Raw genomic sequence first — 230,686 nt, 5'->3', positions numbered from 1 at the left:
AAACTACCTTTGTAGCTACTAATTTATCGAAATAGTTCATTCTGAATGAAAAAAATACTCCTCCTATCTGATACACACAGCCATATAGACGATACAATCTTAAAATATGTTGCTCAAGCCGATGAAGTTTGGCATGCAGGAGATATTGGTGATTTGATGGTAACAGATACTTTAAAAAAACTCAAACCATTGCGAGCTGTTTACGGTAATATTGATGATGACAAAGCTCGTTTAGAATTTCAACTTCATAATCGTTTTATGTGTGAAGGAGTTGACGTGTGGATTACGCATATTGGTGGTTATCCAGGTAAATACAATCCCAATATTAAAGCGGAAATAGTAGCAAACCCTCCAAAATTATTTATTTGCGGGCATTCTCATATTTTAAAAGTAATCTTCGACAAGAAGAATAATCTTTTACATATGAATCCAGGAGCATGTGGAAAAAGCGGTTTTCATCAAGTGCGAACTATGCTGCGATTTGTAATTGATGGAGATAAAATAAAAGACTTAGAAATTATAGAAATAGAAAAAAGGGTGTAACTATACCTTGTAAGTAATAGGAACATTGATATAGATTGATGTTCCCGATTTTATTTTTGAATGGATTGTTACTTCTCCATCAATATTATTTACTCTAGCTTTAATTTGGTTAAGCCCAAACCCTTCAATTTCTTTATACTCACCAGCAGTGTTAAAACCTTTTCCATTATCTCTTACATGAATGAACAATGAATTATCTCTTTCATCAATGCTTACAAAAGCATTTTTAGCTTTACTATGTTTTATAATATTATTCAATAACTCCATAATTATAAAATACATTTTCATTTCAAAATCTCCATTGTAACGTGTTGTAGTCTCCATTGTACTAGCGTATTCAAAACTAATACTTGAATTTGAATTCTTTTCACATAAATCATTAAGTGCATAAAACAATCCAAAACGAGCCAATAAAGAGGGCAGCAGTTGATGCGAAAGGTCACGTACTTTATCATGAGCCTCATTCAATATTTTTTTTGTTTTAATAATTTCTTCCGACTCAATTTTATTTATGCTACTAAAAACACTCAAGTGTAATCCTGCTGAAGAAAGCAGGGCACTAATATTGTCATGTAAAAATGCAGCTATTTTTTTTCGCTCTATTTCTTGACCGCTAATGGAGGCATTGATAATGTTTTGCTGAATTTTACTTTGGATGTCTTTCAGCTTATTTTTTTCTTTTAATCTATTATTTTGGAAGAAAAAGTAAAAAAGAATAAGAATTAAAAGTAGTATTGAAATGATTATAATACTAATTCGTTTATTTTTAGATTGTTTCTCTAATAGGATTTGTTGCTTAGTCTTATATTTAGTTTCAATATTGTCAATTTCTCTTTTGTATTCATCTATTTGGAGATTTATTCCAGCTACATTTACTTTTTTTAACTTTTCTTGATTGTTGATTTCAACCGTAATTGTATTATAAAGATCTAAATTTTCATAAGCTTTTTTATAATCCCCATTTTTCAATAAAAACCTGGAATATTCTTGATAAGCGAAAGATAAATCTGATTTTTCATTTTCTAATGTTTCAAATTGGATTGCTTTTTTAAAAAAATAATCTGCTTTTTGAGGATCATTTATAGAATTGTAATACATACCATTAAGCATGTTTAGAACTCCTGATAAAGATTTATCACCATATTTAGGATGGTATTTATTAATGAAATTTAAATAGGGTAGGCCTTCGGAAAAATTCCCAATATCAAAATAAGCCCATGTTATGTTTAGTTTTGTAAAAACAATTTCAGCTGAATCTTTTATTCTGGTACTATACTCAAGAGATTTCTTATAATAAGAAATTCCTTTTTGATACTCTTTTTTATCAAAACAATAAATGTTACCAAGATTATTATTCAACCAATTCTTGAGCTGATTGTTATTGGTTCTATTAGCATATAAAATTCCTTTTTGATAATAAAAAAAGGCTTTTTCAAATTCAGCTAATTCATCAAAATTTGCTGCAATAGTATTGTAGCAAGTAGCAATTAGATTGTCATCTTTGATGGCAATTGCATATTTTAAAGCAATCCTTGATTTGATTAATGATTTTTCATATTTTTCATTTTTCATCAAAGAAGTTGCTTCTTTGGTCATTTTTGTAATTTCATTTTTGGAAGGAAATGTCTCTTGAGAAAATACAATTGTACTGAAAGAAGTTTGCAATAGTAAAAACAATAAAATAAATCTGTTTTGAAACATAAATAAGTTGTGTCGATTAATATAGCATAGTGTTTAAATAAAGATAGAGAAGCTGTTCTAATTAAATTTCACGATTTAATTAATTTGTTTTTAATGGCAAATTTAACTAGGCTAATGGTGTTTTTTGCTTTTAGTTTTTTCATGATATTTTTACGATGTGTTTCAACCGTATTTGAACTGATAAATAATTGTTCGCTTATCTCTTTTCCACTATATTCTAATGCAATTAAGGTTATAATTTCAATTTCTCTACCAGTTAATAGCAAGTCGATAGTAGGTTTGTATTTATTAAGTTTTGAGATATTTTTGGTAGCTGAATTGAATATTTTTTCTCTAACAGTAGTACAAAAATAATCCTCACCGTTTGAAACTGCCTGAATGGCTTCGACTATATTTTCGCCAGCACATTGCTTTGTTAGATACCCACTAACACCAAGCTTCATCACTTCTTGTATAATTTTTAAATCATCATAACTAGATAGAATAATTACTTTACAAGGAAACCCTTTTTCAGCAAATTCCTTGACAACCTCTATTCCGTCTTTTTTAGGCATACTGATGTCTAAGATTAGAATAGTTGTATTGTTGTTAGTGACGTCGTCATATAGTGTGCTTCCATCCAAAGAAAAACCTACAACCTCAAAATTTGAGATTGTATTTAATAAAGTTCTCATCCCATCAATGAGAACTTGATGGTCGTCAGCAAGGTGTATCCTTATTTTTTTTGTCATATTATAGTTAAACTGTATTCAAATTTAGGAAAAAAAAACTACTTATCATTTATAAGATTTTATTTATTAAATGCTTCTTTTTGAAGCACAAAAAAACCCGAACTGTTACATTCGGGTTTCCTTCGCACTAATAAACTAAGTTTATAGGTTTACCTCAATCTGTCCACAGATTTTACAAGATCTTCATCCTTTTTGATGGCCTTATTAGCCAAGACTAATAATACGATAGCAATAATAGGTAGAAACATCCCAATACCTTTCTCAGAAACAACAGCTGTTTCTCCAGATACATTTAATGAACGATATACAAATAATCCTAATAAAATTAAATTTAATATCATATTCAATCTGCCAACGACAAATTGATTCTGTCTTTTTTTATACGAAACAATACTTAATACAGTAAGTGTTGTACTTAATCCCAATAAAATTACATAAATCTGGTTTTGCATAAAGAAATATTCCTTTCCGTCATTCATTGTCCATAAAGGAAATAAAAAAGGTAAAATCCCAGTAACTACAAAAGCTAGAATTAAATAAATCGTCTGAATTCTCTGTATCATTGTTTCAATTTGTTTTACAAAAATATATTTTCTTTTTTTAAAATACTATTGTATCATTAAATTTTATTCGTATTATTGCATAACAATACCGTAAGCACTTCATACTGCGGTCAATTCAAAATAAAATATTTACTACCTATCTTTTATAGTATTACCAAATTAATTAAACTCATAGAACATTCATGTTTGATATTTCTGCATTAAAAGAAATGAAGCTTTCTGAGCTTCAAGAAATCGCTAAGTCAGCTAAAACCATAAAGTTTAATGGTGTTAAAAAAGAGACCTTGATTGGGTCGATTTTAGAACATCAAAACAATACTGTTGATTCAACATTAGATAAAAATTCGGATGCTCCAGTTGAGGATAATAAACCTAAAAGAGCCCGTATTCTGCCAGTTAAGAAGGTAGCTATTCAAAAAACTACAAATAAAACTATTTTTAAAGAAGTAGCTCCTGTTGAAGCTGATCTTCAGATTAAAGTAGAAATGCCTGCGGAGGTAATTGCACAAGTTGATGCAGTTAATTCGCAAACCGAAGATGAAAAAGATAATGTAATTCCAGAAAAGAAAGTAGGTAAGGTTATTAAGTTTAATAAATCAGCTTACGAAAAGAAAATAGCTTTAAAAAAGGATAAAGAAGAAACAAAAGAAGTAGTTGTTAAAGACGAAAATAAAGAAGTAGTTGAAGAAAATGTTTCAAAAACAGATGCTACTGAAGTTGCTCCTCCTGCTAAAAAAATAAATCCAAATCAATTAAATAAACAAAATCAAAACCCTAATTTTAAAAATAAAAAAAATAATTTTAGAGATTCAGATTTTGAATTTGACGGAATAATTGAAAGTGAGGGAGTATTAGAAATGATGCCTGATGGCTATGGTTTCTTACGTTCTTCCGATTATAATTACCTAGCTTCACCGGATGATATTTATTTATCAACTTCACAAATTAGATTGTTTGGTCTTAAAACTGGAGATACGGTTAAAGGGGTGGTACGTCCTCCAAAAGAAGGAGAAAAGTTTTTTCCTTTAGTTCGTGTGTTAAAAATTAATGGGCATGATCCACAAGTGGTTCGTGATCGAGTTTCATTCGAACATTTAACGCCTGTTTTTCCGTCAGAAAAATTCAATTTAGCCGAAAGACAAAGCACCATTTCTACTCGTATTATCGATTTATTTTCTCCTATAGGAAAAGGACAACGTGGTATGATTGTCGCACAGCCAAAAACGGGTAAAACCATGTTGTTGAAAGAAATTGCAAATGCAATTGCTGCCAATCATCCCGAAGTATATTTAATTGTTTTACTAATAGACGAACGTCCAGAAGAGGTTACGGATATGCAACGTAGTGTACGTGGTGAAGTAATTGCTTCTACATTTGATAGAGAGCCACAAGAACACGTTAAAATTGCTAATATTGTACTTGAAAAAGCAAAACGATTAGTAGAATGTGGACATGATGTCGTGATTCTATTAGATTCCATTACCCGTTTAGCAAGAGCATATAACACAGTACAACCTGCTTCAGGTAAAGTATTGAGTGGAGGAGTAGATGCTAATGCTTTACAGAAACCAAAACGTTTCTTTGGAGCCGCCCGTAATGTAGAAAATGGAGGTTCATTAAGTATCATTGCAACTGCTTTGACTGAAACTGGTTCAAAAATGGATGAAGTTATCTTCGAAGAATTTAAAGGTACTGGTAATATGGAATTGCAGTTGGATAGAAAAATTGCTAATAAACGTATCTTCCCAGCCATTGATTTAACTTCTTCAAGTACAAGACGTGATGATATGTTGTTAGATGAGAAAACGTTGCAAAGAATGTGGATCATGAGAAAATACCTTTCTGATATGAATCCTGTTGAAGCAATGAGTTTTATAAACGATCGTTTTAGACAAACGAAAAACAATGAAGAGTTTTTAATTTCGATGAATGATTAAATTCAGATTAAAGAGAATAGAATAAAAAAGATATAAAAAAAGTCCTCGAAATTTTCGAGGACTTTTTTGTTTTTGCTTCTTTTTACAATAAAAAATGCCTTCATTATGAAGGCATTTTTTGTTATTTAGAAGGAAATAATATTAGGCTTTTGCTTCTTTTGCTTCTTTTATTTCTTTTACTTTAACTTCTTTTGGTGTTACTTCTTCTTTTCTTTCTAAAAGTGCCATGTAAAAACCATCAAAACCAGATTCATGTGCTAGAATTTTTTGGTCTTTTATAAAGTTAAATTCTTTTCCTATATCCGTTGTTAAAAATTTAGCTACTTGCTCTTGATTTTCTGAGGGTAAAACAGAGCATGTTGCATATACCAGTTTTCCACCTGGTTTTACAATTTTAGAATAACTTTCTAAAACTTCTGCTTGTACCTTGCGGATATTGTCAATAAATTCAGGTTGTAATTTCCATTTCGCATCAGGATTTCTTTTAAGAACTCCTAATCCACTACAAGGGGCATCGATCAATACTCGATCTGCTCTTTGGTGTAATTTCTTGATCACTTTAGTAGTATCAATGATACGGTATTCAATATTGAAAGCACCATCGCGTTTTGCTCTAATTTTTAATTGCTTTAATTTACTTTCATATAAATCCATAGCAATCAATTGTCCTTTGTTTTCCATCAAAGCAGCAATATGCAATGTTTTTCCTCCTGCACCCGCACAAGTATCTACAACACGCATTCCTGGCTTAACATCAAGAAAAGCAGCAACAAGTTGTGAATTGGCATCTTGAACTTCAAAAAAGCCTTGTTTAAATGCATCAGTCATGAAAACATTAGCTCTTTCTTTTAATACTAAAGCATCTGGTTGGTCTTTAAGGACATCGGTATCAATGTCTAAATCCATTAAGATCGCTCTTAATTCTGTTTTAGTAGTTTTTAGAGTGTTTACTCTTAGAATAACTTTAGCAGGTTGATTTTGAGCTGTGATTTCTTTTGACCACACTTTTTCACCTAATTCTTTTACTCCCATTTCATCCATCCAGTCAGGAATAGATTCTTTAAGGGCTCTTACTTTTGATAATTCATCAAAACGACCTTTTATTTTTCTCTCAGGAGTTCCTTCCAGTTGACGCCAATCAGGAATTGGGTATCCTCTTAATACTGCCCATACTGAAAACATTCTCCAAATATTATCTCTGTCAAATGGCTCTTTTACTTCTGCAATTTCTGCATATAATCGTTTCCATCGAACTACTTCGTAGATCGTTTCAGCAACAAATTTTCTATCTGAGCTTCCCCAACGTTTGTCTTTTTTTAAGGCTCTGGCAACTACTTTATCCGCATATTCTCCTTCGTTAAATATTGCATTTAAGGAATCTATAGTAGTGTAAACTAAATTTCTGTGTAATCTCATTTTTATTAATTGAGGTGCAAAGGTAGTATTAATTGATCGAAAGTTAAATTTTAAATAATGAATGTTGATTTTATATTTTAAACAGCAAAAAAAACACTGTTTAAAGACAGTGTTTTTTAAAATTCAATATAAATTGATCTTATTTAACTCGAGTTAACCCGATGTTTTCTGGAGCATGAAGCACCATTGGGAATTTTTCTATTTTAACGGAGCTACTGTCTAGTCCAAAAGCACTTTCTTCAGATAGACTTAGTTTTTTGATTAAGAAATAAGAATTCATAATCAATTTTTCATGCCATAATAAATCACTGTCATTTGAAAGGAATTTTTCAGATAATACAAATTTGAAATCCCCGATAATGTTATTCTTATTTAAAGATTCATATCTACTAGTGATATCTACTTCTCCTTTTTTAACCATATCCTTAATTACTTCCTTGAACATAAGGCTGATTTTAGTAGGTTCTCTAAATCCTAAATTAAAATCTACACGGTATAAATCATCTTTAATAATTTCGCTTACTTTGTATTCTGTTTTATAAGGCTCTGTCAAGATGTTTACATGGACAAACCAATAGATATCAGCTCTTTTTGGTCTTTTTTGTAAAATAGAATACATCACTTTTTCTTCAATCTCATCCACACGATTAGCATTAGTCATATACACTAAGTGTGTTGCATATTTTGGAATGGATAAATCAGCGCTTAATTCCTTCAACACTTTTTTGTAATCATCTATTTTTACAATTTTAGTGTAGTTTTTATTAATTTTTTTAGCCAAGTACCAAATGGTCATAATTGAAATCAGTACCATAGCAATGATTAAAGTTACATAGCCACCTTCAGAAAACTTTGTTATGTTTGCTGCTAAAAAGCTTAATTCAATTAATAGATAGATGGTTATCAATGGTACTATAAAATATAATTTTACTCTTTTCATAATTAAATAGAAATTAAGTAAAATAGTAGTCATAATCATACATAAAATTATCGCTAATCCATAAGCATGCTCCATATTGCTGGACTCTTCAAAATGCAAAACTATTCCAACACAACCAAAAAACAACAACCAGTTTATAGAAGGGATATACAGTTGACCTTTTAATTCAGTAGGATACTTTATTTTTACTTTTGGCCAAAAATTCAATCTCATCGCTTCATTTATTAAAGTAAATGAACCGCTAATAAGGGCCTGAGAAGCAATAACAGCTGCTAATGTTGCAATTACAATTCCAATAGGTTGAAACCAATCGGCCATGATAAGATAAAATGGATTTCCATTAGATCCTCCTAGACTTTGTAATGTTTGTCCTTCATGGTGAATGAGATAAGCTGCTTGTCCAAAATAGTTAAGTACTAAAGTTGTTTTCACAAAAATCCAACTGATTCGGATATTTTTTCGTCCACAGTGGCCCATATCTGAATAAAGTGCTTCAGCTCCTGTGGTACATAGGAATACAAACCCCAAAACAAAAAATCCGTCTGGATGAATGGATAGTAAATGATATGCATAGTAGGGATTAAAAGCTTTGAATACTTCAGGGTGTTTCGTAATTTGGATTAATCCAAGAATTCCAAGCATGCTGAACCAAATAAGCATCATAGGGGCAAAAAACTTTCCTACTAATTTGGTACCGAATTGCTGAATAGTGAAAAGGACAAATAAAATTCCGATTACAATTGGTATGGTGTTTATTTCTGGATAGTACGTTCTAATACCTTCTACAGCAGAAGAAACAGAAATGGGCGGGGTAATTATTCCATCAGCCAGTAGTGCGCTTCCACCGATAATAGCGGGGACTATGAGCCATTGTATTTTGGTTTTTTTGACTAAAGCATATAAAGCAAAAATTCCTCCCTCACCATGATTGTCTGCGCTTAATGTAATAATTACATATTTTATCGTCGTTTGTAATGTCAGGGTCCAAAAAACACATGATATGCCTCCTAAAACTACATCTGCATTAATAATATGATCTCCAAGAATGGCTTTCATTACATATAACGGGGAGGTCCCAATATCGCCATATATAATACCTAATGTAATTAATAAACCTCCTAAAGTTAATTTTGAATGTAAATTTTTATGCGAAGTGCTCATGTATTATTTTTAAAAAACACGACAAATTTACTCTTTTTAAATAAATTAGGGCTTTTTTTTTCGAAAAAGACATAAAAAAACACGGTGTTAAAGCACCGTGTTTATAATTTTGAAGAAGTGTTCTTTTTAAGACCTTCTATTGTTTCCTCTCGAAGAATTGTCTCTTTGTGATTCTGTTCTTTGTGGAGCTGATTGTCTTGAAGAATTCCCTCTGTTTTGAGAAAAATCCCTTTGGGGTGTGGCTTCTCTTGAACTATTACCTCTCGAAGAATTGTCTCTTTGCGGTGCTGTTCTTTGCGGAGCAGATTCTCTTGAAGAATTGTCCCTTTGTGGCACTGTTCTTTGCGGAGCAGATTCTCTTGAAGAGTTGTCTCTTTGGGGTGCGGTTCTTTGTGGAGTTGCTTCACTAGAACTATTTCCTCTTGATGAATTATCTCTTTGTGGCGCTGTTCTTTGTGGAGTAGCTTCCCTTGAAGTGTTTCCTCTGTTTTGTGAATAATCTCTTTGTGGAGTAGTTTCTCTAGTGCTATTTCCTCTTGATGAATTATCTCTTTGAGTTTCTGTTCTTCTTTGTGGACTAGCATCTCTTGAAGTGTTTCCTCTGTTTTGAGAATAGTCTCTATCTGTATTTGTTCTTCTACCGGAGTTTTCTCTAGATGAAGTAGTACTATTTCTAGAACTGGTATTTCTAGTTCCTCTTCTTTGATCTAGTTCATAACGATTCGTCACATTTGAATTTCTTCTATTAAAAGCATAGTCAGGATGTTGTCTTTCATATCCGTTTGAACGTCTTGAGCTATATAATACAGCAGCTTGATTACTTCTTCTATAGTTTACGTAGTTATAGTTATTATTGAAGTTTAATGAAATTTGAATATTGTTTCTATATCTGTATACTGGATATGGATTCCATGCATAATAATATGAAGGATAAAAATTCCAATACCAATTTGACACATAAGGACGGTAGTTGTAGGACCAAAAAGAAGCATATATTGTTGGAGTGCTATAATATACTGGTTCGTAAATGTAATTTGGACCATACATGTATTCATTTCCTACAACTTGTAAATGCACATTGTTGTATCTGTCTTTTTCTACTTCAATTGTAGCTACATCTTGATAAACATCACGATCAAGTACTGATTGAATGATTACAACGTGAGTTCTACCTTCTACGGTTTCAATGACACGCAAGTAATCAACTTCGTTATCATTATTTAAATCTAAATTTGAAATTTGAAGCTCAGGATCATTTAACTGTCTCTCAAAATCTTGAAGATCTCTTGAGTCACCAAAAATATCGGCAACAGCTCTCAAATCTAAATTATCGCTAATTTCATTATTCATGGCATTAACTCGCGCTCTATTTTGAGCTTGCATTTGCATTGCAAATAGGGAAGTTAATAGGGTTACTATTAGTATTTTAGTTTTCATAACAAGTTTATTTAAGTATTATATTTTTTAATTATCCAATTACTGTGCCAATAAAATTTTAGAGCAATTGCTATTCCTATAATTAATTGTATTTTAGCTTTTATATAATTCGATTATAATGAGAAATGTGTTTTTTATTTTTACAATGTTTTTATTATTAAATTCTTGTAAAACAGTAGGTTATGATATAGAAAGTAAGGATAAGACTATTTATACTTCCATAAAGATTGATACTTTATTTCAAGACAATATCAGTATTCGATCCGTAATTATTGATGCAAATAAAATTTGGTATTCCGCTAATAATTCCAGATTTGGTTTCTATGATTTGAAGAAAAAAGCAAAGTTTGAAAAGAAGATTGCCAACGATTCTTTAATGTTAGAATTTAGGAGTGGAGCCCAAACTCAAAAAAACATATTTTTATTGACGGTTTCTAATCCCGCTTTGCTTTATAAAGTATCAAAAACGGAATTAAAAACAACATTAGTTTATCAGGAGAACCACAAAAAAGTATTTTACGATAGTATGCAGTTTTGGAATAACCAAGAAGGAATTGCTATAGGAGATCCTATTGATGACTGTCTTTCCATAATTATAACTAGAGATGGTGGTAATACTTGGATTAAGTTAAACTGTAATCAACTCCCTAATGTGGCGGAAGGAGAGGCTGCTTTTGCTGCTAGTAATACTAATATTGTTATTAAGGGAAATGCTACTTGGATAGTGACTGGTGGTAAAAAGGCAAGAGTTTTATTCTCTAATGAAAAAGGGTTAAGTTGGAAAATTTATGAAACACCTATTGTACAAGGGAAGGCAATGGCTGGAATTTTTACTGCAGATTTTTACGATAGTAAGAATGGTTTTATTTCAGGAGGGGATTATGAGTCTCTGAATCAAAATTATGGTAATAAAGCAAGAACTACCGATGGGGGGGAAACCTGGGATTTAATAGCAGAAAATCAAGGATTCGGATATGCTTCTTGCATTCAGTATGTACCAAATAGCAAAGGGAAATCACTGGTGAGTGTTGGTGCATCAGGAATTTATTACTCTTATGATAGTGGAAATTCTTGGAAACAACTAGCATCTGATCCATCGTTATTTACTATTCGATTTATCGATAGCCACACGGCAATTGCAGCAGGTAAAAATAAAATGATAAAAATAAAATTTATAAAAGAAAACCCTAAACAGTAATGTTTAGGGTTTTAAATAAAGTAGTAAATTATTAATTTCTATTACCTCTATCTCTATATTGGTGTAGTAGTTTTCTATTAAAATTCTCTTCTGATTTTCGAAGTTTTAGAATCTTAACAGCTGGAAGAATCTCTTTTAAATCTCTAACGAATTTTTTGCGTAATAGATATAGTTCTTCATCACTACTTTCCATTTTATTTAATAAATTTAAGGCTTCTTTTTCGCTGATCTTATCTAAAGCAACATCATTAATTTGATGCATATAGGATTTCATTTTTTGATGCCTCATTTCAAATTGGGCGTCATCATAGCTGTTGTAAACAGGCCAGAATTTTTGAGCTTCTTTGGTCGTTAAATCTAGTTCAGTAGTTAGAAAAGCTACTTTTAAGGCTTTTATTTGCTCTTTTTTTTCTTTCATATCTGCACTTTGAGCATAAAAGTGAAATGAAGTAAAGAGTAGGAGTATTGGGAGGATTTTTTTAAAGTTCATTTTTTTTTAATTTTATATTATAATTTGCATTTTATTGTAGTATTTCAAGCTACTCAATTATAAAATGTTCTAAGTTAGCATTATCAACAAGAATGTCTTCTATGGTTTTTTCTTCTAATGCGACTGGAGCATCTATTTTATCAATATCTTTTGCATCCAATATATTTATTAGATCATATTGATTAACATTTGTTTGGTAGCTTAAGTAATTTTCTAACGTTGTTTCATCTAGCTCTGTCATCGTATTTACTTGTGTTGTATTTAGTATCGGAATCATTAAAGCAATTACAAATAAAGCCGCAACCAACATAAAAATAGTATTTCGTCTTTTGAAAAAAGGAATTACTTTTGGTTCATTATGTGGTAATTTCAGTAATAATTCAGCTGAAAATTTTTCAAAGTAATGGTCTGGAGTTTTAAAACCCGTTTCAATCTTAGTACTATTTTCTAATTTAAATTCTTTCATGATATACGTTAGACTTAATTTAATTCAAAAGGTTTAATTGCTTTTTACAAAGGATTCAATTTTCTTAACTGCATGATGATATGATGCTTTTAATGCTCCCACTGAGGTGCCTATTATTTCTGATATTTCTTCGTATTTTAGTTCTTCAAAATATTTCATTTTAAATACTAATTGTTGCTTTTCGGGAAGGGTAGCTATCGCTTTTTGTAATTTTATCTGAATTTCATCGCCATCAAAATAGACATCTGCTTGTAAATTGTCAATGACTTTATTTTGTAACGCTTCGGATGTGATTCCGTTTTTTTTAGCCTTTTGATTTAGAAAAGTAAGAGCCTCATTAGTTGCAATTCGGTAGATCCATGAAAATAGTTTGCTATCTCCTTTAAAGTTTTTTAAATTTTTGAAAACTTTTATAAATGTATTTTGCAAAACATCATCCGTATCATCATGGTTTAAAACGATATTTCTGATATGGTTATAAAGTGGTTTTTGGTATGTTAACAAGAGTTTTTGAAATGCTTCATTTTGCATTTTTGGGTTTAATAACTGTTGTATAAATTCCTGTTCTTCGGGCAAAATAACTATTTATAGTATTAGAATAGAATTTAGCCAAAAGGTTTAATCCATTTCTTTAAAAAAATTAAAATTCAGATTTTTCTTCTTCTTTAGTTTTTAGAACAGGTACCTTTTTTGGTTCTGTATTTTTAACTGCAGGTTTATTGATTTTTACCGGTTCTACTGTATTATTAGATACAGCTGGTGTAGTTTCATCTGGAGTAGAATTTACTGGTGCTTGGTAATACGTTTTTTTAGGTTCTTCTTTAGGGATAAATGGAATGTAAATTTCTGTAATCCATTTTGAAGGATTTTTGATCTCCGTTTTATTGATAGTATAAATTTCGATATGCGAAATTGCTGGATTTGGGGTAAGTTGGTTTTTATTTAGAAATTCAACGGCTTTATCATATCCTTTTTTAACATGCGATATGTCACCAGTTAATGTCGTTTTTACTGCATCAAAAGGGTCCAGTTTTCCGGATACAATATCGCTTCCTTGACTTATAAATATTTCTTTTTTAATGGGAACACAAATCGATATTTTTGTTAACTGGCTTACTAAATCATAAGTATGGTAAATTATAAAAGGCTTGCCATTCACGGGGATATCATTTTGCTCGCAAAAAGCAATTATTTTAGGGATTACAATTTTAAAATTTTTATTCACTTTAGCGATTTCACTTGTGAAACTTTGACTCAAATAAAATAGTTCTGGTTTTTTTGTTAATCCATCGACTTTTATCGAAAAAGTATTTATTTCATAGTCAAGTGCTTTGTCTAAGTTTACTAGACTTTTTTCATACATGGTGCCTATAACTTTATCAATTCCTCCGTTTAAGGCGGTGTATATTTTGAAAAGGAAACTCATTTTTCCTTCACTTTTCCAAGTTACTTTAGTTCCACCTATAGTATCTTTAAAATTCCAATAAATAGAAGATTTGGTTCCGCTAAAGTCCATTTTTTGAGAAATACTGTCATTTTCTTTTGAATAAAGCGTTTGCATGGACCCATTTCCATCTTTTCCTTCCCATGTATACGAAGCACCATTACCAATTGTATTTTGAGGATACTGTAGTTTCATTTCTGGATCTTCGGCAATCCATGAACCAAAATCAGCCCAGTTTCTATAATCATTTACATAAGTAAACACAGCCGCTTTTGGAGCATTAATAATTTTACTCCTTTCAACAGAAAAATCACCTTTTTGGGTGGCAATAAAAATCGACAATGCTACAAAACTAAGTAATAGTAAAAGAAATATATATTTTAAAATCCTCATAATAAATTGATTGTTTTCTGATGTAAAGTTAGATATTTTATTAATATGCTATACTAATTATGAATATATTATACTATGTCCTATTTTATTTATTTAAATAGGAGGCAAAATTACGAATAATTGTAATTTGTTACTTAAATCTTACAAGTATTTATATTGCTATAAAAATACTTGGAAATTTTGCTTTCAATTTGAAAACAAAAAATGCCTGCAAATTAGCAAGCATTTTTTATATTTCTTAAAAAAGATATTATCGTTTGAAAAATACTTTTATAGCAAATAAAATTCCAATAAAAATTAGAAAACCAATTAAGATTTTATAATTTCCTTTGTAATATACTTTATGCAACTTTAAATCTTTTCTATAAGCATAGATCATTGCAATAACAAAAGCAACAAAAAATAGGCCTGCAAATACTAATTGTCCTTGACTAAACATAGTTTAAATTATTTTGGACAAAAATAGTTAATTGTTTAAGAATTGTTACTAATTTGCCTTTTCATTTGTAAAATAAAAATCATGCAGAAACAAATTGATTCAGTTAAGGAATTTCATACAGCATTTAAAATTGGACATAGTGAATTACCAATTGCCGATTTGGGTGAAGTGAAAAATACACTTCGCTATCATTTAATGAAAGAAGAGAATGAAGAATACTTAGAAGCAGTTCAAAATAATGATTTAGTAGAAATTGCTGATGCTTTGGGAGATATGATGTATATCCTTTGCGGAACTATTATTGAGCATGGATTACAACACAAGATTGAAGCCGTTTTTGATGAAATTCAACGTTCTAATATGAGTAAATTAGGAGAAGATGGAAACCCTATTTATCGTGAGGACGGAAAAGTGATGAAGGGACCAAATTATTTTAAACCAGATTTTTCAAAAATTCTGGGTAAGTAATAGTAAAGTTATTCCAGTTTAGAAGTTCAATTCTACTTATTAGAATTTAAAATAGAAAAAAAGCGCTTTTCAATTAATGAAAAGCGCTTTTTTAGTGCTATGGTTTTGGTTTTATACTTTAACGGTCCAACCAAATGTGTCTTCAGCTAATTTGTGCTGAATGTTAGTTAATTTATCCTTGAGTTGAGAAGCATATGAATTTTCTATTTTAGGCAATTCATAATATTCATCACGATATGAAAACCCGATGATTGGGTTTACAACTGCTGCAGTTCCAGCGCCAAATATTTCTTTTAAAGTACCATTTTTTGAAGCTTCAACAAGTTCCGAAACAAGAACAGGACGTACATCAACTGTAATACCTTCTTTTTGTGCTAAATCGATAAGACTTTTTCTAGTGATACCATCAAGAATTCTTTCACTTATAGGAGCAGTAAGTAAAGTGTCATTTATTCTAAAAAACACATTCATTGTTCCTGCTTCTTCCAGTTTAGTATGTGTTGCATCATCTGTCCAGATTACCTGTTGGAAACCCTCTTTATTAGCTAAACTTGTTGGGTAAAATTGGGCAGCATAATTACCAGCAGCTTTAGCAGCACCAATACCACCATTAGCAGCTCTACTGAAATGTTCAGCAATAAGCACTTTTACTTCTCCTGAATAATATGATTTAGCAGGAGATAAAATAATCATAAACTTATAATCATCAGATGGGTTTGCAATTACCCCTTCTCCTGTGGCAATCATAAATGGTCTGATGTATAATGTATTTCCTTTTCCGGATTTTATCCAAGCTTTATCTAATTTCAATAATTCGTTAAGACCATCCATGAAAACTTCTTCTGGAACTTCTGGCATTGCCATTCTTGAAGCAGAGTGATTGAAACGGTTGTAATTTTCATCAGGTCTAAAAAGCCAAATGGCATCATTATCATCTTTGTACGCTTTCATACCTTCAAAAATAGCCTGACCATAATGGAAGACTCTTGCAGAAGGATCTAGTAAAAAAGGAGCATAAGGCTTAATTACAGGTTTTTGCCATTCTCCATTTTTAAAATCACATTCTAGTAAATGATCCGTGAATACAGATCCAAAGCTTAAATTTTCAAAATCTACTTCGTTTATTTTTGAAGTTTGTGCTTTAATTATTTCAATTTTGTTAGTTTGAGTGGTACTCATAATTATGTTTTTATTTTATTATATTTTTGAATGCAAATTATTAATTGAGTTAAAAGAATCAATTAATCGTAGTTTCAACTTTATTTGATGCAAAATTAAATAAAAATCAATTAATTACTTGCTAAAATAACATTAATTGTCGCTTTTAATTGTGATTTATTTATTTATAAAAAAACCGAAATAAAAAGCTCCTATTTCTATTAATTATGTAACAAACAGTAGCGTTTATAAACTAACTTTCTTAGTTTTTGATTAATTTTGGCAAAAGTAAATCACATAAATTATTTAATAATATCAAAAACAATATTTTGAATAGAGAAATTATAAAAACTTTAGATGGTTCTACTACCATACACATAAAAGAATGGGATGAATGTTATCATTCAAAGCATGGAGCAATTCAAGAAGCGCAACATGTTTTTATAAAAAATGGTCTTTCGTTGTTTCAAAATAATAATGTATCAATTTTAGAAATTGGTTTTGGAACAGGTCTTAATGCTTTCATTACTTTTTTGGAAAGTAAAAAAATGAATCAAACAATTGACTATGTTGGAGTAGAAGGGTATCCAATATCTTCTGAGGAGTTACTTTCTATGAATTATGTAGAGGAGCTTAATGCCAGTTTAGATAAGTCTGTTTTTGAAAAAATGCATCAGAGTAAATGGGAAGAAAAAACGGTTTTAGATACCCATTTTTCGTTAGTTAAAAGGCAACAATTTTTTACGGATATAGAGGATCAAGACAAATATGATTTAATTTATTTTGATGCTTTTGGATATAGGGTGCAGCCCGAATTATGGAGTACAGCTGTTTTTAAAAAAATGTATGATGCTCTTAAAAATAATGGTGTTTTAGTTACTTATGCGGCTCGAGGAGTTGTAAAAAGGAGTATGATTGAAGTAGGTTTCACTGTTGAAAAACTGGAAGGACCCCCTGGAAAAAGAGAAATGTTTCGTGCTAGAAAGTCAGAATAAGAATATTTTAATAAATTAACATAAATTTTAAACATGAAATAATATTCAAAAATATACGTTAATATTAAAAGTTATATTTATAAAAAATGTACTTTTACAATAAGTTAAATAATAATCTAACCTAAAATTCTTAATTAATTATGTCGAAAATCATGTTTGATTACACAAAATCAATATTAGAAAGAGTAAGTTTTGATCCAATGCTTTTTTGCAAAGAATTAGAAAAAGCAATTAAAACATTGTTACCATACGAAATGGAGCAATTGCGAGAATGGTTATTTAATTTTATAATAGAAAAACCGGAACTAAAACAATGTTTACTAATCGTAAACCAATAAATAGTAAAAAGGAGCCTAATAGGCTCCTTTTTTTATGGTTTTAGTTTTTATTATTTTATTTAATTTGTTTGTTATTTTTTTCACATTGTAAGTTTTTTAATAAAAATAAATGACAATTATGTATTTAGACGATGTTTAATGTATTTTGTCGTTATTTTTGGTTTAATTCAATTTCGTATTCTTTATATTTACAGTATGTTTATTTGATAACTTTATAAATCTTATTTGTTATGTCTAGAATGATTTACGATTACACAAAAGAGGTACTTGAAAGAGTAAGTTTCAATACAGAGCTATTCATCAAAGAGCTTAAAAAAGCGGTTAGAAACTTATTGCCTTATGAAATAGAGCATTTAAAGAAATGGCTAGATTTTTTCACTTTTGAAAAACCAGAATTACAAAAATGTTTGTTTATAGTAAATGAATAAAAAAAAGGAATCCATTTTAATGGATTCCTTTTTTTAGTTTTTGAAATAAGTAAATGTTTTGAAGTAGCTATGATTTTATCCAAACATAGTGCACTTTGGCCTGTCTTTTGTATTAAAGGAAGTATAGATTTTTTTATCAAATGAAATCAGTCACTCTTTAAACAATTTACCATGTCTAGATTAATCTACTTTTATACTAAAGATTCTCTTGAAAAAGTCAGCCTAAACCCTGATTTGTTTACTAAAGAATTAAAAAAGGCGTTAAAAAATTTATTGCCTTATGAAATGGAACATTTAAGAAACTGGCTTAAGTTTTATACGAATATGAAGCCAGAATTGATAAAATGCGTTGCTATAGTTTGCGAATAAAAGGGGTTACTATTGTCTATTTCTTTTGAATTGGACTAATAATTTCAACATTTTGAAAAACAATTGCCCCTTTTATTACTCCTGCAATGGTGCTTCTTAATGCATCAATTATTTGAATTTTTAATTCGCTTTTTGGATATATTAAACTCACTTCGCGTGCCGGCTTTGGTTCTTTAAATTGGCGGAGTTTTATTTTATCTGAATCTTTTAGATCTAATGTATGCAAATAGGGAAGTAGTGTTGTTCCTAAACCTTCATCCGCTAATTTTATCAAGGTCTCAAAACTCCCACTTTCAATTTGGAAATGATTGAATTCATTTTTAGCGGTATGTTTACATAAATTTAATATTCCTTCTCTAAAACAATGCCCGTCTTGCAATAACAATATTTCGTCTAAATTTAAATCAGAAACTTCAATTTCTTCTTTTTGAAAATGGTGATGACTTTCAGGAATGTAAGCGACAAATGGTTCAAAGTATAAAACAATTTCTTTGATTTTTTCTTCCATTAATGGAGTCGCTGCAATAGCCGCATCTAGATGGCCATTATTTAGTTTGGTAATTATTTCCTCCGTATTAAGCTCTTCTATAATAAGTTTTACTTTTGGATATTTTTTTATAAAATTGTTTAAAAACATAGGTAGTAAAGTGGGCATTATCGTTGGGATGATTCCCAATCTAAATTCCCCACCAATGAACCCTTTTTGTTGTTCTACAATGTCCTGAATTCGATCGGCTTCATTAACTATGTTTTTAGCTTGATTGACAATTTTTTGTCCAATATCAGTAAGCTGAATCGGTTTTTTTGTTCTATCAAAGATCTGAATACTTAATTCTTCTTCTATTTTTTGGATTTGCATACTCAAAGTAGGTTGGGTAACAAAACATTTTTCAGCAGCCAAAGTAAAATTTTTATGTTCGGCTACTGCAAGGACGTATTTTAATTGTGTAATTGTCATCTATAGTATTTTATGATGCAAATATAAAAACAATCAATTTAAGTTATAGTATTTTTTTCTGTTTTATAAGGTAAATTTGGATAAAATTAAAAATTATGAAAATGAATATTTTAGGTTTACCCATTAAAGAGTCACAACTAATAGTAAAAGAATTAAATGTATTACTTTCTAATTTTCAAGTTTATTATCAAAATTTAAGAGGGATTCATTGGAACATTAAAGGAAAGCGTTTTTTTGATTTGCATATTAAATTTGAAGAATTGTATAATGACTCCCAATTAAAAATAGATATGATTGCAGAGCGTGTCCTTACACTAGGGGGAACACCTCTACATACATTTGAAGATTATATAAATAATAATCAACTTATTGTGGGGAAAAATATTTCCAATGATGAAAAAGCGATTCACTTAATAGTGGATTCTTTATCTCATTTACTAAAAATTGAAAGAGAAATTCTCAACAAAACGGGTGAAATTAATGATGAAGGAACGAATGCTATGATGAGTGATTTCATTTCTGAACAAGAAAAAACAATTTGGATGATGCAAGCTTGGCTAGAAGAATAGATTAGTATATATTGAATGATAAACGCCCAGTTTTAAACAAATTAATAACTGGGCGTTTTTTTATTATGTTAAAATTTTATAAATTTTTTTGCACATAGTTTTTATTTTATAAGTTATGCCTTATTTTTGCAACCATGAAGTTAATAGCTCGTTTATTATTATTCTTATTTATTGCTTTTCTATCCACTCCTACTATAGTTAGGATGATAGAGAAATCTTGTGATACCTCAGTAATTTTTAGTATGACCGAAGAGGAACATGCTAAAAAAGAATTTAAAGTGTTTGATTACTATAGTGAATTACAAGATGTATCTTTATTAAGTAATTATAATAAATCTAGTTTGATACTTTCTGAAAACTTGTCAAAGCATGATAAAATTAGTGCTAGTATCTTTTCCCCTCCGCCTGATTTGGCATAATATTTCCGATTAAATTTTAAAAAATTAACTGCTTTACATTTTACATGTATAGTCTGTTTATGTATCATTTATTGTACTATTATGACAAAAAAAATCAATCTTTTTGCTAACCTTAAATCAGATTTTGCTTCTGGTTTAGTGGTTTTTTTGGTGGCGCTTCCCTTGTGTTTAGGAATTGCAATGGCTTCAGGAGCCCCTTTATTTTCAGGAATTATTTCAGGTGTTATTGGCGGAATTGTAGTGGGGTATTTAAGTAAATCGCATTTAAGTGTATCTGGACCAGCAGCTGGTTTAACAGCTATTATATTAACAGCAATCACTGATTTTGGTGCTTTTGATATCTTTTTGACAGCAGTCTTGATTGCGGGATTTATTCAACTTGCTTTAGGCTTTATAAAAGCGGGTAGTATTTCAAATTATTTTCCAACTAACGTTATTGAAGGAATGCTTGCCGGTATTGGAATTATTATTATTCTAAAACAATTGCCACATGCCTTTGGATATGATGCCGATTTTGAAGGAGATCAATCGTTTGTACAAAGAAACGGAGACAACTCGTTCTCCTCCCTATTTGAAGTGTTTAATCACGTTCAATTAGGTGCAATTGTAATTACAGTTGTGTCATTAATTATCCTAATTTCTTGGGATAAAGTACCGTTCTTAAAGAAACTAAAATTAGTTCCGGGGGCCTTAATTGCAGTAGTTTCAGGAATTGTTTTAAATGAAATTTTTATAGCATCTGGAAGTTCATTAGCAATATCAAATCAGCATTTAGTTTCGTTACCCGTTCCTACTTCTTTTGAGGAGTTAAAAGGGATTATCGTTACCCCAAACTTTTCAGGTATTACAAATCCTAAAGTATGGGTAGTAGGTTTGACTATTGCTATAGTTGCTTCAATTGAGACATTGTTATGTATTGAAGCATCAGATAGAATGGACGAACAAAAAAGATATACAGATACTAATGTGGAGTTAAAAGCACAAGGTATTGGTAATATTGTAAGTGCATTACTTGGTGGTTTGCCTATGACTTCAGTTGTTGTGCGTACTTCAGCTAATAATGCAGCTGGTGCAAAATCTAAAATGTCAGCTATCATTCATGGTATTTTGCTATTAATTAGTGTATTGGTTATTCCTGTTATACTTAATAAAATTCCGTTAGCGACACTTGCTACTATATTAATTTTAGTGGGATATAAATTAGCTAAACCAGCAACATTCAAACACTTTTGGGAAAAAGGGAAGTACCAATTTATACCTTTTGTTGCCACCTTAGTTGCTGTGGTAACAACTGATTTACTTAAAGGAGTTGCTTTAGGAATTGTTATTAGTATCATTTTTATCTTAAAAGGAAATCTTAAAAGAGCCTATAGCTTTAAAAAAGAAGAGTATTTAGATGGTGATATTATTCACATTGATCTAGCACAAGAGGTTTCGTTTTTAAATAAAGCGGCAATAAAAAGCACTTTAAATGATATCCCTGAAAATTCTAAAGTAATTATAAATGCCAATGATACGGTGTATATTGCTCATGATATTTTAGATTTGATACGTGAATTTAAAAATACTCGTGCTATAGATGAAAATATAAAAGTGAAGTTAAAAGGGTTTAAAAAAGCGTATGATTTAGAAAATAGCCCTGATTTAGCCAATCATGTTACATTTGAACATTATTATGATGTTGCGAAAAGACAAATGGTAAAAAAAGAAGTAACCGAAGCGTCTTTTAAAAATTAACTACATAAAATAAATTATTTGTACTTTAACCGTGAATTTTGATGATTGGTTAATTTGGAATATTAAATATTAAAACTGAAAAAAATGAGTGATTTTTATAAAAAAATATTAGATAATAATAAGGAGTGGGTTGAAACAGCTTTAGCAAAAGACCCAAATTTTTTTGCTGATTTAGCCAAAGGACAAACGCCACCATTGTTATGGATTGGTTGTTCAGACAGTCGTGTTCCTGCGAACGAAATCATTGGTGCTAAACCAGGAGAAGTTTTTGTTCATAGAAATATCGCCAATATGGTGGTACATTCTGATATGAACATGTTAAGTGTGCTTGATTATGCAGTTAATGTATTAAAAGTTAAGCATGTAATCGTATGTGGTCACTATGGTTGTGGTGGTGTTAAAGCCGCAATGGGGAATCAGTCGATTGGAATTATTGACAACTGGATTCGTCATATTAAAGATGTATATCGTTTGCATAATACTTATTTAGATTCTATAGAAGACGAAACGGAACGTTTTAATGCTTTTGTTGAAATAAATATTAAAGAACAAGTTTTTGATTTATCTAAAACTTCTATCGTTCAAGCGGCTTGGAAAAACGGTCAAGATTTAAGTATTCACGGTTGGGTTTACGGATTAAATTCTGGTTTTGTAACCGACTTAAAAGTAAATATTAGTTCGAATAAAGATTTAGATGAAGTATTTCAACTTAAATTTTAATAAAAAAAAGTCGCTTTTTAAAGCGACTTTTTTTTTATTCTACATCTAAGTTTTCATTAAAAGCTGATGGTAGTAGCTTTGGGATAAACTTGATTAATATAGGTAACAATAAACTTCCTCCCGGCAATAAAAAAATAGTTAATGAAGGAACAGATTTACAGATATCCAACAACTGTTTTTTTACCTTTTTCTTTTCTTTTTCATCCAAATCTCTTCTTGTAGAAGTTGCTAATAGAATCATTAATTCTTTACTTTCAACAATTTCTTTAACCAGTCTGTTTTTATTTCGACTGATTAACGTGATAACACTTTGTGTCGTTTGATCATAAAAATGTTTAACGGGATTCGAATAATTAAAATAGGGGATGTCCTTTTTATTTTTGTTTATGAAGTCATCGGTACTTTTAATACTATCCGTAACAAAGGCATCGGGAACTTTTAATAACTCCCCCAATTTATGTAAAAAATAGACTTCTTCATTTTCAATTTGGCCATCACTCCACAACGCCATTCCGGCCATGTCAATCAAGTAATATTTTTCTAACTCACTGCTAAAGTAATCCAAATTCAATTCTTCTAGATTTTGGACATTTACTTTCGAGAATTTACTGTAACGTACAGATGCTTCAAAAAGTTTAATTAATAAATCATCATAATTAGATTTGTTTAACTTGGTTTTTAAAGCAAGTGAGACAAGGCTATTTATGGTTTCTTCAATTTTCTTTAAATACTTTTCGGGTATTTGTTCGTGAAGTAAATATTGGCGAAAAGCCAAAACATCTACAAATAATAATGCATTGGTCACAATATGAGAAAAGTTCTTATTGATAATGTCAATATTGGTTTGAACTCTTTCGTCTATTATTTTTTCTAAATTTAAAGAGGGACCACTGTTTGGTAACACTTTTTTAAATAAACTGAAACCTTTCGGGTTCATTTCATTATAAAAAGACAGCGCTTTAGTAATAAAATTTTCCGGATTGTTATCTTGGGTTGTTAACGAATAAATAGCATGTAAAGTGTTTAATAGAGCCACTTTTGGTACTTCGTTTTGTACCCATCCTTTAGTGTTAATTGGCACTGCAGTTTCAAAGGAGACAATGTGTCCGTATATAAAACCAGTTTTTCTGATTTTTTGATAGAATAAATCAGAACTCGTTGAAACGTTTTCTTCCTTGAGTTTTTGTTTACTAAAATATTTGTCTATCCAACCTGGAGCCGAAGGGTTAATCATGGTTTTATTTTAAAGCTGTAAAGCTAAAGTTTATTTATTAATTTATAAAAAAGCAATCTTCAATTAATAATTAAATTAGTATTAATTTCTAGATTTCATATTCTTCTCACAACAACTGATTATTTCGGTAATTCTGTTGTTTCTTGTTTCTTCCCGTTTTGCTTGATTGAGCCAATATAGGTAGCTTTTTCTATAGGAAGGACTAAAGTTGAGATAATTTTGATAGGCTTTACTATTTTTATTAAATGCGTTTTCTAAGTCAGTAGGCATTATCAAATCCTCCACTTTATCAAGACTAGTCCAAGATCCATTTTTTTTAGCAGTTTCAATTTTTGCCAAACCACTTTCGTGAATTAAATTAGCATGGAGCAATTTTTCAATATAGGATTTATTGAGTTTGCTCCATACACTTTTATCTTTTCTAGGGGAGAATGCTTGCCTTCTTCTTTCGGAATCTAATTTTTTGACAGTAGAATCAATCCATCCATAACAAATCGCAACTTGAACTGCTTCTTCCCACCGCATGCTTTCAACAGCACTGTCTACTTTATAAAAAATCAAATAAACACCATTGGAGTTGGTATGGTTTTCATGAAGCCAATTGCGCCATTCTACTGCATTCTTAAAATAATGATGTTCTTTTTCTTCCAAAATGGGGTATTTTCCTTAGCTGATTTATTTTATAATTGCTGAACAAGCGACTCTTGCACCTGCATTTCCTGAGGGCTGTGAGGTGAAATCATCAGTTCCTTGGTGTACAATTAAACCTTTACCTAGAATATCTTTTGTTTGATCTCCACATCCAATGCACCATTCGTCTGTAGTTAAAGTGATGGTTCCATTTCCATTTGCATCAGCTGTAAAGTTTCCAATATCCCCTTTGTGGTATTCTCCAACGCCCCATTTCCCATGTTTTTTAAATGTTGGATTCCAGTGTCCACCTGCTGAACTACCATCTGCTGCTGAGCAATCTGATTTTTCGTGGATATGGATGGCATGAACGCCAGGTTGTAAACCGGCTAACTTAGCTACAAAAGTTACTTTCCCGTTTTTTTCGGTAAAAGTGGCCGTACCTGAAACTTTGCTATTGCTTTTTGGTTCAAATGCAATGACTAATTTCTTAGCATCACTAGAACTACTGTTGGTTTTACATCCAATTATAACAGCAATAATAAGGGCAATTGATAATACTATTTTTTTCATTTTTTTAGATTTTAATTATTATATAAAGTTACTTAAATAAGTAGTATCTAAAATAAAAAAAAACCGCAATGTGTTTTTACTACAATTGCGGTTTTTTGACAAATAAATTCAACTAAAAACTATCTTCTTTGCTTAAAAGCAATATTCATTTTCTGCAACTAATTTGGTTGTAATTGTTTCTCTTAAACCTACAATATTTGGCATATTTGTATATTTAGTAAAACGTCTTAATCCCATAAGCATCATTCTTTGTTCGTCTCCTTCAACAAAAGAAATTACGCTTTCTTTTCCCTTTTGAGTAACTACATCTACTGCTTGGTACAAATATAATTTAGCCATGGCAATTTGCTCTTGTACTTTATCTTCTCCTTCTTTTTTGGCTAATTTTTCCGTTCTAAGAATCGTACTTTCCGCCATGTAGATTTCAATCAACATATCTGATGCTGCCATCAATAATTGTTGGTGTGCGTCTAAATCTGGACCAAATTTTTGAACGGCACTTCCAGCAACCATTAGGAATGCTTTTTTCAATTTAACGACCATTTCTTTTTCTTCTGCAAATAATTCAGAATAGTCAGGAGTTTCAAAAGAAGGAATACCAACTAATTCTTCCGCTACTTTCATAGCTGGTCCTAGTAAATCAACATGACCTTTCATTGCTTTTTTAATCAACATTCCTACTGATAGCATTCTGTTGATTTCATTCGTACCTTCATAGATACGAGCAATTCTAGCATCTCTCCAAGCACTTTCCATCGGAGTGTCTTCAGAGAATCCCATTCCACCAAAAATTTGAATTCCTTCATCAGCACAATTTTGAACGTCTTCAGAAACCGCCACTTTTAGAATCGAACACTCAATAGCATATTCTTCCACTCCTTTTAATTCGGCATCTTGATGCGTAGCACCTTCTGCTTCACGTGCAATAATTCTGTTTTCAATGTCTTTTGCTGCTCTGTATGAAGCACTTTCTCCTGCATAACAGCTTGTTGCCATTTCTGCTAATTTGGAACGAATAGCACCAAACTTCGAAATAGGAGTGTTGAACTGTATTCTTTCATTAGCATATTTTACGGAACCGGAGATTACTCTTCTTTGCGCGTCTAGACAAGCTGCTGCCAATTTGATACGCCCTACATTCAACGCATTCATGGCTATTTTAAAACCATTTCCTCTTTCCGAAAGCATGTTTTCTACGGGAACTTTAGTTTCACTAAAGAAAACTTGGCGAGTTGAAGAAGCACGAATTCCTAATTTATGTTCTTCTTCACCCATTGTGATTCCGTTGCTTGGATCATTTTCTACAATGAAACCAGTAATGTTTTTGTCATCTCCAATACGTGCAAAAACAATAAATAAACTACAGAAACCGGCATTAGAAATCCACATTTTTCCTCCAGTGATTTTATAATGTGTTCCGTCTTCAGATAAAACTGCTTTTGTTTTTCCTGAATTCGCATCTGATCCTGCGCCTGGCTCTGTCAAACAATACGCTCCAAACCACTCACCAGAAGCCAATTTAGGAACGTATTTTTGTTTTTGTTCCTCTGTTCCATAAAGTGTAATTGGCATCGTTCCAATTCCTGTATGTGCTCCAAAAGCTGTAGAGAAAGATCCCGTAGCTCCAGAGATGTAATCACAAACAAGCATTGTAGATACAAATCCCATTCCTAATCCGCCATACGCTTCTGGAACAGCAACACCTAGAAGCCCTAAGTCTCCCGCTTTTTTCATGCACTCTTGTGTATACGCGTAGTCTTTTTTCTCAAAGCGATCTTTGTGTGCCCATAATTCTTTGTCTACAAACTCTTTTACAGAGTCACGCATCATTAATTGCTCTTCCGAAAAATCTTCTGGGGTAAAGATATCTTCGCATTTTGTTTCTTTTACTAGGAATTGACCTCCTCTGGTTACGTCGCTCATGACTTTATTATTTTAAATTTTGAATTATAAATTTTTAAATTATTTTGTATTGTCTTCCTGAGAAGTTTTTATAATTTTTGTTATTATATTTATTATGTGTTCAATTTCAATTAAATAATTTTTCATTGAAATTGATGTAAGATTTGATTTGTCTAATAGGCGCAACCAATATTTGGTTTCTCTCGCTTCTTTTGAGGCGATAGCCATTTTATGAATAAAATCTTTTCTTGATTGGGCAGCTATTGCTTCTTCAACGTTTGCTCCAATACTAGTGGCGGATCTTAGAATTTGTTTTGAAATAATGAATTCATTTTCTTTTTTTAATTCGATAAAAAGTTGAACTATAGTTAATGCAAAATCAAAAGTTTTTGTAGCAATTATGTTCTCTTTCATCCCATTCAAAATTTAAAATTCATCATTTAAAATAAATTAAAGCAACTCATAAACCCCTGCAGTCCCTTGTCCAGTTCCCACACACATCGTTACGATTCCGTATTTGTCACCTCTGCGTTTCATTTCGTCAAATAATTGAACAGACAATTTTGCACCTGTACATCCTAGTGGGTGACCTAATGCAATTGCTCCTCCATTTACGTTTACGATATCTGGATTTAATCCTAATTCACGAATTACAGCGATCGACTGAGAAGCAAATGCTTCGTTTAATTCAATCAAACCGATATCATTCAATGATAATCCCGCTTGTTTCAATGCTTTTGGAATTGCTTTTACTGGTCCGATGCCCATTATTCTAGGTTCCACACCTGCGGAAGCAAAGTTTACTAATCTTGCGATAGGCTCTAAGTTCAATTCTTTTACCATTTCTTCGCTCATAACTAGTACAAAGGCAGCACCATCACTCATTTGTGAAGAGTTACCCGCTGTTACACTTCCACCAGCTTCAAAAACAGGTCTTAAACCCGCTAAAGCTTCCTTAGAAGTTCCTGCTCTAGGTCCTTCATCTTTATTTACAACGTATGACTTCGTTTCTTTTTTACCGTTTTCATTAAGGAACGTTTGTTCGATAGTGATAGGAACGATTTGTTTGTCAAATTTTCCTTCTGCTTGTGCTTTTAAGGCTTTCATATGAGAGTTGAATGCAAACTCATCTTGATCTTCTCTAGACACTTTAAACTGTTGTGCCACTGCTTCTGCAGTTAAACCCATTCCCCAGTAGTAGTCCTCGTTTCCTGCTTTTGCAACAGCATAATCCGGAGTAGGTTTGTATCCTCCCATCGGAATAAAACTCATGCTCTCTGCACCACCTGCAATAATACAGTGCGCCATTCCTGATTGGATTTTAGCAGTTGCCATTCCAATCGTTTCAATTCCAGAGGCACAGTAACGGTTTACAGTTACACCAGGAACATCCTCAATTTTTAATCCCATTAAGGAGATTAAACGAGCTACGTTTAGACCTTGTTCTGCTTCAGGCATGGCGTTTCCTACCATCACATCATCAATACGAGTTTTATCAAAATCAGGCAGTTCGTTCATCATAAATTCGATGGTTTCCGCGGCTAATTCATCAGGTCTTTTAAATCTAAAAACTCCTTTTGGTGCTTTACCAACTGCAGTTCTGTATGCTTTTACTATATAGGCTGTTTTCATTTTCTTTTTTTTAGAGATTTTTAGAAGAAAGAGACAAGAGAAAAGAACAAAAGATTAAAATCTTGCCTCTTTCATCTTGCTTCTATTTTCTTAATTACGTAGCGGTTTCCCTTTGGTTAGCATAAATTGAATTCTTTCTAGTGTTTTTCTTTCGGTACATAAGGACAAGAAAGCTTCACGTTCTAGATCTAATAAGTATTGTTCGCTTACCAATGTTGGTTCCGATAAATCACCACCAGCCATTACATATGCCAGTTTGTTTGCAATTTTCTTATCGTGTTCTGATATGTATTTCCCCGCTTCCATTTGGTCCGTTCCTACTAAGAACATTCCTAAAGCTTGTTTTCCTAATACTTTTACATCCGTTCTGCGTATTGGTTGCGTGTAACCAGCTTCAGCCATTAGTAAAGCATGTTTCTTCGCTTCAGCAATTTGACGGTCTTTGTTCACTACAATGATATCTTTACCCTGTTGTAAAAGTCCTGTGTCAAATGCTTCGTAACCAGAAGTAGATACTTTTGCCATCGCAATAGTCAAGAAATATTCTTGTAATACATTCAGCTCTACGTCATTTTTATGGAATAAATCAGATGCTCTTAAGGCTAGTTCTTTCGAACCTCCACCGCCAGGAATCACCCCAACACCAAATTCTACTAATCCCATATAGGTTTCTGCTGCGGCAACCACTTTATCCGCGTGTAAGCTCATTTCGCAACCCCCACCAAAAGTCATTCCGTGAGGTGCAACAACTACTGGAATTCCAGAGTAACGCACGCGCATCATCGTGTCTTGGAACATTTTGATCGCCATATTCAACTCATCATATTCTTGCTCCACGGCCATCATGAAAATCATACCAATGTTAGCTCCTACAGAGAAATTCGCTGCTTGATTCCCAATCACTAATCCTTGGTATTCTTTTTCTGATAAGTCGATTGCTTTATTGATGGCTTGTAAAACATCACCACCTATTGTATTCATTTTAGATTGGAACTCTAAGTTCAAGATTCCATCTCCTAAGTCTTGGATGATCGCACCGCTATTCGCCCATACTTTTTTGCTTTCGCGAATGTTGTTCAGAATGATAAACGCATCTTGTCCTGGAACTTTTACTTGCGCTTTTGTCGGGATATTGTAGAAAAACGTAGCCCCTTCTTTAATAGAGTAGAAGCTTTTGCTTCCTGAAGCTAGCATTTCATTAACCCAAGCAGCAGGTTCAAGACCTTCTGCTTTCATGATTTCGATTCCTTTTTCAACACCAATGGCATCCCAAATTTCGAATGGTCCATTTTCCCAGCCAAAACCGGCTTTCATGGCATCGTCAATTTTATATAATTCGTCTGAGATTTCAGGAATTCTGTTCGATACATAAGCAAACATACCTGCAAAACTCTTGCGGTAAAATTCACCTGCTTTGTCTTTTCCTTTTACTAGAACTTTAAAACGATTGATGGGTTTATCAATTGATTTAGTCAATTCTAAAGTAGCAAATGACGCTTTCTTAGCAGCGCGGTACTCCATTGTGTCCAAATCCAAAGTCAGAATGTCCTTTCCTTCTTTTTTATAGAAACCTTGTCCCGTTTTGCTACCTAGCCATTTGTTTTCCATCATTTTATTGACGAAATCCGGCAATTTAAACAACTCATGTTGTTCGTCAGTAGGGCAGTTGTCATAGATTCCGTTAGCCACATGTACTAAAGTGTCTAGTCCTACTACGTCTACGGTTCTAAAAGTAGCCGACTTTGGACGACCAATAACCGGTCCAGTCAATTTATCGACTTCTTCAATCGTCAATCCCATTTCTTTTACCAAATGAAACAAACTTTGGATTCCGTAAATACCAATACGGTTTCCTATAAATGCAGGAGTATCTTTAGCCACAACCGAAGTTTTACCTAGGAATTTTTCTCCGTATGTAGTAAGGAAGTCCAACACTTCTGTTGAAGTTTGTGGTCCAGGAATAATTTCAAATAATTTTAAGTAACGCGCAGGGTTAAAAAAGTGAGTTCCACAAAAGTGTTTTTGGAAATCATCACTTCGTCCTTCACTCATAAAGTGAATAGGAATTCCTGAGGTATTAGACGTAATCAAAGTTCCCGGCTTGCGGTATTTCTCCACTTGCTCAAAAACTAATTTTTTAATGTCCAGTCTTTCCACAACCACTTCAATAATCCAGTCTACATCAGCAATTTTAGCCATGTCATCCGTCGTATTTCCAGTGGTGATTCGGCTAGCAAATTTCTGACTGTAAATAGGAGAGGGCTTCGATTTCAAAGCATTCATTAAATGCTCATTCACCAATCGGTTTCTTACAATTTTGCTCTCTAAGGTTAATCCTTTTTTGGTTTCTAGTTCCGTAAGTTCTCTAGGAACAATATCGAGTAGTAACACTTCGACACCAATGTTGGCAAAATGACAAGCAATCCCCGAACCCATGATTCCGGATCCAATTACTGCGACTTTTTTAATTGTGCGTTTCATACTTTTTTTATTTTTTTTATAGGAAAAGAAGATCGTTCAGCGGTATTATTTTACGATAGTACCTCCTAACGATTTAATTTTCTGTGTTTTCCGATTGTTGCGTCATTTCACTGACACTTGAGTTATTAAATATATTTTTATCTTGAATTAATTCATTGATGGTTTCAGCCACTTCAATGAAATGTTGGAGTTTTTCTTCTGAGATGTTCAGTTTCACCGCCTCGTTGAATTTCAAAACCGTACTTTTAGACAAAGCTCTTTTCTCTTTTCCAAATTCAGTCAGGTAAATCAAAACACCACGGCCGTCATCAGGATTCTTCTTCCGAATAATCAATCCTTTTTCTTCCATAGACTTTAAGGTTCGGGTCAAGCTGGTGGCTTCCATACCCATTTTTGGTCCCAAAGCCGTCGATGGAGTACCGCCTTCTTTATCGATACTCAACAAGGCAAAACCAGTTGCCATACTCGCATCGTATTTAGAAGCTTCTTCGTTATACATTCTTGCTACAGCTTGCCAAGTAGCGCGAAGGATGTAATCTATTGTTTTGTCTTTCATAAGGAACTATATCGATTTCAAATATAATAAAAAAATACTATGCATGCATAATAAATTCAATTATTTTTTGTTAAAAAGTACTAAATATAAAAAAACACTACTGAATAAGAGCTAATTGATTGATTTTTTAACGTAATTTTTGGGCATGCCCCTCCGTAAAAACTACGGGTCGGGCTGTACGTTGTATCTTTTATGTAGACCCGGATCCCTCGGGACTACATAAAAGGATGCCACTGCCATCCCTCATGCTACTCGTGATTAAGGAAAATACGATTGTAGAACAGCAGTTGACCACAATTGAGACATCCGGATAACTGTAAAGATTTTACTATATTTATACAATAGTTACAAAGGAAAAATCCGGAATACTAATCCCCAACTGTTGGTAAGTTGGCTTCCGTTGGTAGTAATTGAAAAAAATCCCACAAAAGAAACGAAATGGAAAGAGATGAATTAATAAAGCAATGCAAAAGATTTTTTAATTGTGAAACAATTTTTGATTGTCAAGATTTATTAAACATATATATTGAATTCTTCTTTCAAGCAGTTTTAAAACATCATGATGAAAATGTTTACAGTCGTGAAAATGCAGATGCAAAAATTTTAATTCAAATGATGATGACAAAAGCTTTACATCTTAAAAATGTTCTAAATGGTGTAGATTATGTATCTCAAGATGGAAGGGTATTAAATAATATTATTGACCCAACTATTGTAGCTTCATTAATTCGTAACGTATATGAAACTACAGGAATGTTCAATTTAATTTATAGAAATACTAGTAATAAAGACGAAAAACATATTTTGTATTTACTATGGGTTCATGCTGGTCTTTCATATAGACAACTATTTGACGAAATAATTACAACTGAAGAAAATCGTAAAAAATCAGAAGATGAAAAAAAATATATGGAAAGTATTCAAGCTGAAATTGAAAAAAAACCATTATTTATGAAACTTGATGATAAAAATAAAGGTAAAATAAAAACTAAAATAAAAAAAAGAGATTATCTTTTGAGATTTGAAAACGAACAAGTTGTATTTTTAAATTGGAGAGAATTAACAAAAACAATGGAAATAAAAAACGGGAAATTAGACCATGCATATGCATATTTTTCTCTTTATTCACATCCTTCCAATGTTTCAGTTTTTCAATTTGCAAATATGTTTGAGAAAAACAAAGAATCATATCCTCATCTAGTTACATATAATTTACAAATTGCATTTTTTATGTTTAGTGTTTTTATTGCTGACTATATAAATCTATTTCCAACAGTTTTAAAAACTTATGAAGAAATGGGATTGGTTGAACAGATTGTAATTAATTATCACAATTCATTTGCTCGTGGAGATGAATATGATATAAACGATTCATGGAAAGCAACTCAATAAAACAACTACTGCCACCACACGCCAAACTGTCTAAAAACCTCATTTTTGAGTTTTTGTTCTCGGATTCCTATCTTTTATAAATATAAAACATGGAATTCTTAAGACTTTATTTAGGTTATTAGACGAACTGACGTTGTGAGTAATTCGTTACGAACGTTTTTCAAATTAAAATAAACACCTCCAACTTTTTTCAGGTAATTCAGAAATTATATGTGCAATCTGCATTGAATCGAAAAGTTTAACTTTATTTTTCTTTGCAAATTCAATTGCTGGTTGTGTAAAACCATTATGGCTAAAAACTATTAAATGAACAGCATTATGTTTAATGGTCAAATAATCTAATTCATCGAATCTTATAAATAAAGAATCACCAACTAATTTTCTTATAACTGGAGTATCAATTGAAGTTCCAAAATATTTAGTTTGCACCAATAAATATATTCTTTCATTAAAAACTAAATTTGCAATTTCATCTTTAAAATCAACCAAATAACTTCCAAGAACATCAATACCTTTATCACCAGAAGCTTTTGTTACCTCACAAACAATACCTAAATCTTCTAAAAAAGTTTTACAAAAATTTTCATAAGCAATACCTTTATTTGGTTCATGTTCAATTTTATTAATAAATTTCACTACTTCATTATATTTTTCATCAATAGCTAGATTACAGTGTTTTTTTTGCAAATAAAACCCATCAATCTCTTCAAATAATTGTACTTTGGTAAAGTTAATATTCTGAAATATTGTTGCTTCAATCGTTTTAATAAGTTTTAAATAAGACACAGTGTTTGGGTCACCAAGTTCATCTATTAAAATATCTTTATCAATTTTTAATTCAGAACTATTTATAACATATTCAACAATTAAATTATCAATTCGCTTTTTTCCTTCCCATGATACAGAAATTATTATATCTACAATAGATTTAATTACTTTGATAGTCATTATTGTTCAAGAGTTTTTATCTGCTTTTTAACTTTGTCTTTTATAGAGGTTAATTTATCAAGTAATTCAATTGCCCAATCAGTCATATTTGGAAAAGCAGAAATTTTCTTTAGAATTTCATCTAGTTCCTTACTCCATTGTTCTTTATCTGTAATTCCTATTTTTTTCATTTTTGAAATTAAAGTTATTTCACTTTTTTCGTTTAAAATTTCATTTTTAATTTCATTAAACTCTTCAGAACTTGATGTTTCTTTTATTATTTCAAATATGATATCTCTAAATTGTTTAGTATTTAAACCATGACCAAGTGCTTGTTTTATAAGACTGGGAATATCTTCTAGAATTTCTGTAAAATACTCTTCATCATTATCTAAAAAATCATTAGTATCAGCATCAAGTCCAATTATTGATCTTATTTTTGTGTTTTTGTCGAAAGCCTCCAAATAACCCCAATGTTCCTCAGGAATTGATTCTGAAATTTCTGCAATTTTACTAAAAATTAAATATCTTAATATAGATTCTCTTACTTCTTTAACACCAATACCTAGTTCATTAGAAATCTGCTTATAAATTTCTGCAGGTCTTTTACTTTGCTTAATATCATCATATAAAATAGCTAAATGTTTAGCTTTTGAAACTGGACTCCATTCTTTTACAACGGTAACGTTAGCGATTCCTTGTGTAATTCTAACTTGTTTTTTAAAATTTTCGATAGTTTCAGCATCTTCTTGTTCTGCCATTAGAACAGGAATTTCAGTTTCATCTTCATATCCTTCTACTGTGCCAGATTTTAAGCAAGCTAATCTAGTATTTCCTTCTATTACAACATAACTGTAGGATCCTTCTTTATTAAGTATATCAGGAAACTCATGAGTTTCAATTTTTTGAATAACAATTCTATTAACCCATTTTATATCTTCTTGTAAGCTACGTAATAATTCTTTCGAAGATTTTGATTCAAGCATTATTTTTATTAATTCGGGCTGTGTTACATTTCTTGCTTTAACGAATCTTGGATTGAATTGGTCAATCATTATATCTTTTAGGGCTATATTAACTGGTTTTAGTATCATTATTGTTTATTTAATTTATGTAAATTTATAAAAATGCTTTATAATATTATTATTTATGTACAAGTTATTATTAATGAACAAGAACTATTCATAACACACGTCTTGAGCCATTTGCGAATTTATTGGAATTACCGTTATTTATCGTATTTTCGTTTAGCCGAAAATACTCGTTTTCGTAAGTCCCCAACTGCGTTTAGCGCGGGGACGTTATACCATTTATAACAACACTATGCAAAGTAGAACTAATAAAATCATTGTGATTCTTTTTCTTTTTACTTTAATTTCGTGCAACAAAAAAAGAGAAGAAGTAAATACGATTAAATATTTCGAATTTAGTTACGATGATACTTTTGGTTCAAGTTTTACGTTAGTTTATAAACCAAAAGACAGTTTATACATCAGACAGCATTGGTCGGCAAGTGAAGTATTTGACAATTTAAAAATACCGAAAGGTAAAACAAGTTATTCCGCCAAAATCAAAGCAAGTGATGAACAAAACCTAATAAGGCTTATTTCGAAACTGAAACTTAAAAAACTCAAAAATGAATATTTTGAAGATTATAGTGACGGCCGAACTTACACAATATTAATAGATAAAGATTCTATAGCAAAGTTAATTAAAGTTCATAGCCATAATGCTCCTAAAGAACTTGATAGTTTAGCAGGTTGGGTTTATAAACTGAAAGTGAAATTAAAACTGACGAAAACCGAAAAGAAACTGAAATTGAAAAGTTCAAAATATGTACTTCCACCACCTCCACCACCACCAATTGTTGAGAAAAATAAAAACGGTATATAGTAGTCATTTTGAGCTAGCTGGAATTTAGTGGAATTACCGTTTCGCATCATGTTTTCGTTAAGCCGAAAATTGAAAGGTTAGATACCCAGCTGTACGAAGTATTTATGAAAAAAAGAAGCTGTGCGAATTCAACTGTTGTAAATCCCTATATAATTTAAGTTCTCTATTTTTACACAGTTTAATGAGATGCTTCCTTCGTCAGCATGCCAAGATGGGCGATAAGACACTCCCCGAAATGGTGTAAATAACTAAAATGTAGCATGGTGTCTCCATTTACTTTCGAACAAAACCATAAAAAAACCACGAACAGTAATTCGTGGTTTTTTGTTATAATAAATATTTCTTATCCCTTCTTAAACTCCCCGCTATCGACATCTTTCAAGAACTTGATTACACCTGGAAAATAGGTTTTAGGATCATCGTATTGTGAAAGGTGGCTTCCGTTAGGGCAAAATAGAAAGCGTCCGTTTTGTACTTCGTTAGCAATCCATTTCATGTGTTCAGGATCCATGGTGTCGTATTTAGAACCTATGGATAGGGTAGGGACAGTCAATGTTTTTAATCGATCCTTGACATCCCAATTTTTTAAAGATGCATTTCCTGTGATGCCAAATTCACTGTGCCCTTGCATAAACACATACACCTCTGGATTGATGTGCTTGAAACAACGGTTGATGCTTTCTGGCCAGTCTTCCAGTGGCATTCTTAAAATGTGTTGGGTGTAATAGTATTTAAAAAGCAGTTCACTGTATTTTGGATTGTCAAAATCATTGTTGCTTTCCATATCCTGCAATTGCTTTAGGATTTTTGGGTCCATTTGTGGTGCCAATACGTTTTTTGCGTACGCATTATATTCAGGAGCGCTGGCCATCATGTTCGAGATAATCAAGCCTTTTAAGTTTTTTTGGTATTTCAAAGCATATTCCATCGCAAGAATTCCACCCCAAGATTGTCCCATCAAGTAAAAATTAGAACTGTCTAATTTTAGTGCTTTACGGACTTGTTCTACTTCTTCGACAAAGCGCTCATTCGTCCATAAACTGGTGTCACTGGGTTGGTCACTGTAATAGGAGCCTAACTGGTCGTAGTAAATGTATTCAATGCTTTCGTTAGGGAAATAACCGTCAAAGGATTCATACAATTCATGGGTTAATCCAGGACCGCCGTGCAACAGCAATACTTTTATTTTAGGATTGTTACCCACCGTTTTTGTCCAAACCTTAAATGTTCCTTTTGGAGTTTGTATCGGAATCATTTTGATACCTCCCGTCAACTGATCGTCTCGTTTGGAGAAATCCAAATAATTTGCTTTTATCGCATCTTCCTTTGGTTTTTCTTGGCAACTAGAAAAAAAGAATATACTTATTATCGCGCAAATTAGGACTTTTAGTTTCATAACGAGATCGTTTTACAAAAGGTTAGTTGTAGATTTTGTCAAATAATGGTTTATACATTTGCATGACTATTTTTCTTTTCAATTTTAGCGTTGGAGTCAGTTGTCCGCCTTCCACTGACCAAACATCGGGTGTCAATTCAAAACGTTTTATTTTTTCCCAATTTCCAAACTTTTCATTCAAAGTGTCAATTTCCTCTTGTATGCGTGCAATGACATGCGCGTTAGAAATAATTTCTTCGTTTGTTGTTCCAACATTTATTTTATGAATAGCAGCCCATTCTTTTACAAAATCAAAATTAGGTTGAATGAAAGCGCCTGGCATTTTTTGCCCATCTCCAATCACCATTATTTGATCAATGAAACGGGATTGCTTCATCGTGTTTTCAATAATTTGTGGTGCAATATATTTTCCTCCAGAGGTTTTAAACATTTCTTTTTTACGATCAGTAATGCGTAAGAAACCGTCTTGGTCAAACTCACCAATATCACCTGTATGGAAATACCCATCAACGATAACCTCATTAGTCAGTTTTTCATCTTTGTAATAACCTATCATCACGTTTGGACCTTTGCAAAGGATTTCTCCATCTTCGGCAATTTTTACGTCTACATGGTCAATTACTTTACCTACAGTTCCTACTCTGAAACCATGATTTCTCATGTCATTTACGGAAATTACAGGAGAAGTTTCAGTCAATCCGTATCCTTCCATCACGGGGATTTCGGCAGCAGCAAAAATGCGGGCCAATCGGGTTTGTAAAGCAGCACTTCCTGAAACCATTAAATCTAGATTTCCACCCAAACCTTCTTTCCATTTGCTGAAAATTAATTTGCGCGCAATCTTCAGTTGGAACTCATACCAAGCTCCATTGGCACCATACGGTTCAAAACGCAATCCTAAATCAATTGCCCAGAAGAACAATTTCTTTTTGATTCCGGTAAGTTCTGATCCTTTGGCATATATTTTATCGTACACTTTTTCCAATAGTCTTGGAACTGCAGTGATTACTGTAGGTTGTACTTCTTTAAGGTTGTCACTAATTTTGTCAATCGCTTCACCAAAATAAACTGAAACACCATAATATTGATACAAATACAAAATCATGCGTTCAAAAATATGGCAAATAGGCAAGAAGCTTAACGCCCTACTTTTCCCAGCTTCAAACGGAATTCTTGAAGCGCTATCCAGCACATTTGAAACAATGTTTTGGTGCGAAAGCATCACCCCTTTAGGTCTTCCAGTTGTACCAGAAGTATAAATTATAGTAGCTAAATCAGTAGTCTTTACGTTGTTTTTGCAAATTTCAACTTCATTTTGATTGCCTTGGTCTTCGCCAATTTTCAGTAATTCATTCCAGTTTTTACAACCTTCAATTTCGTTAAAAGAATACACTTCTTTTAGATGGGTTACTTTGTCCTTGATTAAATTTACTTTATGAAGCACTTCTGCATCAGATACAAAACAATATGTGGCTTCAGAATGATTTAAGATGTATTCATAATCATCTTCGGAAATCGTTGGGTAAATAGGAACAGTTTGTGCACCCGTTTGTAAAACTCCTATATCAAGTATATTCCATTCGGTCCTATTATTCGAAGAAATAATAGCAATTTTATCGTCTTTTTTAACTCCTAATTTTAGTAATGCTCTTGATATACTATTGGCTTTGGCAATGTATTCTTGTGTAGACGTTTTTACCCAAACTCCATTTTGCTTTGTTACTAAAGCATCTGGAATTGAAGTGTATTTATCTTGCTGATAATAAGGAAAATCAAAGAGTCTGGTTATAGAAGTCATTAATAAAATTATTGAATTGATTCGCAAATTAAATAAAAAAACAGTATAATTTTTGTTTTTAAATAATTAATTAGGAAAAATAAATTAGAATTATCAAATTTAGCGAAATCGTTTTCTTAAAATGCGATTTAAGCTGTTGATTTAGAGTTGTAAAGTCGTTTTTGGAGGTTTTGTCCAATAAAGATTAATCTACATAATCTTTACTACGATCTCCTAAAATGAACATTTTCTTCTTTTGAAAATGGATAGAAAAGTGCGCGTATGTCCAATTTCCATCTGTTTCAGCTTTGTTTTTATACCATAGCGAATACACGGCATAATTAAATCCCTTCTGGTATTTGGGCGTTCCATTTTCAAAACATTCCATTCCCCAATCCATATTTATTTTAGATAAATCACTCAATTGAAAAACCCCAGTTCCATCCGGATTTAATTGCACCAAAGGCTCCGCATCTCCATTTAAAAGGTAAGTTCCTGTTATGGGATAATCAATATTTGTAGTGATGTAATGCACACCGCCTTTCGCCATTATTTTTTCGACTTTTTGAGCAAATGTAGGAGTTGCAAATAAGAGTATTGATAGGAGTATTGATAGGAGTAATAAGTTCGCTGATTTTGCCATTTTAGGAATTTGTTTAAAGTGGTATTATTATTATTTATTTTTTAGGCTTTGAACCCATGTAAAAAGTAAGCGTCCCTCCATCGGTAATTGATTTGTGTTTTAGCACAAAATCTGTTACTGTTTTTCCGTCTAAAAGTACTTTTTGAACATATACATTTTTTGGACTTTGATTGATCACATTTACCTTGAATTGGTTTCCGTTTTCCAAAGTTAGAATGGCATTGTTTACTAATGGAGAACCAATAGCATACTCATCAGAACCTGGAGCTACAGGATAAAACCCTAGTGAAGAGAAGATGTACCAAGCACTCATTTGTCCGCAATCGTCATTACCGCCTAAACCATCTGGACTAGGTTTGTATTGCATATCGAGAATTTTTCGAACTTGAGCTTGCGTTTTCCATGGTTGGTTTGCCCAATTGTAAAAGTAAGCAACATGATGTGCGGGTTCATTTCCATGGACATAACCACCTATGATTCCTTCACGTGTAATATCTTCGGTATGTTCGAAAAAAGAATCGGGTAAATGCATGCTGAATAAAGTGTCTAATCGAGCAGCAAATGTTTTTTTACCGCCCATTTTAGCAATTAAGGTAGCGGGATCTTGCGGAGCAAAAAAGCTATAATTCCAGCTGTTTCCTTCTATAAACCCTTGTCCTTCGGTACTCAAAGGATCAAATTCTTTTTTAAAGGTTCCATCGGCCATTTTGGGTTGCATGAATCCAGTAGTGGCATTGTAATTGTTTTTCCAGTTTTCAGAGCGTTTTATAAACTCATCGTAGACCGCTGTTTTATTCAGTTTTTTTGCAATTTGTGCAATACACCAATCGTCATAAGCATATTCTAAAGTGTTGGAAACCGATACCCCGCTTTTTTCGGCAGGAATATAACCCAAATCCATATAATAGCCAATTCCTTCATAATTGCGGTGTTTTGCTGTTGTAATACAGGCTTCAAGAGCTTTGTTTTCATCTCCATTATAAACGCCTTTTATAATAGCATCTGCAATTACAGATACACTGTGGTAGCCACTCATACACCAATTGTCATTGGAATAATGAGACCAAATAGGCAACATATGCAAAGCACTTTGGTCGTAATGTGCTACCATCGATTTAACCATATCGTTATTTCTTGATGGCTGAATAATATTGAAAAAAGGATGCAACGCTCTATAAGTATCCCATAAAGAGAATGTACTATAATTAGTAAAACCATTCGCTTGATGCACATCTTGATCGAGTCCTTTGTATTGTCCGTTTACATCCGTATAAACTGTTGGGTTGATGAACGTATGATACATGGCAGTGTAAAAATTTACCTTAGTGTCCTCGGATGCAGTGATGGTTATTTTGTTTAATTCTTTGTTCCAACTGGTCTGCGCTTGTGCTTTTACTTTTTCAAAATTCCAATCTTTGATTTCAGCTTGCATGTTTTGCAATGCATTTTCTTGACTCACTGAAGATAAGGCAAACTTGATTTTGATTTTTTCGGCTTCTTCGGTTTTGAAATCAAAATACATTCTTATTTTTTTTCCAGCTATTTCAGGGAAATTTTTTGATTGATCGAATTTTCTCCAAAAGCCTCTGTACGCTTGTTTGTCATCATAATTTTTTTGCCCGTATTCGGTAAACGGTTTAGAAAACGACATCGCAAAATAAACAGTACGCGTTCTTGCCCAACCATTGGTTTGGCGATATCCCGTAATCAAAGTATCGTTTACCACACGTACGTACGTCCAAACGTCTTTCTCGTCGTAATTGTAAATTCCTGCCATCAAATCCAGTATAATATGACTTTCATCCGATTTTGGAAACGTATATTGATGCATTCCCACTCGCGTAGTAGCGGTCATTTCGGCCAGAATGTTATCATCGTCTAATTTTACTTTATAATAACCTGCTTCTGCTATTTCATTAGCATGTGAATAGGAGGAACGATAGCCACTTTTAGGATTAGCAGCAGTTCCTGGATTCAATTGTAGTTTTCCTTGAGTTGGCATGATTAAAAAATCCCCTAAATCCGAATGTCCTGTTCCGCTCAAATGCGTATGGCTAAAACCAACAATAGTTTTGTCTTCGTATTTGTAACCCGCACAATATTTATACACATCACCATTGTATTTTCCGTTTATTTCGTAGGAGATAGTATCCGTTTCTGGACTTAATTGTACTGCTCCAAAAGGAACCGTAGCACCAGGGTAGGTGTGTCCCATTTTCTCGGTACCGATAATTGGTTTTACATATTGAATTAAATTTTGTTGGGCTTGGGAGACAAAAGAAAGGATTAATATGGAGAAAAGAAATGTCTTTTTCATAGTCTATTTTCTTGGTTGAATTGAGGTCGTTTTTTGTAAATATGGGATTCTTTTCAAATCTAGGGAATCCTATTTTTTTGAGCAACTATTAGCGTATAAAAAAAGACTTCAAAGCAGAACGACTTTTCCAATCTTCCGTCTATGGCCAACGAAATGGTGCACGAGTTTGATATCCATTGATTAGTATTAAGAATGGTGTTACTAAACAAATTTTATTTATAGTGTAAAAAAGCGCTATAAATGTATTGAAATTAAGGAATAGCATTGAGGTGACGGGCAAGATGTACACCCATGCTAAAACAAGATTGAAGGAGATAGCCTCCAGTAGGAGCATCCAAGTCTAGCATTTCTCCAATGCAATAATGATTTTTCATCATTTTCAATTGAAAATTTTCATCTAAGGCATTCAATTTAATGCCACCCGTGGTAGAAATGGCTTCGTCCAATAGGGCAGAACCAGTGATTTCTATAGGAAGTTTTTTGATGTTTTGTGCCAAAAGTTCTGGATTCAGGTAGGTTTCTTTTGACAAATAGATTTTCAACAGCCCAATTTGTGCAGGGTTCAATTTGAGCTCTTTTTGTAATTTTTGGCTCGTCTTTTTTAAGGTTGATTTTTTGATCTTCTGAAGCACTTCATCATAAGTTAATGTTGGTTTTAAATCCAGAAATACAGTAGCCTTTTGCTGATTATTAAGCTCATTGCGAATTTGCGGACTGATTGCATAAATGGCATTGCCCTCTAAACCGAAACGGGTAATTACCATTTCACCTTTTTGACGTTTATCGCCACAGCTAATAGCTATATTTTTAAGGGGATGCCCTTCAAAGGCAGTGATGAAATCGAAATTCCAGTTGACTTGGTACGCACAATTGGAGGCTTTAAAAGGGACAACTTCAACGTCTTTTTTATGGAATAAATCCAGCCAGATGCCATCAGATCCAGTTATTTTCCAGCTGCCACCACCCATTGCAAAAACGGAATGCTCAGACTGGACTGCTGTGTCAACATTGAAAACAAGATCGTGGTTGGTATTCCAGCCCGTCCAATTTTGTTGATACTGAATGGCAACGCCTCGTTTATTGAGGACATCCATAATGGCATTAAGTACGGCAATTGGTTTAATTCCGCTTTCAGGATATACGCGTTTGCTGCTCCCAATGTAGGTGGGAATTCCCATAAGATCGATCCATTTTTGAAAATCGGCATTGTCAAAATCGAGTAGGGCTTCCTCTATAAAATGGGATGGGGTGTAGCGTTCAACCAGTTGCGCAATGGGTTCCGAATGGGTAAGGTTAAATCCGCCTTTTCCAGCTACAAGAAATTTTCTTCCAAGGGTTTTGTTTTTCTCGTAAATGGTAACATTGAATTTCTGGGGATCGAGGAATGCGGCGAGTAAAAATGCGGCGGGTCCTCCTCCAATAATTGAGACTGATTTCTTCACCCTGCAAAAATACTCTTTGTGAAAGGATTAAAGGCGTTTTCCTTTTTTTATTAGTTACAGCCAAACAAAAACGGGAATTAAACTAGTGCGATTTCGTTTGTATGTAGTACAGTTAATTCAGAATTGTATGCTACACCTGCACTACTTTAGTTACTTTTTCTTTTCTTCATTGACAATCAATTTCAAAGAGTTAATATAATCAGTGTCAAATTCTATAACTCTTATTTTGTTTAGCTTAAAACTCATTTCACCGTCAAATTTCCCTTCAGTTCCCAAAAAATCGATGATCAGTTCTTTTTCGTCTATTTCAATAAGTTTACCTAGATAAACTGCTTTATTAGATTTTTTTGAAATTTGGAAAATCTCGTGCTTAATTGCTAGATAATTTATAATTGAAGGTAAGTCATTAAGTGGAATTATTTCCTCAGCACTTGTTTTTAAACCTTTAAGCTTAATTACCCTTTCTGTGAATTCATAATCCTCATCTTGAATAATGGACTTGACGTTTTTATTTTTCAAAATCGTGTACCCATCAATTATAAAATCAAAAGGATTGTTCTTGAGCAGTATCCAATCTTCAGTCCAGTCAATTAAAAAACCAGTAAAGATTTCTTTTTGATCTTCAAAAACTATTGAAATTAATTGACGCAAATATTTTTCCATAATGTTTATTAAGTTTCTAGAGTATGTAACTATCAACGATACCGAACCACTATCCGCTTTTGGCCTTACAAAGAGGAGTGTTTTTTGGTTAAACGAAAATACGATAAAAAACGGTAATTCCACAAAATTTCCAAATGGCTTAAGAGAAGCCGGATTCAATACAATACTTTTTTAACAAATCGGTTTACGAGCGCCACACCCTCTTTTCAAAAGGAAGCTGGTCCTCATTGCAAATGAGAACCAGAGGGATACTTTTTAAAATTCGGAAAAATTAATGTGAATATCAGGTACCAGGAGAAATATAGCTCACAGATATTTTTGTTGCTTTATCCACTTCTTCTGGAGTAATCAGAATTGTAGTGGAAGTAGATACCAATCCAGAAGAGTTTATATTTAATGAAACTGCAGTAGCAACCGTGGTATCAGGCATGTCTGCAATTACATAAACATCCGTGTCGCCAAAGGCAAAATAAAAGGCTTCCATTTTTCCTCCTAAGTCAGTAATCATTTTTTCAATGACTTGCTTTCTATTGGTACCACCTACCTTGAGTAATCCTTTGACTCCTGCTGAAGTATAAGATGCTTTAATTAAAATCTTTTTCATTTTATTGTATTTTAGTCTTCCTACTCATTTGGCTTTTCGGTTCCGCCCCGTTTTTTAGCGGTTTCTGGACTCCACTTTTTTTATTTTAACTAGCATAATAAAATGATTTGAGGTGTGTTTTTTAATCTTGTTTATAGCGGAACTGTGTCTTTTTGTGTTTTTAAGTTGTTGATAATCAATATCTTGCTATATACTAAAATACGATAAAAAAACGGTAACTTCTACGAAATTATAAATAGTTTAAGATGTGATTGTAGTTCGGTTAGTATATTGGTTTTCTTGATACTGAATATAAAATCCTAGTACTTGATTGTAGTATCTTTGTGGCTTTCTATCAAAAAATTTCGAACCATATGCTACTTTTATAAAAGGATTGACTTATGAAACAGGAAGGGACATATACAGGCGCCGAAGGTAAATTAGCGGGCTACGATATTCAATATACACCAAACCAAAAGCGACCTCTGATTGTGTTTTGCCATGGATTCAATGGATTTAAAGATTGGGGCGCATTCAACTTGATGGCGGATTACTTTTTGCAAAAGGAATTTCAATTTGTAAAATTGAATTTTTCTCATAATGGAACATCTCCTGCTCATCCTTTGGATTTTGTGGATTTAGAAGCTTTTGGGACTAATAACTTCGAAAAAGAACTCGAAGATATTGGGTCTTTGTTAGTCCATCTAAAAAAGGAAAGTTTTGCAGATAGCATCGATTTTGATAAACTGTTTTTGATTGGTCATTCTAAAGGTGGAGCAACGGCTTTGGCTTATACTTTATCCCATCCTGAAATTGTTTCTTGTGCCACCTTAGCAGCAGTGCTCGACCCAGTAGCGCGCTATGGAAAGAAGAATGATAAGCTGTGGAAAGAAAACGGTGTAAAATTTGTCGTTAACGGAAGAACAAAACAAAAAATGCCACTGTATTATCAATTGGTTGAAAACACACAGAAAATAAAAGAGAAACTGGATCTCCGAAATTTGCTGAAAGGGGATAAGCGAAAATTTTTATTTGTCCATGGTGTAAAAGACGAAGCGGTTCCTGTAACAGAAACTAATTTGGTAAAAAACCTGCCCAATTGTACCGTCTCCATTATTGAAGATACCAATCATGTTTTTGGTGCTTCGCATCCATATACAAGTATCAATTTACCTACTGATTTACAAAATGCCCTGAGTCAAATCGCAAAATTCTTTGAATCAGTGTGATGGTTTTGAATAAGAGGTTTTACAAGCAAACTTGTCATTCAAAAGAAGGAGGTATCACATCAAGTAGCTCCAAACACCTTAGATTTATGTAGTCAAGTAGATGAATTATACACAGTATATGAAACTGTGCTGTTGGTAAATTATCTGCGTTGCAACGCTCTGTTTTGTTGTTTAATTGAAGTAATTATTCGATTCAATCGAACGATAGATTAATTGAGTAAGCTAATAAACTGGCTTTTTTAAAACAGATTATCTTTTTAGTGAAAAATGGCCTTTAAAATTCCTGCCATTTCCCAATTCAACTGTAAACCAATAATCTGAAGCAATCAAATTTTCTCCATTGAAAGTGCCGTCCCATCCCATATCACTATATTGTAGCCTCTTTAGTAATTTTCCGTATCGATCAAAAATACTTGTAATTGAATTAGGGAATTTTTCAATTCCTAATATACTCCAATAATCATTATATCCATCATTGTTTGGAGTGAAAAATTTTGGATAATCTACTAGTATAGCTTCTCGTTCATCAACACCACAACCTTGTTTATCTCTAACTTTTACTACATATACTCCTCCTGATATGTTATGAAAAGTGTTGCTGTCTTGAAAATTATTTCCATCAATTGCATATTCAAAGTCACCATTTGTAGAAGTTATTATTTCGATAAAATTCTTATCTGAAAGATCTTGAATTTTAATTTCGGTAATTTTTGGTAAAATGGAACGAATTAGATTAAACGAAAATGAATTTTCACAAGATATTCCATTACTTATTTTAGAAACTCGTAAAGTATATTTTCCAGCTTCTACTAGATTAGCCTCAAAGGAATTAGAAATTATAGAGTTATCTTGAAAACTCCATTCCCAAGAATCGAAATTTAAATCAGTTGTTATCTTTAATGACGGTTCTAAATCACATAAAAAATATTCTTTTTCTAAATTTATTTGTGGTAACTCATTTACAACAAATTTAAAATTTGTTTCTGAAAAGCATAATGAATTTAATTGATTCTCAATTCTAGCAGTAATAGTTTGAGACCATGGAACAGTATTTTTATAATCTATAGGTAATGGGCTTGGTAATTTATTTCCATTTTCATCTAAATAGGATATAAGTAAATTAGGTTGATTTCCTATGAGTTCACTTTCAATTGTTGAAGTGTCAAAATGTGAAAAACCGTTACCTTCATCGCAAGCGTATAAAGTATTAGGTTGAATAATAGTTGGTTTAGTTGAAGTGATTAAATTTAAAAATGTCTCTGAATAACAATTTGTTTGAGGATTTGTGACTCTTACCGTTATAGTTTCTTGATTTGGTTTACTGTTAGTAAATGGATTTACTAATGGACTTGGAAGTTGATTTCCATTAGTATCAAAATAAGTTACTTTCATTCCAGTTTGATTTCCTAAAACAGTTGATTCTATATTTGAAGTATCAAAATATTCTGAAATGCCGTCATTATTATCATCACATCCAGTTATTTCTTTTAATGAATTTGCTATTGGTAATGGGTTTACAATTAAATTAAAGGTAGATTCATTATAGCAATTCGTATCGGTATTAATTGCTTTTACTTTTATGGATTCCTCATTAGCAATTAAATTACTAATTGCATTTAAAGGAGATTGTATTTGCTGACCATTTTCATGATAAAATTCAACTTTTATATTGGTAGCAGTTCCTATAATAGAATTCTTTAATTGTTGTAAATTAAATGTAGCAAGACCATCAGTGTCATTATCACACACAATTAAGTTTAAAGCTTCTGATAAATCTGGTAATGGATTTACAATTAAATCGAAAGTGGTTTCAGAGTAGCAACAAAAGTTGTCTTTATGAGATACTCTTACTGTTATTGTTTCTCTATTTTTAGTGGTGTTTGTAAATGGATTTGGTAGTGTATTGTATTTAGTACCTTTGCCATCTATGAAAGTAACAACTTTATCAATTTGTCCTCCTAAAACTTGCTGCGTAACTAGCGAAGTATCAAAAGAAGTTGAAAATCCAAGGTTATTGCTTTCCTCACAGGCATAGATATTATTAATTCCATATGCTTTTGGAGGTTCTTTAGCATCAATTATTTCCGTTAAAACTTCCACTGTTCCGTCTTTACCAATAACTGTCGCGGTAATAGTATATTTTCCATCAGTGGAAAAATCATGAAAAGGAGATAAGTCTATAGAGGTATTATTAATTCCTGAAGCAGGATCTCCAAAATCCCAACTAATTGACGCAATTTTAGACTGATCATCAACACTGAATTCCTTTAAAAATTCCGAGCAAATATTTGAGAAATTCATTTCAAAATTATTCGTAACATGATTTACATTTCCAGTGACGTTTATGTAAAAGTTAGCTTTTGGAAATCCGAAGTCAGCAGTAGAAACATATTTATCTCCAGCTCCAGATAAAGAAGAACAACCTCTTTGCCATGATACATCATTATCTTGTGCAGATCCTGCAATAAAAGCTACACCATCTCCATATTCAATTCCTTTTTTAACTTCAACCAAAATCCGTTCTACATCTTTTGGAATAACAATTGGTGTATCAAAATCTACTTGTATAATTTGAGAATTACGCGGTATGTAAGGATCAAGGGCTTGAGATTGACTACTTCCTATCAAATCTGCTTCAGAAAAAGAAGCAGGGAAAGAATCATCTATTTTATAAATATTAAATGAAACATTTGCTAGCCAGCCCGTTTTATTAATTCCAACTTGCCCTGATTTAATTACGAATTCTTCATTATTCGATATACCAAAATCTTTTAAAGTAAAAGCCCGTGCCCAATATATATAAGTTGAGTTACAAGAATAGATATCAGTTTCAACTAGATCATCACATACGTTATGAGAAAGCCTCGTGATTGAACCTGAACTTTTAACATTAAAAACTTCTCCTGTTACATTGATGTAAAAATTCGCATTTGGAACGGGAATGGTTAAATCAGTAGTTGGTGCTAAACCATGATTTGGATCACATCCAAAATACCAGGATTCGCCAGTGTCTTTTTCAGTACCAGCTATATAGACAGCTCCTGTAGCTGGATTATAAATGTCTTTATACTTTTCTACTGAGACCATAATTCTTTTAACTCCGGCAGGAACAATAATGGGTTCATCAAAATTTACTTCAACAATTTCAGGAGCACCAGTAATTAATGGCGATTGTGCAATACCACGTCTTCCAAGTATCGTGGTAGGATAAATAGAATAGGAATAATTGGGAAAATCTTCATCCAGACTGTAAACAATACATTGTAAAGTAGATCCAATATCAGATTTACTTAGTCCAACTTGTAATGATTTAATCATAAATTGCTCATTTGCCGCTATTCCAAAATCAGATAGTGTAAATACTCGTGACCAACTCTCATCTCTATCACAAGAATACATATCTGTCTTAACAAGTGTTGTTCCAATATTATTAGTTAATTTTATTTGGGCTTCAATAGATTGAAAAGACAAAAAAAGTAGAAGTAAAGCTACAGTATTAAATGTTTTTATGTGAATTATTGTCATTCCTATTTTTGTTGTTTTTTAGCTTGTCTATAATTAGTATATATTAATTATTTTATAGAGTGTTTACAACCATAATTGAGTAGATCTTCTTTGATAATTAGCGTATTTAAAGTAAATATATAAATAATATTTTTATTACAAATTATCAAAATAACTTTTAAATTTGTTCATAAAAAAAGCGCTCCTTTTCAGGAACGCTTTCTATATAATTAATCAAAAGATTATTTTTTCTCAATCCACAATCTTGCATTGACAAACGCTTCATGCCAAGGAGAAACTTCATCGTTTCTACCTGCTGGATAATTTGCCCAGTTCCATTGAAAGTTAGAACGCTCAATATGTGGCATCATCACAAGGTGACGACCAGTTGTGTCACATAGCATAGCGGTATTGTAATCAGATCCATTTGGATTCGATGGATATCCTTCGTATCCGTATTTACCCACGATTTGATATTGGTCTTCGGATAATGGTAAGTTGAATTTTCCTTCTCCATGTGAAACCCAAACTCCAAGTGTTGCTCCAGCAAGGGTAGACAACATCACTGATTTGTTTTCTTGAACCGTTACGGATGTAAAAATACTTTCGTGTTTATGACTGTCGTTATGAAGCATTTTTCCATGCACTTCATGCTCTGGATTAATTACTTCTAATTCCATAAACAACTGGCAACCATTACAAATTCCAACGGATAAAGTGTCTTCTCTTTTGAAGAAGTTTTTCAAGGCTGTATTTGCTTTCTCATTGTATAAAAATGCTCCTGCCCAACCTTTGGCTGAACCTAAAACATCCGAGTTTGAAAAACCACCCACGGCGCCTATAAATTGAATGTCTTCTAGCGTTTCACGTCCCGAAATCAAATCGGTCATGTGAACGTCTTTTACATCAAAACCGGCAAGGTACATTGCATTGGCTACCTCACGCTCTGAGTTACTTCCTTTTTCACGGATAATAGCCGCTTTTGGACGTGGTTTTGAATCATCGATTACTGGTTTCTTTCCGGTAAAATGAACAGGGAAGGTAAACTGTAACGCTTGGTTCTTATAGTTATCGAAACGCGCTTGAGCCGTTCCGTTCTTCGATTGTTTTTGGTCTAATAAAAACGAAGTTTTAAACCAAATGTCTCTGTATTTTGGAATGCTTAATCCACATGGACCAAAGTCCAACGTTTCCTCTGCAGTTACTGTTCCTAATTTATAGAAAGCAACTCCATTAGCATTTAATTTATTTTCTAAAGTAGCATCGTCTTTGGCTTGGAATACAAGACCAATATTCTCCGCAAAAAGGTACTTGATGATGTCTTTTTCTTCGAAAACAGAGAAGTCAATTTTAGCACCTAAATTCACATCGGCAAAACACATTTCTAGTAAAGTAGTAATCAAACCACCACTTCCGATGTCATGTCCAGCCAAAATTTGATTGTCAAGAATTAATTCTTGCATCGTATTGAAGGCATTTTTGAAAAAAGCAGCATCTTTAATCGTTGGTGCGTCTTTTCCAATAGTGTTCAATGTTTGTGCTAGCGATGAACCACCTAATTTAAATTCGTCTTGTGATAAATTGATATAATAAATAGAACCACCGTCTCTTTGTAAAACAGGCTCTACTACTTTTCTAATGTCAGTACAATTTCCACCTGCTGAAATAATTACCGTTCCCGGTGCAATCACTTCTTCGTTTGGATAACGTTGTTTCATAGAAAGTGAATCTTTTCCTGTTGGAATATTCACGCCTAATTCAATTGCAAAATCCGAACAACTTTTTACAGCCGCGTACAAACGAGCGTCTTCCCCTTCGTTTTTACAAGCCCACATCCAGTTAGCCGAAAGGGAAATTCCATCTAAACCATCTTTTATAGGAGCCCAAACAATGTTAGACAAAGCCTCCGCAATTGCTGTTCTACTTCCTGCAACAGGATCGATTAATGCCGCAACTGGTGAATGTCCTATTGAAGTCGCAACTCCTTCTTTTCCGTTATAATCTAATGCCATTACACCACAGTTATTCAATGGCAATTGCAAGGGTCCAGCAGTTTGTTGTTTGGCTACTTTTCCACCTACACAACGGTCTACTTTGTTAGTCAACCAGTCTTTACAAGCTACTGCTTCTAATTGCAATACTTGCTCTAAATAAGTGGAGATATTTTTAATGCTGTATTCTAAATCAGTATAGTTTCTGTCGATGTTTTTATCCGTCATCACTACTTTTGGAGAACTACCAAAGAAGTCTTCCAAAGCATAATCCATAGGTTTAGCACCCGTAGTTTTTGATTCGAAAGTAAAACGATGATCCCCCGTTACATCACCTACTTGGTACATTGGAGAACGCTCTCTGTCAGCAATGCGTTGTAAGATGTCAATGTTTTCTTTAGCAATAACTAATCCCATTCTTTCTTGAGACTCGTTACCAATGATTTCCTTTGCCGAAAGGGTAGGGTCACCTACAGGTAATTTATCTAAATCAATTAATCCTCCAGTTTCTTCCACTAATTCCGAAAGGCAGTTTAAGTGTCCACCTGCTCCGTGATCGTGAATAGAAACAATAGGGTTGATATCGCTTTCTACTAATCCACGAATGGCATTAGCAGCACGTTTTTGCATTTCTGGGTTCGAACGTTGGATGGCATTCAATTCAATTCCTGAACTAAAAGCACCGGTATCAGCAGAAGAAACTGCTGCTCCACCCATTCCGATTCTATAATTTTCACCTCCTAGGATAACAATTTTGTCTCCCGGTTGTGGCTTTTTCTTGATGGCTTGATCCAGTTTTCCGTAACCAATTCCACCGGCTTGCATGATCACTTTGTCGAAACCTAATTTACGAGCGTCTTCTTCGTGTTCGAAAGTAAGGATAGAACCAGTAATTAACGGTTGTCCGAATTTGTTTCCAAAATCAGATGCTCCGTTTGAGGCTTTTATTAAAATATCCATTGGCGTTTGGTACAACCATTTTCTTTCGGTCATGGCGTTTTCCCAAGGTCTGTTTTCTTCCAAACGTGAATATGAAGTCATGTAAACGGCAGTACCTGCTAATGGCAACGAACCTTGTCCACCTGCTAAACGGTCGCGAATTTCTCCACCTGCACCAGTCGCCGCTCCATTGAAAGGCTCTACTGTAGTTGGGAAATTATGCGTTTCTGCTTTTAAGGAGATAACCGAATCAAAGTCTTTTAGTTCGTAGAAATCAGGTTTGTCAGCGCTTTTTGGCGCAAACTGTTGTACACGTGGTCCTTTTACAAAAGCCACATTATCTTTATAAGCCGAAACGATATCGTTCGGGTTTTCTTGAGATGTTTTCTTGATTAATTTAAATAAAGAAGAAGGCATTTCTTCACCATCAATTACAAAAGTCCCGTTGAAAATTTTGTGACGGCAGTGCTCTGAATTGGCTTGTGAGAAAGCAAAAACTTCAGAATCGGTTAATTTTCTACCTATTTTAATAGCTAGATTGTCCAAATATTCTACTTCTTCTGGACTTAAAGCCAAACCTTCAGACTGGTTGTAAGCCGCAATATCGTCAATGTCTAAAATTGCTTCTGGCTCGATATTGATCGTAAAAATAGCTTGATTTAACTCGGCGTATTTTTGCGAAAGCATAGGATCAAAATCAGAAAAATCAGACGTAGCATGATGAAATTCTTCAATTCTAATGATTCCAGAAACACCCATATTTTGAGTAATTTCTACTGCATTAGTGCTCCAAGGCGTAATCATAGTGGCGCGTGGACCAACAAAAAAATCCGTCAATACGGATTTTTCTATTTTATTTGAATTGGCAAAAAGCCAGTTTAATTTTGAAATGTCTTGAGCCGAAATTTCGTTTTGAGTTTGTACTGCAAAAACAGTTTTGCTTTGGTTTTCAAAGAAATGGATCATTGTTGTGTAGTTTGTTGTATTACGGTGCAAATTTAGTTTAAAAAAGTAGTAAGAGCAAATGTGAAATACAAAGTATTTCATAAAATACCACAATTCATAAAATGCCTAAAATCTATTGTTTTAAATTTCTAAATAACCTTTTATTTAGGAAAAGACATAGATTGAAAAGCACCTAAATCTGGCGGAGTAGTTCTTGTATTTCCAATGATATCCAGCGGAATCAAATAGGCCGAATTCCCTTTTGCGAAAGCGCTAGAAGATTCGTCAATATTGAGTTTGTTAAGATTAACATTGAAAAACTTTGGACTTTGATTCAAAATAATTCCATTGTAATGCACAGGATCGGTTGCAAAGTGGTAAAGTGAATTGGTATTAGAACTGTCAAATTTTACTAAGCAATTATTGAATTGATACTCAAATGTTCCTGTACCGCTTTTATTTATAGCGATTTCATTAGTATAAGAACCATAGATGATACAGTTGTTAAAAGTGGCTTGGGTGAGGTCTTTCGTTTCTGGCGTTGCTCCCGAAATAGAATTGTCTATTGTGACTGCCAGCTGAGAGGAACTATTCCAATTGTTGTTAAATGTGGAATGTGTAAATTTATAATCTCCACCATAGGAGCAGGCCAAACTAGCTAAACCAGCTGAGTTGATCACTATATTTTCACCTACTATTTTCCCTGTTTGTGCCAAAATACCATAGGTAGAGGAGTCGTAAATTTGGGTATTTTTGATAGAAGTAGTTGTTCCATCATTGTTTTGTATCAGTAATCCAATCGTAGCATTTTTAATGGTTAAATGGTTTATCAGATTGTTTGTGCTTCCACTACTGAGCCAAATAGTACCCCATTGACCAGGTACATCATCATATTGGGGTTCCAATCGGTCGCCTTCAAATACCACTTCTTTTTCTAAGTTGGCCGTAGTCGATTTTCCTCCGTTAATATTAATCGAAGCATTGTTGGCGACTATTAAACCAGAATTAGCATGAAAATAAACCCTGCTTCCCGCATCAAAAACGGCGGTTTTACCAGTTGGAACGGCTGCATAACCATAAATAACGTAGGGCTTTTTATTGGTAAAAATGAGTTCATTTCCGTTTATAGGATTGTTTTCCTCGAGGTAAAACCCTTCTATTTGTTGATCTCCTATAGGCAGTGTTTCGGTAGTTCCATCAGCAAGACGTTTGGGATATAGAAAAACCGCATCTTGGATTAGCGTAACGAGTGCTACTTTTTGTGCATTTTCGCCACTGTCAAATTGAATTTGATCGGTGTATAAAAAATCAGTTGGATTCGCATCAGCAATTGCAGCTGTTGTTTCGATAAAAATATATAAACTGTCTTTGGCTAAAAGGGTCACATTAGAAAATAGTTTACCATCATTTCCTTGCATTCCATCGACGGTCAAGCGGTATTTTGAGTTTAGGCCTTTGCCTAGTTGTATGGTAGGAATATTAATATCGTTTTTGCTGTGGTTGTATACTTTAAGTCGGTAGGTACTAGAACCAATGTTTGTAAAAACGGTATCCAGATAAATGGTGTCCTTTGAAAATGCTAAATCTCCTGTACTTAGAACGGTCTCAAAATCGGATTGACAGGAACAGATGGAGATGAGTATTCCAATAAAAAACAAGAATTTGATGGGACGCATTGTGATTAATTTTTGTAAAAATAGGGAAAATCTTATTTGTATGTTGTGGCTTTTTCAAATTTGAATTTAGAATAACAACTGCATTTGTTATTTTATGAGTCATCTTTTATTTAATTTTACATTTTAAAGCTAAAAATATGACCTTCGATAAAGATAAAATCCTAAATTATTGCAATCAAATTTCCGAAAACACTTTGATGAGCACTTTAAATATCACTTATACAGATGCTGGTGAAGATTATCTAGTTGCCACAATGCCAGTAAATCCATCAGTACACCAACCAATGGGATTGTTACATGGTGGAGCATCAGTGGCATTGGCTGAAAGTGTGGGAAGTGCTGCTTCGATGTTATACGTAAATGCTGATGTAAGCGAAGTGCGCGGAATAGAAATTTCCGCCAATCATTTGAAAGCAAAACGAGACGGAATGGTGACGGCAACTGCAAAAATAGTTCATAAGGGACGTAGTATTCATCTTTGGGAAATACGCATTACAGACGAAAGTGATAACTTGATTTCGCTTTGTAAATTGACAAATATGATTTTGCCAAAAAGAAAAATGGAAGGTAAATAATGGAATTAATTTTAGATAAAGCCAAGCGTCAATTCACACAAAAACTACCTTTTGTACTCTATTGCAAACCCAATTCAGATACCGTAATTGGGCTTTTTCAGCAAAATGATGATTTGTATAACCTCAATGATTTTAACGAAAAGGGATTCGTTTTTGCTTCTTTTGAAGGCAATCAAAACTATTTGATTCCAGAAAATCAGTCCAAAAGAGAAAGTGTTATTTGGGAGAAAAAAAGAGCGATTGTTGCTGAAGTTATAGGTAATAATGTGGATGAAGAAGCTAAAAATAACTTTGAAAAGGTAGTATGCAAAGGAATCCAAGCTATAGAAAGGGATGAATTTAAAAAAGTGGTTTTGTCTCGAAAAGAGATTCTGGAGCTAGACGATTTTCAATTTGAAACTGTTTTCGAAAATTTAGTGCAGCTATATCCTTCTACTTTTGTGTATTGTTTTTACCATCCAAAAGTAGGCATGTGGCTTGGTGCTACCCCCGAACAATTATTGAAAGCCAATAAAAAAAGTTTTGAGACGATCGCTTTGGCAGGTACTCAAAAAGACATGGGTTTGGCTGAGATTGTATGGGAGAATAAAGAAAAGGAAGAACAACAAATTGTGACCGATTATATCGTTAATAAATTAGAAAATGTGGCTACAGAAGTTATAGTTTCGAAACCTTATAGTATAAAAGCGGGAAGCATCTGGCATATAAAAACAGATATTTCAGGCGTATTGAATGCTGATTTTAGTTTGCAGCAAGTGGTTTGTTTACTGCATCCTACACCGGCAGTTTGTGGTTTGCCCAAAGAAAAAGCAAAAGCCTTTATTTTGGAAAATGAAAACTATGATAGGGATTTTTATACAGGATATTTGGGAGAATTGAATTGTAGTTTTGCTACTGATTCGGGAAGCACCGATTTATTTGTTAATTTGCGATGTATGCAAGTAGAAGTGGATTCAAAGAAAAAAGAGACTAGGGCTTATTTGTATATGGGTTGCGGTATCACAAAAGATAGCGTGCCTGAGAAGGAATGGAATGAAAGTATCAATAAATCAATGACGATGAAGAAAGTGTTGATTAGAAATTAGAAGGGTTTATGGGAAACTTTAAACCTGAAACAAAAGAAACTTTAAACAAAAAAAAATGAAACTAGATATATTAGCTTTTGGAGCGCATCCAGATGATGTTGAATTGGGTTGTGCAGGAACGATATTAAAAGAAATTTCCTTAGGGAAAACAGTTGGGATAATTGATTTGACAAGAGGAGAATTAGGGACCAGAGGTTCTGCGGAAATTAGAGATAGTGAAGCGAATGCCGCCAGAAAAATTTTAGGAGTTTCAGTTCGTGAAAATCTTGAAATGCGTGATGGTTTTTTTGTCAATGATGAAAAGCATCAATTAGAAATCATAAAAATGATTCGCAAGTACAAACCAGAAATTGTATTGTGTAATGCGATTGATGATCGCCACATCGACCATGGAAAAGGAAGTAAGCTGGTTTCTGATGCTTGTTTTTTATCGGGACTTATGAAGATAGAAACAGTTATTGATAACGAAAAGCAAACAGCTTGGAGACCTAAGTTAGTCTATCATTATATTCAATGGAAAAATATCGAGCCTGACTTTGTAGTGGACATAACTGGATTTACCGATAAAAAAATCGAATCCATTTTAGCGTACCGTTCCCAATTTTATGATCCAGATTCTAATGAACCCGAATCTCCAATTACGTCCAAAAACTTCTTAGAAAGCTTGAATTACCGCTCTAGAGATTTAGGGAGACTTGCAGGGGTAGATCATGCTGAAGGTTTTACTGTAGAAAGATATTTGGCAGTCAATAGCTTAGGAGATTTGAAGTAAATTTGCTGTAAATTTTTAAAAAAAACTTTTGCAGAAGTAAACTTTAGTTGTATATTTGCCACCGCTAAGCAAATGGTGGTTGTAGCTCAGTTGGTTAGAGCATCGGTTTGTGGTACCGAGGGTCGCGGGTTCGAGCCCCGTCTCCCACCCAGAAAGCAAAAGCCTTGAAGAAATTCAAGGCTTTTTTTGTGGAATAAAGGCAACGAAAAAGAGCTTTGAATTTCTTCAAAGCTCTTTTCTATTTAGCACAAGTACTTAGCTCACTGTAACGCTAGTATAAGCGAGGATAGGTACTACTTATTTTTTATCTACAACAGGTCGGTTTTCACGATTTGCAAGATCCCAAGCGATAGTAAATGCCAGTTGGGCTCTTTTGGCTAAAGCATCGTATTCAATCTTGTCAGGAGTATCTGTTTTTTTATGGTAATCAGCATGAACACCATTGAAAATAAATACAGATGGAATGCCATGTTTAGCAAAGTTATAATGATCTGAGCGCTCGTAGAAATGATTTGGATCAGCAAGATCATTGTATTTGTAATCGATATCCATTTTAGTGTATTTAGCGTTTGCCAAAGTACAAATGGCATCCAAATCACTTGATAAACGATCTGCACCTATTAAATAGACATAGTTATTTGTGTTTGCATGTTCAACATCACGACGTCCAATCATATCAATATTAATATCGGTAATCGTGTTCTCAAAAGGGAATAAAGGATGTTCAGAATAATAACTGGAACCTAGTAATCCGTGCTCTTCACCAGTTGCATGAAAAAACAGAATAGATCGCTTAGGTCCGTGTCCTTCTTTTTTGGCTATTTCGAATGCTTGTGCGATTTCTAATAAGGCAACTGTTCCAGAGCCATCATCGTCGGCACCATTGTACACATCACCATTTTTAACCCCTACGTGGTCGTAATGTGCTGAGACTACAATCACCTCGTCTGGTTTCTCAGAACCTTCGATAAAAGCCCAGATATTTTCAGAACTGTTTAATTTGTCACCGTATCTTTTGTTTAAGGCTTCAGCAGGTACATTTTGAAAAAAGCTAGTTGCACCTTTGGGGAAAGAAATGTTATTTTTTTTGTATTGACTGATTAGGTATTGACCGGCTTTCTTTTGTCCTGTAGACCCCGTTTCTCGTCCTTCCATTGAATCGGCAGCTACGATGTAAAGATGTGTTTTTAATTCAGATGCCGTAATAGTATTCATGTATTTTGTAGGGTTGCTGTTGTCTTGTTCAACAGCTGTTTTTGCACTGGAGCATGAGAATGCTACAGCTAATGCAAAAAAAGAAATTACTTTTTTCATTTATGAAATATTGGTTGTTATTATTTTTTTAGGACTTCGTTTAGGAAAAGTTTCAAATGTTCGAAAGAACGTTTGGCCGCTTTTTCATTGTAAGCTGCTCCTTTAGAATTATCATTTCCATATTCAGGATTGGTAAAACCGTGCACAGCATTAGCATAATAAATCATTTGCCAGTCAGCTTTCGTATCACGCATTTCTTGTTGGAATGCAGTAATTTCTGCTGCAGATTCATAAGGATCATCTGCACCATGACAAACTAAAACTTTGGCAGTAATAGGCTCAGTAGGTCTAGCTGCGTCTTTAGCTAATCCGCCGTGGAAAGACACGACACCTTTTACATTGATATGTCCGCGAGCCGCTTCCAATGCACCTGTACCACCAAAACAATATCCTATAACTACTATATTATCTGGGTTTGCACCCGCTTTAATAAGTTGGTTTAAGGCCAATGAAATTCTTTTTTGGTATTCGGTGTAGTTGGTTTTGTAATAACCGGCACTTTTTCCCGCTTCAGCATTGTCTTTAGGATAATTTCCTTCTCCATAGATATCAGCAATAAAGGCATAGTACCCTAAGCTTCCTAAACTAGTGGCGATGTCTTTGGATGCTTTATCGATTCCTTTCCAAGCGGGAAGAATCAGAATTCCTGGTTTTTGAATGCTTTTTTTTGAAGGTGCGATTTCAAAACCATTTAAAATTTGTGCTCCATCTTTATAAGTCACTGCTTTTAACTGGGCAAAAGCACCATTAGAATAAATTAAGATTCCTAAAACTAAAAACTTTATATTTTTCATAGTTGTTATATTTTACACAAATATCTGAATTTATTTGTTATTTTTTTAAATTAGGAACTCATTTTCAACTTTTAGGGCAATCTATTTTTATTATGATTAAAGGCTTATGTTTCTTTTGAATGCACAACCCAGTTCTATCATGGAATCTGTTTTTGCAATTCCTTGAATGGTGTCGATTTTTTCATACAGTAATTTTCTCATGTGTTCATGATCAGTAGCAATCATTTTTATGTATAAAGTAAAAGAACCAGTAATGTAATAACATTCAGTTACTTCAGGTATTTTTTTTAACTCTTCAATAACTCTGCTGGAATCCTCGTCTTTATTTAGTGTGATTCCGGTGAATGCACCCCAATCGTAACCAATTTTTTTTTCGTTTATGATGGGTTTGATTCCGGTTATTATCCCTTGATCGAATAAACGGTTGATGCGCTGATGAACCATTGTATTTGAGATTTTTAAAGCTGTAGCAATTGCAGAATAGGCCATTCGCCCATCTTTTTCTAACTCTTTGATGATTTTTATGTCGAATTCATCTAATACATCCATGGAATTTATTTTTTTGATTATAAATGCGTATTTTTATGGGTCTAAATGTAGTTATTATTTTTTATAAATCAATAAATGTAGATTTGTTATAATGACTTTTTTAATATCATTATTAATTAAAATTAACTTTAATACCTATATATTAAGTCAAATTTACGTTTTTATTATTGTTTAATAAAAAAAATATTTGTAGATTTGTGCTTTAAGAACGCAAAAAAAAGACATCATGGAACAAACGAATCAAACACTTTCTTCAAAATCGGAAGCATTAATAGAAAAAGAAAATAAATACGGGGCTCATAATTATCACCCTTTACCAGTTGTTCTTGACAGAGGAGAAGGCGTTTTTGTTTGGGATGTAGATGGAAAAAAATATTTTGATTTTTTATCTGCTTATTCAGCAGTAAATCAAGGGCATTGTCATCCGAAAATTGTGGGAGCTATGGTGAAACAAGCGCAAACATTGACGTTGACTTCACGTGCTTTTCATAATGATCAATTGGGAGTTTATGAAGAATATATAACTAAATACTTTGGTTTTGACAAAGTGTTACCAATGAATACGGGAGCCGAAGCGGTAGAAACGGCTTTGAAATTATGTAGAAAATGGGCATATGAAGTAAAAGGAATTCCAGAAAATCAAGCACAAATTATTGTTTGTGAAAACAATTTCCACGGAAGAACTACTACCATTATTTCTTTCTCTAATGATGAAGGAGCACGTAAGAATTTTGGTCCTTTTACAGCAGGATTTATAAAAATACCATATGATGATACTGATGCATTAGAAAAAGCATTAAAATCAAGTACTAATATTGCTGGATTCTTAGTTGAGCCGATTCAAGGAGAAGCGGGTGTTTATGTACCAACAGATGGTTATTTGGCAAAAGCCAAAGCACTTTGTGAAGCGCATAATGTATTGTTTATTGCGGATGAGGTGCAAACAGGAATTGCACGTACTGGAAGGTTACTTGCTGTGAACCATGAAGACGTACAACCAGATATTCTTATTTTAGGAAAAGCAATTTCTGGAGGTGTTTATCCAGTATCTGCTGTTTTGGCTAATAATGAAATAATGAATGTAATTAAACCAGGTCAACATGGATCTACTTTTGGTGGTAATCCAGTTGCAGCTGCTGTTGCTATTGCTGCTCTTGAAGTGGTACGTGAAGAAAACTTGGCACAAAATGCTGCCTTTTTAGGAATTCTTTTAAGAACTGGTTTGAATGAAATTGCTGCTAGAAACCCATTGATTACATTGGTTCGTGGTAAGGGATTGCTAAATGCTATTGTGATTGATTGTGATGAAGAATCAGATTTAGCTTGGCAAATTTGCTTGAAATTTAGAGATTATGGTTTATTGGCTAAGCCAACACATGGTAACAAAATTAGATTGGCACCGCCATTAGTGATCACCGAATCACAAATTCATGAGTGTCTTGCTATTATCGAACAAGCATTAAACGATTTCAGATAATCTAACTATAATGGAAAGAGCTATAAAATTAATTAAAAATCGTTCTGATATTGGAGCTGGAACTCGTGGCTCTGACTTAGGAGTGGATGCCATTGAAATTGCTGCTATCAATAAAAATAGTGATTATTTTAATCGGTTTCCTTTTGAAGATGTTAAGACTCACAATGAGAGTATTTACGATAAGAATAAAAATGATTTTGCCAAAAGAATCGAGCATGTTGTAGAACAATGCACGAGGGTGAGTTATGCTGTAAAACATAATTTAGAAGCCAATTATTTCCCCATCGTTTTGTCTGGAGATCACTCCTCGGCACTAGGTACAATAAGTGGTATTAAAGCGGTTTATCCTAAAAAAACGATAGGTGTTATTTGGATTGATGCGCATGCCGACTTGCATTCTCCCTATACTTCTCCTTCAGGAAATATTCATGGAATGCCTTTGTCTGCTGCACTTTCAGATGATAATTTAGATTGTCAAATCAATGAGATTTCTTCGGAAACCAAAAAACATTGGGAGGACATGAAAAATATTGGTTGCCCTGGTGCTAAAATTGATGCAGGGAACCTTATCTATTTTGGTGTTCGCGATACCGAAGAAGCAGAGGAAAAACAAATAGAGAAGTTGAAAATTAGGAACTATATGGTTGCTGAAGTGCGTTACAGAGGTTTGCAAACTTGTGTAAAAGAAGCCTTGGCTAAATTAGCTAATTGTGACATGATTTACATTTCTTTTGATGTGGATTCCATGGACTGTGATATGATTTCTTATGGTACAGGAACTCCAGTATCTAAAGGTTTTGATCAATATGAAGTGATTGAAATCATCAATCAAATTGTGAAAAGTAAAAAAGTCGTTTGTTTAGAAGTCGTTGAGGTAAATCCTTTATTGGATACCAAAGGAAATAAAATGGCGGAGACTGCATTTGAAGTATTAGAACAAGTCACAGAAACAATTGATTTGTGGATTGCATAAATTTTTAATTATAAATATATAAATCCCCAAAGTCTAGTTGTAGATTTTGGGGATTTTTTATGCTCTTTAGCCACGGATTCGTAAATTAATTTATTGGTATTATGAGTTTTACTGCAAATTATTTGTTGGTCATTAATTTACCGCTTCTTTATATAGTTAAATGAAAAACTGTAAAAAAGGTGGCTTTTAACTTTTAGCCATGGATTCGCTAATTATTTGTTTCTAATAGTATTCATTTTTCTTTATTAAAGATTTGCCAGCATCAAGAGCACTATATTCCCTTTTTCGTAATTTAAACGATATAAATTGCTCTTAATTCATTTCGCTGTATTTAAAAGTTAATTCCTATTTTAGCTTAACAGATTTATATATATTTGTAGTAAGTATTTTTACGTAGTTTTTAAAATTTAGTTTTTATGATTCAAGTAGATCACGCCTTGTCGATTATAGCAGAGAACAGTAGTAAAATGCCTGTCAAGAAAATTAAAGTGGGTAAGTCACTAGGGTTTATTTTGGCGGAAGCCATTTATTCTCCTATAGATATGCCGCCCTTCCGACAATCGGCAATGGATGGATATGCGTTTGTACATAGTGAATTGTCGACATTTTCTGTGGTTAGTAGTTCGCAAGCAGGAGATTATTCTAATTTAAAACTAGGACTAAACGAAGCAATTAGAATATTTACGGGAGCTTATGTTCCGGATGATGCTAATACGGTGGTAATGCAAGAGCATACCACTGCAACTAAAGATTCAATCCATATTGACAAATTACCAGTTCCCTTCTCAAATGTTAGAAATAAGGGGGAACAAATAGAAAAGGGGAAATTAGTTTTAGATAAAAATACAATTATAACACCTGCTGCAATTGGTTTTTTTGCTTGCTTGGGCATTTCGGAAATCAAAGTGTATTCGAAACCAAAAATAGCGATTTTGGTCACAGGTAATGAACTGGTAAAAGTGGGTAAGAAATTACCTAAAGGAAAAATATACGAAAGTAATTCGGTGATGCTAGAAGCAGCATTAAAAGAAGTTGGAATAAAGAAAACAACCATTTTTAGAGTAAAAGACAATTTAAAGGCGACGTCAAAAATGGTCGAAAGTTGTTTGGCTCATTTTGATGTGATTCTTATTTCTGGTGGAATATCCGTTGGAGATTATGATTTTGTCAAAGAAGCTCTGTTGCAAAATGGAGTAGAGGAGTTGTTTTATAAAATAAATCAAAAACCGGGAAAACCTTTGTTTTTTGGTAAAAAAGAAGAAAAATTAGTTTTTGCCTTGCCGGGAAATCCTGCTTCTTCTTTAACTTGTTTTTATGTGTATGCGTTACCAGCGTTAAAAAAGCGTTTGGGATTCACGGATATTCATTTGCCAAAAATGAACCGAAAAATAACGACCAATTTTCAGAATAATACAGGCAAGACATTATTTTTAAAAGGATTTTATGATGATGATTGTGTGACTGTTTTAGAAAGTCAGAGTTCAGCGATGTTGAACACTTTTGCGGTTGCCAATTGTTTTATTTATGTGCCGCATACGGTGGTGGATATTCAAGAAAATCAAGAAGTACAAATTATTCCCTTTAATTAATTTAAGAAATGGATTTAATAGCAACAGATCATTTACTTTTATTTTGTATCGCTCTTGCGGTTATTGCCTTTCTATATTCTAGTGTGGGTCATGGTGGAGCATCGGGTTATTTGGCACTAATGGCTCTTTTTGCAGTACCTATTGTGGTGATGAAACCATCGGCTTTGCTGTTGAATTTATTTGTTTCTAGTATATCGTTTTTATTTTATTATAAAATGGATTTCTTTCGACCTAAACTCTTTTATCCTTTTGCGATAGCATCCGTTCCTGCCGCATTTTTGGGAGGTTATATAACATTAGACAGTGCCATTTATAAAGTGATATTGGGAGTTGTACTTGTTTTTGCTGCCTTTCGATTATTAGGGTTTTTCTCTTCGAAAGAAAAAGAACTAACTGCAATAAATATTCCATTGGCTTTGGCTTTTGGAGCCACAATCGGACTATTATCAGGAATGTTGGGGATAGGGGGCGGAATTATTTTAAGTCCGATTCTTTTATTACTAGGATGGGCAACGATAAAAGAAGCGGCAGCGATATCTAGTTTGTTCATTTTTGTAAATTCCTTGGCGGGGATTTCAGGATATGTTTTTGGAGGAAAATCGTTTCCTGTTGAAAGTTTTTACTTTGTTCCCGTAGCTATTCTTGGCGGAATCTTAGGGGCCTATTATGGAAGTGGGTATTTTTCGAATAAAACGTTGAAATATGTTTTAGGTACTGTGATTTTGTTAGCAAGTGTGAAGTTGATTTTTCCGTGAGATAATATGAAAGAAACAAGATGAAAGAAACAAGATGAAAGAGGCAAGAAACAAGAGGAAAGAGACAAGAAGAAAGAGACAAGATGAAAGAAACAAGATGAAAGAGACAAGATGAAAGAGGCAAGATGAAAGAGACAAGATGAAAGAGACAAGATGAAAGAGACAAGATGAAAGAGGCAAGATGAAAGAGACAAGAGAATAGAAGGTTTGAATATCTATAAACTATGGAATAAAGAATAAGAATAGAAATAAAAAATAGTTAAAGAGAATAAAGAATAAGAATAGAAATAAAAAAAGTTAAAGTGAATATTTAAAAAATGAAAACAATTGCGGTATCAATTCTTTGTGGTGGCAAAAGTAGCCGAATGCAGTCCGAAAAAGGATTGGCACTTTATCAAGGGATCCCTTTTATTGAGCACATTATAAAAGCGGTCTTGCCCATTGCAACCGAGATACAATTGATTACCAATACTGCTGATTATGATTATTTGGAGTATAAAAAAATAAAAGATATTGAATTGGACAAAGGGCCAATTGGCGGAATTTATTCGGCTTTGACACATTCTAGTTCCGAATTAAATTTGATAGTTAGCTGTGATGTTCCTTTAATTTCAACTGAGTTGTTACTAGAGTTGCTGGAAAAACACCAAGAGAATGCAACAGTTACAGTATTTGCCGACAGGGAGCGCATTCATCCTTTGATAGGGATTTATTGTAAAAAAGTACTACCAATTTTAAAAGACGCTATTGTCAATTCTAATTTAAGAATGATGGAAATGATACACAATGTAGACGCTCAAATTATTAAAGTGGGCGATGATAAAAGCAATCAATTTCGAAATATAAATACGATTGCCGAATTAAATGAACTGAATACCAATTTATCCTAGAGCAAAATGAAAAAAGTACATACACCAAAGTTAACCATCGTAGGGGCTGGGCCTGGAGATGTAGATTTGATTACAATAAAAGCCTTAAAAGCATTAGAAACTGCCGATGTAGTTTTGTATGATGCGCTGGTGAACGAAGAATTATTAAGTTATGCTCCGCAAGCTGAAGCTGTTTTTGTAGGCAAGCGTTTTGGTTGTCATGCGTACAGTCAAGATCAAATCAACGACCTGATTGTTGTCATGGCGAAAAAACACGGACATGTAGTGCGCTTGAAAGGGGGCGATCCATTCGTTTTTGGAAGAGGAAGTGAAGAAATAGAATACGCACAGCAATTTGGTTTAGCAACGGCTATTATACCTGGAATTTCATCCGCATTGGGTGTGCCTGCTTCTAATGGAATTAGTTTAACGCAACGTAAAGTATCCGAAAGTTTTTGGGTAATTACAGGAACAACATCCGATCATAAGTTGTCTAAGGATGTGAGCTTGGCTTCTCAATCGTCTGCTACAGTTGTTATCTTGATGGGGATGCATAAACTAAATGAAATTGTAACTTTATACCAAAAGAATAGAACCGATGATTTGCCTATTGCTATTATTCAAAACGGAACTACCGCTTCACAAAAAAAAGTAAGCGGAAAAATAAGCTCTATTTTGGAATTAGTTAAAGAACAAGAATTGGCTTCGCCAGCGATAATTATCATTGGAGAAGTGGTGGGACATACGTCAAAATTGACTTCCTTTGTTAAAGAAGAAGAGATGGAAGACGAGTTCATTTTGCAAAATTTAAATGAAATAGCATGATTACGATAAAATATTTTGGTGCCATTGCCGAGAAAGCAAAAACCGAAGGAGAAGCACTTTCTTTTTCGAATCAATCGTTGCAGGATGTAATAAACACATTAGATCAAAAACACGAATTGAGCACGCTTTCTTATAGCATTGCAGTGAACCAAAAAATAATTCAAGATACCCAATCGTATCTTTTAGAAAGCAATGATATTGTTGCTTTATTGCCTCCTTTTGCGGGTGGTTGATGAATTGATTTTAGATTTGAAAAAAAAGGAAATATCAGTACTTATTTTGATTACTGTTTTAGAGTTAGATTTATGGAAACAACACGATACAACCGACAACTCATTCTTCCTGAAGTAGGCGAAAGCGGACAGGAAAAATTACAGCAAGCCAAAGTTTTGATTATTGGACTTGGTGGTTTAGGCGCGGCAGTTTTACCGTATTTGGCCGCAGCAGGAATTGGCGAAATAGGATTGATTGATGAAGATGTAATTGAAGTAAGTAACTTGCAACGCCAAGTGATTTATAAAACCGCTTCGGTAGGAAATAGCAAAGTGGAGGAAGCAAAAAATAGGGCTTTGGAATTAAATCCAACCTTAAAAATAAATGCGATTGTAGAAAGAGTAAATGGTAAAAACGCACTTTCTTTATTCGAGCAGTATGATATTATTGTCGATGGAACGGATAATTTAAGTAGTAAATATTTAATCAATGATGCCTGTTGTGTTACTAATAAACCCTTTGTTTATGGTTCTGTTTATAAATTTGAAGGGCAGGTTTCCGTATTTAATTATCAAGATGGACCCACGTATCGTTGTGTATTTCCAGAGGAAAATGCCGCGGTGAGGAACTGTAATGAAGCCGGAGTGATGGGAATATCCGTTGGAATCATAGGAATGTTTCAAGCCAACGAGGTTTTAAAAATGGTTTTAGGAATAGGAGAGGTATTAACAGGTAAATTACTGGTTTACAATATACTTAATAGCGAGCAACAAAAATTTGAATTTTCAAAAAAACAAACTGTAAAGACTGACAAAACGACTTTCGATCATAAATACAACGTAGCAACTACTCGAAATTTTGAAATCCCTACTTCGGTAGCAATGGAGCAAATCAATCAGCCCGAAGTTGTTTTTCTAGATGTTCGTAATCTAGAAGAATCTCCAAAATTAGCACAATCCAATTGTATCCAAATTCCGTTAAGTGAACTGGAGCAGGAATTACATCAATTGAATCCCCAAAGTAAAATAATTGTTTTTTGCCAATCAGGAATTCGATCTAAAACGGCAGTAACGCTGCTAAGAAAAAATCAGTTCATTTCGGCCTTTAGTGTAATAGGCGGAATGAATGCAATGACCAAATTTGAACCTAACGAAACGCTTTTTGTTTCTTAAAATAATAGACCATGGGAAAGAAAACCGTATTTATAGAAGGCCCTATTTCGGCAGAATTTATAGGGCAATCCATAGCCAAACATCAAAGCAAGCACACGATTGGTGCACACAATATTTTTCTGGGACAAGTACGTGCAGATGTGCATGGCGATACAGCGGTAAAAGCAATCGAGTACACCGCTTATGAAGAAATGGCTAATGAAAAGCTAGACGCCATCCGCGAAAAAGCATTCGAAAAATATGATTTAATTTGTATGCATATATACCATAGTTTGGGTGTGGTGCAAGCAGGCGAAGTTTGCTTGTTTGTGTTTGTTTCGGCCACTCGCAGAAAACAAGTGTACGAAGCCACCGAATCGATTGTCAATTGGATAAAAGAAGACGTGCCCATCTTTGGCAAAGAAATATTCGAAAACGAAGCATTCACTTGGAAAACAAATACGAAGTAGTCGTTGATCGATGTTCGAAATTCGTTGACCGATGTTCGAAAAACGAATAAACCTGAAACTTTAAACAAAAAACAGTGGTAGACATTACGCATAAAATAAGTACATTACGTTCGGCAACTGCTACGGCAACGGTATTGGTGAGTCATCAAGACACCATTGATGCCATTGTAAATAACACCGTTCCCAAAGGCAATGTGCTCGAAATGGCCAAAACGGCGGGTTTATTTGCGGTAAAAAACACCCATTTATCCATACCAGATTGCCATCCGCTTCCTATTGAGTTCACTTCGGTAGAATATGAAATTAGCGGACTCACCATCGCCATTATTTTCAAAGTAAAAACCGTTTATAAAACTGGTGTTGAGGTCGAGGCCATGCATGGCGCGTCTATTGTGGCGTTGACCATGTACGATATGCTGAAACCGATCGATAAAAACATCGAAATTTCGACTATTAAACTAGTGGAGAAAAAAGGCGGAAAATCGTCTTTCAAAAATAAATTCCCCAATCCAATCAAAGCGGCGGTTTTTGTCTGTTCCGATTCTATTTTTGCAGGCCAAAAAGAAGATCGTTCTGGTAAAATTATTGTCGAAAAATTAGATTCGTATGGTATAGAAACGACTCATTACGAAATCATTCCGGATGAGATCGATTACATCCAAGAGCGCACCACACGATTTGCGCAGGACAAACACCAATTGATTATTTTCACAGGTGGAACCGGACTTTCGTCACGCGATGTCACTCCCGAGGCTTTGGAGCCCTTGCTAGAATCTCGCATTCCAGGTATCGAGGAAGCCATTCGTTCCTATGGGCAACAGCGCATGCCGTATGCTATGCTTTCGCGCTCCATGGTGGGCACGATAGGCAATACTTTGGTGCTGGCTTTACCGGGTTCTACTAATGGTGCAAGGGAATCTATGGATGCTGTTTTCCCGCATGCACTGCACGTTTTTCACGTATTAAAAGGCAACAATCATGACGCCAAATAAAAACCTCTTAACGGATGATTTTGAGCGCACCCACAACTATTTGCGTATTTCGTTGATCGAAAAATGCAACCTGCGTTGTACCTATTGCATGCCTGCCGATGGAATTGCATTGTCTCCAAAAGCGGATATAATGACCGCACAAGAGATTTATGCCATCGCCAAAACATTCGTCCATCATGGGGTGAATAAAATACGATTAACAGGTGGTGAGCCACTATTACGAAAAGATTTTCCCGAAATAATCACCCAACTCGCCACACTAGGCACCGAGATTTCGATTACCACAAATGGTATTTTGGTCGATAGACACCTAGAAGTTTTAAAGGCTAATAAAGTCACCAAAATCAATTTGAGTCTCGATACACTGGTAGCGACCAAGTTCAATGCCATCACACTGCGCAATCAGTTTCAAGGCGTGATAGACAATTTGCATCTTTTGCTCCACAACGGCTTTCAAGTCAAGGTCAATGTCGTCTTGATAAAAGGATTCAATGACAACGAAATCATCGATTTCATCCAGTTGACACAGCATTTACCGCTATCGATTCGCTTTATAGAATTCATGCCATTTGCCGGTAACGAGTGGGACAGGAGCAAGATGGTGTCACAACAAGAAATATTGGATGTGGTGCATACCGCTTTCCCGCCCGCCGATGTCGAGAAATTACAAGACGATAAAAACTTCACTTCCCGAGATTTCAAAATCAGGAATTACGCGGGCAGCTTTGGCATTATTAGTTCCATCACCAACCCTTTTTGTGATGGTTGCAACCGCATTCGATTGACCGCCAACGGTAAAATAAAAAACTGCCTGTTCTCTAACCACGAGACCGATTTACTTACCGCTTACCGCTCTGGCCAAGCCCTCGAAACCGTCATTGCCACTGCCATTCAAACCAAAATGAAAGTAAGAGCCGGCATGACCTCCATAGACGAAATAAACGATCCCACCCTGCACCAAGACAACCGTTCCATGATTAGCATAGGAGGTTAAAATTATTTATTATTATTTACAGCTCCTCCCGTCATTCGTTACAACCCATTTGGTCTCAAACCGGTTTACTAGGCGCTGGCAGGAGCTTCCTGCGGTCGCTCTGTCACCACCAGTAAAACTGGTTTTCAACCTGCATGGGGTTTTCACTGCTACCGGGGCTAGGGGATTTGTGGTTTAATTCGCGTGAATGTGGTTTCCCGTAAAGTTTATTGGTATGAAGGAATTATCTTTGAAAATGAGTGTTCTATTTATTCAGAATTTTCGGGTATTAAATGGTATATTTGAAAAAGTAGTTTATGTTGATATTTCGAAGAACTGCTTTGTTTATTGTGTTATAAGACAGTTATGGTAATTGCTTTATACTTTTTGTTAAAATGATATGTAAGATAAATTTTAAAAATAAAACATGAAATTAGAAAAGATATTAGACAAACTAGGTTCTATTGAAAAAAATTCATTTATCAAAATTATTGATAATATCATATCTAAGAAACCAAGTAATATAAAAGAAATTGAAATAATTTTAAGCTCAACAGATAAAGGTTTAAAATCGGTAGACAACCAAAACATTTCTAATATTTTTAACCTTACTTCAAATGATTTTTTAAGTCAAATTCATTGTGAATTTCAAGAAGCTACTTCTCAGCTTGATATATTAATAGATATAATAATTCGTGATGGGAATTGTATAATGAAACAAGATTGGTTTTCTAGACTTTATGAAACAGAAATAAAGAATTTAAAAAATCGAATTAAAGAACTAAATTGTGAATTAGAGAATGAAAAATCTGAATTAGGAGAAGAAAGAAAAAGAGATTACAAAATTTACAGATCTTGTTTATCCACCGCTTATAATAATGACGCAGATAATAATCGAGAAGCAAAAATCACGTCCGATGAACTATCTATAATATTAACTCTTTCCAAAGAACTAGAACTCTCACAGGAAGAAGTTAAACTAATAAATTATTCAATTTTACCAATTAAAAAAGTAGATATACATGATGTCATTAATAGTCTTAAGAACATTGGTGTAATTTTTTATTCAAAAAAAGATAATACAATTTACGTTGCGGATGAAATGGTTAGGCTTTTAAGAAAACTGCGAAATAAAGATGTCGCAGATAAATTTTACAGAAGAACTTTAAAATCATTAAAAGAACCTATTTTAAATCAAATAGCAAAAAAACATAATATTGATAGAAAATTAGATTATCCAAATAAAATAGAAGAAATAATTAATTCTGGAATATCATTTAAAAATTTACTTGCAAATGATATATACAAAGAAAATTCTACGTTAACAGAAAAGAAAAAATATCTCAATGAACTGTGCGAAAATAATTTAAATATAAACAATTTAAAAGGGAGTACATTAGAAGATAAAATCAACAGTTTAATAGAGTATTTTGAAAATGTTGAGAAAGATGAAAAGGTTGGTATTTCAATAGATGGTTTTGATAAAATGTTAACTGAACTCAATCAATCTTTACCAAAATTGAACAAACAATTAAAAGACCAATTTGAATTGCAAGATGAATTTGTGATGAAAGCTGATTTTCTTCTAGATTATAATATTAAACCAAGAGATATTCTAGATTTAATTCTAAAAGCGGATTTAACCAGCTTTATAAAAGATAATGGTATAAAACAAAGAGGAGATGATTTATTAAATATTATGGAGCATTATAAAGATGCTGAAAATTTGTATTTAGAAAATTATGAAAATGTCGCATATCGTGATTTAAACTTATTGAAAGAAAACGGAATCGCAATAAAAGAAAGTGAGTTAGGTTTGAAATTTGAAGAATTAACTAAAGTTATATTTACGGGTTTAGGTTTTAATGTAGATGAGAAATCTAAACAAAAATTGAATACTTCTAAGGATATGATTGATATTCTCTTAAATTTAGGGAACGACGAAGTTATAATTATAGAATGTAAAACAAGTAAAGAAAAGAGTTTTAATAAGTTTAGCGCAGTATCAAGACAATTAAAATCATATCAAAAATTAGCTCTTAATAATAATCTAAGAATTATAAAAATATTATTAATTGCTCCAGAATTTAGTGATGATTTTGTTATAGACTGTGAAATGGATACGGAGATGAATTTATCGCTTATTACTGCATCAACTTTGTTAAGAATATTTGAAGTATTTAAAACATCTAAGTACCCCATTTTTCCCCATGTGTTATTTAGAGATATATTAATAAATGAAGAACGCATTTTAAAAGCGTTAAATAAGTAACCCCACTGGAACTCTTTTGTCTGCGTTCTCTGGTGCTCGTCTGCGACGAGTACCTACTTAAATTGAAAGAGAAATCGTAGCGTTTGCAACGCGGCTAACTGCAGTAGAAGCTGAAATTGATTTTGATAAAAGAGTTTAACTGAATTTTAATTAAAACATTTATAAAGAAACAAATACTTTTTTTTTATAATGAAAATAATAAACTTCTAAAGACAATGATTAATGATTCGCGTTGCAAACGCTTTATATCCTCCGATTACTATGGTTTAAGCAAATAATAATTCATAAAATTTTCATTTATTTTTTGTGAATAATTCAATAACTTTGTGTTGAAAACAAACAATAAGTCTTGCGAAGGGGAAAAAGTTTTTACTACTTCTTCCCTATCAAAAGAAAAATTTATTTAATTGATCTTAAGCTATTTGTCTTTTTTCAAAGGTTCTGTTTTCCTTAATACATGCGCAAAGACGATGTATGAGTTTGTTTCTTACATTGTTAATTACGAGCATTTTGCTTTTTCCTTCTTGTACTTTTCGGCTATAATAAATTTTCAACTCTGGATCACTTGTGATTGCAGATAACGCACACATATGCAACTGTTTTTTTAATTTTTTATTTGCCATATAATGGACTTTTGGTTTTGAACGTACACTTTTTCCTGAAGTGTGTTCAAAAGGTACAACGCCTGCATAACAAGCCAATTGGCGAGGAGTGATATACATTGTAAATTCATTTGTAAAACAAATTAAGAATAAAGTTGTTACTTTTCCAACGCCTGTAACCGATGTCGATATTTTAAATATTCTAGAAAGATTTTCATCTTCGTTGATTATTTTGTCTAATTGTTTTTCTATTTTTTGCAAATCTGTTTCAATTCCTTTAATTGTACTTTTTTGGAGTTTTTCTGAGAGTTTAGCCACTTCTAAATCAAATGACTTAAGTTCTCTTACATTACGTAACAACGAAGCTTTTGTAATCACTAGCTTTTCTCTTAAAGACAATAAGTTTCTGATTTTATCAACTTCTTTTCTAGGAGCTTTGTACAGAACTGCTTCGTCAACATTCTTCATGGCATAATAAGCTATTCTTTCAGCATCAATTTTGTCGTTTTTACCTCTCTGAACACCAATACTTCGAATAATTTTCAACGACATTTCTACCCAAAGATCAAACTTAAATACCATCAAATACTTGATAAGTAACTTTCCATACATGCCAGTGTGTTCTAAACAAATCAATGTGTTTTCAAAAGTAGCATTTTGCTCTTTCAACCATTTGCGAAGTGCTTGGATTCCTTTGTAATCATTTACAAATTGATTATGGATGGTGTTTTGTTTATCTCCATTCAAAATCACAACAGCATCAAAATATTCTTTGGATACGTCAATGCCTAAAAAATGTTTAAATTTGTTCATAAGAAAATGTTTTAAAGATTAGCAACCAGTTTATTGAACACACTCATAACCTTGATAATAGGCCTAAAAACCTGAATTACTATTTGATGCTTGTTCAATACAAACTGACAAAGTCCTAATCGGGGGATAAGTCTAAAACTTTGCGGCGCGAATGGTTCACTTTGTCAGTTTGGTTGTTAATTTAAATTTAATGATTTTTCAAAGAACAAATCTAAAGGCTAGCGCGAGCGTCCCGCTCGTGCCTATAAGCTAAACGTCACTAACCCCCGCTACCGCATTCTATGATAAAAAACAACTAAAAATTTAAAAATTAACAGGCAAATATATATGTATTTATGTATGGAGTTCGTCTGTTAATTACTGCAAAAACTCTGCTAATAATTTTGCAGCGTATATTGTTTAAAACAAGCATTCCGTTTTTCCCCCGCTACCGCACGAATCCTTTCGTGTGGTACGTGAAGTTTAGCACTAACCTAAAAACTAAAACTAAACTTACTATATTTACTTAAACCTTAAAAGCAGTAACTATGAGTAGAAATTATAAATTCCATAATCCAGAGGGTTTGTATTTTATAAGTTTTGCAGTTGTAGGTTGGTTAGATGTATTTACTCGTAATGAATACAAAGATTTATTTCTTGAAAGTGTAGCATTTTGTCAAAAAAACAAAGGATTAGAAATTCATGCTTGGTGCATTATGAGTAATCATGTGCATTTAGTTTTTAGAAGTATAAACGATCAAAATCCTGAGTTATTAATTGGAGATTTAAAACGGTTTACTAGTCGTTCGATTGTAAAAAGTATACAAGAAAATCCGAGGGAGAGCAGGAAAGAATTCTTGTTGGACTTTTTTAAAAAAGAAGCAGAGAAAAGTTCCAATGTCAAACATCATCAATTCTGGCGACACGACAACAAACCAATAGAGTTGTGGAGCAATAAAGTAATTCAACAAAAGATAGATTATGTACATAATAATCCTGTAGAAGAAGGTTTAGTTTATAAGCCGGAAGACTATGTATATAGCAGTGCCATTGATTATGCAGGCGAAAAAGGACTAATTGACGATGTAGTTGTTTTTAGAATGTTTGGTATTTAATGACAACGAATCACACGAAAGGATTCGTGCGGTAGCAGAGGGAGTCATATTTGATACTTGTCATAGCACACATTTGAAGTAAAGACTTCATTTTTTTGTCCGCAAGATGATTAACTTTTGTTCGTTCCCCGCTACCGAATCCTTTCGTGTGGTACGTGAAGTTGAGCACTAAACACAATACATATTCTACATTGTGTAAATACTTTTAAAACGGAATAGCTGTATTTTAATAGTATCATCGATTTTAGAAATATAATAGGATTAGGATTGTAGTTAATCATAGTGTGATTGCTTCGTTCCTCGCAATGACAATAGTGGAATAAAGTTAGTATGAGGATTAATTGTTTAATGATATTGAACCACAGCAAGGGATTCGGTAGCGGAGACTAATTGACGATGTAGTTGTTTTTAGAATGTTTGGTATTTAAAGATAATGAACCACACGAAGGGATTTGTGCGGTAGCGGAGTAGATGTAGTTTTTTTTAGAATGTTTGTTATTTAATGATAATGAACCACACGAAAGGATTTGTGCGGTAGCGGTGATTAATTGAGTATGTAGTTGTTTTTTAGAATATTTGGTATTTAACGACAACGAACCACACGAAAGGATTGACTTCGTCGAATTTCATTTCGTGCGGTTGCGGAGGTTTTGTGGTTTATTTCAAGCGAATGTGGTTTCCCGTAAAGTTTTTATTTATCAAGTATTTATCTTTGAATATGAGTTGATTATCGAATGATTTATTCAGAATTTTAGTTGATTAAAATGGGAATATTTTCGTTAGATTAAAATAATGTAGGATGATTGGTAAATAATACTTAAACGACTTTTTATGATAAATAGCTTAGAAAGAAAGAACAGGCTATATGCCGCGGACCTCGCTAGAAAATATTTTAGTGGACAAATATCAATGCATCAGTTTTTGAACAACCTACTGGATTATCAAAATGACATTAAAATTAGATTTCTTATTGACAAGGTTGGAAAAAGACCCAAAAAAGGTTGGTTTTTTGATGTTTCTAGAGAAAGAAATACAGCTTACATTAAAGAGGTTTTTATAATTATTGAAGATTTGGAAAATAGCGATGTCTAATATTTAACGATAACAAGTCGTAAAAAGAATCACTATGAATTAATTAGATGGAAATTATACAACCTTTAGTTATTATTTTATAACAGTTTTTAAATCATTAGTAATCAACTTTGTAATGTTGTAAAAATTAAATTACAGCTTAACAATTTGATTATGAAAAAGATACTTTTAATTGCTACGTTTATTGTATTTGGAATTACAGTGAACTCTTGTAGCAGCGATTCTACTTCTGGCACTTATGCCTACAATGTTCGTATGACAGATGCTCCTGGACCTTATGAAAAGGTAAACATTGATTTAAAAGCGGTGGAAGTTACAGGAAACAATGGGCAAACGGTACTATTAAACACTACAGCTGGTATTTATAACCTTTTAGAGTTTTCGAATGGTTTGAGTACACTAATTGCTACGAGTGAATTGAGTGATGCTAATGTATCACAAATTAGGTTGATACTTGGGTCTAACAACACAGTGGTTGTGGGAGGTGTTACTTATCCTTTAGACACGCCAAGTGCGGAACAATCAGGTTTGAAATTACAAGTACACCAAACCTTGCTTGCGGATATTCAAAATGAGATCCTACTTGATTTTGATGCCAATGCTTCTATTGTAAAAACGGGAAATGGAACGTACAAACTAAAACCAGTGGTTAGAACTATAGTTACCGCTATTACTGGAAATATCAAAGGAATTATTACGCCTATTGGTACTTTGGCAGTGGCAACAGCTACCTCTGTTGATGCTGTAGAATACTCTAGTAGTGTGAATGCGTTAGGTCAGTTTCAAATATCAGGGCTTTTACCTGGAATCTACACTTTTACTATAACGCCTTTATTGCCATTACTGCCTGTAACCCAAACAAATGTGGTGGTAACAGCAGGTGTAAACACTAATGTGGGTGTGATAGCACTATAATTTATTGCTTTTTACCTTAAATTTTTATTTAAAAACCACGAGTTAGTTCTCGTGGTTTTTTTATGCCCTGAAGCGAACTATTAACTTAACCATAAGTTACAGTAGCCGCACCCAAATATAAAGTTAGAAAGTTGCCATAGTAATTTTTCGGTAGCGCAGGATTAATTGACGATGTAGTTGTTTTTAGAATATTTGGTATTTAATTTTAACGAACCACACAAAGGGATTGGTGCGGTAGCGGAAACTATGTGTTTGGTATTTAATGAAAACAAACTACACGAAACAATTCGTCCCTTTACTTTGTATTGAGTAAAATGGACTACATTTATTCAATGAAAAACAGAGGATAACTTATTCAATACTACAAAATGAAAAAACGCTTACAATTATTTGTTCTATTCTTAGTGTCAGTGTTTATAACTTCTTGTAAACAAAATCAAACAAACGTAGCTAAAGATAGTATCACGGCAGATGGCAAAGATTTTGTTACTATGTACGGGCCTACCACAATGGTTCGTAATGTAAAGCAAGATAGAAAAGGAAACATTTTGATTGCTGCATCATTAGCTGGTGTATTTCGATACGATGGAAAATCGTTTACTAATCTCACAACTAAGTTAGGTTTCCTCAGATTCTGGGATGTTCTAGAAGATCGACACGGAAACCTTTGGTTTGCTACTACTGATTCTGGTGTTTACTATTACAATGGGAAATCATTTCAACATTTTACTACCAAGGATGGACTTGTTAATAATCGGGTGATGTCTATTTATGAAGATAAAGCTGGTGTTATTTGGTTTGGGACAGGTGGTGGAGTAAGCCGTTATGATGGGAATTCTTTTCAAAATTTCACAACTAAAGAAGGGCTTTCTAGTAACGACATTACAACTATTATGGGAGATAAGACAGGGAAGTTATGGTTTGGAACCAGAGGCGAGGCCTGTTTTTATGATGGAAAAACATTTACGATTTTCAAAAACAAAGAGGGTAAAGCCTTTAACAACGTTTGGTCGATAATGGAAGATAAGCAAGGCACTATTTGGTTTGGTGGATCCATAATCGAAGATAAAAAAGGTGATACTGTGGTCGTTTCAGTTGGTCTTTGGCGCTATAACGGCAATACTTTTACTAAGGTAACAAACAGAGGTGCTTCTGCGATAATCGAAGATAGAAAAGGAAACATCTGGACTACTGGTGCAGTAAATCCAAATGGGACTGGAGGTTGGACACTTTCCCGTTATGATAAAAAGTCATTGTACAGTAAAAAGCCCACTGTAACCGAAATAATGTCAATAAGTGGAACAGGAATGCTTTGTGGCATATTGGAAGCTAATGATGGAAGTATTTGGTTTGGATCTTTTAGTGGAGTGTATAGTTATGATGGAAAGACAATTACGGACTTTAAAGAAAAGAAGAGTAAGAAATAAGGTGTATAGCTTACAATTTTAAAACGGAATAGTACTTACGGTGATGCAATTTTTGTCATAGAACGCAGTAGCGAAAACTATTTAGTTGTTTTTAGAATGTTTGGTATTTAACGACAATGAAGCACACGAAAGGATTTGTACTGTATCGCGGGTAAATACTTTTTAAACTAAATAGCTGTATTTTAATTGTATCATCGATTTTATAAATAAAATAGGATTAGGATTGTAGCTAATCATAGTGTGATTGCTTCGTTCCTCGCAATGACAATAGTGGAATAAAGTTATTATGGGGATTAATCGTTATTCCTCTTGAAGCACACGAAAGGATTTGTGCGGTAGCGGAGAATTAATATTGATTCCTTGATTTGATTGTTCTATAATAAACAACCATTTGTCACATGTATTCCAAATCTAAAATAGAAATTCACTACTGTTTTTTCAGTAATAATTGCACTCTATCTAATAGTGCGACAAGCTCTAATTGCTCTTCTTGCTTTAAATGATCGATATTTGCAATTACCATTTGGGAGGAAAGAATATCCAATTTTTGATATTCAGTTTTTCCTTTATCAGTGGGATTAATGACGTAAACTCTTTTATCAGTTAGCGATTGTTTTTTGGTAATCAACGATTTCGAAATCAACCGTTTTATAACTCTACTCAAATATCCTTCATCTAGCTTTAATTCCTTATTTATGCTTGTTGCGGTCGAATTAGGTTGAGAGGTGACTTCATTTAAAATATGCGCTTCGGTTAGGGAATAGCCAGTATTCAAAATCGTGTTTTCTAATAATCCTATCGTCCTCACGTAGTTTCTATTGAAGCTTCTAATTTGGTGTACTATTTTTTCATCCATAATTCAAATTTATAAAAAATATTTGCTTCTGGCAACTATTTTTATTTATATTTGCCTAAGGCAACTATTAAATAAGGATAATTATGACAACAGCAATTACTAATAAATTAGAAATTATAAAATTTCGAGAAGAGTTTAAAGATGCTTTTAAAGCCATCAATTACGAATGGATCGAGAAATACTTTGAAGTGACGGAACTGGACAAGCAGGCTTTTAATAACCCCACGGAAGCAATACTAGATAAAGAAGGTTTTATCTACTTGGCATTGTATGAAAACACCATAATTGGGTCGGTTGCTTTGGAGAGGATTACCCAGAAGCAATACGCACTTACTAGAATGGGGGTACAACCGGGTTTTCAAGGGATGAAAGTAGGACAATCACTAATGGATGCGGCAATTGACAAATGCAAAGAAATGGAATTGGAAAGTGTAGTTTTATATACCAATCATGTATTAATCAATGCTTTGAATTTGTATATAAAAAATGGTTTTAAATTTGTGACTTTAGATGATGTGCCTTACAAAAGAGCAAAGATAAAAATGGAATTAAAATTCTAGTGAGCGCTCAAAACAAATGTTCGTTAAAATTATAGTAAGTCTATTTTGGCTCCTTTCCCTTATTACCACACGGATTTTTTTGTGTGGTTTTTTTATATTTGATTTTGATTAATTGGAGGAAGTATTCTAGTGTGATTGCTTCGTTCCTCGCAATGACTTTTTTGGGTAGTTTTATTATGAAAATTACGCGTGTTTCCTAGCCCTGATGGTAGCGGCATCTCCCGATATAGAAAACAAGGCTTTTTAGCCGTAGTTTTTATTATTCGGGAATACAGCGAACAGCAGGAGGGGAGCTTCTTGAAAACGGCTAGCCATCTTGCTCCCAAAAGAAAAATTAGAGGGCTATGCCGTTACTTACTAGCTACTACTTATATTTTTTCTATTTTTACTGTAACAGATTATAATAATCGCACTCTTATTGTAGAATCGTTTATTATTTAAAATTAGAGATATGAAAAGAATTGTTTTAAGCGGACTGGTACTTTGTTCTGGTTTGATGGTGCAGGCGCAGTCTATCGATAAAATCATTTGCACAGATAAAGTGACTGAGATTGAAAAAGTACTTTCGGCAGATGATATGCAAGGGCGTAGAGCTTTTACACCTGGGATTGATAAGGCATCGGCCTATATTGAGTCTCAATTCAAGAAAATAGGGCTACAAACCTTTAATGGAGCCAAGGATTACAGACAGGAATTTACAATGACGGAGTCTAAAAGGAAAAGTCTGGAAGTAACGATTGATGATAAAGCGATTGATGCGGGGTCGATGATTTCATTTTCGTACCAACCTCAGGTTTCCTTGACAGAGGCGAGTCCTGTTACTGTGGTAAGCATTGGTTCTGGAGATAATTTTGGACCTAAGTTTTATGAGTATTACCGAAGCGATAAAAATTTATTGGTTTTAGTTGATGCGTCGTTTAAAGCCAAACTTCAAAATATGCAACATATTGGTCAAATGGCTGCTAAACCAGGGAAGAATACGGTAGTATTTGTTTTTGGACCTACAACTGCTACACGTTTCAAAATTGAAGCAACCAATACTATTACTACTAAAAAACTGAATAATGTAGTGGGGATGTTGAAAGGAAAAACGAAACCAAATGAATATGTAATATTTTCAGGTCATTACGATCATCTAGGTGTGGGCTCGCCAGAAGAAGGAGTGCCACATGATGCCACAGATTCTATCTACAATGGAGCCAATGATGATGCGGCAGGAACAACTGCGGTGATTGTGCTTGCTGAATATTTCAAGAAAATAAATAATAATGATCGTTCTATCATTTTTTCGACTTTTGTAGCAGAAGAATTGGGAGGTTATGGAGCTAAATATTTTTCGGAACAAATGAATCCAGAGCAAGTAATGGCCATGTTCAATATTGAAATGATTGGTACCGATTCTAAATGGGGGGAAAACTCGGCTTACATCACTGGATTTAATAAAACGAATATGGGTGAAATTTTGCAGAAAAACTTAGAAGGATCACAATTTAAATTCCATCCAGATCCCTACCCAGAACAACAATTATTCTATAGATCTGACAATGCTACGCTGGCAAGACAAGGAGTTCCGGCGCATACAATTTCGACATCAAAAATGGATAACGAACCTAATTATCATAAAGCGAGTGATGAGATAGGAACATTAGACATGGACAACATGACCGAAATTATTAAAGCAATCGCAATTAGTTCGTCATCTATTATCAGCGGGAAAGACACGCCAACGAGAGTGGATACTACGAAGTTGAAATAAGTGATTTTTTAAGTTATAGAAAAAGTTTTACTACTTTAAAATACTTTTTTTTGAACCATTTAGAGATTAAGAAAATTAAGGATAGACACTTAATGAGCCTTAATCTCTAAATGGTTTTTTTAGTTTTATTATTTAGAGGTTGGTTGTAAATAAATTTAACCATTAAGGTATTTAGGAGATTAAGGATAGCAACTTAATAAACGGTAATTTCTAAAGGGTGTATAATATTTCACAAAAATGGACTAATTGAATTCGACTTGTACTTTATATTTATTAGAACTTACAATAGATTCTATAGATCCAAATGAGGCAATACTTTGATGTTCTTCTCTTTCTTTTCTCATAGAAATTTGCTTTAACGCATTTTGAAACCGACTTACTTCTTTTAAAGTAGTCAGTATAAGTCCTGGAACAGCGGCATTTTTACCAGCACTGTCTTTAGAAACCATCGTGAAATAAGAGGAATTACAATGATTGACAGTTCCTGTTTGAATATTTTCCGACTCTACTCGGATGCCCACAATCATAGAACTGTTTCCCACATAGTTCACACTGGCTTTCATAGTAACTAATTCGCCTACTTCAATAGGTTTCAAGAAATTCACCGTATCCACAGAGGCCGTTACACAATAATTTCCGCAAAATTTAGACCCACATGCAAAGGCAATCTGGTCCATAAGTGACAAAATATAACCACCATGAATTTTTCCGCTAAAGTTGGTGTGGGAAGGCAGCATTAACTCGGATATAGTGATGTGCGACGAGCTTACCGTTTTGAAAGTAGTATTCATATTGTAATGATTTATAATAAAAAGAGATTTTGAACGGCCAAAAATAGATAATTTTTTTGAAGTAAAAGCAGGCAATTAAATTTCAAGTTTTTTAACCATTAAGAGATTAAGAATCTTTAGTATTGAGTCTTAATGAGTCTTACTTTCTTAATGGTTTTTATTGCAAAATTTAATCAAGAATGTTATTTAAATTGAATTAAATCGCATCCAGTTTTTCAAGATTTAACGTGATAAAATTGGATTTTGGTGCTTCACATAAAGAACAACAATAATTCACAGGTAAATCCTTAAATAAAGTTCCTTTTTCAATGCCTTGTTCTATATCTCCGTATTCGGCATTATAAACCGTTAAGCATTCTTTACATTGATGTACATCGAGTTCTTTTTTTTCTTTTTTGACTGCTGTTGCCGTATCAATTTCAGACACAGAGTTGCCTAACTCTTCAAAATATTTCCTACTTAATTCTATCAAAATCGTAGGCAATTCCAGTTTGTCTACATCTTGTGCATGAACAATATACGTGCGACTATTAGGATCAAAATTTTTGGCGTAAAGCACATTATACGTATCTCTGATTTTTATGGAAGCTAGATCTTTAGGCATCTCATTTTTTTCTACGACAATAGAAGTGAAGTAATGACCCTCTCGGTTGTAATCGGAGATTCCAAAAGTAAGTCCATACGTACTAATATCAAATTGATCTAAAGTACGAACTAAGAACGTTTTTAGATTCAACGCCCAATCCATCGCTACTGGTAAATGCCAGTTGAGTTCTAATAACGAATGACGGACATTGATTCCTTTCTTTCCTAAGAATTTTTCCCAGTCTAATTTGCGGTCTTTTGGGATTCCTTTTACCACAAATGATTTCCAAGGTGTAATACATATTTTTCCTATTTTACAGTCAAAACACAAATCACACATTTCTTTTAAGAACTCTAAATCGTATAAGTTGTTTCTCCAATACAAACCCAACCAATATTGATCTATACCCAATCGATTCATTCCTTCATAATAAGGAAACGGATAAAAGGGTATGTTTAAAGGTTTGTCAATGGTTCTATTATTGGTATCCAAAGCTTCACTCACCAAACTAAAAATCATGTCAATTCCGCAAGATTCTTCGCTTACAATGCGTTCTATTTCATAATAAAATTTTGAAATATCCCAGCTGTAAATTAATACTGGATACACTTCCATGCGCTCCCAATTGGGCAAGCGAATGTATAGAAACCAGTAATCTTCATGCTCTGAAGCTATAAAGTTAATATGTCCTGTAAACAAAGGAACCAACTGCTGTTTAGGGTCGGTAATGTTCACTTTTAATACAGGATGTTCTTTGAATTGTTCTAATATATAAAGGAATTTGTTTCCTGTAAGCCAATTTGTATTTCTAAAAATATCGGTAGAGACATAAGAAGAAACAATGTTATTCCCGCTTTTTTGATCTGGAAAAATAACTTGATGTCCTTCTTTTGTATCCGTATATAAATTATTAAATCCTTTTGGAAAAATAATATCTTGTCTGGATCCAAAAGAAAAATCTTTGAGCCCTTGTTCCAAGCCCATATTTACAATGTTTCGTAATTCACCAGGTGAAATAACGCCTCCTTTTACTATTAATCTCGTTAGTTCCATAATTTTATAGTTTCAAGTTTACCGTTTCAAGTTTATGTCTATATAATTGAAACAAAAAACTATTTTATTTTTGATAATATTTCCTTTACTTCTGTTTTACAACTTCCGCAGCCTAAACCAGCTCCGGTACTTCTACATAATTCTGTAAAATTAGTAGTTCCACTTTTTATGGCTTCTTCAATATTGCCACTTCCTACTTGACTGCAAGAACAAACGAGTTTTCCTAAAACAGGCTTTGCATTGGAGCTTCCTCGCAATAAGGAGTTTCTCTTGTCGGATAATTCGATTTTGCTTTCAATCATGCTTTTGAACTCGGCAAATTCATTTTTATCGCCCATCAAAATAGCGCCTACTAATAAATCATTTTTAACGATGCATTTTTTATAGTAGCGTTGTTTCAAGTCGGCAAAAACAATTTCTTCATAGGAATCATCATTTTCGGGGATTTCGATTTCACCAATACTACAAAGATTGATGTCTTCTAGTTTTAAGATATTCATTAAAACAGAACCTTTATAAAAACTGCTAATATCTCCAGCTAAATAATTGGCTAAAATATCAGCTTGTTCTTCTGCCGCTGAGGTAATTCCGAACAAACGATTGTTGAATTCGGCTATTTCACCAATGGCATAGATATCAGGATTAGACGATTGCAAGTACTGATTTACTTTTACACCGCGTCCGCAATTAATCCCAGATTCTTTGGCTATTTCAATATTTGGGATAGTTCCAATAGTATATACGATAGCATTTGCGGTAAGAATTCGTCCACTTTTTAAAGCGATTTCAATTTCATTTTCATTATCAGTTTCAAATACGGTACTCACTTCATTATCAAAATAGATTTGTATGTCTCTAATTTGCACTTCTTCGGCTAATAATTTACTGGAAATACGATCCAGTTGGCGTTCCATTAAACGGGATGCTCTTTGGATAATAGTAATCTTGACTTTTTTATGTTTCAGTGCAGCGGCTAATTCTAAACCTAATAAACCACCTCCTACAATCACTACGTGTTGCTCTTCGGGAGCTAATTTAGTATTGTCTAGATAGTTTTTCAGTCGGTCTGCATCTTCTTTTTTTCTTATGGTAAAGCGGCCAGGTAAATGCAATTGTGCGTTTTCTGGAATAAAAGGGCGACTTCCTGTGGCTAGTATTAAATTGTCAAAAGTATGTGTGATGCCTTGGCTATCCACCACTGTTTTATCAGAAGTATTAATAGCATCTATCCCAACGCCAGACTTCATCGTGATATTCAATTTGCCTAAAGCGTCATCTTTTATTTTTAATAATTTATCCCAAGACAACTCAGCAGTGACATATTCAGGTAATAAAACACGGTTGTAAAACGGGTTAATTTCATTAGAGAATATTATTATTTCATCAGTAGTGTTGATTTCTCTATAATTCTGTATGAATCGAAAGGCAGCTGCTCCAGCGCCAATAATAGCAATTTTTTGGAACGGTTTAATGTATTTAGCTACGGATACCGTGGTATATTTAAAATCAGGCTCTTTAGAAATGGGATCAACAAGAGTATTCGTTAAATTATTGGTACGATTCAAATCGTTTTCTAATTGTTTTCCCCAATGCATCGGTAAAAACACCACGGTTTCTTTAATGCTGTCCGTCACTTTTGCTTTTACGCGTACAGCACCATTTTTACTGGTAACCATAACGATATCTCCATTTTTAATGGACGCTTTAAAAGCATCAATAGGATTTATTTCTAGAAAAGGACTCGGAATATGCGTCATTAAGCGTGACACTTTTCCTGTCTTGGTCATTGTATGCCATTGATCTCTTACACGTCCTGTTGTAAGTATAAAGGGGAACTGGTCATTGGGTTGCTCTGACGTATTTTCAATAGCTGTTGGGAGATTGAAAATTGCTTTTTGCGAAGGCGTAAAGAATTTTTTATCAGTAAATAGGCGAGGGGTTCCAGGATGTCCATAATCAGGAACGGGCCATTGAAAAGTACCTTCGTTTTTTAATCGGTTGTAATTTAAATAAGAAATATCAATATTAGTGTTTTTTGTCATTTGACAATATTCCTTGTATACTTCTTCGGTATTATTGAAATTGAAGCCATTGAAATTCATTTTTTTAGCAAAACGAAGTAGGATGTCAATATCTGATAAAGCTTCACCAGGTGCATTAATTCCTTTTGGTAAGTAAGAAATTCGTCGCTCCGAGTTGGTCATAGTCCCTTCTTTTTCTAGCCAAGCTGCTGCTGGTAAAAGTAAGTCGGCATGTTTAGCCGTATCTGCATTGTGTGATATTTCTTGAACGACTACAAATTTGGCTTTCGCCAAAGCTTTCTCTACTCTTCGAGAATCAGGTAAACTCACCAAAGGATTGGTGCAAATTACCCAGATAGCTTTCATTTTTCCAGATTCAAGCGCTTCAAACATTTCGGTTGCCGTAAATCCTGGTTTTTCGGATATGGAGTCTACTCCCCAAAAATCAGCTACTTCTTGTCGGTGCACAGGATTTGCTAAATCTTTATGAACTGCTAATAAATTAGCCATTCCACCTACTTCACGACCTCCCATAGCATTGGGCTGGCCCGTTAATGAAAAGGGACCAGACCCAGGTTTTCCTACATGACCGGTTAACAGTGAAATATTCAATAAGGCAGTGTTTTTATCGACTCCAATCGCGCTTTGATTCAATCCCATGGCCCAAAGCGAAAGAAATCCTTCTGCTTTACCTATTAAATCAGCTGCTAGTTTAATATCACTAACAGAAATTCCACAAAGTTTAGATGCTTTTTCTAATGAGGTAGATAAAACAAGCGCTCTGTATGCTAGGTAATTTTCGGTATTGTTTTTTATAAAATCAGCATCCGTATAGCCTCTTTCTATAATGCATTTAGCTAAGGCATGGTATAAAATAATATCAGATCCTGGAATAATTTGAAGATGTAGATCGGCAGTTGCTGCAGTATCTGTTCTTCTTGGGTCTATAACAATTATTTTTACCTTAGGATTTTTCTCTTTATGTTGTTCAAGTCTTCTAAAAAGGATAGGGTGACACCAAGCTGGATTAGCACCTGTGATTAAAAAAGTATCCGCCAGTTCAATATCGTCATAGGCGATAGGAACGGAGTCTTCTCCAAATGTTTTTTTGTATCCCACAACTGCTGAGCTCATGCACAAGCGGGAGTTGGTATCTATATTATTGGTTTTTAGAAATCCTTTTACCAATTTATTTACTAAGTAATATTCTTCAGTAAGGCATTGCCCAGAGATGTAAAAACCAACACTATCTGGACCGTGTTTTTTTATTATGGAAGAAAAAACCGCTGCCGCACGATCCATCGCCGCATCCCAACTAACTCTTTCCATGGGATGGGATTTACTCCATCGCATTTCTGGGTACAGGATTCTATCCGAAGTATCATTGGCTACATAATGCAAGTTCATCCCCTTAGAACAAAGCATTCCTCTATTTACAGGATGATTTTCATCTCCACGAACGGTTACGCCATTTTTAGAATCATTGGTTACAATAATCCCACAGCCTACACCACAATACGAACAAGTTGTTTTAATTTCTGGATTTTGCATTTGTAATCTTCTGTATTAAATAGTAAAACTGTCGAAGAAATAGAATATTCGATTCTGAGATCTTTATAACAAAAGTAAGTATTAATACGTAATAATACGTAATTTTAAATTTGTTTTTTCTAAGTTTTATCAATTTAGAGAATCAGATGCTTCTGAAACTTGAATTTATTGCAAAAAGCGGGGTTTAATTATAACATTAATAAATTTTGTTTTGAAACAAAAAAAGATTGAAGCATTTTAGACTTCAATCTTTTAAGGTTTAATTTTATGAATTCTATTTTTTTTAGCCGCAGATTAAAATCATTTCACAGATTTTCTATTTGTGAAAATTTTGTCTGGGTTACTTATTGGAACTAGTTGTTTTAATGTTCTAAGAAATTAATTAGATGTTCACGGTTGTCATAATAGGTGGGATGTTCTAATATGGCTTTTCTATTTCGAGGTCTTTCATAGGTAATGTCTAGAATATCTCCTATTTGTGCTTTAGGTCCTGAGGTCATCATAATCACTCTGTCTGCCAAGAAAATGGACTCATCGACATCATGGGTAATCATTATTCCAGTTGTTTTTTCTTTGTTTAATACCTCTAACAATACATCTTGAAGTTCCCCTCTAGTTAAAGAATCAAGCATTCCAAAAGGTTCATCTAAAAGTAAAATTTGCGGTTTTAAAGCCAATGCTCTTGCAATTCCAACTCTTTGCTTCATTCCTTGCGATAGGTCTTTTGCTTTTTTGTCAAAGGAGCCATCGAGACCTACTTTACTTAGGTAATATTTACAAATGTCTAAGCGTTGTTTTTTGGTTGCATTTGCAAAAACTTTTTCTACACCTAGTAAAACATTTTCTAGGGCACTCATCCAGGGCAATAAACTAGGAGATTGAAAGATTACTCCTCTATCTGGTCCAGGACCTGTAATTGGGGAGCCATTTAATATAATTTGGCCTCCTGATATTGGATTTAAACCTGCAATCATAGAAAGCAATGTTGTTTTTCCGCAACCAGAGTGCCCAATTATAGAAACAAATTCACCTTCTTTAATTTTTAAATTTAGATTCTCCAATACTACAAAATCACCATTTGGAGTAGGATAAATTTTGGTTAAATTAGATAACTCCAACATGTATTTTTCAAATCCCAATGGATCACGATTTATTATATCTTTTTCTAATATGGACTCTTTCATGGTATCTATCTCTTTAAATTTTAATTATATAATGAATTCTAGTTGAATTTCATTGGTACTAAATCAGGCAATTCGTAGTGCGTAATTTCTAGTCCTGCCGTTCTTTCCTGTCCAATTTCCATCAGATATTCAATAATACCATTTCTTAATTTTTTAAAACTGTCTAAATGGTTCAAGGCAATTTTATTGCGAGGTCGCTCAATTTCAATTTCAAATTGGGGTCCTAGAGTGGCTTTTGGACCTGGACGTAAAGGTATCACGCGATCAGCCATGAAAACGCCTTCATCCACATCATTGGTTATTAGCAAAGCGGTACGTTTGTCCTCACTCCAGATAGAAAGTATTTCTTCTTGCAGGTTCCCTCTTGTCAACGCATCCAATGCTCCCAAAGGTTCATCCATTAAAATTAATTCTGGTTTCATAGCTAATGTTCGGGCTACCGCTACACGTTGACGCATACCGCCTGAAAGTTCTTTTGGTTTTTTGTGTGAAGCATGAGAAAGATGTACTTTTTCAATAAAATTATTGACATGATCCTCTATTTCTTTTTTAGTCCAGTCTTTAAAAACGGATTTTACCGCCATTTCAATATTATCATACACAGTAAGCCAAGGCAGTAAAGAATAATTTTGAAAGATAATTCCACGTTCGTGACTGGTTCCTTGGATTGGTTTGCCTTTGAATAATATTTCACCTGAATCCGGTTCTATTAATCCTGCGATTAGATTGACTAAAGTGGTTTTTCCACTTCCTGTAAATCCTACAATAGCCACAAATTCTCCTTCTTCTATTTTTAAGTTGATGTTTGATAATACTTCGGTTTTGTTTTTTCCTTCACCGTACGATTTACAAACATTTTTTAGTTCTAAATATGCCATGATTTTTTTGTTTAAAAGAGTTTAAAGTTTTAAAAGTCGATTATAGAAAGTCAATTTGGTTTATTTTAAATGTCATTATTCTCAAAAGTAGGACTTTATGACTTTCGACTTTATGACCTTAAAACTTCCTCAATCCGTAAACGTTAGTAATTTTTGAAAAATCATCATTACACGATCCAGCATGAATCCTATTATTCCTATTACAAACATGGCTACAATAATTTTAGAATTAGAATCACTAGAACCATTTTGGAATTCTTCCCAAACAAAAGATCCTAAACCTGGACTTTGGGCTAACAATTCGATTGCAATTAATACCATCCAAGCCACAGAAAGAGTAATTCTTAATCCAGTGAATATCATAGGAAAAGAGGAGGGAAGTATTATTTTGAAAACCTTGCTAAATGTTCCAAGTTGCAACACTTTAGCTACGTTAATATAATCTTTATCTACAGATGAAACTCCAACGCTGGTATTAACAAGAGTGGCCCACATAGAACACAGTCCTACACTTATAAAGGAAATCACAAATGATTTTTCGATATCAACATTGGTCAAAAGTGTTTTTATAATCATGGATACTAATAATAGCCAAACAACAGGAGATACTGGTTTGAATATTTGAACAATCCAGTTGAAAGAAGTTCTTAGTGTTGTACTTAGTCCTAATACAATACCTGTAGGAACGGCAATAATTATAGAGAGTAAGAAACCGGCAAAAACGGTTTTTAAACTCGTCATTATTTGATCTACAAATGAAGGACGGCCAGTGTACACAATTTCAATTTGGCCTTTGGCTTTACGATCGGCATTTATAGCTTCGTATTTGTCTATAAATTCTTGTTTTTTGGCGGTCATTATTTTATGATCATCCCATAATTTTCCTAAGGCAGTATAAACCATAGCAGGAGAAGGCAAGGAATTAGGTCTGCAGCTTATGTCTCCAGATGCGATACAAGCTTCTAGTTTTTTGGCGGCTTCTGGTCCTTGGTCTTTAAGTGCTTTTTCAATTTTTATTTCGGACTCAACATTATTTAAATAATTAGAAAAGGATTGCCATAAAAGGATAAATAATACTACTGATAAAATAGGGAAGAGGATTCTTTTGAATGCATCTTTTCCATTTTTTTTCAAATCTTCTCCAGTTAGTAATCTAATGAGAGGTTCTAAGTAACCCAGTCCAATAAATTGTACAGTTTTTATTATTTTAGTCTTCATGTTTCTTTTTTTATATATTTAAAATTGGTTGTAAGGATTATCATTAGTTTTGATTTTGAACTAATTATCTTCTAAGTAAGAAACCATTCTAAGGTAATGTTGTATTTTTTAGTTTTTAAATAAGTAGTTGAGGATGAAACTACAACACCCCCAACTACATCATTTTATGAATTAGTTTTTATTACCAATTTTTAAGCTTTTAATGTATTCCAATGGCATTTTACCATCGTATTTTACACCGTCAATAAAGTCAGTTGTTGCTGGTTTGTAACCATCAGTTGTTGGAATATCTTCGGCAACTAAATTTCCTTCTTTCAATAAAAGTTGTGCTGCTTTGGTCCAAATTTCAGGCTTGTAAACCTCTTTGATTTTTGATGCATACCATTCAGCTGGTTTTGATTCTGTAATTTGTCCCCAACGTCTCATTTGAGTCATGAACCAAATTCCATCAGAATAGTAAGGATACGTTGCATTGTCTTTAAAGAATACATTGAAATCAGCTGCATCGCGTTTGTCTCCTTTTTCGTATTCAAATGTTCCAGTCATTGAGTTTTTTAATACATTCTCATCGGCACCTACATAAGCAGGGCTAGATAAAATTTTAACTGCTTCCAATCTATTTTTTGGATCGTCTAACCATTTTCCTGCTCTAATCAAAGCTTTAGTGATCGCAATAGCAGTATTTGGGTTTTTGTCGATAAAAGCTTGAGTCATAACAAATACTTTTTCTGGGTGGTTTTTCCAAATGTCACGGCTTGTGATAACTGGTACTCCAATTCCTTTGCTTACCGCTTGTTGATTCCAAGGTTCCCCAACACAATATCCATTGATTGTTCCTGCTTCTAGTGTAGCTGGCATTTGCGGAGGAGGAGTAACTGATAATAATACATCAGCATTGATCATTCCTTGTGCATTGTCTTTTGTGTATTGTCCAGGGTTAATTCCTCCTGCAGCTAACCAGTAACGCAGTTGGTAGTTATGTGTTGATACCGGGAATACCATACCCATTTTAAATGGTTTATTAGCATTTTTGTATTCTTTAATAACTGGTAATAAGGCACTAGCACTAATAGGGTGAATGGGTTTTCCATCTTTCATAGGCAATCCTGGTTTCATTTTTGACCAAACATCGTTAGAAACAGTGATAGCATTACCATTTAAATCCATAGAGAAAGTAGTCACTAATTTCGCTTGTCTTCCAAAACCTACTGCAGCAGCTATAGGTTGTCCTGCTAGCATATGAGATCCGTCAATTTGTTCGTCAATTACACGGTCTAAAACATTTTTCCAGTTGGATTGTGCTTCTAAGGTTACAAATAAACCTTCGTCTTCAAAGAAGCCTTTTTCTTTGGCTATAGCCAAAGGAGCCATATCAGTTAGTTTTATAAATCCTAAAGTTACCTGTGGTTTCTCCAGCGTTAATTTTTCGGTTTTTGAAGTAGAGGCAACTTCAGTCGTAGCCTCTTTCTTTTCTTCTTTTTTACAGCTCAAAACGCTCAAAGAGGCAATGGCTAGTACTGATAATCTAAAAACTAATTTTTTCATGTTATACTTTTTTAAAATAGTTGATTATTATTTTTTTGTTGAAAATATTTGTGGGTTGATGTTGATCATTACCCAAGCCCAATTGTTTGTTTTGCTCGCGTCTCCAGTTTTTAAAGTCTCTAATGTTGAAGAACCGAACATTTGTGAATATCCTGCAACAGCCATGATGTCTTTGTGAATTTTATATCCTGCAGTTAGATCTACTTCAGTACCTAGGTAAGAGTCTTTTTCAACTCCTGCAGCGATTACTTTATTTGGAGCATAAAAAACGTGCGGTGTCAAGGAGAACTTTACTTTTTTGATTCCAAAATCCAGTTTTAAATAAGCATCTTGTAATCCAACACTGTTTTTGTGATTTCCTACGTAGAAATAATCCATAAATCCGTTGAAAGCATGGTTGGTACCAAATAGGGGAGTAAATGATTTTATTTTGGTATCAGTATCGTTTTGATCTTTTCCAGAAAGGAATTCATATCCTACTGTAGCTTTGAATTTTTCGCTTACAGTATACCCTAAATTTGCTCCTGCATCAAAAGCACTTAAATCAGTATCACTACTTTTACCAGATTGTCCGTAAAGGCTTAAGTCAGCGTCCCATTTCTTACCTTTATACGTCAAGTAAGTACCGTATGTTTGAATGTAATCCGTTTTTAAATCGGTAGGTGTTTTCAGGTATTGGTACCCCGCATTTAATAATAAGAAGCTCGCATTTATTTTTTTAATAGCAGTGTGGTACCAAGCATATTGCATTTCCTTGTAGTTCGTGCCATAGGCTGTTGTAGGTGCGATTAGGTTTTCGGCGGAGGCATTATGAGCAAAACCCAAATCCAATTGATTTTTGGCACTTTTATAAGTTAGTAATGCTGCATCATGACTTTGACCTTGTTGAATCCAATCGATTCCACCCATGATACGTTGATTGTCATAATTTAATACTTGACGACCTAGGCGTGCGCTCCATTTATCATCAAAGTTATATTCAGCATACGCTTCAAAAACGGCTACTCCATTTTTATCTGCAGTAGTTGTAGTAGCTGCATCTCCCCAAGTGCGGATATTTTGTAAAGACAGTTTTAATTTTAATTTATCTTGTTTAAAGTTTAGGTTTAAACGAGAACGTTGTGATATAAATGATGTTGGACTATCTCCTGCTTTTAATAAGCTTTTAAATCCATTTCTATATTCATAACGTGGTCTAAGTTGTATGTTGGCATCGAAGTCTTGTGCATACGAAGCGGTACTGATAACCCCTATAAATGACAAGCATATTGTTTTAAGTAATTTCATAGTTAATAGTTTTAGTTAATGTTTGGTTTTCGTTTTACTTATTTACTTAGCAAATATACGTACGTAGTTTTACTTATTTATTGAAGTTTTTACAATGAATTTTAGCTTTTTTAACCATAATTTAACGGCTATTCTGCTTATTAAAACAGGTGAAAACACATATTTTCAACATAATGAACTATTATGCAATATGTTACAAAAGTAAGTAGTGTGTTATATTGGATTTAAAACACGTATTAGAATACGTAAATCTGATTTTTCTGCATAAAAAAAGCCCAAAACTATTGGGCCTTTATATTGTTCTACTTAGAATAAAAATCTATCGGTGTTCTGCGATTTCCTGCTTCATTTTTTCCACTTGCAACAAGCTTATTTTCTTGCCTACAATTTTTATCAGTCCTTCTTTTTTTAGACTGGAGAAGATACGGGTAACTTGTTCGTCCGTTGTTCCAGCAAAATCGGCAATTTCTTTCCGAGATAAATTGATATCTATTAAATGATTAGTTTGACCAAACTTTTTAAGTAAATATAAAAGAGTGTCAATAACACGTTCTCTTACATTCATTTGGGCAATTTTCTTTACATTATTTTCACTTTTATTGAGTTCTTCGGCGTAAAACAGCATCATATCATAAGTGAATTCAGGTATAGTTTTAAGGATGTCTTGCATTACTTTGTTGCTGAAATTACATAAGACAGTATCTTCAATTGCAGATGCACCTATCAAATACCTATTACTGGTTCCAAATCCTCGAAAGCCAACTGTATCTCCCTCTTGTGTTAATCGAACAATATGTTCCTTACCGTAGATTCCTGTTTTTAACACTTTTACTTTTCCCTTATTAATAAAATACAAACCTTGCATTGGTGCACCTTCAAACATGAATTGCTGTCCTTTTTTGCAAGCAAAATTTGTTTTTTGCATTACAAAATCTTGCATTTTTTCTAGATCCAAATGTTTCTTTATAAAACAATTAGTATTGATACAAATAGAGCAATCGGCATTTATTTTTTTCATTTTGTATCTTTTTAAAGGTTAGTTTCAGATTCTATTTTGATTAATCAAAAAGAGCATTTAAGTTGTATGGAATAGGAAAAGTTTTTGATGTATAATTTTTTAAAATTAATTTAGCCTTCTTTTAACTTTTTCGATCCATCTCTTTGGACATAATAGGATGTTTTTCATTCATCATACTCGTTATTGTAACATGCATCCAGATGAGACAAATTGCAGAAAACAATAGTACAAAAATCCATGAACTGGACCAGAAACCTGTAAAGTTTAATAAATAACTAAAGATAATTGGTCCAAAGAATCCACCTAAACCTCCTAGTAATCCTACCATTCCACCCACAACTCCTATTTCGGTAGGGAAATATTCTGGAATGTGTTTGTAAACTGCTGCTTTACCAATTCCCCAGGAAATACCAATCATAATAACTAAAATGAGGTAGACCCACATGTTAGCATCAAATGTTATTCTTGTTACTCCTTTTGCTAATAATTCCTTTTTACTTACACTTTGATTTTGAGTAACTATTACTTTTTGCCAAGAAGATTTTGTTGGAAAAATATTTCCAGTTGTCGTGCTTTCTGGTTTAGAGTCAATAGGAAAATCTTTATTATCTATTCTTACATTTGTTGGGCTTACTTGGGTAACAATTCCAGTTTTTCCTGCCATTACTCCGGGACCTGCTGTTTTTATTTCCATTTTAGGAATCATTAATAATGCACTTAATATTACAGAAGAACTCAATACCCAGTACATTACTTTTCTAGCGCCAAATTTATCTGATAAATAACCACCAAAGGCTCGTATTACGCCAGACGGCAAACTAAACATAGTGGCAAACATACCACCCATTACTAAACTCGTTTGGTATACATTCATAAAATTAGGTAGCAACCATTGTGAATACGCTACGAAACACCCAAAAACTAAGAAATAGTACGCTCCAAAACGCCAAACTCTTGGGCTTTTTAAGGTAGATAACATTTGCGGAATTGTTTTGGTAGACTTTTCCATTTTTTTGTTTTTGGCAAAAACTAAAAATAGAATTCCAATAATTAGCAATGTTGCACCGTATATAATGGGTAATATTTTCCATCCATTTTGAGGATCTTCTACTGAAAAATGATTCAACAACGAAGGTGCCATAAAAGTAGTGATAGCAGCCCCTGCATTTCCCATTCCAAATATTCCTAAAGCTCGTCCTTGCCATTCTTTTGGATAGAAAATAGAAGTGTACCCAATACCAACGGCAAAACTAGTACCTACCATACCGAATAGAAAACTAAGTACGGCAAACATGAAAAAACTATTGGCTAATGGAAGTAAAAATAAAGGGATGGAACATAGTAAAAGCAAGATAGAAAACACTGATTTTCCGCCATATTTGTCGGTAAGGATACCTATAGGTAATCGCATGATAGAACCGGTTAGTATAGGGATTCCTAATAACCATCCAATTTGTACTACGCTCCAGTTAAAAATGCCTTTGTCGACTAAATAGGTAACTAATACACCATTTAGTGTCCAGCAAGCAAAACAAACAGTAAAGGCCAGCGTGTTTAAAAATAACATGCTGTGAGATTGGGCTAATGAAGTTGATTTTTCCATTGTACTTATATTTTTTATACAAATATAAGTACAATAACGTATTATAAATATTAAAATTAAGTATAAATACGTATTTATCTAAAGATTTTGGACATTTATTTTTAAAACTCTTTTTATTACTAATTTGCTAAAAAAGAGAAACCTTTTTTCATTTTTTGAATGATTTTAAACTTTAAGTACCATGATATAAAAGCATAATTCATTTCATTTGAAGTACATAATTAGGCTTCAGATGGAATTTAAATTCAATTAATATTTTGGTTTTTTCTTTTTAGTGAAGAAGATTATATTAAAGCATACTCATTTGCTTTATTGGACAGCTCCATAAGATTTTTTACTTTAAGTTTTTTCATCAGGTTAAAGCGGTGCACTTCAGCGGTGCGTTTACTAATTTCTAATGCCTCTGCAATTTCTTTATTGCCTTTTCCTGATAATAAAAGTTTTAAGATTTCTTTTTCCCTTTTGGTGATAACCAAATCATCAGCTAATGGTTGCTTAGAATCTAATGTATTTACATTATTTTTGAGTTGATCAATAAGAATAGAGGAGATGTCACCACTGAAATATTTTCCGCCATTAGAAACGGTATGTAATGCTTTTAAAAATTCTTCTTTACTAGATCCTTTCAATAAATACCCATCGGCACCAGCCTTAATAGACTTAAGTACATATTCTTCCGATTCGTGCATCGATAGCACAATTATTTTGACGGGATTATTTTGATTTCGCAATTTTTCAACAACTTCGATACCTGTAAAATGAGGCATACGTATATCCACAATCAATAAGTCCGGTTTGCTTGACTCTACTGTGTCCAATGCTTCTTGACCATCTGTAGCTTCCCCTACAACAATAATATTGTCTTCGGTTTCTAATAATGATTTTATTCCATCTCTTACAAAAACATGGTCATCAGCCAGTACAACTCGGATTGTATTATTCATATCTTACTTAATTTTGAATCATTTTTTTTAAGTATATTCAACTAATTGGAGGGCTAATATACGTAATCTATCTAAATAATTTAGAATCTTACTTTTAAATGGGGATATTGAAGGTGATTCTAGTTCCTTCACCAGGTATGGAGTTAATAAAAACACGTCCGTTAATGTATTGTATTCTTTCTTTCATGAAAAGCAATCCCATTCCTGATTCACTATTTCTTTTTTTCTCCACTTCGGTAGCGTCAAATCCCTTTCCGTTATCATCAATTATAATACTTAAAATGGAGTCACTATGGGATAATTGTACCACAATATCAGAAGATTCGGCATATTTTATGGCATTATTAATGGCTTCTTGAGTGAGGCGGTATATATTTATTTCAATTAAAGAATCCAATCTTTTATCAAAAGCTGTTTTGTTATAAAAATGAACATTTTTCCCAGTGAGTTTTGAAAGTTCCTGCGTTAGTTTTGAAAGGGAGGAAACAATTCCATGATCGCTCAATTCAGGAGGCATTAAATTAAAAGTAGCGGTACGCACTCCTTTAATAATGTCAAGGGATAATTTTTTTAGGTATTCTATTTTTTGGGCTGATTTTACTTTGTCATCTAAGTTGATGCTTTCTAAACTAAATTTCAATCCAGTAAGCATTTGTCCAATTCCGTCATGAATTTCTCTTGCAATTCTATTTTGTTCGTTTTCTTGATTTTCAACAATTTTGCTTGAAATTATTTTCTGCTGGTTTACTTTATCATTAATATTTTCAGTATTCAACCGATCTACTTCTTGTTCTGCTTTTTTTCGTTCGGTAATGTCAAAGCAAATAATCAACAATTCAGATTCCTCTTTTTTTATAGTTACAGGCACCATTGATAGGTCTAGCCAAATGGATTCTTTATTTCTATTGGTAATATTTATTTCTCCCTGCCATCCACTTCTTTGTTTTTCCGTAATGATTCTATCAATTACTAGTTGTTCTTTTTCAATTGGTGTCAGTGCCTCTGAGAACGTTTTGTCATTTATAAACGGATTGTATTGTAATAGTTTTGAAAATTTTTCTCCAATATGTATAATACTTCCGTCAGGTGCTATACGGCAATACAATAAAGTATTTTCCATAGCATAATTGAGCGATTTTAATTCTTTGACCGAGTTTTCTTTTATTTCGCTAATCACTTCGGTATCATGCGCTAGCTTTATCGCTTTTCTTTCAGAGACTAGAAGTTTTGAAATTAATAGCTCAATTCTTTTGTTAGTGGGCTTAAAAATAAAAAGAAATTCTAAAAATAAAACTAGTAGTGTAAATCCTAAAATAGCATATTCAGTATTTCGTTGAAGGGTTACTTTTTTTAGTGCTTCCACTTCATATTGACTCACTATTTTATTCATTTTAGAAAGGAATATCCCTTCGTTATCTAGAATAGTTTGTACTATTTTTTGATTTTTATTTGAGTTTATAAATCCAATATGATTTTTTAAAAGTAGGGTAGTTACATGGTCTATACTGTCAAAATTAGGTTTTATTTCTGCAAATAATTGGGTCAATATCTTACTTTTTGCTTTTGGAAAGTGAAGACTGTCATTTCCGTTTTCTAATGCATAATGAGTGAATTTCCAAAGGGATACGGTTTCATTAATTTTAGAAATTTCCTCTTGCCTTTTTAGAGTATCAGAGACTAAGTTTAAGATCAACACTTCTTTTACCAACTTCTGGCTCAACATCCGTTGTTTTCCTGAAATGTTTATTAATCGTGAATCATTCAATTGGCGATTCAAGTTGTATTGAATGAGTAATTGACTAAGCAGTACCGTTATAGCAATAGTGATCAAAGCAAAAAGATACATTTGCTTTAATTTTATGAAATTAAGATTTTCGGTAGATTGTTTGGTCTTATTTTTCATATCAAAATCAAATTACAATCCAATAGCTTCTTTAATTAATTGAAGATTTGTATCGCTATAGTTGATTTTTAAGGCTTCCTGATGTCCTTTTTCAGACATTTTATTCCACGTTTTCAGAATGATATTTTTCATTTTTTCCCTGTCATGCTTGTGAACAAAAGGGTCCAAATAAAATTCTAAAAACACCAAACAAATTACATCTTCAAGGAGTTGTGTTTCATCGTCTTTTTTAAGTAATTTCTTTTCAATTAAAAAAGAAACTCGAGCAATAAAATGAGAGTCATATCCCACCTTTTCTAAAATTTCTGCTGTCGTTTTAGCATGGAATTTTTTCAAGTCTTCTCTCCATTTTAAATAGCCTACACGATCCATTGGATAGGTTTCTCGTGCTATTTTCCATCTGCAAATGTGTTGCGCTTTAGATGCGATTTGAATTGCTTCTGAAGCATTAGGATGAAATTCCATTAGTTTTTTATACATTCTATTCGAATATAATAATTCTTTTGGATAACTTTTAGATTGATATATTTCGCTGTTTGGATCTTGTGCGTTTTCAGCATCAATTAACTCACTTGCGTTATAAAATGGTGTTTTTGTCATTTGAAAAGGGATATCATCAAAGATACATATTTATTCTAAAAAGCCAACAAATACCTCTTCATCAACGATTTTTATTGGATAAGTGGCTATTTTTAAATCATCACCACTAAGGTTGCTACCGTCTTTTAATGAAAATGTCTTTTTGTGAATGGGACAAGCAATTTTTGGAATCTCATCTGCTGACCCAATCATACCTCTTGAGAGGACCATTTCCATTTTATGAGGACATAAGTTTTGACAGGCATACCATTCGTTTCTTCGTTCAAAATTGATAATGGCAATTTGTTTGTTTTTGTATTTGATGCATCCACCACCATCAGCGGGGAAGTCTTTAGTTGAACCTGCTTTGAACCACACTTTTACCTCCTCAGGAGTTACTGTTGCGTATTGATTTAATATCTCTTCCATGATTTGTATTTTTTTTAGCTAATTTTGAATCTATAAAACTTTGAAACTTTGTGTCTTTGTTACTCTTAAAAACTTACCAAGCTTTAGGCATTTTTTGATCTCTAAGTGGCGTAAAAACAATGTTTTCATCCGTTTCATCAGAATTAGTAAAATGACTAAAACGTTTCATCATTTCAGGATCTTCAATAGCTTGTTTCCATTCGCATTCAAAGGTGTCTACAAGTCCTTGCATTTCGGTTTCTAATGCTTCAGCTATTCCTAGACTATCTTCAATTACTACTTCTTTTAAGTAATCTAAACCTCCGTCTAATTTCTCTAACCAAGTAGAAGTACGCACTAAAGGTCCTGCTGTACGGATGTAAAACATCAAGAATCGATCTAAGTATTTAATACAAGTGGGCCTGTCAATTTGTTCTGCTAATAGCACTGCATGTTTAGGATTAGCTCCACCATTTCCAGAAACGTATAAGTTCCAACCCCCTTCTACGGCAATCAATCCAAAATCTTTTCCTCTTGCTTCGGCACACTCTCTGATACAAGCGGATACGCCACCTTTTATTTTATGAGGAGATCGAAGTCCTTTGTATCTGTTTTCTAATTCAATGGCAAAACCAGCACTTTCATCCATTCCATAACGGCACCAAGCATTACCAACACAACTTTTTACTGTTCGCAGTGATTTTCCATAGGCATGTCCACTTTCAAAACCATTATCAATTAATTTTTTCCAAATAGCGGGTAAGTCATTCAGATGCGCACCAAATAAATCAATACGTTGTCCGCCTGTTATTTTAGTATATAAATCATATTCTTTGGCTACTTCACCAATAACGATAAGTTTGTCAGCGGTGATTTCTCCACCAGCAATTCGAGGCACTACAGAGTAGGTACCATTTCGTTGAATGTTAGCTAAGAAACGGTCATTAGAGTCTTGTGCAGGGATATGTTTATTAGCAGTATCATTGTAGATACTAGAGAAAATGGAAGATAACACTGGTTTACAAACTTCGCATCCATCTCCTTTTCCTACAACACCTAATACTTCATTATGTGAAGTAAATTTGTTGATTTTTATAATATCATATAATTCTTGTCTGTTGTATGCAAAGTGCTCGCAAATAACATCTTTAACTTCTTTTCCTAATGATTTTTGAGTCGCTTTTACTAAATCAACGACCATTGGTTTACAACCACCACAACCTGTTGTTGCTTTTGTTAATTTAACAACATCAGATAACGTAGCACAAGTTTCATCAACAATAGAACAGCAAATAGCTCCTTTAGTCACATTCTCACAGGAGCAAATTACAGCAGTATCAGGAAGATCCATAGCGCTTCCTAAAGTCGATGCTTCTCCACCTCTTGAACCTAGAATTAAATCTTCTGGGTTTTTTGGCAAAGCCATAGCATTGCTATAAATTTGGAATAAACCATTATAATCACTAGAATCACCAACTAAAATCCCACCTAATAAAGTTTTTCCATCTTTGGTTACGTTAATCCTTTTGTAAATTCCGCTAAATTTATTTTCATAAACGATAGCAGTAACATTTTCGTTTTCTATAAAGGGATCTCCAAAACTCGCCACTTCAACGCCAATTAATTTTAATTGGGTTGACATGTCAATGGTTTCTCTCATTGTTTTTTCACCTTGCATAATTTGCTCGGCAGCCACATCGGCCATTTCGTATCCTGGAGCGACTAATCCATAAATCAAATGGTTATAAAGTGCCACTTCACCGATCGCATAAATGAAAGGATCAGATGTTTGCATTTTATTATTTACGGTAATACCACCACGTACACCAACTTCAAGTCCTGAAACTCTTCCTAGCTCGTCACGTGGTTTGATACCTGCAGATATAACCAACATATCAACTTTTAACAATTCTTGTTCTGTAAACATCATCCCAGTGATGCAATGTTCACCTGCAATATATTCAGTGGATTTATTCAGATGTATACCAATGTTTAATTCTTCTATTTTTGATTGCAACATATCACTCGCACCCTTATCCAATTGTCTTGGCATTAAGCGAGGTGCAAACTCAACTACGTGTGGGTTTAAACCTAAATCGCGAACTGCTTTGGCTGCTTCCAGACCTAATAATCCGCCTCCAAGTACAGCGGCTTCAGTAGCACCATTTTGTTTTATTTTTTTGGCGTAAGCCATAATTGCATCAAGATCTTCGATGGTACGGTACACAAAAACCCCTTCTTTGTCTACTCCCTCTATAGGAGGCACAAAAGCAGATGAACCAGTAGCTAATACAATATAATCATAGGAATAGGTTTTTTCTAGATGTGTATGTATCGTTTTATGATCCCTATTAATATCGGTAATTAACTCGGATGTATTAAGGATAATATTGTTTTCAGCATACCAATCTAAAGTAGACATCGATAAATCATCAGCGCTTTTACCCGCAAAATATTCACTTAAATGAACACGGTCGTAAGCGCGCCTTGGTTCTTCACCAAATACAGTAATTTGATATTTCTCTTGTCCTGGTTTCGATATGAATTTTTCACAAAATTTGAAACCTACCATGCCGTTTCCGACTACTATTATATTAATCATACTAGCTTGAATTAAGTATTACGTAACAAATATACGTATAAGTACTTAATTTATATACTTAATTTCTGTTTTTGGAAATTAATTGGAATATCTTGAAAATGGAAGGGGTAAAATATATTATTAGTAAAAAATGATGAAAAATATAGGAAAAACGAAATCGTATTATTCTATTTTGGAGGTAGAAAAGTAGTGTTTGATTTTAATACGATTGTGGAATTAAATAAAAATACCGCAAATTCTCAAATTAAATATCGCATTGCTACTTTATAATTTGGGAATTTGAGGTCTTAATTTTTTAAACGACTTTAAAGTTATTTAATACAACCTATGTCGCTGATGTGTAGTATTTTTTTCTAAACCAAAAGGCAACATTAACCAAAGCTATTAAAGCTGGAACCTCTACTAATGGACCGATAACTCCAGCAAATGCTTGTCCGCTATTGATACCAAAAACACCAATGGCCACTGCAATAGCTAATTCGAAGTTATTACCTGTTGCTGTAAATGCAATAGCAGTACTTTTTGAATAATCAGCACCGAAATATTTCCCAATGAAAAAACTCACAACAAACATGATTGTAAAGTAAATCACTAGTGGAATTGCAATGCGAACCACATCCATCGGAATTTGAACTATCAATTCCCCTTTTAGACTAAACATAATTACAATAGTAAATAATAAAGAGATTAAAGTAATTGGTGAAATAAAAGGCACATATTTATTTTGGAACCAGTCTTCTCCTTTTATAGCTATTAATGCGTAACGACTTATAATGCCCAATGCAAAAGGAAGACCTAGGTAAATACCAACACTCTCGGCAATTTGACCAATGCTAATGTTGACTTCAAAACCAGTATAACCAAAATAGGGAGGAAGAATCGTTATAAAAATATAGGCATAAACACTATATAATAATACTTGAAAAATACTGTTTAAAGCAATCAATCCTGCCGCATATTCTCTATCTCCATCAGCAAGATCATTCCAAACGACCACCATGGCGATACATCGTGCCAGACCAATAAGGATAACGCCAATCATGTATTCAGGATAACCGTTTAGGAATATTAAAGCTAGGAAAAACATTAAGATAGGACCTACAATCCAATTTAGGAAAAGGGAAGCACCTAGTACTTTTGTGTTTTTAAACACTTGACCCATTTGCTCGTATTTTACTTTGGCCAATGGTGGATACATCATTAAAATTAAACCAATAGCCAACGGAATATTTGTAGTTCCACTTGAAAAAGAGTTGATAAAATTACTGCTCGAAGGAATAAAATAGCCAACAGCTACACCTATAGCCATAGCTAAGAATATCCAAAGGGTTAAATAACTATCAAGAAATCCTAATTTTTTTCGGTTTGCTACTGGAGCACAATTATTTGCCGACATATTTATTTTTTAATTTGTGAGAATACATAAAAAAGTTCAGTAGCAATTTGCATACTTCTTTCATGGTATTTTTCTGCTTGTTGTGGTGTGTTATCAAATGCTTTTGGATCTTCAAAAGTGATGGGAATTCTTTTTTCGGCACCCGCAATAAATGGGCAACCATTGTCAGCACTAGAGCAAGTTAAAATGGCAGCAAACTCCGCTTGCGGATTAAAATCATCATCATAGGTTTTTGAAAAACCAATAATTGGATGCTCATTGTCCGTGTATTTTATGCTGTAAACAGGGTTGTTTCCCTCAGAAAGTGTTTTTACTTTGAATCCAGATTTAGATAAAGTTGCTGCTGCCATAGGGAATAGAGCAGTAGCCTCAGTTCCTCCAGAATAACAAAACACATTGCTAAAATTAAAATAAGACGCTGCAGTTTGTGCCCAAACTTGGGATAAATGGCTTCTTCTGGAATTGTGTGTACATATAAAGTTGAGCCTTATTTCCTCTTGATTGCTCACTTTAATTTGAATAAAATCAATTAAAGGTTGTAAAATTGTTCTACGCTCTTGCGAAATATTTTCTGGATGAAAAGATAGAATTTCCTTTTCGATTGCGGGAAAAATTTGTGTTTTTGATGGCATCATTTTCAGTAGTATATTTGGATTAGCAACAACCTCCACCAGGAGTACAGCTGTTGTTTTGAACTGGAATTTCAGAGATTTTAATTTTTTGTTTTTCTTGAGGAATTCCACATTGATCTTCTGCTAAACAAGCAGTAAGCTTATTTAACAAAGTGAAATCATTTCCATTGAAACCTAAATCGTATTTACCAATAGTTTCCGATTGGTATTCAACTTCAATTTCATAATCTTCGATGCCTAATACTTTTTCAGATAGTTCAATAATATCTAATAATTTTTTTGGTTTCAAGCGGTGTTCAAAATCATTGGCATCCCATAATTGAAAGTTCACTACGGTTTCTTTTCTTACTTTTCCACCACAATCAATAAAGTTTTTAGTGATTAAACCCACTTCTGTTACATGGAAATGTTCAGGAACATAAGTTCCGTTTGGCAATACAAAAGTTACGTTTTCTAACGTACTTAGCTGTTTTTTAATTTCAGATAGTTTCATATGAATATAATATTTGTTTTTTAAAAGAATATGGTATCGCCATTACTAAAATTATATTGTTTTTGAGTCATGGCAATTTCATGATTGGTATTTTTAAAAATTAACAACATTGATTTTTTTTATTTTCTAAATAGGTATTGATGTTTTCGAAAAAGCCTTTTATTTTTTCAAAACCTTCTTCGTTAAGACAATAACAGATTGCATTTCCTTCGAAATTTCCCTTTATTAGACCAGCATTTTTTAACTCTTTTAAGTGTTGCGAAACAGTGGGCTGTGCAAGCGGAAGTTCATTTACAATTTCGCCACAAACACAGCTATTCACTTTTATGAGATGCTGTATTATAGCAATACGCGCCGGATGACCAATTGCTTTAGCTAAAATGGCCAATTCGTTTTGCTCTTCTGTAAAATGTTCTGATTTAGTAATTCCCATCGTTATATATTTATATTGCAATATTACGATAATAAAAAATAAGAATAAAATATTTTTTATTTTTTTATAAAAAGTATTGAAAGTGCCTTTTGGAATGAAATACTAATTAAATATTAAATAAAATTTTCTCTTTAGTAATATGCGTATTTTTATAGTAATTATCTTAAAAAAAATATAAGATGAAACACTATGATATTATTATTGTAGGCTCAGGTGCTGGCGGATCTACTTTAGCTTACAAATTGGCAGATTCTGGAAAAAATATTTTAATAATTGAACGAGGCGATTTTATACCAATAGAAAAAGAAAACTGGGATAGTGAAGCAGTTTTTGTAAAAAACAAATACACAACTACCGAGCGATGGCTTGATAAAGAGGACAAAGAATTTCAACCGGGACAACATTACAATGTAGGCGGGAATACTAAATTATATGGAGCGGCACTATTTAGAATGCGAGAAAATGACTTTAATGAAGTGAAGCATTATGGCGGAATTTCTCCAAAATGGCCCATATCCTATTATGATCTTAAAAAATATTATTTAGAAGCTGAAAGATTGTATGCTGTTCATGGCGAAAGAGGGGCAGACCCCACAGAACCCGAAGAAGAAAACCCTTATTTATACCCACCTTTAAAACACGAACCGCGAATCCAACAGGTTTTTGATGAATTGAAAAATGCTGGCTTACATCCGTTTCCATTACCTATAGGCTTGAATCCTGATGATAAGAATAAAGCAAGCGCTCCTTTTATTTTAGATCGTTTTGATGGATTTCCAGACCCTACAGAACATAAGGCAGATGCTCATATCAATGCACTTAGAAAAGCGCTACAGCAAGACAATGTAAGTTTAATGACTAATGCTCAAGTCACCAAACTTTATACTAATAATTCAGGCACAGCCATTTCTAAAATGGATGTTCTTTACAATGGTGAAGTTGTAACCCTCACCGCTGATTTAGTAATTTTATCCTGCGGTGCAATTAATTCGGCCGTATTACTTTTAAAAAGTGCTAATACTATCTATCCCGCTGGCTTGGCGAATTCTTCAGGAATTGTTGGTAGGAATTATATGTTTCATAATAATTCAGCTATGATTGCTTTATCAACTACGGCAAACGATTCCAAGTTTGGGAAAACCTTTGGAATTAATGACTATTATCATAAAAGTGATGAATTTGAATTTCCCCTTGGACACATTCAAATGCTAGGCAAATCAGATAAGACACAAATTAGTGCCGATAGCCCAATTCCTGCGCCAGGATTTACATTTGAAATGATGGCCAAACATTCCGTTGACTTTTGGTTGGCTTCTGAAGATTTGCCTGATCCAAATAACAGGATAACTTTGGAAAGCCAAAAAATAAAAATAAATTACACACCCAATAATTTGAAAGGACATCATCTTTTAATGGATAAACTGAAATACAGTTTAGAACATTCGGGGAGCTTTTCTCATTTTATTCCTAAGAATATTTATTTTGGAAAAGACATGGATATAGCAGCAGTGGCACATCAAAATGGAACCATTCGTTTTGGTACTGATCCCAAATTATCTGCTTTAGATACTTTTTGTAGATCTCATGATGTAAAAAATTTGTTTGTTGTAGACGGAAGTTTTTTTGTTTCCAGCTCTGCAGTAAATCCAGCTTTAACCATAATGGCTATGGCATTACGAGTGGGAGATTATATTAAAAATGAACTACTAAATTAAAAGAATATGCAAAAACCAAATGAACGACTAGCAGGTCAAACTTGCATAGTAACTGGAGCGAATTCAGGAATTGGAGAAGCGGTGGCTATCGCAATGGGTAGAGACGGTGCTAATGTAGTGGTCAATTACGTTTCGAATCCAGAAATTGCCGAAGAGATTGCACATAAAATTTCGATGGATAACCTTTGTGGAGATGCAATAGCTATAAAATGTGATGTCAGTAAGGAAGAGGAAGTAATCGCTATGTTTAAACAAATAGTAAACCATTTTGGAACGGTTGATATTTGTGTACCTAATGCAGGTTTACAGCGTGATGCCCCAATGCACCAAATGACACTAGCCCAATGGCAACTGGTTATTGATGTGAATCTTACAGGGCAGTTTCTTTGTGCTCGTGAATCGATTCGGGAATTTTTACGAAGAGGAATGCGTCCAGATGTTTCTAAGTCATTAGGTAAAATTATTCAAATGAGTTCAGTACATCAAATTATTCCTTGGGCTGGCCATGCTAATTATGCTGCTTCCAAAGGAGGAATTGTGATGTTAATGGAAACAATTTGTCAAGAATACGCTCCCCATAAAATACGATGCAACAGTATTGCTCCTGGTGCCATAAAAACACCTATAAATAAGGAAGCTTGGGATACACCAGAGGCTTTAAACGAATTGAATAAACTAATTCCGTATAAACGAATTGGTATTCCTGAGGATATAGGAAGTACAGCAGTTTGGTTGGCTTCTGATGAGTCGGAGTACATAAATGGAACAACCATTTTTGTGGATGGAGGGATGACTTGCTATCCAGGTTTTACTACAAATGGTTAAAAAAACAGTGAAATAAATGGTATCGAAAGAACAGCTGAGGATTAACGAAAATTATGCTAAAGAAAAAGATTGGCTTCATTGGGGACCATATCTTAGTGAGCGTCAATGGGGAACTGTAAGAGAAGATTATAGCGCGTCAGGTGATGCTTGGAACTATTTTACACACGACCATGCTCGAAGCAGAACCTATCGATGGGGAGAAGATGGAATTGCAGGTTTTTCGGATAAATATTGTAATATCTGTTTTGGTATAGGCCTTTGGAATGGGAAAGATGCTATTTTAAAAGAGCGACTTTTTGGTCTAACTGGTCCAGAAGGAAATCATGGAGAAGATGTTAAGGAACTGTATTATTATCTTGAAAATACGCCATCTCATTCCTACATGAAACATTTGTATAAATATCCTCAAAACGAATTTCCTTATGATCAATTGGTTGCTGAAAATAAGAAGCGAAATCAAAATGAGTTAGAGTACAAATTGTTGGATACAGGAATATTTGATAATAATGACTATTTTGACATAATTACGGAATATGCCAAAGCCGACGCCGAAGATATTTTAATTAAAATCACCATCAACAATAGAAGTGCCAGTGCTGCTTCGCTTACTCTATTACCCACTTTATGGATTCGTAATTTTTGGAGTTTCAAAAAGGATATTGTAAAACCAGTCATCAAAAAAGAAGTAGCAGGAAATAAAACATTTGTATCCATTGTTCATCCTTTTGTAGGGAATTATAATTTTTATTTTGATGATGCTTCCAAGCTTCTGTTTACTGAAAATGAAACTAATGAAGAAGTAATTTTTGATAGTCCAAATGATCATCAATTTAAAAAAGATTTATTTCATGATGCAGTGATAAAGGATGATTTTTCATTGGCAGAAAAAAATAGTGAAGGAACAAAATTCAGTCCTTTGTATCAGCTTCATTTAGAAGCAGGAGCATCGTATTCCGTGCGATTGCGTATTTCAAAACAAGAAATAGAAAATCCTTTTGATGAGAATTTCGAGCAAATTATTACTGAAAGACAAACGGAATGTTCTGAATTTTATGATGGAATAGCAGGAAACGACACCAAGGTTGAGCCTGCAATTCAGCGTCAGGCATTTGCAGGATTATTATGGTCAAAGCAGTATTATAATTATGAAGTAGAGACTTGGTTAGAGGGAGATGCCAAAGAACCTACACCTCCTGCAGCAAGATGGAATGGTCGAAATAGTGATTGGACCACGCTTCGGAATCACGATGTTATTTCGATGCCAGATGCCTGGGAATATCCTTGGTATGCCTCATGGGATTTGGCTTTTCATTGTGCCACTTTTGCATTAATAGATCCCGAATTTGCAAAGCAACAGTTGCTGCTCTTTACCAGAGAATGGTATATGGCACCCAATGGTCAAATTCCAGCTTATGAATGGTCTTTTAGTGATGTAAATCCTCCTGTGCAAGCTTGGGCCGCTTTACAAGTTTTTAAAACTGACAAAAAGAAAAATGGAGTAGGGGATATTAAATTTTTGAAACGCATATTTAACAAATTGGCACTTAATTTCACTTGGTGGGTAAACCGATTGGACACTAATGAAAATAACGTTTTTGAAGGCGGTTTTTTAGGATTAGATAATATTGGGGTTTTTGATAGAAGTCATGGAATTCCGGGTAACGGACATTTAGAACAAGTAGATGGAACTTCTTGGATGGCTTTATACTGCTTGAATATGCTCGAAATGAGTTTAGAAATAGCCATGGAAGACGATTCATATGAAGATATGGCTACCAAGTACTTTGGACATTTTGTCTTTATTGCTGAGGCTTTAAACAAAATGAGTATTGAATTTATAGGGACTTGGGATGAGGAACAAGGCTTTTTTTATGATAAATTGGTCTTCCCTAATGGCGAGTTTATGCCAATTAAAGTGCGTTCCATAGCAGGATTATTATCTATGACAGCCGTTTTTTGCATCAAGAAAGAAACACTGGAGCGTTTACCCATTTTTAGAAAAAGTGTTTTGTGGTTTGAAAAATTTCGAAATGATAGTTTAAAATATCCTGTGATAACAGAACATACAGATGGAGGTGATTTGTTATTGTCATTGGTACCCAAAGATCGTTTACAAATATTAATGAAAGCGCTATTGGATGAAAATGAATTTTTAAGTCCACACGGAATACGGTCTTTATCTAAAGTGCATGAAGCCCCATATTGTATCAATATCGAAGGAGTGAATTACAGCATTAATTATGAACCAGCTGAATCAACTACCACCCTTTTTGGAGGTAATTCAAATTGGCGTGGCCCAGTTTGGATGCCTTTAAATTATTTGTTTATTCAATCTTTAAAAGAATATTATTCCTATTGTGGAGATACTGTAAAGCTTGAATTTCCAACTGGTTCTAATAATGAAATGGATTTGCAGCAAATAACAAATGAGCTTAGTAAACGACTGATTTCAATTTTCGAAAAAGATGCAGAAGGAAATCGCCCTGTTCATGCCTTACATGCTATAAAGTACAAAGAGGCAGACTTTGAGAATTTAATTCTTTTTTACGAATATTTTCATGGAGATACTGGTAGGGGTGTGGGTGCTGCTCATCAAACGGGGTGGACTGCTTTAATAGCCAATTTAATTCATGAAACCCAATAATTAGTTTAAGGCACAAATCACTTTTGTAAGAAAGATGGATTCTAATTATTTAAAGATTATATTATAATGGAAAGCAAAGTACTTAAAACGGTTGTAGTTTATCTCGGAGGATTGTTAACCGGATTATCCTTGATTATTTATCCTGCTCTAGGGCCTATTTTTACTGACTCTGCTCATTTTGGATTCAGTAGCAATCAGTTCAGTAGTATTTTTATACCACAAACTATTTTGGCTATTTTTTCGGCTTTGTTGACTCCTTTTTTTGTTTCAAAATGGGGCGTGAAAAATGTTTTGCTCCTAGGGTGCATTTCACTGGCTTTTACCCTGTTTTTATTATTCATGAGCCATTTTTTTATACATGAAAAAACAAAAGCTTTATTTTTAATTTATTCTGGCACTTGTTTTTTGGGTCTTGGTTTCGGATTGGTAATAACGGTGCTCAATCCGCTAGCTTTTCAGCTTTTTCCAAATAACGAATTGGCATCTATTTCCGGACTCCATTTTTCATTAGGATTGGGTACTGCAGGCGCACCAATGCTCGTTAGTATGTTACATAACCCCAATTTGTGGTGGTATTTACCCCTAATAGTTTTTGCATTAGTACTAATCTTATTGGTGTTTGTGTTATTTTTAAATTTAAATAAGCAGGAGAATACTTTGCAGGCCAGTACTTTAAAAATCCCATTGCGTTTATGGGGATTTGTCCTTATTGTTATTCTTTATGGAATTTGTGAGGGTACTTTAGGTAGTTACGGTGCCGTTTTCCTCAAGAACCAAGGTTTTTCAATTAAAACAGCTGCAGTAGGGCTCGCTTTGTTTTGGGGTGGATTGGCTTTTGGGAGAATTGTTTTTGGACTCTTATCAGCTCGTTTTAAAATGAAAGGCATTACATTACTATCGGCTTTGTTAATCGTTTTTATGTTTTACTTGATTCCAATGAGCACAGTTGAAAATTGGAGTCTTTTAGGAATGGCATTAGCAGGAATTTTGATGTCTTCCTTATTTCCTTCTTCAGTAAATTGGGCTACACAAGAAAATACAAGCCAAGCTATAATGGTATCTGGTTTGATGGTAGCATCACTTCAGTTTGGAACTGGCATCAGTACTAATTTTCTTGGATTTTTAAGTGCAATTTATCCATTAGCATTATTGTTTAAATGGATGGGGCTCATCGCTTTTGGAATGGTTGGATTAATGTGGTACATGCAAAAAAAATCTAAAAGCAAAAGTTGATATCTACTTATTAATTTTTAAAGTATAAAGGTGTCTTTTGGTATGGCATGAAACCCTATTTGTTTTACTTTGTTTTCAATATCAGTAATATTCACTATCTTATTAGTGTGAACAGTAAATTCTCGCGGGAATATTTCTAAATTGACGATAACATTTTTTATACCTTCAAGTTCCAATAAATTTTTTTTGATTTCTAGTAAATCAGTCTCTTCCATGGCATTTGTTCCAAAAACTTTACCATGATTATCTGGGATGACATTGTTTGTTAGGAGGCTCATATTTTTTATATAAAATGGTTAATACTTATCTAAGAAGTTACTATAAATTTAAGCATTTATGTTCTATTATTTTTTATTTAATTGATTATTATGTTTAATAATAGGAAAGCTATTAAATATTAAATGATTAACTTAGTGTTTAGTAGTCAACTAGTTAAAACGAAAAAAAATGAAAAATTCAGATAAAAATTCAGATTCTTTAAAAAAAAGTAAAGAAGATAAAAACAAACTCCCAGATTCTCTTAATTATCCTCCAAGTGAAGATATTTACAATCAATTTCATAAAGAGAGTGATATTAACCCAGATGATATTACCAAAAAGAAAATCCCAGTAGAAATAAATAATCGTACTAAGTTGAATGAAAAAGACTTTGAAGAAGATATGTCTGGTGGTGATTTAGATATTCCTGGTTCCGAGTTGGATGATGCTCAGGAAAATGTTGGAAGTGAAGATGAAGAAAACAATCATTACAGTATAGGTGGTGACAACCACAATGATTTAGAGGAAAATAACGGCAATCAATAGACTCATTTTTATAAATATGCTATTGAAAATCGATTCTATTAATGTCTTTTATTCAAATTGTTTTGAATCTATTATATTCTTTAAGTTAGCAACACTAAGTCCCCATTTTATAAGATTATTGTTGTAGATCTCACGGTATTTATTAATTATGGTGTAATATTGGTTTTGAAAATCGGTAGTCATGTCATAATTCCACCTGTTGTCTCTAAATACGGTTTCAAAATTGAATACGTTTCCCACTAAATTTTTATAATCATTGATTAATTGTGCCTGATTATTTAATTTTAATAATGGTGCTATTTCTTCAGTATAGAATTCAACGGCCGTTGCATTGATCGCTAATCCTTTTTCTAGCCATTGATTTTGTAAAGAATCATCGGTGTATTTATAAAAATCATCTATCAACTTATCTGAAAATGTTTCGGGAAGAATAATGTTTTTTAATTTTGAATTTAGCATTCCATTTGCGTCATATTTCAATTGAGAATTAGGAATCATAGTGGAATTAAACAAATACCATTCAAAATCCAGCATTAATGAAATTAGCTTTTTTGTTTTAAGTTTATCTAACCATGTTTTATAATGAACTAGACCTTTTGGAAAAAGCTCTAAATCAATTACCATTTGGTGTGTTTCTATACCATCGTTTACATGTAATACTGTGGCAACATGATATCCCCAATCAATTGTTCCATTAGGAGAGAGCTCTTTTTTATCAATAAATGTGATTAATTGTGAATTTGAATTGGAATAAATACCAGGAGAAAAAGCCCAAATTTTAGATGTTATAATCCCTTTTGATTCTAATAGCAAGCTTATATAATGCGACAAATTATGACAATTTGCTTGCTGATACCCTACAGGCAATGATGCCTTCAATATATCCTTAAATACTTTTTTAGCAGTATCTTGATCTACAATTGAAGCTTTTGCAGGGGTTAATATTTGATGTTTTGATTTAATGATTTTTTTTTTAGTATTAAACTACTGGAATTACATCTACTTCCACTTTGACTTTATGTTCTCCTGAACTAAATATTATTCCTCTAAGTGGAGAAACATCAGCGAAATCTCTACCGTATGCAGTAACAATATGCCTTTGTTGTGGAATCATATTGTTAGTAGGATCAAATTCACACCACCCCATTTCAGGAATATAAACAGATATCCAAGCATGTGATGCATCAGAACCTTCTAGCTTTATTTTACCTTTTGGTGGTAAAGTTTCAATATAACCGCTTACATAGCGTGCTGGAATACCTGCACTTCTTAGGCAAGCGATAGCCAAATGAGAAAAATCTTGGCAAACCCCTTTTTTTTCTTTCAGTACTGTACTGATTGGTGTATTTACATTTGTTGATCCTGATCTAAAGTCAAAATCGGTAAATATTTTTTTTGTTAAATTCATAACACATTCAAAAAGCGGGGCTTCTGGAATAAGGCAACTTTGAGCAAAGGCAATTATATTGTCATCCCAATTGATAAATTGACTAGGTAATTGATAAATTAAAAGGTCCGCTTTAAGGACAGGATTGGCATTGATTTTTAATGTAGTTTCTTCACAGGAAATGGTGCTCCAGGGTTGAACTACATTTTTTAAAACTTCTATTTCACTAGACACAATAACATTCAATTTGGTGTGTGACTCGTGTAAAGAAAAATAATGTTGAATATTTCCAAAATAATCTTTTCTACTATAAATTTTAGAAGGTTTTGGCTCTATTTCTATTTTAAAATTGGTACAAATTTGTCTGGCTGAACTTTGCGGTTGTAAACACAATACGCTTTGGTAATTGTGAACAGCATTCACATAAGTGTAAAGGGTTTTGTGTTTTAGTTTATATTTCATCAGAATTCATATTGTCTAAGGTGTCTAAAATGGAGTGTTGGATAACAGAATGATTAAAGTATAAACTAGCCAAGTTAGTTGACACATTCGAAATTAGATCAAAAACATCTGAAAGTGTTTGGTCTAGTTCAGGTCGAAAAAGAGTATCGCTATCCGCTTGTATTAAACGATCCGCATCAATTAATTTTATAATTGTACTTGCTTCCAAAACTGATTTTTCAGCAAGACTTAATCGATTTGGTTCTATTGTTTTTGGCAATTTAGAAAGATAAGAAGAAAGCGTATCGAGTAAAAAAGTAAGGGTATACGGTAGGTTTTGCTCTAGAAAAACCATGTTAATAACTGCTTTCAAGCTTAAATGAGACTTGTAAATGTTTCTGTATTGGGCTAATAAATGATGGTTTTCTAAAATAGCTTCCATTAAAACACTTTCTTCTTCTTCAACTTTTTTATAATTGAAAGTATATTTGAAAACAGAAATCAATGATAAAATGCGCTCTACATTTTTCCCTATTTCCAATAGATAGAAGCCATTATCTCTAGGTAATGTTTCATAAACATTTCCATAAAAAGAAAAAAGACGAATATGTAGTTTATCAAGACCGTGATTTACTTGGTTGATATTACTCGTGTTTGAACTTTTTAGCGCAACAAGACTGTCTTCTACTAAATTAATAATTCGGCGGGTATCGTGATTCCATTTTTCACTTACTTGATTTAAGGTATTTAACAACGCCTGAATATTATAAGTAACAGATCCAGGTTTTTTTGAATCACTAATTAAAAGAAGTAATTCAGGAATTGGATTAGCAATGGTATCGTCAATGTTTACTTCTGGATCACTTTCCTTTTCTTTTCCTACAAATCCTGGATAGGTATGAGTAAGATGAGTAAGAGATTTGAGAAGTACTATTAAAAAAGCAGGTTGCTCATTTTCTTTATTAGTAACATTTTCATTAAGGCGACTCAAGATTATTTTTAAAAAACTTCTCAAAGCCATTGTTCTTTCACACAGGCGCCCTACCCAAAATAAATTTTCGGCATTTCTACTTGTTAATGAATTGTTTAGATGATTTGTTAGGTTTCTACGTTCTACATAACTTTCATTATATTCATTTGGGGTATCAGTTATAATCCAAGTATCTTTAGACAAACCTCCTAAACGGTTGGACACCTCAAACTTTCCTTTTATTGCAGAGCTGCGGGTTAATCCACCTTGCATAACTCTATACTCGTTTCCATCAGAAATTAAAAAAGCTCTCATTGCAGCAAATCTGGGTACAATTTCTCCATCAATAAATGATGGGGTAGTAGATAAACTAACCTCTTGTTGTGCTACAAAATCCTTTGGATTTTTACGAATCATGATTCTCAAGTCTTCCAATTGCTGTTTATCAAGAAGACGTCCATATATGGATCTAAAACCTTGTTTCCGATTTGTTTTTTTAATAATTAGTTTGGGTAAATTGTCAAGAACATAATTCAGTTCTTTTTTTTGACCGCACCACCATGTAGCTATAGAACTTAATATTAAAGGTTCTTTTAATAAATATTTACAGGCATTTTGCATAAAAGCCATCAAACCATGATTTTCTAAAACACTGGTTCCAGGCGGATTTATAACAGCGACATTACCTAAACGGATTACTTGCAGTAAACCAGGAATTCCTATTAATGAATTTCTTTTTAATTCTAATGGATCACACCATTCATCATCGACTCTTTTAATAATGACATCTACACGTTCTAGTTGGTCAATAGACTTCAACCATACATAGCCATCTCTAACTACTAAATCGCTTCCTTGCACAAGTGTATAACCTAAATGTGAGGATAAATATACGTGTTCAAAATAGGTTTCATTTCCAGGTCCAGGTGTTAAAAAAACTACATTTGGATTTTCGTTAGTGTTGTTTCCAAGTGCATCAACAGTTTGTTGCAGGTCATTAAAATAAGGGGAAAGTCTGCTTCTAAACATTTTTTTGTTCAGTTCAGGAAAAACTTTACTCATTACAATTCGGTTTTCAAGCGCATATCCTGAACCTGATGGTGACTGAGTTCTATTATCCAATAACCACATTTTTCCGTCCGGCCCTCTAGCTAAATCACAGGCATAATTAAGTAATTGTATGTCTAGTTTTTGTCTAATATCAAAACAAGGCAATAGAAAACCAGAATTATCAAAAATTAATTCAGCTGGAATAATTGAATTTTTTATTAATAATTGTGGTCCATAAATATCTTTTAGAATTAAATCGTAAAGATGTGCTCTTTGTCTTAACCCTTTTTCAATGGTTTCCCATTCTGATTTATGGATTAAAAACGGAATTGGATCTAGTTTCCACGCACGATTAGGTTCATTATTATTGTCATAAACATTATAAGTAACTCCGTTTTCTCTTAGTTTTTTTATAATTTCTTGATTACGTAATTCTAATTCTTCAAGACCTATAGATTCTAAAGTATCAAAAAGCTTTTGCCAATACGGTTTTACTTGACCGTTTTTGTCAAGTACTTCATCGTACGTATTTATTTTCTCTTTATAAGATTGGAGTAATCCCAATGAAATATCTTGAATCATTTGTTAATTGTAAATGAATTGCGTTTTTTATAATTGGCAAAATAAAGGTTTTTAAAGCGAACAACAATGCAATTATTCTATTCTTTTGCTTTCCAATAATGTCTTAAATCTAATGTGTAAGGGTATTCAGGGTTAATAAGTTCAATGGGAGTATCAAGTTTAAGTTCGGATTTAGACTCTACTAAAAAGCGAGAAGTTGCACTATTATTTATTATAATTTCTTTCTCGTTTTCCATGTCATTATGTACTGAAGATGGTGTATGACCAAAATCCCAAAAGCGACTTATCTTTCTTGATTCTGCTTCAAAACTATTCACAGGCATAGTTTCAAAACTTCTTCCGCCTGGATGTGTTACAAAATAGGTACAGCCACCGATTACTTTATTATTCCAAGTATCTACAATATCAAAAACCAATGGAACATCTACACCTATATTTGGGTGTAAAGCGGATGGTGGATTCCATGCTTTATATCGTATTCCTGCTACATATTCTCCTTTTGTACCAGTACTTCTTAAAGGAATTCGGCAGCCTTTACATAGTAAAATATGGCGTTCTGGTACAATTCCAGAAACTTTTACTTGTAAACGTTCTAATGAGGAATCTACAAAACGAGAGGTTCCAGAGCCTGAGAGTTCTTCACCAAGTACGTGCCATGGTTCAATACCTAATCGAATTTCTAATTGGATATTATCAATAGTCACATTACCATGGTGAGGATATCTAAATTCGAAAAAAGGATCAAACCATGAAATGTCAAAATTATATCCAGCATCTTTTAAATCATTAACTACATCAATCATGTCCAAATAGGCAAAATGAGGCAACAAAAACTTATCATGTAGTTCAGTTCCCCAACGGACTAATTTTTTCTCATATGGGTTTTTCCAAAATTTTGCAACCAAGGCACGAACTAATAAATTTTGAACTAAATTCATGTGTTTGTGAGGTGGCATATCAAAAGCTCTTAACTCTAATATTCCCAAACGTCCTGTTGATGAATCAGGAGAATATAATTTATCGATACAAAACTCTGAACGGTGCGTATTTCCAGTGATATCAGTTAATAGGTTTCTGAAAATTCTGTCCACCATCCAAAAAGGAACTTCTTTGTCTTTTGGGATTTGATCAAAAGCAATTTCCATTTCGTAGAGACGCTCATCACGACCTTCATCAATACGCGGTGCTTGACTTGTTGGTCCAATAAAGGGTCCAGCAAAAAGGTAACTTAAAACGGGATGGTGTTGCCAATAGGTGATTAAGCTTCGCAATAAATCAGGTCTTCTCAATAGGGGACTATCCTCAGGCTTTTCAGCTCCTAATGTTACATGGTTCCCTCCTCCAGTTCCAGTATGACGACCGTCTACCATAAACTTATCGGTGCCTAAACGAGATAGAAATGCCTCTTCATATAGCGCCGTTGTGTTGTCAACAATTTCTTGCCAAGATTTGGCTGGATGTACATTTACTTCAATTACACCTGGATCTGGGGTTACCATCATTTTTTCGACTCTGTAGTCCGACTTTGGTTGATATCCTTCAATTCTTACTGGCATTTGTAATTTTTCTGCAGTAATTTCTATCGAAGTAATTAAATCTACATAGTCTTCTAAATAATCAGTTGGAGGAAGAAAAATGTACAACATTCCATCGCGCTCTTGTATACACATGGCGGTAATAAAAGTGTCTACTTCAAATAATAAAGATTCTTCTTCTTTTTTTTCTTCTTTTTTAGATAATACTTTTTTGACAGACTGAATGAGTTTTGAAATGGTCCCATAACGTTTGTTTATTTTTTCTGAATAATCACCTAAAGCGGGTAAGTCTTCAAATAAACTTCTATCTACAACTGTTTCTCTCTTATTTTTAGAAATTTTTGGTAAGGAATCCAATGGTAAACGCAATCCAATTGGAGAATTTCCAGGAATTAAAAAGCAATTGCCTCTTCTAAATTCCCAAGCACAACTTTCCCAATTATCATTATTGTGATTTTTTTGTATTGGCAAAACAAATCCTGATGGATTATTCAAGCCTTTTTCTAATACCTTTGCCAAATTATGACGTTCCATAGAATCTTTTAAATTCACTTTCAATGGATCTAAATTCATTGGAAGTTTACCTTCTTCTAGAGCCCAATAGATTGGATCTTCGTAAGTTGGTAATATGTTTTTAGTGTCAATACCTAAAAATTTGGTCAATTCGACAGCAAATTTTTCAGCATCGTGAAAAGTAAATTGAGTTTCACCTTCTTTTGCTACTAGCGCATCATTTTTCCACAAAGGGAATCCGTCTTTTCTCCAGTATAGTCCATATTGCCAACGTGGGAATAACTCTCCAGGGTACCATTTTCCTTGTCCAAAATGCAGCAAGCCTCCATGAGCAAATCGTTTTTTTAAACGAAGGGCTAAATCATAAGCTAGTTTACGTTTCAATGGTCCATCGGCTGCAGTATTCCATTCGGCTCCCTCAAAATCATCAATAGAAATAAAGGTGGGTTCTCCACCCATTGTTAAACGCACATCACCTTCAATTAAATCCTTCTCCACTACATTTCCTACCGCCATGATGTCTTCCCATTGACTGTCAGAATAGGGTTTAGTTACCCTTGGGTCTTCATGAATGCGAGTTACTTTATTTTCAAATTCAAAACTTACTTCACATTTTTCTGTTGCACCTGTAACTGGCGCTGCACTTTCATAATGGGGAGTACAACATAATGGTATATGACCTTCACTTGCAAAAAGTCCAGACGTAGGATCCAGTCCAATCCATCCTGCTCCAGGAAGATAAACTTCGGCCCAAGCGTGTAAATCAGTAAAATCGTTTTCTGGTCCGGAAGGCCCATCTAGTGACTTTATGTCGGGTGCTAATTGTACAATATAGCCAGAAACAAATCGTGCAGCTAAACCAAAGTGACGTAAAACATGAATTAATAGCCATGCAAAATCTCTGCAGGAGCCACTTTTTATTCGTAATGTTTCTTCTGGTGTTTGTACTCCTGCTTCCATTCTTAGATTATAAGAAAGCGTTTTGTAAACTTCTTGGTTCAGGTAAACTAAAAAATCATTTATTTCTATGGAATCATTTAGTTTTATTTTTTCAATAAATTTTAAGAATATGGGACTTTCTTCACTCAATTTTAAATAAGGAATTAATTCTTGTTCCAGTATAGTATCATATTTAAAGGGATACTTTTGAGCATATTCTTCTACAAAATAATCAAAAGGGTTGATGACTTGAAGTTTTGCAATAACTTCGACTTCGACTTTTAATTCTTTAATTTTTTCAGGAAAAATAACTCTAGCTTGATAATTCCCAAAAGGGTCTTGTTGCCAATTGATAAAATGATCCTCAGGACTTATTTTAAAAGAGTATCCTTCTATAGCCGTTCTAGAATGTACAGCTGGACGAAGTCTAAAAACATGAGGGAATAATTTAACGCTTCGGTCAAATTTGTAAGTTGTTTTGTGTGAAATAGCGATTTTTATTGACATAATTTAGGCGTGTTATCTTTGAATAGTAGTAGTATAACAAATATTGCAAAAAAATCATAGTTTATGCTTTTTTTATGATAATAATCGACCTAATTTTTTGCTATGATTGCTTTTTTTACATTTTATAATTGCGAATTATGTAACAAGAATTAAATTATTCAAATTCTAAATCCTATCGTTTATATCAATTATGGGTAGATTTTTTTTAAACCTATTTTTAAAAAAAGAAAGGGGAACCTTTTGTAATTTGTTAAATAGTTCTTAGTGAATATTGATGTAGGTGTATAGTGCGAAAAGCACCATTAGAATAATTATAATGATAACATTTATCAGTAAAATTACACTACTTTTTAATAAAGAAATCATGATTTTTTCTCCATAAAATCTTCGGTGTGCAGGAAAAAAGTAATACAGCATCCAAAAAATGCCAATCGATTTGAGACCAAAATGAACCCAAGTCAAAATAGGATTTTCACCAAACAACAGAAAGAGTTTGTCTATAAAGAACAGGGTTAAAATCAATAAGAGTAGAAACGAAAAATAATGCAAAGTAAAAATACCATTATCAAAGTAGTACCATTTTTTTTTGTCATGAAAAACCCATAGTATAAAAGCAAAAACAGGCATATACATAAACAGTACCTTTGGGAGGTTATGCGTAAATGATTCACTGAATTTCTCAATGATTTCCTCATTTGTATTTTCTTCTTTTACAGCAAGCCATTTTTTTAGGAACCAATATTCGGTTTTGCTTACTTTTGCTTTTTCTGCCCCATTTTTTTGTATTGAGTCTAGTTCATTAATAGATTTATAACCAAAATCAGCCACTTCTTTTTTGTTTATTTTAGTAGTGTCAATTTTAGTAGTTTGTAGTAAAATCTTTTTAATAGTATCATTATTTTTTTGAGATAATATTCCAACTTTTGTTAATCCATCGACGCTTTTTTCTTCAATATGTAATGAATCAATTGAGGGGATATTTACTTGAGTTTTTTCTATAGTAATTGGAATTGTTACTTCTTTTGTGTCGCTAGTTGGGAATAAGGATAGTAATAAAAAGGTAACGAAACTAATAAAAATATAAAGACGTACAGGCGCTAGAAATGTTAATCTTTTTCCAGAAAGATAAGCTTTAGTTAATGCTGCAGGTTTGAAAAATAAATAAAAAATGGTTCTCCAAAATGCATTGTCGTAATGGGTTAAATCTTCAAAAAAATGAATAAAGATATGATGAAAAGACTTAGTGCTTATCGTGTTTTCTTGACCGCAATTGGGACAGTAACGTTGGTCAACAACATAATTACAATTAAGGCATGTTTTATCTATTCGTAACTTTTCTTTTGACATAAGCAGTGTTGTAAATGAAATCTATTTTGGTAAATCTATTATTTTTTTATTTGATTTATAATTGCTGTCCTATAGTTTTAATGTTTAATTAACTAGTATGTTTTTATTTGCGACTTACTTTTATAGTGGTTGCATTTAATCTAATTTAAAAAGGTTAAGTTAATTTTTTTTTTTAATGTAAATGTATATTCAATAAAAAAAGCCTACAACAAAATCATTTTGTTGTAGGCTTTATGTTTTAGGTATTTAAAATGATGCTTAAAAAATAATTTTTGATTGCCAACCGCAATTCTTTTAGAAAACACATGAGGGTGTGTTTATAAAAAGGAAGCATCACTGTAAATAAACTTTTATTATAATTTTAATTGTTTAGTCATTATAAACATTAGTTCCATGCTCATGAATATCTAAACCATCAATCTCTTCTTCTTTGGTAACTCTTAGTCCCATAGTTTTCTTTAATATAAATAATACGATAAAAGAAGCTCCCATTGCCCATGCTACAATTGCTGCAACACCTGTGATTTGTACAATTAATTTATCAAAACCCCCACCATAGAATAAACCCCCATCTGTAGCAAAAAATCCAACTAATATAGTTCCTAATGCACCACAAACTCCATGAACTGAAACCGCTCCAACTGGATCGTCAATTTTTAATTTTTTGTCGATAAATTCAATTGAAAATACAACTACAACCCCACAAATTAATCCAATAATTAGAGCTCCTAATGGGCTTACAGCTGCACAACCTGCTGTCACACCAACTAATCCAGCCAAAACTCCATTTAAAGTCATTGAAATATCTGGTTTTTTGTAAAATATCCAAGTTAAAAACATAGCTGCTAACGCACCTGCAGCACCTGCTAAATTTGTTGTAATAAATATAGCTGCTACTTTAAAAGCGTTATCACCAGATATTGCAAGTTGAGATCCTGGGTTGAACCCAAACCATCCTAACCAAAGTATAAATACCCCTAAAGCTCCTAGCATTAAACTATGACCTTGTATAGCATTTGATTTTCCATCTGTGTATTTTCCAATTCTAGGGCCTACCATAGCAGCAGCTACTAAAGAAGCAGCTCCACCAACAGCATGTACTACAGTTGATCCAGCGAAATCAGTAAATCCCATTTTAGCTAGCCATCCACCTGCATTCCATACCCAGCTACCAGAAATAGGGTAGATTATTAATGTCATTAATAAAGAGAAGATTAAATAAGTAGTAAATTTTGTTCTTTCAGCAATCGCTCCAGAAACTATAGTTGCTGCAGTTGCTGCAAATACAGTTTGAAAAAATAAACTATGCATGTCTGGAAGACTATCAAAAAAAGCATATTGCTTCATATCTCCAACCAATCCTCCAATAGAATCTCCGTACATTAACGAATATCCTACTGCCCAGAAAGCAAGACTTCCAATACAGAAATCCATTAAATTTTTCATTATAATATTTCCAGTATTTTTTGATCTAGTAAAACCAGTTTCTACAAGTGTAAAACCGGCTTGCATAAAAAACACTAAACTTCCGGCGATTAACACCCACATTAAGTCCATTGCAGCATTCGTATCCATAATATATATTTTTATTAGTTAGTTTTAAAAGTGATTTAGTTAACAGCGTCTGTTCCTTTTTCTTTGGTTCTTATTCTATACGTTTCTTGTACATCAGAAACAAATACTTTACCATCGCCCACCATTCCGGTAGCGGCTGCATTCAAAATAGCGTCAACTGTTTTTTCTAGAAAAGGATCCGAAACTACAATGGAAATGTATCTTCTTTGTATATCTGTTGTACTGTAAGTAATACCTCTATACACGTGTCCTTCTTTCTCGTTACCAACTCCAGTAACGTCCCAATACGTAAAAAAATTAACTTCTATTTTGTGTAAAGCTTCTTTAACTTCATCAAATTTTGATTTTCGAATAATGGCTTCGATTTTTTTCATAATTAAGTGGATTTTATAATTGATTTATTTTGTTTAAGTATTTTTCCTTGATTTTTTTTGTGATTTTCTAATCAGAAAATAAGCAAATAATTTTTGGGAATTAGAAATTTTGATAGTGTTTGTTTTTTTGTGATTAATTTAATATTTGATTTATATACAGTGAATTTGTATTTAATTAGTGTATTATTCAATAATAACAATGATTTATTGTTTATTATCTGTTAAAATCTATTTTTTTTCAGTGACGAATTTATTAACTTTTATTTAAGAATTATAAATAAGAACTGAGTTTTTGGATAAAAAGAGGTAGAATTATTAATTACAAAATATCCTTTCAAAATAATAAAGAATATTCATTATAGATTTAAATAATTGCACTATTCACAATTAAATTTTTTAACTATACCCCCATTTTTTTGAGTTATTTTTAAATATTATAGGATAAATATTCTTAATGTTTCATCTTTTTATAGGTGAATTTTTAATTTTAAGTAAAATAAGGGGGGGTGTAGTCTTAATTTTATTTTATAACAAAAGTTATTTATGATTATTGAACAGTTTTAATAGTAGTAAGAAATCTATAGTAATAACAAATGTTTAAAAATTGTTTTAGACACGATATAAAAGGCCTTTATCTAGATGAGCGATAATTATAAAATGGACATCAATCTTTTTTTGATTTATTAACCTCATTCTTGGTGACATAATTAAAAAATAAATAGGTATATTTCATTATATAAAAAAAAAGAGGACTATTTTTCTGATAAACTGTATATTAGAAAATTAAAACTGATATTTTTACAGTTGATAAAAAAAATAATTTCAAACGATACTTAAATACGAGATACAATGCAAATAGGACTGATAGGATTAGGAAAAATGGGCTTTAACCTAGCCTTAAACTTGCAAAGAAATGGGTATGATGTGGTAGCCAATGATGTTAATACCGACTTTGTAGCTAAAATAGAGAAAGAAGGAATAGATACGGCTAATTCAGTTGCTGTATTAACCGAAAAATTAACCGAGCGAAGAGTGATTTGGATTATGGTTCCCGCAGGAGAAATTGTAGACAAAGTGATTTTTTCTTTAATCCCTTTTTTAAATAAAAACGATATTGTCATCGATGGAGGAAATTCTAATTTCAAAGATTCAAAACGCAGGTATAAAATTTTAAAAGAAAATGGGTTTTGCTATTTGGACTGTGGTACATCTGGAGGAACTTCTGGTGCATTAAATGGCGCTTGTACGATGGTGGGAGGAGATAAAGAAGTATTTGATTATGTAGCAGAAGTTTTTGAGAATATTTCAGTTCCTAATGGATCTTTATATACAGGTGCTTCTGGGAGTGGCCATTATACTAAAATGGTTCATAATGGAATTGAATATGGAATGATGCAATCAATTGCAGAAGGATTCGAAGTGTTTGAACATTCTGAATTTGATATTGATTTCGAAAAAACAGCAAAACTGTTCAATCATGGTTCTGTAGTACGCAGTTGGTTAATGGAATTGACCGAAAATGCTTTCTCAAAAGATCCTAAACTCGAGGGTATAAAGGGAGTTATGCATTCCTCAGGAGAAGGAAAATGGACACTTGAAGAAGCATTGGATTTAGGCGTGCCAACACCTGTTATAGCGTTATCGATAATGATGCGTTATCGTTCTCAAATGCAAGATACATTCTCTGGTAAAGTAGTTGCGGCCCTCCGAAATGAATTTGGTGGTCATGCTGTAGAAAAAAACGAATAATTTTCCACAATTCGCTAGAAAACTAAAAGAGTGTAAAATTTAAATTCTAACTTATGTCCATACTGATTTTAATTGCAAGTATCCTTTTGTTGCTATTTTTAATAACCGTTCTAAAATTTAATGCATTTATCTCTTTACTATTGGCTTCTTTTTTTGTTGGTATAGTAAAGCTAATGCCTTTTGGAACAATTGTTAATTCCATCCAAAACGGAATAGGTAGTACTTTAGGATCTTTGGTCTTAATTTTGGCTTTTGGAGTCATGCTTGGAAGTTTACTATCCGAGAGTGGTGCAGCACAACGAATCAGTACTGTTTTAATCAATTCCTTTGGTGTGAATCAAGTAAAATGGGCCGTTTTAGTTACTGGTTTTGCTGTAGGAATTGCCATGTTTTATAATGCTGGTTTTGTTATTTTGATTCCAATGGTTTTTGCCATTGCGGCCAATACGAAACAACCCTTTATTTATCTAGGTATTACCATGGCATCGGCCTTATCAATTACACATGGTTTTTTACCTCCACATCCTGGACCAACTGCAATAGCAGTAATTTTCAAGGCAGATATTGGTAAAACATTATTATATGGAATTTTAGTTTCTATTCCTGCTTTGCTAGCTGCAGGAATTATTTTTCCTGAATTTATAAAAAAAATTGTAACGAATCCGCCTAAAGGATTATTCGAAAGTAAAACTTTTACTGAAGGAGAAATGCCTTCTTTCTTGACAAGTTTCATGATTGCACTCACTCCCGTTATTTTAATGGGGATAGGGACTTTGAGTGCTTTTATTTTACCAGAAGGATCGGATTTGCGGACCACATTAGAGTTTATAGGAAATCCAACTACTTCGATGTTGATTACAGTATTATTTGGTATTGTTTTTTTAGGGATAAAACGAGGGCAAAAGATGATGGACATTATGGATAAATTTAGTACTTCTATGAGTTCTGTCACTATGATAATTTTAATAATTGGTGCTGGTGGTGCTTTTAAACAATTATTAATTGATAGCGGTATTGGTTCAGATTTAGCTACTTTTTTTGATGGATCGACACTTTCACCCTTATTTTTGGGTTGGCTTATTGCTACTATTATACGCATTGCATTAGGATCGGCCACGGTTGCAGGATTAACTGCTGCAGGTATTGTTCAACCCTTAGTGATAAGTTCTGGGGTCAGTCCTGAATTGATGGTTTTATCAATAGGAGCAGGAAGTTTAATGTGCTCTCACGTAAATGATACCGGTTTCTGGATGTTTAAAGAGTATTTTGGAATCAGTATTAAGGATACTTTTCGTTCATGGACAGCAATGGAAACTATAGTTGGTGTTACAGGGTTAGTAGGGGTGTTAGTTCTTAATTTATTTGTAGGTTAATAAGAACGAAATCATGGATGATAAAAAAATATATGTTGGTATCGATATAGGAACGACAGCAACAAAAGCGGTATGTTTCAATAGATCAGGTAAAGTAATTTATGAGTATTCAAAAGAATATCCATTGTATCACCCAGAATTCGATCAAAGTATTCAAAAACCAAATGAAGTTCTTGTTGCAGTTTTAGCTTGCATTAATCAAATTACAAAGGAATATCAGCCTGAGTTTATCAGTTTTAGTTCGGCAATGCAAAGTGTTTTAATCATTGATGAATTAGGAAATCCATTAACAGATGCTATTATTTGGGCAGACAATCGTGCACATGAATTTGCAGAATCGCTTAAAGTAACAGATGTAGGAAAGAGGTTCTATCAAAAAACGGGAATCCCTATTCATACTTTTTCACCAATGACCAAAATCGCTTGGTTGAAAGAACATAAAAAAGGAGTCTTTTCTAAAGCATTTAAATTTATTAGTTTAAAAGAATATGTATGGCATCAGCTTACTGGAGAATATGCAATAGATTCTTCCATGGCATCGGGTACCGGAATAATGAATATTCATAATTTAGAATGGGATCTTGAGATTTTAAAATTTCTAGATATTCATTCGAATCAATTATCAAAAATTGTAAAACCCACCCATTTTTGTAAAGGATTAAATGATCACTTGTTATATGTTATAGGAGGGGGAGATGGAGCTTTGGCCAATTTAGGTACTGGAGCAATGGAACCTGGAAAAGTGGCGTTAACAATAGGAACAAGTGGAGCAGTACGCTTACCAATCGAGAAACCTTTTATAGATTCCCAAATGCGAACGCAATGTTATCATTTGATAGATAATCAATATTTAACACTAGGAGCGGTTAGTAATGGCGCCATTGTTTTACAGTGGTTAAAAGAATCTATTTTGAAAACTGAAGATTCATTTGAAACTCTTTTTAAGCAAGCAGCTAACGTTTCCTCAGGATCAGATGGATTACTTTTTGTACCCTATTTATTAGGAGAAAGAGCTCCTATTTGGGATGCTTCCGCAAAAGGTACTCTTCTAGGAATCAAAATTATTCATACCCAAGCCCATTTTATTCGGGCCACAATGGAGGGGATTTTATTTGGACTTTTGAATGTTTTAGAAATTCTATTGCCTAATGAAGAGACTAGAGAACAACATACTATTATGGCAAGTGGAGGATTTGCAAAAAGTGAATTTTGGTTGCAAATGACTGCCGATGTTTTTCAAATGAAAGTTAGAATTGCTGAAACAGTCGAAGCTTCGGCTTGGGGAGCAGTATTGATTGGCTTTAAATCAAAAGAAATAGAGGTGTTGCCCGAGACTTCAAATGGAAAAGTATTTTTACCCAATAAAAAGCATAAAATCATTTACGAGCAAAGTTTTACTAAATTCAAACGTGTTTATCCTTTACTAAAAGAATTAGAATAAATATTTTTTTCAAAATCTGTAATAAAGTAGTTACAAAACAATAAATATTTTTAACATAATATGTTGATTATCAGTATTTATGATTAAATTTAATGGTGTTTTTAACTAAAAATCTTATTTAATTATGAAAAAAAGTATTCTAATTGTATTGTTGATGATTACTTGCATCACATACGCACAAAAAAAATCAAATGGAACTATTTATGTAGAACATCCTGCAATCAATACAGTAGAGGATATGGTTCAGGCATTTGTTAAAGGAGATACTGACAAAGTTGCCAGTTATTTAGCAGAAGATTTTAAATCGTATAACGGTACGAGCATTGACAAAACAGATAAAGGAGAAGACAAAGCTTCTTTTTTAAAAGAAATGAAATTCTGGAAAGACAATATTGATTATTTTAGTATTAAACGATCTGCAGGTGCTTATCCAGATGCATTAGAATACAAAGATGCTAACAACAAAGATGTGGTTTGGGTTCAAACTTGGGAAGACCTAAAAGGAGTACATAATAAATCTGGAGTAAAGATTGATATGCCCATTCATCGATTATTTATTGTTGACAAAAATAATAAGATAAAAACCATCATCAATTACATGAATAGTAGCATTCCTGATGAAATTGGTGATAGTTCTACTGATAGACAAAATGGTATGATTTACAATCATCATGAATATATCAACACTATTCGAAAAATGATTTATGCATTTGAAAATAATGATCTTGATAAAGCGTATAGTTTTTATGATGATAAAGCGCGATTTTTAGATGAAAATAATTCAGAAAGAAAAAGTATTTCATTAGCTGAATTAAAGGCCAATGACAAAAAATTTCTAGATAAATTTGAAGTTAACAGTATAGACGTATCCGGATATCCAGATTATTTGCATTATGAAATGGGAAATACTAAAGTGGTTCAATCCTGGTGGAATTATAATTTGACTAGAAAATCAGATAAAAAGAAAATTATTTTACCCGTATTTTTTATAGATGATTTTAATGATGATGGAAAAATAGTTTTTGAACATGCTTATTACAGTGAAAAAATGTTAGAGCAATAAAATAACAAAATAGATACTAATTAAAGGCCGAAATAGATGTTTCGGCTTTTTTTGTGGAGAAATTGAGGTTCTTTATATCAATTGATAACCTTTATTCTTTTGGATGATAAAAGGGTTGTTTTATCATAAACATAGAATTCAAATAGAATTAATTTCTAAAATTGTACTGTATCTATTTAGTAAAAGCAGAGAAATTTGGTGTAAAGCTACATTCGAAAAATAATAGCACCTGAAGTTTTTTATATTGTTACTGTAGTATCAAGATAACAATGATTAAATTTAAGTAAATTTATATTTTATTGATTAGCCAAAATCAACACGAATCAAAATAAATAAGCATGAAAATTTTATTAATCGAAGATGAACCTGAATTGCAAAAAAGTATCAAACAATATTTTGAAGTAGAAGGGAATGTGGTTGAAATAGCTTCGGATTTTAGTAAGGCACAACAGAAAATTGCGATCTATGATTATGATTGTATTTTGGTTGATATTACGTTGCCAAATGGTTCTGGTTTGGATTTGATTACCGAAATTAAATTAAAAAAATCAAAAGCGGGAATCATTATTATTTCTGCAAAAAACTCACTGGATGATAAAATTTTTGGTTTGGATCTTGGTGCCGATGATTATTTACCAAAACCGTTTCATTTATCGGAACTTAATTCGAGAATAAAAGCGTTGATTAGACGAAAAAAATTTAATGGAAGTCTAGAAATTGTTGTCAATGAAATTAGAATCCTTCCAGCAGATCGAAGCGTTTATGTAAATAATGCAATTGTTACTTTAACCTCAAAAGAATATGATTTATTACTTTATTTCATCGCCAATAAAAACCGCGTAGTGAGTAAAAATGCCTTGGCCGAACATTTGTGGGGAGACGATGCAGATCGATTGGATAACTATGATTTTATATACAACCATGTAAAAAACTTGCGCAAAAAATTATTAGAAAAAAAATGCGAAGATTATTTACAAACTGTCTACGGTCTAGGTTATAATTTTAAATTACAAGAATGAAACTAATTACAAAGACCAGTTTATATTACTTATTGTTAAGTATCCCGATCTTGATTCTGTCGGGTTTTATTTGTTTTCATATATTAACACATAAAGTACGGCATGCTAATGATGAGGTTTTAGTGAATCGCATCAAATTGATTGAGCAATATTTAGTAGAAAATGATACCGTTTCGTTGCAGTTTTTAGTCAAAACTAAGGAAGCGGAAATCAACAAAACATTAAAAAATAATTTTAGTAACGGGAATAAAACAATTTTTTCGGACACATTAATTCTAGATGAGACTGAAAATGAAATGGACCCAAATAGGATGGTTTCGTCGATTGTAAGGGTTAAAAATACTAATTATCTAATAAAAATTTGGCGCAGTAGCATAGAAAATGAAGAGTTAATCAAAGGTATTTTGTTTTTACTTGTCTGGATTTTAGTGGCATTATTTTTAATTTCAATGATTCTTAATTTTTGGATTTCAAAAAAAATGTGGAAACCGTTTTATACTTCGGTCTCCAACTTGGAGAAATTTAGAGCTAGTGATAACGAAATACCACCATTTGAGGATTCATCCATTAAAGAATTTACAGCTTTAAATAAATCGCTTGCTAGCATGATGAGTAAAATGATTGCGGATTATAATGCCCAAAAGAAATTTACAGAGAATGCATCTCATGAAATTCAAACTCCGTTGGCAGTCATAAAATCAAAGGTTGATTTACTTATTCAATCTGAAAATTTAGATCCAAATGATGTTGAATTAATTGTTGCAATTGATGATGCATGTTCTAAACTGAATCGCTTAAATAAGTCATTATTATTGCTTACAAAAATTGAAAATAGACAGTTTAAAACCATTGAAAAAGTGTCTGTCGAAAAAGTATTGGATTCGTCTTTATTGCTTTTTGAAGATTATATAAAAGAGAAGGAAATAACTATTGTAAAAAATATTGAAACTGAATTTTGGATTAATATGAACCCTGATTTAGGGTTAGTATTCATTAATAATTTAATTCAAAATGCGATCAGACATAATGTTGATGAGGGGAGTATACATATTAGGATCAAGTTTAATAAAATTATCATTGAAAATACTGGAGCAATAGAACCGCTAAATTTGGACCATCTATTTAAACGTTTTCAAAAAAATTCAACGTCTCATTTATCAATTGGACTTGGTTTAGCAATAGCAAATGAAATTGCTGAAGTCAGTGGATTAGTTTTAAAATATAAATTTATAAACAACAAACATCGCTTTATTTTGAAAGAAAGGGATTAAAAAACAATTACTATGCTTGTTTTAAAAATTCAAAAAATAATAATTTTTATGATATTTTTTATCTGTTGTAGTTCTTGTAATGTATTTCGTTCCTTGAGGTACGGCGGGATTCCCAGCCAATCAGATTACAAGCATTTCGCACAACGCGTTATTGCTAATGAAGCGCCTGTTTATTATTTTCATAAACCTATCAAAGACTCTCATTTAGGAACTAAAATAGGACTTGTCAATCGGGATTTTAACGGTACAAATGTTAGTTTAGATAGCTTTACTACATTACATAAAACGATCTCTTTTTTAATTATTCGTAACGATACAATTGTTTACGAAAGATACAACAAAGGATATACTTCAAATTCATTTGTTTCTTCCTTCTCTATGGTGAAACCATTTGTTTCTACTTTAATTGGAATTGCAATTGATGAAGGAAAAATAAAAAGTGAAAATGACCTCATTATTGATTATTTACCTGAATTTAAAAATAAAATTGGTTGGGATAAAATTACCATAAAAAATTTATTACAACACACCTCAGGTATTCGATTTACTGATAACAAACTAAATCCAGTATCTGATAATGCTGAATTTTATTGGGGAGATAATTTAAGAGAAAAGATGCTCAATTTAAAACTAGAATACCCACCCAACACAAAATTTAAATACAGTAGTGAAAACACAATGCTTTTAGGATATATTATTGAAAAAGTAAGTGGCGGAACCATTTCTAACTATTTAGAAGATAAAATATGGAAACCATTAGGAATGGAGGCACCGGCAACATGGAGTTTGGATCGAGATGATGATAAAGCAATTGAAAAAACATTTTGTTGTTTACAAGCTAGAGCAATTGATTTTGCAAAGTTTGGCAGACTTTATCTTAATGGAGGGAATTGGAATGGTAAGCAAATTGTGTCAAAAAGATGGGTAGAGTTGTCTACACATTCGGATCCATCAGGAAATAACAAACATTTTTATAATAATAATTGGGGAATAGGGCCTCTGAAATACGGGAGTTATTTTGCTGTAGGGTTGTTTGGGCAATATCTCTATATCTATCCTGAAAAAAAAATGATTATAGTGCGTTTTGGAGATGCCGAAACGTCGTATCATCCTAATTATTGGCAGGAAGTTTTTTTGCAAATAATTGACCAAATGAAATAAATAATTTCTTTGTTTATAAAACGCAATAATAGAAATAGCAGCATAGATTTAAAATAGATTTGTAATCTAAGTTTGTGTTAGAATTAATTTTTAAATCTAAAAAAAATGAAAAAATTAGTAATGTTATTGTCAATTGTATTGGTATCCAGTTTTGCATTTGCAGGTACACCACCTGAAGCAGTAAAAAAAGCTTTCGCTAAAAAATTCCCTACTGCTACCAAAGTGAGTTGGGGAAAAGAAGCGCCAAAGGAGTGGGAAGCAGATTTTACTTTTGAAGGAAATTCCATTTCGGCTAATTTTTTGCAAGATGGAACTTGGCTTGAGACTGAAAAAGAGATTAAAGCGATGAACTTACCAAAAGCCGTTTTAGCCACTGTAAAATCAAATTATTTGGATTGGAAAATAGCAGAGGCTGATCTAACCGAAACTGCTAAGAATGGAACCATATACGAAGTAGAGCTAAAAAAAGGGTTAAAGCGAAAAAGTTTAGCTTTCAAAGCAAATGGAACTTTAGTAAAAGAATAATTTTCGAACTAAATATTCAATTAATATATGATGTTAGAAAATTTTAAATTCCAGTTTAGATATTTTGCGACTAAAATTATTAAAAATGGTTCTTGTTTTTTGATCCTACTATTTTTAAATACTGGAATAATGGCACAAGGGCTTAGTAGCCAAGACAGTATTAAGGGTGGCAGAAATGGTAATGTAACCTTCAATTACAAGCAATTGATTATACCAACGGTACTTGTTGGATACGGTATAATTGGTATGGAAAATAAAAATTTAAAAGACTTGAACTTAGAAATCAAAGAGGAAGTCACCGAAAATATTGATAGAAAAATTAGTGTAGACGATTTCTCCCAATACGTTCCAGCATTAGCGGTTTACGGTCTGAATTTAGGAGGTATTAAAGGAAAAAATAATTTACGAGATCGAAGTATAATTTTTGCAACTTCTTATCTTATTATGGGAAGTACGGTTTATGCTTTGAAAAAAACAACCCATGTTTTAAGACCAGACGGAAGTAGTAATAATTCTTTTCCATCGGGACATACTGCTACTGCATTTGCTGGTGCCGAATTTTTATGGCAAGAGTACAAGGATGTTTCTATTTGGTACGGGATTTCAGGTTATATAGTAGCTACAGGAACAGGTTTTTTTAGAATCTATAATAATCGACATTGGTTTACTGATGTAACTATGGGGGCAGGAATAGGAATTTTAAGCACAAAAGTGGCCTATTGGATGTTTCCTTATATCAATAATAAGATTTTTAAATCGAATAAGAATAATTCTTCAGTAATGGTTGCTCCCTTTTATAACGGAAGACAAATGGGACTCGGAATGGTCTTAAATCTACATTAAGCACAACTTAGATTTTAATAAATTAAATATATAACACAATGAAAAAAATAGTTGCATTAGTAATTCTTGGTTTTTCAATTGCAAATTGTAATAGCCAAACTTTCAAAGTTTCTGAGAAAATAAAATTACCTGGGAATGATGGCTGGGATTATCTTGCCGTTGATGATGTGAATCAACATTTATTTATTTCACACGGAAGTGAGGTAAATGTAATAGATTTAAAATCAAATGCCTTAATTACTACAATTCCTGATACAAAAGGGGTTCATGGTATTGCTATTGCAAATGATTTAAACAAAGCATTCATTTCTAATGGGAAAGACAATTCAGTATCAATTGTCAATTTAACCACTTTTGAATTGATCGAAAAAGTAGCTATTTCAGGTAAAAATCCAGATGCCATTTTATATGATGCATTTTCCAAAAAAGTATTTACTTACAATGGGAAATCTAATAATGCTACAGTTTTAGACGCGATCACAAATAAAGAGATAAAATCGATAGCTTTGGGTGGAAAACCAGAATTTTCAGTAACGAATACCAAAGGGTTGATTTTTGTAAATATCGAAGATAAAAACGAAATTAAAACCATCGATGCCACTAAACTGGCTGTAAAAGCTACTTGGAGCATTGCACCAGGAGACGAACCTTCAGGATTAGCAATTGATTTAGAATCGAATCGATTATTTGCAGTGTGTGGTAATAAGTTAATGGTGGTTGTAAATGCTATAAATGGTAAGGTTGTTAAAACTTTACCTATTGGTGATGGTTGCGATGGTGTTACTTTTAATCCTAAAAATAAACTTATTTTTAGTTCTAATGGAGAAGGAACAATTACAGTTGTTAAGGAAAAAAGCCCTGCAGTTTTTGCAGTACTACAAACAGTAAAAACCCCAAAAGGAGCACGAACAATTACTTTGAATAAAACTACAAATCAATTGTATTTATCTACTGCAAATTTTGGAGAAAAACCAAAACCTACCGCCGAAATTCCTAATCCAAGACCAAGTATTATTCCTAACTCTTTTACTATTTTAGTAGTTGATGATAAAAAATAAATAAACTACTTATTTTTGAATAAATTTATCCAATGAGATCATTCCTTATCATTCTTATTTTTTTAATTACGGCTTCGTCCTTTTCACAGGAAAAGGACTTGGTTTTTTATATAGAAAAAGCCCAAACTAATTCCCCTTTACTAAAAGACATATCGAATCAAATTCAATCCAATACAATTGATAGTTTGCTTATTAGAGCTACTTACAAGCCGCTGGTTGCCGCAAATATAAATGGGTATATTGCTCCTAATTATAACGGTTTTGGTTATGATACTGCTTTGAGCAACGGTCAATCCATAACAGGATTGGTAGGAATTAATAAAAAAATAATTGGTAAAAGTATAATTAATTCGCAAGCAGAAACCTTCAAAATCATTAAAGAGGGTTTAGTTTTAAATAAAAAAATTGCGGTTAAAGATTTGCATAAAGCTATTATAGCGCAATACATCACGACTTACGGTAGTGCAGAGCAAATGGTTTACAACCAAAATATGGCTGCATTACTGAAAAATGAAGCCGTGATTTTGAAAAAACTCACCCAAAATTCCATTTATAGGCAAACGGATTATTTGATTTTTATTACTACTTTAAAACAACAAGAGTTACAGGTGTTACAATTAAAACAACAATATCAAAATGATTTGGGGTTACTCAATTATTTATCAGGAGAAACGGATACTACTTTTGTCAATTTAAAAAAACCAACAATTGCTTTAAAAAGTATACAAAATGAAAAGACTACTGTTTTTGAAAAGCAATTCGAAACCGATAGCTTGAAAATTATCAATCAAAATAAATTAATAGATAACAGCTATAAACCTTCTCTTTCGTTACTTGGTGATGCGGGTTATATGTCTAGTTTTATCAGTCAAGGATATAAAAATTTCGGATTCAGTATTGGTTTAGGATTATCAATTCCTATCTATGATGGAAATCAGAAAACATTATTGCATCAAAAAAATGAAACTGCTTTAGCGACTAATTTAGCGTATAAAAACAATTTTAATAAACAATATCAGCAACAATTATTAATGCTAAATCAGCGATTAAAACAAACCTTTGAAATTCAAAATCAGTTGCAAACTCAACTTCAAATAAGTGATGCGCTTATCGATGCCAATAAAAAACTGTTACTTTCTGGAGATGCTCAAATTACTGATTTTATGATTGCTATAGGAAATGTTATCAATATCAATAATACGATTTCGCAAAACAAAATAAATACGCTTCAACTGATTAATGAAATCAATTATTGGAGTTCTAATGACTAATACTATGAATAAATTTATCTTTTTTTTGGTGCTAATTCCGGTCTGTTTTACCGCATGTAAGGACAATTCAGTAACCGAGAAACCTATTGATGCTAGTATTCCTGTAACGATTACTTCTATTGATACAACTGGTATTGAAAATTATATGGAATTGAATGCTACAGCAACTTATTTAGTTAAAAATAATATTAAAGCGAATGCTACTGGGTACTTGAGTTCCGTTAATGTAGCAATAAATGATTTTGTAAACAACGGTTCCACCTTGTTTTCGATTAAAACAAGAGAATCTAAAGTGCTGGGTAATACGATAAATAAAATTGACCCTAGTTTGAATTTTGGCGGAGCTATTCAAGTGCATTCTAACACGAGTGGAATAGTAACAATGGTAAATGTGCAACAAGGAGATTATGTGCAAGATGGTGATCCATTGGTAACAATAAATGACGCTAATAGTTTTGCATTGGTGTTAAGTTTGCCTTATGAATTAAAAAAATTCATTACAGCTGGAGAACATTTGAATGTTAGTTTGCCTGATGGGAGTGATAGAATTGCAACAGTTCAAAAGTTTTCACCTACAGTGGATGCCACTTCGCAAACCCAAAATGTAATTTTGAAAATAAATGGGAAACAAGATATTCCTGAAAATTTAATTGTAAAAGTTAGAATTAATAAAAGCTCAAATTCTAAAACTATTTCGTTACCCAAAGGGGCCGTATTAAGTGATGAAACCGAAACTGATTTTTGGATTATGAAAATGATAAATTCCAACACAGCTATTAAAATTCCAATAGATAAGGGAATTCAGACAGATGATAGAATCCAAATTTTAGCACCACAATTAACGGCTAAAGATAAAATTTTAGTTACGGGTAATTATGGAGTGAGCGATACGATTAAGGTTAAAGTAATCGGAAAATAAAAAGGTTTACCACAGATTTAAAAGATTAAAAGATTTTTATGAATCTGTGAAAATCGGTCTAATCAGTGGCTAAAAAAATAAATAATGAACAACTTCTTCGTAAAACATAAAAATGGTTTAAGCGCCATAATCTTCCTAATTATTTTAGGAGGTTTTTTTGCCTATTCAGAGATGCAAACAGGCTTGTTTCCTGAAATAACTTTTCCCAAAATAAAAATCATTGCCGATGCAGGACAACAACCTGTTGATAAAATGATGATTACGGTTACCAAACCGTTAGAAAATGCCATTAAAAAAGTTCAAGATTTAAAAACCATTAGAAGTACAACCAGTCGCGGAAGTTGTGAAATATCCGCTTTTATGGATTGGAAAGCGGATATTGATTTGAGTAAAACGCGTATTGAAGAACAAATCAACCAAATCAAAAATAATCTACCTCCTGATACTCAAATCACGGTAGAAAAGATGAATCCGTCCATTCTTCCTGTAATTGGGTATGCTATCGAAGGCAAAGGAATGTCGGCAATTGAGTTAAAAAAAATAGCCAATTTTACTATAAAACCATTTCTTTCTCAAATAGATGGTGTATCGGAAATTAGAATTATTGGCGGTAAAGAAAAAGAATATTGGTTGTCCTTAGATTTTAATAAAATGACTGCACTAGGTATTACACCAGATGCCATTTCCCAGGTTTTAAGTCAGACAAATTTTATAAAATCAAATGGTTATTTGTCTGATTATCGCTATTTGTATTTAACCATTACGGATGCCCAAGTTGACAAAAAAGAAGAGTTGGAAAATTTGGTTATCAGTAATAATGGGAAAGGAATTGTTACACTAAAAGACATTGCTGCTGTTGAAATTAAAGAAGCTAAAGAATACATAAAAGTAAATGCTAATGGGAAAGAAAGTATTTTGGTTGCTGTCATTAAGCAGCCCAATTCTAATTTAATTTCTCTTTCGGATGCCATGAGTCAAAAGCTGCAGGATTTAAAAACAATCCTTCCCAAAGGCATCACGATTAAACCATTTTATGAGCAAGCCCGTTTTGTAAATGATGCGGTAAAAAGTGTTACAGACAGTTTATTAATTGGATTATTATTGGCCATAATTGTCGCAGTTTTGTTTTTGAAATCTGCCAAAGCCAGTGCTACTATATTAATTATTATTCCTGTAACACTGGGATTAACATTGGTTGTTTTATACCTCACAGGGCAAACGTTCAATATTATGACTTTGGGGGCAATAGCGGCTGCTTTAGGGCTAATTATTGATGATGCCATCGTTGTGGTAGAACAAATTCACCGTACACATGAAGAACATCCTGACGAGCCTACGGTTTCGCTTTTGCAAAAAGCAATTCATTATTTATTTCCAGCCATGTTGGGATCATCCATCAGTACAATTGTAATTTTTATTCCTTTTGTTTTAATGAGCGGAGTTGCAGGTTCCTATTTCAAAGTACTTACGGATACGATGATTATCACTTTGGTTTGTTCCTTTTTTGTTACTTGGTTGTTGCTTCCGGTTGTCTATTTATTGCTTTCCAAGAAAGACAGAGGGATAGCTGAAACAGAAAAAGTCTCTGAAATTCATGAAGTGAAAACTCAAAATTGGGTGTCTTATTTTATTGGAAAACCTATTATAAGTATTACTTTTTGCCTTTTTTTAATACTTTCAATAGTTATTATTCTACCTAATTTAGAAACTGGTTTTTTACCCGAAATGGATGAAGGAAGTATTATTTTAGATTATGAAAGTCCGCCAGGAACTTCACTTGAAGAAACGGATAGAATGCTGAACGAAGTAGAGAAAATTATTATAAAAGTTCCAGAAGTTGAAGCCTACAGTCGCAGGACAGGTACCCAAATGGGATTTTTTATTACGGAACCAAATCGAGGGGATTATTTAATCCAATTGAAGAAAGACAGAAATAAAACCAGTAATGATGTAATTGATGAAATTCGTGCCAAAGTAGAGGCTACGCAGCCTGCTTTGCGTATCGATTTTGGGCAAGTAATTGGAGATATGTTGGGGGATTTAATGAGTTCCGTTTCACCAATTGAAGTCAAAGTATATGGAAATGATCAGGCACAATTACAAAAAACGGCAAAACAAGTTGCGGCTATTGTTGAAAATGTAAAAGGAACCGCCGATGTTTTTGATGGTATTGTTTTGGCTGGACCAGTAATTAATATTCATCCTAATTACATTCAATTGGCACAATACGGAATCACTCCATCGGACTTACAGTTTCAAATGCAAACCGCTTTAGAAGGAAATGTAGTAGGAAGCTTGTTAGAAAATGAAAAACAAACTCCCATAAGATTAATTTATGCCAATGGGAAAAAAAGAAGTTTGGAAGACATTAAACAACTAAAAATATATTTACCTAATGGACAAGCTATTCCGATTACCAGTTTAGTAACGATTTCAATCGAAAAAGGAGTAGCTGAAATCGAGCGCGAAAATCTACAAATGATGAGTGTAGTAACTGGACGATTAGATAATCGAGATTTAGGAAGTGTGATGAAGGAAATTCAAACTAAAGTCACCTCTCAAATTAAATTGCCAAGCGGTTATTATATTGAATATGCGGGAGCTTATAAAGACCAGCAACAATCGTTCAAAGAGTTATTGATGATTTTAATCGCTTCTTCTTTATTGGTTTTTGGTGTTATTCTATTCCTTTTTAGAGATTTTAGAGTAGCGTTTGTCATTTTATTAATCTCTGTTTTAGGAATTGCAGGAAGTTATCTTTTGCTTTTTATTACAGCCACTCCACTTAATGTAGGGAGTTACACTGGAATTATAATGATTGTGGGTATTATTGCCGAAAATGCCATTTTTACTTTTCTACAATTTAGAGAAACCTTTAAGTTAACAAGAAACGTCAATGAATCCATTGTATATTCGATTTCTACTCGATTACGACCAAAACTAATGACGGCGTTAGGAGCTATTATTGCGCTTTTACCTTTAGCGATTGGAATAGGTACGGGATCTGAGTTGCATCAACCCTTAGCTATTGCAGTTATTGGAGGATTCCTGATTGCGATGCCTTTATTACTGATTGTGTTACCAAGTTTGCTAGCGCGAGTCTATAAAAACGAAAAAGAATTTAAACATTTTCAATAGTTTTTGTAAAATGATTATGGTGTAAATGAAATGAAATTACAAGCCGAAACAACCCGTTTCGGCTTTTTATATTTGGATAATTAGCAATTTAGAATGTCTTTTGAAACAGAATAAAATAAAAAAATCTTAACTTTAGAAAAGAATAAATTTTAATCCAAAGTGATATAATAAATACCTCCTCAAATAAAAATGGTACCCATGCTACAAAACATACTTATCGAAAGAAAAATTTATGCCACAGAAGAACATAAAATGATGCAATCCATGATCCAAGAATTCATTGCAAATGAAATTATGGGACAGTTAGATCATTGGGAAAAACAAGGAATGGTTTCTCGTGAAATTTGGAAAAGAGCAGGAGAGTTAGGGCTACTATGTTTAGATATTCCAGAAATATATGGAGGTGGAGGATTGGATTTTACTTTTAATGCGCTACTTATTGAGGAGTTTGCTAAAAAAGGAATTACAGGTCCAGGATTTTCACTTCATTCAGATATTGTAGCGCCTTATTTGCTGCATTATGGAACCGAATTACAAAAACAAAAGTATTTGCCTCTAATGGCAAAAGGGGAGCTTATTACCGCTATAGGTATGACCGAACCCAATTGCGGGAGTGATTTAAAAGCATTGGGAACTACTGCAGATGACAAAGGAGATCATTATTTAGTAAATGGTCAAAAAACGTTTATAACCAATGGTTTTATGTGTGATATGGCTATAATAGCAGTAAAAACGAATGCGAAAACTGATGATGAAGGTGTTACTTTACTCATTTTAGAGTCGGAAATGGAGGGTTTTAATAAAGGAAATCCACTCAGAAAAATAGGGATGAAATCGCAGGATACAGCCGAGTTATTTTTTGATAATGTGAAAGTTCCAAAAGAAAACCGACTTGGGGACGAAAAAATGGGATTTAAAATTATGATGAAAGAATTAGCACGCGAGCGACTAACTGTGGGAATTATGGCGGTTGCCACCGCTGAGGGTGCTATTGAAGACACGATTAAATATACTACTGAACGCACTGCTTTTGGATCTCCAATTGCTGGGTTTCAAAACACACAGTTTAAAATTGCCGAATGCGCTACTCAAATGCAAATACATCAGGCCTTTTTAGATCGTTGTATTGAGTTAATGAGTACACATAAATTATCGAGTGAGAGTGCTTCCATGATCAAATATTCGGCCACGGATATGTGTGGTAAAGTAGTGGACGAATGTTTGCAATTGTTTGGAGGATACGGATACATGTGGGACTACCCAATTGCACGAATGTATGCTGACAATAGAGTTACCCGAATTTATGCTGGCACGAATGAAATCATGAAAATATTAATTGCCCGTGCCTTATTTAAAGATGTATTAAAATAAAGAAGTCTGTATAAATTCTTGTTTTGTATTCCCGTTAAACGGAAAATGGGCTATGATTTTAAATTGTTTTACTGCAGCATCAAAGCGTCTTAAAACGACATCTTCACAACGGTATTCTAATTCAATATTTGGAAACATACGGAAAGCCATTTCTAAATTTTCAGCAGATAGTTTTCGGGCTATAGATAAGTGAGGATCCGTGCTTTTATGTACAATTGGGAAACGGATTTCTTTATGAAAACGTTTCATAATAGGAATTAGTTCTTCTTTCGAATTTGGATTTGGTGCAATAAAAAAAGCGCCATTTGGATAACTACCAAAATGATCTAAAACTACTTTTAGGGGTTGGATGGAATCGCCTATTTTGGCGAGTTGTTTTTTGATATTTTCTAATTGTATGTCAGTTGCGGTAAATTCACCAATGGTAATATGCGCCAATGAATTTTTACTGTTAAACCAGCCTATTTTTTCTGACAGAGTTTCCTTCATCATTTTAATTTTAGAAATAATATCTTCTGATGGGTGTAAAACAATGGAGTAGGTATTGGGCATTTTTTAATTTTGATAAAAATTAGTACAGAATTTAAATGGATAAAATTCAGTTTTTTAATAGTACAATCTAAAATCGAGTAACTTACAAAGTGCATAATGTTTTTGATGCAATTCTTCTACTATTTCAACTACGTCATCGATTTCTTGACACAAGCTAAAGAAGGCTTTATCGATAGCAATACTAGGTAGTTTATACGACACTTCTCCATAGCCAGACACCGCACTTGCTCCAGTAATATCTAGAAAATATTGCGCTTCTTCGGCGCTTAAGTCTAAAACTTTTGCATTAGAAAAATGAATGATTTTGCCTTTCATTTTCCCTTCAAATAGTTCGGCTATTTCTTCAAAACTATAATAGTAATCATTGAGACAGATATTATTTCGTTCTCCAGGCATCACTAAATAGATAATCTCATAATCCTTAAAATTATGATCGTGATAAAGTAAAGCACTTAAACTTTCTTCTAATCCTTCAATTGTATCGCAGGTTTTATATATGCTAGAAATCCCTTCTTCAAGGGCCAATTGTTCTAAGTTTTTAACTACTTCAGTAGCAGTTGTAATTTCTACATCTCGAACTCCTTCGAGGCAGAAAATAAATTTATCCTGATCCATTGTTGTTTTTTAAGGAGGTAGTTTATCTAAAAGCAAAGATATGTTTTTATGGAGAAAAAAGAGACTAGAAGTGTGGCTTTAGGAGCCTTAATTTTTACTTGTTTTATTAAATAAAAATATCTTTTTTGATACAATTTTAAAAATAATAATCCCAAACACAATAAAAAAATAGTGTTTGGGATTATTAATAAAAATAGGATCGATATTATGCTTTCAAAGAAGCCATATCAATCACAAAACGATATTTTACATCACTTTTTAACATTCTTTCATACGCTTTGTTGATATCTTGCATTTTGATAATTTCAATTTCAGATACAATGTTGTGTTCTCCACAAAAATCTAACATTTCTTGTGTTTCGGCAATTCCACCAATTAAAGAACCCGCGATTGATTTTCTTCCCATGATCATTGGAACCGTATTTAAAAAAGGATCTAATGGTCCTAAATAACCAACTAAAACTATAGTTCCACTATAATTCAAAGTAGCAACATAAGGATTAATATCATGAATGTTAGGGACAGTATCAATAATTAAATCAAATTCGCCGGTTACAGCATTCATTTGGTCTTCATCGGTTGAGATGACAACATTATGTGCTCCTAAATCTTTTGCATCTTGAATTTTATCTGGAGTTCTTGAAAACAAGGTTACTTCGGCTCCTAAACCTTTAGCTAATTTTACAGCCATGTGTCCAAGTCCACCTAAACCTACAACGGCAACTTTACTTCCTTTACCTACTTTCCAATGTTTTAATGGTGACCAAGTGGTAATTCCGGCACAAAGTAATGGCGCAACGGCAGCCAAGTCTAGGTTAGCTGGTACTTTTAATACAAAGTGTTCATCTACAACCACTTTTTCAGAATAACCACCAAAAGTATGACCTCCCAAATGTTTGTCAGGACCGTTGTAAGTTCCAACCCAGCCATTAGAACAATATTGCTCTAAATCATTTTTACAACTATCACAAGTGCTGCAAGAACCTACAAGGCAACCAACACCTGCTAAATCGCCTACTTTTAATTTAGTCACTTCACTACCTACTTTGGTAATTCTTCCTACTATTTCGTGACCAGGTACTGCGGGATATAGTGTTCCTCCCCAGTCGTTTCGAGCGGTATGCAAATCGGAGTGGCAAACCCCACAATATAATATTTCTATTTCTATATCTTTTTCAGAAACTGCTCTTCGGTTAATGTTTAATTCTTTTAAGTCCGCATCTTTATCTGCAGCACCATAAGCTTTAACTTGAGTTGTGTTCATATCTTGTGTTTTAATTATTATTTATAGGTAAAATTTCATTCAAACAATTAATGGCATTTAATGTACGTGGATAGCCCACATAGGGCAATAATTGTGTCATTAGATTAATAAGGATATTCCTGTCATTCCCAACATTAATATTCCCAGTAATATGCCCCTTTATTTGGTTTTCACTGCCTCCTAATGCAATAAGAAAAGAAAGTGTTATCATTTCTCGAGTTTTAATATCCAAACCATCTCTAGTGATATAATCGCCAAAACAATTGGCAGATAAATAGTGTTGAATGTGTAATAAATCTTTGGGCGAGTTTTTATACATCTTATCTATTTGGTCGCCGAAAATTTCCTTTTGTTTGGCCAATCCTTTTTCCAGTCTATTTTCTGGAGTAGTGGTAGATTGACTTTCTAAAGGTAAAGAAATATTCCGTTCGATAAAAATTTCATTGGTAGCATTTATAAAATCAATCACCTTAGAAATACCTACATAGGGAACAGATTGATATAGAACTTCTTTTATTTCAATTGGATATATACCAACATTCAAGGCTGCATTTAGATGCAAACGGTACTCAGTCAAGGCATGGCTACCTATTGTAGAAGCCATAATCATCAGTACTCTTGTTTTGACATCGATCGTATCGTGGTTAATGACTTCGTCAAAAGCAAAATTGTCAAATATCTCAATCAAATCTGGATCCGTTTCTTTTACCTTCGAAATATGATTAGGCCATAATTCTTCATGATTCATTATAGCGGCTGGTGTTAATTTGTTTTCTACTTCATAAACAGGGGCTTTAAAAGTATTATACTCTTCATTACTTACGGCTTGTAGCCAGTCTGTTGTATCTTTATCAAATTCTGGAACTAGTGCAATATGACGCATCGCACTGTTATGAGAAGCTCCGTGCCAATGTGTTATATTTTTTGGAATTTTGACAACATCTCCTTTTTGGATTAGTTGAATGGGTTTGCCGAGCTCTTGATAGTATCCAATACCTTCAATAACAAACAATATTTGGCCGCTGGTATGGCTGTGCCAATTGGTTCTTGCTTTCTTTTCAAAAGATATTGTTCCCATATTAATGTTATATCCTTCATCGGGTATTACATTCATATTGACCCAAACGGTTCCAGTGAAATAGTCCTTTGGAGCAGCTACTCCTTTATCTATAAATGTTGTCATTTTATTTATTTGTTTTCTGTTTAGGGATGATTACAACAATAGTTTAATCTAATGTAAAAAGAAAATTATTCTGGTTTAGGAGCCAATTCACCATACCAATAGGCAGAAGTTACACCACCATCCATTAAGAAATCACTTCCTGTGATAAAAGCACCGTCTCTCCCCATCAATAAAGCGCCTACTACGCCCACTTCATCTGGTGTACCGGCTCTTCCGGCAGGCGAAATTGCTAGCATTTTTCGATAGCCCTCTCCGCGAGGTCCATTCAATTCGTCGTTTGCAAGTGGTGTAATAATTATTCCCGGACTGATTGTATTGATCCGGGCTCCTCGTTTTCCCCAACGTACGGCTTCGGCCTTTACTCGTAATGAATTTCCTCTTTTGGATAATTGGTAAGCAAATAAGGAACTATCTACAGCATCTGATTGTAAAAATGGAAGCGATAGCAATTCCTCTGTTGGGGTGGTTGCCAATGCTTTATCTTGTTCAGGGGTTAAAGAGGGCAATCGATGTCCTGATTGGGAAGCAATTACTACTCCTGAACCTCCATCTTCAATTACATGACCAAATTCTTCCAAGATTAATGCTGTTCCATATAAATCTACTTTGAATATAGTGACAGGTGAGGCTTGTGATGGAGAAACTCCTGCAGCATGTATCAGTCCTGTAACGCCACCAATTGCTGTTGCAGTATTAACTAACTCATGAACCGAATCTCTTGACGAAATATCCACTACAGTGGTGCTAACTTTAAAACCGGCATCACTTAGAACCTTTGCAGCAGCATCATTATTTTCTGGATGTAAGTCGGCTAATAAAATATGATTTCCAGCACCTACACGTCTAGCAATGGCTTGACCAATAGAGCCTGCTCCAATAACTACAATTACGTTAACTTTTTTCATTTTGCTATGTTTTTATTTTCCAACTCTTTTTTGTAAATGTGTAGGATAGCGATCTCCTTGCACATTTGTTTTTGCAAAAGCTTCATCAATTGCTATAATATCACTTGGAGTTAAATTAACGGATACACCGCCAATATTTTCAGTCAAGCGGTGTGATTTTCTAGTACCAGGAATGGGTACAATCCATGGTTTTTGTGTTAGTAACCACCCCAATGCAATTTGAGCAGGAGTTGCTTCTTTTTGTTTGGCAATGTCACTTAACAATTCAACCAATTTTTGATTTGCTTTTCGGTTTTCTTCAGAAAAACGAGGAACAATGTTGCGAAAATCAGTACTGTCAAATTGGGTGTTTTCATTGATAGCACCAGTCAAAAATCCTTTACCTAGCGGACTGAAAGGCACAAAACCTATTCCTAGTTCTTCCAATGTTGGTAAGATTTCTAGTTCAGGTTCTCTCCACCATATAGAGTATTCACTTTGTAATGCACTTACAGGTTGTACTGCATTTGCTTTTCGAATGGAAGCCACACCAGCCTCAGATAATCCAAAGAATTTTACTTTTCCTTCAGCAATAAGGTCTTTTACGGTACCTGCAACATCCTCCATAGGAACATTGGGATCCACACGATGTTGATAGAATAAATCAATATAATCCGTTTGCAATCTTTGTAAAGAATTATCTACTACTTTTCTAATTCGTTCAGGACTACTATCCAATCCTAAACTCGAATTTCCATCTTTAAAACCAAATTTAGTGGCAATTACGACTTCTTTCCTGAATGGTTTTAATGCTTCTCCTACCAATTCTTCATTTAATTGTCCGTAAGCTTCAGCAGTATCAAAGAAGGTTATGCCTTGTTCATAGGCTTCTCTAATCAGTTTTATGCCTTGTCCTTTTTCGGTTGCAGGACCATAACCAAAATTTAATCCCATACACCCCATACCAAGTGCTGAAACTTCTAATCCGTTTTTTCCTAATATTCTTTTTTGCATGACTTCTATTTTTATATTCGTTATTAAAACGTAGTAGCTACTGATTTTAGAATAATCCATTCACCATTACGTTTTTCAAGTTGCATTGTTTGTTGCAAGCGCCAGTTGTTTCTTGATCCCCAAATTCTAGCATCCAAAAGATTTTGACCAACAAATAGGGCTTGATTGCCATCTATTTTTATTGTTGTTTTTACCTCTTTGTAGGAGTAGTATTTCATTCGTTCCCTTTCTATTTCTGAGAACCACTCTGCTTTAGATTGTACATATCCAGTGATATGCGTGAGTGTAAAATTTGGATCTAAAATGCGGTTCAGTCCTACAAGGTTTTTGTCTATCATCAACTCGGTAAGTTGGCGAGTTATCTTCAAGATTTGCGACTCATTTTGACTTGCATTGTTGGTCTCCATTTTGCTATTTAAATTTAAATATCCAGTTTATTTCCATTCAATCACTTTACTATTTCTGCTTTATTATCATATTGAAGTAAAGTTTGATGGGTGTCAAATGTTTTAATTATTGAATTATACTTGCTTTCATTGCGAGTACTTTCCATGGTTTTTTAGCATTTTCTCTGGTGAATACTTCGATGTAAGAAAGGCGTAAGGCTACTTTATTCCCCGAAACAGTAACTGCAAATTTACCTTTACCAGTAACAATCGCTGTATTTCCAGTAACTGTAGCTGCATTCTCATCTACATCGATACTATCATGATTAAATGTACCACTTTTTAGTCGATCTAGATAACCAGTTTTAAATTGACTGCTACCGTCAGAACTTAGTACCACAAACTTTTCGTGGAAAACAGTGGATAAGGAATCAATTTTATTTTCTACTTCCCATTTGAATATTTGTCCTGACAATTTTAATATTTCTTTCTCAGATCTAGTTTGTGAGAAAGATAGAAAACCAGTTAAAAGGGTAATGATTAAAATATACTTTTTCATAGTATTTGTTTTTATATTAGTTAATAATTATTCGGACATAGAAAGTAAACCTTCATCTAATCTTGCACCTTGAATTTTTATAGCCTTCAACTGATCGTCTATATAGGTAAGGTCTGCATTCGATAATTCAAGATCAACGGATTTGATATTATCATCAATGTATTCAATTTTATCCATTCCGGGAATCGGCACTATCCAAGGTTTTTGAGCTAATAGCCAGGCTAAAGCTATTTGTACAGGTGTTGCTTTTTTTTCTTTTGCAATAGCACGTAGCATTTCTACCAATGGCATATTTGCTTTAATAGCATCTTGAGTAAATCTTGGGAAACTAGCTCTCAAGTCGGTTGCACTATCAAATTTAGTATTGGTATCGATTGTACCAGTTAAAAATCCTGTTCCTAGTGGTCCCCATGGCACAAAGCCAATTCCTAGTTCTTCACAAGTAGGTAACACTTCTAATTCTGGTTCTCTGGTCCAAATTGAATATTGATTTTGAACTGCAGCGACGGGATGAATGGCATGTGCTCTTCTAATAGTTGAGGCACCAGCTTCCGAAAGCCCGTAGTGAAGAATTTTACCTTCATTAATTAAGTCTTTCAATGTTCCTGCTACTTCTTCGATAGGTACATTTGGATCTACTCTATGTTGGTAGAACAAATCGATATAATCTGTTTTTAAGCTTTTTAATGAAGCTTCGGCAACTGCTCTAATATTTTCAGGACGACTGTCGGTTCCTGTTATGGCACCATTTTCAAGTTTAAAGCCAAATTTAGTAGCAACAACAACGTCTTTTCTAAAAGGGACTAATGCTTCTCCTAATAATTTTTCGTTCACATAAGGACCATATCCTTGTGCAGTGTCAAAAAAAGTAATGCCTTTTTCGACCGCAGCTCTTATCACTTTTATTCCTTCACTTTCTTCAACTGCGATTCCAGTTCCAAAACTCAAATTCATAACTCCCATACCAAGAGCTGATACTTCTAATCCGCTGTTTCCTAATTTTCTAGTTTTCATTATTTATGATTTTCTATAATAAATTGTTTTGTGAATTTTTGATAATACAAAGTTCCTTCAATAATAAGGTCAAATTAGTATACATATTACGGCTGTTATAACCATTATTACTGATATTGCTTTTGGCTATAACTTATTTAAAATGTGTGTACTATATTTGTATTGTAATTAAAGGAATAGCTATGGAGACCATTATTAAAATTGATAAAATTTCTCAGTACAATGCACTAAAGGATATTGAAACAAGACATCCGTTGATAAGTGTTTTTGATAACAGCAACACTAAGAACTTACCCAATCATTGTAAAATGTATTTTGGTTTATATGCTGTTTTTTTAAAGGCGGGAAATTGCGGGGAATTAAAATATGGTAGAAATACCTATGATTATGATGATGGAACTATGGTTTTTATTGGTCCAGGACAAGTTCTTGAAATCAATAATGAAGAGAATTACCAGCCTACAGGTTTAGCACTACTTTTTCACCCAGATTTAATAAAAGGAACCGCTCTTGGTAAAAAAATGAGTCAATATTCGTTTTTTTCGTATGATTCGAATGAGGCTTTACATTTATCTTTGAAAGAACAACAAATCATTAAAGATTTATTTAGTAAACTGGAGTATGAATTAGATCAATCCATTGATAAACATAGTAAAAGTATTATTACCAATAATGTCGAGTTGCTATTAAACTATTGCATTCGCTTTTATGATAGGCAATTCATCACCAGAGAAAATATAAACACTGATATTTTATCAAAATTCGAAAACCTATTGAACGATTATTTCCATTCAGAAACTACACAAGAATTAGGGTTGCCTTCTGTTGGGTATTTTGCAGATCGTTTGCATCTTTCTCCCAACTATTTTGGGGATTTAATTAAAAAAGAAACGGGAAAATCGGCGCAGGAACACATGCAACTAAAATTGATTGATGTGGCCAAGGAAAAGATTTTTGATACTGAAAAATCAATTAGTCAAATCGCTTTTGAACTTGGTTTTAAATACCCTCAGCATTTTAATCGTATGTTTAAAAAAAGTACTGGCTTTACGCCAAATGAATATAGAATGATGAATTAATGGTGTGCTCCTTACGTACTAATTTTTGTTAGTTTCATTTTATTGTTTGCCAATAACTATTTTACTTAAAATTATTTATTTGTAAGTTAGCACTGGCAATTGCCACATTATTAATTAAATCTTACTATTATGAAAAATTCGGGTCTGTTTTGTTTGTTGTTGACTTGTATTGCACTCGGAAGCTGTAAAAACAATCAAAGCGAAAATGGTTCAGAAGGCAGTCAAGTAAAGGCTGAAAAACCAATAAGTGTAACCACTTATAGAGCATTATATGAGCAAGATACAATTGACTTGAAAGTGAATACTTTGAAAAGTGGAAAAATAAAAGGGGATATGGTAATGAAAATTTTTAATATGCCGAAAAAAACAGGAAAAATAGCAGGAGAATTCCGTGGTGATACCTTATTTGCTAGCTATACTTTTTATCAAGGTGGATATGAAAAAAAAACTTACAAGAATCCTATGGCTTTTCTTAAAAATGGAGAGGAACTTATTTTAGGTAATGGAAAAATTGAAACTACGATGGGAGCTTCTTATTTTATTAAAGGGGAGCCTATAGATTTTGAACAGGTAAAATACAAATTTGCTAAGTTGGAAGATGTCAAAATTTAACCATTAAATAGAGGGGGAGTTCCCTATTTTTAATTTTGACTCTGTTACAAACTATTTAAATATTCAATATAGGATTGAGAAAATCAAAGAAAATCATTCAGGTTTTATTTGATGATCTTTTTCCAAATTAAAATAATGCCTGATCCGTTTGGAACAGGCATTTTTATTAATGTCTCACTTTGAGAAATAATTACAATTTACTTAAATTAATAATCAAAACGTTTAAATGCTTCAATGGCTTCGTATTCAGCTAAACCTAAATCATCATAAAGTTTCGCAGTATTTTTGTTGCGATCTTCGGCTCGTACCCAAAATTCTCTTGAGTCGTTTCCTTGAAACATTACTCTGTCTTTTTGGGATTGATGGTATAAAATCGCATGTCTTTTTAATAAAACTTCATCAGGACTTAGTGGAACAGCCATATCTATTTCGTGGATATCCCATTCATGCCAAGCACCTCGGTACAACCATAACCAACAGTCATTCATAAATGGTTTTGTTTTTAGAACTGCCATAGCGGCAAATATTGCATTCAAACAAACTTCATGAGTACCATGCGGATCCGCTAAATCTCCAGCAGCAAAAACTTGATGTGGTTTAATTTTTTCGATGATGCCCATAACAATAGTAATATCTTCAGCACCCAATGGATTTTTCTTTACTCGGCCAGTTTCATAAAAAGGAAGGTCTAAAAAGTGTGTGTTTTCATCTTTTAAACCAATGTATCTAGTTGCTGCATAGGATTCACGACGTCTGATAAGCCCTTTTAACTTTCTAACTTCAATAGAATCAATTTCATTTTCAGTTTTGTTATTAATGAAATTAATTACCGCTGGAAAGTCAATATTACAATCGCTTCCTCCAATGAAATCATTGCAAACTTCTGCAAATTTCAATGCTTCGTCATCAGTAACCGCTATATTTCCAGATGTTTGATATACAACATGAACATCATGACCTTGTTTTATCAGTTTAGAAAAAGTTCCACCCATTGAAATTACATCATCATCTGGATGTGGACTAAAGAGGATGATTCTTTTTTTGGCAGGATTAGCTCTTTCGGGTCTGTGAGAATCATCAGTATTTGGTTTTCCCCCTGGCCACCCAGTTATTGTATGTTGCAATACATTGAACATATTTATATTCAAATCATAAGCAGAACCTTCTTGTGCCAAAAGATCCGACATTCCATTGTTGTTGTAATCTCTGTCAGTCAGTTTTAATATAGATTGTTTTGTTTCTTGGCAAAGCCAAACAATTGCTTTATTTCTTAATTCTGTTGTCCAAATGCATTCTCCAACTAACCAAGGCGTTTTAAAACGAGTTAATTCAGAGGCAGCTGGTTGGTCTAAAACGAAAGTCGCATTAGCATGATTTTGCAAAAATGTAGCAGGAATTTCGGAACTAATATCTCCTTGAATAGTTCTCTTAATGATGGAGGCTTTGTTTTGACCCCAAGCCATTAATACAATTCTTTTGGATCTTAAAATTGTAGAAACTCCCATTGTAATCGCTCTTTTAGGAACGTTATCAATCCCATTAAAATCAGATGAAGCATCTATTCGTGTGATATGATCTAAAGTAATGATTCGAGTTCCTGAATTGATATGGGATCCTGGTTCATTGAAACCAACGTGTCCTGTACGACCAATTCCCAATAATTGAAAATCAAGCCCTCCGGCATTTTTAATTTTCATTTCATAATCAACACAATATTGATTCAACTCATCAATGGCTACCGTTCCGTCCGGAACATTTATATTCTCTGGTCTAATATCAACATGATTAAAAAGATGTTGATGCATGAAATAGTGGTAACTGTTGTTGTTTTCTTTTTTCATTGGATAATATTCATCCAAATTGAAAGTCACTACATTATTAAAGCTAAGTCCTTCTTCTTTATACATTCGAACCAATTCTTCATAGACTTTTATAGGAGAAGAACCAGTAGCTAGGCCAAGTACACAGGATTTATTTTCGGCTTGTTTGGATCTAATTAATGTTGCTATTTCTTGTGCAACAATTTTTGATGCTTCAACTGAATTTTTAAAAATCTCATTGTGGATTTTCTCGAATCTAGTTTCTTCAAATTTTCCAACACTTTTATAGCTGATGTCAGGTTTAATTTCTAAAATACTTTTCATTTTTTTTTATTTTGAGTTAGTTATGTAGTTACTTTTTTTATTAACATCTTTGATATTAAAGTGTTAAATCAGATTATAATTTAATGTTTCTATTATTGACAGATTATCATTAAATGTGACAAAACTTGCTGGAAATCCAGATTTGATTTTACCCACTTGATCCTCCATATTAATAGCGCTTGCTACACGGCACGTAGCCATTTTGATAGCCTCGTCAGCAGATACATGAAGATGATTAAATGCATTTTGCACGGCTTCTTCCATCGAAATGCTTGCGCCAGCCAAATTACCTTCTTCATTTCTATAAAAACCATTGTCGAGATGGGCATCAAAACTATCCCATTTAAAATTGGCAACTTTTCGCCCTAAAAAGGCAGCATCGCTAATTAGAAAGAATTTATCCTTCTTTAATTTGTAAGCCACACTTGCTGCGGCATAATCACAATGGGCACCATCTAAAATAATCGGGGCATAGACAGCTTCGTTTTCAAAAGTTGCACCAACCAAGCCCGGTTCCCGATGACCAAACTGGGTCATGGCATTGTATAAATGAGTTACCAGCTTAATCCCTTTTGAAAAATAATATTGTGCCTCTTTATAAGTCATAGTCGAGTGACCAGCCGAAATAACAATGCCACTTTCCAATAGCATATCCAGCTGCTCATCAGTAAAACATTCCGGGGCAATTGTGATTACTTTTATCACATCTTTACCACAACGAATGATTTCTTCCAATTCAGCATTAGTAGGTATGCGAACTTGATTAATGCTGTGTGCACCCCGTTTTAGAGGATTCAAAAAAGGACCTTCTAAGTGCATTCCCATTACTCCGTTATTGTATTTTGCTTTATAATTTCGGATGGCCTCAATTCCTTGGTGAATGGTCTCATTAGACGAAGACACTAAGCAAGGTAAGGTATGGGTGGTGCCGTATTTTAAACTAGAATTATAAATATCCTGTATAGTTTCTTCATTAGGAAATTGACTGAAATAAAATTGCTCTCCACCGTTTATTTGAATATCGATAAATCCGGCTGAGATATGACTTCCTTTCAAATCAATTCGTTCAATATCTGTCGGTATTTCTTTTTGAACCGACAGAATTTTTCCATTTTCTATAATAATGACATCATTATTAATTTCTTCGCCAGTATGTACAATTCCGTTAACAATGGCTTGTTTCATTTTTTATAATTTAATTGTGTTTACTATCCAGTTTACTATTCACAATATTCTTATTGTCTTCTAAATACTCATTAAGTATTTGCAAACAATACCATTCTTGTCTTGGTAAATGAAATGGTCCTTTGAACATATTTCCTTTAGCTGTTTGAGCAATGGTTCCGTCTTTATGTAAATATCCAAACCATTCTCCATTAGCTGCATCATGGAATTTGCTATACGAATAATCATGTACCATTTTGTGCCAAATTGCATATTTTTCATTACCAGTCATGGTGTAGGCTAGGAGTGTTGCAATGATCACCTCATTATGTGGCCACCAAAATTTCATATCCTGCCAGTATTCCTGAACGGGTTTGTCATAGACATCACGGAAGTATAAAATTCCTCCATGCTCCTTATCCCATCCGCGTTCCCACATATAATCCAGCATTTTGCAACCCAATTCAATTAAATGAGGGTCATTATTACGATATTTTGCTTCGTGTAAAATGAACCATGCTCCCTCAATTGCATGACCGGGATTCAAAGTACGACCATCGATATGATCGATTATTGATCCATCTGGAGCTACTTGTTCCATCACACATTTAATGTCATCTTTTACAAAATCGGTTTCAATTTCGGTTATCCATGTATCAATCCATTCATTACAACGCGGATCTCCAATATTTTCGCGTAACTGTTGTGCTGTGTTGATCATAATCATAGGAGTCCCAATTCCTTTGGCAGGGCGTTCAGCGGTATATTTTGAATCTAATAAACTTGGATTACTTGAATATTTGATACATTCTCCAAATAAATAACGGGCCTGTTCTGCAATTACTCCATCTCCGCTTGCTTTTGCGTAAGCTGACATTGCAATAACTGCAAAGGTTTCCGAAAAGTAATAACGACGCTTACGAATAGGTTTTCCATTACGAGTAACATGGAAAAACATTCGGCCATCGGTATCAAAACAATGTTTGTTTAAAAAATCGATACCTATTTTAGAATTTTCTAACCATTCTTGTTTTGGTTCAACAGTATTATAAAGTGTAGCCAATAACCAAGCAACACGCCCTTGTATCCAAACGGCTTTGTCATCATCAATCAAGCTTCCATCTTGATCACGCATTAATAAATAACCTCCAAACTCGGTATCAATTGAACGTGGAAACCAAAATGGTATAGTATCATTTAGTAATTGATTCTGATAAAAATCTTTTAAGCTGATAAGATCTGTTTTTGAATAGCTCATTTTTAATGTATTTTATGTAGCTAGTATTTTATACTAGATGTTGTTTTTTTATCTCGTTGAGTCAGTAAATAATGTATTTACTTTTTTTAGTTTTCAGTTGTAGGGTTCAATTCCAGTTTAAAAGTAGAACAGGGTAAGCCTGCTTCATTTACTAAATTGGCTGTAGTAAACGGTTTCCATGCATATAAAACGGTTCTTATTTTTTCCCCTTTTGGAATTTTAATTCGGACTTGATTATTAACGATAACTGCTTTAACTTGTATATGAATCCCCTTATCAGTTACCAATTCAAAACCAATTAATTCTTTTTTGTCTGCTGTCGTCAATTTTTTTGCAAATTGAAATGAAATCAAAATGGTATCGTCTTTTTGTATCGCTTTCAAAGCGGAAGGACCATTCGCAATTACAGCTTTTCCGTAGGTGTTGTGCAAGGCCAAAAGCGCTAAACGATCGGCTACCTCTTTTTTCCTAATTGGATGCACGTTACTAACATCACCATAATCCATGCTAATTGCCATACCACTGTTTGGAATCTTATTTTGCAATCTGTTTTGGACCTCTCTGAAAGCCGGCCAAGTTGGTCGCTCAATACTTGATAATTGTACATAATAGAAGGGGAGGTTAGCCCCCCAAGCTTTTCGCCAGCTTTCTACTAACGTTGGCATTAGATGTTCATATAATTCAACGTTGTGTGTATTGCTTTCCCCTTGATACCAAATCACTCCTTTTATTGGGAATTTTGTAAAGGATTCAACTCCAGCTTCAAAATTATAACTAGGATCATAAGGATGACGTTGTTTAGCATTTGTAGCGTTTTTTAAATTTAAATCAGCACGTTCTCTTACCCAAGGCATAATAAAATCTGATTTGCGCCAGTTGGTTAATACATCAACTACTTTATCATCGTGTTCCAATGTGTATCTGTCAATCCACGATTCAATTGGGGACCCGCCAACGGCAACTTGAATTAAACCCAAGGGTACATTTTCTTCATGTGCAATGTTTTTACCAAAGTAATAAGCAATGGCAGAGAAATCTCTAGCACTTATCGAATCAGATACTGCCCAACTTCCGGAAAAGAATTGTAGCTGATTGGTTTTAACCAAAGTGAGAGAATCCCAAGCCGTTTCATCAGTATCACGAATCGTTTTAGCATTGAATAATCGAATAGTAGTATTAGCTATAGCTTTTTTTACTTCTTCCAATCCATTTTCTGAGTTTTGAAGTTGAAATGCCATATTTGACTGTCCTGAACAAAACCAAACATCTCCAACCAGAATATTCTTCAAAACAATGTTTGTTCCTTTAGATTGGATTGTCATTTCGTATGGACCACCTTCAGTCATCGCAGGAAAAATAGCTTTCCATTTCCCGTAAAGATTGGCTATGACCGTCTTTTTTTGTTGTTTAAAAGTTACTTCTATGGTATCTCCACCGTTAGCCGTTCCGTAAACTGGAATGGGTTGATTGCGTTGCAAAACCATATTGTCTGTGAAAACTGTAGCTAGTTTTAATCCTCCATAATTTTGAGTGATATTTTCATATACCGTTTTAGCAAGAATTGTAGCTCCTTCTTTTGTTGGATGTAAAGCATCTGGAAAAAGATCAGGACGAGAATATAACTTTTCATGTAAATCAATTAAACCCACTTGATTTGCTTTTGCAATGTTGGGTATATGAGACTGAATTTGCCAAAACCAATCTCTAGTTCCCGATTTAAAACGACGATGGTCATTAAATATCGGAGTTAATCTACATATGTAAATTTTTACTGCAGGATTTTGTTTTTTTAATGTGTCTATAATCCAAGAATAATCTGCATCAAAATCTTCTTTATAGTTTGGCCAATTTCTAGGATCAGTATCATTTAAACCCAAATGGATAATAGCAATGTCAGGTCTGTATGAAATAGCATCCGCAAATTCCTTTGTATTAAAATAAGGTGTACTTCCTTTTTTCAAAAGTGTCGCTCCGCTATGCCCAAAATTCTTTACTTCATACTGTCCACCCATCAAAATTTGAAGTTGTGAGGGATAAGATTCATTTGCAGCATCAGATAAGAGATATCCTGCTGTTACCGAATCTCCAATACAGGCCACTTTAAGTATTGCTTTTTGGGCAAATGACTCAAAATGAAGTAGTATTGAAATTAAAAAGACTACTAGAAATAGATTCTTTTTCATTGTATTTATGTTTTTATTTTTTCAGAAATCATTACAAATAGGCATAAATTATCCCTAAGGCGGAACACAAGGCTCCGCCTTAAAAGATAAAAACCAAAACCAACTTAAACAATTATTGAACTTAGTAAATGATGCTAATCGATTTTAACCGTCAACAAAATCATTTACTTTTGGACGTAGAAAACTAATTTGGACTACTAAAGCAATTAAAACTACACCCGCCATTAAAGCAAAACCGAAACCTAAATTTCCGTTATCCGATGATTTGCCTAAAAGGGAAGTTACTAAAGCGCCACAACCAACTCCAGTCATATTAAGCAGGCCATAGGCCGTTGCCCTATGTTTTGAAGAAACAAACTGACATATGATAGGCATGTTGTTGGCATCGAACATTCCGTAACCGATACCGAAACAAAGTGCTGCACCTACCACATTGAATAAAGAATGTCCAAAACCGATTAATAATAAAGCAGGAATCGTTAAACTTAGACCAATAGCACTGGTGTAAACCCTTCCTTTTATATTTTTTTGCACCCATTTATCAGATAGAATTCCTCCAAAAATTACTCCCAATAAGGAGGAGAAAGAAATTGCAATTGTAGCTATGGGTCCAGCTTCTTCCATTGGTATACCTAAGTTTTCTGAAAACAGGGTAGGTAACCAGTTTTTTGTTGCCCATCCCGGTAAACTAATGATGGCAAAATAAAATAATATAACCCAAAAGGAGATGTTAGTGAATAGCAATGCAATGCCTTTGAAAAACGAACTTTTATTTTTTATTGGTGTTACATCAGAATGAATAATTTTAGTAGGGGTTGTTTTTTTCTCTTTTAAAAAGAAAACCAAAACAAATGCATAAAAAATACCAACAATTCCAAAGTAATGAAAAGTAGTATGCCAAGAAAAGGCAGCGGCAATAGTAGCGCCAAATCCTCCTAATGCTGAACCCACATAAAGTCCTGTCATGTGAATTCCGATAGCTAGAGACCTAGTTTTTTGTTGATGGTAATCGGCAATTAGTGATAATCCAGCTGGAATATATAAGGCTTCACTTACACCCATTAGGGCTCTTAACCAATATACCTGAGTGAAAGTGGTTGCATATCCCATAGCAAATGTTACTGCTGACCACACAAATAAACTCCCAACAATCAGCCATTTTCTATTTAATTTATCTGCTATAATTCCAGAAATGGGGCTCATTAGCGCATAAATCCAAAGGAAGATAGCCATCAAACGTCCAAAGTTCTCGCCAGATACTAATTCAGGAATATCAGTTTCCATCGAAGGACGCATCGTTGCCAGCATTTGCCTGTCCATATAGTTTAGTAAGGCTACAATCCACAATAAGCCTACTACTACCCAAGGATAATACTTTGTGTTTTTCATATTTTGATATGCTTTAAAATTTTATTTGTGGTGTTGGCTTCATTTTTTAATCTGAAAATGGGCTAAAACCATATTTTGAGTTTAATTATTTAACAGTTCCTAACATGACATCAGGAGTTCGAATACCAGGTTTAATTTCTCCATTTGATAGCACAATTTTATCATTCCACATAGTTGCCGTTGTGGTCACATGAGCAAGAAAAGGCAGTTCACCAATTTTTGACCAATTATTGGTATCGGTGTTGTACAGTAATATTCCTTTATAAAAACCATCATGATTTGTATTCAATACATTTTTATCTGCAACTAATTTGGCTTTTTCTTCAGGGGAATTGGTTTGTGCAATTTGGGATAAATAAGTTTCAATTTTATGAAAAACGGTACCGTTATCACCACCAACGATTAAGATGGAATGGTTCCACACTGCCACACCAGCACCCGCTGAAAAGTTGGTTGTATTTTCTCCATCGGAAATGTTAGCACGACTTTCCCAAATTTGTTTTTTTATATTAAAAGCAAAAGTAGTATTGTGTAAATCACTTATTCCAGAAGATGTTTTAGTTCTCCCACCAATCACATAAATATGGATTCCATCCTTGTCTTTCTGAGCTACCACAACTGAGTTTGCCAATTCAATGGGTAATTTTGGTAATGTTTTCCACTCTGGATTGTTGCTGGTTAAATCAAGACTTAAAAATAAATCAGAAGATTTAGTAGCTTCGTCACCACCAATGGCGTATACCACGTTACCAATATGAGTAAGACCAATATTGGTAATAGATACTGGGAAATTAGGTAGGGAAGTGGCTTCAACCTCGTTTTTAGTAGCATTCCATTTTAGAATAAAAGCTTTATTTGAAAGGCCATTTTCATTTTCACCCCCTACATATACTACTCCTAAATCAGTAGAAGTAGAACCACAATAAGCGATTGGTTCAGGTAAGGTACTCTGTGTATTTTTAATCCAACTATAGGTATCATTGCATTTCTGTAATACATGAATTTCTTTTGAATACTGTTTTTTTCCACCTTCCCAAGGCATTTTATCTTGAAAATTGGCTCCTCCAGTAACTATTAAAACATCGTTACTAACACCATTAATAGCACCTGCAAAACCTAGTGAGACAGAACCATCTGCATTTTGTAGTTGCGCTGCTTTTTTCCATTCCAGATGGTTTATAGCTTTTTTTTGAGAAAGGGCATCAGTTGTTGACATAATCAGTAAGGAAAAAATTAGAGTATAAAAATGTTTATTCATGGTATTTATTTTAAAACAAAACAAGCAAAATTATTTTGATTTGAAATCTTCAAAATTTAGACTTGCGACATCTTTTTTGAATAATTCAAATTGGTCAGCACTCATGTTTTTAACTGGCAATCTAAATTCACCTAAATCCAACCCTACTACTTTCATATAGGCTTTTCCTACAGAGATTCCACCGTATTTACCCAATAAACGAATCATGTTGATTGATTTTTGTTGTAAAGCACGCGCTGTAAATAAATCATTGGCATTAAAGGCTGCTATCAGATCATAATACAACGGAGCAGCATAATTGAAAGTACTTCCTACAGCACCTTTGGCTCCTAATACTAATGCCGATAACATATTCTCGTCACGCCCCCAAAGCATATCGAATTTTCCATTTTCATAACTCATGCAACTTTGGAAATCCATAAAATCTTCGTGTGTATATTTCACTCCTGCAAAATTAGGCAGCTTTCCGTCTAAGGCTTGTACCAAATCAAACATGGATAAGTTTACACCTGTTAATACAGGAATGTGATAGTAATAGAAAGGCATGTTAGGAACACTTTTCCCCACTTCGATACAAATTTGAGCTAACACATCAACATTTGCTGGTTTAAAATAAAAAGGTCCAGTCAAAGAAACTGCATACAATCCAATTTCATAGGCGTGTTTAGCTAACTCGATACAATCAGCAAGGCAAGTACCCGCTAAAAAAGCCATTACTTTGAAGTCGGCATCATGATTACTGCAATCAGCCCAAGCTTGAGCAACAGCTTTCTTTTCTGCTACTGTTGTAGAGACTCCTTCTCCTGTTGAACCATTGATAAAAGCTCCAGTTATACCATTTCTTTTTAAAAATGCATAATATCCTGGAATTTGACTAACATCTAATTTTCCATTGCTATCAAAAGGGGTAAACGGTGCAGAGATTAGGCCTTGTAAATGTTGAATTTTCATGAGGTATTTTTTTAAATTGTCTTTTATTTATTTTGTTTAAATAAACCGGGAATGTAAATATTCCCGGCTCACTATTTAAACGATATTCTTTAAATCCTTTTTAACTATGGATTTTGAGTGATTTTAGGATTGAAGTTAATCGTGTTTTGAGATATTGGAAACAAGATCTTTTTACCAGCCATAGAAGGAACAAGATTCGTTTTGTTGAAACGTACTAAGTCCCACCATGCTTTTCCTTCAAATGCTAATTCTTTCAAACGTTCATTCAAAATAGCATTGTCATTAGCCGCTTGAGTACCAATTGTAAATGAGGAAGAAGCATCAGCTCTTTGCATTACCAGATTCATTTCCGTTGATGGATCTTGGCCTAAAGCATTTTTAATTTCTGCTTTCATTAACAAGATGTCAGCCCAACGGTAAATAATGATATCACTTACAAATCTTCTGGTAGTACCATCAACAGTTCCACTGTATTTCATTAAACCTGTTACTACTGGAGTTGATCCATTGTATAAAGTTAAATACGTAGCTGTTTTTCTAGTATCAGTTCCTGAAAAGTTGAAATGTGTAATATCAGGTTGTACTCTTGAAATACCTGCATTTCCTGTACCAACTCCCAAGGTTCCAAAAGTTGCAGTTGCCTCAGCCGCTGTTAATGGTGCAAAGTCACTTGGTCCAACAAACATGAAAGAATTCCAATTATCAGATAATGCTGATGGTACATCTGCTAAAGAATATTTAACCGCAAATAATACTTCGGCATTTCCTTTATTAGTGTAACTAAATACATCTTTGAAATTAGGTAATAAAGCGGGCGCAGTAGGAATTGCGTTAATGGCATCCAAAGCTGTATTTAAATCCGTATTTCCTCCCCCTAATTGTTTGGCTGTCCATAAATTTACATCCGCTTTTAAAGCATAAGTAGATGATAAAGATAATTGCGTTTTATTGTTTACTGCATCCGGATAATTAGCAATTGCCGATTCAATATCAGACTTTATAAATGCAAAAGTTTCATCAATCGTATTGCGAGGAACGATATATTCTGATTGATTTGTATTCTCAGTTGGTGTAGTTACTATTGGTACACCACCCCAAGAACGAGCCATGATGAAATAAGCCATAGCACGCATAGAATACGCTTGCGCTAGATATCTCTTTTGTTCCTTAACAGTTGTTGGACTAAATTGAATAGTAGGAACATATTTCAAAACCAAATTTGCCTGATGAATTACAGTATACAAACCAGCCCAATCCACATCAATATTCTGTGCAGTAAGGTTGTTATTGTAATAATTAGCTAATGTAAGTGGAGATTGAACTCCATTTGTAAGTTCAGCACTTCTTGCACCACCCAATAAATAATAATTTTGTTGGGTTTGGGTTCTAAAATTGAAGTACATACCGTTTACACCTGCTTTTGCATCGTCTTCTGTTTTCCAAAAACTGGCAGAAGTAATTACGCTTTCAGATGTAAGGTTTAAATCATCTTGACACGAGTTCAATAATGACAAACCAGTAAAAAGTATAGAATATAATAGAATTTTATTTTTCATGATATTTAGTATTAAAATTTACAATCCAATGTTTAAACCAAGGATAAAGTTTTTTGGAACAGGATAGGTACCTGTTGATCCAGCTGAATTTAATCCTAAACTGGAACCACCGTCAATCCCTTGAACTTCTGGACTTAAACCACTGTATTTTGTGAAATAGTACAAGTTACTTCCTGTTACATATACACGTACTGATGCTAACTTAATCTTCTCCACTACTGATTTTGGAACAGTATAGCTGAATGTTATTTCTCTTAGACATAAGTAATCTCCACTTTCATAGTAACGACTATTTCCTTGGAACATATTGCTATTATAAGCTGCACCACTTGCTTCAGAACGGAATAAGTTGTTTTGATTCGTTTGATCAGCCCAACGGTAACGTGGTACATCAGTAACATCTCCTTCTTTTTGCCAAGACTGTAAACTTTCAGCTAATAATCCATAATTTCCTTGAAACTGCCCTACAAATCGCGCTCTGGCTTCATTGTAAATTGTAGCTCCTAAAGAGTAATCTGTTCTTACTGCCAATGAAAACCCTTTGTATTTGGCATCAAAATTAAAACCTCCAACAAATTTAGGAAACATATTACCCATGTAAGTTCTGTCACGGCTATCAATAACACCATTGTTATCAGCATCTAAAAACACGGCGTCTCCAGCAAATTTCTTACCGGTTGGATTTCCTCCCGCTCCACTTGTTTTACCTACATAAGTATCATGTGTAGTTAAGTTGTAAGCATCAGCTTCAGCTTGTGTAGAAAGGACATACAATTGTTTGTGAGCATAAAAATCACCAATTTTTTGACCTTCTTGTAAGCCACCTACAAATTTGTAAGAACCGCTAGCAGCATCCCAAATTTCAGTTCCACCAATTCTATTATTTGTATTTCCATTGAAAGGAAGTTTCTCAATTACATTAGTATTGTGAGAAACATTAGCGCCAACATTAATTTTCCAATCATTTTTATCGTATACATTTGCATTCAATTCTAATTCAAAACCAGTACTTCTTAATCCACCTAAATTAGTTAGAACAGTAGAGAAACCACTATTAGAAGGAAGTGTTAAATTCGTTAATAAATCAGAAGTTAGTTTATTATAAAAGTCTCCAATAACTCTAATTTTATCATGGTTTAGACCAAGATCAAAACCTCCATTTATAGTTTGTGATTGCTCCCATTTCAAACCTGGATTTGCAATTTGTGAGTTTACAATTGCAGATTGACCGTTGTAGCTATTAGCAAATCCGTTTGTTGTACCAGAATATAATCCTCCTGATTGAAAATCTCCTAAAGTACCTAAGTTACCATTGACCCCATAACTTCCACGAAGTTTGAATGAAGAAAGAACCTCTGGCATTACTTTCCAAAAATTTTCTTCATGTGCATTCCAACCTACTGATAACCCTGGAAAAAAACCATATTTATTATCAGGACCTAAACTAGAAGAACCATCATAACGGAAAGAGGCTGTTGCAAAATACCTGCTTTTGTAATCATAATTTACACGACCAAAAACACTATTCAATACTAATTTTGTATTGTTACTATATACTGAAACGGGTATTGGTGATGAATCTAGAGTTTGTGCTAGGTCAGAAGGACTTCCTTTTCCAGAAGCATTAAATGCTTTTATAGTTCTGTCGAATTTAGATACTCCCAATTTCGCTTGAAAATCACCTACATTTTCTAAGTTCTTATCATAACTTAATACTCCTTCGTATTGCAGTTGAGCTATTTGGTTGCTTAATCTTGTAGCGGTACGAGTATTGTCAATTAAGCCATTACTACCACTTAAAAATGCTTGTTGAAAAGTATTATCATTTTCATTTTCGTTATAAATCGATAATGAAGGCGTAAAAGTTAAGTCTTTAGTAAGTTTTAAATCACCATCAACGCTCATTTGCAATTTATTATTTTCATTAATTCCTTTCACTTTACCCATTTGGTACAATGGATTTCCATTTATATTATTTTGACCAGGTGCTAATGTACCGTCTTCCAAATATAATTTTGTAGTAGGGGAGTTTCCTAAATATCTGTTGAAAACAACGCTGTTAGCAACAACTTGATTGTTACTTGATTTTGAGTATAAAACTCTACCATTTAGAGTAAAATTATCCGCTACTTTCAAAGAGGCATTTAATTTACTTGTAAAGCGTTGGTAACCTGTAAATATGGTAATACCGTCTCCTTTTAAATAACCCAAACTTAAATCAAAAACACCAGTATCACTACCACCACTAATACCTAAAGTATGATTTTGTGTGATTGCATTTTGAAATAAAACATCATTCCAATTCGTGTTTTTATACATAATTGTATTACTAGCATTTAATGGATCTGCCATTTCTTGCCACCCTTTCGCTTGTAAACCTTGGATCGTGGTTGCATCCAAATTTGATTTTAATAATGTAGCAAAAGGAGTATTGTTTAATAAGTTATTTCCTGTACCTGCAGGTGTGGCTCCTGTTAACTGTCCTAATCTTGCGATACCAGTCGTAGTCGAAAGACCTGCGATTTCGGCAGCATTATACAATCCTAAACGTTGCAGTCTGATATAGTCACCTGCATTTAAGAAATCATATTTTTTACCTACTTGACTATTTTGGGTAGAAACATTATAGGTAATTTTAGTTTTACCTGCCTTACCAGTAGATGTTGTGATAATGATTACACCATTTGAAGCACGAGCTCCATAGATTGAGGTTGCAGCAGCATCTTTTAATACTTGTAATGATGCAATGTCAAAGGAGTTAATGTCATCAATTTGAGTACGAATTACTCCATCCACAATGTACATAGGTGTTGCACCTGCAGGATTATCAATAGAAGTTCCCCCACGTACTAAAATGTTAGATGCTTTACCAGGCTGACCTGATGCAGTACGAACTACTAAACCCGTAACATTTCCTTGTAATGATTGAGTAACATTTGAATAAGGAACATTCTCTAAAACTTTCTTATCTAATTTAGATACTGAGGTACTTAAAGTTCTCCTATTTTGTGAACCATATCCGACTACAATAACTTCATTCATTTGTTGTCCCACTTCTTTTAAAACGATGGTAAGTGTCGCATTACCAATCGGTACTTCTTGATCTTGAAGACCAATGTAGGATACTATTAAAGTAGTCACATTATCAGGAACTTCAAATGTAAAATTTCCGTCAAAATCAGTCTGTGTAGTAATACTAGTTCCTTTTGCAACAATATTAACTCCAGGTAGAGATTCTCCCTTCTCATTAATAACTTTTCCAGTAATTTTCTTTTGGATTTGTCCTAATTTGATTGTTTCCTTTGTAACTACAGTCTTTTTTTCTAGTAGAAAAACAGTTGGTTCAGTTACCGAAGCTGATACTTGTAAAGTAAAAGCTACTAAAAATAAGGATGTTAATTTCACAGCTTTCCCTAAGTTTGGGTTTAGCCAGTAATTTTTCGGCTTGCTTTTTGGTAATAAATACATACTTTTGTAAATGGTTAGGTTAATAATAATTCTTCCTTCTTGGTTTATTTATTTGTTTTCCAGCTTCCGTTCTTTTATGAAGAACTTGCCAGCAATGTGTACAGCATATGCTGGCTTTTTTTATGGATAACAAATGAATATTTTATAAAAAAGGGCATTCCCAATTTTGTTGCTTTTGTATGTTGAAAATCTTAAAACCTTATTTTGCTTTTAAGAATATGAATTTCTGCTTTCGTTTTAAGGAAACTTCTTTTACCTATAAAACAATCATCTTAGTTGAAAATAGTACAGCTCAATACTGAAATGATTATTAATCTTAAAAAGTTAAAATCCTTTTTTTGTAATAGTAAGTTTATGCAGCGTTTTGTTTTAACTAAAGTTTTTCGATCTCTTTTAAGAGAAAAAGTATAAAATAGATTAAAAAAAATGATTTTTAATAGAATTATTATCCGCGTTATTTATTATTACGTCGTAAATATATAAATAAATTTAATAAATACAACATACTTATTAAATTATTTTAATAATTAAAATTTTAGAAGTTATTTTAGTTATTTATTAAAGGGGATAGCATTTTCTCTTTTATAACACAACATGCCCCAATAACACCAGCGCGACGACCCAAAGTCGATTTTTTAAGTTTCATATCTCGGTTCACTAAACCTAAAGAGTATTTTTTTAATCCAGATTGAATAGGTAATAGAACGTAATCACCCAATTGAGAAAAATCACCACCAATTACAAGTAAATCGGGGTTAAAAATATTGAGAAGAATAGACAGGTAACGTCCCATTTTCTCGCTCTGTTTTGTTACCAAATCTACACACAACGGATCTTCTAAGTTAAAAGCTCCTGCAATAATGGCATGATGTTGTAACGCTGGCGAACTGTCATCAAGTATGATTTTTGATTGTTTTCCCTCTTTTAGAGCTGTCTTGAATTGGTTTACAAGAGACCAACCTGAAATCTCGGTCTCTAGGCAGCCAAGTTTACCGCACTGACACATAATTCCATTGTCAAAGATAGTACTGTGACCAAATTCTCCTGAATAGCCGGATTTTCCATAATAAAGTTTTCCATCAGTAATCATTCCAATAGCAACTCCCCAACTGTAATTAAGAAATATTATATTTTGCTCATCATCAACAACTCCTTCGGAATATTCACCAAAGGTCATCGCTCTAGTATCATTTTCTAGATGAACAGGCATGTCTAATTGTTCTGAAATAATTTCGGTTAATGGTCTGTTTTCGCTAAAGAAATAGTTGTAGCTAAATCCTTCCATAGAATTAATACGACCCGAAAAGTTAATACAAACGCCAACAATCATCTTTTTTTCAACAGAACAATCCTCTATAAATGACTTTATCAAATTACAAAATTGAAAAAGTGACTCTTGCGTATTTTCTAACACAAAGGAAGTTCCTAATTCAATACTGACAAATTCATTCTTAATATTTTGTAAGCCAATAGACATACTAGCGATATTGACTTCAACCCCTAAAAAGTAAGCGCAAGTTGGATTGATACTATATAAAGAAGGTCGTCTACCACCGCTATTTGTAATTTTTCCTAGGTCTATGATATAACCTTCAGGTAATAATTCATTAACAGCTTTAGTTACTGTTGGAACACTAGATTGTAGTTCAGCACTTAATTCAGCTATTGTAGCATTACCGACTGACAATAATCTTTTGATAATTGTTTGTCTTAGCATATGCCACTTTTGTCCTGAAAGACTTTTGTCTTTACTACTATCTAATAGATCTTTTAAACTCATTATTTTACTTTTAATATTTCAAAAAAGGGAATTATATACAAACATACTTTTTTATTCAGAATAATTATTTAAGATATTTTATTATTTGACTTAAGATAATAAATAAATTTAAAATTAATTTCCTGTAGGATAATAAATTCTTTTATTTTAATATCAAAAAGAGAATGTATATTATGTTTTTAGATAGTAAAGAAACGTTTATAGCTTCATTAATTGACAATAAGAATTTGAAAGCTATACTGGCTACTTTTGGAACTTCTACTGATGCCTTATTAGACTTTTTGACGGGGAAATAACCCAACCAGAAAAATGCCTTTTACTACTCCAAAATCGCGTCAGGCAGTATTGGATAATCAATCAGATGTTCCAGGTTATTTAAAACCATAAGGTTATGCGTTGTTTAAATTTAATGAAGGAATTGGATATTAATCTTCAATAGAAAACGAGGGAGATTTTTTGATATCTAAAATACGATCATTTTATAAAAAATAGTTAGAATTGTTAGATTACAAAAATATTTTGGTTTGGTTATTTAAAAGCGGTTTTTTGAACCGCTTTTATTTGTTTTAATTTTCAGAACTAATATTGAAACGACACTATCCTAAAAGTGTTAAGTTAAATAAAACATGAGAGTTTGACTTTTTTAATTAAAGTTAAACTCTTTTTTCAAATATAGAAATGAACAGGTTGGAAACTAATTTCCAGTTTTTCGGATTAATATCGACTTTTAATTTGCATTACTAATTTCGCTCTCTTATAATATAGTCCATTAGCGATGATAATTATTATTATGTCTAATCCTAAATAATCGATACATATTATTATAGGAAAACATTTAAATTAAATCGTGGTAAATATGATTTGGAGTCAATATAAAAGCGGATAATTATGAGATCCAAGGTCATTGTAAGATTAGTAGATTCCTTTATGATTTGATTTAATATTTTTATTCTTAACTTTTTATGCACATAAAGTTAGCAAGTCAACTTTTCCCTTTAACGCTTCTAAAACAACTTTTTCTTTAAACTCTTTTCTAAAGACTTTTTTTATTCTTGACATAATTTAGTAAATTTAAGATTTTTAATCTTATCTTAAATAGCTAAAAAAGGCCATACTGTTTTTGGGGAGCAGTATAGCTTAAGAAGGCTAACTTAATAATTCCTACCCCAAGGTTTTTTCACCAAATAATTATCACAACTTGAGCAGTCGCGACCAAATTGCCATGTCAATGAAAGTTCATGTACGCCTTGGGTATTCCCTAGTTTTGAAGTGTTAATATCATAGGAGTAACCTAATACAAAACGATCTAACTGAATAGAGCCAAATAGATTTACAGACGTTAAAAAGTGACTATTATTGCTTTTTCCTTCTGGATTTGTTGCCGCAAGCACTCCTAAAATTAGTGGTTTGAATTCGAGTGCTGTACCGAAATCTAATCTGTTGTATTGTGCTTGTCGCATATAACTGGCAGTTACTAATAAATTTGTTTGATCAGGAAAGAAATTTAAATGGGTATCATCCAAACTTATTGAATAACCGGAATGAACGCTTAAAAACATTTCCAACGGAACTGCGCCATCTGCTATAAAAGCAATGTTTGGTTTATTCAGATGTTTTAAGGAAGCACCAAACCAAGCTTGGTCACTGTATAGTAATAGACCTGAGGAGATGTCCAGAAAATCAATCTTCTCATTCGCGTTTAAAGCACCTGGATCAACACTACCACCGCTGGTAGTACCGTCATTGGTATTGATTTGATCTTCGAATAAAAGACTGCTAAAATTAAAGTTTTTGCGGCCATAACCTGCTTCCAATCCTAATCGAAGTCGCCAGTCATCATTTAGATTAACATTGTAGGAATACACCCCATTGACCTGAACATAATTATAATTAGTAAATACTTCGCGTTGATTTAAAATAGATAGACCTAAGCCCATATTTCTTTCAGGACCAATAGGACCGTTAACGAATGCATATTCGGTGTCGATTCGTCTGGTCTCATTTGGCCATTGAGATCGGTGAATAAGTCCAGCATATCCGGTTATTAAAGTTCCCGCAAATGCAGGGTTTAGTGTTTCAGGAACCAAAAAGTATTGGGTAAAAACGGGGTCCTGTGCCTTAACTTCTGCAATAGATATAGAAGTCAGTAGTATGTATATAAAAAATTTTAATTTCATTCTAATTTGGGGCTTATTTTATTAATACGAAAGGGTGGTTTACATTGACAATAGTCCCATAAAAAGTTTCTCCGCTGACTTTGCAGTAGTAATTACCGTTTTCCGCATTCTGTCCTTTTATTTTACCATCCCATCCTCGCAAAATTTCCCCTGTATCTGAATATATCAGCGAACCCCAGGTGTCATATATATCCAAGCGAACGTTTTTTAAAGCCTTTGTTACGGGTCTTAAAGTGTCATTGATGTTATCATTGTTTGGAGTAAAAGCGTTCGGAACTACCAATAAATATCCTTTTTCAACGATAAAAGTGATTTTGTGGATATAAATGCATCCGAAAGGATAGGTTACTGTTTGTGTAACAACATAATCTTTTGGATTGATGAAGGTATGTACTGGGTTGAATTCGGTTGAAGTAGTGCCGTCACCAAAGTCCCAAAGTATACTGACGTAATCCCCAGTTGCTGTATTGGTAAACTGAATCGGATCATTTATGGAATAATTGCCATAAGAGGAATAGAAATATGAACTTCCATTATAAGAAGGGGTTCCAAGGGATTGCAATTTAACATTGAAGGAGTAATTTGATTTACATCCAATAGCATCAGTTACGTAAAGTATCGCAGTTCCATTTTGGCTGGTATTCATCATTTCATTATTCGTACCACTAACGGTTCCGTTTGACCAAACTAATTGGTAGGGAGGAACCCCGCCAGAAATTTGGGCTACAAAAGTTTGTTTAACGAATTTGGTTTCACAGTCAAATTCAGTTTTGGTTACCACTGCAGGTACAATTGGTGCCGGCCTGTTGATACTATATTGAGCCTGTTTTGAACAGCCGTTAGCATCTTTTACCGTAACCAAGTAATTTCCTGCTGGAATATTGTTTAAATCTTCGGTTGAAGCTCCGTTTGACCAGATGTAAGTAAACGGTGCCGTACCACCGGCAACTAGGAGTTTTATAGCACCACTATTGGCATTATTACAATCAAAAGCATTAGTGACATTGGCAGATAGCACTAACGGTTGGGGTTCAAGAATAGTAAAAGTTCGTGTAATTGTACAAGGCTTACTGTCAACAATCGTTACCGTGTAATTACCTGGTCCCAAATTGTTCCTGACTGTGCCAGCTACCGAACTATCATTCCAAGTCAACTTTACTGGAGCGATACCACCTATGAAATTTAGGTTAATACTTCCGTTTTTATCACCGAAACAACTTATGTTTTTGATAACTGGATTTACGGTAAAAATAGGAGCTTCAGGGATGTTTACATTTAAGGAAGTTGTACAGTTTAACACATCAGTAACAGTTATCAGATAATCGCCAGAGGAAAGGTTATCTTGGAAGGTACCGCTTGCTAAGTTGCTCCATGAGATTGTATAGGGTGCAACACCTCCGGCAACTACTATTTTGATTGTTGCGTCATTATTACCGTAACAGATAATGGGTGTTGTGGTCGCAGTAATAATAATTTCAGATGGTTGGGTAAGGGTAACGCTTAATGTTTTTGAACATCCCGAACTATCGGTTACTGCCAAATTATAAGTTCCAGCTGCAATACCTGCTAAGTCTTTATTAGAACTTATAAAACCATTTGGTCCTGTCCATGCATAATTATACGGTGCTGTGCCTCCAACAACATTAATAGCGATTGCTCCAGATGGTTGTCCAGAACACAATAAATCGGTTTTGCTTATTAAACTAACATCCAAAATAGGAGGTTCTGTTATAGTAAAAGTCGCTGTTTTAGGACCGCAATTTTTAGCATCAGAAACCGAAATGATATATGTTCCAGGAGCTAAATTTGATATGTCTTCTGATGTTGAATAAGGGCTTCCGTCTTTCGTCCAAGCGTAAGAATAGTTCAAGGTACCGCCCGAGACCGTGATTGCAACTGAACCATCTGCTTTATTAAAACAAGTAATGTTTTTATGCAAATCAGTGCCAATAATAATATCATTAGGTTCTGTGATCGTATAGGTTTTAGTAATAGGACAGCCACCAGTATCTGTAATGGAAAGATCATAATTCCCAGGTGCCAAATTTGAAATGTTTGAAGAAGAGGATATAAAACCATTTGGACCAGTCCAAGAAATAAGATAGGGAGAACCAGAACTAAAAGGTATCCCTCCTGTAATATTGGTTTGTATAGCTCCATTATTAGTTCCAAAACAATTACTATTATTTAAAGTAATAATAGATGATATTGCAGGATTAACCGTTACTGTTACAGTAAATACATTTCCAGGACAACTACCCGTAATTGGAGTTACATTATAGGTAACAGTTGCAGGACTTGTTGTAGTATTTACCAGTATTTGACTAATGTCAATTTGCGGACTATTTTGTGAAGATGCACCTATTATTGAACCAAGAGGTGATATAATTGGACTAGACCAAGTATAAGTCGTATTTGGCGGTACTAAATCACCATTTAAATTGTTCGGAGTTATTGTAAATGAATTTCCACTACAAATCAAAGCGTTTTTATTTGAAATAACTGGACTTTGATTAATGGTAACACTAGCTATATTAGAAGTTAATTCGGTACAGCCTCCAGATGGTAAGCTAATTATACAATAATAATAAATGGTTCCCACTGTAGTTTTTGGAGGACTGTAAGGATTAGTTGTAGCGCCAGAAATAGGGCTGCTTCCAGTGATTGAACTAATACTATTCGAATACCATTGATAAGTGGGGGTTCCTGCACCGTTATTATAGTTTACATTTAGAATTGTAGGGTTTTGCCCTAAACATACTGTACTGGAAAGTGGTTGTGTCACAATTGTAGGTGCAAGACTTATGATTACCTCAGCAGTTGCACTTGTCACATTACAACCATTAGCTGTTTGTGTAATCACGCAATAGTAATACTTTTTTCCAACTGTATTTGAGAGCGGAGTGAATGTGTTGTTAGTTGCTCCAGTAATTAATATCCCAGCAGTATTAATATTAGTATTAGATGAATACCATTGATAGTTAAAAGTTCCAATTCCACCGGTTGCCGTAACAACTAAATCATTTGGTGTAGCACCTTGACATAAGGTTTGAGAAGCAATAGGTTGCGTATTAACGATGGGATCGCTAACAACCACAATCTCGGCCGGATTACTAGTTATTTGGCCACATCCATTACCAGAGAACGATAAGGTAGCATAATAGTAATAAGTGCCGCTTGCTGCATAAACAGCTGGCTTATAACTAGCAGTGGTTGCACTTGGAATTGGTGTTCCTCCTATTGTAGAATTTGTAGTATTCGAATACCATTGGTAATTGGCAGTTCCTGTTCCTCCAGTATAAGTTATAGTTAATGGAGTAGCAATTGTTGCCCCAACACATAAACTTTGTGTTGCCGTAGGTTGTATAGTGATGGTAGCTCCAGCATTGATGGTCACTGTGGCAGTATTAGAGGTAACACTCGAACATCCTCCAGAAGTCAATGTGATGATGCAATAATAATAAATTGTCCCCACAGTTGAAGCGGATGGAGTATAAGTAGAATTGGTTTCTCCTGAGATTGTAGTTCCAGTAGTTGTGTTATTAGTATTATTTGAATACCATTGATATTGGGGAGTTCCAGTAGCACCACTTACTGTAATAGACAAAGTAGTTGGAATACCTCCTTGACAAACTGTACTCGAAACAGGGTGAGTCGTAATTGTGGGTGCAGAAATTACAATAATTTGAGCAGTTGTGCTAGTTACTCTGCAACCAGAAGTACTGTTTTGGTTGACAATGCAATAATAATATTTTGTACCGACAGTATTTGTTGATGGAGTATAATTATTGCTTGTTGCTCCTACAATTAATGTACCTCCAGTATTGGTATTTGATGAATGGCTGTACCATTGATAACTAAATGCGCCATTCCCTCCAGTTGCAACAATTGTTAGAGCTGTTGGAGTTGCATTTTGACACAAAGTTTGTGAAGTAATTGGTTGGTTACTTATTGTAGGATCATTAAACACAATAACTTCAGCTATATTACTAGTGGCTGGCAAACAACCATTCCCGTTTAATGAAACTGTTGCATAGTAATAAAAATTGCCTGGGGTATTATAAGCTAGAGGTGTGTAGTTAGCAGAAGTTGCTCCTGTTATTAATGTGCTACCTAATGTAGAATTTGTGGTATTGGAAAACCATTGATAACTAGCCGTTCCGGTTCCACCTGAATAAGCAATAGTTAAGGGAGTGGGTATTGTTACACCAATACAAATATTTTGAGTAATAGTTGGTTGAGTGGTGATGGTAGCATTAGGTAGTATGGTTACTGTTGCCGTTTTGGTTTTAATACTGGTACATCCTCCAGACGACAAACTAATAATACAATAGTAGTATAACGTTCCTGCCGTTGTTGAAGGGGGAGTATAAGTAGAATTGGTTTCGCCTGAAATTGCAGTTCCTGTTGTTGTGTTATTAGTATTATTCGAATACCATTGATAGATTGGAGTACCAGTAGTCCCACTAACAGTAACCGACAGAACATTGGGAGTTCCTCCTAGACAAATGGTACTAGAAAGCGGTTGAGTTATAGTAGGTGCCGAATTTACCGTAAACAATTCTGTAGTTTTACAATTACTAGAATTGGTATAAGTAATGGTTGTGGTTCCTCCCGAAACTCCTGTTACTAAGCCAGTCGAACTGATTGTTGCTATTGATGGATTGGAAGATGTCCAAGGACTAGTTGTAGCCGCAGATGTCGAACCCGTTAATTGTGAAGTGAACCCAACACATGAAAATAGATTTCCTGTTATTGTAGGCGAAGGATTGATTGTAAAAATTTTATTAGTTGCTGTCGTTGTTCCACATTCATTTGTAACTGACAATGAAACAGTGAAAGTTCCTGTGGTAGCATAACTAATAGTTCCAGGAATTGCAGAAGTTGAAGTTGCTGGTGAACCTCCTGGAAAACTCCAAGCATAAGTTAGGGCTTGAGTACCGCAATTAGTGGTACTTGCCGCAGGAGTAATAGATGTCGTTGGTTGTGATTGACAAACAGAGGTAATTGGATTTATACTTACTGTAGGTGGCTTTTTTACTGTTACAACTTGTGTTGCTACTTGCGGAGGAGAACAGGCATTTGTTGCTGTGAGTTTAATGGTATATGTTCCCGGTTCCGTGAAATTGAAAGAAGCATTTGTTGTTGTTTGATTTGGAATAGGTGTAATGCTGGTACCACAATAGGCAGAAGCGTAAGTTACACTCCAGACATAGGTTGGAGGACTACAAGAATTTGTTACTATGGTGGTGTTCGTTGCTGTTGTTGTGAGAGCAGAGCAGCCAGAGTAGTTATTTAGAGTAAAAGAGGGGACAAGAGGTGCTTCTATGCAGGTTTGCTGCGTTTTGGTAGTTATTCCACAGCCATTTTGAGCAGTTAATGTTACAGTATATGTTCCTGAAGTGCTATACGTATGGCTAATGTTTTGAGGAGCAGATATTGAAGTTGGTACTACTGGTGAGCCATCTCCAAAGTCCCATGTGTAAATTGAGCCCGCAATGCAATTTTGCCCAAATCCAGAAATAGTTGTGTTTGTAAATAAAACGCTACTATTAATACAACTTTTAGAAGGAGCTGTGAAATTTGCTGTTGGTTTAGTTAGTATTGTTATATTACCAAGTGTAAATGGTGTCGTACCACATGCATTTGTTACATCTAATTTTACTTCAAAACTAGTAGCAGGACAATTACTGGATGTATAAATATGTGGAATTGGATAATTAGTGGAATTTGAAGGATTGGCTGAATTAAAGTAACTGGAACTATTTAATTGATTTTGAGTTAAAACTAGTATTGGTGAACCATCACCATAATTAACTTTATAAGTTGTATCGAGAGAATTGGTTCCCCAATTGGAGATTGAAAATTGTAAATTTGAGGTTGGAGCACATAAATTTTGTGTAGAACCGGGACTATTTAAGCCACCAAGTGGATTGGAAACATTTTTTATTACATAGGTTTTTGTATTAACACAGCCATTATTTCCAGTTGCAGTAATGGTCATTGAATAAGCTCCAGTAGCAGAATATGTGTGCGAAATAGGAAATGTTACATTAGCTTGTGTATTTCCATCACCCCAATTTATAGAAAAGGACGAAATACAAGTTGAAGCAGAAGTATTTCCTACAGTAATCGAATACGCAGAACTTGATGATGCATTGCTACAATTACTAAATGGGTCAAAGAGATTATTGACATCAGTAAAATTTATGTCTGGTTTTTGTTTTATACCTATTATTTTTGTTTTGCTAATTGTGCAACCACCACCTGCTACTGTTAATTTTATTGTTTTCGTTGCAGTTCCACAACCCAATTCTGTAAAAGAATGACTAGGGTTTTGCATGGTTGAGGTTGTTCCGTCTCCAAAATCCCAGGAATAAGTATATGAACCAGCTGATACATTAGACGAAAATTGAATTAAAGTTCCCGAACATGTGTTATCATTGGTAAATGTAAAGTCGACAACAGGAGCTGAACTTACTGTTACAATAGCGATCCCTGAACTTGCTTGTTCCGTGGTAGGATTTGCCATATCGCGAACACTAATCAAATTATAGTTGAAAATACCTGCTGTTGCAGTAGGGACTGGAATGGTTACACTATTTCCAGACGTTGTAGTTATTGATTGATTTCCAGTAATACCAGTTAAAGTATAGGTAAAAGTATAAGGAGCTGTTCCCCCTGAGCCTGTAAACGTTATTTGTGGTTGTGCTGCATTTTGACAGACAGTTGTTGTTCCTGAAATAGTTGCGGAAGGCACTGCTAAATTACTCAAAATACTTAAGGAAGCTCCGGCCTTTTTCGTTTTCTCAATGTTTGGGTCACTATTTCTAGCACTTAAAACACATCCGTTATTTACTAGGATGAAAAAAAATATAATCTTGTAAAGGATTTTCATAAAGGTATCTTGCTGCTAGGGTAATTATATTTCAATCTTAAATATTAGTGCTCAAACTTACGGTTTATATGAACCCATTTCTTACGGTTTCCCGTAAAGGAGGTCGTTTTTAATAAAAACAATTTGGTTATTCTATTGATAAATATTTTTATGTTCTCCTTTTTGCATTAATGCCCAGCTGATGTTTGTCAAACAATATTGAACCATTTTAAAATAATTGTACCAATGTCTTTATCTAGGTTTCTGTTTTCTGAATCCAAAATAGAAATTTTACCCAATCCGCATTCGTGATGTCCTATTTCTGTTATTTTATTAAAAGGAATAAAATCCTCTTTTGTAAATGTTGTACTATTTGAAGGATACAATAACATGGCTTTACTCGAATTCCAGTAGTCATTGTACACATACATTTGGCGTAAATCATTCGTTGAAGGTTTGCCGCCGTTAATGTTCTTCCATTTGGTATCGATAATATAAGTTTCATGACCTTTCTCAATTACGATATCTGGACGAATCGTTATCCCATTCCAAAATGTTTTTGACTTTTGACCATGAACCTCAATATTTAAATCGTTATTTTTTGCTGCTTTTTTCAAGCACACTAAAACATATTCTTCCCATAACGAATTCATATCAAAGAGTAAGGCTAACATGTTTTCTTTACCACTGGATACATTGGGGGCAAAATTTAAAATAATCAAACGAGCAATCTCTAAAGCGGTTTTATAAGGTGCTGTTTTTCTAGATTTTGGAATCTTAGCAAAAGTTGCTTCATTGGCCTGAATTGGTTTTACTTCAGGAAAATCAAGTTGGACGGACTTACATTTGCTGTACAAATGATTTCCTTTCGAAAATTGTTCAATTATACCTAACGCTTGTCCCAAAACCTGATGTACTACATGGTCTTTTTCATAGACTTGATGTGTGGTATAAAAACGTTCTTTATGAATTAGATTTTTTTGAATATGCCCTGCAAATTCTAGTTTCCCTTTTAACGCTTTAACATTATTCGTCTCTTTGTAGTATTGCTTAATTAAACCTTGATGAATAAGCAATTGTAATTCATTAAGATACCATTCAAAATAAATATCCAGCAGATGAATGTTTTGTTTATTGACATTTGCATGACCAACTTTATCAACCTTTAGTTTTTTAGTAGTGCGCAACATATCAATTAAAACGCCTTGCCAAACGTTCTTGTCATCAGATGAATGATCCGCCTTTGGAAGAATCTCTATACACAAACCATCAATTTGGACTACGCCCACATATTGTGCAAACTTAATTCCTTTATGAACTACAGTAAAATACTTATTATCGTGATACTCATTCAGTTTAGCCAAAGCATTAAAATGCTTTTCTTTAAACGAAATAGCGTTGTACTCTCTACCATAATAGAGGGTTTGATGTTCAAAAACTTGTATTTTATGTATGGGTTTAGACATTGCGGTTCAGTAACAAATGAACTGCTGCTTCTATATCTTCTATTTTGTCAATTAACTCAAATTGAGTTGCAATATCTGGAGTAGTAATATCATTGAATTTAGCAAACTTTACAGTCTGATTCTCTTTTATACGGACAAAACCTTCACCTAATATCAAAGCGATTTTCTCGTAATCGTGATAAAAATATTCCTGTAATAATGGAAAAATATTGTTTTTGAAAACCGAATTCAAGCTTTCAATATCTCCATCTTTAACTTTCAAAAAATAAGAATGACCAATGGTATGATCGCGGTCTAATAAAACTTCAATTCGTTCATTAATGGTTTTCAATACTTCGGATAAATTAAAACTATTGAATTGTATTTCTTCTAATAATTCTGGATTAGGCATGATTTCTGAAAACGAAAAACGTCTTCTTAAGGCAGTATCCAAAGCTTCTACACTTCGATCAGCCGTATTCATAGTACCAATGATATATAGATTCGAAGGAACACCCAATTCTCTTTTAGAATAAGGCAATTTTACTTTAAGTTCGTTAGCAGCACCAAGTCTTTTATCGTCTTCAATCAAAGTGATTAATTCTCCAAAAATAGCGGACACATTTCCTCGATTGATCTCATCAATAAAAATGGCATACTTGTTTTTTGGATCAGCTTCAGCTTTGATGCAGAGTTTCTTGAAAATTCCGTCTTTGATTTCAAAAGCGACTTCCGTTTCTCCTTCATCTAATCTCGGTTTTATTCCTTCCACAAAATCCTCATAACTGAATGACTGATGAAAAGTTACAAAATCGTAATTTTTAATTAAAGTATCATTACTAGGTTTGTAATTTTTACTAATTGCTAGAATATTTTTAGCTTCAGGGTAATAATCATCCAACAATTTTTCATCTATTGTCCATTTTGAATCTTCACTTTTTGAGAAGTATAATGGTTCCGATCGATTACTCACATTCACAAAAGGGCATTCCATAACAGTATGACTCTGCAATTGTCCCCAAATGGTTGGGCGCACTGTTTTTGAAGAAGATAATTTTTCTTTTATTTTTATTAATTCATGATTTACGATATCATTTACCTTTGCCTTACCAAGATCAAAAACAGCAATACTTATTACTTGCCACCACGTTAAATCAGCAACAACTGATTCTAAATACTGTTCTCTTGTTAAAGCAGTTTCTCTTATTGTAAAATTATCAAAATGAGTGTTTTGCAATTCGAATGTTTTACCTGTTCCAGGAGGTCCGTATAGAATTTGGTTTAAGGCTGTTGTTTTGTCAAATGATTCCATATTGCCAGTGTTTGAATTGATTTGGGGATTAGTGTTTTCAAAAATCCATTCTTTGATATTATTTAAAGCTTGATCTTGTTCTGGATTTAACTTTAAAGCTTCATCCAATATATTTAAAGCTGTATCTGTTTTTTTGAGATAACTGAACCCAACCTGACCTACACGTTCTTTATCCTCTAGAAATCCTTTTTCCTTAATGTTGCCTATTTTGTTTTTTAAAACAACGCTAAAGTTTTTATCACCAATAAGATTATAGGATTCCTTATCATTCAAATTAACCCATTGTTTTAAAACTTCTGCCTTACCGTAAAATCCAACTATTTTACCTTGAGAGTAAAATATAATAAGGTTTTGATTTCCTTCAACTTTTGGTGAATTGGTAAATTTGGCGAAGCCCAACACTTCTTCAGTAGTATTTCGAGGATTATTAAAATCAAAGTTCCAACTTTCGTGAGGGACGTTTTCGCCACCTACCCAGGCGTGACCGCTATTATCGTCACTTGCTTCTTTCCAATCTTTACTATTCCATGTAATGTTTGCAACAATAAATTTTATTTCATTTTTTGATTTTGAAAATACATCTGCTGCAAAATCTTGATTAATGAATTTTCTATGTGGACATTTGTTATTTCGTTCTAGTTCAATTAAGAAACCTTCATATATGTTTTTTTTGTATTCCTCTATATTTTCTAAAGTATTCAAATAGGCTTCAATTTTACCATTTGGATTTCTAAATTTCTCCGAAACTTCACTTAAAATTTCTTTATAAATAAAGGAAATTTCTGTTTTAGTATTCCTTTTTTCAATACAGAAGGCATATCTATTTCCTATAATAAATATTAATCTTTTTTTGCTTTTTCTTACATTGAAACTTAGGCGTTCATCGGAAACAATTATGTTTTCAGTTTTAATAAAATGACGAAGGGTTTTAAGAAATATATTTAATTTTTCTGGATCTAACACTTTTTTAACTGCTGCATAGTCACCAGTATTATTAGAATTAATAAGGTTTAATATGGCATCATATTGCGATTTAGTAGCACTAAAATTAGTTCCTCGATTTCCTGTTTTTAGCTCGTCTAATTGTGATAGTACTTTTATCTCTTCAGACAATATTGGATCTGTGGCTAAATTGAATTCAATTTCAATTGCTACTCGATCTTCGTTTTCGTCGTAATCTGTTTTGTAATATTTGATTTCCTCTTCAGTCGCTGAAATCCTGCCAACATCTGAGGTTACTTTTGCCAAGGCATAACAACCTGAATTTTCTCCCGTCAGCCATAAAATTACTTTATCCCCTTTTTTTATTTTGTCTTTGTGAGCGCCTATTTTCCATGTAGTTAGCAACTCATTTTGCAAAGAACTAACTACATCATAAAATTTAGGATTACCTTGAAATATCCAGTAATTGACAGTGTTTTTTTGACCCAATTTTTCTTGGAGAAACTTTAAATAATTATCCTTTCCTAATATTGCTCTTGGTCTATCTCTTGATCTGTTTTCACTGAATTTAGAAAATTCTGCTGTTTTATCATAAATATTTTCCTTAATTGAATTAATTAGAATTTGAGAGTTTTTTAATTCTATAACAAATAATTCGGAATCAAAATTTTCTTTATACTTCTGCTCATATAAGTCTAATTCTTCTAAAAGCCGCTCTTTCTTACTGCCAAACTGTTTAGAAAAATAATTACTCTTTCCTCCATCATTTGATATAAGCCAATTGGCAAATTCTTCTTTCATATTTATTTTATTACCAAAATCATTTTTAAAATTATTTCTCAAAATGGAATATTCAATAAAAGAGCCAACAAATTTTTGAAAATTTTCATCTTCAAATTGATATCCATTCTCTAAATAACCTAGATCAATTACTTCCTTGCTTCCATCAACTTTAACAAGATAAGGGGATGTTTGTTTTATATTCTCAATACATGCATCTTTTGTTTTGCCCGAACTTCCAGTAACCACACCATCATGTGTAAAATGAATTGTATCATCCGATAATTGAATAAATTTATCCAAAACATATTGAATAAAATTACTGTCAGTTTCCCCGTTTCTTATACCCAGAGTGTTCCCATTATCTCTTATGTAATTGAAAAGGCCTAATTCGTAGCTTTTATCCTTGTATTTAACAACTATTTTACGGCAGCTTTCTAAACCTTTGAATTTTACTATACCATAATCAACAACATCATCAAAGCCTTCTAATGCGTCGAATTTTTTTGTAGGATCAAACAAACAGTTATATAGATAAGTAATTACTGGTTTTAGTTTAGGAGTCGTTATATCTGAAATTTCATTCATGTTTATCAATTGTTATCGTATTGAGTTCTTAAAACTATTTGTTTGAAATTAAGTACCGACTATGCCCTCCATTCTGCAAATTGACCTTCGGCTTGTTCCATAATTTCCTGAAGAATTGTGTTTAATTCCAGAATATTCACTTTGCCTCGTAACTCTTTTTTAACAGCTAACCGTATGGCAGCTTTAGCATCTTCTTTATTCATCCAGTCTAATTGTAGATTATTCTTCACTGCTTTTACAACCCCATGAACAATATCCTGAACGGGTCCCGCTTCTTTTATAATTTCTTTTTTGGAAGCCAATATGTCATAGAAAGCCAATTCTTCGTCGCTTAGTCCCAGTTCCTTGTTTCGGTGATCTTCCTCTTGTAAGTGTTTGGCTCTTTCTACTAATTCAGCAATTGTTGCATAGGAATCAATGGCATTTTTATGGTAGTTTTCGATTACTTTTTCTAGTTCTTCTTTGAGCGAAGTGTATTTCTTTATGTTCTTATGCAATCGTAGTTTAACCTCGTCCATTAGGATGTTTTTCAATAACTCAATTTTTATAGCGATACTATCTTTTTCTTTTTTGGCACCCAAAAGAAAATCTTCATTTAATATAGAAATATCAGCACGTTCTAATCCTGCCATGGCAAAAACATCTACAATATCATCTGATTCGATACTTCGGCTTATCAATTCCTTGATTTGGTCTTTTTGATTGCTTCTGGTTCCTTTTACGGATTTGGCATTGCGAATCGCTTTTGATAAATGTTGGATAAACAACACATCAACTGAATGTTCCTGAATTTGAGGTTGTGATTTCACGATAGATAATAAGCCCGTTAATTTCTTCTCTTCTAGCATAAATTGGTTTGCTACTTCATCATATTTAATAATGCCGTTCAATGCCTTTCTTATCAAGAGTACCTTGTCGCTATCTCGTAATCCTTTCCAATTGGAATAGTCACTTTTTTCGGGTAATAAACTCTTACAAATCTCTACTTGGTTGTAGAACATTTCCAAGGCTTGATGCATATCTATAGTGGGTTGTCCTTTTCCGCCACCACCAGTATATTTAGAAGTGGCAATTTTCAATTGGTCCCCAATACCAATATAATCTACAATTACTCCTGAAGGTTTGTCTTTAAAAACGCGGTTTGTTCTTGTAATAGCTTGCATTAATGTATGTCCACGCATGATCTTGTCTATATACATGGTATGTACACATGGCGCATCAAATCCCGTCAACCACATATCTCGAACTATTACGATTTGAAGCGGATCTTCGGGTTTACGGAATCGTTTTTTTAACGCTTCGGTTGCATCTTGTGTTCTAATATGCTCATTCCAAGCAATTGGATCTTTGGATATATTCCCTGTCATTACAACAGCTATTTCAGGGCAACCTTCAATAGCTTTTAAAGCATCATACATTTTTACGCTATTGCGACGACTCATACAAACCACCATTGCCTTTCCGGGTAAGGTTTCTGTACGGTTTTTATAATGTTTCATAATGTCATTGGCAATTTTCTGAACTCGGTCTTCTGAACCTGCTGCATCTTCAATGGCTGCCCATTTCAGGTTGCCATCATCCTCAAGATCTTCGGTAATGGCATCCACTTCGGCATCAATGTTTTGATTTCCTAAATGCAGTTTTGCCAAGCGAGGTTCGTAATATATAGGAACAGTCGCCTTATCATTGACCGCCTGTTTGATGTCGTAAATATGTATCGTTTCTCCAAAAACTTCCTGGGTATCGGCATCCTTGCTGTCTATAGGTGTTCCTGTAAACCCTATAAACGATGCATTAGGTAATGCTTTGCGTAAGTTGGATGCAAAACCATCTAGTAAACCATACTGTGTTCTGTGAGCTTCATCTGCCATCACAATAATATTCTCTCTTTCTGAAAGTATCGGATGGGCAGTTTCTCCCAGTTCGTTTTCATTGCCTTGTTTTAATCTGAATTTCTCGATGGTTGTAAAGATTACACCGCCACTTCCTGTAGATAGTAATTGGCGCAATTCATCTGTTGATCCTGCATGTTGTACATCTCCAACTAAATCTTTGGCCAAGACAAAATTTTCATACAATTGAAAATCCAAATCGCTACGATCCACTTGAACTACAATCGTTGGATTTTTCAATTCAGGTAAGCTTCGTAATATTCCCGCATAGATTGCCATTGAAATACTTTTTCCGCTGCCTTGGGTATGCCAGATAACCCCAATACGACCATCACCATAAGGTTTTATCGCTTTTTTTGCTGCTTCTACAGCAAAGTTGACTCCAAAAAATTGATGGTATTTAGCCCCTTTTTTTATTAATGTTCCGTTGTGATCTTCAAAAAAGATGAAGTTTTTGATGTACGACAACAGACGGTCTTTTGGAAACAAACCGTTTATTAAAGTATGCATCTGGAAATCATCTTCGACAATTGCGACACCATCGATACTTTTCCAAGCGGCATACCATTCAGCAGATCCATTGAACATTCCGTGCTTTGCTTCGTTACCATCACTTACTATTGTTAAGGCATTGTATTCGAATAAGAGCGGAATATCCTTGCGGTAATGTTGTATTTGATTGAATGCCTCGTCAATGGTTGTATTTTCATCAAACCAGTTTTTGAGCTCAAACAATACGAGCGGTATTCCATTGATATAAATAATAATGTCAGGGCGGCGTTTATTTTTACCAACTATACTAAACTGATTGACACAGCAAAAACTATTATTTAATGGATTTTGAAAATCAATAGGGTAGATATGAACTGCTTTTTCATTCTCTTCTGCATCTTTGTATTCATAACTAATCCCTTTGGTGAGTTTCAGATGAAAATCACGGTTACGGTAATCAATGTCGGCACCTAGATTATTACAAAAGTCAGCTACAGCAAGATCTTGAATTTCAGAGGGTACTTGAGGGTATTTATTAACAATAAATTCCTTTAGTTGGTCTTTTAGGATTACAGCATTGGCATTTTGAGGTAATTCATTCCCTTTTACGTGCGTATAACCTAAGTCTTGTAACCATTCGATAGTTGCCTGTTCTATTAGTGCTTCTGTAGTCATATCAGTATGATGTCATTGCGAGCGCAACGCAGTAGAGCGTGGCAATCTCATTAATTATTCCCCAAATTCTTTTAACCCCGTTTCTATGCTCTAAATATTCTAACTTACTTTTTCACCACAATACGGACATGCAATCCATAATTTTTCCAGTTGACTAAAACAGTTGTCACATTTAATAATTTTTTCTACTACTGATTGCATCGACTGACTTGTTTTTACCGTAAACTTTTCTGGAATTTCTTTCAAAAAGCTAGATTCATTTCCCTTTTCTGTTATTAGAAATAGTTTGTCTTTTGCTCTGGTGATAGCGACATAAAACAAGCGTCTTTCTTCTTCCATTAGTAAATCGTGATTGGCTGTTTTTATTACTTGAAAAATTCTATCTTCTAGCCAAATATCTGGAAACCCGCCGCTGCCTTCCGTTAATCCGAGTATAAAAACGGCTTTCGCTTCCAGTCCTTTTGAGGCATGTATTGTTTTTCCTTGCACCCTGATATTCTCATTTTTAAATTTAAAGAAGTAGGGACTGTACATTTTATTTCTTCGGTATAAAAACAAAATATCATCCTGTAGAAAACCATCGTCTAATAATTCTCTTACTTTATCTGTGCAGAACTGAATATTGTCTTTTTCATCATTACCAGAATAGACCACAATTTTATGTTCAGATATTTTAGAGGAATGAATCTCTTTCTCCACTTTAAATTTATTGTGCTTTATAACTTCGTTGCTAGCCCCAACAATATTTTGAGTACTACGATAATTCTGATCTAATTTTACCACTTTTGAATTGGGAAAGTATTTTTCAAAATCTACAATGTAATCTACGTTTGATCCCCTGAAACCATAAATACTTTGCCAATCATCCCCTACACAAAACAGTTGTGTTTCATCAGTTAATAAATGTTTGATTAGTTCAACTTGTAAATTATTGACATCCTGAAATTCATCAACTAGAATGTATTGGTATTTACTTTTGTATTTATTAGCTATATCTTCATGATTTTCAAATAATGAGGCACTTCTTGAAATTAGATCGTTGAAATCGAGATAGGATTTATTGGTTGTGTATTCAATATATTCTTCAACGATGGGAATGGCTAATTCATAAAAATGTCTTACCCTTTCATGTTGATCATTTTTTGCGTTTTCTAATATTTGTTTAGGGCTTATGTTTTCGACTTTAATCATATCTGTAATTCGCATGATTTGCTTTACGAAGTCTTTTACACTTTCATGATAACCATTAAACTCTTCTCTAAAAGTTAGGGATACATTTTTATGATAATTAGAAGGCAAACGATTTTTGACTACTTTATCTAGAGTATGATTGAATAAAGCCGAATCCTGAGTGATGTAATCATAGGTTTTAAAATAGAGTAAGTTTCCCTTTTCAAACTGTTCTTCTTTGCCATTAAGAGGGTAACTTTTATCGCTTACATGCTCGATGTATAAGTTCGCTTCTGGGATATAAAAATCAGGGCGGAAATCAAAATCCTTCACTTTAAGAAGCGGTTCGTATTCGTATTTTATACTGTGTCTGTAAAACCAATCGGCTATAAACTGTTCTGATTTTGAACGGACTCTAGTACCATCCAGTGTGGTGAAGTACTTCCCGTCGTTGTTTGAATTATTAGGGTTGTTTTTTGCTAGATGTATTTTATCTACGTTATAATCTAGAATGTATCTCTTTAATTGAAGCAGAAATTCAGTGTTGTCACATTTTGATATCAAAAGTTTATGAACTACTTCAAACACAGTTTCTGGCGCCACATGTTTAGCGAGTTCATCCTCTTCATCTCGTTTTTCATCGCCTATAATTCGAAACTTATTATCAAATTCATTCACACCATAATTACGTAAAATACTATAACAGAAACTGTGAAATGTTCTCACGGTCAAGCCATCGATCCATTTATAATTTTTTTGTTGCAAATAGCGTTCTCGATCTTTTTCTGCTTTTGAAAAACGTTTGTCCAGCAACATATTTTCATATTTCGTGCTTGTATCTGCCGAAATGATCAAACGGTCAATCATTTCATTGGTTGCATTTTTGGTAAAAGTAATGGCAAGAATGCTCGATGGACTTACTCCTTTTTCTTCAATTAAGTAAATGATTTTTTGCAACAACGTTTTGGTTTTTCCAGAGCCAGCTCCAGCTAATACTAAAATTCGTTTGTCTTCACAAACAACCGCTTCATGTTGTTTGATATTTAAATTACTTAAATCCGTTTTGGTAGTTATCAATTCTTTTTAATTTTTAAGATTGTAATATACTATTTTTAGCTGTAATACTAGTACTACTTTCTGCCGAAATCAGCTGGGTTTTCTCCCCAAGCTTTCGTTTCCCATTTCAGCACCTTATTTTCATATTCGTTTTCATTGAGCCATTTAGTAGCACGTTCCATAAGGTCAAAAAGTTTTTTATTTTTATCACTTGGTTCATGGTTAGTGCTTTGTTTTTTATCACGAACCCATCCTATTGCGATCTTACTATCTGAATAAATAGGAAGTGTACTATTGTTTTTCTTACAATGTGCCAAAGCATGAACTATAGCTAGAAACTCAACTATATTGATGGTTCCATCTTCAAACGGTCCCATTGTGAAAATGCTTTTTTTATCTTTTACAAATACTCCTTGATATTCTACAATTCCTGTTGTGTTGTTCCATGCGCCATCTACTGCAATACTATCTGCTATGGGGTTTCCTATGAGTAACAACTCTTCTTCAGACAAAGCTGGTTTTTCAACGCTTTTACCGATAAAATCATAACTGGAGCCATTAAATGCTTGCTGTGCCAGTTCTAGTGTTTCAAAGGATTTGAAAACTGCTTGAGGAAAACCATTTGTTTGTGCTTGGCATTCTGCCCAAGTAGTAAAAACTCCTGTTTGACGTCCTTTCCAGACTACATAAAACTTAATTTTTGACATAAGAGAAGCTTATTCTTTTTTTTAATTTGTTGCAAATTGTTCCTGAAACTCTTTTAACCGCACTTCGCCACTGATTAATTTTGGTAATAGGGTATCGCGGAGTTTGGTGAGAGTTTGGTTTTCAATTTTATTAGAATTAATTTTTTCATAATAGGGGTTAACTATTTCGGTGAAATCATTTATTAACTTAATTTGAGGAATAAGAACTTTTGTACTTTTAAAATCGGGAACTGTTAATTGTTGTTGAGTTGTTCCATTTCCACTAATATTTTGATTTAGTAACCAAAAAAACAAATATTTGCAAGAAATAAGTTTTTTATTTGGTACAACAGCTATTAATCTTACGATAGGCACATAAGGTTGGGTTCTCAAACAAACATATCCAATAGTTCCTCTTGCTGAAACTGTTATGCTTTCTTCTTTTATTTTGGATATGTCAGTGAATCCAAAAAGCCCTTCATTAGTTATTCCATTTGAATAAATAGGAACGCTACAATTTTCAGTTTTCTGATTCGAATATTTTTTTGGTTTATCTCCTCCAGCAGTTAAACTTGAAACATCTTGTAAACGTAGAACTTCCCAATCTTTAGGAATCATTCCCAATTCACTTTCTACAAATTCGCCATCCTGAAACGGACCAAAATCTACAAACCAGTGTTTGTATAATGCCATTGCCATTTCCTCTAGGGTTTTATTGATGGCGAGGTTGTTTTCTATTTTGTCATCTATCGCGGATAGGATGGAAGCTATGGATTGTTGTTCTTGGAGGGGAGGTAATTCTAATTCTAAATTTTGAAATGCTTGTTTTGCTACTCTTTGTCTACCAGAAGTTCCAATCATATTGTTCTCTGCAAATTGTCTAAAAAAAGGTTCTCTCGATAAATAATAAACAAAGTCTGTATCAGAGACTCCTTTTTCACCTCTAAAAACTAAAAACTCAGTAGATCCAAAACCAACATTTTCTTTTAATCCTTTTACTCGACATATTTTTCCGTTTTGTAGGCAAGGCGTAATTCTAGCAAATAAAGTGTCATTATTTTGGAACCTTGCGCCTCCCTTTAAAGGCTTGAAATCTGATGGTGAAACAGTTCTATTGTTTGCATCTAAATCTTTCATTTCTACAAATGAATATGATTCATGAGACTTGAGTTTCACTAATGGATTTATATCAATGAAATCTGAGAGTTTATAGGTTTTCCAGTTGTTTGGCATTTATTGTAATGGTTTATCGTTAATCCCTTGTAAAAGCAGGCTTACAATAGGTTGCACTTCCTCAATGGTTGTATCCATGCTTTGTGCGAGTTTTATTTTGGGCATTTCGGCTTTTTGTTTTGTGGCAATGCTGTTTTCTAAAACGGTAATTTGTTCCCTTTTTTTAGTTGTTCATGTAACATGAACATTCTTTTTTGATGAACAAGGTATTTTATGAATTGTACAGTTATTGCAGTTTTATTTGTTTTATAAGGCAATTTGTTTAATTTGTTTTACTATAAAAAATAACGTAAACTATTGATAATAAAGGAAAAGTTGTGTTTTGTTTTTGTTTTTATTTTTCATTTATTTTTTTTTAGCCAATGCGTATTTTCTGTTTTTCAATCCTCCTGAGGCAATAAGAATTCCGTCTTTTGTCAAAGCATAAACACATTTTTGAATATCTTTTTCTTCTACTTCCTGAATGTTGTTTGAGATTTCAGCTTTAGATTTTTCTCCATTATATTTTAAAAATTCTAAAATAAGATGTTTCAACTGTTCTTTATCAATTGTTTTTAAAGATGGTGTGATATTTAATTTTGACTGAGAAAACAAAGAAGGGTTTAGTAAGTATTCTGTTCCTTTTTTAATACCTCTTGTTATTAATATTGACTTTTCTAATAAAGTACCAATCCAATTTCGCATTCGATCTTCGTTAGTCAATTGCAATTTTTGAGTTAGTTGAGTAGCAGATATTTTCTTTTCTGACGCAACGATTCCAAGAACAGTATATTCTTTTTGAGACAATCTAAAATGTTGGCTTATAAATTCTATAATCTCTAAAGCCTCTTTATTAACAATGCCAGAATAAATAGTTACACTAGTTTTGTTAAATGTACTTTCAATAATAGGAAGGGGTTTAATATCTCTAGCTAGTTTTTCATAAATTAAATCATAACCAGACCCTTCACCTTCCATTAAACCCAAGTCATGTAAAGTATGAATAAAATGAGGGTTCCTCCTGTGTCTTTCGTGCAAAATATTATCTTTAGTTATTCCTAATGGTAATCCGCCTGGATTAGAAATCACTAATCGATCAGGGTACACTTCTATAAAAATATCTCCAGAAATAGTAAAGCGTTTATGAGCTATGGCATTAATTAATAATTCTCGAATTACTTCTTTAGGATAATTACGTATTTGTTTTCTGAACAATCCATTTGAAATTTCGGAAGTGTAATTAAGCTCAATAGCTTCTTTTTCTATATCAAGTACTAATTCTTTAGGGTTATGAATATGAAAATGCCAATCTTTTTTTCTAATTTTCTCTTCTAAATCATTATAAACTATATATTGAACAGTTATAGGATAGCTTAACCTTGCTCTTTGTGCAGAGGTTCCAAACCAAATGATGCCTAAATTAGTTAAAAAACCTTCGGGTGTAATTAGTTGATAATATTCTAATATTTCGTCATTTGACTTGTCTTTAATAAAATCGGAAACAATTTTCGATTTTTGTATGTCCTCAATAAAGTTCGAAATATCAACTATATTTGCATTTATCCAATTAATTTTTCCGTTTGAAACAAGTTCCCATTGAAAAGCATTTTTTTCAGCTGCTAAATTAGTCAACTCTTCACCGGAAATTGGAACACTATTATCTGTTATTCTAATCAATACTTTGCCAGAAGATGTTGTGGCAATAGTTCTAGAAGAAGGTAAAATTTTAAATTTAAAATATTGTCCTCCATTCTCATCATCAATTATTATTGGGTTAACCAATGCAACAGCATCAGTTAAATCCCTTAATCTAGATATAACACTATTTACATCCTCAATTTTTATTTTTTGTTTTGAGTCAGGTTTTATGGCTTCATTTTCAATACCAACAATAATTTCACCTCCTTGCGCATTTGCAAATGAAACACAAGTTTCTGCAAGACTTTTTAAATCAGCGGTTCGTCCAATTACTTTTTTTAAACTTTTATATTCGATATTCCCGTCTTCTATTGGCATATTAAAATTTTATAGTTTCTCAAAATTCTCCAATATCTTTTGTTGCAATTCATTTCCTTTGGCAAATTGTGTTTGCAATTGTGCTTTTAATGCTGTCATTTTATCTTCAAACAAAATACCGTCGTCTTCTACTTCTTCGGTTCCCACATAAATACCAGGTGTCAGTTTGTAGTCTTGTTTTTGTACTTCGACCAAAGTTGCAGCATAGGAGTAACCATCCGTATTTTCATAATTACCATCTAGATTTCGCCAAGCGTGGTAGGTTTCGGCTACTTTATCTATGTCGGCATCAGTAAAGACGCGTAGTTTACGACTTTCCATAGTTCCCATTTTACTGGAATCAATAAATAGGATTTCGTTTGTACGCTCGCGGTGCACACCATCCTTACCATCACGATTTTTACTTAAAATAAAGATACAGGCAGGAATCCCTGTCGTTAGGAATAATTTATCAGGTAAACGCACAATACAATCAATCATATTGTTGTTGACCATATATTCCCGAACGTTTTTCTCTCCTTTATTATTAGAAGTCATGGCTCCATTTGCCATCACAATAGAAGCGGTTCCTGTATCACTTAAATGGCTCCAAAAAGTTTGCATCCACATATAGTTGGCACTACCATCTGTAGTAAATTCTTCTTTAGGGCCAAAAAGTCGAGGATCATTTTCGGGTAAATCTTCAGGATGCCATTGGCTCACGTTAAAGGGTGGGTTTACAATGATAAAGTCGGCTTTTAAGTCTGGGAATTTATCGTTTAGCAAAGAGTCTCCCAAACGGACATCAAAAGATAAATCACGTAAGGCCAAATTCATCTTACACAAACGTAAAGTACCATCATAGCGCTCTTGTCCGTAGATAGAAATGTTCTTTTTATCGCCACCATGAGATTCCAAGAATTTCAAAGACTGTACAAACATTCCACCGGAACCACAAGCAGCATCAAATATTTTACCTTGGTAAGGTTCGATCATTTCTACCATCAGTCGCACGATGCTTCCAGGTGTAAAGAATTGTCCCGCACCAGAACCTTCGGCAATGGCGAACTTACCTATGTAATATTCATACACACGCCCTAAAATATCACTTTCTGGATTTTCTTTTTGGGAAAGTTTAGGGTTGGATAACAAGTTGATTAATCCACCTACTTGTCTTGGAGACAATTGGCTTTTTACAAATAAACGTGGTAAGATCCCTTTTAAATCGGGACGGAAAAGTGCTAATGTACTATCCAATACATCAAAAGCATCATCAATAATTACTTTGATATTGTCTTGTTCTGCATTTTCTTTAAGATATTGCCAAGTAGCTTCTTTGGGAATAATATAGATGTTTTTAGATAGATACTCGTCGGCATCTTCTAAAACGTAATTTATTTCGTCTTGGTCTTGGGTATAATAACCTGAGGTTTTGTCTTGCACTAAATCCAGTAATTCTTCTTTTCGAATCTCATATCGTTCAGACATGTGTTTCAAGAAAATTAAGGGAAGTATGTAGTCTTTGTATTGATTTTCAGCTACTGCGCCACGGAGTTCGTTAGCAGCCTTCCATAATTCTTGTTCAAAATTGATATCGGCTTTTATAGGGGTCTTTGACATTCTGTATTTTAAAGATTATAACAATTGTATTTCGCTAAGGTATTAAAAAATATAGCTCAGAGATTGTGGGAAACCGTAAAGTGAATGCTTAGTTTGTATAAATTTCATACAGTTTGACTCATTTTAATTTCATTTGTGTAAATAAACGGCATTTTGTAGGATTGTAACATACCCACTTTTAGTGATATTGATAAAATATTTTTACCAGTTCATCTGTACTTTTTCAACTATAAACTATTGTAATTTAACAACTTGGTTTTGTTGAAGGTTAAAGTTGTCTAAGTATGCTTGTATTTCATACAAATGTATCAATACAGTTTGCTGTCTAGTGCTTTGAGGTAATTGCAGCAAATGGAAGGTTTCGAACAAAATTGGACTTACTGGAATTTTTTCTAAAATAATGAATATTGCCTGATGTAGTGTTTTGTTGCTGCAGTGGATAGTGTGGTTTTTGAGATGGATGTGAATGGTCTGTTTTTCGCCGTATTCTTCCAAAGTAATTGGAATGAATTTTACCTGATCCTGTTTGAGATTTATATCCTGAATGATAAAGGGGGTGTCCAGTTTATTTATCCTTTTTTCTATGGTTTCTTTTGAGTCAATAAAGGCTGTGAATTTCCATGTTTTTAATACTGGAGCATTGTCTATCAGGTCAATAACTTGTTTGAATAATTTGTGATTGCAAGTGGCGGTGATTATTAATTCGAATTGGTCCATTGACCTTTTAGGAAAGACAATGATATTGTGACCGTAGTTTATATGAAGTTCCTCTGCCGCTTCCCTCTTGTTCCATGATGCCTTTAACCATTAAATCTTGAATATCTCTAAGAGCGGTATCGGTAGAAACTTTGGTGATTTTGGCATACTTAGAAACCGTAAGCTTGCCAAAAAAATCATCGAAAAGCAGTTTCAGTATATTTTGCTGACGAAGGTTAAAGTCGGTATTACGATGAGTTTCCCAAAATTGGGCACGCTTTAAAGTTGCAGCGATAGTTTCATCAGTCTGTGCCATCGATTGCAATAAGCAATTCAGAAACCATTTCAGCCAGGCTGTAATATCTAAACCGCCTTTTTGGGTAGTTTCTAGTATATCGTAATACTTGTCGCGATTTGCCTGAATCTGGGCTGACATCGAATAAAATCGTTGTTTGCTTTTATCTGCACGAGCCAGTTGCATATCGGTTATAGCTCTTGTTAGACGTCCATTTCCGTCTTCAAAGGGGTGTATGGTAACAAACCATAAGTGGGCGAATGCGGCTTTTAGTACAGGATCAATATCTTGATTGCTGTTAAACCACTCTAAAAAAGTATTCATTTCTATAGCTACTTTAGCAGGACCTGGTGCTTCAAAATGAATCGTTTCTTTTCCCATTGGGCCAGAAGTTACCCGCATTGCATCTTCGCGCCAAGCTGCAGTTTTTATTTTATGCATTCCACTTCGTCCAGTTGGAAAAAGAGCCGCATGCCATCCAAACAAACGGTCGTCGCTTAAGGGTTCATCATATCGTTGGGTAGCATCCAATAGCATTTCTACAACACCTTCAACATTGCGTTCTGCAGGAACAGCACCAGCAATTTCAATTCCCAAACGTCTTGCAACCGAAGAACGTACCTGTTCTGGATTTAATTTTTCTCCTTCAATTTCGCTTGACTTTAGTACATCTAAAGTCAAGGTTTTAAGCACGGTTTCTTCTTGCAATCGAAAACCAAGGCCTTGCATCACTCCAAGTATTATGCCTTGCCGATGTCTAACTTCTCCTAACAAAGGAGTGATTACGTCAGCATCCCAAGTAAATTTTGGCCAATTTTTATTTTGATGAATATACATGATTACCGCATTTTTGCGGTAAATATATAGATTTTTTACCGCAAATAAAGTGCTATGCGGTGATTATTTTGATTTAACACCGCATTATTGCGGTGAATACAAGGCGTAATCACCGCATAATTATAAAAAAAATATCGTTGTTGATTTTTTATATAGGCTAACAGGAAGCTGTATTGAAGCTTTATATCGTTCACAATAAGTAAAGATTACTAATAACAGCTAAACAGTTGTAGCATATTAGTTTGTTTTTTGTTCTTTTTTTGCCGCTATTGTACTGAATTTTTCTCGCAGTATTTTCATGTCTTCACCCACTTTTTTGTCCAGCACTTTTGCGTAATGCTGTGTAGTTCTCAAATTTTTATGTCCCAGCATTTTGCTCACGCTTTCAATGGGAACACCATTTGTGAGTGTTACAGTCGTTGCAAAAGTATGTCGGGCAATGTGAAAGGTGAGTTCTTTTTCAATCTCGCAAACGCCCGCTATTTCTTTTAAATAGGCATTCATTTTTTGATTGCTCAAAATAGGAAGTAGTTTGTTTTGGTTGTTGCATTCCGGATGGTCGTCATATTTATCAATAATCATTTGTGTTATTGGAAGGATTGGAATTTTAGAGGCGGTTTCTGTTTTCTGTCTGTGAGTGAAGATCCATTTTTCACCATCAATACCTAGGTTTATATGTGATTTTGTCAAGTTTTTGACATCAATGTACGCTAATCCTGTAAAGCAGCTGAAAAGGAAGATATCGCGTACGAGGGATAGTCGTTCCGTTTTGAAATCTTTGTTAATGATGGTTTCTATTTCGCCTTCCGATAGATACACACGTTCCACTTCTTTGACTTTCGCTTTGTAGTTGTCAAATGGATTTCTGTCTATCCAATGATTAGCCAAGCAGATCTTGATTATTTTGCTGAAGTTCTTGATGTATTTAACCGCGGTATTGTTGGCACAATTACGCACGCTTCTCAAAAAGAATTCATACTCCATTATAAAGGCATGATCTATTTTCTTGATGTCGATATCTGAAACTTTGTATTTCCATTCTAGAAACTCTACTGTATGCTTTAAAGAAGTGTTGTAACGTTCCAATGTTCCCAGGGCGTATTCCTTTCCTACCAATTCCTTGATTTTGTTGTTGTGATCCTTGAAGATTGGAATTAGCATTCGTTTGTTTTCGTCAATGCCGAATATTTTGCATTTCAAAGACCCTATAGTAATGGGTAGGTTTTTATGGAGGAGTTCCATTTGGGCATCAATGATTTTAATCTTGAGCAAATCAAGATGTCTGTTTATTGAACGAGCTTCTTCTGAGTTGCCTTTCATTTTTCCTCCTTCAGAGGACCATTTGGCTCCTTCAACAGATCGGCTGGTGCTCATCTCAAACCTTTGTCCGTTAATGGTTATTCTAGAATAAATAGGTAGTAAACCTTTTGCTGTGGCTTTTGCTCTCCTTACGTAAAAGAGAATGGATACTTTTGTTTTCATCGTGGGTAACCTTTTAGTGATTATTAAATTTAATTTTTAATAAAATAACGCACAAGATGTTCAACTGTTGAACAGGCTCTAAAGTCTTGTGATTACTAGAAATTCGATGAAATTCGGTGACCCATTTTAAAATTAGGAATAGGTCACCGAATTTGCCTCATTCGATACACGATTTAATGAATAAAAGGGGGATTGGCTAAAAGCAAAAACCCTCTAAATCATACGATTTAAAGGGTTTTAATTCAATTTGTAATACTACTGGCGGAGAAAGAGGGAGTTGTTTGTTTTTCTAAAGCGCCGTAAAATAAGGCTTCGCAAAGCTTTTATTTTAAGTGACACCTCAACTGACACCTCTCAATATGTTAGCAAATTGTTCTAAATTCCAATTACCAAATATAAGTGTTTTTTTGCTGGAATTAATGATTAATTGTCATAATTTGAACTGGTTAACCATTTTTTTTAAACAGGCATTGGTTCAAAATTTAGTTACCTAAAATATAATTTCTACCCAATTATCAAAGGTTCAACTTGTTCAATTTTTAAGCTGGTATATTGGCAAAACTCCTCGACAGATACAAACTCATTTTGGAGCTTGTTGAGCTCCTTTCTTATTTTTTGAAGTAGTCTAATACTTTGGCGATAACTCTTTCCGGTTATGCGTTGTATATCCTTAGGGTATATACATAATCTATTGTTTTTGGCTCTCATACTCTATCTATGACTTTGATTGGGCTTTGCCTAGCTTGAAACCTATATGGTTCAAGTTCTGGCATTCCATAAAAATAGTAAATAATTCCTTTGGTTTAGAAGCGGAAATCTACTCCCGTCAATGTTGGTTGTAAAAGGGTATTTAGGTCATTTTATGCCATTTGTGTCACAAAGTGACATATGGGATAGGGGAGTCTTTTTTATGTGATTTAATTGGCTAAAATTTGTTTCATAATCAATCGAAAAGTGTTGCAACAGGATGATGATTGAAAGAGTTTTAATTGAATAATTAATCTAAATTTTAGGAATTATGGCAAGACAGAAAGGCATAATTAAATTGAAGGGTACTATCGGAGATATTACCTTTTACAAAACCAAAGATGGGCATTTGGCCCGTGAAAAAGGTGGTGTTGATGCGAGCAGAATTAAAAGTGATCCTGCATTTCAAAGAACCCGTGAAAACGGGGCCGAATTTGGAAGGGCAGGTAAAGCCGGTAAAACGCTCAGAACAGCTTTGAGAACTTTGCTTATTAATTCTGCTGATAGTAGAATGGTGAGCCGTTTAACCCAGTCTATGGTCAAAGTGATTCAAGCGGATTTAGTGAACGACAGAGGGTTGCGTAATGTAATTGATGGAGAAGCGGAATTGCTTGTGGGTTTTGATTTTAATATCACTGGAAAATTAGGGACTACTTTATTTGTTCCTTTTGTAGGTACAATTGATAGAGTGGCTGGTGAGATTTCGGTTGCGGTGGATCCTTTTGTACCTGCCAATATGATTGCTGCTCCAGGTGGAACAACTCACTATAAAATTATTTCAGCGGGAGCCGAAATTAATTTTGAGGCGGAAACTTTCGTTGTTTCTAGTTCTGAAACAGTCATCCAACCGTGGGATTCAACTCCAGTAGTAGCCATTAATCAATTGAATGCAGTGACTCCAAACAGTGTAAGTCCGTTGTTTTTAGCTTTAGGTCTGGAGTTTTATCAGGAGGTAAATGGAAAAATGTATCCATTGAAAAATGGGGCTTACAATCCGTTGTCATTGGTACAGGTAAGCGGTCTGTAAGATGGTTTTAGTGTTGAATAGAAGCTATTTTCCCGAGGGAACACAAGGATTTTTGGAATGGAACGGCACTTTAGTTTGTTATACCATCGAGTTGCCTTGGTTGCAAAACCAACAACGAGTTTCTTGTATTCCCGAAGGAGAATACGTTTTACAGAAGCGTTTTAGCCCAAAATTCAAATGGCATTTGCATTTAAAAAATGTTCCAGGTCGAGATTTTATATTAATCCATCCTGCTAATGATGCTAAAAAAGAACTGTTGGGCTGTATCGCTCCCGTAACGATACAAACCGGAATAGGGAAGGGCAGCGGCTCTCGAATAGCGTTGGAGAAGTTGAAAGCTCTTGTTTATAAAGCTTTGGCAAACAACGAAGAAGTGAAAATAAAGATCCAATCTAATCCTTCGACTCCGCTCAGGATGGCAAGGTAAAAAAGTAAAGTAATTATGAATATAGTTGAACGTGCGAAAGCACCAACCCCAAAGTTTTTTAAGGTTTTGAGAAGTATTGGAATGGCCCTATTGGCTATCAGCGGGATTATAATTGCGGCTCCGGTAGTTTTACCTGTAGCCGTTGTCAGTATTGCCGGATATGCAGCCCTTGCGGGAGGTGTTATTTCGGTAATCAGTCAAATTACGGTTGATGATGAGGCAAACCGAGAGCGGTCCATAGTGAACCGGTTGAAAAAAGACAATCAAAATTTACCCCGAGATGGAATCAAATAACAGCTTGCAAATCGGAACCGCATCCGGAACTTTATTAAGTGTGATGCCAAATATTGTTTCTGAAGATATTCTAAAAACGATTATCTTAGCGGTAATTGGAGCTATTATTAGTTTCATTATTTCGCTCCTTTTAAAAGGATTGACAAAATTTAAAAAGAAATAATTCGGGTTTGGATTGGTAACCTTTTCCCGAATTTACATGAGAGCCTGATCGAGAGATCAGGCTTTTTTTTGTTATTTACAATACCTCAATAATATCACTCTTTTCATTTCACTGATAAGGACAATATTCTTCTTTAATTGGTCCTCTTTTTGTTCCAATAACCTCAACGCCTGGATTTGTTTTTTATGCAGTTCGTGTTCTTGTAGCATTTCGTTAACTTTTGACATAAAATCCTTTTTAAAATCAGCAATTCTTAAAAATGGAATTACGGACCCCAATAATGATTGGTGCCAGAATTTTGCTTTCCATAAACTATAAGCTAACCAATACACTGTTTCGGCATCTTCATCGTTTTGAAATAGGATTACAAAGCTATTGGTAAATGGTTCTTTTTGAGGCTTGCCACTGTTCATTCCTTTGTTCAGAATAAAGATTTGGTTTGCTCTGTAAACAGCATTTTTTTGGTGTGTTTTGATGATGAAATTCGGCATAGCGCTTTGGTGTTAAAGATTCGACCTTAATTTTTCGGAAAAGAAAAAAGAGAAAAAAAGAAAGCCGTTATAACAGCAGAAATGACGAACGAAAATGGAGGGAAGAATGACCGACTGAAAGTGAGGAATGAATGCTATTCTTGCTGGATTTTTTTCTTTTTCTTTTCAGAAAAATGCACTATCGTACTGGTTGATGTTTCTCAGGGGAGTTCTTGAAGAAACGGCAATTAACACCCCCAAGCACCGCAAGGAGCAAAAAAAGTGGTGCCCCTTTTGAGGGCAAGGAATTTTTTTTTGCGGATGAGGAGCGCCGTGGCGGGGTTGCGGCAATCGAACAGCCACCATAGACGCGAGAGTTGAGCGGAGGTACGGAGCGAAACGTAGCGGCTATGAGCGTGAAACGGCGGGTAAAAAATAGAAGACAACCGCCTTTGTGGCGGTGTACCTTGATTAAGGGCAAAGCTACCGAGCCAACTGATAATTGATAGTGGATAATTGATAATTGAAAATGGAGGCTTCTAAGATAACGCAAGTGAGGTAAGCGGAGCCAAGCCCGATGGCTGTGCGAAGGAGCAACCGCTGAAAAAACGGAGGGCTGCAGACATAATATGGCTGGAATGCAGTGAAACGTACCCGCGGCGGCGGGGGAGTGTAACGAAATGAAGCGGTATTGTGGATGCATAAGCCCGACCGAACGTAGGAAGTGAACGTGTGAAGATGAGGAACAAGCAGTGCAAAAAAAAAACAGCTGCTTATTTTCAAGCTGCTGTTTTTATTGTGACTGCGCCGTGCCTGTGGAACGGAGGGAAACCTGAATATTAAATTGAAATAATAAATAGACTATTTACCAAAAGGGCTCTTATGAAAATGGCGGGTTGACCGACTGGAACAGCCGAACGGAACAAAGGGAACGACCGAAGAGAGACCTCTTGATTGCTCGTGATGTTGATTTCCTAAATTGTCTTATGAAATAGGATTCAATCATTCTTATAAATTCCAATGGTGGATTAATGATCCTAATTTGTTCTAGGTTTTCTACCCACCTTTTCTACCCACCTACGGTAATTTGAACTTGATCATCCATTCACCACCTTTTGCGCCACCTTCTCTTTCCAGTAAGCCTAATTCTTTTAGCGCTTCTATGTTGTTGTCAATAGCAGTGCCACTTAAGCCGATATTTGATTCGAGTTTCTTTTTTGAGATTTTACTGTTGTAATGAATAGCCTTTAATATTTCTATTCTGTTTTCGGATAGTTTTTCTACCCACTTATCTACCCACTTATCGAAATCAAATGGTCTTCGGAATGTTACTGTAAACATTCCATCAATATTAAATTCTGGTGGAGTTAATCCTTCTTCAAGCATCAAGTCTCTCATTCTGCTAATACCAGAACCTATTTGTTCCACCATTCGCATTCTTTCGAATAACCCAAAAATTAGAGGATTACGGCTTAAGCTTCTTTTACCAAATTCATTTCGGGGAATAGCACTAACTAATCCGCCAGGATTACTAATTTCTACACGATCATCAAACAATTCTATTGTAATTCTACCGCCTTTATCATAGTAATCACGATGTGCTAATGAGTTTATGATTGCTTCCTTGAAAACAGTTTCCGGAATTTCCCATAACTCTTTTCTTGGTTTGGAACCTTCTCCCTCAATTTCATAGCGGATATCAAGTTTAGAGTGAAGCCAATACATGCTTTTTAGAAATTGTTGATACAGTGCACCGGTCATTATTTTATCATCAATAATGTACCTTTTGTCTGTTCCGTCAAATGCGATACATCGTATAACTGCTTTTTCAAAAAAGTGTTCCGGTTCTTTGGCAAAGAATAACACCCCGCCATTTTTTAAATATCCTTCTTTTGTAGTTAATCTCAAATTGCGGAATATTTGTTCATCAGAAATAGTGTTGTTTAATCCTGCCTCTGTTCTAAATACGGCTATATTGTCTTTGTCAAGGTCAGTTACTATGTTTACTTCTGTGCATGGCGCTTCGTCAAAATAAATTCTGTCCGCTTGTTGAAAAAAGTCTCTCATTTCTTCGACAGTAGTTAGCTTTTGTGAATTTGGACCTTGTCGTACATAAATTGCACCCGACAAAACATAAGGTTTGTTTGCACCCGATGGCACTTCAATGGCCGTAATTTGTTTACCTTCTATTTCAATACTATAGGTTTCACATTGTAGCGATGGAGATATTTCGTTTATTGAGTTTTGAATTGCAGAACGTTTTGCATTGTCAATAGTTACTCCTTGTATTAAATTATTATCATCTACACCAATAAGAACTACACCACCGGAGGCATTTGCAAAAGCACATACCTCTTCTGTAATATCTTTTACCTTGCTAGGGAGACTTACTTTGAATTCTGCATTATATCCTTCTCCTGAGCTTATGATTGATTGTATCTCTTTGACTGACAGCATATTTTTTATTATTTTAAAGAATCAATTGCTTTGTTCGACGACAATCTTAAATGTTCGAGTTTAAGCATTTCGTCAAAAATAACTAATACTTGCTCAATCTGTTTCTTATTGTCTTTAAAATTATTATTTAAACTACTATAAATAGAAAGTACCAATTGAACCGGTTCGGTATCATAATGTCCTCTATTTTGAATGTTTGGAACCCTGTTAAATTTCATGCTTTTTACTAATTCTAAACATTCAATAGGGTAGTCTTTTGTATTCTTCAATAGATATTGTAAAAAATATCTGGGATCTTTCCGGAACAGATCAGATTTTGCATAAACTTTCATAAAAGAAAATAAAACGTTAAAGTTTGAAGAATTAAACTTTCGAAGTATTAAACCTGAATATGAACTAGCAAAATCATCTTCTTTTTCATCAAGAAATTGAAATAATATTTCGATACATTTATTGTCTAATATACCATCTTTAAATAAATTTTTTTCAGCAATATGTATTGACTTTAATCTGGCAGTTTTGCTTTTCGAAATTAATCTATTATAATATTCTTTCTTCTTATCATAGCCTAGGAGCCAGCTATGAACAATTAAAACACTACCATTATTATGTAATTCTTCATTATCAATAATTTTATTGAATAACGGTTTCATTTCCTGATAAAATTCATTCTTTAAATAACTGGCCGCCAGAAAAGAATTTTTTAAAAGCGTTAGGTCATCAGTATCTGTTAATTTGATGAAAATTTTAAAAGTTCTATCTAAATCTAAGTGATTCAAATAAGCCAATTCAAATAAAACTGCCACCCTTACTGAAAGCTGCGGGTCATTTATTACTTGTTCAGCTGTACTGAAAATGATTTCCTTAAACCCCGGATTGTAGGAACACTTTATTAGTTTATGGATGGCAGCACCTCTAACAGAATTTAAACTATCGTGTAAAGGATCATTCGGATTAAGAGGCTTTTCTGGATTTGGATGATTTAAAGCCAAATTAGCTAAATAATTTAATATTTCTAAATCGACAGCCTTATTCCCAATGAAATAATCCACATTCCAAACAGAATAAAGAGTGTTAGTTTGGTTAAGATTTCCATTTATGAGTTTTAAATAAAATTTCTTTACTTTTAAAACATCATATTTTGCCTTTATTAAACCAGATATACCTGAAAATAAATAATCTATTGATATATTTTCAGTTTCAAATAATTCGATAATTAATGGATAAAACCTATCGGCATCATTACTTACCTCTTCTTCAAAAGACCTAGAATGCTCTAATTTCCCCCCTTTTGAGTTGCCACTAAATCTATCTTTTTGATAATCATCCCCAAATACTAAAATACTATTTTTCCAATCTGCATTGTTCATTTTCTTGTAAGCTTTACTAGAAAGAGGAGGCCCAATACAACTCCAACTAACATTACTTCCATCTAACTGTTTTTCATTAACTTCGCCAAACTTCCTTTCTAATTCTTGATGTGCTTTTTTTAATATTGGAATATCATAAACTTCTTCTTTTGGCAAAGCATCAATAAATAAATATTTTTTTTTACCATAAAAACTAAGTGCAGGTTTTCTTTTATTGTTTGCATCGGTATAGAAATAAAAATCAGCGGGGTGTTTTATCGATAATAGAATTTGAGAAATTTTAATTTTATCTTCTGCAGAATAGATATAAAAACTTTTGCTAATAAGATTTCTTAGATATAACTGAAATTTATCATCAATTCCATTAAATCCATTTTTTACATATATAATATTAATAAGTTCAAGGATTTCATTTTTATATAATAATGGGATTTCGGATAATCCCAAAATCAAAATTTTAAGATGCGATACAGAATTTGATTTTGAATTTTCTTTAAAAAAAGCTTTTAAATATTTCTTATCCCTTGCTTTAGATTTGATATATTCAGTTAATAAATTCTCTATAAAATCATCGGCATTTTCCTTAATATCACTTTCAAATAATTCTGAAAATTTAGAACTTTCATATAAGGGGCTATTAATTTCATCGTGGCTACCGGTATACTTAGTATCCTCAATAATTTCATCAAATATCATAAAGAAGAAGATGAAAGTTTCATCAGGATTCAATTCATTCATCTTTTCAAACAAGCTTACTTGGTCATGACTGAAGTTAATTGTAAAAGAATTTTCGTCGAAGCATTTTAAAATAATTGGCTTAAGCTTTTCAAAAACATACTCTGGATGTTTTTTGAAAATCTTTTCTAAAATCTGATAATGCCAGAAATCATCTTTCTTTTTATCAGATTGACTAAAAGGAAAATAAGTGTCAAATAGCTTAAGTAATTTGCTGTTTTCCCATTCTTCAACATTCGTTAGAAATCTATTTATAAAATATTGTTTTTCAGAAAAATCAGGAACTTTATCAAAATAATCCATAATGATATCTAAGCCTTTATGTGTATTATTTATATAAAGTCGCAAAATTAAATTTAATCTGATGTCCTTTTGTTTTGCATAATTGTATTTTGGAGCATTTTCAGGGTTAATAATTTTTTTGGTTATTAAGTTTTCATGGAGATTGTTTTTCCATTTTTTCTCATAAGTGAAATATGTTAATGGTATATTTTTATTGAGTATAAACGCTAGCCATCCTTTTGAGAAAATTGAACTAATAAAAATTTCGGTATATTTAAAATTGGTTAAAATTAGTTTTGAAACAATCATTTTCTCCTCTTCAGAAGGATTGTTTACCTCTCCTAAACTTGTAATTACTAATGTCTTTATATGGAATCTATATCTTGAAGATTTTATTAATTTGCTTATTGTATTAGAATATTCTTTGGGATTAAATTCTCTGTAATATTCGACAACCATTTTTACAGTTGATCTTACATACAAGCTTTGATTATTTTCTTGAATGTATTTTTCTAAAGATTTTCTGTTTTCTACAAATTGTCTGGAAAACGTATAATCATAAAATGTTTGATGGAAGAATTGCAATTCATCATTATTTTCGACAAGTAAATGATTGCTCTTTAAATAATTAATTTCCTGGAAATTTTCATTGTCAAATATATTCTTAATTGTGATTTGCTGATCTTCATACATTTTATCAGCAATCTTATATAAAATTGATTTTAAATCTAATCCCTGTTTACTAGATATTAATTGTTTCCATAGCGAATCATATAAATCCTTCAAGGAAGTTAATGAATCAAGATTTAATTTTTGCTTATTAGGTAATTTGCAAAATATATCCAGATGATTAGGGACAGTCAATAACTCTAAAAGCTCTTCAGAAGTATTATTAATTCCATACTTTGATAAAACCTCTTTGACTTTTTCTTTCGAAATTGATGTTATTTTAACTTTTGAATATTTGTCTGATTTATATATGCTTAACTCTGCATCATAATTTAAATCATAACTTCTAGTAGATATAATTATTCTTATGTTTTTATGATATGATAGATCAGCAATTAATCTATTATAAGTTTGAATATATTCCCTGTTTGAAGAAAGAGATTGAGAAAGGGCATCTAGTTGGTCAACAATAATGACTAAATTTTTATTTTTATCATTATATAGTTTTGCTATAGCTTCTATTGAAATATTTTCTTTTTGAAATATCTTTTTTTCTAACTCAATTCTATCAGCAGCAAAGTATTTGTCTGCTTTTATTCCCAAAACATCTATTTCATCTTTTTTAAGTTTTAATAATAAGTCTTTTAGAACAACTGTTTTTCCATATCCTTTTTCGCCCTCTAGTATAAAAACATTTTTTTCATTAACTTTTAAAACATTTTTTATCCAATTATAAATTTTTGGGGTTTCTTCTCTTTCAATGTGCGTTTCAATATTTTCTCCAAAAAAATGCGGTGCGCTTTCAAGATAAAAATTTGCTTTTTCCAATTCAATTTTAGCATCTTCAAAGGAAATTATATTAAAAGCTTTATTGCTGATATCATCAATTTTTTTATCAATTGTATCTAATTTTAAAGAGTCTTCTAATTTAAATACTTGATTGAAAAGTTTATGTTCTTTAAATAAATCGATTAAATCATTACCGTCCTTTAAATTAATAAATTCATGATCTAAAGAATAAGTTAATTTTGTTTTATCTACCCAATTACTCCACCATATGCTTTGTTTTAAATCAAGAATTCTTGGAATACAAAGAATCCATTCTTTCATTTCATAATCACTCGATATAATTGCTGTTTTGAATGATTCTCTAATTTGCTGTTGTTGTGAATTGCCAAACTCCTCCAGAAAGAATTTACATTGAATTACTATAATAGGTTCGATGCCAATCTCACCAATAAAAACATCAATACCACCATCTCCTTGTGAAACTTTTACAGTTTTTACATTTTTGTTTGGATAAATAGTATTAAAAAGTGTAGCACAATCTTTCTCAAATGCAGCTCTAGCTCCTTCAATATTTGTATTTCTAACTTTGTAGTCTTGCCAATCCATGGTTTACTATACTTAATTACTTTCCACAATCTCTATCTCTTCCTCACTCAAACCATACAACTCATACACCATTTTATCAATAGCTTTTTCGGTTGTTTCTATTTGTGATTTGAGGTTTTGGGCTTTGGTTTTGTTTTCTTCAAATAGATCCAGCCATTCAAACTCGTCTTTTTTCGTGAGGGGAGTTTGTCCAGCTGTTTTAATCGCTTTGTTGAGTTCTGTGATGAAATCAGCAAATGATAATTCGCTCCAGTTTTCAAGTTTTTTTGAATTTAAATTTAAAATATTGAATTTTGAATTAAGAAAACTTAAAAACTTAACTCTAGATTGTTCTTCTTTTAAGTTTATTTCTAATAATTTATCAATATTTGTTGAAATCAAATTTTCATTAATTAATATTGGAATTGGAAGCCATTCAATATTTATTTTTTTAACTTGAGGATAAACTTTACCTCCTTCGTCTAACTTCCAAGAGTATAAATATTTAAATAATTTTGAATTTAAAATCCCAAGTAAAAATTTCAAAGTAGCAACTTTATCATTTGCTTCAATTTTTAAATTTAAAGTGTGTAAAGTGTCAAGTGAGTAATAATTATCATTATCAAAAACTCCTATTATATGACTTGCAGTTTGTCTAATTAATATTTTTGGCTCATTAAAGTCTCTTTCATCTCTTGCCCAATGTAGACAATACCAAGGCAAATTGCCTTGTGCAGTTTCTCTTTTTTCAGACAACTTATTTTTAAATTGTTCTAATAATACCGATATCTTATTTTGAGTGTCTAGGTCAGTCTTTTTTGTAGAGTATAAGATATAGTCGTCATCAAAAAGAATTTTATTTCTGTGTATTGATTTCCCTTTTAATACTTTTTTAAAAATAGTTTCTGGTATTCCATTTTCAATAAAATAGTTTTTCTTTCCAATAAAAAAATCATTTCCTCCAGTTGTTATTCCTTGAGTTATTTTTAAAATATCACTTAATTTATGAGGACAATTTTTTATAAGCTTTTTAATATCAAAATTCCCAGTTGATTTTAAAATGAATCCATTTGAACTTAAGTTTTCGGAACTTAATAAAGGTATAATTGAACTCTCTAAAGATGTTATTTTCTCTTTTATATTTATTCCTCTAAAGTTTTCATCTTGGGCTTTAAATTTTGTTAAAATAATGATTGCAGTATCTACAATTGCATCTTCAAAAACATTTGTAAGACTAATTAACTGTTCTATATTATTTCCTTTTAAGAGCAGCTTTCTTAAGCTTGAAAATTGAGCGTAATCTATAAACGTATTAGGTGTTATATAACATAGTTTTCCTTCTGACTTAATTAAGTTTAAAGCTACTTCAAAAAACATAATGTACATATCAAATGTCCCCGAAAATGAGGCTTCGAATTTTTTAAGTAAATATGTTTTTTCGGTTGAATTAAAGTAATCACCATAAGGCGGATTCCCAATAATCACATCAAAACCTCCTTTGGCAAATACTTCTGGGAATTGTTCCTTCCAGTTGAAAGCTTTTTCACCCGCAATGGCTTTGCTGTCAATAAGCGAGTTACCGCATTTAATGTTGTTGTTTAAGCTCGTGAGTTTTCGTTTGGGTTGGGCAGTACGCAACCACAAAGAGAGTTTTGCAATTTCTATGCTTTCTTCGTTGAGGTCGACCCCATAGATGTTGTGTTCCAGGATTTGGTTTTCGATATCGGGAAAGACAAAGAAACCTCCAAAGAGTTGTTTGTTGAGTTCGTCTAGGTAGGCGTGTTCCTTGATCAAGAAATCTAAGGCTTGGTTCAGGAAAGCTCCCGAGCCACAAGCTGGGTCACAGATAGTGAGTTCCAATAGCCATTCTCGGTAATCCTTGAGTTGGTTGTCCAGTTTTATGATGGTGGTGGTTTGACGGTTCTTGCGGCCTTTGGCGTATTCTTCGTCAATTATTCCTAGTTCTTGTTTTTTCTCAGTACAAAGTTTACCAATGGTGTTGTCGACTATGTATTTGGTAATGTATTTCGGGGTGTAGAAAACACCGTCTTTCTTGCGTTTGGTTTTTTGTTTGTCAAAATCGGTTCCTTCAATTTCGGCATTTACACTTTCGATTTCATTAAGTGAATGTTCGAAAATGTGCCCCAGAATGTTGACATCTACCTGACTTTCGAAATCATAAGTAGAAAGTTTTAAGGTATGGCGGTAGAGTAGTTCATTGTCTATGATCACGGCATCGAGAATCGCATCGGGTTGGAAGAGTCCACCGTTATAAGCAAAGATTTCTTCTTTCTTGTCGGTGCCTTTTCGACCTGTATCGAGATAGCCAAAGTATTGTTTGTAGCGATCGTAAAGTGGCATTTCGACATCCAAATCAGCCAAAGCTTTCCATTCTTTTAGCACGGTATTGATGGAGTTTGGAGCCAATAATCCTCGGTCTTCTGCAAAGAGGATAAACAGAAAACGGTCAATCAATTTTTGTGATTTTTGGAAAAGAATCAGTTTAGTAGTCTTTTCGGGTAAATCATTAAGTAAGATGTTAGATCGATTTTGTTTGACTAAATCCCGGTACAATTCGCGTTTGAATACGGAATAATCCCCATAGAATTTTTTAGTAATATTTTCTTCTTCTACTACTGAAGCTTCTTTTATGCTGAGTGGTCTGTTAGCCAAGATATTTTCTTTGGCCAGACAGAGGTAGAAGATTTCAAATGCGGCGTGGGTTAGGGTAAATAAGTTGAATTCTTCATAGTCTACGGCATTGTTGATGTAGAACCTCAACTTCTCGAAATTGGAGGTAATGACATAGATACAGCCTGTTTGGTTGGCTTTGTAATCAAAGGCTTGTTGGCGGATGCTTTCGAGGTCTTTGGTGTTGGTTCCCTTAAGTTCAATTACTGCTAGGGCATTTCCGTCTTTGAGGATGGCGCCGTCCACTTTTTTGGCTCCCTTTATGTTTTTAAGTTCCGTTGTCAGGTTGAAGCTTGGTGCTGGATTGAGTGTATAACCCAAAATATCCACAAACAATTCGCGTAAAAATCCTTCCTGGAATTGCTCTTCCTTACTGTTTCGAATGTTTTCTTGAATAACAGCGTTGTGAAAATACCTAGTGTATTTTTTATAGGCTTTCTGGACTAGAGCAGTATCTTGTTGACTCAAATATTTTTTGAGTACGGAGGGCTGAAATAATGACATTGGTAACGCTTTTGTTAGCTTACTAATGTAAGAATTTATTTTAGGATAAAGTAGGACGTCTGGAATGAGTTCTTAACAGAGTTATGCTATGCGTTTATTCAAAAAAAGGATGCTTGTATTTACAACAAACATCCTTTTTTGAATTAAATAACTAACTTAATTTAAAACTTCATTCGCTGTATTCTTACAGCGTTTAAAATAGCCAATAAAGCCACTCCAACATCAGCAAAAACGGCTTCCCACATAGTAGCTAAACCACTAGCACCAAGTACCAAAACAATTGCTTTTACGGCAAACGCTAAACCAATGTTTTGATACACGATTTGTTTGGTTTTTTTACCGATATTTATGGCTGTAAAAATCTTTGTAGGCTGGTCGTTTTGAATAACGATGTCAGCAGTTTCGATAGTGGCATCACTTCCTAAGCCACCCATTGCAATTCCGGCATCGGCAAGGGCAACGACAGGGGCATCATTAACACCATCGCCTACAAAGGCTATTTTTAGGTTTTGGGATATTAGTCCTTCAACTTTTTCAACTTTGTTTTCGGGCAACAAATCGCCATAGGCTTGATCAATATTTAATTCTTTGGCAACAGCATCAACAACGGCTTGTTTATCGCCTGAAAGCATTACAGTTTTGATATTTAACTTGTGTAAACTTTCGATAGCTTCTTTAGCATCTTCTTTAATTTCATCGGCAATTAAAAAGTATCCCGCATATTTTTGATTGATTGCTATAACGATTATTGTAAATGGCGTATTTTCGATTTCGGTATCATAACTAATGTTGAATTTCTTCATCAGTTTTATATTTCCTGCCAAGATTTCGTTTCCATCCACTTTTCCTTTAAGTCCGTGTCCTGCAATTTCTTCTACATCAGTAACGGTTGTATTTTTTTCTGACCCTTTGGCATATTCGATAATGGCAGTTCCGACCGGATGGGTAGATTTGGTTTCGAGTGCTGCTGTATATTTTACTAAATCATCTTCAGAAATACCTACTGCTACTACTTTTTGGACTTGAAATACGCCTTTGGTCAATGTTCCTGTTTTGTCCATAACGACCACTTGGATAGATGCCATTATATCAAGAAAATTAGATCCTTTGAACAAAATTCCGTTTTTGCTTGCTGCTCCAATACCACCAAAATAACCTAATGGAATGGAAATAACCAATGCACAAGGACAGGAGATAACTAAGAAAATTAATGCCCTGTACAACCAATCGTTGAAATTATAGTTTTCGACAAATAGCATTGGGAGTAAACAAATTCCGATTGCCAATACTACAACTATTGGCGTATATATTTTGGCAAATTTTCTAATGAATAATTCGGTTGGTGCTTTTTTAGCCGTAGCATCCTGAACCATTTGTAATATTTGGGACAATTTGCTGTCTGTATATGCTGTCGTAACTTCGACGAGAACAACTTTGTTCAGATTAATCATACCTGCAAGTACAATTTCTCCTTTTTGTTTGGTATCCGGTTTACTTTCTCCTGTTAAAGCTGCTGTATTTATAGAAGCATTGTCTGAAAGTAATTTTCCGTCTAGAGCTAGTTTTTCACCAGGTCTTAATTGGATAATTTCTCCAATAGTAATTTCTGATGCTTTTTTAGAAATTGTATTTTCCCCTTCCATTACCGTTGCTGTGTCGGGTCTTTGATCTAACAGCGATTTGATGTTCTTTTTAGCTCTTTGAACTGCCAATGTTTGAAAAATTTCGCCAATAGCATAAAATAACATTACTGCAACACCTTCTGCATATTCGCCAATGGCAAAAGCTCCAATGGTAGCAATTCCCATTAGAAAAAACTCTGAAAATATTTCTCCTTTCCGGATACTTTCATACGCTTCTTTCAGTACTGGGTAACCTACTAATAAGTAGGCTATTAAGTACCAGGATAAGCTTACGTAACCAACAAACCAGGTTGGTGTAAAATAGTTGTCTAAACCTATTGCAACAATTAAAAATATAAAACTTATGATTGCAGGCAAGAACATTTGAAATGTAGTGCGGTCGTCTCCTGAATGGTCGTGTCCATCATCATCAGCATGTTCAGATTTATAGTCCACGGTACAACATCCCGCTTGATTATCGGTTATTCTATTTATTTTTTCTTCAAGTGTGCAACAAAGCTGTTTGCCGTATGCATCGTATTTGTGTTGGTGTTTCATTTTGTTTTGATATTAATTAACAACAATTATCTCCTGCTTGTATTGGTGGACATTTTACCGAACCGTAGCTGCAATAAACACAACAATCTCCCTCTAATGGTTTGAGTATTGTTTTGCACTTTTCACATTCGTAAAAGAATTGACAAGCATCGGTTGGCATTATTTCTTCTTTTCTGTATCCACAGTTGGGGCAAGTTAAAGTTGATTTTAATTCAACTGTTTTCCCTTCATAGGTTGTACAACTCTCGCAATTTCCTTGTAATTTGTTTCGGTAATAATTTACCCCTGTAGCTATTAAAATTCCAAACATTCCCAGATAAATAAGTGAAGTATTGCTATTGGTAAAAAAAGCATAATTTATTACAATTGCGCTTGGTATAGCAATTAACAAAGGAAGCAAACTGCGATGTTTGTAATATGAAATAACTAAACCAATAATAGAAATCATTACCATTATTAGAAATATCCGCATTGTCCATCCGCCAAACAATTCAATACTTCCTAATCCAAGTGCAGATGCTCCGAAAGCAAATAATGGAAAACAACAAGGGGAAAATAGGGCGGTGATAAAAAGCCCAATTGTTCCAAATTTGTCTATGTTAGATTTTATTTTCATAATAGATAGTATGAAGGGTATTGATATTATTCTTCACCTTTGTTTGTCAATTTTGCATTTACAAAGAATGCGCCTTTTGTTACGATTTTTGCATTTGATGGAATATCCTTTACTAATGTGATTGCGGTATAACCCATATTAGAAACTCCTTTTACTACTTCTATTTTTTCGAAATTAGTGTTTTTTGGCTCTTGTTCTTTATCTTTTGTTTCGGTTTCTTTGGCTACTTCTCCTTCTTCTGGTTTTTCTTCTTCTGCTTTTTTATTGGTGACCACAAAAATATAGTCTTTGCCATCTGCGCTCACTATAGCATCATTTGGAACAGCGTTAGTAGTCACATCATTTAAACTGACAATTGCGGTGATATTCATTCCATCAATTAGTCCTGATTTATTGCCTTGAACGGTGGCGTGTACAGGAATACTTTTGCTGTCATTCTCAAATGCTGCACCTATTGAATATACCTTAGCGTTGTAGTCTTGTCCCGAATTATTGGTAATTCTAAAATGAATAATTTGGCCTACTTTTAGCATTGGTAAATCTTTTTCAAACACATTTAAATCCAAATGCAATTGTGAGTTATCTACAATTTCGGCAACTGGTGAAGAGACATCAACATAACTTCCAATTTTAGAAAACACATTGCTAATTGTGCCACTTATTGGACTTGTTACGGATAATGAAGAACGTAAATTACTATTATTTAAATTATTAGGATTGATTCCCATTAATTGGATTTGTTGTTGTAAAGAGGCTCTGCGAGTTCGCATTGATTTTAGTTCGGCATTAGCACTCTGGTAATTTTTTAATGCTCCTGCATTTCCTTCGTTAAGCTCTTTTTGTCGTACTACTTCTTGTTCGGCAAAGATTATTTTACTGGAAGTGCTTAAATATTCTTCTTGTAATTGTATAAATTGTGGATTAGCGATTGTAGCGATTAGTTGTCCTTTTTTTACATAATCACCTAATTGTACATTTATGGTTTTTATAACGCCACCATACAACGAAGTTGCATTGGCTTTGTTATTGTTAGGCACTCGCAATGCCCCATTGGCTTGGAGTGTAGCTGTTAATTGTTTTTGTTCAATTGTTCCGTATTGTATACCCACCGTTTTAATTTGCTCGGCAGTGAGCGAGGCAATTGAAGGGGCGGCTTCTTCCGTTGTTGCTTTTTGTTCTTCTTGAGGTTTAGTTTCAGTTTTGCCGCAAGAAATTAGAACGAGACAAGAGGCAATTAACAAAAGATAATTCTTATATGTTTTTAAAGATTTCATTTTTTTTTATTTTATTTATTTGTGAAATAATTGTAATCAATAATGGCTTGGTTGTACGCATTTAGATTGTCTAAATAATTTTTTCGTATTTCTATTGCTTGGCTTAAATATAATGAAAAATCAGCGTAACTTATTTCTCCTGCACGATAGGACTGATCAGCGGCTTTTATAATTTCATCAGCTTGTTGTAAACCCGAAGTTTCGTAAAATTGTAAACCCGAAATGCTTTTTTCTACTTCAGTCTGGTGTTGCATTAAAGAAGATTTTAGAATTTGCGTTTGATATTGCAACTTTTGTTCTTGTACTTCTTTTTCGGTTTTAGCCGCTCTTATTTTATTTTTATTGGCTCCAGTACCAAAAATCGGAAATGAAGTTCCAAAAGAAAAACCACTTAAAGGGTCATCTACGCCATAGAGTTTTTGTGAAAAAACCCGACCAGAAAACTCTGGCAAGCGATTGCTTTTTTGGATTGCAATTTCACTATTGGCAATCACTACATTTTGCTGTAATAAAAGAAGATTCGGATGGGTTTCGGATGTGTTTGGTAATCCATAGTCTAGTTTTTCCAACGAATTAGAAAGTGGCAAAATGGCTTCTGTACTATTGAGTAATTGCATTAAAAGCTGCTGCTGCACTACTATTTCTTTTTGAAGTTGCGTGATGTTGGTTTCAATTTCATTTAATTTTACATTGGCCGAAATTTTTTCGATACCGGCACTCTCTCCTGTCTTTACTTTTACAATAGTCGTTTTTAACAGTCCAATATAAATAGTGTCTAATCGCTGGTATAAAGCGGCTTTATCTTGTAAATACCACATTTGATAATATACAGAACGAATGTTTTTTTTCAATTCTGCATCGATTACTTCTTTGTTGAATTCATAATATTTGGTTTGTTCTCGATAAAAGTTTTTCTTGGCTTGATTTACTTGTGGCAAAAAGAAACTTTGTTGCAAACCAATTTTCCAAACGCCTATTTTATCCGAAGGACGCAAATCTTCATTTTCTACAAAAATGCCTGTTTTAGGAAATTCCTTGTTTCCTTTTATCAATAGCTGATTTTTTGAGATTTGCGACTGGTTGATACTGTATTGTAAATTATCTTTTAGACCTAGATTCAAAACTTCATCAATGGATTTTCGTGATTGTGCTTGACCATTAGTAAATGAAAGAAACAATCCAATAACTAAAATAGTTACAATTGATTTCACTTTTGGTTTTCTTTTTAAATTCATTTTTGTGTTGAATATAATGTAAAGCAAAGGCAATACAAATAAGGTTAAAAACGTAGCTGAAAGTAATCCTCCAATTACGACAGTTGCTAATGGTTTTTGTACTTCGGCACCTGCACTATGTGATAATGCCATTGGTAAAAACCCCAACGAAGCTACGGTAGCCGTCATCAAGACAGGTCGCAATCGTATTTTTGTTCCTTCGATAACTCGTTTTATAACATCATCCCACCCTTCTTTTTCGAGTTGGTTGAATGTGCCGACCAGTACAATTCCGTTTAATACGGCTACTCCAAACAAAGCAATAAAACCAATTCCGGCCGAAATACTAAAAGGCATTCCACGAAGAAGTAATGCAAATACGCCTCCTATAGCACTCATTGGAATTGCAGTAAAGATTAAACTGGCTTGTTTCATTGAATTGAAAGTAAAATACAAAAGCATAAAAATTAGCAGTAGCGATACTGGTACAGCGATCATCAAACGATTGGATGCTTTTTGTAAATTTTCAAATGTTCCTCCATAGGTAAAATAATAGCCCGAAGGCAATTTTACTTCTGTAGCTAATTTGCCTTGAATTTCATGTACGATACTTTTTACATCTCTATCCTGTACATTAAAACCAACAACAATTCTACGTTTCCCTTCTTCTCGGCTTATTTGTGCCGGACCCAATTTAAAATCCACTTTCGCCACTTGTGATAAAGGAATCTGGCTTCCATTAGCTATTGGTATCAATAGATTACTTACATCATCGATACTTCTTCTTGAGGCGCTATCTAATCGTACCACTAGATCAAATTTTCGTTCGTCTTCATAAACTACCCCTGCTGCTTTTCCCGCAAAGGCGGTACTCACGATACTGTTGATATCCTCAATATTTAAACCATAATTTGCAATACGTAAGCGGTCGTATTCAATATTGATTTGAGGTAATCCATCTACTTGTTCTACTTGAGGAGCAGAAACGCCTTGTACGTTTGTGATTACACTTTTTACTTTTTGTGCATATACGGAGAGACTATCCAAGTTTTCTCCAAATATCTTTATCGCAACATCTTGTTTAATTCCTGTCATTAATTCATTGAAACGCATTTGAATAGGTTGACTTTTTTCGATAAAAACCCCTGGAATCACGCTTAATTTTTCTTCAATAGCGTCACCCAATTCATCATAGGATCTGCCTGATTTCCATTCGTCTTGCGGTTTCAGAATTATCATCATATCAGTCGCTCCGGGTGGCATTGGATCTGTAGGTACTTCTCCAGCGCCAGTTTTACCAACTACAATTTTTACTTCATCGAATTGTTTTACAATTCTTGCGCCTTGCATCGAGGTTTCGATACTTTGGGATAAAGAGGTTTCAATCGGCATTTTAAATTCAAATGCATAATCTCCTTCGGCTAATGTGGGAATAAATTCACCTCCCATTTTGCTGAAAATAAAAAGTGTGACCAATAACAAAGCGACAGTAATACTAACGACTTTGTATTTTATAGCAATAAATTTCTCTAAAAGAGGTTGGTATTTACTGTACAAGAAATCCATCATTTTATCTGAAAATGTCTTTTTATGGCTGATCTGTTTCGGCAAAAACAAGGCACTCATCATAGGGATGTAGGTTAATGAAAGTATCATTGCACCAATAATTGCAAAGGAAACCGTTTTTGCCATCGGACCAAACATCTTTCCTTCAATACCTACTAAAGACAGGATAGGAAAGTACACTATCATAATGATGATTTGACCAAAGGCAGCGCTACTCATCATTTTTTTAGCACTGTTTTCAACCGCAACATCCATTTGGATTTGAGTGAGTTTCGTTTTGCTTTTATTGTGTTCCAGGAAATACAGAGAGGCTTCCACAATAATTACGGCTCCATCTACAATTAAGCCGAAATCAATTGCGCCCAAACTCATTAAGTTTGCACTTACTCCAAAAACTTTCATCAATCCCAATGCAAATAACATTGAAAGCGGTATAGCAGAAGCTACAATCAGTCCAGCTCGAAGGTTTCCGAGAAACAAAACCAATACAAAAATCACAATTAAGGCACCTTCAACTAGGTTCTTTTCTACTGTAGAAATGGCGCGGTTTACAAAAGTACTTCTATCTATAAACGGTTCAACGATGACATCATCAGGTAATGATTTTTGAATGATTGCCATTTTGTCTTTTACCCTTTGTACTACTTCATTACTATTAGCTCCTTTAAGCATCATCACAATACCACCTACGGCATCCACTTTTCCGTTATAGGTCATTGCTCCATAGCGAACAGCACTACCAAATTTCACTTCTGCAACATCTTTTATGAAAATAGGGACGCTGTTTGGATTACTTTTAACAACAATATTTTCTACGTCTTCCAAGGAAGTAACTAGACCTACGCCACGAATAAAATAGGCTGTTGGTTTTTTGTCAATATAAGCCCCACCTGTATTTTGATTATTTTTTTCTAAAGCCGTAAAAATTTCGGGAATCGTTACCCCCATTGCCCTTAAACGATTAGGGTTAACGGCAACTTCATATTGTTTTAGTTTGCCACCAAAACTATTTATTTCGGCAATTCCCGGAGTTCCTAGGAGTTGTCTCGCTACTATCCAGTCTTGCATGGTACGCAAATCCATAGCGGAGTATTTCTTTTCGCTACCTTTTTTTGGGTGTAGAATGTATTGATATATTTCGCCAAGCCCTGTGCTTACCGGACCTAATTCAGGTGTTCCGATGCCTTGAGGTATTTGGCTAACAGCTCCTTTTAGTCGTTCACTAATGAGTTGTCGTGCAAAATAAATATTGACATCATCATCAAAAACTACTGTGATTACCGATAAACCAAAACGGGAAATACTTCTGGTTTCTTCTAAATCAGGAAGATTTGCAATACTTTGTTCTATTGGAAACGTTACTAACTGTTCTACTTCTTGTCCTGCCAAAGTAGGGCAAAGCGTAATGATTTGTACCTGATTGTTTGTAATATCTGGTACTGCATCGATGGGCAATTTGGATGCACTCCAAACTCCCCAAATAATGAGGAATAAAGTCATCAAACCAATGATGAATTTATTATTTATACTAAAATGGATGATTTTGTCTAACACTATTGTAAAGGATTAATGTTTAATATTGATTTATAAATCACAGCATTTGAATTTATCAAATACGGTAAAGTAATTAATGAAAAAGACTAGTTCGATTAATGTACAAGTCATTAATCGCTATTCATTTAATCATTAATAAAAAAAAAATTAAACATTAATTTGTGGCGGTTGCCAAATACTTCCGAAGAAATTGGAAGTGAAAATTGATTTGTATTCTGGTACTTTTTTGTCAATTATTGTTTTGACAGAAAAGAGATTATATACATAAATTGAATTGTAATCGAAGCCTTGGCAACCACAGCAGCTACAAATACATAAAGGTGAGCAAGCATCTTTATCTTGATGTTGGCTTGACTGCATACTAATTGTTGCTTTATTATATGAAGTTACTGTTTCCATATCTGCGCAAGGCATACAGGAAAGAATCAGAATAATAATTGATAATATGGCGTTTGTAAGTTTCAAGATTGTAAAAGTAATAATAAAATTTATAAATTTTAGATTTATCTATTTTGATTTGCTTAAGATTTAATATAGTAAGGCCAAATCCTTGTGTCAATTTGTTCGTGGAAAGCGGTACAAAAATTATTAATCTTACGGTATTCATCAATTGCAAAAGTGAAAAATTAGAAATGAAAATTAGTTATTTTTTTGCTTTTTTCAACAAATTTAAATCATAACTATACAATTGAGAATCATACAAATATACTATTCCGTCTTCATTGTCATCCGTTTGTGCCAATTGAACAAAATTAACGTTTTTCTTCATTGAATAATGTTCTAATACATCTGTAATAATAAAAATTGCTTGTTCCAAAGTTTTATTGCTGCAATGTAAAGTGTAATTGTTTAGATATACAATGAGATCCAGTTTTGATTTTTCATCATCATAATCCAGAGCTAAAAATTTGAGGTCACTTGTTTTTAAAATAATATCCTGGAAAATATAAGGTTTATCAAGATCATTCATAATTTCCTCAATTCTTTCGGTTGGCTGGATGAAGGCGGTGAATTTCCAGTTTCTTAATTGTGGAGCATTATCGACTAAATTAATTACTGGGCTGAAATAATCAGGGTTACCATTGGCGGTTATAATGAGTTCGGATTTTGTATTACCCTTTTTTGGAAAAACAATCAGAAAGTCAATTTCCTTGCAATAGTAGCTGAGGTTTTTGCTTATCCAAAAACTGATGTGTTTTTGGTTTAAAGGGGTTTCGTTGATAAGGTTTTTGATGGTTTGATTGTTGTCTTGGAACCAGTTCCAGAAGGTGTTGATTTTTCTCATGATGAAAAAGTTTAAAGTTTAAGATTTGAAAAGTTTAAAGTTGGTTTTCGATACCAATTTTTACTCAAAGTGATGCCATTGCTTCGATCCTCGCAATGAATTTATCTTTTGTCTGTGGTGTTTTTATCGAATGTGATTAGGTTAAACATGGCTCTCATTCTGGAGCGGAGGCGGTTGCCGTAGTTGTTTTCGATTTCGGAGGCGGAAAGATTAGTGGTAATGTGCGTGACAGATTTGTTTTCGACAAACTGTTCGTAGCGGCTGATCAGTACCTCAGCCATGACGTTGCAGTCGTTACCGAAGTGCTTGATTTGCTGTTCAGCACCCAAATCGTCAAAGCAATAACCCGTTAGTCGCGATTGATTGACTTGCTTTAACGTGTAGCAATTGATGGCCTCAAAGCCATTTTTGGCAAATTCAAAGGAGACTTCCCTGCATGTTTTGATTTTATAGTCGGAGCTTTGATATGCAAAAGGTCGTATTAGATGCATTAGCGACGTTTTTCCGCAACCAATTGCTCCAGAGACCAGAATACCTTTTGACAGATCGATCTTTAGTTTTAAGGCTGTTTTCTCGTCTTGAATCATATAAATCAACAATTTGTAGATGGTAGGATAATCCGCTTCGCTAATTTGAAATGAATTTCCGTAGGTCGTTTTTCCTTCGTTTTCGAGGTATAGTAGACATTTTTGAAAATTATATACTTTGAAACCTTTATGTATGACGAAGGTTTCACGGACGGATGATTTACAATGGTTCGTCATAGTTTTTTTGTGTTGCCGTGTGCAGGTGCATCGGTTTTGGTTGGGAATTGTAATCGGATTGTGGAGCATTTACAGCAAACTTAGCAGTGTTGAGCATCCAGTTTCGTGCTGCTGCTTTCCAATCTTTCATTTTTGTTTTTCCGCCTACGAGCCAACCGATGCTAGAGTAGTAGTTGAAAAACTTGTTGGCTTCCGTTAAGGAACTTTCCTTGAAAGAGAAGTATTCCAGTATCATTTCGAGTGAAGGCTTCTCGACTTCGCTCGAAGTGACAATTTTGTGCAAACTGTTTTCGGTTTGATTTTCAGTGATAGTGTCAAAAATTAAATCGAGTTCAATCGGTTTTTCTTTTTTCACGCAACTTTTTTCTTTCTCCTTTTTTTCTTTAGGATTTATTAATGGATTCAAATTTTGAACAAGTTGATTTATTGAATTTTTTTTTATATCTATTTTTATATTGTTTAAAATGTTTTTAGATGTTTGTTTTTTATTATATATATATACCTGTTCATTTACCTGTTCAATGACTTGTTCATTTTTTGTTTTGGTCAAATTGTGAACGGGTTCATTTTTTGAATGGGTTGGTATAGCTAATTTTGAGTTTGTTTTTACTTCTTCAGAGAAATTTGTCATAATGATGTTGGAACAGGAATGGGGGTTAAATGTTGGGTTGTATACCATAAATCCTAAGAGCTCCAACTCTTTCATGCACTTGTGATAGGTCGCTTTTGAATTGATCTTGCTGGCTTTCATAATCTCTTCCCGCGATATGCCTGTTGGGTTCTTAAACCTATTCACGTTCCAACATTGGAAAAGTGCTAAATAGAGCGAAATGTGGGTTGGATTTAGGTTGGTTTCATAACTGATTTTATTGAAAAAACCAGTGAGGTGTTTGATGTAGTTCATTTTTTGAGAAGTACTAAGATTGAAGTATTAGGAATTAAGATCTCTGGGTCTGGATTATTGATTGATGAATTATTTAAATAAATTGGGAATTGAGTTTACTTTGTTGCTTTCCAGTACTTTGTCAATGTCTTGATTGGCGTAATAGATAGTGCCACCGATTTTGGTATAGGCAAGTGTTCCGTTGATGCGGAGGTTTTGGAGGGTTCCGGGAGAAATGTTTAGTAGTTTACGTACTTCTGTGGATTTTAGCCACTTTTTGGTTTGCGTAGTAGTTTGCGATTGAAATATTTTTTTGATTTCCTCTAATAAATCAATTTTGAAGTCTCTAAGATCTTCGACTGTGATAATTGTTGCTGCCATTTGAAAGTAATTTGATTTTGTATCTATTATGTTTTTTAGTGATACAAAATTGACTGCTTTTATTTGCTTTCTATCCCCATACGCTTCGTAGTACCGAAGAAATTTAACATTTCAATATTATTTAAAGCCTGTTTTGGGGGGTATTGGTATCTTCTAGCTGTTCTTTTTTTTAGCTGTTAAAGTTTATTATTTCCAGTTGCACTTTTTATAATGAAAAATGCCCCAATGTACTGGGGCATTAATATCTCGATTGCTCTCGATATGACATGGAAACGAATACTATTTATAAAGTTTAGAAATACTCGAAGTCCCATTACGTAAGGTGTAACAATCAATTCTAGGGCTGTATTTCTCTAGTGTATTTTTCGTACTACCGATTGGATACCGATTTTTAAAATTCGTCTTCTTTGTGGATTTTTTGTTGCAGGTTCATCATCAGTTCTTCCAGGAATTTTGTTTTGCTACTTTTACGGTCCTTAATCTCTGAATAGGTTTTATATATATTATCTATTTTAATATTGAAAAAATCTTCAAAAGAAGCCGCAATAGTATTTATATCGGCTCCCCCATGGTTCAACGCCCCATTAGAGTATAAAGCATAGATTAATTCTGTTAGTGCTGTTTTGGGTGCTGTCCAAAGCAGTACTTTGTGTTTTTTTTCGTCAAATAGCATTGAGTTTCCAGCATTGAGTTTTTGCATTGCTTCGCGGATGTAATGAATGAAACGGTACATTGCCTTTATTTTCGCCCAGAGCATGTCATGTGAAGAGGAAAATTCGGGGTATTGGTAATAATCCGTCATTGGAGTGAAAGGAAAACTATTACCTGGGTTTCTTGTGAAAAATTGATGATCAATATAGGTGTATCCTTGCTCCATATAATTAACAAAGTCCAGATTGCGAGAAAAGAACTTATTGATTTTTCGCATTTCCTTTTCGAAAAATTCTATTTGATAGGACGTGCCTGCTTTAGGTTTGCGGAGTTCGCAAGAACGCAGTTCTGTAAAATAGATAAGGTAACTCATTGGAAGGGGTTTGATATTTTTAAAAAAATCAATCTCGTCAGGTGTCGTTTCAAAATCGTTTTGCTCGACTTTCTCTTTCATGTCAGCTAGTGTTTTGTTACATAAATGAATACCATCAGTTGCTTTTTTAAGATGATTTTCGTCAGAATTAATTATCAATTTAAGTTTTTCATCAAACTCTTCTACAGTAATTTTTAGCATAGGTTTTTGGTTTATCCTTTCCCCAGCCCCTCCGAAGGAGGGGAGTGAGAAAAAGAGGAGGGGAAAATTGGATTGATTTTTGTTTTTTAGTTGTTTTGCAATAAGTTGAAAAACTCAAATTTTATTTAGTTTTTGAATGTGTTTTATCTTCGTTTTGAATTGTACCCATTAATTCCATGGAAAAATTATCTCGGGCTTGAATATAGGCTACTTTTGGAATTATCGTGGCTCCCAGTTTTCTTTTCTCGAAAGTGGCGGATACCCCAAAATCGATTTTACTTAAGTTTAAGTACCGAGCTCGTTTGATTGCCTGAAAAAGTAGTTGTCGGTAGAGTTGGAATTCTTTTGCATAGGAATAGTCCATTCCTATTAAAGCAGGAACATAGGTATGTTCTGTGTTTTTATAACAAAATAGAATTCCGATTAATGGGTTTGTGATTTCTTCTTTTTCTTTATTTTTGAGATATAACAATATAAATTCCCATTGCCGATTACTCTCCATTTTTTTAAATACGTCTATTGGATAGGTAAATGTATTTATAGCATGATTGTTATTTTTTACATTCTGATACAGATAATATGCTTGTTCTAATTCTTCATCTGATAATTGATCTTTTATTACAATATCGAAAGCTTGTTCAAAAGGTACTATCTCTTTAAAGAAATGCTTTCTGGAGCGGGAGGAAAGGGTCGCCGAAAATTCTTCGGTACTATTCCATTTACTATTTTGTATAATGCAGGTTTCCGGCATGCTTATTTTTAAGAAGCCTTGATTGTGAAAAATACGATTCAATTGTTGGTCTTCTTCGAAATCTCTTAAGACGAGCATGTCAGCATCTAATTTATGGTATACTAATTCCACTTGTTCCAGCAAAAGTACTATTGCTTCTTCTGCTAAGGGGTGTGTTTTATTGATGTAACAGTGATTGCCTTCTGTGAATAAGGAACCCATTCCCAAGACTTTTGAAGTCAGGTATAATGGATTTTGTTTTCTTTTTTCTTCTAGTTGAAGTGAAATCGATTCAGGTGCCAGCATATCGTCCTTCCAAAGTCCATAAGTAAAAAAAGTTGCTAGTATGGGAATTTCATTTTTGTCTTTTATTACATAATAATGAAATTCCCAATTATTTTCAGGGGACTTTGTATTTGAAAAAGCATTTTCCAAAAAAGATAATCCTTCCCAGTCGAATGTGCTTTGTTTTCCTAAAAGGTTATTCCAGTTTTGCTTGTCTATTTTTTTTATGGATGTTTCGTACTGTACTATTAAGTTAGATTTTGGCTCTTCATTTTCTATTTGAGGCATTGTTTCAGGGATGCCAAATGCCTTTTTTACTTTGTGAAGGCTATTACCTGATTCTTCCAAGGCTTTAGGAAAATGGAATTCCATTGCTTCTACTAGTGCTTTTATTTCTTCTTTTTGATTGTGGCGGGAAAGGGTAATACGAATACCCGTGTTTTTGATTGGTACTGCGGGGTATATTGCGGGATTTACATAAAAACCTTCATTAAAGAGTCTTTGTACCATTTTATAAGCGGTCAACGGCATAGCGGTACCTAAGAAAAATACTGGTGAGTTATTCAGATCAATCATTGGAAGGGTGGTTTTTTCCAATAATGATTTGAAATATTCTATCTTTTCTGATAAATCGCACTGTAAGCTCGTGATTTCGGTCGAAAGATGAATGTCAGCCGAAGCAATTGCGGCTGCTACAGAAGCGGGTTCCAGTTGTGCAGAAAAAGTAAGTGGTCCACCAAAGTTTTTAATTTTTTCACGCAGTCGATTATCTGTGCAAAGTAAAGTCGCTCCACTGGCACCAAATGTTTTGCTCAAAGTACCGAACAGTAAAACATTGTCTGGTAAATTTTTTAAAACATCCAATACGTACCCAGTGCCATTTTTTCCTCTCCAGCTCATGCCATGTACATCATCAAAGTACAGGTGTAGCTGCGGGTATTTTTTACACAGTTCCATCAAATTAGGTATTGGAGCGAAATCGCCAAACATGGAATATACCCCATCAGCCATATACCATATTTTATTGCATCGTGTAGCGAGGTATTTAATTTTATCTTCAAGCATATTCAAATTATTATGTCTAATCATTTCTACCGGGATGCCTCTTATTTTTAATAGTTGACAGGCATTTTGAACACTCCAATGTACCTGGTGGTCTAAAATTACTCCGTCTTCATCTCTTACCACTGTTGGAATTACTGCCAAATGACCTAGTGTACTGTTTTTAGTTATTATAGGTGGGATTCCATACATCGTTTCAATTTTTGATTCCAGCTCATTGTATAATGGATTGGAAATGTAAGTTTTGGATAGGGGGAATTGTGTACCATAATTTTGAATAGCTGCTATTGCTGCGTCTTTGAGCCGGATGTCTTGTTCTAGCCCCAAATACCCTGTCGTGCCAAAATGAAACATTTTTTGCCCTTTTATCTGTAGGGTACGTCCATTCAAAATTTGATCTTCAGCATAAAGGTGAAGTACGCCTTCTTTTTTTGCTCCAGCGATCACCTCATCGACGGTGTCAATGAAGCTGTTGTGTTTGATTTTTGCCATATTATTTTGGTTTTAGTTGTTTAAAAATATAACCACCTGAATATCTCTTACAAGTTTGATATTTGTGGCGTAAAACTCTGAATAAAAAGCTAATGAGATTCAATGAATTATAAAAAAATCCTTTTATGACAACAGATACTCCCGATTTGATAACATTTGTGATTATTTGTATCAAATTGTGTGTGTTTAATTTAAATTGTATTATTTTTAATATTTTTTTTGCTAAATTGTGGCGTTTTATTTAATTTTTTTAAAAAATGATGCATACTTTTCAGGATAATGAATTTGCTCAATTTTGGATTCATAACGAGATTCTTTTCTTTAAATACAAGCCTAATGTTGTCATTAATTTAACAGCAGCCCAACGCATCGTTGGTGATCGAATTCAGTTACAAAATGAAATGGCTTATCCTATTTTTTGTGATATTAGAGGGATTGTAGATTCTGACAAAGCTGCAAGGGACTATTTGGCGCAATCGGGTTCTATTCTTACCAAGGCAGTAAGTCTGGTAGGGCACCAAAGTGTTTCCTTAAGTATGATCTCATTTTATCTCAAAATATGTAAGCCAAGTGTTCCGACTAAGATTTTTACTGATGAAGCAGCTGCTTTAGTTTTTTTGGAAAAGTATGTCTAGTGGGCGGATATTTATTTATGACTAATATTTACACATTATGAATCAAGAAATTAATCTGCAGCGTATGCGCAGTATGTCTCAAATGCTTCTTGAAATGGCAGGAGGTAATTTTAGTAATCGAATTCAAAGAACAGAAGAGGATGATGAACTAGAAGGATTAGTTGTGCTTATGAATATGGTTGCCGAGGAAATGAAGGAGTCTGTTTTTCACGCGGGTTTTATAAATCCTCATCATTCCTACAGGAATCTAGTTCAAAGTACTTTTATCTTAGATGAGTGTTTTGTCATTAAAAGTTATAATTCCGAAGCCTCTGTTTTATTAAACTTAACTCCTGATTTGTTATATGATACGTTATTTAAGAATTTGTTATCCGAAGATTCATTGTGTTTTTGGAATCGTTTAGAAGAAGAAATATTGTTAGACCCTGACTATCATGCTACAGTGCAATTAATTTATATTGCGCAAAATAAATTATTAGTTCCTGTGTATTGTACTATTTCAAGGCTAATGAACTGCTCAAAAATTTTAATTAGTTTCGTAACTACCGTAGTAGAAGAAACTATTTCGAAATCTGCTATGATTACTCCAGAAAGTAAAGATCTACCGATTTTCTTAAGTAGACCTTCGGATATATTAATAATTCAAAATGTTTATGATTATATTTTAGAACATTTGGATAGTCCGTTACCTTCTGTTAAGGAACTCTCTTATATTTTTGGTACGAATGAAAATAAATTAAAATACGGATTTAAGCAACTCTTTCGGACGAGCATCTACCAATTTTATATCATTGAGCGGTTGAAAAAAGCGCATCTTTTAATTCAGCAGACCAAAATTCCTTTAAAAAGTATTGCTACTATGACAGGCTTTAACACTTATCCTAATTTTTCGAAAGGTTTTAAAAAGCATTTTGGGTATACTCCGATGGATATTAAAAGAAAATTTTGACAGCAGGAGGAAAGAGGAAAGAATAAAGAAAATAGAGAAAAGAATAAAGAGGAAAAAAGTATAATGTAGAAAAACTCCTTTTTTGACAAGTTATACTCCCGATTTGCTTCACTTTATTTATTTGTTTTTTGGAATTTTATATCGGATTAAATTTAAAGTTTAGCGATATGAAATTATCTTCCTCCACAGAAAGTATTATTGTCAAAGGTGTTAGCTTGCTGTATGCTGTATTGTTTGTTTACGCAGCAGTTAGTAAACTACTTGATTTTGAGAATTTTCAGGTTCAGCTAGGGCAATCACCCTTACTAAGTGCTTTTGCGAGTTGGGTTTCATGGGCTGTCCCAATTATTGAATTGCTTATTTCCTTACTTCTGATTTTTCCAAAATATCGACTTATTGGATTCTTTTCCGCTTTTAGTTTGATGATTCTATTTACTACTTATATCATCATTATTTTAAATTTCAGTTCTTTTGTTCCCTGTTCCTGTGGGGGTATTCTTGAAAAGATGAATTGGACTCAACATCTTATTTTTAATATTGTTTTTGTTTTGTTAGCTTTAGTTGGGATTCTAATACTAGGGCAAAATGAAATAACGGCACAAGTCAAAAAATGGAAACCTATTTTTATAGCTCTTCCAATCGTATTTGTTTGCAGCATTTCCGTTGTGATTTTACTTTTTATAGTATCAGAAGATATTATTCATCATCGCAACAATTTTATTCGTCGTTTTCCTCACCACCCAATATTAAAAACACATGAAAAGGATATTCATTTTAATTCTTATTATATAGCGGGAATAGCTGATGGGAAAATATATTTAGGTAATATTACTGCCCCGTTAAATATACTTGTTTTAGATACAAGCTTGCAACATCAAGAGCGATTCGTGATACAGCTTAAAAATGAAAATATTGCTTTTCGAAGAATTGCTCTAAAGGTTAAACCTCCTTATTTCTATGTTTTTGATGGAACAGTCCCAACTATTTTGAGTGGAAGTATCAAAGATTGGAAAGCATCACAATTAATGAAAGGCAAAGCTTATTTTTCTTTATCTGAGCCCATTAATTCGAAAACTTTTGTTTTTCGAGCTGTAAGCAGTACAATGCATAATTCTATTTTAGGACTTTTAAGGATTAGTGATACCATTCAAGTAAGATTAGCTCCTCATTTATTGCAAAAACAAATTGATGGACTTTTCGATACAGACGGGATGCTTTTGTATAACGAACAACTTCAGAAAGTTATTTATACCTACTATTATCGCAATCAATATCTTGTCATAGATACTAATTTAAAGCTGAATTATATAGGACATACAATTGATACGACTAGTCGTGCTCGTATTAAAGTAGCTTACATTCATTCTAGAAATCAAAGCAAACTTTCAGCCCCTCCGTTATTAGTTAACAAAGGCACTTCAACTTATGGGAATTACCTTTTTGTGAATGCTGGTTTAATGGGATTGTATGAGCCGGAAGAAATGTGGCGAACTGCTTCTATTATTGATGTTTATGATTTTAGGCATAAACGTTATGATTTCAGCTTTTATATTAATAATGAAGAGCAACATAAGATGGAACATTTTCAGGTTGTGGATAATTTAGTAGTTGCATTAATCGGTCATAAAATTGTTACGTATCGTTTGTATAATAAAGGGTTTCATCCGGCAAATTTTAAATCAAAAATGGGAAATACAATAGGCCTATAAAAACATACTGCGCGGTGTCAGGAAATCGATCGAAAACCTGTAAAAAAGAGTAGATCAAAAACTTTTAATTTAAATATTATGAAAACACGTATTGTACAAAAGGCGTTGCCTTTTGCAGCTATTGTTTTAGCAGTAGCAGGGGCTTTTGCAGCCAACATTTCCAGAACCAATGTCAGCACTTACGCTGATGTTAACGGACGAATTCCTTCCACTTGTGCCGAAACAAGTGTTGTTTGTTCGGATAATTTTAATCCACAAATGTGTACTAATGGTGCTCAACAGTTGTACAAACTAAATGCAGCAGGTACAGCTTGTCCTCAGGCTCTTTACAAAAAGATTCAGTAGGACTTCAACAACCCTATATTAATTAGGGGAAATGGCAATGCCGAACTTGAAAATTTCAGGTTCGGCATTGTTTTTTACCCTCTCACAGACCATTCAATAGTAGGGAGTGAACAAGTGTACGTATCATTTTCGTTTTACCCTGTCCCTAAAGGGAGTTGAAAATATTGCGCTTTATCTTTTTAAACTCCCTTTTTAGTTTTGACAAAGTGCATTGATTATTTTCGTTTTGCCCCGTCCCTAAAGGGAATCGAAAATTTGGAGTTTTTCATAATAAAAGAGGAATTTAGTAAGTAGCAATCCGTTGTTTAGATTCTTTTTGTGGAAAAAGGGATTCCTTTAAGATACAAATCGAACCATTCTTTTACTCTTGTATCGAGGTCTATTTGTGATTCGGGTTTACCAATGGCATGGCCTTGGCCGGGATATACCAGAAACGTATGTGGTTTTTGCAGTCTTTGTAACGCTAAATGTAGTTCGATGCTTTGCGTCCAATTCACGTTAGGGTCTTGCTGGCCCGTCCAAATCAACACTGGTGTATTTATGGAGGAAGCGTGTGCTATAGGTGAGTTTTCAATATATCCTTTGTAATTGTCAAACAAAGAGGCACCCATTCGCAATTGTGCGGATTCATAGCGCCACATATGGGAGCGCTCGCCACTGGATTCCATACTTAAATAATTACTGACTAGATCTGTACAGGCGGCACCCACGACTGCTGTTGCAAACCTATTAGTTTGTGAAATAATATAAGCAGTCTCATATCCTCCAAAGGAACCGCCTATCAAACCAATGTGATTGGATTCTACGATGCCCTTCGCTAGAACAGTATCAATAGCTTCTTGTACGCATGAAACGGCAGATTGTCCTGGTGTTCCTACTTCATAGGCAATGTCTGGATAGAATACTAAATA

At 33.5% G+C, this 230,686-nt stretch carries 177 protein-coding genes, 1 tRNA gene and 2 pseudogenes (1 of these 180 running past the window's edge); 67 read left to right on the top strand and 113 right to left on the bottom strand.

Annotated elements, in window-relative coordinates; translation table 11 throughout:
• Positions 1–45 precede the first annotated feature (45 nt).
• Positions 46–543, top strand: a complete 498-nt coding sequence (locus AB3G39_RS12835) for a metallophosphoesterase (RefSeq protein WP_367768695.1) — start codon at positions 46–48, stop codon at positions 541–543.
• Here the strand turns inward: AB3G39_RS12835 and AB3G39_RS12830 are convergent, their stop codons facing one another.
• From AB3G39_RS12830 to AB3G39_RS12820, 3 genes are all read right to left on the bottom strand, one after another.
• Positions 544–2,244 (bottom strand): ATP-binding protein, encoded by a 1,701-nt coding sequence (locus AB3G39_RS12830; protein WP_367768698.1) that lies wholly within the window; start codon positions 2,242–2,244, stop codon positions 544–546.
• 68 nt (positions 2,245–2,312) lie between these two features.
• Complete coding sequence (locus AB3G39_RS12825; RefSeq protein WP_369753492.1) at positions 2,313–2,975, bottom strand: response regulator; 663 nt, start codon at positions 2,973–2,975, stop codon at positions 2,313–2,315.
• 149 nt (positions 2,976–3,124) lie between these two features.
• Positions 3,125–3,538, bottom strand: a complete 414-nt coding sequence (locus AB3G39_RS12820; RefSeq protein ID WP_367768704.1) for a DUF4293 domain-containing protein — start codon at positions 3,536–3,538, stop codon at positions 3,125–3,127.
• Between the two features lie 182 nt (positions 3,539–3,720).
• Here AB3G39_RS12820 and rho point away from each other — a divergent pair, with 182 nt between their 5' ends.
• Positions 3,721–5,475 carry a transcription termination factor Rho gene (rho, locus tag AB3G39_RS12815; protein ID WP_369769420.1) on the top strand — a complete coding sequence of 585 codons (1,755 nt, stop codon included), beginning with the start codon at positions 3,721–3,723 and terminating at the stop codon, positions 5,473–5,475.
• A gap of 141 nt (positions 5,476–5,616) precedes the next feature.
• Here rho and AB3G39_RS12810 read toward each other — a convergent pair whose 3' ends face one another.
• The 3 genes from AB3G39_RS12810 to AB3G39_RS12800 form a co-directional block, all read right to left on the bottom strand.
• The gene (locus AB3G39_RS12810; RefSeq protein WP_369769418.1) at positions 5,617–6,891 is read right to left on the bottom strand and encodes an RsmB/NOP family class I SAM-dependent RNA methyltransferase; all 1,275 of its coding nucleotides are present in this window, start codon (positions 6,889–6,891) and stop codon (positions 5,617–5,619) included.
• Between the two features lie 139 nt (positions 6,892–7,030).
• Positions 7,031–8,992 carry a KUP/HAK/KT family potassium transporter gene (locus AB3G39_RS12805; RefSeq protein WP_367752193.1) on the bottom strand — a complete coding sequence of 654 codons (1,962 nt, stop codon included), beginning with the start codon at positions 8,990–8,992 and terminating at the stop codon, positions 7,031–7,033.
• Between the two features lie 126 nt (positions 8,993–9,118).
• Positions 9,119–10,429 (bottom strand): hypothetical protein, encoded by a 1,311-nt coding sequence (locus AB3G39_RS12800; RefSeq protein WP_369753496.1) that lies wholly within the window; start codon positions 10,427–10,429, stop codon positions 9,119–9,121.
• A 118-nt stretch (positions 10,430–10,547) separates the two neighbouring features.
• Here AB3G39_RS12800 and AB3G39_RS12795 point away from each other — a divergent pair, with 118 nt between their 5' ends.
• Positions 10,548–11,627: a WD40/YVTN/BNR-like repeat-containing protein gene (locus AB3G39_RS12795; RefSeq protein ID WP_369769417.1), complete on the top strand. Its 1,080-nt coding sequence runs from the start codon at positions 10,548–10,550 to the stop codon at positions 11,625–11,627.
• A gap of 31 nt (positions 11,628–11,658) precedes the next feature.
• On the opposite strand, the gene AB3G39_RS12790 is transcribed toward AB3G39_RS12795, so the two are convergent.
• The 4 genes from AB3G39_RS12790 to AB3G39_RS12775 all read right to left on the bottom strand — a co-directional run bounded on the left by AB3G39_RS12790 (position 11,659) and on the right by AB3G39_RS12775 (position 14,420).
• Positions 11,659–12,117 carry a sensor of ECF-type sigma factor gene (locus tag AB3G39_RS12790; RefSeq protein ID WP_369769416.1) on the bottom strand — a complete coding sequence of 153 codons (459 nt, stop codon included), beginning with the start codon at positions 12,115–12,117 and terminating at the stop codon, positions 11,659–11,661.
• Positions 12,118–12,166: 49 nt separating this feature from the next.
• Positions 12,167–12,583, bottom strand: coding sequence for a hypothetical protein (locus AB3G39_RS12785; RefSeq protein WP_367768721.1), 417 nt, complete (start codon positions 12,581–12,583; stop codon positions 12,167–12,169).
• A gap of 33 nt (positions 12,584–12,616) precedes the next feature.
• Positions 12,617–13,159 carry an RNA polymerase sigma factor gene (locus AB3G39_RS12780; protein WP_367752202.1) on the bottom strand — a complete coding sequence of 181 codons (543 nt, stop codon included), beginning with the start codon at positions 13,157–13,159 and terminating at the stop codon, positions 12,617–12,619.
• A gap of 64 nt (positions 13,160–13,223) precedes the next feature.
• A complete protein-coding gene (locus AB3G39_RS12775) occupies positions 13,224–14,420 on the bottom strand; it encodes an SRPBCC family protein (protein ID WP_369765402.1) in 1,197 nt (398 codons plus the stop codon).
• 520 nt (positions 14,421–14,940) lie between these two features.
• On the opposite strand from AB3G39_RS12775, the gene AB3G39_RS12770 reads away from it, so the two are divergent.
• Positions 14,941–15,327 (top strand): hypothetical protein, encoded by a 387-nt coding sequence (locus AB3G39_RS12770; RefSeq protein WP_367768726.1) that lies wholly within the window; start codon positions 14,941–14,943, stop codon positions 15,325–15,327.
• A gap of 111 nt (positions 15,328–15,438) precedes the next feature.
• On the opposite strand, the gene AB3G39_RS12765 is transcribed toward AB3G39_RS12770, so the two are convergent.
• Complete coding sequence (locus AB3G39_RS12765) at positions 15,439–16,506, bottom strand: branched-chain amino acid aminotransferase (RefSeq protein WP_367768729.1); 1,068 nt, start codon at positions 16,504–16,506, stop codon at positions 15,439–15,441.
• A 308-nt stretch (positions 16,507–16,814) separates the two neighbouring features.
• On the opposite strand from AB3G39_RS12765, the gene mnmD reads away from it, so the two are divergent.
• The 4 genes from mnmD (at position 16,815) to AB3G39_RS12745 (ending at position 18,615) form a co-directional block, all read left to right on the top strand.
• Positions 16,815–17,480: a tRNA (5-methylaminomethyl-2-thiouridine)(34)-methyltransferase MnmD gene (gene mnmD, locus AB3G39_RS12760; RefSeq protein WP_367768731.1), complete on the top strand. Its 666-nt coding sequence runs from the start codon at positions 16,815–16,817 to the stop codon at positions 17,478–17,480.
• A gap of 140 nt (positions 17,481–17,620) precedes the next feature.
• The gene (locus tag AB3G39_RS12755) at positions 17,621–17,818 is read left to right on the top strand and encodes a hypothetical protein (RefSeq protein ID WP_367752214.1); all 198 of its coding nucleotides are present in this window, start codon (positions 17,621–17,623) and stop codon (positions 17,816–17,818) included.
• 230 nt (positions 17,819–18,048) lie between these two features.
• Positions 18,049–18,246 carry a hypothetical protein gene (locus AB3G39_RS12750; protein WP_367752216.1) on the top strand — a complete coding sequence of 66 codons (198 nt, stop codon included), beginning with the start codon at positions 18,049–18,051 and terminating at the stop codon, positions 18,244–18,246.
• Positions 18,247–18,417: 171 nt separating this feature from the next.
• Complete coding sequence (locus tag AB3G39_RS12745) at positions 18,418–18,615, top strand: hypothetical protein (RefSeq protein WP_367752218.1); 198 nt, start codon at positions 18,418–18,420, stop codon at positions 18,613–18,615.
• A 16-nt stretch (positions 18,616–18,631) separates the two neighbouring features.
• Here AB3G39_RS12745 and AB3G39_RS12740 read toward each other — a convergent pair whose 3' ends face one another.
• The gene (locus AB3G39_RS12740; protein WP_367752220.1) at positions 18,632–19,573 is read right to left on the bottom strand and encodes a LysR substrate-binding domain-containing protein; all 942 of its coding nucleotides are present in this window, start codon (positions 19,571–19,573) and stop codon (positions 18,632–18,634) included.
• Between the two features lie 95 nt (positions 19,574–19,668).
• Between AB3G39_RS12740 and AB3G39_RS12735 the strand changes: the two genes are divergently transcribed.
• The 4 genes from AB3G39_RS12735 to can all read left to right on the top strand — a co-directional run bounded on the left by AB3G39_RS12735 (position 19,669) and on the right by can (position 23,018).
• Complete coding sequence (locus tag AB3G39_RS12735; protein ID WP_369753500.1) at positions 19,669–20,142, top strand: Dps family protein; 474 nt, start codon at positions 19,669–19,671, stop codon at positions 20,140–20,142.
• Between the two features lie 203 nt (positions 20,143–20,345).
• Positions 20,346–20,561, top strand: coding sequence for a hypothetical protein (locus AB3G39_RS12730; RefSeq protein ID WP_367768736.1), 216 nt, complete (start codon positions 20,346–20,348; stop codon positions 20,559–20,561).
• Positions 20,562–20,642: 81 nt separating this feature from the next.
• Positions 20,643–22,298, top strand: a complete 1,656-nt coding sequence (locus AB3G39_RS12725) for a SulP family inorganic anion transporter (protein WP_367768738.1) — start codon at positions 20,643–20,645, stop codon at positions 22,296–22,298.
• Positions 22,299–22,382: 84 nt separating this feature from the next.
• A complete protein-coding gene (gene can / locus AB3G39_RS12720; RefSeq protein ID WP_367752228.1) occupies positions 22,383–23,018 on the top strand; it encodes a carbonate dehydratase in 636 nt (211 codons plus the stop codon).
• 34 nt (positions 23,019–23,052) lie between these two features.
• On the opposite strand, the gene AB3G39_RS12715 is transcribed toward can, so the two are convergent.
• The 8 genes from AB3G39_RS12715 to AB3G39_RS12680 form a co-directional block, all read right to left on the bottom strand.
• Positions 23,053–24,252: an LETM1-related biofilm-associated protein gene (locus AB3G39_RS12715; RefSeq protein WP_367768740.1), complete on the bottom strand. Its 1,200-nt coding sequence runs from the start codon at positions 24,250–24,252 to the stop codon at positions 23,053–23,055.
• An 81-nt stretch (positions 24,253–24,333) separates the two neighbouring features.
• Positions 24,334–24,903, bottom strand: coding sequence for a YdeI family protein (locus AB3G39_RS12710; protein ID WP_367768742.1), 570 nt, complete (start codon positions 24,901–24,903; stop codon positions 24,334–24,336).
• A gap of 24 nt (positions 24,904–24,927) precedes the next feature.
• Positions 24,928–25,455: a superoxide dismutase family protein gene (locus tag AB3G39_RS12705; RefSeq protein WP_367768744.1), complete on the bottom strand. Its 528-nt coding sequence runs from the start codon at positions 25,453–25,455 to the stop codon at positions 24,928–24,930.
• A gap of 132 nt (positions 25,456–25,587) precedes the next feature.
• Complete coding sequence (locus AB3G39_RS12700) at positions 25,588–27,378, bottom strand: acyl-CoA dehydrogenase family protein (protein WP_369765401.1); 1,791 nt, start codon at positions 27,376–27,378, stop codon at positions 25,588–25,590.
• Positions 27,379–27,417: 39 nt separating this feature from the next.
• Positions 27,418–27,771, bottom strand: coding sequence for a four helix bundle protein (locus AB3G39_RS12695; protein WP_367768750.1), 354 nt, complete (start codon positions 27,769–27,771; stop codon positions 27,418–27,420).
• Positions 27,772–27,807: 36 nt separating this feature from the next.
• On the bottom strand, positions 27,808–28,989 hold the full coding sequence (locus AB3G39_RS12690; protein WP_367752240.1) for an acetyl-CoA C-acyltransferase: 1,182 nt from the start codon (positions 28,987–28,989) through the stop codon (positions 27,808–27,810).
• Between the two features lie 90 nt (positions 28,990–29,079).
• Complete coding sequence (locus AB3G39_RS12685; protein WP_369753503.1) at positions 29,080–31,470, bottom strand: 3-hydroxyacyl-CoA dehydrogenase NAD-binding domain-containing protein; 2,391 nt, start codon at positions 31,468–31,470, stop codon at positions 29,080–29,082.
• A gap of 73 nt (positions 31,471–31,543) precedes the next feature.
• The gene (locus tag AB3G39_RS12680) at positions 31,544–32,026 is read right to left on the bottom strand and encodes a MarR family winged helix-turn-helix transcriptional regulator (protein ID WP_367752244.1); all 483 of its coding nucleotides are present in this window, start codon (positions 32,024–32,026) and stop codon (positions 31,544–31,546) included.
• Between the two features lie 438 nt (positions 32,027–32,464).
• Between AB3G39_RS12680 and AB3G39_RS12675 the strand changes: the two genes are divergently transcribed.
• The gene (locus AB3G39_RS12675) at positions 32,465–33,418 is read left to right on the top strand and encodes a hypothetical protein (RefSeq protein WP_369765400.1); all 954 of its coding nucleotides are present in this window, start codon (positions 32,465–32,467) and stop codon (positions 33,416–33,418) included.
• A gap of 165 nt (positions 33,419–33,583) precedes the next feature.
• On the opposite strand, the gene AB3G39_RS12670 is transcribed toward AB3G39_RS12675, so the two are convergent.
• Both AB3G39_RS12670 and AB3G39_RS12665 read right to left on the bottom strand, forming a co-directional pair.
• Positions 33,584–34,366 (bottom strand): restriction endonuclease, encoded by a 783-nt coding sequence (locus tag AB3G39_RS12670; RefSeq protein WP_369765399.1) that lies wholly within the window; start codon positions 34,364–34,366, stop codon positions 33,584–33,586.
• Positions 34,366–35,439: a hypothetical protein gene (locus AB3G39_RS12665; protein WP_369765398.1), complete on the bottom strand. Its 1,074-nt coding sequence runs from the start codon at positions 35,437–35,439 to the stop codon at positions 34,366–34,368. Before AB3G39_RS12665 ends, AB3G39_RS12670 begins: the two co-directional genes overlap by 1 nt.
• Before the next feature lie 229 nt (positions 35,440–35,668).
• Here AB3G39_RS12665 and AB3G39_RS12660 point away from each other — a divergent pair, with 229 nt between their 5' ends.
• On the top strand, positions 35,669–36,238 hold the full coding sequence (locus tag AB3G39_RS12660) for a hypothetical protein (protein ID WP_369765397.1): 570 nt from the start codon (positions 35,669–35,671) through the stop codon (positions 36,236–36,238).
• A 343-nt stretch (positions 36,239–36,581) separates the two neighbouring features.
• Here AB3G39_RS12660 and AB3G39_RS12655 read toward each other — a convergent pair whose 3' ends face one another.
• The 7 genes from AB3G39_RS12655 to AB3G39_RS12625 all read right to left on the bottom strand — a co-directional run bounded on the left by AB3G39_RS12655 (position 36,582) and on the right by AB3G39_RS12625 (position 45,080).
• A complete protein-coding gene (locus tag AB3G39_RS12655; protein ID WP_369765396.1) occupies positions 36,582–37,634 on the bottom strand; it encodes a proline iminopeptidase-family hydrolase in 1,053 nt (350 codons plus the stop codon).
• Between the two features lie 22 nt (positions 37,635–37,656).
• On the bottom strand, positions 37,657–39,432 hold the full coding sequence (locus AB3G39_RS12650) for a long-chain fatty acid--CoA ligase (RefSeq protein ID WP_369765395.1): 1,776 nt from the start codon (positions 39,430–39,432) through the stop codon (positions 37,657–37,659).
• Between the two features lie 184 nt (positions 39,433–39,616).
• The gene (locus AB3G39_RS12645; protein ID WP_369765394.1) at positions 39,617–40,054 is read right to left on the bottom strand and encodes a hypothetical protein; all 438 of its coding nucleotides are present in this window, start codon (positions 40,052–40,054) and stop codon (positions 39,617–39,619) included.
• Between the two features lie 34 nt (positions 40,055–40,088).
• Positions 40,089–42,371, bottom strand: a complete 2,283-nt coding sequence (locus tag AB3G39_RS12640; protein WP_369765393.1) for a GH92 family glycosyl hydrolase — start codon at positions 42,369–42,371, stop codon at positions 40,089–40,091.
• Between the two features lie 251 nt (positions 42,372–42,622).
• Complete coding sequence (locus AB3G39_RS12635; protein WP_367768812.1) at positions 42,623–43,813, bottom strand: NAD(P)/FAD-dependent oxidoreductase; 1,191 nt, start codon at positions 43,811–43,813, stop codon at positions 42,623–42,625.
• A 150-nt stretch (positions 43,814–43,963) separates the two neighbouring features.
• Positions 43,964–44,476 (bottom strand): hypothetical protein, encoded by a 513-nt coding sequence (locus AB3G39_RS12630; RefSeq protein ID WP_367752258.1) that lies wholly within the window; start codon positions 44,474–44,476, stop codon positions 43,964–43,966.
• A gap of 283 nt (positions 44,477–44,759) precedes the next feature.
• Positions 44,760–45,080, bottom strand: coding sequence for a GYD domain-containing protein (locus AB3G39_RS12625; protein WP_367768815.1), 321 nt, complete (start codon positions 45,078–45,080; stop codon positions 44,760–44,762).
• A 380-nt stretch (positions 45,081–45,460) separates the two neighbouring features.
• Between AB3G39_RS12625 and AB3G39_RS12620 the strand changes: the two genes are divergently transcribed.
• Positions 45,461–46,288 (top strand): alpha/beta hydrolase family protein, encoded by an 828-nt coding sequence (locus AB3G39_RS12620; RefSeq protein ID WP_369765392.1) that lies wholly within the window; start codon positions 45,461–45,463, stop codon positions 46,286–46,288.
• A 249-nt stretch (positions 46,289–46,537) separates the two neighbouring features.
• On the opposite strand, the gene AB3G39_RS12615 is transcribed toward AB3G39_RS12620, so the two are convergent.
• From AB3G39_RS12615 to AB3G39_RS12605, 3 genes are all read right to left on the bottom strand, one after another.
• Positions 46,538–49,813, bottom strand: a complete 3,276-nt coding sequence (locus AB3G39_RS12615) for a T9SS type B sorting domain-containing protein (RefSeq protein ID WP_369765391.1) — start codon at positions 49,811–49,813, stop codon at positions 46,538–46,540.
• A 221-nt stretch (positions 49,814–50,034) separates the two neighbouring features.
• The gene (gene purL, locus AB3G39_RS12610; protein WP_369765390.1) at positions 50,035–53,688 is read right to left on the bottom strand and encodes a phosphoribosylformylglycinamidine synthase; all 3,654 of its coding nucleotides are present in this window, start codon (positions 53,686–53,688) and stop codon (positions 50,035–50,037) included.
• Positions 53,689–53,828: 140 nt separating this feature from the next.
• Complete coding sequence (locus tag AB3G39_RS12605) at positions 53,829–55,343, bottom strand: hypothetical protein (RefSeq protein WP_369765389.1); 1,515 nt, start codon at positions 55,341–55,343, stop codon at positions 53,829–53,831.
• A gap of 137 nt (positions 55,344–55,480) precedes the next feature.
• On the opposite strand from AB3G39_RS12605, the gene AB3G39_RS12600 reads away from it, so the two are divergent.
• The 4 genes from AB3G39_RS12600 (at position 55,481) to AB3G39_RS12585 (ending at position 57,925) form a co-directional block, all read left to right on the top strand.
• A complete protein-coding gene (locus tag AB3G39_RS12600; protein WP_367752270.1) occupies positions 55,481–55,918 on the top strand; it encodes a PaaI family thioesterase in 438 nt (145 codons plus the stop codon).
• A complete protein-coding gene (locus tag AB3G39_RS12595) occupies positions 55,918–57,003 on the top strand; it encodes an isochorismate synthase (protein WP_369753522.1) in 1,086 nt (361 codons plus the stop codon). Before AB3G39_RS12600 ends, AB3G39_RS12595 begins: the two co-directional genes overlap by 1 nt.
• A gap of 55 nt (positions 57,004–57,058) precedes the next feature.
• Complete coding sequence (gene bshB1, locus AB3G39_RS12590; protein WP_369765388.1) at positions 57,059–57,775, top strand: bacillithiol biosynthesis deacetylase BshB1; 717 nt, start codon at positions 57,059–57,061, stop codon at positions 57,773–57,775.
• Between the two features lie 74 nt (positions 57,776–57,849).
• A tRNA-His gene (locus AB3G39_RS12585) sits at positions 57,850–57,925 on the top strand.
• Positions 57,926–58,072: 147 nt separating this feature from the next.
• On the opposite strand, the gene AB3G39_RS12580 is transcribed toward AB3G39_RS12585, so the two are convergent.
• The 3 genes from AB3G39_RS12580 to AB3G39_RS12570 form a co-directional block, all read right to left on the bottom strand.
• Positions 58,073–59,089 carry a M28 family peptidase gene (locus AB3G39_RS12580; RefSeq protein ID WP_369753524.1) on the bottom strand — a complete coding sequence of 339 codons (1,017 nt, stop codon included), beginning with the start codon at positions 59,087–59,089 and terminating at the stop codon, positions 58,073–58,075.
• Positions 59,090–59,109: 20 nt separating this feature from the next.
• Positions 59,110–59,883 (bottom strand): dienelactone hydrolase family protein, encoded by a 774-nt coding sequence (locus tag AB3G39_RS12575; protein WP_369753525.1) that lies wholly within the window; start codon positions 59,881–59,883, stop codon positions 59,110–59,112.
• A 96-nt stretch (positions 59,884–59,979) separates the two neighbouring features.
• Positions 59,980–60,432: an Lrp/AsnC family transcriptional regulator gene (locus tag AB3G39_RS12570; protein WP_367752280.1), complete on the bottom strand. Its 453-nt coding sequence runs from the start codon at positions 60,430–60,432 to the stop codon at positions 59,980–59,982.
• A 226-nt stretch (positions 60,433–60,658) separates the two neighbouring features.
• Between AB3G39_RS12570 and rocD the strand changes: the two genes are divergently transcribed.
• The 12 genes from rocD to AB3G39_RS12510 all read left to right on the top strand — a co-directional run bounded on the left by rocD (position 60,659) and on the right by AB3G39_RS12510 (position 72,991).
• Positions 60,659–61,909, top strand: coding sequence for an ornithine--oxo-acid transaminase (gene rocD, locus AB3G39_RS12565; protein ID WP_367768840.1), 1,251 nt, complete (start codon positions 60,659–60,661; stop codon positions 61,907–61,909).
• A gap of 10 nt (positions 61,910–61,919) precedes the next feature.
• Positions 61,920–62,882 carry an arginase gene (locus AB3G39_RS12560; protein WP_367752284.1) on the top strand — a complete coding sequence of 321 codons (963 nt, stop codon included), beginning with the start codon at positions 61,920–61,922 and terminating at the stop codon, positions 62,880–62,882.
• A gap of 416 nt (positions 62,883–63,298) precedes the next feature.
• Entirely contained in the window at positions 63,299–64,471 is a 1,173-nt protein-coding gene (glp, locus tag AB3G39_RS12555) for a gephyrin-like molybdotransferase Glp (protein WP_369765387.1), read from the top strand.
• Positions 64,472–64,479: 8 nt separating this feature from the next.
• Positions 64,480–65,226, top strand: a complete 747-nt coding sequence (locus tag AB3G39_RS12550) for a sulfite exporter TauE/SafE family protein (protein WP_369765386.1) — start codon at positions 64,480–64,482, stop codon at positions 65,224–65,226.
• 317 nt (positions 65,227–65,543) lie between these two features.
• The gene (locus AB3G39_RS12545) at positions 65,544–66,116 is read left to right on the top strand and encodes a molybdenum cofactor guanylyltransferase (protein ID WP_369765385.1); all 573 of its coding nucleotides are present in this window, start codon (positions 65,544–65,546) and stop codon (positions 66,114–66,116) included.
• 6 nt (positions 66,117–66,122) lie between these two features.
• Complete coding sequence (cobA, locus tag AB3G39_RS12540; RefSeq protein ID WP_369765384.1) at positions 66,123–66,920, top strand: uroporphyrinogen-III C-methyltransferase; 798 nt, start codon at positions 66,123–66,125, stop codon at positions 66,918–66,920.
• Positions 66,917–67,153: a MoaD/ThiS family protein gene (locus AB3G39_RS12535; protein WP_367768849.1), complete on the top strand. Its 237-nt coding sequence runs from the start codon at positions 66,917–66,919 to the stop codon at positions 67,151–67,153. Before cobA ends, AB3G39_RS12535 begins: the two co-directional genes overlap by 4 nt.
• A 72-nt stretch (positions 67,154–67,225) precedes the next feature.
• A complete protein-coding gene (moeB, locus tag AB3G39_RS12530) occupies positions 67,226–68,305 on the top strand; it encodes a molybdopterin-synthase adenylyltransferase MoeB (protein ID WP_369765383.1) in 1,080 nt (359 codons plus the stop codon).
• Between the two features lie 11 nt (positions 68,306–68,316).
• The gene (locus AB3G39_RS12525; protein WP_367752298.1) at positions 68,317–68,754 is read left to right on the top strand and encodes a molybdenum cofactor biosynthesis protein MoaE; all 438 of its coding nucleotides are present in this window, start codon (positions 68,317–68,319) and stop codon (positions 68,752–68,754) included.
• A gap of 74 nt (positions 68,755–68,828) precedes the next feature.
• On the top strand, positions 68,829–69,746 hold the full coding sequence (gene moaCB, locus AB3G39_RS12520) for a bifunctional molybdenum cofactor biosynthesis protein MoaC/MoaB (protein ID WP_369765382.1): 918 nt from the start codon (positions 68,829–68,831) through the stop codon (positions 69,744–69,746).
• Complete coding sequence (moaA, locus tag AB3G39_RS12515; protein WP_369765381.1) at positions 69,733–70,740, top strand: GTP 3',8-cyclase MoaA; 1,008 nt, start codon at positions 69,733–69,735, stop codon at positions 70,738–70,740. Before moaCB ends, moaA begins: the two co-directional genes overlap by 14 nt.
• A gap of 406 nt (positions 70,741–71,146) precedes the next feature.
• Entirely contained in the window at positions 71,147–72,991 is a 1,845-nt protein-coding gene (locus AB3G39_RS12510) for a hypothetical protein (protein WP_369765380.1), read from the top strand.
• 413 nt (positions 72,992–73,404) lie between these two features.
• On the opposite strand, the gene AB3G39_RS12505 is transcribed toward AB3G39_RS12510, so the two are convergent.
• Complete coding sequence (locus AB3G39_RS12505; RefSeq protein WP_369765230.1) at positions 73,405–74,406, bottom strand: IS110 family transposase; 1,002 nt, start codon at positions 74,404–74,406, stop codon at positions 73,405–73,407.
• A 527-nt stretch (positions 74,407–74,933) separates the two neighbouring features.
• On the opposite strand from AB3G39_RS12505, the gene AB3G39_RS12500 reads away from it, so the two are divergent.
• From AB3G39_RS12500 to AB3G39_RS12485, 4 genes are all read left to right on the top strand, one after another.
• Positions 74,934–75,500, top strand: a complete 567-nt coding sequence (locus tag AB3G39_RS12500) for a transposase (protein ID WP_369765379.1) — start codon at positions 74,934–74,936, stop codon at positions 75,498–75,500.
• A gap of 831 nt (positions 75,501–76,331) precedes the next feature.
• Complete coding sequence (locus AB3G39_RS12495) at positions 76,332–76,592, top strand: hypothetical protein (protein ID WP_367768873.1); 261 nt, start codon at positions 76,332–76,334, stop codon at positions 76,590–76,592.
• 153 nt (positions 76,593–76,745) lie between these two features.
• Complete coding sequence (locus tag AB3G39_RS12490) at positions 76,746–77,507, top strand: DUF4382 domain-containing protein (protein ID WP_369765378.1); 762 nt, start codon at positions 76,746–76,748, stop codon at positions 77,505–77,507.
• A gap of 368 nt (positions 77,508–77,875) precedes the next feature.
• The gene (locus AB3G39_RS12485; protein WP_369765377.1) at positions 77,876–78,934 is read left to right on the top strand and encodes a two-component regulator propeller domain-containing protein; all 1,059 of its coding nucleotides are present in this window, start codon (positions 77,876–77,878) and stop codon (positions 78,932–78,934) included.
• A gap of 427 nt (positions 78,935–79,361) precedes the next feature.
• Here AB3G39_RS12485 and AB3G39_RS12480 read toward each other — a convergent pair whose 3' ends face one another.
• Positions 79,362–79,790, bottom strand: a complete 429-nt coding sequence (locus tag AB3G39_RS12480; protein ID WP_367768882.1) for a MarR family winged helix-turn-helix transcriptional regulator — start codon at positions 79,788–79,790, stop codon at positions 79,362–79,364.
• A gap of 83 nt (positions 79,791–79,873) precedes the next feature.
• Between AB3G39_RS12480 and AB3G39_RS12475 the strand changes: the two genes are divergently transcribed.
• Positions 79,874–80,350: a GNAT family N-acetyltransferase gene (locus tag AB3G39_RS12475; protein ID WP_367768885.1), complete on the top strand. Its 477-nt coding sequence runs from the start codon at positions 79,874–79,876 to the stop codon at positions 80,348–80,350.
• Positions 80,351–80,801: 451 nt separating this feature from the next.
• Positions 80,802–82,106: a M28 family peptidase gene (locus AB3G39_RS12470; protein WP_367768888.1), complete on the top strand. Its 1,305-nt coding sequence runs from the start codon at positions 80,802–80,804 to the stop codon at positions 82,104–82,106.
• Positions 82,107–82,348: 242 nt separating this feature from the next.
• Here the strand turns inward: AB3G39_RS12470 and AB3G39_RS12465 are convergent, their stop codons facing one another.
• The 19 genes from AB3G39_RS12465 to AB3G39_RS12375 all read right to left on the bottom strand — a co-directional run bounded on the left by AB3G39_RS12465 (position 82,349) and on the right by AB3G39_RS12375 (position 106,231).
• A complete protein-coding gene (locus AB3G39_RS12465) occupies positions 82,349–82,897 on the bottom strand; it encodes an acyl-CoA thioesterase (RefSeq protein WP_369765376.1) in 549 nt (182 codons plus the stop codon).
• Between the two features lie 196 nt (positions 82,898–83,093).
• On the bottom strand, positions 83,094–84,536 hold the full coding sequence (locus tag AB3G39_RS12460; RefSeq protein ID WP_367768893.1) for a rubredoxin: 1,443 nt from the start codon (positions 84,534–84,536) through the stop codon (positions 83,094–83,096).
• Between the two features lie 59 nt (positions 84,537–84,595).
• Positions 84,596–88,108 (bottom strand): molybdopterin-dependent oxidoreductase, encoded by a 3,513-nt coding sequence (locus AB3G39_RS12455; RefSeq protein ID WP_369765375.1) that lies wholly within the window; start codon positions 88,106–88,108, stop codon positions 84,596–84,598.
• Positions 88,109–88,470: 362 nt separating this feature from the next.
• Entirely contained in the window at positions 88,471–89,292 is an 822-nt protein-coding gene (locus AB3G39_RS12450) for an ABC transporter ATP-binding protein (RefSeq protein WP_369753543.1), read from the bottom strand.
• 38 nt (positions 89,293–89,330) lie between these two features.
• Positions 89,331–90,170 carry an ABC transporter ATP-binding protein gene (locus AB3G39_RS12445; RefSeq protein WP_367752314.1) on the bottom strand — a complete coding sequence of 280 codons (840 nt, stop codon included), beginning with the start codon at positions 90,168–90,170 and terminating at the stop codon, positions 89,331–89,333.
• A gap of 129 nt (positions 90,171–90,299) precedes the next feature.
• Positions 90,300–91,388: an ABC transporter permease gene (locus AB3G39_RS12440; RefSeq protein ID WP_367768905.1), complete on the bottom strand. Its 1,089-nt coding sequence runs from the start codon at positions 91,386–91,388 to the stop codon at positions 90,300–90,302.
• Positions 91,389–91,559: 171 nt separating this feature from the next.
• Complete coding sequence (locus tag AB3G39_RS12435; RefSeq protein ID WP_367752318.1) at positions 91,560–92,933, bottom strand: CmpA/NrtA family ABC transporter substrate-binding protein; 1,374 nt, start codon at positions 92,931–92,933, stop codon at positions 91,560–91,562.
• Positions 92,934–92,960: 27 nt separating this feature from the next.
• Positions 92,961–94,220, bottom strand: a complete 1,260-nt coding sequence (locus AB3G39_RS12430; RefSeq protein WP_369765374.1) for an alginate export family protein — start codon at positions 94,218–94,220, stop codon at positions 92,961–92,963.
• 319 nt (positions 94,221–94,539) lie between these two features.
• Entirely contained in the window at positions 94,540–95,238 is a 699-nt protein-coding gene (locus AB3G39_RS12425; protein WP_367752321.1) for a Crp/Fnr family transcriptional regulator, read from the bottom strand.
• Between the two features lie 121 nt (positions 95,239–95,359).
• Complete coding sequence (locus AB3G39_RS12420; protein ID WP_369765373.1) at positions 95,360–96,841, bottom strand: nitrate/nitrite transporter; 1,482 nt, start codon at positions 96,839–96,841, stop codon at positions 95,360–95,362.
• Positions 96,842–97,125: 284 nt separating this feature from the next.
• Positions 97,126–97,785, bottom strand: coding sequence for a response regulator (locus tag AB3G39_RS12415; RefSeq protein ID WP_367752325.1), 660 nt, complete (start codon positions 97,783–97,785; stop codon positions 97,126–97,128).
• Between the two features lie 94 nt (positions 97,786–97,879).
• On the bottom strand, positions 97,880–99,688 hold the full coding sequence (locus AB3G39_RS12410) for an ATP-binding protein (protein ID WP_367768914.1): 1,809 nt from the start codon (positions 99,686–99,688) through the stop codon (positions 97,880–97,882).
• 12 nt (positions 99,689–99,700) lie between these two features.
• Positions 99,701–100,288: a DUF4202 domain-containing protein gene (locus AB3G39_RS12405; RefSeq protein ID WP_367752329.1), complete on the bottom strand. Its 588-nt coding sequence runs from the start codon at positions 100,286–100,288 to the stop codon at positions 99,701–99,703.
• 30 nt (positions 100,289–100,318) lie between these two features.
• Entirely contained in the window at positions 100,319–100,696 is a 378-nt protein-coding gene (nirD, locus tag AB3G39_RS12400) for a nitrite reductase small subunit NirD (RefSeq protein WP_367768917.1), read from the bottom strand.
• Positions 100,697–100,769: 73 nt separating this feature from the next.
• Entirely contained in the window at positions 100,770–103,277 is a 2,508-nt protein-coding gene (nirB, locus tag AB3G39_RS12395; protein ID WP_369769415.1) for a nitrite reductase large subunit NirB, read from the bottom strand.
• A gap of 325 nt (positions 103,278–103,602) precedes the next feature.
• Positions 103,603–104,673 (bottom strand): ACR3 family arsenite efflux transporter, encoded by a 1,071-nt coding sequence (gene arsB, locus AB3G39_RS12390; RefSeq protein ID WP_369765371.1) that lies wholly within the window; start codon positions 104,671–104,673, stop codon positions 103,603–103,605.
• A 2-nt stretch (positions 104,674–104,675) separates the two neighbouring features.
• Positions 104,676–105,308, bottom strand: coding sequence for a low molecular weight phosphatase family protein (locus AB3G39_RS12385; protein WP_369765370.1), 633 nt, complete (start codon positions 105,306–105,308; stop codon positions 104,676–104,678).
• Between the two features lie 19 nt (positions 105,309–105,327).
• Positions 105,328–105,798, bottom strand: coding sequence for a DUF6428 family protein (locus AB3G39_RS12380; protein ID WP_367768929.1), 471 nt, complete (start codon positions 105,796–105,798; stop codon positions 105,328–105,330).
• Between the two features lie 100 nt (positions 105,799–105,898).
• Positions 105,899–106,231, bottom strand: a complete 333-nt coding sequence (locus AB3G39_RS12375) for an ArsR/SmtB family transcription factor (RefSeq protein ID WP_367768932.1) — start codon at positions 106,229–106,231, stop codon at positions 105,899–105,901.
• A gap of 179 nt (positions 106,232–106,410) precedes the next feature.
• Between AB3G39_RS12375 and AB3G39_RS12370 the strand changes: the two genes are divergently transcribed.
• The 4 genes from AB3G39_RS12370 to AB3G39_RS12355 all read left to right on the top strand — a co-directional run bounded on the left by AB3G39_RS12370 (position 106,411) and on the right by AB3G39_RS12355 (position 112,648).
• Positions 106,411–107,946, top strand: a complete 1,536-nt coding sequence (locus AB3G39_RS12370) for an FAD-dependent oxidoreductase (RefSeq protein ID WP_367768934.1) — start codon at positions 106,411–106,413, stop codon at positions 107,944–107,946.
• Between the two features lie 6 nt (positions 107,947–107,952).
• A complete protein-coding gene (locus AB3G39_RS12365) occupies positions 107,953–108,771 on the top strand; it encodes an SDR family oxidoreductase (RefSeq protein ID WP_369765369.1) in 819 nt (272 codons plus the stop codon).
• Positions 108,772–108,787: 16 nt separating this feature from the next.
• Positions 108,788–111,415: a glucosidase gene (locus tag AB3G39_RS12360; protein ID WP_369765368.1), complete on the top strand. Its 2,628-nt coding sequence runs from the start codon at positions 108,788–108,790 to the stop codon at positions 111,413–111,415.
• A gap of 66 nt (positions 111,416–111,481) precedes the next feature.
• Positions 111,482–112,648 carry a sugar MFS transporter gene (locus tag AB3G39_RS12355; protein ID WP_369765367.1) on the top strand — a complete coding sequence of 389 codons (1,167 nt, stop codon included), beginning with the start codon at positions 111,482–111,484 and terminating at the stop codon, positions 112,646–112,648.
• Positions 112,649–112,665: 17 nt separating this feature from the next.
• Here AB3G39_RS12355 and AB3G39_RS12350 read toward each other — a convergent pair whose 3' ends face one another.
• Positions 112,666–112,926, bottom strand: a complete 261-nt coding sequence (locus tag AB3G39_RS12350; RefSeq protein ID WP_367768943.1) for a heavy metal-associated domain-containing protein — start codon at positions 112,924–112,926, stop codon at positions 112,666–112,668.
• Positions 112,927–113,095: 169 nt separating this feature from the next.
• Between AB3G39_RS12350 and AB3G39_RS12345 the strand changes: the two genes are divergently transcribed.
• Positions 113,096–113,452 (top strand): hypothetical protein, encoded by a 357-nt coding sequence (locus AB3G39_RS12345; RefSeq protein WP_367768946.1) that lies wholly within the window; start codon positions 113,096–113,098, stop codon positions 113,450–113,452.
• Between the two features lie 48 nt (positions 113,453–113,500).
• Here AB3G39_RS12345 and AB3G39_RS12340 read toward each other — a convergent pair whose 3' ends face one another.
• The 7 genes from AB3G39_RS12340 to AB3G39_RS12310 form a co-directional block, all read right to left on the bottom strand.
• Entirely contained in the window at positions 113,501–114,373 is an 873-nt protein-coding gene (locus AB3G39_RS12340; protein ID WP_369766284.1) for a protein-glutamine glutaminase family protein, read from the bottom strand.
• Positions 114,374–114,431: 58 nt separating this feature from the next.
• The gene (locus tag AB3G39_RS12335) at positions 114,432–115,301 is read right to left on the bottom strand and encodes a transglutaminase N-terminal domain-containing protein (protein ID WP_367768952.1); all 870 of its coding nucleotides are present in this window, start codon (positions 115,299–115,301) and stop codon (positions 114,432–114,434) included.
• Positions 115,291–117,882: a circularly permuted type 2 ATP-grasp protein gene (locus AB3G39_RS12330; RefSeq protein ID WP_369765366.1), complete on the bottom strand. Its 2,592-nt coding sequence runs from the start codon at positions 117,880–117,882 to the stop codon at positions 115,291–115,293. The genes AB3G39_RS12335 and AB3G39_RS12330 overlap by 11 nt, the downstream gene beginning before the upstream one ends.
• A gap of 77 nt (positions 117,883–117,959) precedes the next feature.
• Positions 117,960–121,376, bottom strand: coding sequence for a DUF2126 domain-containing protein (locus AB3G39_RS12325; RefSeq protein WP_369765365.1), 3,417 nt, complete (start codon positions 121,374–121,376; stop codon positions 117,960–117,962).
• Between the two features lie 261 nt (positions 121,377–121,637).
• Complete coding sequence (locus AB3G39_RS12320) at positions 121,638–122,723, bottom strand: DUF3667 domain-containing protein (protein ID WP_369753553.1); 1,086 nt, start codon at positions 122,721–122,723, stop codon at positions 121,638–121,640.
• A 369-nt stretch (positions 122,724–123,092) separates the two neighbouring features.
• Positions 123,093–124,298, bottom strand: coding sequence for an ammonium transporter (locus AB3G39_RS12315; RefSeq protein ID WP_367752360.1), 1,206 nt, complete (start codon positions 124,296–124,298; stop codon positions 123,093–123,095).
• Between the two features lie 35 nt (positions 124,299–124,333).
• Positions 124,334–124,672: a P-II family nitrogen regulator gene (locus AB3G39_RS12310; RefSeq protein ID WP_367768961.1), complete on the bottom strand. Its 339-nt coding sequence runs from the start codon at positions 124,670–124,672 to the stop codon at positions 124,334–124,336.
• A gap of 849 nt (positions 124,673–125,521) precedes the next feature.
• Here AB3G39_RS12310 and gnd point away from each other — a divergent pair.
• From gnd to AB3G39_RS12240, 14 genes are all read left to right on the top strand, one after another.
• Positions 125,522–126,421 (top strand): phosphogluconate dehydrogenase (NAD(+)-dependent, decarboxylating), encoded by a 900-nt coding sequence (gene gnd / locus AB3G39_RS12305; RefSeq protein WP_369753555.1) that lies wholly within the window; start codon positions 125,522–125,524, stop codon positions 126,419–126,421.
• Positions 126,422–126,474: 53 nt separating this feature from the next.
• A complete protein-coding gene (locus AB3G39_RS12300) occupies positions 126,475–127,794 on the top strand; it encodes a gluconate:H+ symporter (RefSeq protein ID WP_367768967.1) in 1,320 nt (439 codons plus the stop codon).
• Between the two features lie 13 nt (positions 127,795–127,807).
• The gene (locus AB3G39_RS12295; RefSeq protein ID WP_369769414.1) at positions 127,808–129,235 is read left to right on the top strand and encodes a gluconokinase; all 1,428 of its coding nucleotides are present in this window, start codon (positions 127,808–127,810) and stop codon (positions 129,233–129,235) included.
• A gap of 124 nt (positions 129,236–129,359) precedes the next feature.
• Positions 129,360–130,298 carry a nuclear transport factor 2 family protein gene (locus AB3G39_RS12290; protein WP_369769413.1) on the top strand — a complete coding sequence of 313 codons (939 nt, stop codon included), beginning with the start codon at positions 129,360–129,362 and terminating at the stop codon, positions 130,296–130,298.
• A gap of 338 nt (positions 130,299–130,636) precedes the next feature.
• Positions 130,637–131,317: a response regulator transcription factor gene (locus tag AB3G39_RS12285; protein WP_369769412.1), complete on the top strand. Its 681-nt coding sequence runs from the start codon at positions 130,637–130,639 to the stop codon at positions 131,315–131,317.
• Positions 131,314–132,588, top strand: a complete 1,275-nt coding sequence (locus tag AB3G39_RS12280) for a sensor histidine kinase (RefSeq protein WP_369765361.1) — start codon at positions 131,314–131,316, stop codon at positions 132,586–132,588. The genes AB3G39_RS12285 and AB3G39_RS12280 overlap by 4 nt, the downstream gene beginning before the upstream one ends.
• A gap of 48 nt (positions 132,589–132,636) precedes the next feature.
• Positions 132,637–133,749, top strand: a complete 1,113-nt coding sequence (locus AB3G39_RS12275; protein ID WP_367768974.1) for a serine hydrolase domain-containing protein — start codon at positions 132,637–132,639, stop codon at positions 133,747–133,749.
• 105 nt (positions 133,750–133,854) lie between these two features.
• The gene (locus tag AB3G39_RS12270; RefSeq protein ID WP_369769411.1) at positions 133,855–134,274 is read left to right on the top strand and encodes a PepSY-like domain-containing protein; all 420 of its coding nucleotides are present in this window, start codon (positions 133,855–133,857) and stop codon (positions 134,272–134,274) included.
• Positions 134,275–134,403: 129 nt separating this feature from the next.
• Entirely contained in the window at positions 134,404–135,117 is a 714-nt protein-coding gene (locus tag AB3G39_RS12265; protein ID WP_369765359.1) for a phosphatase PAP2 family protein, read from the top strand.
• Positions 135,118–135,155: 38 nt separating this feature from the next.
• Positions 135,156–136,175, top strand: coding sequence for a YncE family protein (locus AB3G39_RS12260; RefSeq protein ID WP_367768980.1), 1,020 nt, complete (start codon positions 135,156–135,158; stop codon positions 136,173–136,175).
• A 32-nt stretch (positions 136,176–136,207) separates the two neighbouring features.
• The gene (locus AB3G39_RS12255; protein ID WP_369769409.1) at positions 136,208–137,446 is read left to right on the top strand and encodes a TolC family protein; all 1,239 of its coding nucleotides are present in this window, start codon (positions 136,208–136,210) and stop codon (positions 137,444–137,446) included.
• Positions 137,415–138,365, top strand: a complete 951-nt coding sequence (locus tag AB3G39_RS12250) for an efflux RND transporter periplasmic adaptor subunit (protein ID WP_369769408.1) — start codon at positions 137,415–137,417, stop codon at positions 138,363–138,365. Before AB3G39_RS12255 ends, AB3G39_RS12250 begins: the two co-directional genes overlap by 32 nt.
• Positions 138,366–138,449: 84 nt before the next feature.
• Entirely contained in the window at positions 138,450–141,503 is a 3,054-nt protein-coding gene (locus AB3G39_RS12245) for an efflux RND transporter permease subunit (protein ID WP_369769407.1), read from the top strand.
• A gap of 198 nt (positions 141,504–141,701) precedes the next feature.
• The gene (locus AB3G39_RS12240) at positions 141,702–142,874 is read left to right on the top strand and encodes an acyl-CoA dehydrogenase family protein (protein ID WP_369765355.1); all 1,173 of its coding nucleotides are present in this window, start codon (positions 141,702–141,704) and stop codon (positions 142,872–142,874) included.
• On the opposite strand, the gene AB3G39_RS12235 is transcribed toward AB3G39_RS12240, so the two are convergent.
• From AB3G39_RS12235 to AB3G39_RS12195, 9 genes are all read right to left on the bottom strand, one after another.
• Positions 142,866–143,426 carry a 2'-5' RNA ligase family protein gene (locus AB3G39_RS12235; protein ID WP_367768994.1) on the bottom strand — a complete coding sequence of 187 codons (561 nt, stop codon included), beginning with the start codon at positions 143,424–143,426 and terminating at the stop codon, positions 142,866–142,868. The genes AB3G39_RS12240 and AB3G39_RS12235 overlap by 9 nt on opposite strands.
• 54 nt (positions 143,427–143,480) lie before the next feature.
• Positions 143,481–144,041, bottom strand: a complete 561-nt coding sequence (locus AB3G39_RS12230; protein ID WP_367752390.1) for a DUF6642 family protein — start codon at positions 144,039–144,041, stop codon at positions 143,481–143,483.
• A 205-nt stretch (positions 144,042–144,246) separates the two neighbouring features.
• Entirely contained in the window at positions 144,247–145,305 is a 1,059-nt protein-coding gene (locus AB3G39_RS12225) for an NAD(P)-dependent alcohol dehydrogenase (protein WP_369765353.1), read from the bottom strand.
• Between the two features lie 10 nt (positions 145,306–145,315).
• On the bottom strand, positions 145,316–146,488 hold the full coding sequence (locus AB3G39_RS12220; RefSeq protein ID WP_369769406.1) for a carboxymuconolactone decarboxylase family protein: 1,173 nt from the start codon (positions 146,486–146,488) through the stop codon (positions 145,316–145,318).
• A 65-nt stretch (positions 146,489–146,553) separates the two neighbouring features.
• Entirely contained in the window at positions 146,554–147,393 is an 840-nt protein-coding gene (locus tag AB3G39_RS12215; protein WP_369765351.1) for an SDR family oxidoreductase, read from the bottom strand.
• A gap of 12 nt (positions 147,394–147,405) precedes the next feature.
• A complete protein-coding gene (locus AB3G39_RS12210; RefSeq protein WP_369769404.1) occupies positions 147,406–148,386 on the bottom strand; it encodes an aldo/keto reductase in 981 nt (326 codons plus the stop codon).
• Positions 148,387–148,409: 23 nt separating this feature from the next.
• Entirely contained in the window at positions 148,410–148,793 is a 384-nt protein-coding gene (locus tag AB3G39_RS12205) for a nuclear transport factor 2 family protein (RefSeq protein ID WP_367752399.1), read from the bottom strand.
• 106 nt (positions 148,794–148,899) lie between these two features.
• Positions 148,900–149,331 (bottom strand): nuclear transport factor 2 family protein, encoded by a 432-nt coding sequence (locus AB3G39_RS12200; protein ID WP_369769403.1) that lies wholly within the window; start codon positions 149,329–149,331, stop codon positions 148,900–148,902.
• Positions 149,332–149,358: 27 nt separating this feature from the next.
• Positions 149,359–150,345 (bottom strand): aldo/keto reductase, encoded by a 987-nt coding sequence (locus tag AB3G39_RS12195; protein WP_369765348.1) that lies wholly within the window; start codon positions 150,343–150,345, stop codon positions 149,359–149,361.
• Positions 150,346–150,527: 182 nt separating this feature from the next.
• Here AB3G39_RS12195 and AB3G39_RS12190 point away from each other — a divergent pair, with 182 nt between their 5' ends.
• On the top strand, positions 150,528–151,424 hold the full coding sequence (locus AB3G39_RS12190) for a helix-turn-helix domain-containing protein (RefSeq protein WP_369765347.1): 897 nt from the start codon (positions 150,528–150,530) through the stop codon (positions 151,422–151,424).
• A gap of 129 nt (positions 151,425–151,553) precedes the next feature.
• The gene (locus AB3G39_RS12185) at positions 151,554–152,036 is read left to right on the top strand and encodes a hypothetical protein (RefSeq protein WP_369769402.1); all 483 of its coding nucleotides are present in this window, start codon (positions 151,554–151,556) and stop codon (positions 152,034–152,036) included.
• Positions 152,037–152,242: 206 nt separating this feature from the next.
• Here the strand turns inward: AB3G39_RS12185 and nagB are convergent, their stop codons facing one another.
• The 10 genes from nagB to AB3G39_RS12135 all read right to left on the bottom strand — a co-directional run bounded on the left by nagB (position 152,243) and on the right by AB3G39_RS12135 (position 169,187).
• A complete protein-coding gene (nagB, locus tag AB3G39_RS12180) occupies positions 152,243–154,180 on the bottom strand; it encodes a glucosamine-6-phosphate deaminase (protein ID WP_369769401.1) in 1,938 nt (645 codons plus the stop codon).
• Between the two features lie 63 nt (positions 154,181–154,243).
• A complete protein-coding gene (gene nagA / locus AB3G39_RS12175; RefSeq protein ID WP_369765344.1) occupies positions 154,244–155,365 on the bottom strand; it encodes an N-acetylglucosamine-6-phosphate deacetylase in 1,122 nt (373 codons plus the stop codon).
• Positions 155,366–155,375: 10 nt separating this feature from the next.
• Positions 155,376–156,602: an AGE family epimerase/isomerase gene (locus AB3G39_RS12170; RefSeq protein WP_369765343.1), complete on the bottom strand. Its 1,227-nt coding sequence runs from the start codon at positions 156,600–156,602 to the stop codon at positions 155,376–155,378.
• Between the two features lie 86 nt (positions 156,603–156,688).
• The gene (locus AB3G39_RS12165; protein ID WP_369769400.1) at positions 156,689–158,785 is read right to left on the bottom strand and encodes a GDSL-type esterase/lipase family protein; all 2,097 of its coding nucleotides are present in this window, start codon (positions 158,783–158,785) and stop codon (positions 156,689–156,691) included.
• Positions 158,786–158,929: 144 nt separating this feature from the next.
• Entirely contained in the window at positions 158,930–160,174 is a 1,245-nt protein-coding gene (locus tag AB3G39_RS12160; protein ID WP_369765341.1) for an MFS transporter, read from the bottom strand.
• An 85-nt stretch (positions 160,175–160,259) separates the two neighbouring features.
• A complete protein-coding gene (locus tag AB3G39_RS12155; protein ID WP_369765340.1) occupies positions 160,260–161,432 on the bottom strand; it encodes a galactose oxidase in 1,173 nt (390 codons plus the stop codon).
• A gap of 30 nt (positions 161,433–161,462) precedes the next feature.
• Positions 161,463–162,383 (bottom strand): dihydrodipicolinate synthase family protein, encoded by a 921-nt coding sequence (locus tag AB3G39_RS12150; protein WP_369765339.1) that lies wholly within the window; start codon positions 162,381–162,383, stop codon positions 161,463–161,465.
• A 104-nt stretch (positions 162,384–162,487) separates the two neighbouring features.
• Positions 162,488–163,939, bottom strand: a complete 1,452-nt coding sequence (locus AB3G39_RS12145) for a RagB/SusD family nutrient uptake outer membrane protein (protein ID WP_369765338.1) — start codon at positions 163,937–163,939, stop codon at positions 162,488–162,490.
• Positions 163,940–163,957: 18 nt separating this feature from the next.
• Positions 163,958–167,407: a SusC/RagA family TonB-linked outer membrane protein gene (locus AB3G39_RS12140; RefSeq protein WP_369765337.1), complete on the bottom strand. Its 3,450-nt coding sequence runs from the start codon at positions 167,405–167,407 to the stop codon at positions 163,958–163,960.
• A gap of 547 nt (positions 167,408–167,954) precedes the next feature.
• Complete coding sequence (locus AB3G39_RS12135; RefSeq protein WP_369765336.1) at positions 167,955–169,187, bottom strand: ROK family protein; 1,233 nt, start codon at positions 169,185–169,187, stop codon at positions 167,955–167,957.
• A 173-nt stretch (positions 169,188–169,360) separates the two neighbouring features.
• Here AB3G39_RS12135 and AB3G39_RS12130 point away from each other — a divergent pair, with 173 nt between their 5' ends.
• Entirely contained in the window at positions 169,361–169,483 is a 123-nt protein-coding gene (locus AB3G39_RS12130; protein WP_369765335.1) for a hypothetical protein, read from the top strand.
• An 855-nt stretch (positions 169,484–170,338) separates the two neighbouring features.
• Here AB3G39_RS12130 and AB3G39_RS12125 read toward each other — a convergent pair.
• The 13 genes from AB3G39_RS12125 to AB3G39_RS12065 form a co-directional block, all read right to left on the bottom strand.
• Positions 170,339–171,364 carry a PorP/SprF family type IX secretion system membrane protein gene (locus AB3G39_RS12125; RefSeq protein ID WP_369765334.1) on the bottom strand — a complete coding sequence of 342 codons (1,026 nt, stop codon included), beginning with the start codon at positions 171,362–171,364 and terminating at the stop codon, positions 170,339–170,341.
• Positions 171,365–171,377: 13 nt separating this feature from the next.
• Positions 171,378–178,262, bottom strand: a complete 6,885-nt coding sequence (locus AB3G39_RS12120) for a PKD domain-containing protein (RefSeq protein WP_369769399.1) — start codon at positions 178,260–178,262, stop codon at positions 171,378–171,380.
• A gap of 188 nt (positions 178,263–178,450) precedes the next feature.
• Positions 178,451–179,707, bottom strand: a complete 1,257-nt coding sequence (locus AB3G39_RS12115; protein WP_369769398.1) for an McrC family protein — start codon at positions 179,705–179,707, stop codon at positions 178,451–178,453.
• Entirely contained in the window at positions 179,700–183,308 is a 3,609-nt protein-coding gene (locus AB3G39_RS12110) for an AAA family ATPase (RefSeq protein ID WP_369769397.1), read from the bottom strand. The genes AB3G39_RS12115 and AB3G39_RS12110 overlap by 8 nt, the downstream gene beginning before the upstream one ends.
• Before the next feature lie 59 nt (positions 183,309–183,367).
• Entirely contained in the window at positions 183,368–186,367 is a 3,000-nt protein-coding gene (locus AB3G39_RS12105) for a type I restriction endonuclease subunit R (RefSeq protein WP_369769396.1), read from the bottom strand.
• Positions 186,368–186,466: 99 nt separating this feature from the next.
• A complete protein-coding gene (locus tag AB3G39_RS12100) occupies positions 186,467–188,614 on the bottom strand; it encodes a UvrD-helicase domain-containing protein (RefSeq protein ID WP_369769395.1) in 2,148 nt (715 codons plus the stop codon).
• A gap of 53 nt (positions 188,615–188,667) precedes the next feature.
• Positions 188,668–189,300: a viroplasmin family protein gene (locus AB3G39_RS12095; RefSeq protein ID WP_369769394.1), complete on the bottom strand. Its 633-nt coding sequence runs from the start codon at positions 189,298–189,300 to the stop codon at positions 188,668–188,670.
• Positions 189,301–189,321: 21 nt separating this feature from the next.
• Positions 189,322–190,512 (bottom strand): restriction endonuclease subunit S, encoded by a 1,191-nt coding sequence (locus AB3G39_RS12090; protein WP_369769393.1) that lies wholly within the window; start codon positions 190,510–190,512, stop codon positions 189,322–189,324.
• A gap of 345 nt (positions 190,513–190,857) precedes the next feature.
• Positions 190,858–192,507 carry an ATP-binding protein gene (locus AB3G39_RS12085; RefSeq protein WP_369765325.1) on the bottom strand — a complete coding sequence of 550 codons (1,650 nt, stop codon included), beginning with the start codon at positions 192,505–192,507 and terminating at the stop codon, positions 190,858–190,860.
• A gap of 9 nt (positions 192,508–192,516) precedes the next feature.
• Positions 192,517–194,106 (bottom strand): N-6 DNA methylase, encoded by a 1,590-nt coding sequence (locus AB3G39_RS12080; RefSeq protein ID WP_369765324.1) that lies wholly within the window; start codon positions 194,104–194,106, stop codon positions 192,517–192,519.
• Between the two features lie 234 nt (positions 194,107–194,340).
• Complete coding sequence (locus tag AB3G39_RS12075) at positions 194,341–194,823, bottom strand: hypothetical protein (RefSeq protein WP_369765323.1); 483 nt, start codon at positions 194,821–194,823, stop codon at positions 194,341–194,343.
• 7 nt (positions 194,824–194,830) lie between these two features.
• On the bottom strand, positions 194,831–195,934 hold the full coding sequence (locus tag AB3G39_RS12070; protein WP_369765322.1) for a Fic family protein: 1,104 nt from the start codon (positions 195,932–195,934) through the stop codon (positions 194,831–194,833).
• Between the two features lie 237 nt (positions 195,935–196,171).
• Complete coding sequence (locus AB3G39_RS12065; protein WP_369765321.1) at positions 196,172–197,416, bottom strand: site-specific integrase; 1,245 nt, start codon at positions 197,414–197,416, stop codon at positions 196,172–196,174.
• A 1,018-nt stretch (positions 197,417–198,434) separates the two neighbouring features.
• Here AB3G39_RS12065 and AB3G39_RS12060 point away from each other — a divergent pair.
• From AB3G39_RS12060 to AB3G39_RS12045, 4 genes are read left to right on the top strand one after another with little or no spacing between them, the layout of a single operon-like run.
• A complete protein-coding gene (locus AB3G39_RS12060; RefSeq protein WP_367769101.1) occupies positions 198,435–199,190 on the top strand; it encodes a hypothetical protein in 756 nt (251 codons plus the stop codon).
• A gap of 1 nt (position 199,191) precedes the next feature.
• The gene (locus AB3G39_RS12055; protein WP_367769104.1) at positions 199,192–199,617 is read left to right on the top strand and encodes a DUF5675 family protein; all 426 of its coding nucleotides are present in this window, start codon (positions 199,192–199,194) and stop codon (positions 199,615–199,617) included.
• Positions 199,618–199,632: 15 nt separating this feature from the next.
• A complete protein-coding gene (locus AB3G39_RS12050) occupies positions 199,633–199,911 on the top strand; it encodes a hypothetical protein (RefSeq protein ID WP_367769107.1) in 279 nt (92 codons plus the stop codon).
• Positions 199,898–200,074 (top strand): hypothetical protein, encoded by a 177-nt coding sequence (locus AB3G39_RS12045; protein WP_170066898.1) that lies wholly within the window; start codon positions 199,898–199,900, stop codon positions 200,072–200,074. Before AB3G39_RS12050 ends, AB3G39_RS12045 begins: the two co-directional genes overlap by 14 nt.
• 71 nt (positions 200,075–200,145) lie before the next feature.
• Here the strand turns inward: AB3G39_RS12045 and AB3G39_RS12040 are convergent, their stop codons facing one another.
• From AB3G39_RS12040 to AB3G39_RS11965, 16 genes and pseudogenes are all read right to left on the bottom strand, one after another.
• Complete coding sequence (locus AB3G39_RS12040; protein WP_367769110.1) at positions 200,146–200,565, bottom strand: hypothetical protein; 420 nt, start codon at positions 200,563–200,565, stop codon at positions 200,146–200,148.
• A gap of 1,056 nt (positions 200,566–201,621) precedes the next feature.
• On the bottom strand, positions 201,622–203,001 hold the full coding sequence (locus tag AB3G39_RS12035) for an ATP-binding protein (protein WP_367769113.1): 1,380 nt from the start codon (positions 202,999–203,001) through the stop codon (positions 201,622–201,624).
• Positions 203,002–203,009: 8 nt separating this feature from the next.
• Entirely contained in the window at positions 203,010–207,452 is a 4,443-nt protein-coding gene (locus tag AB3G39_RS12030; RefSeq protein WP_367769115.1) for an NACHT domain-containing NTPase, read from the bottom strand.
• A 12-nt stretch (positions 207,453–207,464) separates the two neighbouring features.
• Positions 207,465–210,626, bottom strand: coding sequence for a TaqI-like C-terminal specificity domain-containing protein (locus tag AB3G39_RS12025; protein WP_367769118.1), 3,162 nt, complete (start codon positions 210,624–210,626; stop codon positions 207,465–207,467).
• Between the two features lie 161 nt (positions 210,627–210,787).
• Positions 210,788–212,806 carry a heavy metal translocating P-type ATPase gene (locus AB3G39_RS12020; RefSeq protein ID WP_369753573.1) on the bottom strand — a complete coding sequence of 673 codons (2,019 nt, stop codon included), beginning with the start codon at positions 212,804–212,806 and terminating at the stop codon, positions 210,788–210,790.
• 16 nt (positions 212,807–212,822) lie between these two features.
• Positions 212,823–213,023: pseudogene (locus tag AB3G39_RS12015) on the bottom strand (GDCCVxC domain-containing (seleno)protein); the annotation flags it as partial.
• Positions 213,024–213,092: 69 nt separating this feature from the next.
• A pseudogene (locus tag AB3G39_RS12010) lies at positions 213,093–213,422 on the bottom strand (MerC domain-containing protein); the annotation flags it as partial.
• Between the two features lie 26 nt (positions 213,423–213,448).
• On the bottom strand, positions 213,449–214,696 hold the full coding sequence (locus AB3G39_RS12005) for an efflux RND transporter periplasmic adaptor subunit (protein ID WP_369753574.1): 1,248 nt from the start codon (positions 214,694–214,696) through the stop codon (positions 213,449–213,451).
• 11 nt (positions 214,697–214,707) lie between these two features.
• Positions 214,708–219,030 (bottom strand): CusA/CzcA family heavy metal efflux RND transporter, encoded by a 4,323-nt coding sequence (locus AB3G39_RS12000; RefSeq protein ID WP_367769126.1) that lies wholly within the window; start codon positions 219,028–219,030, stop codon positions 214,708–214,710.
• A 147-nt stretch (positions 219,031–219,177) separates the two neighbouring features.
• Positions 219,178–219,495, bottom strand: a complete 318-nt coding sequence (locus tag AB3G39_RS11995) for a DUF6660 family protein (RefSeq protein WP_369753575.1) — start codon at positions 219,493–219,495, stop codon at positions 219,178–219,180.
• 178 nt (positions 219,496–219,673) lie between these two features.
• Positions 219,674–220,315, bottom strand: coding sequence for a hypothetical protein (locus AB3G39_RS11990; protein ID WP_367769131.1), 642 nt, complete (start codon positions 220,313–220,315; stop codon positions 219,674–219,676).
• Positions 220,316–220,416: 101 nt separating this feature from the next.
• A complete protein-coding gene (locus AB3G39_RS11985; protein ID WP_367769134.1) occupies positions 220,417–220,902 on the bottom strand; it encodes an ATPase in 486 nt (161 codons plus the stop codon).
• A gap of 160 nt (positions 220,903–221,062) precedes the next feature.
• Entirely contained in the window at positions 221,063–221,983 is a 921-nt protein-coding gene (locus AB3G39_RS11980; RefSeq protein ID WP_367769136.1) for a transcriptional regulator, read from the bottom strand.
• A gap of 69 nt (positions 221,984–222,052) precedes the next feature.
• A complete protein-coding gene (locus tag AB3G39_RS11975; RefSeq protein ID WP_367769139.1) occupies positions 222,053–222,343 on the bottom strand; it encodes a helix-turn-helix domain-containing protein in 291 nt (96 codons plus the stop codon).
• A gap of 391 nt (positions 222,344–222,734) precedes the next feature.
• Positions 222,735–223,568: an RteC domain-containing protein gene (locus AB3G39_RS11970; protein ID WP_367769142.1), complete on the bottom strand. Its 834-nt coding sequence runs from the start codon at positions 223,566–223,568 to the stop codon at positions 222,735–222,737.
• Positions 223,569–223,689: 121 nt separating this feature from the next.
• Positions 223,690–226,137 (bottom strand): aminotransferase class I/II-fold pyridoxal phosphate-dependent enzyme, encoded by a 2,448-nt coding sequence (locus AB3G39_RS11965; RefSeq protein WP_367769144.1) that lies wholly within the window; start codon positions 226,135–226,137, stop codon positions 223,690–223,692.
• A gap of 257 nt (positions 226,138–226,394) precedes the next feature.
• Between AB3G39_RS11965 and AB3G39_RS11960 the strand changes: the two genes are divergently transcribed.
• The 4 genes from AB3G39_RS11960 (at position 226,395) to AB3G39_RS11945 (ending at position 229,775) form a co-directional block, all read left to right on the top strand.
• Complete coding sequence (locus AB3G39_RS11960; RefSeq protein WP_367769146.1) at positions 226,395–226,772, top strand: hypothetical protein; 378 nt, start codon at positions 226,395–226,397, stop codon at positions 226,770–226,772.
• Positions 226,773–226,836: 64 nt separating this feature from the next.
• A complete protein-coding gene (locus tag AB3G39_RS11955; protein WP_369769392.1) occupies positions 226,837–227,721 on the top strand; it encodes a helix-turn-helix domain-containing protein in 885 nt (294 codons plus the stop codon).
• A 167-nt stretch (positions 227,722–227,888) separates the two neighbouring features.
• On the top strand, positions 227,889–229,430 hold the full coding sequence (locus tag AB3G39_RS11950; RefSeq protein WP_367769151.1) for a MauE/DoxX family redox-associated membrane protein: 1,542 nt from the start codon (positions 227,889–227,891) through the stop codon (positions 229,428–229,430).
• Between the two features lie 78 nt (positions 229,431–229,508).
• Positions 229,509–229,775 (top strand): DUF6520 family protein, encoded by a 267-nt coding sequence (locus AB3G39_RS11945; RefSeq protein ID WP_074722541.1) that lies wholly within the window; start codon positions 229,509–229,511, stop codon positions 229,773–229,775.
• A 305-nt stretch (positions 229,776–230,080) separates the two neighbouring features.
• On the opposite strand, the gene AB3G39_RS11940 is transcribed toward AB3G39_RS11945, so the two are convergent.
• Positions 230,081–230,686: the 3' end of a prolyl oligopeptidase family serine peptidase gene (locus tag AB3G39_RS11940; protein ID WP_369769391.1), read on the bottom strand. It continues 2,007 nt past the right edge of the window; the window shows 606 of its 2,613 coding nt (coding positions 2,008–2,613); its start codon lies beyond the right edge, outside the window — the gene reads right to left on this strand; its stop codon occupies positions 230,081–230,083.

It is taken from the genome of Flavobacterium sp. WC2416 (genome assembly GCF_041200095.1).
GTDB lineage: Bacteria > Bacteroidota > Bacteroidia > Flavobacteriales > Flavobacteriaceae > Flavobacterium.
Note: the sequence above shows the minus strand (reverse complement) of the source record. Positions and strands in the feature narration are given on the sequence as shown.

Bases quoted from the DNA above. Each gene is read 5' to 3' on its own strand.
- AB3G39_RS12835 (WP_367768695.1), top strand. From the start codon at position 46: ATGAAAAAAATACTCCTCCTATCTGATACACACAGCCATATAGACGAT.
- AB3G39_RS12830 (WP_367768698.1), bottom strand. From the start codon at position 2,244: ATGTTTCAAAACAGATTTATTTTATTGTTTTTACTATTGCAAACTTCT.
- AB3G39_RS12825 (WP_369753492.1), bottom strand. From the start codon at position 2,975: ATGACAAAAAAAATAAGGATACACCTTGCTGACGACCATCAAGTTCTC.
- AB3G39_RS12820 (WP_367768704.1), bottom strand. From the start codon at position 3,538: ATGATACAGAGAATTCAGACGATTTATTTAATTCTAGCTTTTGTAGTT.
- rho (WP_369769420.1), top strand. From the start codon at position 3,721: ATGTTTGATATTTCTGCATTAAAAGAAATGAAGCTTTCTGAGCTTCAA.
- AB3G39_RS12810 (WP_369769418.1), bottom strand. From the start codon at position 6,891: ATGAGATTACACAGAAATTTAGTTTACACTACTATAGATTCCTTAAAT.
- AB3G39_RS12805 (WP_367752193.1), bottom strand. From the start codon at position 8,992: ATGAGCACTTCGCATAAAAATTTACATTCAAAATTAACTTTAGGAGGT.
- AB3G39_RS12800 (WP_369753496.1), bottom strand. From the start codon at position 10,429: ATGAAAACTAAAATACTAATAGTAACCCTATTAACTTCCCTATTTGCA.
- AB3G39_RS12795 (WP_369769417.1), top strand. From the start codon at position 10,548: ATGAGAAATGTGTTTTTTATTTTTACAATGTTTTTATTATTAAATTCT.
- AB3G39_RS12790 (WP_369769416.1), bottom strand. From the start codon at position 12,117: ATGAACTTTAAAAAAATCCTCCCAATACTCCTACTCTTTACTTCATTT.
- AB3G39_RS12785 (WP_367768721.1), bottom strand. From the start codon at position 12,583: ATGAAAGAATTTAAATTAGAAAATAGTACTAAGATTGAAACGGGTTTT.
- AB3G39_RS12775 (WP_369765402.1), bottom strand. From the start codon at position 14,420: ATGAGGATTTTAAAATATATATTTCTTTTACTATTACTTAGTTTTGTA.
- AB3G39_RS12770 (WP_367768726.1), top strand. From the start codon at position 14,941: ATGCAGAAACAAATTGATTCAGTTAAGGAATTTCATACAGCATTTAAA.
- AB3G39_RS12765 (WP_367768729.1), bottom strand. From the start codon at position 16,506: ATGAGTACCACTCAAACTAACAAAATTGAAATAATTAAAGCACAAACT.
- AB3G39_RS12755 (WP_367752214.1), top strand. From the start codon at position 17,621: ATGTCGAAAATCATGTTTGATTACACAAAATCAATATTAGAAAGAGTA.
- AB3G39_RS12750 (WP_367752216.1), top strand. From the start codon at position 18,049: ATGTCTAGAATGATTTACGATTACACAAAAGAGGTACTTGAAAGAGTA.
- AB3G39_RS12745 (WP_367752218.1), top strand. From the start codon at position 18,418: ATGTCTAGATTAATCTACTTTTATACTAAAGATTCTCTTGAAAAAGTC.
- AB3G39_RS12740 (WP_367752220.1), bottom strand. From the start codon at position 19,573: ATGACAATTACACAATTAAAATACGTCCTTGCAGTAGCCGAACATAAA.
- AB3G39_RS12735 (WP_369753500.1), top strand. From the start codon at position 19,669: ATGAAAATGAATATTTTAGGTTTACCCATTAAAGAGTCACAACTAATA.
- AB3G39_RS12730 (WP_367768736.1), top strand. From the start codon at position 20,346: ATGATAGAGAAATCTTGTGATACCTCAGTAATTTTTAGTATGACCGAA.
- AB3G39_RS12725 (WP_367768738.1), top strand. From the start codon at position 20,643: ATGACAAAAAAAATCAATCTTTTTGCTAACCTTAAATCAGATTTTGCT.
- can (WP_367752228.1), top strand. From the start codon at position 22,383: ATGAGTGATTTTTATAAAAAAATATTAGATAATAATAAGGAGTGGGTT.
- AB3G39_RS12715 (WP_367768740.1), bottom strand. From the start codon at position 24,252: ATGATTAACCCTTCGGCTCCAGGTTGGATAGACAAATATTTTAGTAAA.
- AB3G39_RS12705 (WP_367768744.1), bottom strand. From the start codon at position 25,455: ATGAAAAAAATAGTATTATCAATTGCCCTTATTATTGCTGTTATAATT.
- AB3G39_RS12700 (WP_369765401.1), bottom strand. From the start codon at position 27,378: ATGAGCGACGTAACCAGAGGAGGTCAATTCCTAGTAAAAGAAACAAAA.
- AB3G39_RS12695 (WP_367768750.1), bottom strand. From the start codon at position 27,771: ATGAAAGAGAACATAATTGCTACAAAAACTTTTGATTTTGCATTAACT.
- AB3G39_RS12690 (WP_367752240.1), bottom strand. From the start codon at position 28,989: ATGAAAACAGCCTATATAGTAAAAGCATACAGAACTGCAGTTGGTAAA.
- AB3G39_RS12685 (WP_369753503.1), bottom strand. From the start codon at position 31,470: ATGAAACGCACAATTAAAAAAGTCGCAGTAATTGGATCCGGAATCATG.
- AB3G39_RS12680 (WP_367752244.1), bottom strand. From the start codon at position 32,026: ATGAAAGACAAAACAATAGATTACATCCTTCGCGCTACTTGGCAAGCT.
- AB3G39_RS12675 (WP_369765400.1), top strand. From the start codon at position 32,465: ATGGAAAGAGATGAATTAATAAAGCAATGCAAAAGATTTTTTAATTGT.
- AB3G39_RS12670 (WP_369765399.1), bottom strand. From the start codon at position 34,366: ATGACTATCAAAGTAATTAAATCTATTGTAGATATAATAATTTCTGTA.
- AB3G39_RS12665 (WP_369765398.1), bottom strand. From the start codon at position 35,439: ATGATACTAAAACCAGTTAATATAGCCCTAAAAGATATAATGATTGAC.
- AB3G39_RS12660 (WP_369765397.1), top strand. From the start codon at position 35,669: ATGCAAAGTAGAACTAATAAAATCATTGTGATTCTTTTTCTTTTTACT.
- AB3G39_RS12655 (WP_369765396.1), bottom strand. From the start codon at position 37,634: ATGAAACTAAAAGTCCTAATTTGCGCGATAATAAGTATATTCTTTTTT.
- AB3G39_RS12650 (WP_369765395.1), bottom strand. From the start codon at position 39,432: ATGACTTCTATAACCAGACTCTTTGATTTTCCTTATTATCAGCAAGAT.
- AB3G39_RS12645 (WP_369765394.1), bottom strand. From the start codon at position 40,054: ATGGCAAAATCAGCGAACTTATTACTCCTATCAATACTCCTATCAATA.
- AB3G39_RS12640 (WP_369765393.1), bottom strand. From the start codon at position 42,371: ATGAAAAAGACATTTCTTTTCTCCATATTAATCCTTTCTTTTGTCTCC.
- AB3G39_RS12630 (WP_367752258.1), bottom strand. From the start codon at position 44,476: ATGGAAAAATATTTGCGTCAATTAATTTCAATAGTTTTTGAAGATCAA.
- AB3G39_RS12625 (WP_367768815.1), bottom strand. From the start codon at position 45,080: ATGAAAAAGATTTTAATTAAAGCATCTTATACTTCAGCAGGAGTCAAA.
- AB3G39_RS12620 (WP_369765392.1), top strand. From the start codon at position 45,461: ATGAAACAGGAAGGGACATATACAGGCGCCGAAGGTAAATTAGCGGGC.
- AB3G39_RS12615 (WP_369765391.1), bottom strand. From the start codon at position 49,813: ATGACAATAATTCACATAAAAACATTTAATACTGTAGCTTTACTTCTA.
- purL (WP_369765390.1), bottom strand. From the start codon at position 53,688: ATGATCCATTTCTTTGAAAACCAAAGCAAAACTGTTTTTGCAGTACAA.
- AB3G39_RS12605 (WP_369765389.1), bottom strand. From the start codon at position 55,343: ATGCGTCCCATCAAATTCTTGTTTTTTATTGGAATACTCATCTCCATC.
- AB3G39_RS12600 (WP_367752270.1), top strand. From the start codon at position 55,481: ATGACCTTCGATAAAGATAAAATCCTAAATTATTGCAATCAAATTTCC.
- AB3G39_RS12595 (WP_369753522.1), top strand. From the start codon at position 55,918: ATGGAATTAATTTTAGATAAAGCCAAGCGTCAATTCACACAAAAACTA.
- bshB1 (WP_369765388.1), top strand. From the start codon at position 57,059: ATGAAACTAGATATATTAGCTTTTGGAGCGCATCCAGATGATGTTGAA.
- AB3G39_RS12580 (WP_369753524.1), bottom strand. From the start codon at position 59,089: ATGAAAAAAGTAATTTCTTTTTTTGCATTAGCTGTAGCATTCTCATGC.
- AB3G39_RS12575 (WP_369753525.1), bottom strand. From the start codon at position 59,883: ATGAAAAATATAAAGTTTTTAGTTTTAGGAATCTTAATTTATTCTAAT.
- AB3G39_RS12570 (WP_367752280.1), bottom strand. From the start codon at position 60,432: ATGGATGTATTAGATGAATTCGACATAAAAATCATCAAAGAGTTAGAA.
- rocD (WP_367768840.1), top strand. From the start codon at position 60,659: ATGGAACAAACGAATCAAACACTTTCTTCAAAATCGGAAGCATTAATA.
- AB3G39_RS12560 (WP_367752284.1), top strand. From the start codon at position 61,920: ATGGAAAGAGCTATAAAATTAATTAAAAATCGTTCTGATATTGGAGCT.
- glp (WP_369765387.1), top strand. From the start codon at position 63,299: ATGATTCAAGTAGATCACGCCTTGTCGATTATAGCAGAGAACAGTAGT.
- AB3G39_RS12550 (WP_369765386.1), top strand. From the start codon at position 64,480: ATGGATTTAATAGCAACAGATCATTTACTTTTATTTTGTATCGCTCTT.
- AB3G39_RS12545 (WP_369765385.1), top strand. From the start codon at position 65,544: ATGAAAACAATTGCGGTATCAATTCTTTGTGGTGGCAAAAGTAGCCGA.
- cobA (WP_369765384.1), top strand. From the start codon at position 66,123: ATGAAAAAAGTACATACACCAAAGTTAACCATCGTAGGGGCTGGGCCT.
- AB3G39_RS12535 (WP_367768849.1), top strand. From the start codon at position 66,917: ATGATTACGATAAAATATTTTGGTGCCATTGCCGAGAAAGCAAAAACC.
- moeB (WP_369765383.1), top strand. From the start codon at position 67,226: ATGGAAACAACACGATACAACCGACAACTCATTCTTCCTGAAGTAGGC.
- AB3G39_RS12525 (WP_367752298.1), top strand. From the start codon at position 68,317: ATGGGAAAGAAAACCGTATTTATAGAAGGCCCTATTTCGGCAGAATTT.
- moaA (WP_369765381.1), top strand. From the start codon at position 69,733: ATGACGCCAAATAAAAACCTCTTAACGGATGATTTTGAGCGCACCCAC.
- AB3G39_RS12510 (WP_369765380.1), top strand. From the start codon at position 71,147: ATGAAATTAGAAAAGATATTAGACAAACTAGGTTCTATTGAAAAAAAT.
- AB3G39_RS12505 (WP_369765230.1), bottom strand. From the start codon at position 74,406: ATGAACAAATTTAAACATTTTTTAGGCATTGACGTATCCAAAGAATAT.
- AB3G39_RS12500 (WP_369765379.1), top strand. From the start codon at position 74,934: ATGAGTAGAAATTATAAATTCCATAATCCAGAGGGTTTGTATTTTATA.
- AB3G39_RS12495 (WP_367768873.1), top strand. From the start codon at position 76,332: ATGATAAATAGCTTAGAAAGAAAGAACAGGCTATATGCCGCGGACCTC.
- AB3G39_RS12490 (WP_369765378.1), top strand. From the start codon at position 76,746: ATGAAAAAGATACTTTTAATTGCTACGTTTATTGTATTTGGAATTACA.
- AB3G39_RS12485 (WP_369765377.1), top strand. From the start codon at position 77,876: ATGAAAAAACGCTTACAATTATTTGTTCTATTCTTAGTGTCAGTGTTT.
- AB3G39_RS12480 (WP_367768882.1), bottom strand. From the start codon at position 79,790: ATGGATGAAAAAATAGTACACCAAATTAGAAGCTTCAATAGAAACTAC.
- AB3G39_RS12475 (WP_367768885.1), top strand. From the start codon at position 79,874: ATGACAACAGCAATTACTAATAAATTAGAAATTATAAAATTTCGAGAA.
- AB3G39_RS12470 (WP_367768888.1), top strand. From the start codon at position 80,802: ATGAAAAGAATTGTTTTAAGCGGACTGGTACTTTGTTCTGGTTTGATG.
- AB3G39_RS12465 (WP_369765376.1), bottom strand. From the start codon at position 82,897: ATGAATACTACTTTCAAAACGGTAAGCTCGTCGCACATCACTATATCC.
- AB3G39_RS12460 (WP_367768893.1), bottom strand. From the start codon at position 84,536: ATGGAACTAACGAGATTAATAGTAAAAGGAGGCGTTATTTCACCTGGT.
- AB3G39_RS12455 (WP_369765375.1), bottom strand. From the start codon at position 88,108: ATGCAAAATCCAGAAATTAAAACAACTTGTTCGTATTGTGGTGTAGGC.
- AB3G39_RS12450 (WP_369753543.1), bottom strand. From the start codon at position 89,292: ATGAAAGAGTCCATATTAGAAAAAGATATAATAAATCGTGATCCATTG.
- AB3G39_RS12445 (WP_367752314.1), bottom strand. From the start codon at position 90,170: ATGGCATATTTAGAACTAAAAAATGTTTGTAAATCGTACGGTGAAGGA.
- AB3G39_RS12440 (WP_367768905.1), bottom strand. From the start codon at position 91,388: ATGAAGACTAAAATAATAAAAACTGTACAATTTATTGGACTGGGTTAC.
- AB3G39_RS12435 (WP_367752318.1), bottom strand. From the start codon at position 92,933: ATGAAAAAATTAGTTTTTAGATTATCAGTACTAGCCATTGCCTCTTTG.
- AB3G39_RS12430 (WP_369765374.1), bottom strand. From the start codon at position 94,220: ATGAAATTACTTAAAACAATATGCTTGTCATTTATAGGGGTTATCAGT.
- AB3G39_RS12425 (WP_367752321.1), bottom strand. From the start codon at position 95,238: ATGAAAAAAATAAATGCCGATTGCTCTATTTGTATCAATACTAATTGT.
- AB3G39_RS12420 (WP_369765373.1), bottom strand. From the start codon at position 96,841: ATGGAAAAATCAACTTCATTAGCCCAATCTCACAGCATGTTATTTTTA.
- AB3G39_RS12415 (WP_367752325.1), bottom strand. From the start codon at position 97,785: ATGAATAATACAATCCGAGTTGTACTGGCTGATGACCATGTTTTTGTA.
- AB3G39_RS12410 (WP_367768914.1), bottom strand. From the start codon at position 99,688: ATGAAAAATAAGACCAAACAATCTACCGAAAATCTTAATTTCATAAAA.
- AB3G39_RS12405 (WP_367752329.1), bottom strand. From the start codon at position 100,288: ATGACAAAAACACCATTTTATAACGCAAGTGAGTTAATTGATGCTGAA.
- nirD (WP_367768917.1), bottom strand. From the start codon at position 100,696: ATGGAAGAGATATTAAATCAATACGCAACAGTAACTCCTGAGGAGGTA.
- nirB (WP_369769415.1), bottom strand. From the start codon at position 103,277: ATGATTAATATAATAGTAGTCGGAAACGGCATGGTAGGTTTCAAATTT.
- arsB (WP_369765371.1), bottom strand. From the start codon at position 104,673: ATGTCGGCAAATAATTGTGCTCCAGTAGCAAACCGAAAAAAATTAGGA.
- AB3G39_RS12385 (WP_369765370.1), bottom strand. From the start codon at position 105,308: ATGATGCCATCAAAAACACAAATTTTTCCCGCAATCGAAAAGGAAATT.
- AB3G39_RS12380 (WP_367768929.1), bottom strand. From the start codon at position 105,798: ATGAAACTATCTGAAATTAAAAAACAGCTAAGTACGTTAGAAAACGTA.
- AB3G39_RS12375 (WP_367768932.1), bottom strand. From the start codon at position 106,231: ATGGGAATTACTAAATCAGAACATTTTACAGAAGAGCAAAACGAATTG.
- AB3G39_RS12370 (WP_367768934.1), top strand. From the start codon at position 106,411: ATGAAACACTATGATATTATTATTGTAGGCTCAGGTGCTGGCGGATCT.
- AB3G39_RS12365 (WP_369765369.1), top strand. From the start codon at position 107,953: ATGCAAAAACCAAATGAACGACTAGCAGGTCAAACTTGCATAGTAACT.
- AB3G39_RS12360 (WP_369765368.1), top strand. From the start codon at position 108,788: ATGGTATCGAAAGAACAGCTGAGGATTAACGAAAATTATGCTAAAGAA.
- AB3G39_RS12355 (WP_369765367.1), top strand. From the start codon at position 111,482: ATGGAAAGCAAAGTACTTAAAACGGTTGTAGTTTATCTCGGAGGATTG.
- AB3G39_RS12350 (WP_367768943.1), bottom strand. From the start codon at position 112,926: ATGAGCCTCCTAACAAACAATGTCATCCCAGATAATCATGGTAAAGTT.
- AB3G39_RS12345 (WP_367768946.1), top strand. From the start codon at position 113,096: ATGAAAAATTCAGATAAAAATTCAGATTCTTTAAAAAAAAGTAAAGAA.
- AB3G39_RS12335 (WP_367768952.1), bottom strand. From the start codon at position 115,301: ATGAAATATAAACTAAAACACAAAACCCTTTACACTTATGTGAATGCT.
- AB3G39_RS12330 (WP_369765366.1), bottom strand. From the start codon at position 117,882: ATGATTCAAGATATTTCATTGGGATTACTCCAATCTTATAAAGAGAAA.
- AB3G39_RS12325 (WP_369765365.1), bottom strand. From the start codon at position 121,376: ATGTCAATAAAAATCGCTATTTCACACAAAACAACTTACAAATTTGAC.
- AB3G39_RS12320 (WP_369753553.1), bottom strand. From the start codon at position 122,723: ATGTCAAAAGAAAAGTTACGAATAGATAAAACATGCCTTAATTGTAAT.
- AB3G39_RS12315 (WP_367752360.1), bottom strand. From the start codon at position 124,298: ATGGATACGAATGCTGCAATGGACTTAATGTGGGTGTTAATCGCCGGA.
- AB3G39_RS12310 (WP_367768961.1), bottom strand. From the start codon at position 124,672: ATGAAAAAAATCGAAGCCATTATTCGAAAATCAAAATTTGATGAAGTT.
- gnd (WP_369753555.1), top strand. From the start codon at position 125,522: ATGCAAATAGGACTGATAGGATTAGGAAAAATGGGCTTTAACCTAGCC.
- AB3G39_RS12300 (WP_367768967.1), top strand. From the start codon at position 126,475: ATGTCCATACTGATTTTAATTGCAAGTATCCTTTTGTTGCTATTTTTA.
- AB3G39_RS12295 (WP_369769414.1), top strand. From the start codon at position 127,808: ATGGATGATAAAAAAATATATGTTGGTATCGATATAGGAACGACAGCA.
- AB3G39_RS12290 (WP_369769413.1), top strand. From the start codon at position 129,360: ATGAAAAAAAGTATTCTAATTGTATTGTTGATGATTACTTGCATCACA.
- AB3G39_RS12285 (WP_369769412.1), top strand. From the start codon at position 130,637: ATGAAAATTTTATTAATCGAAGATGAACCTGAATTGCAAAAAAGTATC.
- AB3G39_RS12280 (WP_369765361.1), top strand. From the start codon at position 131,314: ATGAAACTAATTACAAAGACCAGTTTATATTACTTATTGTTAAGTATC.
- AB3G39_RS12275 (WP_367768974.1), top strand. From the start codon at position 132,637: ATGATATTTTTTATCTGTTGTAGTTCTTGTAATGTATTTCGTTCCTTG.
- AB3G39_RS12270 (WP_369769411.1), top strand. From the start codon at position 133,855: ATGAAAAAATTAGTAATGTTATTGTCAATTGTATTGGTATCCAGTTTT.
- AB3G39_RS12265 (WP_369765359.1), top strand. From the start codon at position 134,404: ATGGCACAAGGGCTTAGTAGCCAAGACAGTATTAAGGGTGGCAGAAAT.
- AB3G39_RS12260 (WP_367768980.1), top strand. From the start codon at position 135,156: ATGAAAAAAATAGTTGCATTAGTAATTCTTGGTTTTTCAATTGCAAAT.
- AB3G39_RS12255 (WP_369769409.1), top strand. From the start codon at position 136,208: ATGAGATCATTCCTTATCATTCTTATTTTTTTAATTACGGCTTCGTCC.
- AB3G39_RS12250 (WP_369769408.1), top strand. From the start codon at position 137,415: ATGAAATCAATTATTGGAGTTCTAATGACTAATACTATGAATAAATTT.
- AB3G39_RS12245 (WP_369769407.1), top strand. From the start codon at position 138,450: ATGAACAACTTCTTCGTAAAACATAAAAATGGTTTAAGCGCCATAATC.
- AB3G39_RS12240 (WP_369765355.1), top strand. From the start codon at position 141,702: ATGCTACAAAACATACTTATCGAAAGAAAAATTTATGCCACAGAAGAA.
- AB3G39_RS12235 (WP_367768994.1), bottom strand. From the start codon at position 143,426: ATGCCCAATACCTACTCCATTGTTTTACACCCATCAGAAGATATTATT.
- AB3G39_RS12230 (WP_367752390.1), bottom strand. From the start codon at position 144,041: ATGGATCAGGATAAATTTATTTTCTGCCTCGAAGGAGTTCGAGATGTA.
- AB3G39_RS12225 (WP_369765353.1), bottom strand. From the start codon at position 145,305: ATGAACACAACTCAAGTTAAAGCTTATGGTGCTGCAGATAAAGATGCG.
- AB3G39_RS12220 (WP_369769406.1), bottom strand. From the start codon at position 146,488: ATGACAACATTTATAGATAAAGGAGTAGCTGCTCCAAAGGACTATTTC.
- AB3G39_RS12215 (WP_369765351.1), bottom strand. From the start codon at position 147,393: ATGAAAAAAGTTAACGTAATTGTAGTTATTGGAGCAGGCTCTATTGGT.
- AB3G39_RS12210 (WP_369769404.1), bottom strand. From the start codon at position 148,386: ATGCAAAAAAGAATATTAGGAAAAAACGGATTAGAAGTTTCAGCACTT.
- AB3G39_RS12205 (WP_367752399.1), bottom strand. From the start codon at position 148,793: ATGGAGACCAACAATGCAAGTCAAAATGAGTCGCAAATCTTGAAGATA.
- AB3G39_RS12200 (WP_369769403.1), bottom strand. From the start codon at position 149,331: ATGAAAAAGTATATTTTAATCATTACCCTTTTAACTGGTTTTCTATCT.
- AB3G39_RS12195 (WP_369765348.1), bottom strand. From the start codon at position 150,345: ATGAAAACTAGAAAATTAGGAAACAGCGGATTAGAAGTATCAGCTCTT.
- AB3G39_RS12190 (WP_369765347.1), top strand. From the start codon at position 150,528: ATGGAGACCATTATTAAAATTGATAAAATTTCTCAGTACAATGCACTA.
- AB3G39_RS12185 (WP_369769402.1), top strand. From the start codon at position 151,554: ATGAAAAATTCGGGTCTGTTTTGTTTGTTGTTGACTTGTATTGCACTC.
- nagB (WP_369769401.1), bottom strand. From the start codon at position 154,180: ATGAAAAGTATTTTAGAAATTAAACCTGACATCAGCTATAAAAGTGTT.
- nagA (WP_369765344.1), bottom strand. From the start codon at position 155,365: ATGAAACAAGCCATTGTTAACGGAATTGTACATACTGGCGAAGAAATT.
- AB3G39_RS12170 (WP_369765343.1), bottom strand. From the start codon at position 156,602: ATGAGCTATTCAAAAACAGATCTTATCAGCTTAAAAGATTTTTATCAG.
- AB3G39_RS12165 (WP_369769400.1), bottom strand. From the start codon at position 158,785: ATGAAAAAGAATCTATTTCTAGTAGTCTTTTTAATTTCAATACTACTT.
- AB3G39_RS12160 (WP_369765341.1), bottom strand. From the start codon at position 160,174: ATGAAAAACACAAAGTATTATCCTTGGGTAGTAGTAGGCTTATTGTGG.
- AB3G39_RS12155 (WP_369765340.1), bottom strand. From the start codon at position 161,432: ATGAATAAACATTTTTATACTCTAATTTTTTCCTTACTGATTATGTCA.
- AB3G39_RS12150 (WP_369765339.1), bottom strand. From the start codon at position 162,383: ATGAAAATTCAACATTTACAAGGCCTAATCTCTGCACCGTTTACCCCT.
- AB3G39_RS12145 (WP_369765338.1), bottom strand. From the start codon at position 163,939: ATGAAAAATAAAATTCTATTATATTCTATACTTTTTACTGGTTTGTCA.
- AB3G39_RS12140 (WP_369765337.1), bottom strand. From the start codon at position 167,407: ATGTATTTATTACCAAAAAGCAAGCCGAAAAATTACTGGCTAAACCCA.
- AB3G39_RS12135 (WP_369765336.1), bottom strand. From the start codon at position 169,187: ATGAGTTTAAAAGATCTATTAGATAGTAGTAAAGACAAAAGTCTTTCA.
- AB3G39_RS12130 (WP_369765335.1), top strand. From the start codon at position 169,361: ATGTTTTTAGATAGTAAAGAAACGTTTATAGCTTCATTAATTGACAAT.
- AB3G39_RS12125 (WP_369765334.1), bottom strand. From the start codon at position 171,364: ATGAAATTAAAATTTTTTATATACATACTACTGACTTCTATATCTATT.
- AB3G39_RS12120 (WP_369769399.1), bottom strand. From the start codon at position 178,262: ATGAAAATCCTTTACAAGATTATATTTTTTTTCATCCTAGTAAATAAC.
- AB3G39_RS12115 (WP_369769398.1), bottom strand. From the start codon at position 179,707: ATGTCTAAACCCATACATAAAATACAAGTTTTTGAACATCAAACCCTC.
- AB3G39_RS12110 (WP_369769397.1), bottom strand. From the start codon at position 183,308: ATGAATGAAATTTCAGATATAACGACTCCTAAACTAAAACCAGTAATT.
- AB3G39_RS12105 (WP_369769396.1), bottom strand. From the start codon at position 186,367: ATGACTACAGAAGCACTAATAGAACAGGCAACTATCGAATGGTTACAA.
- AB3G39_RS12095 (WP_369769394.1), bottom strand. From the start codon at position 189,300: ATGTCAAAAATTAAGTTTTATGTAGTCTGGAAAGGACGTCAAACAGGA.
- AB3G39_RS12090 (WP_369769393.1), bottom strand. From the start codon at position 190,512: ATGCCAAACAACTGGAAAACCTATAAACTCTCAGATTTCATTGATATA.
- AB3G39_RS12085 (WP_369765325.1), bottom strand. From the start codon at position 192,507: ATGCCAATAGAAGACGGGAATATCGAATATAAAAGTTTAAAAAAAGTA.
- AB3G39_RS12080 (WP_369765324.1), bottom strand. From the start codon at position 194,106: ATGTCAAAGACCCCTATAAAAGCCGATATCAATTTTGAACAAGAATTA.
- AB3G39_RS12075 (WP_369765323.1), bottom strand. From the start codon at position 194,823: ATGGACCAATTCGAATTAATAATCACCGCCACTTGCAATCACAAATTA.
- AB3G39_RS12070 (WP_369765322.1), bottom strand. From the start codon at position 195,934: ATGTATATTCATCAAAATAAAAATTGGCCAAAATTTACTTGGGATGCT.
- AB3G39_RS12065 (WP_369765321.1), bottom strand. From the start codon at position 197,416: ATGAAAACAAAAGTATCCATTCTCTTTTACGTAAGGAGAGCAAAAGCC.
- AB3G39_RS12060 (WP_367769101.1), top strand. From the start codon at position 198,435: ATGGCAAGACAGAAAGGCATAATTAAATTGAAGGGTACTATCGGAGAT.
- AB3G39_RS12055 (WP_367769104.1), top strand. From the start codon at position 199,192: ATGGTTTTAGTGTTGAATAGAAGCTATTTTCCCGAGGGAACACAAGGA.
- AB3G39_RS12050 (WP_367769107.1), top strand. From the start codon at position 199,633: ATGAATATAGTTGAACGTGCGAAAGCACCAACCCCAAAGTTTTTTAAG.
- AB3G39_RS12045 (WP_170066898.1), top strand. From the start codon at position 199,898: ATGGAATCAAATAACAGCTTGCAAATCGGAACCGCATCCGGAACTTTA.
- AB3G39_RS12040 (WP_367769110.1), bottom strand. From the start codon at position 200,565: ATGCCGAATTTCATCATCAAAACACACCAAAAAAATGCTGTTTACAGA.
- AB3G39_RS12035 (WP_367769113.1), bottom strand. From the start codon at position 203,001: ATGCTGTCAGTCAAAGAGATACAATCAATCATAAGCTCAGGAGAAGGA.
- AB3G39_RS12030 (WP_367769115.1), bottom strand. From the start codon at position 207,452: ATGGATTGGCAAGACTACAAAGTTAGAAATACAAATATTGAAGGAGCT.
- AB3G39_RS12025 (WP_367769118.1), bottom strand. From the start codon at position 210,626: ATGTCATTATTTCAGCCCTCCGTACTCAAAAAATATTTGAGTCAACAA.
- AB3G39_RS12020 (WP_369753573.1), bottom strand. From the start codon at position 212,806: ATGAAACACCAACACAAATACGATGCATACGGCAAACAGCTTTGTTGC.
- AB3G39_RS12005 (WP_369753574.1), bottom strand. From the start codon at position 214,696: ATGAAATCTTTAAAAACATATAAGAATTATCTTTTGTTAATTGCCTCT.
- AB3G39_RS11990 (WP_367769131.1), bottom strand. From the start codon at position 220,315: ATGAGAAAAATCAACACCTTCTGGAACTGGTTCCAAGACAACAATCAA.
- AB3G39_RS11985 (WP_367769134.1), bottom strand. From the start codon at position 220,902: ATGATTCAAGACGAGAAAACAGCCTTAAAACTAAAGATCGATCTGTCA.
- AB3G39_RS11980 (WP_367769136.1), bottom strand. From the start codon at position 221,983: ATGAACTACATCAAACACCTCACTGGTTTTTTCAATAAAATCAGTTAT.
- AB3G39_RS11975 (WP_367769139.1), bottom strand. From the start codon at position 222,343: ATGGCAGCAACAATTATCACAGTCGAAGATCTTAGAGACTTCAAAATT.
- AB3G39_RS11970 (WP_367769142.1), bottom strand. From the start codon at position 223,568: ATGCTAAAAATTACTGTAGAAGAGTTTGATGAAAAACTTAAATTGATA.
- AB3G39_RS11965 (WP_367769144.1), bottom strand. From the start codon at position 226,137: ATGGCAAAAATCAAACACAACAGCTTCATTGACACCGTCGATGAGGTG.
- AB3G39_RS11960 (WP_367769146.1), top strand. From the start codon at position 226,395: ATGATGCATACTTTTCAGGATAATGAATTTGCTCAATTTTGGATTCAT.
- AB3G39_RS11955 (WP_369769392.1), top strand. From the start codon at position 226,837: ATGCGCAGTATGTCTCAAATGCTTCTTGAAATGGCAGGAGGTAATTTT.
- AB3G39_RS11950 (WP_367769151.1), top strand. From the start codon at position 227,889: ATGAAATTATCTTCCTCCACAGAAAGTATTATTGTCAAAGGTGTTAGC.
- AB3G39_RS11945 (WP_074722541.1), top strand. From the start codon at position 229,509: ATGAAAACACGTATTGTACAAAAGGCGTTGCCTTTTGCAGCTATTGTT.